Source organism: Streptomyces sp. BK239 (assembly GCF_004217285.1).
GTDB lineage: Bacteria > Actinomycetota > Actinomycetes > Streptomycetales > Streptomycetaceae > Streptomyces.
Genome location: NZ_SHKS01000003.1, coordinates 159,169 through 383,458, shown reverse-complemented (window position 1 = coordinate 383,458; position 224,290 = coordinate 159,169). Strand labels below are relative to the sequence as shown.

Below are 224,290 nucleotides of genomic sequence, written 5' to 3'. Positions count from 1 at the left end.
TCACGCCGTCGCGGTGGACGACGCCGGCCTCGTCGACGTAGCCGCGCGGCAGCTCGAAGGGGAACTCCGTCTGCAGACGCTGCTGAACCGGCGGGGGCACGGCGGACGCCGGCGCGGCGGCGGCCGGGAAGGGCGCCGGAGCCGACGCCGGCGCCGGCTCCCCGCCGCCCGCGGCCGGGACAGCGGCCGGAACCCCGGCCGCCGCCGGCCCCCGCGCAGCCGTACGGCGCATTACTCGATGACCAGTTCTTCGAACGTGATGGTGACCGTCTCCGTCAGCGCGGAGGCCTCGCCCGCCTTCACCGTGCTGGTGTCGATCTTGCTGCACCAGGCGTTGCGCATGTTGTACCGCTTGACCGGATTGTTCTGGTAGTCCATCACCATGATCGTGGCGTTCTTGCGGGCGGTGCCCATCGCGCCGTTGATCGACTCGGTGATCCACTGGTTGAAGGCCGCGGACTGGGTCATGCCGCGCACGACCGTGCAGGTGCCCGCCTTCTTCACGCCGGGCAGCTTCTTGGTGACCGGCTTGCCCTGCGCGGAGACCTGCTGGTACTCGATGACGTCCTGCTCGATGCTGAGGCCGCTGACCTCGGCGAGGTACTCGACCATCACGCCGTCGATCTGCAGGCCGAAATTGTGCGAAGTGAGGGCGTCACCCGGCTGGAGACTCATCTTGCTTTCCTTCTAGGGGAGTTGACGACAGGGGGCGGAGCGGAAGGCGCGGCTACTCCTCCAGCTCACCGCTGCCGCTGGAGAACTGGGCCAGCCGGAAGATCACGAACTCGGCGGGCTTGACCGGCGCGATGCCGATCTCGCACACCACCCGGCCGACGTCGACCGACTCCGGCGGGTTGGTCTCCTCGTCGCACTTGACGTAGAAGGCCTCCTCGGGCCGTGCGCCGAACAGCGCGCCGGACCGCCACTCGTTGACCAGGAACGCCGAGACGTTGCGCCGGATACGGGCCCACAGCGCGTGGTCGTTGGGCTCGAACACCACCCACTGGGTGCCGATCAGGATCGACTCCTCCAGGTAGTTGAAGTACCGGCGGACGTTCAGGTAGCGCCAGGCCGGGTCGGAGGCGAGGGTGCGCGCGCCCCAGACGCGGATGCCGCGGCCAGGGAAGGCCCGGATGCAGTTGACGCCGATCGGGTTGAGCAGGTCCTGCTCACCCCGGGTGATCTGGATCTCCAGGTCGACCGCGCCGCGCACGACCTCGTTGGCCGGGGCCTTGTGCACACCGCGCTCGAAGTCGTTGCGGGCCCACACACCGGCCACGTGGCCGCTCGGCGGGACCAGGCGGGCCTGGCCGGTCGCCGGGTCGAAGGCCTTGATCCACGGGTAGTACAGCGCCGCGTACTTGCTGTCGTAGCCGGCGGTCTCCTGCCGCCAGACCCGGATCTGACGGGCGTTCAGGCCCGGCGGCGGGTCGATGACGGCGACACGGTCGCCCATCAGCTCGCAGTGCGCGATCAGTCCGAGCTGGACCGCCTTGACCGCCTCCAGGTCGATCGCGCCGCGCTGGTAGGCGGCCATCAGGTCGGGCACCGCGACCATGGACACCTCGTCGACGGCCTCCAGGCCGCCGAAGCCGGTGCGGTCCGCGCTGTCGCCGAGGTACTGGGCCGGGCCGACGGCCCCGTCCTGGGCCGCCGGGGCGGCGGGGGCGGCGGCCGCGGGCGGCACGGCCAGCGTCACCGTCTGGTTGTCCGGGCGGACCAGCTGCGCGGCGGGAGCGGCCTCGGCCACCGTGATGAGCTTGGAGCGCTCCTTGACCTGGGTGACCACGTAGGAGCGGTTGCCCTTCTTGGCGGTCACGTCGAACGTCTCGACGGCCTTGTCGCCGTCCTTGACGATCAGCCGGAAGCGTTCGGCGGGGCCCTCGCCCTCGGGGTCGGCGACCTCCACGCTCAGCGGGGCGCCGCTCTGGCCGGCCGCGGTGGCCGTCACCGCGAAGGCGCCGAGCTGCGTGGGCTCGCCGGCCGGCAGCGCGGCCGGGGCCTGCGAACCGCCCACGGCGGCGGGCGACTTGGCGTCACCGGTGGCGCCCGCGGGGCTGCCGCCGACCCGGACGACGTACGCGGCCGAACCGCCGTTGTTGAAGAAGCCGTAGACGGAGTGCGCCAGGTAGTACCCGTCGGTGAAGTCACCGAACGCCGCGACGTACTGGGTCCAGTTGGTGACCAGCGTCGGCTCGTTCAGCGGTCCGGTCGGCGCGAGTCCGACGAAGGCCGCGACGGAGGTCCCCACCCCCTCGATCGGGCGGGAGCCGCTGGCCACCTCCTCGACGTATACGCCGGGCGACAGGTAGGACGGCATGCTGTGCTCTCCTCGGGGTACGCGTCAGGACATCTCTCACGGTCACGCGCGAAGCGCGTCGGTCGAAACGTCCCCGGGTGCCGAACCGGGGGCAGACCGTCTGCCCCGAAGGGCAACGCCCGCCGGCCGCGCCCGCTCTCTCTGCCCCGAAGGCCCTTGCCCCGTCTCCGAGTTCTCGGCCAGGCTGGTCCGCTGACGTGGCTTCTTCACCGTCAATGCCGTCGAGGGGAGCGCTCGTGCGCGCGCAGGACAAGGGCAGTTCGCCGAAGGAACGGACGCCCGGCTCCCGGCCCGCCGTCCGCGCGGGCCGGCCCCCGGGACCGGCGGCCACCGTGCTCGACCTCCAGCGGCTCGCCGGCAACGCGGCGGTGTCCCGCGCCGTCGACGCGGAGCGCCACCAGCACTCCGCCGGGTGCGGACACGGAGAGCAGCCCGACGTGCAGCGCAGCTCCCTGGTGCACCAGGTGCTGAACTCGCCCGGCCGCGCCCTCGACACGCCGCTGGCCGGTGAGATGTCGGCCCGGTTCGGAGGCGTCGACTTCAGTTCCGTGCGCGTGCACACGGACGCCGTCGCCCAGCGCTCGGCCGCCGAGATCGGCGCGAGCGCGTACACCTCGCGCGAGCACGTGGTGTGGAACGGCCGGGACAAGCACACCCTGGCCCATGAGCTCACTCATGTCGTGCAGCAGCGCCAGGGCCCGGTCTCCGGCGCCGACAACGGCGCGGGCCTGCGCGTCAGCGACCCGGGCGACAGCTTCGAACGCGCCGCCGAGGCCAACGCGCACCGCGTGATGTCGGGGTCGGCACCGGTGCAGCGGGCGGTGGAGCAGGACGCCCCGGGCGGCGAGCACGGGGGGCACGACCACGTGTCCCCGGACGCGGCGCACACCGGCGGGACCGACGCCTCCGTCCAGCGCCGGGTGGAGACCCCGGCGCGGGTGGGCTTCGAGTTCCAGCAGCTGAAGAGCAAGGTCGACGTCAAGGGCGGCTCGGACTCGGAGTCCGGTTCGGACGACGGCCTCTTCGCCACGGAGGAGACGAAGTCGGCGTCGGAGTCCGAGCCTGAGGTGTACGAGATCAAGGCCGAGCACTACGGCAAGGGAAGCGGCCTCTGGTACGTCGTCAAGGACGGCCAGAACCTGGAGTTCGTCACCCGACCGTTCAAGAGCATGGACGAACTCACCAAGGTCATGAACGAGATCTGGCGAGTGGCGAAAAGCATCCACCAGGCGACCAGGGCAGAGCAGGCCGAGGACCCCAGGGCGAGGCCGCAGTTCGAGCTCCCCGGTGACACCTACGTGACCGTCCACATCGCCGACGACTCCGGTCAGCCTCAGGTCAACCCCGATGTGCCGCTGGACTCCCTGCCCGGCCTCTACCAGCACGCGGCCGGCGACGAACAGCACCTCCAGGACTTCTACGGCGCCGACCAGGCGTTCTGGAAGGCGAAGGACACCAAGGAGGAGATGCAGGAGAACGCCGCGGTCGCCGCGAACGTGCTTGCACTCGACGCCGACGTGCTCGCCCGCACCTTCCGCATGGAGGACACGTCCGGGGAGAAGCTCGGAAGCGTCCGTGGCCTGCTCCAGGTGCTCACCGCGGCGGCCGTGCACCAGGCGTTCTTCCCCAGCGCGTTGCCCAAGGACCAGCCGGTCCTGCTCAAGACCCACATGGGCAGGCTGTGGCGGGACCTGGTCGCCGACGATGTGATCGGATCCGATGTGTCCCCGAACGACGTGGTGGCGCTGATGTGCGGGCTGCACGGGGACCTGGTCGAGAAGGCGGGCGTCTGCAAGGGCATCGTCAGGAAGGTGATGCAGGGAGTGGACCCGGTCTGGGCAGGTCCGCTGGACTCCGTCGACATCGGTGCCCCGACGCAGGCCGGCGGGCCGGAGACGGCCGACCGCAAGCAGGTGCTGGTCGAGCTGCGGCGCGTTCCGGTCCTCCCCGTCGACGAGTGGCGGAGCTTCGCGGCCACGGCCTTCTCCCACTTCATCACGGACGACGCCGACCGCTACCACCAGACCCTCTGACACCCGGCCCGCAGAGCTGCCCGAACGGGCACACCCCCCTGCCCCTGGGCCTCATGACGCCCCCGGCGGGCCGGACGTAGCCTCGCCGGGGTGACCCTGTGGACCTCTCTCGAACCCGCCTCCGTCACCGTCGACCCCGGCAGCCGGGCGACCGTGCGGCTGCGGGTGCGCAACACCGGTGACGTCGTCGACGAGTACCGCTTCGAGCCCGTCGGCCCCACCGCGCCCTGGACCACGGTGGAGCCGCCCACGCTGCGGCTCTACCCGGGTACGACGGGCACGGTCGAGCTGACCTTCGCCCCGCCGCGCACCCCGGACGCGACGGCCGGCCCGAACCCGTACGCGGTGCGGATCACGCCGACCGAGCATCCGGACGCGGTCACCGTCCCGGAGGGGAACCTCACGGTCACGGCGTTCACGGAGGTGCGGGCCGAGCTGGTCCCGCCGACGGTCAAGGGCCGTTTCCGCGGCCGGCCCCGGATCGCCGTCGACAACGTCGGCAACACCCGCGTCACCGCCTCGCTCAGCGGCGGTGACACCGGTGACCGGCTGTCGTACGAGCTGAAGCCGTCGAACGTGCAGATCGAGCCGGGCCGGGCGGCGTTCGTCGACGCGACGCTGCGGCCCCGCGACATCATCTGGTTCGGGTCCAAGGAGGAGCACCCCTACTCGGTGGCGGTACGGCGTTCCGGCGCCGAACCCCTACCGGTGGACGGCACGTTCGTGCAGCGCGGGTTCCTGCCGCGCTGGCTGGCGACCGCGCTGAGCTTCTCCCTCGCGCTGGCGATCGCGTTCGTGATGATCTGGATCGCCTACAAGCCGCAGGTGCGCAGCCTCGCCGAGGAGCGGCTCGCGGAGGCCGGGGTCAGCACCCTCCCGCCGCCCAGCCCGAGCCTCAGCGCCGCGCCGAGCGCGCCCCCGTCGGCGGCCGTCCCGGTGCCCGCGGCGAAACCCGAGGCTCCGGCCACCGCCGACGCCGGCGGCACGGGCGGTTCCGGTGGCGGCGGCGAGAGCGGCGGCGGGGGCGCGAGCGAGGCGCCGAAACCGAAGCCGAAGCCCAAGCCGGAGACCGCCGCCACCGCCGTCAAGCAGCTCGCCGCCCGCAGCGAGGGCCGCCACATCTGCTACCGCGCCTACGTGGCCGACCGGGGCTGGCAGAAGCCGGTGTGCGACGGCTCCGAGGCCGGCACGACCGGCAAGGGCCTGCCCATCAAGGCGCTGAACATCGCGGTGGCCGGCACCGGCGGCGTCAGCGGCAACGGCGCGCACGTCGTCGAGGACTGGCTGACCGGCGACAAGTGGTCGAGCGCGGCCGACGGCAAGGACATGTACATCGGCAGCAGCAAGGAAGCCGTCTCGCCGCTCCAGGGCTTCACCATCAAGGTCAACGACGGTTCCGTGTGCCAGAACGCGAACGTCAAGGGCAAGGGCTGGATGGGCCTCGGCTGCACCAAGCCGGGCGACTGGCGGTACGGCGGCAGCAACATGGACGAGGGGCTCCAGCTGGAGGCCGTCGAGTTCACGGTCTGAAAACCCCGAAGTCCGCTGCCGCAGTGGGGACTTCGGGGGCAGGGCAGGTCGTCCCCTTCGGGCAGCGGTCCTGCCCCGCCGCTTCCTGACGGGCCGCCGCCCTCACCCATAGCGTCGACAGGTGACTCTGTGGACCTCCCTGGAACCGGCGGCGGCGACCGTGGACCCCGGCGGCAGCACGACCGTCCGCCTGCGGGTGCGCAACACCGGTGACGTCGTCGACGAGTACCGCTTCGAGCCGGTGGGCAGCGTGGCGCCCTGGACCACGGTGGAACCGCCCACGCTGCGGCTCTACCCGGGTACGACGGGCACCGTCGAGCTGACCTTCGCCCCGCCCCGCACGCCGGACGCGGCGGCGGGCCCCAGCCCCTACGCGGTGCGCATCACCCCCACGGAGCACCCGGACGCGGTCACCGTCCCCGAGGGCAACCTGACGATCACCCCGTTCACCGAGATGCGGGCCGAGCTGGTCCCGCCCACGGTGAAGGGCCGTTTCCGCGGGCGGCCCCGGCTCGCCGTCGACAACCTCGGCAACACCCGGCTGACCGCCTCCGTCGCCGGCTCCGACAACGGCGACTCCCTGTCGTACGAGATCCGGCCGGGCAACGTGCAGATCGAGCCGGGGCGGGCCGCGTTCGTCGACGCGACGCTGCGGCCCCGGCAGATCATCTGGTTCGGGTCCAAGGAGCAGCGGCCGTACGCGCTCACCGTTCAGCGTTCGGGTGCGCAGCCCCTCGTCCTGGACGGGACGTTCGTGCAGCGCGGGTTCCTGCCGCGATGGCTGGCGACCGCGTTCAGCGTCGGTCTGGCGCTGGCGCTCGCGTTCGTCATGATCTGGCTGACGTACAAGCCGTCCGTCACCAGCCGCGCCACCGAGAAGCTCGCCGAGGCCGGCAGCACCGCGCTGCCCAGCCCCGTCGCCTCCGCGCCGGCCGCGCCGAAGGCCGACGCCTCCGCCGCGCCGCTGCCCGTGCCCGAGGCGCCGTCCGCGCCCCCGCAGACCCAGGACCCCGGCTCCGGCACGACCGGCGCGGCGGGCGCGGCGGGGTCGCAGCCGGACTCGTCGGGTTCGGGATCGTCGGGCTCCGGGGGCGGGAAGCCGAACACCGGCTCGACGCCGAAGGCGAACCCGAAGCCGGCCCCGAAGCCGGTCCCCGGGCAGCTGATCATCGGGCAGGCCTCCGGGCGGTGCGTCGACGTGACCGGCGCGGCGGACGGCAAGGGCAAGGACGGCACCCCGCTCCAGCTGTGGGAGTGCGCCGGGACCGCCAACCAGAAGTGGGTGTTCCACGGCGACGGCACCGTCCGCACGCTCGGCATGTGCATGGACGTCGCCTGGGGCTCGCGGGACGACGGGGCCGTGATCCAGCTCGTCCGGTGCAGCGGCAACCCGGCGCAGCAGTTCGTGCTGAGCACCCGGGGCGACCTGGTGAACCCGCAGGCCGACAAGTGCGTCGACGTCAAGGACAACGGCACCGGCGACGGCGCCCGGCTCCAGCTGTGGACGTGCGCGGGCACACCGAACCAGAAGTGGCGCGTGCAGTAGGCCGCTCGGCTAGGTGCGCTACCAGCCGGCCTCGCCCGGCACCAGGCGGCCCGCCTTGCGGTACTCGCGGCGGGCCCCCTCCAGCAGGTCCCCGTCGCCGACCGGTTCGCCCCGGCCGGCGGCGAGGTAGGCGGCGGTGACGACCGCGCTGCGGATGGAGCCGCCGGCCAGCTCGAACTGCGCGGCGAGCGGGGCGGGGTCGACGCCGTCGGCGCACGGCACGTGGGACAGCCCGTGCCGCCACAGCGCGAGCCGCTGCCCGGCGTCGGGGAACGGGAAGTCGACGACGAGGTCCAGCCGGCGGGTGAACGCCTCGTCGATGTTGGCGCGCAGGTTGGTGGTGAGCAGCGCGATCCCGTCGAAGGACTCCAGCCGCTGGAGCAGGTAGGCGCTCTCCATGTTGGCGTACCGGTCGTGCGCGTCCTTGACCTCCGACCGCTTGCCGAAGACCGCGTCGGCCTCGTCGAAGAGGAGCACGGCGTCGGTGCGGTCGGCCTCGGTGAAGATGCGCTCCAGGTTCTTCTCGGTCTCGCCGACGTACTTGTCCACGACCGACGACAGCTGCACCACGTACAGGTCGAGGCCGAGTTCGGCGGCCACGACCTCCGCGGACAGGGTCTTGCCGGTGCCGGACTCGCCGGCGAACAGCCCGAGCACGCCCCGGCCCCGTCCGCCGCCAGCGCTGAGCCGCCAGTCGCCGAGGACGCGGTCGCGGTGGCGGGCGCGCAGGGCGAGCTCCCGCAGCTGGGTCAGCGGCCGCTCGGGCAGGACGAGGTCCTGCCACCCGACCGCGGGCCGGATCCGGCGCGCGTGCCGTTCCAGCCCGGACGCGGACTGCTGACGTGCGGCGAGCCGGATGTGCGCCGCGGTGAGCGGGCCCCCCTCGAACGCGGCGAGCCCCTGTGCGGCGTGTGCGGCCCGGGCGATCCGCTCCCCGCCGAGCCGGTACGGCGCGACGGCGGCGGCCAGGTCGAAAGCACCGGCGGGGCCGTTGTCGCCCGCGGGACTGCTGACGCCGGCGGGACCGCTGCCGTCGCCGGTCTCCGTCTTCCGCGTCGCCGCCGCCTCCAGTGCCGCCGACCACGCCGCCGTTCCGCCGGTGCGGCGACGGGGGGCGTCCAGGGTCAGCGGGTCGTGGGGGGACCAGTGCGGGTCGTAGGGGCGGGGGTCCGTCAGGAGGACGGTGACGTCGGTCGCCGCGGTGAGCGTCGTGACCAGCGGGCCGGGGCGTTCGGGCAGGCCGGACAGGACGAGGGCCAGGCCGCCGAGGCGGGCCTCCCGCAGCAGTTCGGGCACCCGGTCCTCGGGCCCGGTGAACCGCAGCGCGCGCACGCCCGCCGCCTCCAGGGCGGCCGCGATCGAGGCCACCCCGTCGCCTTCGCGGTGTTCGCGCAGGTAGGCGGTGAGGGGGCCGTTCCTCAGCAGGGCGGCGAGGCGGACGGTGAAGTGCTCGTCGTCGGCGGGGAGCGGCTCCGGCAGGGGGTGCAGATGGCCGTGCAGGGCGGCGTCCGGGGTGCCGTCGCCGAGCAGATGGCCGAGCACCCGGTCGGGGACGCGCAACGAGCGGGAGAGGAAGGGCCGTTCCGGCTCCTCCAGGTCCAGCAGACCGAGCGCGCGCAGCGGTGCGCCGGCGTGGAGGCGGGCCCGGGCGGCGGCGAGATGCGCGGGCACGCCGCACAGGTCGAGGGCCAGCCCGGTCGTGGCCCGGCGCCGGCTGACGTCGTCGTTGAGGTAGCCGTAGAGCGGCTCGAAGCGGCGGTCCAGATCGGGGGCGAGGGCGACGAGCAGGATCGCGGTGTCGAGGTCGGTGAGGGAGAGGCGGGCGGCGAGGGCGGTGAGGGGATCGGGACCGGGGGCGCCGAGCGGGGAGTCGGGCGCGTCCGGGGCCGCCGTCGTCGCCGGGGCGGTCAGCAGGTGCCGTACCGCCTCCTCCGACAGGTAGAGGCCGCGCAGGGGGTCGTCGGCCGTCGGGTCGCCGGCGGCGCGGCGGTCGACCAGGGCGGCGACGTGCTCGCGCAGCCGGGCGAGACGGGCGAGGAGGGGGCTGACCTCGGCGGGGGCCTCGGTGCGCAGGTCGGTCATCGGGGGTTCCGGGTCTCGCGGGCGGCGCGGGCCGCCGCCACCTGATGGGGACGGTGGACGCGCTCACCGGACTCCGGCGGCTCGCCGTCCATGCCGCGCAGGCGCACCGCCGCGCCCTCGGTGACGGGCGGCCCGGCGTCGTACTCGGGGTAGGCCGGGAACGGCGCGGTGACCACCAGGTCGAGGGACGGTTTGAGCTCGCCGCCGAGCGCCGACCAGATCTCGGCGAGGGAACGCGACTCGGTGTGCAGACCGGCCACGGTCAACGGCACGGCGAGCCCCAAAGCGCCCAGGGCGCCCGGGAGTTCCTCGGCGGGCAGCAGTTCACGCGGGATGAGCGTGGCCAGCACCGCCGACAGCAGACGGTGTTCGTCCTGCGGGGTCTTCGTCCACGCCGTCACCAGGTACGACAGCCGGAACCAGCGCGGGGGTTGGCGGCGGCGTACGACGAAGTCCCGCTCGTCGCGTACCGGCATCTGCCCGCGCTGCCGCCGGGCCACGTCCTCACGGATGTCGTACAAGTAGGCGTTGACGACAGGGGCGTTGCGGCGGGCGGCCCAGTCGCGGGTGGGCGCCTCGAAGGAGACCTCGATGCCCGAGCCGGTCAACGCGCCGCCGCCGAGCAGCCCTTTGAGGACCTCGTCCACCTCGTGGATCACGTCGTGCTCCTCAACTGCACTGCTGCCGCCGGTCGTTCACGGGCGTCCCGCCCTGTCGTCGATCGTCCCCCGAACGCCGCGGGGGCCGCACGCGCGGCGGGGTCGGCGGACGGGCAGGTGTGCTGCCCGCGTGTTCGCCTTCGATTGCCCGTTCGGTCAGATGTAGCCTTCCCGAAGGGCATATGCCACAGCGTGCGCCCGGTTGCGCAGATGCAGGCGCGTCGTGAGTCCGTGCATCACGTTCTTGACGGTTCGTTCGGAGTAGGACAGCTTGCTGGCGATCTCCCCGGTGTCGAGGCCCTCGGCGACCAGCCGCAGGACGTCCACCTCCCGTGGCGCGAGCCCCAGTGAGGGGGTGCCCGCGCGGCTCGCCGCACCCCGGTGCAGGGTGCCCACCTGGCTGATCAGCCGGCCCAGCAGGTCGGCCGGCAGGTCGCCGTCACCGCGTGCGGCGGCCTGGACCGCCGCCACCAGCCGGTGCGCGGTCGCCTCACGCCGCCAGACGATGGCGCCGACGCCGCATTCGATGACGTCCAGCAGTTCGTTCTCGCGGATCGTGCCGACGACGAGGACGGCCCGGCCGCCCTCGCTGCGCACGATCCTGCGCAGCCGGGCGAGGGCGGCCTCGTCGAGGGCGTCCTCGACCAGCAGGGCGACCGTGTCGACGCCGCTCTCCTCGCGGATCTCTATCTCCGGTCGGGCGCGGAGCTGGCTGACGGCGCCCTCATGGCTGATGGGGTCGCAGGCCTGCACGACGACGGGCGTGCGGCGCGGTATCCGTACGGCGACGGAGTCCCCGGCGCGGTCCTGCGTTCTCGGCGTGGGCCGGTCGGGCGTCCTCGCCGTCGGGTGGTCTGGCGTCCGGGGCGCGCTGAGCAACCGAATCCCCCCTGTTCACGGACCCGCCGACCGGCGCGGGACCGGTGACGGGAGATCGTGCCCCACATTTCTGCGCGGGGCGCGGCGGCGCAATCGTGGAGCACCACGAGGCGGACCACGAGAGGAACGCCGGTACCGCCACCACGAGAAGCGTCCCGCGTGGGGATCAGTGCAGGTCAGGGGCCGTTTGTCGGTGTACCGGCGGTTCTCGGGGGCGGGTCCGCGTCCCGCCGTGAGCCTCGCCACAACCGCCGTCCGCGCCGCCCCCGGCCGCGACCCCGCACACGTCACCGACGTCTACCACGCCGTACGCGTCACCACCACCGTCCGCGAGTACACGAGTCACCACGAGCACAGGAGGCAGGGATGACCGCACCGTTGCCCGAGCGCGAGGAGGCGCACACGCTGCTCGTGGCCGAGACGGAACGCGCCCTCGCGGGCGCCGGCCGGCTGGTCCTGTTGCGCGGAGCCACCGGGACCGGACGCTCCGCCGTGCTGGAGGCGGCCGCGGCGCACGCGGCCGGGCGCGGTCTGCGGGTGCTGCGGGCCCGCTGCTCCCCCGAGGACACCGGGGTGCCGTTCTCGGCGGTGCTCCATCTTCTCGGTCCCGTGCCGGAGTTCGCGGACGTGGCGCCCGGTCCCGACGACCGGGGCAGCGCGGCGCGGCTGTGGCGGGTGCTGCGCTCGTACGCGGCGCGGTCGCCGCTGCTGGTGGCGGTGGACGACGTCCACCTCGCCGACGCGGCGTCACGCCGCTGGCTGGTGGAGGCGGCCCGGCGCATCGACCGATTACCGGTGCTGGTGGTGGCCACCGAGCGCAGCCAGTACGACATCGGCCCGCAGCCCAGCGGTCTGACCCACGCGCTCTCCCCCTCCCTCGTCCGCACCCACACGCTCGCGCCGCTCTCCGACACCGCGTCGGCGGAACTGGTCGCGGCCGCCGTCCCGTCGGCGCCGGCGGAATGGACGGCGGACTGCGTGCGCGCCGGCGCGGGCAGCCCGCTGCTCCTGCGCGCCCTCCTGGAGGACCTGCACGGCGCCCCGCCCCCGGCCCCGGTGCCGGACACCTGCGCGGCCCTGTACCCGGGGGCCTACCCGGCGGCGGTGAACTGGTGGCTGGACAACGCGGGCCCGGACACGACGAACCTGGCCCGAACCCTGGCAACCCTGCAACCACCGCGCGCGGCGCAGGCCGGGACGGAGGCGTCAGTGCCCTGCGGGGCGGCCTGGGCTGAGCCGGCGGCATCCGAGGGGTGGCGGTCCGGTGCGGGCCGGGTCGTGGCCCTTGTCCCTCCGCCGGAGGCGTTCGTCGGGTTGCTCGCCGATGCCACCGGGTGTGATCCCGCGCGGGTGGCCGGGTGGCTCACGGCGATGGTGCGGCTGGGGATGCTGCGGCCGGGCGGGGAGGGGGACGGGCGGCCGCGGTACGCGCATCCGCTGCTGAGGGACGCCGTCCTCGCCGGCTGGTCCACCGCACGCCGGCAGGAGGCCCACCGGGCGGTCGCCGAGGCGATGCTGCGGCGGGGCGACCGGGTGGAGGAGGTCGCCCGGCAACTGCTGCACAGCGGCCCGGTCGGCCTGCCGTGGGCGCTGCGCGTCCTGCGCGACGCCGTCACCGTCGCCGAGCGCGAGGCCCGCCCCGGCGACGCCGTCGTCTACCTCCGCCGGGCGCTGCGGGAACCGCTCGCCGACGACCTGAGGCAGCGCCTGCTGACCGAGCTCGGCTCGCTGGAGTACGCCTCGGCCGACGCCCCCGCCGGCATCCCCCGCCTCGCCGAGGCGCTGACCCTGACCGCCGAGCCCCGCGACCAGGTCCGTACCGCGATGGCGCTCGGCACCGCCCTCGCGGGCCACGGCGAGGTCCGCACGGCGATGGAGGTCATGCGCCGGCTGGAGACGCGGCTGACCGACCACCCCGAGCTGGCCGGCACCGCGCGGACTGCCTCCGCGCTGCTGTCGGACCAGGACCAGACGGTCCGCCGGGAGGCGTACCGCCGGCTGACGGACATCGCGGAACGCTCCCCGGAGCTGGCCGGCGCCACCGGCCAGGCCCTGCTGGTCCGCTACGAGGCCACCGCGGGCGCGGTCTCCGCACGGACGGCGATGAACCGGCTGCGCGCGCTGCTCACCGAACCCGCCGACCCCCTCGCCGAACCCTTCCTGCTGGGCACCGCCGCCGCGGTCGCCCAGTGGGCCGACGAACTCGACGAGGCGGAACGGCTGGTCGAACGTGGCCTGGCCGGCCAGCGCGCGTCCCTGCTCCACCCGATGCACCGGGCCCTGCACGACGTCACCCTGGACATCGCGGCGGCCAGGGGCGAGTACGGCCGTCTCCTGCCCCCGCGCCCCGGCCCGCCGGCCGGGGAGACCGCACGGCACGCCCCCGCTCCCGCCAACGCGGACGCACACGCTCTCCTCGCCCTCGTGGAGACCGGCCGCACCCGACAGGCGCGCCGGCTCGCCGACGGCTTCGACCTGCGCCAGGCGCCCGACTCCTGGGAGCTGAACCGCTTCCTCTACGCCCGCGGTGTCCTGCGCCTCACCGAGGGCGACGTCGCCGGCGCCCTGCACGACTTCCTGGAGTGCGGCCGCCGCCAGTCGGCCCGCACGGTGCTCAGCCCGGTCGTCACCCCGTGGCGCTCGGCGGCCGCCGTGTGCCGGCTGGCCCTGGGCGACCGGCGGGAGGCTCTCGCCCTCGCGCAGGAGGAACTGCGGCTGGCCCGCGTGTGGGACACCCCCCGCACCACCGGCCGCGCCCTGCGGGTCGTGGCCGGGGTGACCGGCGGACGGCGCGGTGCGGAACTGGCCGACGACGCGGTCGGCGTCCTGCGCGACACCCCGGCCGCCGCCGAACTGACCGCCGCCCTCCTCACCCAGGGCCGGCTGCTCACCACCGCCGGGGACCGCTCCCGGGGGCGGGACGTCCTGCGCGAGGCCGCCGAACACGCCGAACGGCTGGGCGCCGTACGCCTGCGCACCCGTGCGGAGGAAGCCCTCCGCGCCGGAGGCGCCCGCCGCACCGCCGCCGCCCGCACCGGCTCCGGCGCCCTCACCGAGAGCGAACGCCGTGTCGCCGAACTGGCCGCGGGCGGCCGCACCAACACGGAGATAGCCGACCTCCTCCACATCGCCCGCCGCACCGTGGAGACCCACCTGACCAGCACCTACCGAAAGCTCGCCATCCGCCGCCGCACCGAGCTCCCCACCGCCCTGAAGGAGGAGGACCCGAGCGGCTGAGTCCACGGGGCGTGGCGTGAAACAGTGCCGCGGATGGCCGGACCGCACCGCATTCGAAAGGCTCAACTGCCTTACGCTGGCGCAGATTTGATCATTCCTCCCGCACCGCTCGAAAGGTGGTATCGCGCATGCCCCGCACACCGTCCAGACGCAACGTCCTGCGTGGACTCACGGTCGCCGGCACAGCCGCGGTGGTCGGCTTCGACACCGTCTCCCGCAGCTGGGCCACCGACGGCACGACGTCCGTCGCGCTGACCGGCATACCCGCGCTGGACGGCACACTCCTCACCGACGCCGCATCCCTCTCCGCCGCCGCCGACGACTTCGGCCACATCGTGCACCGCGGCCCCCGCGCCGTGCTGCGCCCCGGCTCCGTGCGCGACGTCGTCAGCATGGTCCGCTTCTGCAACACCCACTGCCTCCCCGTCGCCCCCCGCGGCCAGGGACACGCGCCGTTCGGCCAGGCCCAGGCGGAAGGCGGCCTGGTCATCGAGACCACGCCCCTCGCGAGCATCGGCCCCGTCGGCCCCGACAGCACCACCGTCACCGTCGGCGCGGGCGCCCGGTGGAGCGAGGTCGCCCGGGCCACCCTCGCCCACGGCCTCACCCCGCCGGTCTTCACCGACTACCTCGAACTGTCCGTCGGCGGCACCCTCTCCGTCGGCGGCCTCGGCGGCCAGGCCCACCGCCACGGCGCGCAGGTCGACAACGTCACCGAACTCCGCGTCGTCACCGGCGCCGGCGAACTCGTCCGCTGCTCGCCCACCCGCCGCGCCGACCTCTTCCACGCCGTCCTCGCCGGCCTCGGCCAGTGCGCGGTCATCGTCGAGGCCACCCTGCGCCTCGTCCCCGCCCCAGAGACCGTGCGCCACTACCACCTGCCGTACACCGACCTGGAGACCTTCCTCGACGACCAGCGTCTCCTCATCGAGGAGGCCCGCTTCGACTACGTCGACGGTCAGGTCTCCGCGGACGCCGACGGCGCGTTCCGCGTCTACACCCTGGAGGCGGTCGCCTACGGTGCGCCCGTCGGCCCCGCCCCGGACGACGCGGCCCTCCTGCGCGGCCTGCGCCACGACGCCGCCCGGCTCCGATACGAGGACAAGCCCTACTTCGACTTCCTCAACCGGCTCGCCCCCTGGGCCGCCGCGCTGAAGGCCGCCGGCGTCTGGAACTTCGCCCACCCCTGGCTCAACCTCATGGTTCCCGGCACCCGAGCGGCCTCCCTCGCCGCGCCGCTCCTGGAGGACCTCACCCCGGAAACCCTCGGCCCCGGCGGCGTCGTCCTCTTCTACCCCCTGCTCCGCGACCGCCTCACCACCCCCCTGCTGCGCGCCTCAGACGAGCCGACGTCGTACCTCTTCGACATCCTGCGGGCCGTCCCGCCGGGCGACAGCGCCGCCGTCGACGGCGCCCTGGCCGGCAACCGCGCCGCCTACGAGTCCGTCGCCGCCGCCGGCGGCACGCAGTACCCCGTCGGCAGCATCCCGTTCACCCCCGCGGACTGGCGCGCCCACTTCGGCCCCGCCTGGCCCGCGCTGAAGGCGGCCAAGCGCACGTACGACCCCCGGGGCATCCTCGTGCCCGGCCAGCACGTCTTCTGACGTCCCCGGAACCGGCCGAGCGGTCAGGCCACGGTCCCCCCCGCCTGACCGCTCCCGGATAATCGGACGATGATCTACCACGTCATGACGAAGGACGAGAAGGACGCCTGGGACGCGGACCCCGGCCGGCCGTACGCCCCCGCCTCCCTCGCGGCGGACGGTTTCGTGCACTGCTCGCCGGACGAGCGGACCACGCTCGCCGTCGTGAACGCGTTCTACCGGACCCCGGACAGGCCGCTGCTGGCGCTGCTGCTGGACGAGGAGCGGCTCGGCGCGCGGTGCGAGTGGGAGGCGGCGGCGCCCGCCCCGCCGCCCGGGGTGGCCGAGGACGTCCTGTTCCCGCACGTCTTCGGCCCGCTCGAGCGGGAGGCCGTCGTCAGCGTCCTCGAGGTGGTGTGGGACGAGGAGGGGCGGGCGACCGCTCTGGCCCCGACCGGCTGACCGGCCCCTCCTCGGACGGTGTCAGTCCTGCCTGGGGCCGGTCTGCTGGACCACCTCGAAGGACCACAGCGTCGCACCCGTCGCCGCGGGCTTCGGCCGCTCACCGCCCTCGGCGGCGTGCCCCTGAGCCGAGCCTGCCCCGGCGGAGCCGGACGCGCCGGCGTGGGCCGCCATGCCGCGGCCCGACATCCACGCCTGGAAGTCCTCCTCGCTGCGCCAGCGCGTGTACACGAGGTAGGTGTCGGTGCCCTCGACGGGGCGGAGCAGCTCGAACCACTCGAAGCCGTCCGAGCCCTCCACGGCGCCGGCGCGGGCCGCGAACCGCTTCTCCAGCGTCTCGCGCTGCTCCTCCGGGACCGTGAGTACGTTGATCTTGACGATGCTCATGGGCCCATTGTCGCCCCCGTGGGCGGCCGGGAGCGGCCCGGCGGGCTAGGAGCCGTCCGCCCGCACCGCGTACACGTACCGCGTGCCGTCGTACTCGCTGAGGTTCCAGATCACGGACTCGGGGAACGCCCAGCCGGACGCCGAACTGCTGTGGAAGCTCAGGTCCTCGCAGCCGATGGCCAGGTCGCAGACGGTGGTGGCGGTGCCGGCGCCGGAGGTGAAGGTGCGCAGGGCGCCCTTGCGGGTGCGGCCGTCGCTCACCGAGAGGTAGTGCTTGCTGTTGCGGGAGACGACGCCCTGGATCGACTTCTGGCTGACGCTGACGGCCTCGGACGCGGTCAGGGACGACGGCTGCCGGGTCGTGTAGTCGAGGTTCCAGCGGACCACCTTCGGCGCGGTGACGCTGCCCTTGCCGGTGCCGATGTAGCCCTTCTCGTCGTAGTCGACGATGCCGGCCTCCGAGTACTCGCTGATCACGAAGCTGTCGGGGCTGCTCGCCCGGTCGAGGCCGATCGCCGAGTAGCGCAGGTAGGTGCCGGCGTTGTCGTAGGCGTGGCTCTGCGGCAGGACGTACTGGTAGCTGTAGCCGTAGTACTTGCCGTCGGTGTGCAGTCCGCACACGTCGGCCTCGGCGGTGTCGACCTTGAAGAAGTTCCGCAGGTCGAACACCCGCAGCCCCTTGTACGTGTCGACGACGTACAGCAGGTCCCCGTACCAGAGGATGCCGCCGGCGTGCCGCTGCACGGGACTGAAGGAGTAGGCGCCGGAGCTGGTCTTGACCGGTTCGACCAGCAGGACGTGCCGGTAGGTGGGCGCGGCGGCGTTGCTGTAGTCGACGAAGCTCAGCCGGATGCCCTTGTCGAGCGGGTACTCCGGCTCGGGGTCGGTGTCGGTGTTGGTCTGGAAGTACCAGGAGACGATCAGGGCCTTGTTGTTCCCGTTCGCCGGGTAGAGGCCGTTGCCGTAGGCGTCGGCGCTGGTGGTGACGCCCTGCGGGATCCAGTAGTCGACCCCGTTGTCGCCGCTCTCCCAGGCGAAGCCGGTCTGGAACGCCTCGACGGTGCCCGGGGCGGAGGTCAGGCGCTGGGCGTTGCGGTTGGTGTCGGCGAGGACGGTGGCCGCGTCCACCTTGGGCAGGACGGCGGCCAGACCGGCCGTCAGGTCGGCGAACTCGCCGTGGCTGTTGCGGGACCGGCTGGTCAGACGGAACTGTCCGGCGTCTACGGTCGCCGCGTGTGCGGTGGCCGGCGCCAGCACGCCGGCGCCGGCCGCGATCAGCGGTGCGGCGGCCATGCTCTTCAGGATTGCCCTGCGGGTCGTGGTCATGACGCGCAAAAGTAGGCGCATTCGATCAAGCGGCACAAGCGGGCTCCGGCGGTCGCCTTTCTTCAAGACGCCCTCCGGCGGGCCGTTTTACGCTGATGACCTCACGGAACGTCAGGATGAACCGCGCGCGCAACCGGCGCGGCGGCGCGGAAGCGGAGGGTCTCGCATGCAGCCCGCAGACGTCATGGCCCGGGCCTCGGACACGGCCGTCGCCGTCGTGCGGGCCATCACGCCGCAGGACCTGGACCGGCCCACGCCGTGCCCCGAGCTGACCGTCCGCGGTGTGGTGAACCACCTCGTCCTTTGGACCGGCGTGCGGGGACGCGCCTGCGCCCTCAAGCAGCCCCCGGAGGAGGTGGCCGACGGCCACGACTTCACCGGCGACGCGGACTGGGCGCGGCTCTACGCCCTGCGCTCGGCGGAGACGGCCGCCGCCTGGGGCGACCCGGCGGCCTGGGAGGGCGAGACGTCCCTCACCGGCGCCGGGAGCATGCCGGCGCCGTTCGTCGGCGGCATCGTCCTGTGCGAGTGGGTGCTGCACGCCTGGGATCTCGCCGTGGCGACCGGCCGGGAGCTGACCGTGGACGGCGATCTCGCCGCGGCCGTGTACGCGGACGTGGCGGGCCGGGCCGGGATCGCGCGCCGGTACGGCGCCTTCGGCCCCGAGGTGCCCGTGCCCGTCACCGCGCCCCTGTTCGCCCGCACGCTGGGCCTGTCGGGCCGCGACCCGTCATGGAAACGGCCCGCCTGACGGGGTCCGACCCCCGCCGCCCTAGAGCCCGAACTCCTGCGCGGACAGCCCGAGCACCTGGCACGCCTCCCGCAGGACCTGCTCCTCCGCCGGTGCCACGTACCCGTCGGCGCCCGCGACGACGAAGCCGGTCTGGACGACCGCTCTGGCCTCCGTCGGCTTCTTGGCGGCCTTGGCGATCTCCTGGAGCGCCTCGGCCTTGCCCTGCGGGAAGTCGAAGGCCAGCTGGTCGACGTGCTTGTTGAACCGCTGGCGCAGCTGCTCGGACGGGAAGTTCTGCAGGACGTCGTTGTGCAGGATCAGCGACTCCACGTGCTGCCGCTCGGCCGGGTCGACATGCCCGTCGGCCGCCGCGACCAGGGCGCACATGGCCATGCTCGCGTCCCTGTAGGCGCCGCTCTTCAGCTCGGTCTTGAGCGAGGTGAGCTGCGACTTGAGCGCGCTGACCAGCTGGGCGCGCGAGCCCGACCCGCCCGGGGAGCCCGCACCGGGCCGGCCGTGCCCGCCGGCGCCCCGCGCGCCCTGCGCCTGCTGCTGCAACCCCTTGGCCTGGTCCTTGATCCGATCCCACATCGCCACGCGTGCCACCTCGGCTTCAGCCCATGTCGTTCCGGTCGTCCGCGCGCCTCGCACGCGTCGTTCCGTCAACGGCCGGCCACGGCGCGGAGTTCCACAGGAGCCCCACAGGCACCCGGACGGGGGCGGGCGGGCCTCAGATCCGGGGTGCTTCGTCGGGGTGGGTGTCCGCGAACTCCCACCAGGCGAGCGGCAGCCAGTCGCCGTCCACGAAGCCGTCGACGGACGATCCGGTGCCGCGTATGGACACCTTGGTCCCCTCGGGATAGCTGGTGCCGGACAGCCCGCACACCGGGACGAGCAGCACGCCGAGACGTCGGGTCACGTTCCTGGTCCTCTCCACACTGGGTTCGGGCAAAGCCGAACGAACGATCCCCCTGGATGCAAATCATCCCAGCATGGACGAGTCTGGAATATGAGGAATCGCACACAGGGGCAGTCGAGCTGAGTGGAGGTGCTCGACGATGAGGGCTGTCGTGTACAAGGGACCGTTCGAAGTAGCGGTCGAGCAAGTGGAGGATCCCCGGATCCAGCACCCGAACGACGTGACGGTACGGGTCACGTCATCCGCCATCTGCGGCTCCGACCTGCACATGTACGAGGGTCGCACCGCCGCCGAGCCTGGCATCGTGTTCGGCCACGAGAACCTCGGCGTCGTCGAGGAGACCGGCGAGGGCGTCACGACGCTCAGCCGCGGCGACCGGGTCGTGATGCCGTTCAACGTGGCCTGCGGCTTCTGCAAGAACTGCAGCGCGGGGTTCACCGGCTTCTGTCTGACCGTGAACCCGGGCTTCGCGGGCGGGGCCTACGGCTATGTGGCGATGGGCCCCTATGTCGGCGGCCAGGCGGAGTACGTCCGCGTGCCCTACGCCGACTTCAACTGCCTGAAGCTCCCCGAGGGCACCGACAACGAGTCCGACTTCATCCTGCTCGCCGACATCTTCCCGACCGGCTATCACGGCAACGAGCTGGCCGACGTCCGTCCCGGCGAGAGCGTCGCCGTCTACGGCGGCGGCCCGGTCGGGCTGATGGCCGCGTACTCGGCGATGCTGCGCGGCGCGAGCAAGGTGTTCGTGGTCGACCGGGTGACCGAGCGGTTGCAGAAGGCCGAGGAGATCGGCGCCGTGCCGATCGACTTCAGCAAGGGCAACCCGGTGGAGCAGATCAAGGAGCACACCGGGGGCGAGGGCGCCGACAAGGGCATCGACGCCGTCGGCTACCAGGCGCAGGCCCGCGGCGAGGATCGTGAGGAGCCGGCGACGGTGCTGAACTCGCTGGTCGATTCGGTCCGGCCGACGGGAGCCCTGGGCGTGCCCGGGCTGTACGTCCCGCGTGACCCGGGAGGCCCGGACGAGAACTCCAAGCAGGGCATGCTGATGGTGTCCATCGGCCGCCTCTTCGAGAAGGGGCTGAGGATGGGCACGGGGCAGTGCAACGTCAAGCGCTACAACCGTCAGCTCCGCGACATGATCATCGAGGGCAGGGCGCGGCCGAGCTTCGTCGTGTCGCACGAACTGCCTCTCGAAGAGGCGCCGTCGGCGTACGAGAAGTTCGACAAGCGCATCGAGGGCTACACCAAGGTCGTCCTGCACCCGCACGCGTAGAGCACATGCGCCCGCACGCGTGAGTCGTCTCGAATCCCCAGGTCGGTGACCTGGGGATTCGTCGTGTGATCGCGCCCACCGGGGGCAGCGGAACCCTGGACACCTGTTCGTCGTCAACCAGTGCGAACGGGTTGCGGTGCGGACGACATGGGGTGGGGCTCGGTGGACAGGCGGATCAGGGGGGCGGCGCTGGCCTGCCTCCTCCTCGCGACGGGCGTGACGACGGGCTGCACGACCGAGTCCTCCGCGAAGAGCTCGAAGTCCCCGTCCCCCACCGGGTCACGCGCCTCCGGGGCGCCCTCGGGGAGCGCGGGGAGCGCCGGGGGCGGCTCCGGCGGGCGGGCCGGCGTCGAGGCCGCCTACCGCAAGTGGGGCCTCAAGCCGCTCGCGGCTCCGCCCGCCCCGCCCGCGGTCAAGCCGAGCCCGTCGTCGAAGGCCGGGCCCGGCGTGCCGGTGGTCAGCGAGATACCCACCGACCAGAAGATCGTCTTCCTCACCATCGACGACGGGGCCGAGAAGGACCCGGAGTTCGTGACGATGATGCGGGAACTGAAGATCCCCTTCACGATGTTCCTCACGGACTCCGCCATCCGCGGCGACTACGACTACTTCAAGCCGCTCCAGGAGTTCGGCGAGGGGGTCCAGAACCACACGCTGACCCACCCGAATCTGCGCGCGCTGGGGGCGGCGGCGCAGAAGCGGGAGATCTGCGGACAGCAGGACAGGCTGAAGGAGCGGTACGGCACCGCGCCGCGGCTGTTCCGCCCGCCGTACGGCAACTGGAACGAGGACACGCGGGTCGCGGCGGGGTCGTGCGGCGTCGAGGCGATCGTCCTGTGGCGGGAGTCGATGCAGATCAAGAACATGCAGTACCAGCGGGGGGACAAGAAGCTGCACCCCGGCGACATCATCCTGGCCCACTTCCGGGGACCGTCCGACCTCAAGGGGACGACGATGACGGAGATGACGGCGAACCTGCTGCGGCACATCCAGGAGCAGGGGTTCACGGTCGCCCGGCTGGAGGACTACCTGTAAGGCCCCCCCGTGCGGGGTTTCTCAGACGCCCGGCGGCCGGAAGGAGACCTGACGGCGGGCGGCCTCGTCGATCTCGTCGACCGTGAGCAGCGGGGTGGCCCGGGTGCGCAGGCCGCCGCTGGCCTTCACGGCGAGGCTGACGGCGGCCATCGAGACCGGGTCGGGGAAGTCCACGAGGAGGATCACGTCGTCCTCCCCGAAGGCGAAGTACATGGCCTCGACGCTCCCGCCGAGGCCGGAGACGACCTGCTCGACGGCGGCACGGCGACCGCTCCCGCCCTCGCCGAGCAGCCCCTGGGCGCCCTCGGAGGTGTAGGTCGCCTGGATGAGAAACCTCGGCATCGTGGGACGCTCCCGCCGTCGCTGGTCCGGTGTGCACCATGCCCTTCCCACCGCGAGGCGGTGCCTTACGCCTGGCCGTCCGGGATTCACTCCTTGGAGGGCTTCCCGTACACCGCCACCATGATGTTCAGCGCCACCGGGTTGGTGTCCCTGCCCTTGGCGTCGGTGGAGTTGACGCTGTAGACGAGGGTGCGCGAGCCGCCCCGGGTGGAGGCGATGGCCGCGTTGTAGCCCCAGCGGCCGCCCGTCTTGCCCCACACCTCGCGGCCGCCCAGCTTCTTCATCGACAGGCCGACGGCGTACGCGGCCGGGGCGCCGCTCCCGAGGTCGGTCACCTTCGGCAGGGTGAACATCTCCTCCAGCAGCGGGCCGCGCACGACGCGTCCGCAGAACAGGGCGCGGGTGAACCGCTCCAGGTCGGCCGTGGTCGAGACGATGTCCCCGGCCGCCCAGCCGTCCGTCGTCCCCCACACGGACACGTCGCGCAGGCCCTTCGTCCCGTCGTCCAGCGTCATCGTCTGGTAGCCGTGGTTGTGCGGGCCGGCGATGTGCGGGTCGCTCCCCGGGAAGTAGGTGTCGCGCAGTCCGAGCGGCTTCAGGATCCGGCGGGCGACCTGGTGCTCGTAGGTGTCGCCCGTGACCTTCTCGATCAGCAGGCCGGCGACGGTGTAGCCGATGTTGAGATAGTGCTGCCGCTCGCCCGGCGCGAACTCGGGCTTCTTCGAGGTGGCCGAGCGGACCATGTCCTCGGGGTCGTGGATCCGGAAGCGGTCCGCGTACCACTCCTCGACCGTCGTCCCCGGGAAGTCGGCGGCCGGGATGCCGTGCGTGTGGTTGAGCAACTGCCGTACGGTGACGCCCCCGTACGAGGCGGGGATCAGCTCCGGCAGGTAGGAGCGGGCGCTGCGGTCCAGGTCGAGCCGGCCCTCGGAGGCCAGTTGCAGCGCGACCGCCGCCGTGAACACCTTGGTCACCGAGCCGGCGCGGAAGCGGGCCGCCGGGTCGGCCGGGCGGCCGCTCTCCAGGTCGTGCACGCCGGAACTGCCCCGCCAGACGCCCTCGGTCCCCCCGACGCGCACCAGCGCGGCCGTCGCGTCCGCCGACGGCAGGCCGGCGAGGGCCTTGTCCAGCGCGGGGATCGCGGACTGCGCCGAAAGGGCGGGGGAGGGCGGGGCCGGCGGGGCGGCCGCGACGGCGGGGCCCGTCACCGCGCCCAGGACGAGCGTGGCGGCGAGCAGGGCGAGGGCGCCACCGCGTGCGCGCCTGTTCCTCGCCGTGCTCGCGTACCCGGCCGGGGGCTGGTTCTTGCGCGTGCTCCGCATGGTCAACTCCGTGGATGTGAGCCGTTGTCGGTGATGGCTCCATCCTTGTGACCGGCGGCGTCCGGCGGACCGCCCGCGCGGGCGGTCCTGGGGGCTCAGTCCCTCGCCGACGCGGGGGATGCCCCGGGCCGGTGCGCTCCCCCTGGCGGGGGATCGCCGGCCGCCACCAGGCCCGTCTCGTACGCGCAGATCACGGCCTGGATCCGGTCCCGCAGTCCCAGCTTGGAGAGCACGTTGCCCACGTGCGTCTTGACCGTGTGGTCGCTGACGACCAGCTCGGCGGCGATCTCCGCGTTCGACAGCCCCCGGGCGAGCAGCAGCAGCGTCTCCCGCTCCCGGCCGGTCAGCGCGTCCAGGCGGGCATCGGGACGCCGGGGCCGGACGGCGGGCCGGGTGTACTGCTCCACCAGCCGCCGGGCGACGGACGGCGCGAGCAGGGATTCGCCCCGCGCGACCACCCGTACCGCGTGGACGAGGTCGTCGCGGCGGACGTCCTTCAGCAGGAGGCCGCTCGCGCCCGCGTGCAGCGCCTCGTAGACGTACTCGTCGGAGTCGAAGGTCGTCAGCATCACCGTGCGGCAGTCGCCTGCCGCGCTGATCGTGCGGCAGGCCTCGATGCCGTCCACGCGGGGCATCCGGATGTCGAGCAGCGCCACGTCCGGCCGGTGCCGCCGCACCGCCTCGACCGCCTCGGCCCCGTCGCCCGCCTCCGCGACCACCTCGATGTCGGCCTGGACGTCCAGGATCATCGCGAAGCCGCTGCGCACCAGCTCCTGATCGTCGGCGACCACCACACGGATCGTCACCGGACCACCTCCGCCGCCGCACCCGCGGCGGCCGGCGACGGGATGCGGACCCGTACCGTGAAGCCGCGTCCGTCCGGGCCCCGTCCGGTGACCGCCGTGCCGCCGTGCACCGCCGCGCGCTCGCGGATGCCGGCCAGCCCGTGGCCGCCGCCCCCGCGCCCGGAGGCGGACTGCGGACCCCGCCCGTCGTCCGTCACCTCGATGGACACGTCGCTCTCCCCGTAGTCGAGATGTACGGACGCGATGCCGGCGTCCGCGTGCTTGACGGTGTTCGTCAGCGCCTCCTGGACGATCCGGAAGACGGTCGCCCCGGTCGTGTCCGGCAGCGGCCGGACGTGCCCGGACGTCCGGTACCGGACGTCGAGGCCGCCGGCCCGCACCCGGCCGAGGAGGCCGGGCAGGTCGGCGAGGCCCGGCTGCGGCTCGCGCGGCGCGTCCCCCGTGTCGTCGGGCGTGTCACCCTCCCGCAACACCCCCAGCATCCGGCGCAGTTGGGTCATGGCGTCCCGGCCCGTCTCGGAGATCGCGTCGAAGGCGGCCTCCGCCCGCTCCGGCGCCGTGCGCACCGCGACCGGCCCGGCCTCCGCCTGCACGATCATCAGGGCGACCGCGTGGGAGAGGATGTCGTGCATCTCCCGCGCGATCCGCGCCCGTTCGCGCGCGGCGGCCTGCTCCGCCTCCACCCGGTGCGCCCGCCGGCGGGTGTCGGTCAGCCGGCCGAAGACGTAGGCGGCCGCGAACACGAAGACGGAGAAGGTCAGTTCACGAGCCGACCGGGTGTTGAGCCACACACCCACGGGCACGGCGACCATGAGCAGCAGCCCGGTCACCAGCCGCCTTCGTGGCGGCGACAGCTCGGCGACCGTGTAGACGATCACGAGCCCGGTGTACGGCAGCGGCTGCCCGGGCCCGTCCAGGGTCAGCCGGTACAGGACGTTGGTCGCCAGGATCGCCAGCAGCACGCCGACCGGGGCGCGCCGCCGCCAGACGAGGGGGATGACGGTGAGGGTGGTCAGCCCGTAGGCGGGCCAGGTCGCCGGTGCGAACTCGGGCGGGCGCGGCACCACGAACGGCATCGTCATCGCCGCCTGCACCAGCAGCGTGATCCCGATGTCCACCAGCAGCGGATGGGCCGCCCCCAGCGTCCGTCCCCGCTCCCACCACTCCCGCGCGATCATCCGCCCCCCGGCCCGCGTCCCGTTCCGGCCCGAGCCGGAAGCACGAAGCCACACGGTAACGGCCCGGTCTCCCGGGCGGCGACGGAGCAACCTTTCGGGGCTTCTCCTCGTCTATGACGTGGCTGCCGGACGGACGACCCCGACGGCGGCGCGCGGCGTCCCACCTCGGGACTTCGGACTTCCCCTACCGGCTGAGTGATTGATATCCATGACATCGCGGTCATCTGCGCGAAGAGAAGACAGACTCCCGACCCCGGTGCGCAGCCGGTCGCGGATGATCCTGTGGGCCGCGGCCGGCGCGCTGGTCCTCGGCTTCCAGATCGCGATGGAGCTCGCCGCGCACCGGTACGGCCTTCCGGGTCCGCTCACCAACCAGGCCCGGGAGGTGCTGGCCGCCCCCAAGTCGGGATACCTGCTCTACGCGAGCCTGGTGCTGACGATGGTGGTGCTCACCTGGCGGCAGCGGTTCATCGCCACGGGCCTCGCCTTCGGCATCGACATCGCGTTCGTGCTGGTGCGGTGGGCGCTGGGCATCGAGGTGACGGAGGGCGACCCCTTCGGCAACGGCGCGCTGTGGGTGGTCCTCGGCTGCGGGGTCGTCGCCGTCACCCGCCGTACCGGAGCGGAACGCGTCCTGCTGCTGAAGGGCGTGGGACTGGGTCTGCTGCTGGTGGCCGGCCGCAAGACCGGCGACCTGTGGCTGCTGCTCACCGCCGAGACCCGGCACACGGTGCTCGACCAGTACGTGGCGACCGCCGACCACGCGCTGGGCAACCCCTCCTGGGTCATCGGGCGGATCGTCTACTCCACCGGTCCGGCGGGCTACCGGTTCCTGGAGTTCGTCTACGGCCAACTCGCCGTGGCAGCGGTCCTCTTCGCGCTGTACCGGCTGCGTCACGTGGCGGTCGAGCGACGCTTCCCCCGCCATCACCTCGTGCGCACCTTCCTGGTGATCGGCCTGCTCGGCCCCGCCATCTACATGATCTTCCCGGTGGTCGGGCCGATCTACGCCTACGGCGGCGGCAGCGAGAACTGGGCCTCGCCCGACCACTGGTCGCAGTCGCCGTCCGTGGTCCACTGGGCGGTGGCCGACTGGTGGCCGGAGACCCCGCCGCCGGTCGGCGTCCCGGAGCCGATGCCCTACGACAGCGTCACCGCGCGCAACTGCATGCCCAGCCTGCACACGGCATGGTCCGTCGCGATCTTCGTCCACTCCCGGAAGGCGCCCCGGCCTATCCGGTACGCGGGCGCGTTCTGGCTGGTCGCCACGCTCACCGCGACGGTGGGCTTCGGCTACCACTACGGCGTGGACCTGGTCGCCGGCGTGGTGTTCGCGCTGACCATCGAGGCGGCGCTGCGCTCGCAGGCGTACGGCTGGAACCGGGCGGGCCTGCTGGTGGTCGCCCACGGCGCGGCCGTCTTCGCCGCCCTGCTGTCGTCGTACCGCTGGCTGCCGGTGGAGATGGCCGAACACGCCTGGGTGGCGGGCCCGCTCCTGCTCCTGGCGACGGCGTCGGTGGTCTACGGCTACGTCCGCGCGTTCGGCCGCCGGGAGCCCTCGGCCGTGCCCGCCCCGCGAGCGGAGCCACAGCCCGAACCGGCGTGAACGCGCCGCCGCAAGGGCTCTAAGGTTGACGGCGTGGAGCTCCTGCACCTGCGCTACTTCGTCGCCGTTGCCCAAGAACTCAACTTCTCCACCGCGGCCCGCAAGCTGCACATGGCGGCGTCCCCGCTGAGCCGGAGAATCAAGGACCTGGAGCAGGAGCTCGGGCACCGGCTGTTCGACCGCGACACGCACCATGTGAAGCTCACCCCGGCCGGCAGCGCGCTGCTGCCGATCGCGCGGGGCGTTCTGGAGCAGGTCGACTCCGTGCGGTGGCGGCTGGACGAGGCGGTGCGGCCCCGTCGGACCACCGTGCTGCTCGGGGTGCCCAGCGGCATCCACCCCGACCTCAGGGAGCGGACGGACGCGCTGGCGGAACGGGTCGGCGAGCGGTTCGAGGTCAAGCGCTGGCCGGGCGGCACCGAGCGGCTGGTCGACGCGGTGTGCGACGGCAGGCTGGCGCTGACCCTGGCCCGCCTCCCGGTCGCCGGCGACCCGGCCCTGGAGCAGCTGCCGGTGATGTCGGAGCGGCTCGGCGCGGTGGTGCCGAGGGACCGGTTCGAGGGGCGGGAGTCGGTCGGCCTGGCGGAGCTGTCCGGGCTCGCCTACGCGGGCTCGCCCTCGGCGGTGACCAACGCGTACTTCCGCGGACTGGACCAGCAGCTGCACGAGCTGGGCATCAGGAAACGCATCGAGCTGGGCAGCGCCACTTTCGACGGAGTGTCCGAAATAGTGTCCGGCGGTCTGGCCTTCTCCATTTCGATGCTCGATTCCCGAAGCCCCATGCACAATCACCTTCTCGGCAATGTCGCCGTGCTTCCCTTCTCCGATTTCCACCCGCGTCTGGAGACCGGTCTGCTGTGGCGCAAGGACCGAGCCGATGGCGGTGACCTGGAAGAACTCATCGCCGCCGCCCGCGAGGTCTTCGCCCGCCCGCTCCACGCATAAACTCCACAAACGCTTCACAGGGCGGTATGACCACTGCGGTCATACCGCTTCTTCTTGTTCGGTCATTCCGATTCGTTCCGTTCCGCATAACGCCTTGCTAACTTAGTTGGCAGATACACGCATATGGCGAAGCGAGAAACGGAAGGGATCGCGATGACGGACATCAAGCAGACCGCGGACACCGTGGCCGGCCCCCTGGAGGGCGTGCGGGTCATCGACCTGTCGACCGTGGTCATGGGCCCCTACGCCGCCCAGATCCTCGGCGACCTGGGCGCCGACGTGATCAAGATCGAGTCGCCCGCCGACACCGTCCGCGTGGGCCACTACCGCGCCACGCCGGGCATGACCCCGCTGAACCTCAACGTCAACCGCAACAAGCGCAGCGTCGCCCTCAACCTCAAGGACGACACCGAGCGCGAGCGGGCGCTGGAGCTGATCGACGCCGCCGACGTCCTGATCACCAACATGCGCCCCGGCGCCCTCGCCCGGCTGGGCCTGTCCTACGAGTCGATCGCGGCCCGCAACCCGGGGCTCGTCTACGCGCACGCCCAGGGCTTCCGCAGCGACTCCGACCGGGCCGGCAACGCCGCCTACGACGAGAGCGTGCAGGCCGCGTCCGGCCTCGTCGACATCGCCGACCGGGCGCTGGGCGAGCCGGTCTACCTGCCGACCATCATCGGCGACAAGGTCTCCTCCCTGACCATCGCCTACAGCGTGCTCGCCGCGCTGCTGCACCGCGACCGCACCGGCAAGGGCCAGCTCGTGGAGATCCCGATGACGGACACCATGATCGCCTTCAACCTGGTCGAGCACCTCGCGGGCCACACCCACGTTCCCGAGTCCGGCCCCACCGGCTTCGCGCTGTCGATGCTCAAGGGCCACAAGGCGGTCCGCACCAAGGACGGCCTGGCCTGCGTCATCCCCTACAACCCGCGGAACTACCGGGACTTCTTCACCGCCGCCGGGCACCCGGAGCTCGCCGAGGACCCGCGCGTCAACGGGGACGCCATCGACAGCGCCGACCACGAGGACCTGGCCGCCCTGGTCGACGCCTGCGCCCCGACTCTCACCACCGAGGAGTGGGCGGAGGTGTGCGCCAAGCACAGCATCCCGATGGCCCCGGTGCTGGAACTCGACCGCGCCCACGAGGACCCCTACGTCCAGGACGGCCACCTGCTCGACACCGTCGAGCACCCCACCGAGGGCGCGGTCCGCACCGTCGGCATCCCGGTGCGCTTCTCCGCCACCCCCGGCTCGATCCGCCGCCTCGCCCCGGTCGCCGGCCAGGACACCGAGGCCGTACTCGCCGAGCTCGCCGCCGGCCGCTGAGCGGCGCCGGCACCCCCCACCCCGCCCGGGGAGCGGCCGTACCCCGCGGGCACGCCGCACTCCCCGACGGGCCGTCACAGGAGAACCCCAGCATGAGCACCCCCACCCCTCCCGCCGACCCGAGCGCCCCCGTCGTGCGCACCGAACGCGTCGGCTCCGCCCTCCTGATCACCCTCGACCGCCCCGAGGCCCGCAACGCCGTGAACGCGGCCGTGGCCACCGCCCTGGCCGCCGCACTCGACGAGCTGGAGGCCGACCCCGAGCTGCGGGTCGGCGTCCTGACCGGCGAGGGCGGCACGTTCAGCGCCGGCATGGACCTCAAGGCCGCCCTGCGCGGCGAGTCCCCGGAGATCGAGGGCCGCGGCTTCGGCGGCCTCACCGAGGCCGAGCCGGCCAAGCCCCTCATCGCCGCCGTCGAGGGCTACGCGATGGGCGGCGGCTTCGAACTCGCCCTCGCCTGCGACCTGATCGTCGCCGCCGAGGACGCCCGCTTCGGCCTCCCCGAGGTCAAGCGCGGACTGATCGCCGCGGGCGGCGGCGTGATCCGGCTGCCCAAGCGCGTCCCGCACCACCTCGCCATGGAGTTCCTGCTCACCGGCGACCCCGTCGACGGCCGCCGGGCCGGCGAACTGGGCCTGGCCAACCGGGTCACGGCCACCGGCGGGGCCGTCGCCGAGGCGCTCCGGCTGGCCGAACGGCTCGCGGACAACGCCCCGCTGGCGCTGGCGGCCGTCAAGCGCGTCGTCCGCGCCGCCGACGGCGCCCCCGACGCCGACGCCTTCGCCTTCCAGCGCGAGGAGATGCGCGCCCTGATGGCCTCCGCCGACGTCCGCGAGGGCATGACCGCCTTCGCCGAGCGCCGCCCCGCGCGGTGGACGGGGAAGTGAGGCGGACCATGAAGACCGCGGACGTACGACAGCACGTCACCACCCCCCTCGCCGCCCCGGCGTACGCGCCGACGGTCCCGCGCTTCTCCGACCGCGAGTACCTCAACGTCGTCTATCGCACCGACCCCGACGCGCTCAGGGCCGTCGTCCCCGAACCGCTGCGGATCGACGAGCCGCTGGTCCGGTTCGAGGTCATGAGGATGGGCGACGTCAGCGGCTACGGCCCCTACACCGAGGCCGGCCAGGCGATCCCCGTCAGCTTCGAGGGCGAGCGCGGCGAGTACCTGCACTCGATGCACCTCGACAACTTCCCGGCGACCGCCTCCGGCCGCGAGGTCTCCGCCTACCCGAAGGTCATCGGCTCCCCGTCGCTGTACGTCGACTCCGGCGCCCTGGTCGGCACCCTCGACCACGGCAGCCTGAGGGTCGCCACCGCGACCATGGGCTACAAGCACCACGAGCTGGACCGGGCCGAGGCCGAGGCGCAGATCACCGTGCCGACGTTCATGCTCAAGACGATCCCCGGCTACGACGGCCTGCCGCGCGTGCAGGAACTCGTCCGCACCCGGATCACCGACGTCACCGTCAAGGGCGCCTGGACCGGCCCCGCCCGGCTCCAGCTGTTCCAGCACGTGCTGGCCCCGCTGGCCGACCTGCCGGTGCTGGAGGTCGTCTCCGCGAGCCACATCCTCACCGACCTGACGCTGAACGGCGTCGAGCCGGTCCACGACTACCTCCAGGAGACCGCGTCATGACCCGCACCTTCCGCACCGCCGCGGTGATCGGCGCCGGGACCATCGGACTGTCCTGGACGGCCCTGTTCGCCGCGTACGGCCTCACCGTCAAGGTGAGCGACCCGCGCCCCGACCTCGCCGAGGCCCTGGACGAGGCCCTGGCCCACAACGCTCCCCAGCTCGCCGCCCGAGGCCTGGACGTGACGGGCCTCGCCGACCGGGTGAGCATCGCCGCCGACGTGACCGAGGCGGTCCGCGACGCCGACGTCGTCCAGGAGAACGGCCCCGAACGCGTCGAGTTCAAGCGGGAGCTCTTCGCCGACCTGGCCCGTGAGGCGCCCGCCCACGCGCTGCTGCTCAGCTCCTCGTCGGCGATCCCGTCCAGCGCGTTCACGCGCGAACTGCCCGACGGGGCCGCCGCCCGGGTCCTGATCGGCCACCCCTTCAACCCGCCCCACCTGCTGCCGCTCGTCGAGGTCGTCCCCGGCGAACGCACCGCCGAGGACGCCGTGCAGGCCGCGGTGGACTTCTACGCCTCGGTCGGCCGCACCCCGGTCGTCGAGCGCAAGGAGATCCCCGGCTTCGTCGGCAACCGCCTGCAGAACGCGCTCAGCCGCGAGGCGGCGCACCTCGTGCAGGAGGGCGTGGTGACCCCCGAGGACCTCGACAAGGTCATGACGAACTCGCTCGGCCTGCGCTGGGCCGCCGTAGGACCGTTCCTCGGCTCGCACCTGGGCGGCGGACCCGGCGGTTACCGGCACCTCGTCGCACACATAGGCAAGTCGATGCAGAGCCTGGGGGACGGCGACGGCCGCTCAACGCCGAGCGCCGACGAGACCGAACGGCTCATCGAAGCCGTCGAGAAGGCTTACGGCTCCTCCACGTACTCGGAACTCGCCGAGGCGCGCGACCGCAAGCAGCTGGCGGTCCTGGCCGCGCTGGCAGACGCCGCCGGGACGACCACCCCGAAGGAGGAGAACTGACATGACCACCCCGCAGACCACGTCCCCGCAGGCCACCACCCCGCAGGCCCCGGCCGTCGGCCCGGTCGCCGACGAACTGGCCGCCGACTTCTACCACTACGAGTCCCTGCTCCCCGACGACGAGCGCGAGATCCTCCTCAAGGCCCGCGCCCTCATGCGCGACCAGGTCAAGCCGCTGGTCAACGACAACTGGGCCAAGGGCGAGTTCCCCGAGGAGCTCATCTCCCTCTTCCGCGGGAGCGGCCTCGCCGGCCTGCCCTACGAGGGCTACGGCGAGCACCGTCCCGCCGTCAGCAACCTCCTCAGCGGCATGCTGGCCCTGGAGATGACCCGCACCGACGCCTCGGTGTCGACCTTCTTCGGCGTCCACAACGGCCTGGCGATGTACTCCATCCACTCCGGCGGCGACCAGGAGCAGCGCGACCGCTGGCTGCCGGCGATGGCCGCGATGGACAAGATCGGCGCGTTCGCGATGACCGAACCGCTCGGCGGCTCCGACGTCGCGGGCGGCATGCGCACCACCGCCCGCCGCGAGGGCGACGCCTGGGTCCTGAACGGCGCCAAGAAGTGGATCGGCAACGCGACCTTCGCCGACCTGGTCGTGGTGTGGGCCCGTGACGTCGACGACAACCACGTCAAGGGCTTCGTCGTCGAGAAGGGCACGCCCGGCTTCACCCCGGAGAAGATCGAGGGCAAGCTCGCCTTCCGGATCGTGGAGAACGCCGAGATCACCCTGACCGACGTCCGCGTCCCCGAGGCGAACCGCCTGCGGAACATCGACTCGTTCCGGGACGTCGCCGAGATCCTGCGCGCCACGCGCGGCGGGGTGGCCTGGCAGGCGCTGGGCGTGATGGTCGGCGCGCACGAACTCGCCCTGGACTACGCCCGGGAGCGCCACCAGTTCGGGCGTCCGATCGGCGGCTTCCAGCTGGTGCAGGACCTGCTGGTCAGGAGCCTGGGCGACATCACCGCCTCCTGGGGCATGCTGGTGCAGCTCGCCCGGCTCCAGGACGCCGGCATCTTCCGCGACGAACACTCCGCCCTGGCCAAGGCGTTCGTCACCGCGAGGATGCGGGACGTCGTCGCCCGCAGCCGCGAGATCTTCGGCGGCAACGGCATCCTCCTGGACCACGACATCGCCCGGTTCTTCGCCGACGCCGAGGCGATCTACTCCTTCGAGGGCACGCGGGAGATGAACACCCTGATCGTCGGCAAGGCGATCACGGGCCAGAGCGCGTTCGTCTGACCGCGATCGGCTCCCCGTACGACAACCCCCGGGTTCCGCCCGGGGGTTGTCGTCGTCCGAGGGCGAGGCACAGCGGGGCACGGTGTCCGAAACCGAACGGATCCCGAAACCGTACGGAAAGTCCTCGAACGTCAGTGCATCCATGGGCGGTTCGTGTGCGTCCTACAGACAAGTCACCGCTCATTCGGGCAAGTCACCGCTTCCACGCGCGAGTCCAGCGCCTGAACAGGTAAGCCCGCTGCCTTGCAAGGGAAGTTCATCGCTCCGGGGGGATCCGATGCACCGACGTCTCGTCGTCTCACTCGTCACCGCCGCACTGTGCGCCACCACACTCACCGGCGCGGCCGGCGCCGCTTCCGCCGCCGGCTCGGCCTCCGCCGCCGTCAACTGCCGCAAGGTGAAGTGCGTCGCCCTCACCTTCGACGACGGGCCGGTCGCCGACACCCAGCGGCTGCTGCGCATCCTGAAGGACCGCAACGTCAAGGCGACCTTCTACGTCGTCGGCGGCAACGTCCAGCGCAATCCGGCCGTCGTACGCGCCGAGGCGCAGGCCGGCCACCAGATAGGCAACCACAGCTGGGACCACGCCGACCTCACCAAGCTCAGCGCCGCCAAGGTCAGGTCCCAGTTCTCCCGCACGGACGCGGCGGTCAAGAAGGCGATCGGCAAGAACCCCACGACCGTGCGCGCCCCCTACGGCGCCAACAACGCGACCGTCCGCAGCGCCGCCGGCCGGCCGCTGGTGCACTGGAGCGTCGACACCCTCGACTGGAAGTACCGGGACTCCGCCCGGATCGTCCGGACCGTGACCGCGCAGACCAGGCCCGGGGACATCGTCCTGCTGCACGACATCCACAGGACGACGGTCAGCGCGGTGCCCGGCATCATCGCGGCCCTCAAGGCCCGCGGCTACCACTTCGTCACCGTCGACCAGCTCTTCGCCCCGGCCAGGCTGCCCGTCGGCAAGGTCACCTACAGCAACCGCGCCGCCTACCGTCCCTGACCGGAGCCGCCGGGCCGGTGGGTGATCGGCTCCGGTGACCGGTGGGGGACGGGGAGGGGGCTGTGGCGGAGAGCGCCGGCGGCCACCGGGACCCGTCGGCCGAGGTCCTCACGGAGACGGCCGCGGCGTTCGGACTGGGAGGGGTCCGCTCCGTAGCCCGGCGCCCTGGAAACGACGAACCGGTGTGCCCCGGACCTGGAACACACCGTTCGTCGTGCCTGAGGATCGCTCAGCGAACCAATGGGCAGGTGCTACCCGCCGGGCGTGGTGCTCTGGCCGCCACAGGGAAGCTGGGCGTCGATCTGCGCCTCCGTCTTCGCCCCGTCACGGGTCCAGTAGTGCCCGGCCTCCAGCTGGGCCTTGGCGACCGTGGCCAAGGTGAGGACCTCGCTGTATCCGACACCTGTGGCGTCCGCGTACTTCACCTCGACGTTGCGGGGCACGGACGACCCGGCTGGCGGCGCGGCGTGGCGGGTGAACCCCTCGCCCGACCAGAGCCGGACGACCCCCTGCTCGGCTGAGGGCGTGACGGGGTCGGAGGCCCACCACACGAGACGCGGCTCCTCGCTCTTGACGTCGTCGGAGTCCCTGACCTCCACGCGTCGCATGTCGTCGCCGCGGCAGACGGGGAACTTGACGACGATCGAGTCCCCTTCCGCCCGGGCGCCGACGACCGGCCCCTCCGGGTGCTCCGGAAGCAGACCGCAGGACGTGCTCGACACTCCCAGCAGAAGCGCCAGGGCGGCGCCGGCGCCCCATGAGGCTCGTGCTGTGTGCCGGCCGGACAGCCTCAGCACCACAAGTACCCTCCGTCCTTCCAGTTCGCCTTGCGCTCCCACCGGTTGCGGCAGGGGTTGGAGCCGGCCCGCAGACAGCACCTCACGATCAGAAAGGTCGACAGGTCGCACGATCCGGGCTGTCGGAGCGCGCTTGCTCACGCCAACGTCCGGATCCGTGGCAACGATGACCGGAAACGCTTGTCACGGGAGGGGCCGGGCGCTTGCGTGACTGTCGCTCAGCGCACGGGGAAGCCGCAGGTGTAGCCCTGCTCCTTGAGCCAGGGGAGGATCCGGCGCAGGGCCGCCACGGTCTGCGAGCGGTCGCCGCCCGCGTCGTGGAAGAGGAGCGTCGGCCCGTTGGACAGCTGCTGCCGGACGGTGGCGACGATGGCGTCCGCGCCGGGCTTCTCGAAGTCCTTGGAGTCGACGTTCCAGCCCAGCGGGCGCATGCCCCGGGAGGCCGCGAGCGCGCGGCTGGAGGGGGTGAAGGCGCCGCCGGGCGCGCGGTAGTACATCGGCCGGACACCGCCGGAAGCCTCGGTGATCATGCGTTCGGCGTCGAGTATCTGCTGCGACTGGTAGGCCTGGGACTTCTTGTCCATGGCGGTGTCGTGCGACACCGAGTGGTCGCACAGCCGGTGCCCGGCCGCGACCACCTGCTTCACGAGGTCCGGGTGGGCCTGCGCCTGCGTGCCCACCATGCAGAACGTGGCCTTCACCCCGTTCTCCCGCAGCACGTCGAGCATCTGGGGAGTCCATCGGGGGTCGGGGCCGTCGTCGATGGTGATGTTGACGCCGCGCGCGCCCTTGTCCGAGGCGTGCGCGATGCTCGCCGCGACCGGCTCGGCGGCGGCGCTCGGCGTGGCCGACGCGGTCGCCTTCGGCGTCGGGCCGCCCACGATGCCGGCTTGCGCGCTCCACACCGAGGCGCCGGTGGCGAGCACCGTCACCCCCAACGCCGCCCCGATGAGCTTGCCGTACCAGCTCCGCCCACCACCGTGCCGTGCCATGCCCGCCCCGCTTTCGTCCAGTCCTCGCCGATCCCCGGTCACTTCCCGACCACTTGGCATGACGGCATCCGCCCCCGAAGGGATCCCTCCGTTACCGATCACGGACAATCCCGGGGAAGTTCACGGACAACTCACGCGGGGAACGCTCCGACGACGGTCCGCCCGCACGACGAAAACCGGCGCTGTCACGAAACTTCCGAAAAAGCCTCTGATGCCGCGTCGCCACTGCCAAGCTTGAGGGCGTGACATCGTCAACTCTCGCGCCGCTCGTCGGCGTTGTGCTCGGCGGGCTCGTGTCGTGGCTGGCTCAGCACGCGTCGGGGCGGGCGGCGGAACGCGCCGAGGAGCGCCGCAGCGCCCGCGACTGCGCCGAGGCCCGACGCGGCGAACGCCTGGCCCACCTGGTCGACTTCCTGTCCGCGGCGCAGGAGGTCGAACGGGTCGCCGTCGACCACTACCAGCACCATGTGTCCGACGAGCGGTGGCAGGAGCGGGCCCGACAGACCGTGGACCGCATGTGGGTGGCGCAGAAGACGATCCACATGCTGTGCCCCACCGAGGTGAACGAGGCGGCCCGCCGCCTCGCGTACGCCGTGCAGAACGTGCTCAGAGAAGGCCCCGACGATCCCGGCGAGCCGCAGGACGAGCAGATCTGGGCAGCCATCCGCCCGAGCCGACGGGAGTTCCTGGACGTCGTCCGCGAACACCTGCACTGAAGGCCGGCCACGGAACGCGCAAGCACCGCCTGGCACACGGCCGGCCGGGCCCCGTACCCGGCCTGCTGCGCACGCCTGTCATCGCGCGCCGGACCGGGCGGGCGTCCCCTCCGCCACGACCCGGCCGAGCCCCCTTGCCGCCAGTACGACGCACATCGCCGCCAGCGGCAGCTCCGCGCCGAAAGCCATCGCCACCGCGCGGACCTGATCCGCGCCCGGGGCCGCCGTCATGGTGTCGAACCACGCGTCGGCCGCCAGCAGCGTCGCGGTGGCGGTGGCCATGAGCGGGTGCAGGCGGTGGCCGCGTCCGGCCGGCAGACCGGTGGCGATCAGCCCCACGGCTTCCAGGGCGTCGAGACCGATCCAGACGAGGCGCCGGTCACCGAGGGCGGCGCCGGGCACCCCGCCGGCCAACACGACCAGCCACGGCAGCAGGGCCAACCCGCAGAAGACCAGGGCGTGTTCCATCCGCAACCGGCGGCGGGGCCCGCCGCCGTCGGCGTCGCGTGCGGCATCACGTGGCAGACGGTGGACCGGCGTGCTCATCGGACGGATCTCCTCCCGTTTCCGGCTCTTCTTCACGACCTCGAGCCTGCGCCACAGCTCGATCGGCGTCAGTCGTGCGGATGCCCGTCCTGGGGTGGCACCAGTGACACCCCCGACACGGACGACAACGCCATGGATCACCGCCGGGCTCGGCGCGTACCGTCCCCTCATGCCCACAACCGCCCTTCTGAGGCGCACCGTTGCGCGTCCCTTCCAAGGAGTCGGCCGCCAGGTCGCGTTTCTCGCCACGGGCGTCCTGATCCAGCTCGGCGTGCTGCTCGTCATGGCGCTGCCCTGGACGCTCTTCGTGCCGACGGCGACGTGGGCCGTCCTCCTCGCGGTCCTCGTCCCGTTGTCCGCCGTCGTGGCGGCCGGGCCGCTGGTGACAGTGGTGCAGCACGCCCGCTTCCGGACCCGGCTCGGGGTGGACATCCCCCTGCCCCACCTGGGGCGGCGGCCCGGCCCGCTCGGGTGGCTGCGGAGCGCGGCGGGACGACGGCAACTGGCCTACCACCTGTTCCACGGGCCGCTCCTGGCCCTCGCGGCCGTCCTCGTTCTCCTGACATGGATCGCGGCCGGCGCGGCCGTCTCCGTCCACGGGTGGCTCTGGTCGACGTCCCTCGACCGGCGCGTCGACCACCCCGGCCACACCGCCTTGGCGGCCTGCGTCGCCGCCGGGGGCGTCGTTCTGCTGTATGCGGCGGCGTGGCTGTCCGGCGCCGTCGCCCGGCTCGACACCCGCGTCGGGAGCGTCCTGCTCGGACCGAGCCGCGAGGAGCGACTGGCCCGCAGGGTCGACGACCTGACCGAGAGCAGAGCCGGCCTCGTGGACGCCGTCGACGCCGAACGGCGGCGCATCGAGAGGGACCTGCACGACGGCGCTCAGCAGCGGCTGGTCTCCCTGGCCGTCAACCTGGGACTGGCGAAGGCGACGCTCGGCGACCTGCCCGAGGAGGCCCGCCTCCCAGCTGCTGGTGCGTCGTCACAGCGATCCGCTGGACCGGCTCACCCCTCGGGAACGCGACGTCCTCGAGTCGATAGCTGCCGGACGGTCCAACGCCGGGACCGCCCGGCAGCTCGTGATCAGCGAGAGCGCGGTGGCCAAACACATCAACAGCATCTTCGCCAAGCTCGACCTCCCCAAGGCGGACGCCGACCACCGCCGTGTCCTCGCCGTGCTGCGCTTCCTCGGCGTGTCCTGAGGACCACCGCGCCACACCGGACACGCGGCTGCCCCTCGTCGGCCGCCGACCCCGTGGGCCGGCCGCCGTCGCCCGTTCGGGCGCGCACCCTGCGCGCGGGGCGGCTGTGGGCTCGAGGATGGGCCGTGCGACGTGTTACCGCACGAAGGTGGAAGACCATGCAGACGTCCGTCACCTCGCCGATCCGCCGTACGGCGCCCGCGACGACGCGGGGCAGGTGACGGGGTGACCTGGTTGACCTCGCTGCCGGCGGTGGTGCTGGTCGTGGGCTGGCTCGTCCTGGCCCTCCTGGTCGCGGCCGCGGCGCGGGTCGGCGTCCGGGCGCTCGTGCCGCCCGGGGAACGGGACCGGGTCCCGCAGATCGCCACGCCCCTGATGCCGACACTCGGCGCTTCCTTCGCCATCTTCGCCGCGCTCACACTCGCCAGCGAGGCCGGTTACCTGCGCGCGGCCGAAGGGCTGGTCAGCGACGAGGCGGCCGCGGCCTCCCGCCTGGCCTGGGCGGCGACCAGTCCGCGCGTCCACTCGGAGCCGATCCACACGGCACTGCTGGACTACCTGCGCGCGACGCGGGCCGAGGAATGGAAGGCCGACGCGGCGGCGTCCGGCGACGACCCCGCCACCGCCCGCACGATCGCCCGGCTGGAGCGGACGGTACGCGCCGAGGCGGCCCGCCCCGAGGTGGGAACCCCGACCGGCACTGAGCTGGTGGCGTCCATGGACGGCGTCACCAGCAGCCGCCGCGCCCGCATCGCCGCCGCATCGCGCGAGGTCCCCCCGCTCTACGTCGTCACGCTGGTGGTCACCGGACTGGCCCTGATCGTGAACTCCGGGGCACTGGTCTTCCGCAGCAGCCTGCGCACGTCACTCCTGATCGTGGGCGTGGCGAGCGTGGTCGGCCTGAGCCTGGCCCTCCTCTTCGCCCTCAGCGCCCCCTGGAACGGCCCCCTCCTCGTCAGCGGCCACCCACTCGACGCGATCATCGGCAACCTGAGCTCGGGGTTCTTCGGCCCCGACTGAGCGGAATGAAGATCAACTCCGAGGTGATTCGGGTGCGTAGGGGTTGTCGTCGCCGTACGCCGCGCTGGTGTGGGCCTGTTGCTCGGCATGGACGGCGACGTCGGCTTCGAAAACGGGCTGCGCGTCCTCGTGCTCGGTCTGCGCGCGGCAAGGGAGGAGCGGGAGCGCGGCTGACCTGGGTCAGGCGCGCCTGCAGGGCCCGGCGCGTCGGCCCGGGCCCCGAGGGGGTGCTCTCCGTCGGCGACAAGGCGCCCCCCTTCGCACTTTGAAAGGCCGTTCGAGGCGGTCGCCACCGGGAGTCGCGACCATGAGCGCAGCGCCCAGGAGATGCACATCCCTCCAGGTTGTCGGCTTGAAGGTGCGATGAGTTCCCCGGCTCGGCCAAGTGCTGAATCACACCGGTCTCCTTGAGTGGGGCACCCGGTGAATTTGCGTACTGATCCGTAACGAGTGCACTTCAGATGCAAGGATGAAGCCCGTCATGGATGCCGGGTGGTGTGTGCGTACGGTACGGGCCGCAGTGTTCGCGGCCGTATGCGTGCTGCTCGCTGCCGTGGGGCACATCATGATGGCGGGCGGTGCGGTGCCCTGGTGGGCACTGCTGGCCGGGGGTCTGGCAACGGGTGGCGCCGGCTGGGTGCTGGCGGGCCAGGAACGCGGGCTGACACTGATCATGGCGCTCGTGGTCGGGGCCCAGACAGTGCTCCACTGGGGCTTCTCGCTCGCGCAGTCGGCAGTGGGGCCGACTGCCTCAGGCGCGGTCGGCGGTGCGACGCCGATGGGTTCCATGGGGCACGACATGGGTGCTACGCACATGGGATCCATGGACACGACCGGCATGCACGCGCACTCCATGTCCATGCAGATGTCCATGGGTATGAGTCACTCGGCTCACATGAGCGCAGGCTCTGAGGCCGGCCTGGGGCACTGGCTGGTGAGCGGTATGCCGTCGCTCGGCATGTCCGGGGCTCACTTGGTGGCCGCCGTGCTGTGTGGCCTGTGGCTGGGGTACGGCGAGCGTGTCGTTCACCGTCTGCTGCGTGCGGCGGCTGGGTGGTTGGCCGCGCCGTTGCGGCTGGTGCTCACCCTGCCCGCGCTGCGGCCACCCCCACGTCGTCTGGTGCGACGCAGCCGTTCACGCTGGACGCCGTATCATCTTCGTCTCGTTCACGCGATCACTACTCGGGGACCTCCATTGAGGGCCGCTGTCGCCTAGAACAGCAGGTTTCCCCGAGGTCGCTTCCGGGTGTCGTCGACGCCTGCCTCGGTTCGCGGCCGTGCCCATGCACGGTCGCAATCCCCTTGTTGCTGGAACCGGCGTGTCCGCGTGCCGCCGTTCCACGCGTGATCTGCGAAGGACACCAGGTGCTTGCTCCTGCCCTGCCCGAATTACGTGGGCGCCGCAAGAAACGTAAAAAGCACGACAAGACAGAAGAAGCCGACCAACTGATCACTGGATGGGCGCTGGCCGCCCGAGGCGGCGATCCGGACGCTGTCGAGCGGTTCATCCGCGCCCTGCACTGCGACGTGTTGCGCTACGTCGCCCACTTGAGTGCCGACCCGCAGTCGGCGGACGATTTGACCCAGGAGACGTTCATACGGGCGCTGGGCAGTCTGCACCGGTTCGAGGGGCGTTCCTCGGCTCGGACCTGGCTGCTGTCGATCGCGCGTCGGGCTGTGATCGACGACTTCCGGCGTGCCTCCGCGCGACCCCGCCTGGCCGATCGCCATGACTGGCGGCTGGCCGCCGAAGAGACCCAGCCGGTCGACGTGCCGGGCTTCGAGGAGGGCATCGCGCTCCTCGACCTGCTGGCCACGCTGCCCGACGAGCGCCGCGAGGCGTTCATCCTCACGCAGTTGCTGGGCCTGTCGTACGCGGAAGCCGCCGATGTCACCGACTGCCCTGTCGGGACGATCCGTTCCCGCGTGGCCCGGGCCCGCGCGACGCTTCTTGATCTGCTCGCCGAGCCGGAGAGACCTTGTTCGGCCAGCGGTGATCCGCTGCCGGCCATCCGGCCGTCCCACTCGGCGGTAGCCGTCCTGACTGCTGCGGCGGCTTGACCGGGAGGCTCGGCGCCTGCCCCGGTGGGCAGGCGGCGGGCCTCGCCAGAGTTGGATCTTGCGTTCCCTTTGCTTTCACGCCGGCCTCGGCGCGGGGTGTCCGCCGGCCTCGCCATGACCCTCCACCGGGTGGAGCGGCTCTACAGCGCGGAGGCTACGGCCAAGGTCCGCCAGGGGACGCAGTACACCTCTCCCGGTCAGCTGACTCCGGCCTCCGACAGCCGCTCCAGTGCGAGGGGCTGGGCTGCGTAAGTGATGCGTACGACGCCGTCGGCGTGGCGGTCGGCGGTCGCGGCAACGCCGAACACCTCGCGCAGCAGATCGGGGGTCAGCACTTCCAGGACCGGGCCTGCGGCCACCACCTGTCCGGAGTGGAGTGCCACGAGGTGGTCGCACAGGCGGGCGGCCAGGTCGAGGTCGTGCAGGACGGCGAGGGTCGTCATGCCGGTCGCCCGGATGAGGCCGAGGAGTTCGAAGCGGGCGCGGATGTCGAGGTGGTTGGTGAGTTCGTCGAGGACGAGGAGCCGGGGTCGCTGGGCCAGTGCGCGCGCCAGCAGCACGCGTTGGCGTTCGCCTCCGGACAGGCTGGTGACGTCGCGTTCGGCCATGTGCCGGATTCCGCACAGGTCGAGGGCTTCGTCCACGGCCTCGTGGTCATCGGCACTGTCGCGGCCGATGAGGCCGTGGTGCGGCGTGCGGCCGAGGGCGACGACCTCGGTGACGCACATGCCGGTCGGGCTGCCGCCCGCGTCCTGGAGGACGGCGGCGGTGCGGCGGGCGGCGCTGCGTGCGGTCAGTCCCCATACGTCGTCTCCATCCACCCGCACCACGCCGCGGTGGGGGCGTAGCGAGCGGTAGACGGTGCGCAGCAGCGTGGACTTGCCGCTGCCGTTGGGGCCGATGAGGCCGACGATGTCGCCTGGCTGGGCCTCCAGGTGCACGTCGTGGAGGATCGGGCGGTGGCCGAGTTCGACGTGGATCTGTTCGACGGTGAGCTTCATACGGTGTCCAGGCTCTTGTTGCGGCGCAGCAGCCACAGGAAGAAGGGTGCCCCGAACAGGGCGGTGAGGATACCGAGGGGCAGTTCGTTGGGGCGGTTGACGGTACGGGAGAGCAGGTCGACGACGACCAGGTAGATGGCGCCGACCAGCGCGGCCTGGGGGAGCAGTCTGCGGTGGTCGGCGCCGGTGGTGAGGCGCACCAGGTGGGGGATCATCAGGCCGACGAAGCCGATCCCGCCGGCGACGGCGATGACTGTGCCGGTCACCAGGGAGGACAGCGCCAGCAGGACGGCGCGCAACCGGTGTACGTCGACGCCGAGGGCGGTGGCGGACTCGTCGCCGACGAGCAACGCGTTGAGCCGGCGGCCGAAAAGGGTCAGTACCACGGTGGTGGTGAGGACGACCGTGGTGACCACGGGAAGCTGGCCCCATTGGGCGCCGGCGACGCTGCCCAGCATCCAGAACATCACGGTGCGCAGTTCAGTCGGGGTGGCGCGCAGCTGCAGGTAGCTGGTGGCGGCCAGGAACAGGTAGCCCACGGCCACGCCGGAGAGGACCAGACGGGTCGGTGCGAGGCGTCCTTGCTTCTGGCCGAGGAGGAAGACCAGGGCAGCTGCCGCTGCGGCACCGAGGAAGGCGGCCGAGGACACGCCGAGTCCGCCGAGCGCACCGCTGGTGAGCGTGATGACGAGCACGGCGCCCAGCGACGCACCGGAGCTGACGCCGAGCACGTACGGGTCGGCGAGCGGATTGGCGACGACGGCCTGCAGGACCACACCGGCGACGGCCAGTCCCGCGCCGACCAGCGCGGCCAGCACGACGCGCGGGGTACGGAAGTTCCAGACGATCTGATCCATGGCCGCGTCCTTGACCGCCTCGCCGCCGGTCAGGTGGCGCCAGATGATCCGCCACACCTCACCCACCGGCACAGTCACCGCGCCGATGCTGATCGCCACGATCATGGTGCCGACGAGCACCGTCAGCAGTACCACCAGCGCTACAACGGGGTTCAGCCGCTTCCGTCGGCCCGGTCGCGTCAGAATGCGCCCGGGTGCAGCATCTTGGCGATCTTCTCCACGGCCAGGTCGTTGCTGGGCCCGAGGTAGATCGAGTCGGACAGCACGAGGGAACGCTTGTTCTTCGCGGCCGGCCACTGGGGGAACTCCTTGAGCAGTTTGCGGGCGTACGCCTCGGGGTTCGGGTCGTTGTAGCTGATCACCACGAGGGCATCCACCTGCTCGGCGGCGACCTTCTCCTTGCTCAGATCGGCGAAGGCGGTCTTGGAAGCGGAGGAGAAGGCGTTGCTGCCGCCCGCCTTGGCGAGGATGTCGTTCCAGATGCCGTGGGCCGCGATGGAGCTGAAGTCGTTGCCGCCCATGCTCATGTTGGAGAACACCACCATGACGTTGGGCTTGTTCTCGCCCTTCACCTTGGCCGACACGTCGCTGATCCGCTTGCGCGACTCGGTGATGAGTTTCTCGGCGCTCCTGCTGACGTTGAAGATCTTCCCCAGATCGCGAAGCAGCCGGTAGCTGTCGTCGATGGTCATGTGGGAGGTGTCCTGGTCACAACCCTGCGGGGATACATAGGAGTTCGCGCCGACCGCCTTGAGGTCGTCACGTGTCGCGAAACCGTTCTTGGCATCGAAGCCGTACGACGTGGTGGACAGCACGAGGTCCGGGCTCAGGCCCAGCATCGCCTCGCGAGGGATGTCGTAGGCGTCGTTGAGCTTGATGTCGCCGGTGGGCAGCTTCTCGATGGTCGCGGCCCGACCCGGGACCTCGGAGCGGCCGTAAGACTGCTCGTTCGCCACGATGCGGTCACCGAGCCCCAGCGCCAGTAACGAGGAGACCTCGGCGACGGAGGCACCGTTCATGGCGACCACCCGGCTGGGCGCCTTGGTGTACGTGGTGGTCTGTCCGCAGTTCTCGAGGGTGACCGGATATCCGGGGGCGCTCGCGTCGGCGGCGGCCTTGGCCGTCGGGGACGACGAGGCCCCGCATGCCGTGGCGGCCAGGCACAGGACGCCGGCCAGGGCCACGGCAGCGGGCCGTTTCGTCTGCACACGATCTCCTTGGGACGGAAGGGACTCCGCTCAAGTAGTCGGTGCGGGACGGGTCTGAGTTCCCAGCAGGTCAGTCCTTCCGCCCTCCGGGTGGCGGCAGGATTTGGTTTTTCACGCAGTGGTCCAGATATCGGAACACGAGTGCCTGATCGGCCTGCGGGCAGGTGATGCCGGTGCCCTCGAGGCCCCGCAGCACGTTGTCTGCCCGGACGTGTCCCAGCGCGAGCTCCAACTCGGCGTCTTCGCCGTCGGTGAGGGAGTCGAAGAACGCTCCGGTCGTCGCGGCCACGTCGGCGGAGCGGGGCAGTTCCCGGAGCCACTGCGTCAGCGGGATCTGTTTGACGGCGTACCCGTACGCCTGCACCCAGTCGTACACGTCAGCCAGGCGTACGGGGGCGACGGGAGCGTGATTGAAGACCGTCCCGGGTGCGGCGGTGAGAGACAGCCCTACGACGGCGCGGGCGACGTAGTCCGCCGGAGTCCACACCTCGGCCTCGAACAGGTCGGGCACGATGCCGGCGGGGATCCCCGAGGCCAGGACGCTCCACAGGAAGTCCCGCCGGTTCACCTGGCTGGTGTCCGGTGCTCCCGTCACGCGCCCGAGGCGGTGCAGGGTGACAGGGAGGCCGCGTTCGGCGGCCTGTTCCAGGAGACGTTCGGACGCCCACTTGGACCGCTGGTAGCCGCTGACCAGCCCCGGGTGCGGCGGGAAGAACGTCTCGGGCACCTCCGGGCTCTGGCTGCGGGGCGGGGCCACGGACAGGGTCGACACCAGATGGACCGGGATCGAGCGTACGGAAGCCATCCGCAACAGCTGACGGGTGGAGTCGGTGTTGGCGGCGCGCAGGCTGCTGTACTCGCGCATGATGCTGACCACTGCCGCGTTGTGGATGACGGCATCGCAGGTCTCGGCCAGTTCGGCGAACCGCGCGGCACCGAGCCCCAGGTCCGGGCGGGCGAGGTCGGCGGGGACGGCGGTGATCCGCTCGGCCTCCGTCGGCAGCGGAATCTCCTGACCAGCCAGGGCCTGACGGATGCGGTCGGCCGCCTCGGCGGGGGTCGCGGCCCGGACCGGGCAGACGATCTCGGCGTCAGTGGCCCGGAGCAGCTCCACCAGCAGGTGGGGGCCGACGAAGCCCGTCGCGCCGGTGAGCAGAACGGTGCGTGGCGCACCCGATGTACGGGGTGAGACGCCGGGCCGGATGTCGTCGTCCAGGACGGCATCGGCCAGAACGACCTCGGGCAGCGCGGGCGTGGACGCCGGGGCGTCCTCGCGGTGCTCCAGGCGGTGTGCGAGCTCGGCGGCCGTTGGGTGCTCGAAGAGCCAGGCGACGCGGACCTCCCGTTCGAGCTCCACGCCGAGCCGGTTGGCGACCTGGATCGCCTGGAGCGACTGGGCGCCGAGATCGAAGAAGTCGTCCTCAGGCGTAATCCGCTCGACACCCAGGATCCGGGCCCAGATACGGGTGATGGTCGCCTCCATGCCACCCGCTTCCTCCGCCGGGACAGCCTGCTCTTCTGCGACCGTGCTGAGGGCGTTCCTGTCGATCTTCCCCGTGCTGGTGCGGGGCAGCCGGTCGGAGAACTCCACGGCCGATGGAACCATCGCCGCCGGCAGGACCTTCCGTAGCCCCTCCCGCACCTCAGCCGCGCTGGGCCGGGGATCCTCCGCGACGACGTGGGCGACCAACCGCCGTGTCCCGTCCGGCAACACCTGCCCGACGACGGCGGCTTCGCGGACGCTCGGCTGGGCGAGGAGGGCGGCCTCGACCTCCGCGGGATGCACTCGATGTCCGCTGATCTTGAATTCGTCGTCGGCCCGTCCGAGGAACCGCAGTTGTCCGTCGTCGCCGAGACGTACCAGGTCGCCGGTGCGGAAGGCCCTCGGAGAGCCGGGTAGTTGGGCGAGTGGTGTGAACCGGGCGTCGTCCGGTGCGTCCGCGCCGCGGTAGCCCAGGGCCAGTGCGTCGCCGAGGAGGTAGAGCTCGCCGCCGACGATGGCTGTTCGCATGCCAGGCAGCGGGGCTCCGATCGGTACGTCGCCGGGGTCCGCGACGGCTTCGTGGAGCGCGGCGACTGTGGCCACGACCGTCGCCTCGGTCGGGCCGTAGGTGTTGAACAGCCGCACCGACGTGCCTACCGCCTTCCTCCAGCGTTCGACCCTTTCGGGTAGAGCGGCTTCTCCGCCGATGATGACGGTTCGCACCCCGTCGGGCAGTGGCGTGGTACCGGTGGAGACCGTGTAGGCCAGCTCGTGCCAGTAGGCCGTGGGAAGGTCCAGCACACTGATCCGCAGCTCGTCGACCGCCCGCAGGAACTGGGGCACCGACTCGGTCATCTCGCTGGTGCGTACGACGAGGGTGGCGCCCGTGCACAGGGTGAGGAAAACCTCCTCGACGCTGGCGTCGAAATGCAGGGGCGCGAACTGCAGGACGCGATCCTCGCGGCGCAGGCCGTAGCGGTGCGCGGCACCTGCGACGAAGGTGGCCAGCGCGCCATGGCTGATCTCCACGCCCTTGGGCCGGCCGGTGGAGCCCGAGGTGTGGATGAGGTAGGCCAGATCGCCTGCGGTTCCGGTCGGGGCGAGCGGTGCGTCGGCGTCCTCGCCGGGAGCGTCCAGCACGAGGGCGGCCCGATCTGCGAAGCGGGCAGCGTGTGCGCTGTCGGTGAGGATGAGCGAGGGTTGGGCGCTGTCCAGGAGCGCTTGCGTCCTCGTTTCCGGGGCGTCGGGGTCGAGCGGGCAGTAGGCGGAGCCCGAGAGCAGGACGGCGAGGATGGCCGTGACGGCACCGATTCCGCGCGGCAGGGCAACGGCCACCACGGCGCCGGGGCCGACCTCTCGAGCGGCGAGACGTCGCGCAAGCTGTCGCGCGGAGCCGAACAACTCCGCGTAGGTGACGCTCCGTCCGTCGTGCTCGACGGCGGGGGCTCCGCCGCGCCGGGCGGCATGGTCGGCGATGAGGCTCAGCACCGGCCGGGCCGGGCCGGGCAGCGGTCCGCCGTCCAGGACGGTGCACGGGCGCCGGCCGATCGCACGGTCCGGTGCGGCGAGCGCCTCGCGCAGCAGCGCCAACAGTCCCTGCTGGTGCGTGGCCAGGTCTGCCTCGTCGTAGAGATCCGGGTTGGCATCGACGGCGATGCGCAGGCCCGCGCCGTCGGCGCGGTCGTACACATTGACCGCGAGGTCGTCGACGGGCCCGGCGGAAACGTTGTGGACCGTGCTGCGGTGGCCTGCGAACCGGAGATCGTACTCGAACGGCATGATGTTCACACCCGGCCCGGACAGCCGCCGCTTGCCGCCGACCAACTTCAGTTCCCGCCGCAGTTCTTCGTAGCGGTACCGCTGGTGCGGCCGGCCGGCCCGGAGTTCCGCGGCCACCCTGGTGGCCAGGTCCCGCAGGCCGTCCTGCTCGTCCACCGCGATGCGCAGGGGCAGGATGTTGCGCACCATGCAGGGCACGCGCAGGGATACCGATCCCAGGCGGCCCATGGCCGGAAGGCTCAGCACGACCTCGGGGGCGCCGCTGACCCGGTGGATGTAGGCGGCGGTGACGGCGAGCAGGATATCTGACCACGTCACCGACAAGTCCTCAGCGACGACGCGCAGCCGCTTCGTCTCGGCGGGATCCAGGTCGACGACGCGGCGCAGGAAGGTGCGGGCGGGAAGCGCCTGGTCGGTGGTGAGACTGGGGACTGGAGGGCGGTCCGCGAAACGCTGGGTCCAGTAGGCGCGGTTCTTGGCGAAACGCTCAGAGGCACGGTAGGCGGCCTCTTCCTGACGCACCGACTCCAGCGTGCCGAAGCCGCTCTCGCCCAAGGGGGCGCCCTCCACCAGGGCCGTATAGACCTGTGCCACACGGTGCGCGACCAGGGACAGGCCGAATCCGTCGAGTGCGATGTGGTGGACGCGGTGGTACCAGAGGAACTCGTCGGGAGCCGTACGCAGCAGGGCATGGCCGAAGACCGGGTCGCGTTCCAGGTCGAGGGGGCGGGCGATGTCCTGGGCCATCCATGCGAGGGCGGCCTGGTGCGGGTCGGCTGCGGTGGTCATGTCGGCGATGTGCGGTTCCCACTCGATGCCGGGGACGCTCACCTGCCAGGGCCGGCCCGTCTCGTCGGTGACGAAGCGGACGTTCAGGGCCTCGGCCTCCGCCATGGCGTGACGCAAGGCCTGCTCGAAGGCAGTCGGGTCCACCGAGCCGTGGATGTGCACGTATTCGGCGGTGTTGTAGGCGGGACTGCTCGGATCGAGGTGGTGGCCGGTCCAGATGCCCTCCTGGGCGGCGAGGAGGGGATGGCGCTCGGCCCGCGGGTCAGGCGTCGGCATGAGCCGCTCCAGCCTGGCGTTCGGACAGCAGCTGCCACCACTCGCCGAAGGAGGTGCGCTCGGCGAGCTCGACGAAGCTGACCTCGGTGCCGGCACTCCGCCAGCGCTCGGCGAGGGTGGTGATGCGCAGCGAGTCCAGGCCCGCGTCCAGCGGGTTTTCGTCCAGGTCGACTTCATCCGGTTGCTGGTGCAGGAATTCCGCGAGATCCGCGCGGAAGGCGTCCAGCGTCAGGGGCTCAGGCATGGTGCTCTCTCTTGGTAGCTGCACAGGGTTGCGGGTGCCGGTCAGTTGACCTTGCGGTCGGCGTCGCTCCAGAAGCGGTCGCGCAGTTCGCGGCGGAGTATCTTGCCGCTGGGGTTGCGCGGGACGTGCTCGATGAACTCGTAGGCGGCGGGCAGCTTGAAGGCGGCCAGGCGGTCGACGAGGAAGCGGTGCAGATCCCGTGGAGAGGGTTCCTGACCGGCCACGGGTACGACGAAGGCGTGGACCTTCTCGCCCCACCGCTCGTCCGGGGTGCCCACGATCACCGCCTCGGCCACCCCGGGATGACGCTCCAGGACGTTCTCGATCTCGGCGGGATAGACGTTCTCCCCCGCGACGAGGATCGCGTCCTTGATGCGGTCCTGGATGAAGATGTAGCCGTCCTCGTCGAGGTACCCGGCGTCGCCGGTGTGGATCCAGCCGTCGACGAGGGTCTCGGCGGTCTTGTCGGGCAGACCCCAGTACTCGACCATGTGGGCCGGCGTGGCCAGGCAGATCTCACCGACGGTACCCGTCGGCAGTTCCTTGCCGTCCCCGTCGATGACCTTGCTGGCGACCCCCGGATACGGATGGCCCGCGGCCTTCATCCGGGGGTGGCCGGGAACGTGGTCGGCGGGCGGCAGGCACACGGCGGTGTTGCCGGTCTCGGTCAGGCCGTAGATCTGGGCGAACTCGCTGCCGAACATGGCCAGGCTCTCTTCGAGGAGGGCCTCGGAGATCGGCGAGCCGCCGTAGACGATCTTGCGGAGGGTGGTGAAGTCGTCCGGCTTCACGCCGGGCTCGGCCAACATCATCCGCAGCATGGCGGGGACCACACAGGCGGTGGTGATGCCCCTGTCGCGGATGAGGTCGATCGCGTCGCGGGGAGCGAAAGCGCGCATCGCGACCACGGTCACGCCGGCGTTGAAGTTCTGGCTGGCCCACCACAGGCCGCCGACGTGGAATCCGGGGATGCCGACCAGGGCGACGTCACCGAGTCGCCAGTCGATCCAGTCGAGTTGCTCGCTCGCCAGGGCGTCGCGGATGGCGAAGAAGCTCCGGTGAGCGAGGACGACGCCCTTGGGCAGGCCGGTGGTGCCGCTGGTGTAGAGCTGGGCGACCGGTGTGTCGGGGGTGGGCGAGGAAGAAGGCTCGGTATCTGGGTGGTCCGCCTTCCAGGCGGCGAAGCCGTCTTCCGTGCCCAGCCGGACGACCGTCTTCGGCGGGGCGGTCGTCAGCCGGTCGAGGACGGGCGCGAACTCGTCCTCCAAGAAGAGCAGTTCGCTGCCGGAGTCCTGGAGGATGTGGCTGACCTCGGGCGCCGTCAGCCGCCAGTTGATGGGCACCAGAACGGTCTCGCTCTTGGCGCAGCCGAAGAGGATCTCGTAGTAGTGCTCGGATTCCTTGCCCAGGTAGGCCACTCGGGCGCCGGGAGCGGCCCCAGCCTCGCGGATGGCGTGGGCGATGCGGTTGCTCTCACCGTGCAGCTGGGCGTAGGTGAGGTCGCGGTTCTCACAGGTGACTGCGGTGACCTCCGGGCTGTGCGCGGCGTGAAAGCGTGCTGTGTCGACGAGGGTCTTGAGCTGTGGGTGGTGCAGCCTTTCGCCGGGTGTCCCGGGCGCGGACGGTTCGGCCATGGGCGGGCCTGCCTCTCGTTCTGCTCTCGGTCTGCCAAGGCGTGCCGCCACCACCGGACGTGGCGGCGGCACGCCGTGGTGAGGTTGCCGCGTCTACGGGGCGTTGACGAAGGCGAGTTTCACGGTGCCGTCGCACCGGCCGCCGGCGTCGTCCCAGTACCGGTAGGCGGTCTCGGCGATGAGCAGCGGTTCGCCGCCCGGCGAGCGCCGCTCCACGGACAGGAACTCGATTTCGCCGGAGAAGGAGCGCGCGTTGATGGAGCGCCGGAAACTGCCGCTGAAGCGGGCGATCAGGATGTCCGGCAGCTGATGGCGCCAGTAGTCGTCCAGCGTCCAGCCGGCGAACTCCTCCAGCAGCCCCTCTTTCACCGCCTTGGCGACGGTGTAGTACATCATCTGGTTATAGCTGATGTTGACTTCGACGGCGTTGAGATGACCGGTGTCGTCGATGTAGCAGGACTCCGGGATGGCCAGTTCGCAGCGCGCGGACACGAGGCTGGACCGGGTGCTCACCGCCGCCGATTTCAGGTACTTGCAGTGCGCCTTGTACGGCCTCAGGACCTGGGTCAGCAGTTCGTCGTCGTTGTCGTAGTCCGGCGCGGGCGGCTTGTGCTGTACGGAAGTCCGCATCTCACGCGGCCTCGTCGTAGAGCTTGCGAGCGTCGTGCACAGTGACCCGGAAGGAGACGGTCGGCTCCGGAGTGGTGGTGTGCCGGGCGCGGTGGATCAGGCTCCGGTTGTCCCAGACCAGGAGGTCGCCCTTCTCGAAGGTTTGCAGGTGGATGTTGGGGTGGCCGAAGGAGTCGTCGAGCTGGCCCGTGGCCTCGAAGAGGCGCTGGAGCAGGTCGCTCTCCAGCGGTTTGCCGTCGCCGTCCTCCATGCCGATGGTGAAGCCCTCGCTGAGGTAGAGGACCGTCTCGCCGGTCATGGGGTGGATGAAGGCACTCGGCTTGACCACCGGCGGGGTCTTCGTGTCGACCTCCTCGATGATCTCCGAGATCGGCCGGTAGACGTCCGAGGGCCGGATCTTGAAGTACTTGCGCACCGAGTGCCGGGCGAAGGTGCCCGCCACTTCCTTCTTGAGATCCTCGGGAAGCTGCTCGTACGCCTTGCCCATGTCGATGAAGTACGTCCCCCGGTTCTTCTCCGGAACGACCTGCGGGTAGATGAACGTGAGGCCGAAGGGGTCCGGCATGAACTGGTAGTCGGCGTGCCAGAACTTCCCGGTCTTCGGCACGCCTATCTGCTTGCCGTCTTCAGGCACGTTGGAGGAGACGAATATCTCCTCGACCTCGGGGTGCTTGTACATCGGCTCGTAGTAGACCTCAGGACGGCCGAACCGCTGACCCAGCTCCAGGAACTGACGGGGCGCCAGATCCTGGTTCTTCAGGACGACGATCTTCTTCGTGTAGACGGCCGCCTTGATGGCGTCGATGTCCTCCGCAGAGGCGGCGGCGTAGTCGAACCCCTCGACCGTGGCGCCGATTTCCTTGCCCGTGACTTCCTTGATCTGCATGGTCCCTGCTCTCGGTAGAGGTCGTGGTAGCGGTGGTGACAGCCGCTACTGGGCGAGCTTCGAGTCGATGATCTTGGTGGTCGCGAGGAGGGTGAGGTCTTCCTCGAGTTCGTTGTCGTCGATGTGGATGCCGAGTTCGCGCTCGATGTGCATGCTGATCTCGACCATCGTCAGAGAGTCGACGTCCAGTTGGGCGAAGGTGATGTCCGGGCTGATCCGGTCACGCGGCGCGTCGTGCAGTTTCGTGACGATCTCGACCAGTTGGTCGTAGGTGGTGCTCATGGCTCCTGCCTTTCCCATGTCTTGTGCGGGTCGTCGATCCGGGCGAGAGCGGGCCACGTCAGGAGGCAGGACCCCCAGGTGAGCCCGCCGCCGAACGCGGTGAGCAGCACGTGTTCGCCCGCCTGGACGGTGTGTTGGGCAGCCGCATCGGCCAGGGCGAGCGGGATCGATGCGGCGCCGGTGTTGCCCACGGACTCGACGTTGGTCACCAGTCGTTCCGGGGGCAGCCCGAGGTCCTCGGCCACCGAGCGCAGGATGCGCAGGTTGGCCTGGTGGGGGACGATGCGGTCGATGTCGTCGACCTTGCAGTCGGCCAGTGTGAGCGTGGCGCGGGCGGAGGCCGTCATTCGGGTGACCGCGTGACGGAAGACCTCCTTGCCGCGCATGGCGAAGTGGTGATCCTGCGGGGCGACCGGACCGGGGGTGGATCGCTGCCGTGAACCACCGGCCGCCACCATGATCAGTTCCTCGCCGGCACCGTCGCTGCCCAGGTCGAAGTGGCCGACGGCGCCCGGTTCGTCGGCGTGGCCGACGCGTAGGACGACGGCTCCGGCGCCGTCGCCGAAGATGATCGCGTTGGTCCGGTCGTCGGGGTCGACGATCGTGGAGTAGGTGTCCGCGCCGATCAGCAGTACCCGTTCGGCCACTCCGGCCGCGATGAGCCCGGCGGCCGACGCCAGTCCGTAGACGAACCCGGTGCAGACGGCGCCGACATCGAAGGCCGCTGCCCCCGTCAGACCAAGTCGGTCGGCCACGAGAGGGGCGGTGGCGGGGCAGGAGCGGTCGGGAGTCGTCGTGGCGACGATGACGACGTCCACCTCTTCCACGCCCGCGGACCGCAGGGCGCGCCGGCCTGCCTCGACCGCCAGGTCGGAGGTGGCCTGGCCGGGTTCGGCGAAGTGGCGTCGGCCGATTCCGGTTCGGGTGCGGATCCAGGTGTCGCTGGTGTCGAGCCTCCCGGCGAGTTCCTGGTTGGTCACAACACGTGACGGGAGCCAGCCCGCCAGCCCGCACAGGACGGCAGCACGATCGCGAGGTGGACTGGGAGGGGCGGACATGCTGACCGGTCGGTCATGGGTGCTGGGCACAAGAGCTCCTAGGTCTCCAGGCGCGAGGGGTGAGATGTCTGGGACGGAACGGCCGTGGGAGGGGCGAGAACGGGCGTGCTCAGACGTCCGCTTGCCTTCGAAAGGGCAGCAGGGCCACGGCGCCGAGACAGATCCCGGCGGTGATGACGTAGACCGCGGCCCGGATCCCGTCCAGCAGATCGGCCGCAGTCAGATCGTGGCCGCCGGCGCCGGCGACAGCCACCAGGACCGCCAGGCCCACGGCACTGCCCACCTGCAGCGTGGTCGAGGCCAGGCCCGAGGCGATGCCCTGGTCCTGGGCGGGGATGCCGGTGGCGGCCGCAATCCACATGCCCGTCCAGGTGGCGCCCTGCCCCAGGCTGAGCAGCACGATCCCGGGCAGCAGACGCGCATAGGAGCCGTCAGCGCTGAAGGCGAGGGCGAGGAGCAGGGCGCCGACGGCGCCGATCGCCATGCCGCCCAGCAGCATGGTGCGCACACCCAGCGCGGCCACGGCCTTCTCGCCCACCTTCGTTCCGGCCGCCACGACGAGGGCCGGTACGAGGAAGGCGGCTCCCGTGGCCATCGCGCTGTAGCCGTGCACCGTTTGGAAGTAGAGGGTCAGGAAGTACGGCAGCGAGCTGAACGTGGCGCTGAACAGTGCGGTCAGCGCCATGGCACCCAGCAGGCTGCGGTGGCGAAACAGGTGTCCCGGCGTCAGCGGGGCGTGGCTGCGGATCTCGACGAGGACGAACAGGGACAACGAGATCACCGAGAGAGCCGCGCATATGAGAACGCCGCGGCTGGTCCAGCCGGCCTCCGGCGCATGGATGAGGACGAAGACGAGCAGTGTGATGCCCGCGGTGGCGGTCAGGGCGCCCGGAAGGTCGAAGTCCCGCTGCCGCGGCCGTGGGCCGTCCGCCGGGAAGAGGAACGTTCCGGCCAAGGCGATGGCCCCGGCCAGCGGCACGTTGACGAGGAACACCGCCGGCCAGCCGAAGGCGTCGACGAGCAGCCCGCCGAGCAGCGAACCGAAGCACAACCCGCCGGCCCCGGCGGCGCCCCACGCGGCCAGCGCCCGGTTACGGCTGGGGCCTTCCTCATAGAGGGTGTTGATGAGTGAGAGAGCGGCGGGGAACAGCAGCGAACCACCGATGCCCTGCACCGCGCGCACCGCGACCAGCACGCCGGCCGACTCCGACAGCCCGCCCACCAGTGAGGAGACCGCGTACAGCAGGGCGGCGACCACGAAGACCCTGCGGCGTCCCAGCAGATCAGTGGCCCGGCCGCCAAGGAGCAGGAACCCTCCGGTCGTCACGACGTACGCGCTGACCACCCACTGCAGGTCCTGTCCGGAGAAGCCGAGCGCGCTGCCGATGCTGGGGAGGGCTACGTACACGATGTTGTAGTCGAGCGAGATGACCAGTTGCGCGGTGGCCAGGACCAGTAGCGGCAACCCGAGGCGTTGGTGCGACGGAGCAGATGGCGAATTCACTGCAGGCATTGCGGAACGCTTCCCCCTAAGAATCCGTCCCCTGAAACAGGACGGCGGCTCACCCTGGGATCGTGGCTCACTTCGTGCGCCTGCCACAAGCACTCTCCTCCCAATTTCGGACTGGCTTGCGAGCCGGTTGCGGGAATCGGTCGCTTCTTCGTTTGAATGCCGAACGTTCGAGCCGGTCGCTCCGGGGGTCGGCGATGGAACATGCCAGGTGAGCTTGCAGATTCAGGGGCTGAGAGGGTGTAGCCGGCGCGCGTGCGGATTGCGGAGGGGTGGGTTCCCCATTCGACGAGTCGGCTGGCGGTGTCTGCTAGTTCCAGCCTTCTCGGTCGAATCCGAGCGCGGCAGGGATGGCTGATTTCAGCACCTTCATAATCGACTTGACTCGACCTTCGATATCGTTCTCGACGATCCGAAGTGCGATATTTTGAAAGCGTGGGGAAACCCTTATCAACAGGGAGTCGGACGGAGAAGGCGTCTGGTTCCCGGCGACAGTGAAGTTCTTTGTCACACGCCTGAGTCGAGCAATAGGCCAGGTACCCCCCTACCGTATGTATACATGGACAAGTCACAGCGTGGCCTTTTCGTTCCGCCTGCCTTGCTCGGGTTCGTCGTCCTGCTCGTCTCATTGACGGCGGCGTCATACGCAGTGGGACGCATGGCAGCTCCAGTGGCTCCGGGCATGCACCGCACAGTGCCGGCCTCCGAGGAGTCGCAGGAGCCGGGCATGCCCGGGATGCACGGTCTCGGTTCGGTCGACCGCCAGGTGCAGGTGAGCCGATGACCACCGCCGACCACCGTGAGACGGCCGACGAGTCCGTGGCGAGCACTGATCTGCTGGTGGGTGGCATGACGTGTGCCGCATGCGTGGGCCGGGTCGAGAAGAAGCTGGGCCGCGTAGGGGGCGTGACGGCAACCGTCAACCTGGCCACCGGGCGGGCCCGTGTCTCCCATCCCGCCTCGGTGACCGCCCAGCAGCTGATCTCCGTGGTGGAGAGTGCCGGCTACACGGCCGAGCTCCCCCCGTCGCCCGCCGAAGAGCAGCACGCGGACGTGACCCGCGAGCAGCGGACGACCGGCGCAGGCATCAGTGACAGGAGTCGGCTGCTGATCACAGCCTTGCTGTCGCTGCCCGTCCTCGTGCTCTCCATGGTCCCCTCCCTGCAGTTCACCTACTGGCAGTGGCTGTGCTTCAACCTGGCCGTCCCCGTGGTGGGCTGGAGCGCGTGGCCGTTCCACGAACGGGCCCTGAAGGGGCTACGGCATGCCACGGCGACCATGGACACTCTCGTCTCCCTCGGCGTGCTCGCCTCCTTCGCCTGGTCCGCGTACGCCTTGTACTTCGGCGGTGCGGGCCAGCCGGGCATGCGCATGCCGTTCAGCCTGGTGCCCGAGGCCGGCGGCACAAGCGCGCACCTGTATCTGGAAGCTGCCGTGAGCGTGCCGTTGTTTGTGCTGGCCGGCCGTTACCTGGAGGAACGCGCCAAGCAGGGCACGGGATCGGCACTGCGTGCGCTCGCCGAACTCGGTGCCAAAGAAGTCGAGTTGCGCGAGGGCGAGCAAGGCCGGCGGGTCCCGGTCTCCGAACTCGAGGTCGGTCAGGAGTTCCTGGTACGACCTGGTGAGAAGGTCGCCACGGATGGTGTCGTCACCGACGGCAGCTCCGCCCTGGATCTGTCCCTGGTGACCGGCGAGAGCGTGCCGGCGGAGGTCGGGCCCGGCTCGGCAGTGGTGGGCGGTGCCGTCAACGCCGGTGGGCTGCTGATGGTCCGGGCCACGGCGGTCGGTGCCGACACCCAGCTCGCCCGGATCACCAAGCTGGTGAGCGACGCACAGGCGGGCAAGGCTCGCATCCAGCGGCTGGCCGACGCCGTCGCGGGGGTCTTCGTACCCGCGATCGTGACCGTGGCGTGCACCGTCCTGGGGTTCTGGCTCGGCGCCGGTGCGGATGCCTCGGCCGCCGTGACCGCGGCGGTCGCCGTCCTCGTCGTCGCGTGCCCCTGCGCCCTCGGCCTGGCCACCCCGACCGCCTTCATGGCCGCCACCGGCCGAGGTGCCCAACTCGGCGTCCTGCTGCGGGGGCCGGAGGCGCTGGAACGGCTGCGGCACATCGACACCGTGGTCTTCGACAAAACCGGCACCCTCACCACCGGACGCATGGCCCTCGCAGGGACAACGGTTGCTGCCGGGGAGGATGCGGGCGAGATCCTCCGGCTGGCCGGAGCGGTCGAGTACGGCTCCGAGCACCCCATCGGTCGTGCCATCGCCGCTGCTGCCCGCCAGGCCGCGGACGGCGGTCAGCTGCCGCCGGTGGCCGACTTCCGTGCCGTTCCCGGAGTCGGCGTCAGCGGCCGCGTCGACGGGCATGACGTCGTCGTAGGACGCCCACGATCCGACACCCCGCTCCCGGACCCCCTTCAGCAGGCTCTGGCCGGCGCCCACGCCTCGGCGCGCACAGCCGTGGTCGTCGAGAAGGACGGCCGCCCGGTCGGTGTCGTCGCGGTCGGCGACACACTGCGGCCCTCCAGCTCTTCCGCCGTACGGCACCTGCGCGAACTGGGCATCGAGCCCATTCTGGTAACCGGCGACGGCCCGGCCGCCGCCCGTGCCGTGGCAGAACAGGTCGGAATCGACGAGGTGCACGCCGAGGTCACCCCGGAAGGGAAGACCGACATCGTCGCGAAGCTTCAGGATGACGGGTGCCGTGTAGCGGTCATTGGCGACGGAGTCAATGACGCCGCCGCCCTGGCCTCCGCAGACCTGGGCATCGCCATGGGCGGCGGCACCGACGCGGCGATCGGCGCGGCCGACATCACCCTCGTACGCGAGGACATGCAGGCGGTGGTCGCGGCCGTACAGCTCACCCGCCGGACCCTGAGCACCATCCACGCCAACCTCGCCTGGGCCTTCGGCTACAACGTCGTCACGGTTCCCCTGGCCGCCACCGGCTGGCTCAACCCCATGTTCGCCGCCGTGGCGATGTCCGCCAGTTCCGTCCTCGTGGTAGCCAACAGCCTGCGGCTGCGGGCCTATTCGCCCGCCGGACACGGCTACCGCTCCACCTCCGCACCCGCTGACAAGGGCGGCCCGACAGCACCGTCCGCGACGGACAGCAACGCCGCCTCGTCCCTGGAGGAGATCCGATGAGCTCCACCCCGTCCACCGCCTCGGCCGAACACCCGCCACCGCCCTGGCGCCGCCTGACCGCCGGTGCGCTGAACGCCGCTCTCGTACCCCTTGTCACGTGCGTGACGGCCTTGATGCTCCTGACGGCCTACACGACAGCGGGTGCGGCCGGTGAACCGCCGGCACGGATCAGCGTCAGCAACGCTCGTATCTTCGTGCCACCCAACTCCGAGAACACAGCCGCCTTCTTCGACATCACCAACAGCGGGGCCGCCGGCGACGTGCTCAAGTCTGTCTCCTCGCCGGAACTCGGGGTCACCATGCTGGGCCGACGGGTCACGAAGAACGGTGCGGGACGCATGGAGCCGCTCGAATCCCTCACGATCCCGGCCCGAAGCCGCGTGAACATGACCCCGTACGGCGTCGACGTGATGGTCATGAACCCGCCGAAGCTGAAGCCCGGGGACAAGATCAGCTTCGACCTGTGGTTCCGCGACAGCGGCCAGGTGACGGTAGAGGCTGTGACCGTTCCTCCGCAGTCGTGACGGGGAGGGATGCCACTGCGTCCCTCCCCGTTGTCACTCCTCGCCCATGAGCTTGCGGATCTCGGTGATGGCCGCGACGAGCGCCTTCCGCTCGGGGACGGTGGTCTCCGGATGCCACAGGTCGACGAGCAGACAGGTGCGCGGACGCGTCCCGTGGTTCCACGCTTCGTGCTCGAAGGAGTAGTCGAAGAGCAGGCACTTGCCCTCCTCCCACGGGCGCGTCTCGCCGGCGACCGAGATGCCGCACTCCTCGGGGATGTCGACCGCCAGGTGCAGGTTGATGCTGAAGTTCCACAGGTCGCAGTGAGGCGCGATCGCCGCGCCGGGAAGCAGGGTCGAGAAGTGGCACTCCAGCAAGGGGCAGAGCTTCCCGGCGTCGACCGCCTCCTCCTTCAATACCTGGAAGGCGGTCGGCACCGTGTCGGCCGACTCGCTCACCAGGCCGCCCTTGCGGAAGAGATAGAGCGCCTGCCAGTCCGACTGGCGGGTGAGGTAGTGCTCGTAATCGGAGAAAGCGTTCCGCCGGGCCGCCCAGGCGGTCTCCAGTTCCTTCTTGATCGTGGCGTGGTTCGCCTCGAAGGCGCGCACCACCGGTGCCAACTCAGGGTGACCGTAGGGATCGTGCCAGGGCTGCTGCGAAATACCCGGTAAGATCCACTTGGCCCCCTTCTGCATCGGATGGCGATCCCCCTTTCCCGCTGCCAGCATCTGCTCGACCCGGACGATCGAATCCGGTCCGTGCTCACTCCTGATGGCGGCGAAGGCGTCGTCTATCTCCGGGGTCATAAAATCTCCACGACTTCGAGCTTCACAGTCCCTGTATTCGTGTGGAGGGTACCCAGGAGGTACCCATCACGTCCCCGAGGGCAGGGCACGGCGTGGCCGGTACGGGGGCACGCAAGATGTTGTGAATGGCTCAGTGCGCCGGTAGTGCTTCGAATGCTTCGAAATCTCGGCCGCCGCTGGGAACTGGGGAGCGGGCTGAACCGACTCCCTTCAGGGAAAACAATGTCAGCCGTGGAGCCGGATCCCGACGGCAAGGCGCCGAGGGGCCTCCTTCTGAGGTGGCCCGGCGTCACGAGGACCACCGGACGAGGGACCGGCTCCGTCGGGTCGGCGGAGGGCCGGCGGCAGGGCGATGACGAGCGGCGCCCGCCGCCCCGATCACCCTGGGCTCGTCACACGCGCGCGACTCCGCCCCCGCGCTCGTGAAAGAGCGAGCCCCACCCTTCTGGCAGGCTCGCCGGGCCTGTCACCCGACGGGCGGAACTGACCGCACCGACAGCACGACCCGCGATCCGGGCCCCGGCCGCAGCCGCGCACACGCCAGACCGGGACCCACCCGCGTCCGGCGTCCGCAGGCCGGGTCAGCCGGCCTCCGCACAGCAAAACGGCCCAAGTCTATGACCTGGGCCTAACGGGGCCACCACGCCCCGTCGAGGATGCTCCGGCGCTCGTGAGTGGTGGTGAGCCGCAGGAGCGCAGTTCCGGGACACATGGATTCGTGTGGACCGTCCGCCAGCAAACCTGCCGGAGGCGGGGAATCGGGCTCGGGCATCGTGCTCACCTGCCTGTTCGGGGCCTCCTCGCGTCCACGCTACTCCTGGCGGGTCAGGCGCGGTCGCTGAGCGCGGCGGTCACGATCGGTTCGGCCGCCTCCTCGGTGGTGTCGGGCGGCACGACCAGCAGGTCCCAGCGGCCGAGGCCAGGGGAGAGCAGGACGACGGTGTCCGGGGCGTGCGCTGCGACCGTCTTCCGCAGCCGCACGACCTGGTTGGCTACGAGCATCCGGCCAGGTGCCGCGGACCAGGCCGCTCCGTTCACCGTGACGCCGGCGATGTGTCCCCAGGCGCGCGGCAGTGCGGCGAGCAGCTGCGGAAGCTCCGCCAGCAGGTCGTAGGAGCGTGGCCACCACACGCCGTCAAGACGACGCGGCAGCGCGCTGCGGGGCGCGAGGCGCAGGCGGAGGAGAGGGCGGGTGAGCGGTGCGGGCGGTGAGGGGGGCGCTGTGGTGATCATGGCGTTTCCTTCGACGGGTTGTGGAGCGGTGGGTTCGGCCCGGCGGGCGGCGAGGCGGTCCGACGTCGGCCGGCGCACGTTCGGCCTCAACGCCCCGCGGTGTTCCGCTGGTTGTGCGTCGTCCGTTCCCGGTGGCGGCGCGGCCGGAAGCGCCCCCGCCCGCCGTCGCGATGGTCGCGACGCTCGTGACCGGTGGAGGGGGCGGAGTGCGGTGCAGGCGGCGGGGTGGTGCCGGCGGCTCGGTCGGCGGCGGCTGGGGGGCCGGGCAGGAAGCGGCTGTAGGAACGCAAGGCGATCCTTTCGCTGTGTGCGGAGTTGAGCCGGTGGATCACGTACGCTCCCGCGGCGATGAGTACGAGGAGCGCGGCCATGGTGAGGGAAATGTCCATGGCGGTCACGACCTGACGATCGGTCGAACGCGAGAAGAGCTCGGGAGAAGCGGGCCCGCCGTCCCTCGGGCGCGTGGTGGCGCATCGGTGCCGGTGGTGCCGTTCGTGCTCGTGGCGCCGGTGGTGAAGAGCTGCAGTACGGCCCTGCGCGGGTCGGGCTCCGGCCACGCTTGGGCGGCGGAGAAGGAATCGAAGGCCGGGGCCATCGTGCTGACCTGTCTCCGGAAGCTCCTGCGCTGCGCGAGGCTCCCGGCGAAGTGTCTCGCCGAGGACGAGACCAGCGCGGAACCGGTGTGCGACATGCCCTCGGTACCTCCACCGTACTCCCGTGTGTCCTCGGCTGTCGGTAAGCGGACGGAACCGCCGTACCCGCCTCGGCGTTCTCGTCCGCCGTCGGTCCCGAAGGGGGGCGCGGCCGCGGGAGTACGGTTGAAGACACCGAGGGCGTCGCGCGCCGACTCCGACACCGGTGCCGCTCTCGGCGACCGACGACGCCGCGCCGGGTCCGCCCTTGCCCGAGCAGGGCTTGCCTCATGACCGTGAACGCGCCGGCTCCGCCGACGACCACCGAACTCCTCGGGCGTCCGGTCGGTTCGCACCCGACCGCGACGCGGAAGCCCGGCCCGAGGCCGGAACGGGGCTCCTCGCCCCGGGAAGGGCAACGCGTCCGGGCGCTGACCCGGCGTCAGATCGAGGACCATCTGCAGGAACTGGGCGATCTGTACGCGGAGACGTCCGGCGGCGGCCCTTGGGCGTGGAACCAAGCCCGCAGCGCCTTCCTGCGGCGGCTCGCGACCGACGCACGGCGACCGGGATTCGAGCTGCTGATCGCGGAGACCACCGTGCTGACCGGTTGCGCCCACGGCTTCCCCGTACGCGGCGACGGCCCCTGGTGGGAGGGCCTCGACGGATACCTTTCGGGGCGGCGGCTGCTCCGGCTTGCCGCCTCCGGACGCCTCTTCGTGATCTCCGGGATCCATGTTTCCTCCCGGGTGCGCAGGCAGAACCAGGACCGTGCCTGGAACCTCGCCCGGCGCCCGCAGAAACGGCTGCTCACCGACCACGGTGCCGCCGTCGCCGTCACGCTGGTGAAGCGCTCCGACCACAGGACCGTCGAGGCGCTGCGGTCCTGGGGATGGCGGTACGTCGAAGGCGACACACCTCGGACTGCCCCGCTCGGCCCGTTCCGCGTCCTGGTCCTCGACACCTGAGCCCCGGTGTCCCGCCTCACCGCGGGCACCGCCCTCAGGACGACGGCAGGCGCAGGGCGAGGAGGGCCACGTCGTCGGTGCTGCCGGGCGGCATGCGGGCGGGCAGCTGGTCGCACAGCGTGTCCAGCGATTCATGGGCGAGCGCGAGGGCGTGGCGGCGCAGACGGGCGAGGCCGGTGTCCAGGTCGCTGCCGGGGATCTCGATCAGGCCATCGGTATAGAGCAGGAGAGTGGAACCCGGTGGAAGGGGCTGCGCGGCGCTCGGCCTGCTGCCGCCGGTGCCCGGAGGGGCACCGAGGAGGAGTCCCTGTCCCGCTTCGAGGTACTTCGCCTGCCCGTCCCGGGTCAGCAGGAGGGGCGGCGGGTGCCCCGCGCTGGTCCACCGCAGCGTCCAGGGACCGGTGTGCGGGTCGCCTTCGAGCAGGGCGAGGACGAGGGTGGCCATGGGGACGGTGGTGATGGCGGGCATGGCGTCGTTGAGGCGGTCGACGACGGCGCCGGGCGGGCCGCTGTGGTCCCAGGCCAGCGAGCGCAGGATGCCGTGCAGTTGCGCCATTCCGGCCGCCGCGGTCAGGTCGTGACCCACGACGTCGCCGATGACCAGCGCGAGCGTGCCGTCCTTCCGCTCGAACGCGTCGTACCAGTCGCCACCGACCTGAGAGCCGGCCGGGGCGGGCTGGTAGCGGGCGGCCAGCCGCAGGCGGCCGGGCTGGGGCAGTGGGGCTAGCAGGTTGCGCTGCATGGCCTCGGCGACGGCGCGCTGGCGGCCGAAGCGGCGGGCGTTGTCGATGACCAGGCCGACCCGACGGCCGATGTCGCTCACCACTGTCAGGTCGTCGGCGTCGAAAGGGTGCGCCGGGTCCGTGCGCACCAGCGTCAGGGCGCCCGTGACCTGCTGCCCGGAGCCCAGCGGCACAGTGACGGCGGACGCCGCGCCCACGGCCCGCAGGAAGCCGCTGTGGACGGTGGCCAGGGCAGAGGAGACCGGTGCGGCCACGTCCGCCTCGCGCTGCAGAACGGGGTCAGCGCCGTTCAGCACCTGGACCAGGGGGGAGCCGGCCTCGTCCCCGGCCTCCGGAAGGCGCTCGCGCCAGTCCTCCTGCGCGGCGTCCCGGCCCTCGGGGCCCGTCACCGCCACGCGGTGGACCTGGCCGGAACCGACCCGGAGGTCCACCGCCGCCCAGTCGGCGAGGCGGGGAACCAACAGGCGGCCCAGCCGGACGAGGGCCTCATCGGTTTCCAGGGTCTGGCCGAGTACGTCGGTGATCTCCGCGACCAGAGTCAGCCGCTCGGTGAGGTCCTCCAGAGCACGTGTGTAGGCCGCACGCTCCCGACGCGCGCTGCGGTCGCCGGCGGCGTCGGTCAACAGCACGGCCATGCCCATGAAGGCGCCGTCGTCCCTCAGGGGAGAAGCGGACCAGGAGATCGCGATCAGGCGACCGTCCCCGCGCAGACAGATGTGGCCGTCATCACGTGCCTCGGCCCTCTCGGCCACGGCCCGCAGCAGCGAGCACCGCTCCCGGGGGACCCTGCCGCCGTCCGGCTCCCGGTGCAGCAGGTCGTGTGCGTCCTCCCCGAGCATCGCCGCGGCGGTGCGGCCCAGCAGCCGCTCGGCGGCCGGGTTGACCGCCAGAAACCGTCCAGCGGGGTCCACCACGATCAGGGCCGTGCCCAGCTGCCCGACGACCTGCCGCCAGAAACCCGGCTCGGCCGCCGACCGCCGCCGCCCCTCATCTCCGACACCCTCCACCACGCCGCCTCTCCAGTCATGGAAACCCTCCGCGGGCGCATCGGCAGACCGAGACACCGGTCGATCGACGGTTCCCCGACTTGGCTCGATCAACGCCGCGACCTTGCCTCAGACCATGGTGTACGACGCGTACGGATAGTGGTCGTCGCCGAGCCGGTCGACGGCGTGCGGCTGTCTTCGGCGTACGACCCGCTCCGGAGTGGGCGGTACCGGTCCGCGCGGCACGCGCGCCGGTGTGGGGCCGGGCGCGGCGGCGCCCGGCTCTGTCACAGGAAGGCCATGCGTTCCCTCGGGGGCGGGGGCCTCCGCCCCCTGCCCCGCAAGCTCTTGGCGGTGCGGTTCCTGGCCGGTCCAGTAGTAAGGGGGAACCGTGGTGGTCGGCCTCCCGAGCCCCCCTGCCCAGGGCAGGTCCGGCGGCAGGCTTTGGCCGCACCGCGCAGGAGGGGGAGGGGCAGCCGCACGGCGGTGCGCACAACCGGCGGCAGGTGTCTGTGGTCCGCTGACATGTCGTCCGACGAGATCGAGGACCGGATCCGCGGCCTGCTCGTCGACCTCGGCGTGGGCCCAGCACATGACATCCGCTACGGCCTCCCTGCGCCGCAGCCTGGCGACGGGCGGTATCGGAGGGAGCCGCCTGCGAAGGGCCGTGTACGCCTCATCCGCGAACTGCTGCTTTGCATAAGCGACTTCGCATCCATGTATTGCACCCCGAAGTGATCGCTTCATCTCGACCTGGGGCACGCGGAGGGCATGGAGCCGCAAAGTGGTCTAGGCAACAAGCAAACCCCAGGCCGCTGACCTGGGGTTTCGCTATGGAGCGGGTGACGAGAATCGAACTCGCGCTCTCAGCTTGGGAAGCTTGGGTCTCTTACGGCCGAGTGCCGGACTGACCTGCGGCGGAGCGGCTACGGAACCTGCCTGGCTGGCGGCCGGGTCACCGCTATTCCCCGTGGCTTCCCGCCTGACCTGGCACGGTTCTGGCACGCCGACACGGGTGATCTCTCATTGCTGGGCTTGGCCGCCTGGATGCTACGAATCAACTCAGCCGTCTGCGCTGACCGTTTCGCCCCCACTGTTGTCAGTGGGCCCTCATACAATCGGAGTTGACCGTCATGGTCCTGATGCGAAGGAGGTGAATGATGGCCAAGAAGGGAAGCGGTGGCAGCTCCGGGAGCAAGGCCCGGAGCGCCGAAACCGGCCGGTACGTGACCAAGAGCTATGCGAAGGCTCACCCGCGTACCACGGTGGTAGAGACTCCCAAGAGGCGTTCCGGCAAGAAGTGACCTCTTGAAGTCCAAACAGGGAGGGGTGTCGCTCACGCGGCGCCCCTCCGCTTCTCCCACCCTATCGACCCGTACGCGGACGGCTAGCCGCGGGGACGTCCGATCAGGACAACATTGAAGACCGCCGTGGCAGCGATGTCACCGCTGGTTCAAATCCCACCGCCTCCGCAGCGTGAGCAGTGAGAACGGCCCCTGACCAGAGCTGATGGTCGGGGGCCGTTCGCTTGCCAGGACGGCGGGCCTTCCCGCTGTCTCCCGCCCGATCGGGCACGGCTACGGCACGGGAACTTCTGATGTTCCTCAACTGTGCTTCTCTGGTCGGCGCCTGCGCCGGTACCCGAAGTACCGTCTCTGAGCAGGGGAAGAGCCGTCGTCGACTGTCGTCATCCGCCATCGTCGGCCGCCCTCGCACGGCCCAGGGGCGGCCCAGCCAGGGTCACTCGTCGACTACCACGCTCTGGTTCATCGAACGGTCATGGACAGCGACGCCCCAAAGGACTCGCGCGTTCCGAATGTGATCATCTCGTGACTTCACGCAGGCCGATCTTCACTCTATCTTTAGCTTTACTTGAAGGATCAACCGATAGGCACAGAAATGTCCGCACCGCAGCCTGTACCCCCTCAGCAACCCCAGGCGCCGCAGCCGATCATCATCAACAACAACGTTGCTGCTTCTGCCTCTGCGGCCGCCTTCGCCGGGGGGTACGGTCGACGACGCCAGTCCGCCAAGGTCCACGTGGTGCTGTTCCTGTTCACTGGGGGAATCGGCAACATCGCTTACGCGTGGTACATCAGCGACTGGAACAAGAAGCGCGGTCTGTAGTCAACGCCGGCTGAGCAGCAACAGCCGAGTGAGCGTGAGGGGCGCCGACCCGCAAGGGACGGCGCCCGCACGCGGCTGATGCTTTGAGGTCTGGCCTCATCCTTATCAGGTCGATCACAGGGGACCGTCGACGTCGGTCAACCCGGCCTGCGCCTCGGCAGATCGTCCACTGGGGTCCGCCGCCGAGCGCTGCTGTTCGTGCTTGTTGGTGTCAGCCGCTGGTGTCAGTCGCCGCACGCAGCCTTGACAAGCGCGGCCATTCTCTCGGCTTGGACGTGTGTCGGGCTCTGCACTGGCACCGCCTCAGACTCCGTTTGCCTCCTGATTTCGGCGAACGCTGCCGAGGTCCGCCGTCTCGGCGGCGATCACGGCAAGGGCGTCCTGGAGTCGGCGGACGGCATCCTCCGCCTCCGTGTATTCCTCAGGGCTGGGGAGGACAGTGCCGAAGCTGCCGCCACGGTCGGCTGGCATGGCGCGCCAGCGTAGGACCGGTTCGAGGGCGTGAGAGCGCCGGAGAGAAACCAGGCCAGACGGCCGTGAGTACGTGCGAGGGAGATGGCCAGGACGGCGAGTGTTTCCCGCAGGTGTTCGAGCCGCTTGATCTGCGGCAAGTCCTCCTGGACGTTCGGCGGGCCGACAACGTCGCGCAGGCCGGCTTCGGTATCAAGGGCAAGTGCGCGGTCGCTCGGCTCCAGTTTCCACACCTGGTCCTGGATCTGCTGCTCTGCTTCCTCGATCAGCACTGCAACGATCCTGCGCATGTCCATGCAGATCAGCCTAGAGGAACGGGCTTAGGCGTGGCGCTACCCCTCGATGCGAACTACGGGCACGGGGGTTGCTGAGGTCTCCTGGGCTGGCCGCGCGACTGCTCAGGGCTGCGAACAGTCACCTGCGGTCGGTGCGGTTGCTGTACTTCGCTGCTGTACCGCAGGCCCGACCGCGCTTAGCTTGGTGAGGTGAACTTCAAGCCGGAGGTCGAGAGCCACTGCGAGCAGTGCGGGACCGCCTTCCCCAGCAACTGGATCGGCCGCCCAAAGGTGTACTGCTCGCGTAAGTGCCAGCGGGCTGCGGCGAGGGCGTTCCACAGTCTCAGAAGCACCGCGCCATCTGCTTGCGCTCAGTGCTCCGCAGCGATCGAACAACCCGCAACAGGACGCCTTAGGCACTTCTGCTCAGATCGATGTCGAAAGGCGTGGGGGGCAGCAAACAGCAAACGGGTAGATCCTCTTGTTCGGCAGTTGGTACGGGCCGGAGAGACTGCCAGCAAGCTGACTCATGCTCACATGATGGGCGACATTAACTTGACGCGCCGTCATACGCAGGAGGTTCGAGCGACCGCCTTGGCGCTTCTAGATCTGTTGGACCAGACGCACGACTTCACAGGCGAGCACCAACTGAACCTGCTCATCGAGACCTTGCGGGACCTCTGGAGTGATCCGCGGCCCGGCGATACGGGCCTATAGGCCCTCTGAACAGCAGCGACTTATTGCCGCGGACGGAAGTGCGGCGTCAACTAGCTCGGCGCGTCGTGGCGAGCCATCATCTTTTTGTCGTTCCTGAGCCCAAGCTCCTTCAATGGAGAGCTGGGCCGTTTTGCTGTCTGGGCCACTGCTCCTCGCTGAAGGGGTGGTGGCCCTCTCTGCTCGGGAGGGTCTGGAGCTAGGGCCCGCCCGCGGATGTGGAGTCGCGACGGGCGAGCCCAGGGACCTGGAGGCCCGTAAGTGACAGTAACCGTTGGTGCGGTACCCATGGCGATCTTCCTAGTGGCGTGCTTTGTCGCCTACCTGGTCTTTCGGCATTCGTCGCGAGATCCACAGGGGGCGCCGGTACGAGGAGACCTGGGAGCCGCGATTGCTGCTGCCGGCATCGTCGTATCCGCACTGGCCTGGCTGCTTGGTGCGGGAACGGGGTCCGACAGCGAGATATCCAGGCCTCTGGATGGAGTACCTGCCGTCACTCAATCCCCGACGGCTCTCAGCAGCGAGCCCCCAGCTCAGCCCCCTCGCTGAAGGGAACGGGAGGGTGCGACGGCAGACATTCACTACCCACCACCCTCCCCAGCTCCCATCCCGTCCGCCGTCGACCCACACGTCTGTGGAGCGGGCGTGGTTCATGGCGTCCAGGTGGAGCGCGCTACTGTACGAACGACCTGGACGCCATGGGCCGCGTCTGCTCGGCTCTGCCTGGGTCGGCGGTGGACGGGATGGGAGCTCCCCGCGCACGCCACTACGAACCCGCGGCCGGGAACGGTGCCCCCTCCATCCCGGTGCCGGCCGATCCCCCGCCGGAGGCATTGCTTTGACCGCGGGCCGCTTCATGCGGTGATCGACTCATGGCCTTCGGCCCTATCCACATGTGGGCGCGCGTCGGCGCAGCGTGCGCGGAGCGGGCCGAAGGCAGGAGCGCAGCGCGCAGCGGAGCCGGGAAGCGCGCCCGGCGGAGCGGAGCGCAGCCGGGGCTTGAACCCGTAAAGAAGGTTGTTACTCAGTACCGGCAGGGATGTGCCATAGCGGGGCTGCGAACTGCTCCGGTCGCCTGTCGATGAGTAGGCGGCGCAGGTCATCGCGCTGTGAGCCGCTGAGGTTCAGGGCCTCGGTGAGGTGGCGGAACGTCGTGTGGGTGACACCGCGGCTTCGGGCCTCTGCCTCGAACTGGGTGAGTTGGGGGAGCACCGATTCGGCGTTGAGCTTCGGCGGGTGCTGTTCCTTGAGCCAGAGGGCCTTGTTGCGCTCGTAGTCGATCTCGGAGAAGCCGCAGATTTCACGGCTCAGTGACTCCGCCTCGTCCAGGGTGGTGGTCGACATGAGGGCGCGGGCCAGCTCGTTGCGGCTGACGGCCTCGTCTAGGTCGGCTTCGTGGAGCGTGGGGCTCTCGTCGGTGAGGGGAATGGGCAGGCCTGCGTCTCGGACTTCGCAGGTGCCGCGTACGCCTCGGGCTGCCGCTGCGAGCATGCCGGTCGCCTCCGAGGGGTGCCACTCCAGGACCTGGCTGATCGACTCCGTGTCCGCCGCGGTGAAGGTGTGGACGAGGGGGCCGAGTATGCCTCGCAGGTCCTCGTGCGACAGCTCGCCGTCCAGGCCGGGGCCTGCGACCAACAGGCGGACGGGGGCGTTGATCTGGCAGCACGCTGCCAGTGTCAGGGAGTCGGCGAGCGGGCTTTTCAGCGTCGGTTCGTCGCCCCGGGCCAGTACGTCGCCACCGACGTCGAGGAGATCGATCGACGTCGGCCTGAGGTGGGTGACCAGATTTTCGAGTTGGTGCGTGATGCCCTCGGCGCCGTGGCGCGGGTCGATCAGCGCGATGGTGTGCGGGAGTTCCGCCGCGAGTCGGGGGAGGGTGGAACCTGCCGGCGCTATGGGACGAGCCTGCGCCGGCACCTTCCGGACCGCCGGGGTAAGCGGTTCGAGGCCGGTGAAGTCGTCGGCTCCTCGGGGGCCCGGTACCGGGTCGATCAGCAAGCGGTCCCACGCGTACGTGAGGATCACCGCCTGGTCGCCGTCCCCGTACAGGGCGGTGTGAAGCATTGCGGCGGCGACAGCGTCGCCCCCTCCTCCTGCTGCGACGATCAACCGCGTCATGGGCCCAAGACTACGGGGTGGGCCCTTGACCAGTCGCCCTATAGTGGCTAGAGGCTATAGCCACTTGGACGAGGAGGGGGCATGCCCCAGATCGAGGAAGCTCAGCCGAAGTATCTCCAGATCGCGCACTTCATCCGCGATCAGATCCTTCGGGGCGACTTGCGGCCCGGGGACGAGGTTCCCTCGGAACGGCAGCTGGCGGCTGACTGGAAGGTTTCCCGGCCAACGGCGGCACGGTCGTTGGAGGCTCTGAGCCATCAGGGGCTCGTCGAGAAGCGGCAGGGGTCCGGCACGTACGTGCGGAGCCTGGAAGTGAACCGGCGGGCACGCGAGTTGTACGGGCGTGCCCGGCAGACCGGCAAGATCTACACGCCCGGCGAATACGCGGTGATCACGTCGGCCGGATGGCTGGATGCGCCGGACCACGTTGCTGAGGCGTTGGGCCTGGTGAAGGATCGCCGCGCCGTGCACCGCCGGCGGGTCACCAACAACCAGGACGGGCCCATCACGCTGTCCACTTCGTGGTTCGCGCCGGACGTCGGGCGGAAGGCGCCCAAGCTGCTGGAGCCGGAGCGGATCCAGCAGGGCACCCTGATGTACGTCGAGAACATGACGGGACGGCAGGGGAGTTACGCGGAAGATCGCATGTGCGCCCGACAGGCTACCGATGAGGAGGCGGCAGACCTCCAGCTTGATCCGAGGTCGGCCGTGCTGATCGTGCACCACGTCGTCTTCGACCTCCAGGACCGGCCGTTGGAGTTCGCCGAAGCCACTTACCCGCCGCAGCGCTGGGCGTTCGAGCAGGGATACCCCCTCACCTGACGGGCCGTCACTTCGGCGAACCGCTTGCGCGCCTCAAGTGGCCAATGCCACTATCCAGTAAGTGGCTAAGGCCACTTGATGGGAAGGGGGCACGGAGTGACGAGTCAGCAGCGGCATCAGGGAGCGCACTTACCTTGTCGGAGTTGCCGGGGACGGGGCTGGAAGCGTGTCAGCTCGCGTACGTCTCTGGCGCTCACCGCCACTGCCGACCGCGCCCGCGCCACATCTAGGCGGCGCTGCCTCGACTGTGACGGCAGCGGCAAGGAGTGAGGGCGGATGGCGTACACGATCGACCGCTACCCCTGCGAGGAGTCGCCGCGTCTCGGCGCGATGACCCTGCAGCCGGCCCCGGAGTCCGTACCCAGGGCCCGGCGATGGTTCCGCAAGTTCATCGCCCCGTACAACCCGGCCTGTTCGGTCGACGACTGCGTGTTGATGATCTCGGAACTGGTGACCAACGCCATCCGGTACGGACGGGCGGATGAACCGTGGCTCGTGCGGGTGGAGTGGTTCCGTGAGGAGACCTCGCTTCGGGTCGACGTCCACAACCCCGGCTTTCCCGCGAGCGTGAGGCTTCGGCGCCCGGACGCCAACGACGCGCACGGGCGCGGGCTGCTCCTCGTCGACTCGATCGCCGCATCGTGGCACTCCGGGCCCAGTCGCTTCGGCGGGACGGTGGTCTCCTTCGTGGTCGCCGATGCCTGGCCGTCGTGAGGAGGGGAACACCTTCCGTCGGTACTGCGCCGGCGGATTGGTCGCTAGTCTGGTTGACCAGTTGACTTGGCCAATCTCGACAGGCGGCGGCGTTCATGGCGTATGAAGTGGAGGCACCGAAGTATGTCCGCCTCGCTCAGACCATTCAGCAGCGCATCGAGGACGGCACGTACCCGCCCGGAACCCGCGTGCCCAGTGAGAACCAGCTGGTGCAGTCCTTCGGGATGTCCCGCCCGACCGTCGTCCGGGCGCTGGAGCTGCTGAAGCGTGACGGCTGGCTGGAGTCCCGGCAGGGGTACGGCACGATCGTGCGCGGGCGGCCGGCTGGCGCCGAAGAGAAGGACCGCCGGGGGAGCGAAGCGCTCGCGCGTGACGAATCCCGGACCGCGGGGCGGCTCGTCGAGGTCGGTCGTGTCTCTGTTCCGGCGCGCATCGCCTCCGCACTCGGGCTGCCGAAGCGGGCGAAGGCCCTCGTGCGCCGGTTCCTGGTCGAGGAGGACGGTGAACCCGTCGAGCTGGTCTCGTCCTACTTCCCCGCCAGCCTGGTCGACGGCACCGAGCTGGAGAGCACCGACCCCTTGAGTGGCGGTACCCGTGCTCACCTTGAGGCGCGGAAGAAGGTCCGCTTCGACCACGTGACGGAACGGGTCTCGGCTCGACTGCCCGAGCGCGAGGAAGCGGAGCTTCTGGAGCTTCCGGAGGGTGTGCCAGTCCTCAGCGTCCTGGTCGTCGCGTGCGACGCCTCCGGGCAGGCGCTGCAAGTCTCTGACGTGCTGCTTCCTGCTGATCGGCAGGAGCTGGAAGACACCTATCGCCTGAACTAAGCCCGATCGGGGGCTAACCGTCCTCCCGGCCGGGAAGCGGCGCGCCTTGGAGGAATGCCCGGTAGGCGTCTGCGGCGGCATCCTCCACGGTGGGACCCGCCGGTCCGTACCGCGTGTCGCTCCGGTCGCGCTTCGGCCCGGAGATTCAGAACGCCTCATCGGTTCCGACGTCGTAGAAGTTGGCGTCGAACAAACCGATGCCCGTCGCGCGCCGCAGCGTCCGCCCGTGGAAGTAGGCGGTCTTCCAGCTCCTGGAGAAGTCCACCCACCCGATCCACGAGGGCCCGCGGTCGGTGTCATAGCCCGTTTTGAGCTGCATGAACATGATTCGGCGAGGCATGTCCCCAGCTTGGCCGGTCGTGCCCCTCCAGCAAACCGAGTTTGTGGAGCGACGCAACGACCCGACCTTTCTAGCTTGACAAGTCAACTTGGCATCCCTAACTTCGAACTTGCTAAGTCAACTTGTCAGGTGGCGAGTTGACCGACTCAGAAGGAGCAACCTCTGTGCGTGTGATCCGTGTTGATGCCTCGACCGCCACGATCCTGCTCACCGAAGCGCCGGCGCCGAAGGTGCGCGACCGGCAGACCGGTGAGATCGCCAAGGACGCCGTGAGCGGTGAGGCGCTGATGACCATCGGCGTCGTCTACATCGACGAAGGTGAGTCGTCGCTGATCCAGGTCACCATCCCCGAGAGCGGTGTGACGGACGGCCTGACCGTAGGTGCCCCGGTCTCCCTCCCCGGCCTCGTCGCCCGGCCCTGGCAGAGCGTGTTCAACGGGCGGGAGCGGCACGGCATCGCCTTCCGCGCCACGGCCGTCATGCCCGGCGCGTTCCAGATGGCTCAGGCGGGCTGATCGACGTGACCGACCTGGTGACGTTGGCCGAGCTGGGCGGACCGCTCGCTGCGATAGGCGGCGCGGCCTACGCCCGGCACGCACACCCGGCGGCGTACTGGTCCACGGTCGGGCTGCCGCTCTCGGTGGCCCGGTTGGTGGCCTCGTACTCCTCGACCATGGACGCGTGCGGGCTGACCGTCGAGCCGTCCCGCTGGCGGGCGCTGGCCGTTCGGGCCGCCACTCGGCGGGAGATCCGGCCGGTTCCCCCGCGCCGCGGAGTGATCCGGCCCAACTCGACGGGCCTCCGCGTACGGCTGCGGCTCGCTCCCGGGCAGGAACCGGCGGACGTGGCAGCCTCGGCCGAACGGCTGCGGCACGCCTGGGGTGTTCACGCCGTGTACGTGCGGGACGTCAAGCCGGGTGTCGTCGAACTCCGGCTCGTCGGCTACGACGTCTTACGCAAGGTGCGGATGCCGCGCCGTGTCGACGGCGGGCTTCTGCGGGTGCCAGTGGCGCTGCGGGAGGATGCGACTGCCTTCGTCCGCGACTACCGCGCCGTACCGCACGAACTCGTCCTCGGTGCCACGCTGTCCGGCAAGTCCATGTACCTGCGCCACCTCGTCGCCGGCCTTGCGGCGCAACCCGTTGCCCTGGTCGGCATCGACTGCAAGCGCGGTGTTGAGTTGGCGCCCTTCGCTCCGCGGCTCTCCGCGCTGGCGACCGACCCGGACGAAGCGGCCGAGCTGCTGCCGGTCCTGGTCAAGGAAATGGAGGACCGATACGACCTGATCAAGGCCCGACAGGGCATCACGCCCGGCACCCCGGACGAGGAGATCACCTCAGACGTATGGGGCCTGCCCGAGAGTGAACGCCCGGTTCCCATCGTGCTGTTCGTCGACGAGGTGGCGGAACTCTTCCTCGTCGCCACCCGCAAGGACGAGGAGCGACGGGACGAGATGGTCACCCAGCTCATCCGCCTTGCCCAGCTCGGCCGCGCGGCCGGCATCTACCTCGAAGTGTGTGGGCAGCGCTTCGGTGCCGAACTCGGCAAGGGCGCGACCATGCTCCGGGCCCAGCTCACCGGGCGGGTATGTCACCGCGTGAACGACGAAGCCTCCGCCAAGATGGCGCTCGGCGACATCGCGCCCGAAGCGGTCGACGCGGCCTGTTCCATCGCCCCCGAACTGCCCGGCCTGGCCGTCGTCGGCGACACCTCCGGTGGCTGGTCCCGCATCCGCACCCCGTACCTGTCCCTCGCCGACGCTGCGGCCACCTGCCGGGAATCGGCGCACCTCGCCCCGGACGTACCGGCGCTCACGCCCTTCCGGCCGTACGTCCCGCCCGTGCCCGTAAAGGCGTCTGGGACGGCGACCGTTCCCCGCCCGGTGACCGAGTAGCCCTACGCAACCCCTCGGCCGGCGTGGCCGTACCGCGCCACGTCCCTACCCCGCCATGCCCGGAACCGGAAGGAGTGGCGCCGTGCGTTCCCTGCCCGTCCGCCTCGACGCCGTACTCGTCCAAGCCCTGATCGCCGCCGCTTTGTCCTTCGCCCACCTGCACGACCTGGCCGCAGCCGCCGGACAGGACGGCTGGAAGGCGTGGGCCTACCCGGTCTCCGTCGACCTGCTGTTGGTGGCGGCCTGGCGGCGACTGCGCTCCGGCGGATCGAAAGCGGCCGGGTGGTGCTGGTTCCTCGTCGCGCTGACCGCGTCGCTTGGTGCCAACATCGCCACGGCCGGCCTGCTCGACCTGGACGCCGTACCCGCCTGGCTGCGCATCCTCGTCGCCGGATGGCCCGCGGTCGCCTTCCTCGGCGGCACGCTCCTCGCCCACGGTCCGACCGCGGAGTCTGAAGCGGCCCCGGCCCCGGCCCCGATCCCGGCACCTGAGCGGCCCGCTGTCGAAGCGGCGCCCGAACCTGCTGCGTCGCCCGGCACTCCCGTCCCGCCGGCCCTCGTCACCCACGCCCGCAAGGTCGCCGACGACCACCACGCCCGGACCGGAACCCCCATCGACACCCCGACCCTTCGTGCCCGGCTCGGCGTCCCACTGCCGCTAGCCGAAGCCATCGCCGCCCAACTCACCTGAATCGGGAGCACTTCCGCCCATGCGTCCGTCCACGCTCCGCGCCCTCAACCGCGCCGCCGAGCTGACCCGCCAGAACCGCCTCACCGAAGCAATGCTCATCGCCGAACCCGTGATCATCACCGCCGACGAGTACGAGGGCGAGGAGATCCGGCGGTGGCTGCTCGACCACGTCGCCGACTTCACCGGCGAGAACCACCCCGACTCGAAGGAGCTGCCCTGATGCCCGCCAACCCGCGTTTCCGCCGGGTCGTCCGTATCGGACCCGTCCAGGTCGGCACGTACTACGACGGCCGGGGCCGCGAGAAGCACGCCGCCGTGTGCACGGCTCCGCGCTGCGGCTTCTCCGCCGACTACGACAGCCGCACCGCCGCCGAGCTGGCCGCCCGCACCCACCGCTGCCGCGCCCGCTGATCCGCAGAGGAGAACGCCGTGACCGTCTCGCTCCCGCTCGTCTTCGTCCTGGGCGTCGTCGCCTGGGCCGCGATCAAGTTTCTCGGCGTCCGCCTCTGGGTCGCCGTCGTGATCGCCCTGTTCGGCTTCTGGCTCTCCCACACCTTCCTCGCCCCCGCCATCGAGACCGGCACCCGCACCGGCGTCGACGTCGTCGACGGCACCGACAAATGACCAGGAGGTACGCCGTGCTGTTCCGCCCCCAGCTCCCCGAATCCCCGCACCTGCCCACGACCCTCACTGCGCAGCACCAGGTGCAGGCGCCGATGTCGTCCGCTGGCCGCCCGCTCACCCCCTACGTGGGTGCGGTCGCCGCGGTGGTCGTCGTCGGCATCGTCCTGACCGCGCTGCTGGCCGCCGTCGCCGTCACGGCCGTGTCTGTGGCCGTCGCCGCAGTGGTCCTGCGCTCCGTGGTCACCGGCGCCACCAGGCGCTGAGCGGCCACCGGGGCGGCAACAAGCCGCCAAGCATCCCGCCGCCCCGGGGCCGTCCCTTCCCACCGCCGAAACAGTCGAAAGGAACTCCCATCATCACCCGGCAGACTCCGCCCCCGCTGGCGGAACTCTCCACGCTGGCCTCCCTAGGCACCCTGCCCGAGCTGGCCCGCCAGCTCTCCGGCCTGGGCGGCTGCACCCACCCCGTCCGCCTCGACGGCCACCGCACCGAGTACGACGTCGACACCCGTACGGGCGAGATCGGCAGCGTCCTGCACCACCTCGACTCAGTCGCCCTGCCCGCCGGTCATCTCCTGGTCCGCTGCAACAACCGCCGGGCCACCCGGTGCGCGGCCTGCGCCGAGGTCTACCGCCGCGACACCTACCACCTGATCACCGCCGGATTGCGCGGCGGCAAGGGCACCCCCGACCAGGTCGCCACCCACCCGCGCGTCTTCGCCACCTTCACCGCCCCCGGCTTCGGCCCGGTCCACAACCGCCGCACCAACGGCCGCCCTTGTCGCTGCGGCACCCAGCACGACCAGGACGACGCCGTCCTCGGCACCCCGCTCGACCCGGACCGCTACGACTACGAGGCGGCCGTCTTGTGGAACGCGCACGCCGGTGCCCTGTGGCGGCGCTTCTCGATCTACCTCCGCCGGGAGGTCGCCAAGCGCGCCGGCCTCACCCAACGCACCTTCCGCCACCACGCCCGGATCTCTTTCGCCAAGGTCGCCGAATACCAGAAGCGCGGAGCCGTCCACTTCCACGCCGTCATCCGCCTCGACGGCCCAGAGGGCGGCGACACCCCGCCGCCCGCCTGGGCGACGGCCGAACTCCTCGCCGACGCCATCCGCGCGGCCGCGACCGCCGCCCGCGTCGACGGCCCGGAGATCGACGGCCGCGCCCACACCTTCGCCTTCGGACGACAGGTCGACGTCCGTGTGATCCGCTCGGCGGACTTCGACGGCAGCCAAGAGCTGACCGAGCGGGCCGTCGCCGCCTACATCGCCAAGTACGCCACCAAGGGCGCCGAGACCGCGACCGGCGCCCTCGACCGGCCGATCCGCTTCCTCGCCGAGCTGGCACAGGCCCGGATCACCGAGCACGCCCGCCGCATGATCCGTACCGCCTGGACCCTCGGCGCTCGCAAGGATCTCGAACACCTACGCTTGCGCGCCTGGGCTCACATGCTCGGCTTCCGCGGCCACTTCTCCACCAAGTCCCGCCGCTACTCCACCACTCTCGGCGCCCTGCGCGACGCTCGCGCCGAATGGCGCCGAGCGCAAGCAGCAGTGAACGGCCCCGAAACAGAGACGACGTACGTCCTCGCCCACTGGGTCTTCGCCGGCACCGGCCTTTCCGGTGCCGAAGCTTGGCTTGCCGCATCACTCGAACCCGCCCCCGGCACGGAAGGAGAGCCGACCACATGAACGACCGGTATCTGTCTGTCGACCAGGTCGCCGAGCTGCTCGGCACCTCCGTCCGCTTCCCTCGGCGGCTCATCGAGGAACGGCGCATCCGGTACGTGAAGGTCGGCCGGCACGTGCGTATCCCGGAGAGTGCGGTGGCGGAGTTCGTCGACTCGCACACGGTGGAGCCGTTGAGGCGTCCCCGTGCCCGCTACGGGAGGGCTGCCTGATGGCGAACGACAAGGGACGGCGGCGCCGCTTCGGTGCGATCCGGCGACTTCCCTCCGGCCGTTACCAGGCGCGCTATCCGGGCCCGGACGGCGTCATGCGGCCGGCCCCCTTCACCTTCGAGACGATCGCCGACGCCGACGACTGGCTTGCCGAGAAGCAGACGGAGATCCGCCGGGGGGAGTGGCGGGACCCCGAAGCGGGCGCGGTGAGCTTCCGGGCCTACGCGGACAAGTGGGTGGAGGAACGCGAACTGGCTCCGCTCACGCGGGACCTGTACCGGTACCTCCTGGACAAGCACCTCACCGCCTTCGCGGATCTGGACCTGGACGAGATCACCGCCCCGCGCGTCCGAGAGTGGCGTGCCGAACGGCTGCGGGCCACGGGTGCCAAGACGATCACCGCCAAGGCGTACAGGCTCCTCAAGGCCGTTCTGGAGACGGCCGTGGACGACGAGCTGATCCAGCGCAACCCGTGCCGGATCAAGGGCGCCGGCAAGGAGAAAGCGGCTGAGCGGCGCATCGCCACCGTTGCCCAGGTTGACGCGCTTGCCGAAGCGGTGGGGATGCGGTGGCGGCTGATGGTCTACCTCGGCGCCTACGGTCCGATGCGGCCGGAGGAACTGGCGGGTCTCCGCCGGCGTGACGTCGACCTCGACAACCTCCGCGTCCGCGTACGCCTCGCCGAGCCGGAACGGATGAACGGGCGACGCGTCCAGGGCGACACCAAGTCGGAGGCCGGGACCCGGACTGTGATCCTTCCCGCATTCCTCCACCGGGAGCTCCGCTGGCACCTGGAGTCGTTCGCGGAACCGGGGCCCGACGGGCTTTTGTTCGTAGGGGAGAAGGGTGCTCCCTTCCGGCGCAGCACCTTCGGGCGAAGGTGGCGTAAGGCCCGGGAAGTCGTCGGCATGCCTGAGGGCTTCCGGTTCTACGACCTCCGCCACACAGGGCACACGCTGTCCACCCGGTCCGGTGCCACGCTCAAGGACACGATGGTCCGCGCCGGCCAGTCCTCGGAGAAGGCCGCGCTGATCTATCAGCACTCCGACGACGACCGACAGCAGGAAGTCGCCGCCGGCCTCGACGCCACCGTACGGAAGGCGCGGGCCGCCGCGGCCGGGAGAGCGCCGGACAAGCCTTCTGGCACGAATCTGGCACGCGGCGAGTGATCGCCGAGCACAGCAAAAAGGCCCGGGTCTCTGACCTGGGCCTTCTTCGTGGAGCGGGTGACGAGAATCGAACTCGCGCTCTCAGCTTGGGAAGCTGATGTTCTACCATTAAACTACACCCGCGTAAGACGCCGGCCGGGCCGGTGTCCGATTGCCCCGTCACTGTACCCCATGCCGAGCCCCCCGCGCTGAAGCCGGCGCCTTGGAGGGGCCGTGCGCCATGTGGGTTTCAAGCGTGGGATCCGGGTACACGAAGCCGGAGTTGGGGCGTACCGTGGGGCCGCGCGTGGGGCGGACCAGGGGGGTGTCGCGTCCCGGAGTGCCGCTTGTGGAGCCGTCCGGAACGTCCCGTAGTGTGGCCTTTGTCCGGCGGGCAGCAGCCGGACGTGGCTCGTGGGGAAGGGACTCTTGGACTTGATGGAGCGCACCGTCGTCCGTTGTGCCGATGGGCACGTGTTCAGCACCGCTTCGTTCCCGATGCAGAAGGCCGAGCGCCTCGGCCCGGGGCGGCTCGTCCGGTGTCCTCGCTGCGCGCGGATGCGCAGCGTGGTGCCGGTGCCCCTCGAAAGCGTCGTCGGCGGCGCCGGCGGCGGGAACAGGTGAAGCAGCAGCAAGGCAGCTCAGCTGAGCAGCCAGGGCTCTGCAGTCGGCCGTAGCGGGCCGTAGCGGGGTCGGCGCGCGGAGTCGTCCGATTGTGGTCGGTCCGCGCGCCTTGCGTATCCTCGGGGGGTGCTTCTCTCAGACAAGGACATCCGGGCCGAGATCGACGCCGGGCGGGTACGGATCGATCCCTACGACGCTTCCATGGTGCAGCCGTCCAGCATCGACGTACGGCTCGACCGTTACTTCCGGGTGTTCGAGAACCACCGCTACCCGCACATCGACCCCTCCGTCGAGCAGGCGGACCTGACGCGCCTCGTGGAGCCGGAGGGCGACGAACCGTTCATCCTCCACCCCGGTGAGTTCGTGCTCGCCTCGACGTACGAGGTCATCACGCTCCCCGACGACCTCGCCTCCCGGCTGGAGGGCAAGAGCTCCCTCGGCCGGCTCGGGCTCGTCACCCACTCCACCGCCGGGTTCATCGACCCTGGGTTCTCCGGGCACGTCACGCTGGAGCTGTCCAACCTCGCCACCCTGCCCATCAAGCTCTGGCCCGGGATGAAGATCGGGCAGCTGTGCATGTTCCGGCTCACCTCGCCCGCCGAGCACCCCTACGGCAGCGAGCGGTACGGGTCCCGGTACCAGGGTCAGCGCGGTCCGACCGCCTCCCGGTCCTTCCTCAACTTCCATCGGACCCAGGTATGAGCACCGAACCCGCGCCCATACGCGAGAACCTCACCTACGAGGCGTTCGGCACCGCCGTGCGCGACCTCGCGCAGACGATCGCCGACGACGGCTACGAGCCCGACATCGTGCTCTCCATCGCCCGCGGCGGCGTCTTCGTGGCCGGCGGGCTCGCCTACGCCCTCGACTGCAAGAACATCCACCTGGTCAACGTGGAGTTCTACACCGGCGTCGGGACCACCCTCGTTGTTCCGAGCGAGGACCGGTATAGCGGTCACCGGGACGCGTGCGGCACTACGTTCGTGGTCCCTCGCAAGACCCAATGTAGTGATCCGAGTAAAGCACAGCAGGTGGGAGCGCGGTGCGGCTATCGGTCGACCTTCCGTACGGCACCCGTCGCCAGGGCCGCGCGCCGGCACCAGTGCGGCCGTATCTGACCCCGGACGCCCTGAGAGTTGCGAGAGATCATGACTGCCGTACGTGAGAACCTGACCTATGAGAAGTTCGGCACGGCCGTGCGCGAGCTTGCCCAGACCATCGCTGATGACGGGTACGAGCCCGACGTCGTGCTCAGCATCGCCCGAGGCGGCGTGTTCGTCGCGGGTGGGCTCGCCTACGCCCTCGACTGCAAAAACATTCACCTCGTGAATGTCGAGTTTTACACGGGTGTTGGTCAGACTCTCGAAATGCCAGTGATGCTAGCCCCGGTGCCGAATGCAATCGACTTTTCGAATAAGAAAGTCCTGATTGCCGACGATGTCGCGGACACTGGTAAGACGCTCAAACTGGTGCATGATTTCTGCCTCGAACACGTCGCCGAGGTGCGTTCCGCAGTGATTTACGAGAAGTCGCACAGCCTTGTGAAGTGCGAATACGTGTGGAAGCGTACCGATGATTGGATTAATTTCCCGTGGAGCGTTGAACCGCCGGTCGTGAAGCGCGAGGGACAGGTACTCGACGCCTGATTCGGGCATGAGTCCGCCCGCCGGCCGTAGATCGGCGCGGCGGGCGGGTCGCTGGCGGTGCTCGCTATGGGGTCGTTGTACCCTCGCCCGGGAGCGGCCCGGGGGTGATTTGGGGCGCGCAGTCAGGGCAGGCGTAGATCGTGATTCCGGGGCCGCTTGTGCGCTCGATATAGCGCACCGGGATGGGTGCGTGTGTCGTTCGCTCGCAGCGGCAGCAGCAGGCGGTCATACGGCCACGGCCGCGACGTCGTAGTCGATACCGAGTTCGGCGAGAACCGCAGCGGTTCGCCGTTCCCTTTGCAGGCGGCGCTCGCGTTCCTTCTCGTGGGCGATCAGGTACGGCCGGACGAGGGCGACCTGCTCGGCGTCAAGCGGGCGAAACCGCTCGGCGACGTGCGGGGGAAGGGAGCGCACGTCCAGCGGTCGCCGGGGTGTGGATCGCGATGGTGTGCGAGTTGAGAGGTGGGCGGCGCTGTGGCGTCCGGACGGCGGGGTGTGGCCCAGCAGGACCCTTAGCCAGTGGGCGAGCAGGGCGATAAGGTCGCGCATGTCGTCAGCTCCTCGATAGCTGGTGGCGCTGCCTCGGCGGCCGGTCCTACGCGGTCGCCGAGGCGTTTCTGTTTCTATCTTGTCTACCCTCGTCTGCCTACGTCTACCTACGAAGGCCGACGGGTGCCAACATGGCCGGTTGTCTACCCTCGGGACATGGCAGAGAGCGAGATCGACCACGAGTCGGCGACCCCCGTGTACCGGCAGATCGCCGCCTACGTCATCGCGGACATTGAGCGCGGCGTGCTGGCGGTCGGTCGGCGCATCCCCTCGGAATCGGCGTTGGTCCAACGCTTCGGGGTCGCCCGTGAGACGGCTCGGAACGCCGTCGCCTATCTCCGCGCGGAGGGGTACGTGCACACCGTGCCGCAGCGCGGATCATTCGTCGTCGACCGGTCAGGAGAGGGCAGCGACTAGCGCGGCCTCACTTGCCTGACTGCCAGTAGTTCAGCCAATCGTGGGCCAGGCGGGACATGTTCTTTTTCCACGTCTGGGGATCGGTGCTTGCGATCTCGTCCCACGTTCGGGCGTTCGCCTCGGAGAACACCAGCACCGACGAGTCGGGGGCCGTTGCCCACGTGGGGAAGTGTTCGCGCGCCCACGCGTCCGCGGAAGGTGCGGAGTGTCCGGCTTCCATGAGTCGCAGGATGAGGACAGCAGGGTCAATCCATGCCGCTCCGCGGGTCGGCCATGCCCAGTCGATGAGGTGAGCGCGCGTCGTGATGAGCATGTTGTGCGGCGCGAGGTCTGTGTGAAGCAACGTGTCGCCGACGAGCTGCTCGACGCCGGCAGGGCCTGCGTATCCGCTCCATCTGTCCTCGGCACGCTTGAGCTCGATGTCAGGGCATGGGGTGTTCTGTAGCTCCAACAGCGCGCGGGCGACGAGTGGCAGGTCGGAGGAACCAAGGGCGTAGTCGGCGTGGCGGCCGACGAGGTGCTCGTAGCCGATCAGGTCCCATCCGGCGGCCTGGACGTGCCACAGCAGCCGCGGACACGACGGCGGTAGGTAGGGGTTGATCGTGGCCTCGCGCTGCTGTGTCCGAGCCTGGGGGTGATCGGTGGGCACGCCCTTGACGAACAGGGTCGCGGCGGCGGTCTGAACAGTGGCGGCGATGCCGGAGTTGGCGCCCGCGTCGGCGGTCTGGGCGCGCACTACCGGGCCGGTGTGCTGCTCGACGGCGTCGCGTGCGGCGAGCGGTAGGTCGTCCCAGTGGATGCGGTCTACTGGCATGTCGGGTTCCTGGGGGTGGACGGGCGAGCCGCCCCCGACCCTACGCGGGCGGGGGCGGCCCCGTGGTGCGTGCGGGGTTTAGTACGGCTGGTCGTCGTCGGCCTGGCACGAGCAGCCGAGGCTCTCGGAGAACGTGCCGATCTCCTTGGTGATCCGGAACTCGTCGTCAGCGATCGGCCGGGACGTGATCGCGACCGGGAGCGGTCCGGGGGTGGCGGTCGGCCGGGGGGAGATCGCGACGAGGACCGGACCCGCGGCGGCGGACGGGGTCTGTTCCGTGGTGCGGGGCTCGATGGCGGTTGCCATGGTTCACCTCACTGGTTCGGGGTCGGGATGCTGGCAGTACATATTTCGTGGTGCCTTCGCCTCCTGGTAGAGCTTGGCCATGGGGCGGCAGGTGGTGCAGCCGCCCGGGTTGCCGTCGGCGTCTTTCTGGCCGAACATGCAGCCGGCGCAGCCCCCGGTGCGAAGCTGTAGGCCGTCGGCGATGCCGCCGAGGCGTTTGAGTCCCTCGAGGCCTTCCTGCATCAGCGGGATGTGCGGGTCGCGGCCGATCTTGCATATGGATGCGTGGCCGAACGGATCGGCGTGAAAGAACGTGTGTCCGGCGTTGCAGCCGGTGAACGGCTTCCGCTTACGGAGGTACTTGGCGGCCTGCTCGGGGATCGGGGTCGCGTCGCCCTGGATGGTGGGCGACATGTTGGTGAACACGAACACCTGGCCGTACCGCTCGGCGAGCTGCTCCATGGCGGCGAACTCGTCGGCGTTGTCCTTGGTGATGACGATGTTCAACTGCAAGCGCAGGCCGGCCTCGCGGGCGGCGTCGAGTCCACGGATGAAACGGCCGAACGCGCCCCGGTTGCGGGTAAACCCGTCGTAGGTCTCCTCGGTCGCGCCGTAGACGCTGAGGGACAGGTGATGAGGCGGGCGCTTGGTGAGGGTCTCCAGGATCTTCGGCTTGTGGAGCTGTGATCCGTTGGTGGAAATCGTCAGCATGATGCCGAGGTCATAGGCGTACGAGTACGCCTCGGGGAACTCGCGGTCGATCAGTGGCTCGCCGCCGGTGATCTGAAGCCACAGCACGCCGGCGTCGCGCATGATGTCGAGTAGCCGGACCTTGTCGGCCCAAGGCATCCCCTCGAATCGCTTCAATCCGAGGTAGCAGTGCGGACAGTCGTAGTCACAGCCTTTGTTGATCTCGTAGGACGCGCGGGCCATGCCGTACGGGGAGGGAGCGCGTACGAGGACGGCATCGCGTAGGGGCCGGTGTTCCGGAAGGTCGAGCCCCCATGCCTGGCGTGCGCCGTCGACGAGCCAGTGCGGCGCCTCGGCGCCCGTGCTCGCGGCCTTGCTCAGTTCGAGGTACCGAGCGAGCGGAATCTGCACCCCGTTGTCGTCGCCGGGACGTAAGACGAGGTACTCGTCGAGGAACGGGCTAGCGATCAGTTCGGGCATGAGTCCTCCATCTGGAAGCGGAAGCGCGGCGGTGTCGACCCGCGCCCGCGGGGGCAGTCGATGATTCGGCGGGGCTCGATGACGTCGAAAGGGAGGCCCGGTCTCTCGCGAGGGTGGTGCGCAGCACGAGTTGGTCGAGGAGGTACAGGCAGCCGCGGCAGGCGTACATGTCCGCCTGCAGTCCGCTGGATTGAACCGGGCCGAGCCATGTCACCTCGACGTCTTCCCGGGCGCACCACAGCCAGCAGGCGCCGAGCTGCCAGTCGTGGCGGTCCCAGAGGGCGTGTTGTACGTCGGGCTCGCCCGTTTCCGGGTCGATGTCGCGGCGGGACAGACGGAATACAGCGTCGGCTTCGGGAAGACGCGAGGGCGGGAGAGTCGTCGTCTTCATGTTGTGCCGCCCGCATGGTTGCGGGGCCATCTGCCCGAAGGATGTCGCACGCAGGTCTTTCCCATGAGCAGTCGGTCGCCGGCAGCGGTTACGGCGAGGTAGTCCTCGACACGATCGCGATCGGCGCCCCGGGATAACTCGTCGAGGCCGACAGCGACCGCCACGGGTCCGCCTTCGTCGACGAATCGAGTCCACTCGCCCGCGCCCACGGGTACGCGCAGCAGGTAGTCGCATTGGTCGATATCGAGAATGACTGTGGCCTGCCCCTGCATACGCAGGCGGCGCCCGATGTCTGGCAGCAGATCAGACGCTGGGGCGAGGCCGAGCGAGGCGCCAAGGCCGCGCATTCGGGTCTCGATGGCGACGGGCGTCTCGTCGCCGCGACGAGCCAGCGGGTGAGCGATAAGCAGAAACGCCACATAGCCGTGCGGGGTGGCGTCGAGCCATGTCAACACGCCGACGGATGCGAGCAGTCCCGCATCGGGGATGGGCAGCGTCCGCTCGGCCGCGGTCAACACGCGTCCCCCGTCGATGTCGTCGCACCTGTTGGGACGGCGACTTTGAACTCGAACCAAACGACCTTCCCGCGCGGCGAACGCGGATCGACGCCCCATTCGTCGGAGAGCGTGTAAACCAACAGCAGGCCACGGCCGTTGGGGTCATTGTCCCCCGGCTGCTGGGGGCGCGGACGGCGGCGGGACGGGTCGTGAACCTCGACGCGCAACCGCGCGTCGTCCTCGGCGAGCTTGACGAGGAACTGCTCGTTTCCGGTAGTGCCGTGCTGCACAGCATTGGTCGCGAGCTCAGAGACGCAGAGCAGGACGTCATCGATCCGATCAGGGCTGGTGATGCCCCACGCGGTGAGCGTGGTCTGCGCGAACGTACGGGTCTGCGGTACGGCCCGAGCATGGCGGGGGAACCAGCGTGTCACCTCGTGCATGTGGCGCCCCCTCTCACAGGGCGACGCGGTGCGGTACCGAGGACCAGCAGGGATAAGCCTGTCGTCTCCCGCTGTGTTGGGTGAGACTGGTCGGCGTCCTGCGCGGTACCAACGTCAACGGTGTGCCCCATTGCTGAACTCCCGCCGCTTGGTGCTTGGTTCGTCGTACAGGCAACCGTGGCGGCGTGCAGAGCGGTACCGTCGTCAGGGGTGGCGGAAGGTGTCACTTAGCTACCACCCATGACCGAGGGGTAAGGGTTCACCATGAAGAATCCGAACAAGGATCTCGAACGCTGGCTCGAACGGTCCGGCATGAGCCGCAAGGAACTCGCGCGCCGGGTGAAGTCCGCAGCTCAGACGTGGGGGCAGCCGCACATCACGCCGGACGCGACGACAGTTCGGCGATGGCTGGCAGGTGATCAGCCGCGTCCGCCCGTGCACGAGATCCTCGCCGACGTCTTCTCGGCGCACTTCGGATACCGGGTCACAACGTACGATCTCGGCCTCGGTGAGGGACAGACAGCCGAACGCGCGCTCATTTACAGCTCGTCCTACGCGGTTACCGTGGAAGCAGTGACCGACTTGGGGAGGGCGGACGTGGACCGTCGCAACTTCTTGGCCGCAGCGCCGTTTGCCGCTGTTGCGGCCGTCGGGCCGTCCCGCGACTGGCTGCTCAACACGCTTGACCAGCAGCCGGAGCCGGGGCCCCGGGTGCGCCTTGAAGACGTGACGGCGGTCCGGAACATGTTCGGCGAGTTCCAGAAGATGGACGTTCTACAGGGCGGCGGTTCCGGCCGACTCATCCTCGCCGAGTACATGAACCAGCACGTCTATCCGCTGCTTCGCCGCACCCACACCGAGGAAGTGCGGCGGGCACTGTGCGAGGCGGCGGCCGAGCAGACATACCTGCTCGGGTGGATGGCATACGACAACGGCGAGCACGGGACCGCCCAGCGGTACTTGATCCAGTCGCTTCGGCTCGCTGAGGAGTCAGAGAACGCCGCGCTCGGCGCGCACGTGCTCGCGGGCATGGCCGATCAGGCAACGTTGCTCGGCAACCCGGAGGAAGGGCGCCGACTCGCACAGGCCGGCCGCGCCGGCCTCGGCTCGGGTCAGTCTCCGGCCTGTCTGGCGGACCTGTGGGCGCTGGAAGCTCGGGCACTCGCCAAAGTCGGCGACAAAACGGCGGCGGCCCATGCCGTGACCCAGTCCGAGACCGCTTTCAGCCGCGTACGTGCGGAGGAAGAACCGGAGTGGGCGACGTTCATCGATCCGGCGTACCTGCATGGCGAACACGCGAACACCTTCCGGGACATCGACGACCCGGCAAGCGCTGAGGAACACGCGCGCCGGTCCATCGACCACGCACGCAAGCAGCGGCGAGCGCGTCGGGGTGCCATGTCGCAGGCCGCGCTCGCGGTCTCGCACTTGCAGCGCCGGGACCTGGAGGCCGCGCACTCGGCCGGTCTGCGGACGTTGTCGCTGTCGCGACAGGTCAAGAGTTCGCGCTGCATCGAGGCCGTGCAGGACTTGCAGCGCCGGATGCAGCCGTACGGGACGCACCGCCTCGTCGCGGACTTCAACGAGCGCGCCCGCGAGCTCGTCGCAGCGGCGTAACGACAAAGGCGCCCCCGTCCGCCGACTGTTAGTCGGCGGACGGGGGCGCATGCGCTAAGCCAAGTTCCGGTGTGGACTTCTTACGGCGTAACCAATGCCATTCGCTCATTCAGGAATCCGAACAGGCGCTGCACCATGTCCGAAGCTGTGGCCGGAATGTAAAGCTCGCGAACTGCACGGTGTATATCCGGCCGGTCTTCGGCGACCGCGTAGAGCGAGGCTGCTGTATATGTGTTAAATGCGTCTGTCCCCTCGGGGGCAAGCGTGTGCACCTCGAACTCGACGCGCGGGGCTCCCAGCCTTCCTTCGAGGAGAAGCTGCATCACATTGGCCTCGTAGAGAGGCTGATACAGCCTGTCGCTGCGAAGGCTTTTCTTGAAGGCGACTGCAAGGATGATTTCGCCAGGTTCAATACGCCCCTGGACGAGCTTGTGGGCTTCTCTAAGCTCTGACTGGGCGGGATGGTTCAAGTTTGGGAGCGGGGTAGACCAGAGATCGAGCCCTCGAAGCTCTTCCGGGACCACGACCACGGCAAGGTCTGGTGTTGATGTGGGGAGCCCAAGACTCTTGTCGCCGAGCCCGTTTCGGATTTCTGAAATCTTGTCTCGTGCTTCGGGGACCAGGAGCTGAACCCAGTCGTAATCCCGTGGCAGATTTAGCACAGCCACTTGGCGCGATGGTGAAGGCTGAGTTTTAGGCTTCGCGTACCTCGGGGTTACTCCCCATGCGCCGCCGATCATATACCTATTCCACCAGGCTGCTGCATTCCACATGACTGCGGACGATACGATCTCAAAAATATCGCCGGCTACTTTTGCCTCAGCCGAAGAGGACACCGAGAAGTCGACATCGTATAGGAGTTTGCCCTCATCCTTGGCGTTCTCCAGCGGTCGGGAGATGATCTCGGCATACGGCATGTTGTTGATGCCGGCGGCGGCGAACCCTGGAATGAAAGATGGGAATGTGTAGGCGAGCATGTTTTGCTGTGCGAGGCGGAACTTTGTAGTCCTGTTTCGGATCGGGGCATCGCGCAGATCTGTGATGCAGCGATCCTCTTCCTTCAGAGCTTTGGTCTCAACCTGACTGAAGGCGAACGGCACTCGCACTCTCCTCGGCCTGCTTAACCAACACATACAGGGGTGTGCCGAGGGCATCGGCGAGCCGCGCTTGCGTCAGTAGGGACGGGTTTCGCTTCCCCCGCTCCAACCCGCTCACGTAGGTGCGGTCGAGCCCTGACTCGACCGACAGCCGCTCCTGCGACCAACCGAGCTGAACTCTCGCCTCTCGTACGGCGAGCCCGAAGGATGATCGCAGGTCGAGCACGCACTGAACCGTAGACCGATGCCGCATTGAGAACCACGGAATATAAGTCACATTCGCCGGTGTACAGCTAAGATGTGGGCTTCGTCCGGCCGGAACGGCTACGGTCTGGGCAGCAACGAAGGGTGGAAGGCATGTCGATGTACCGGGCCGTCTCGCTGTTCTCGGGCTGCGGAGGCTTCTGTGAGGGGGTGCGTCTGGCAGGTTTCTCAGTTGAGGCAGCAGTCGAGATGGACCGGTTTGCGGCGGTCACGTACCGGCACAACTTTCCTGAAGTGCCCCTCTTTGAAGGGGATGTTCACGACTTCCTGAACAAGTCTTCGGAGGTTTGGCGGGAGGAGCGTGCGCGCTTTGAGGGGGTTAAGCGCGGCAACATTGACATGCTCTTTGGAGGGCCGCCGTGCCAGGGATACAGTCAGATCGGTACGCGCATTCTTGATGACCCGCGGAATGAGCTTTACGCACAATATGTGCGCATACTGAAGGAGCTCCGCCCGAAGGTTTTCCTGATGGAAAATGTCCCTAACATGCTGCTGCTTGCTAAGGGGAGATTCAAGAGGGAAGTGCTCGCCGCGTTCGCTGAGGCCGGATACTCTAACTGCGGCGTTGCCGTTGTTGCTGCGAGTGATTTTGGGGTTCCGCAGCTACGGCGTAGGGCCATCTTCTTCGGCGTTCGCGACGGCCTGGACCTCGGAATGGATGCTCAGGCATTCCTTGAAGCGACGCTCGAAGGGGAGAAGCTTCCGGAATCTACGGTCAATGATGCGATTCGCGATATTCCGGAATCTACCGCCGTTCATTACGAGCCGGTCAGCTATCCCAGGTCGCGGGCGGCAAGTCCCGTTCTGGATGAGATGCGGATCGACCGCGATGGCCGCTGGTACAGCAAGGAATACAAGCTCAAGGTGGCTGGCGGAACTAAGGCGCTCTTTAATCATCACACTAAGGAGATCCAGGAGCGTCGCAAGAACCTGATCTCCCTTTTGGCTCCGGGTGCCAAGGCTGACTCTCTCCCTAAAGAAATCTGGAACGGCGCGCGCCCGGAGAAGTGGCGGCGTCTACACCCGGACAAGCCTGCCTACACCATTCTCGCGCAAATGCATCGCGACATGTCTGAATGGGTCCATCCGAAGTTCCAGCGATGGATCACTGTCCGCGAAGCGGCACGCTTGCAATCCTTCCATGATGGATTCGTTTTCCAGACGAGCGAATGGCAGATGCTTAAGCAGATCGGCAATGCTGTCCCGCCGCTGCTTGCCCGCGCGCTTGCTGCTGCCGCACAAAAGGCGCTCATGCAAATTGATTCGCCGGAGAAAGAAATCCTGAGTTTTGGGGTGCCTGTGCAGCAGACGCTGATGCTCACCCCAGCGGGGTAGCTTCGTTGTAGTTTCCGTGAGGGCGCACAGACGACAAAGTGCCCCCGTTCGTCGGCACGGAGCCGACGAACGGGGGCACTGCGCTGATTATCGGAGTTGGGAGATCACGGCCGCGGTTACGCCGACGAGGCCGGTCACGGCGCCGATGCTCGGCAGGGGCCATCGGCGATCTTCGAGTGCGTCGACACGCGATTCGAGCTCGTCGAGCCGTTCGTCGGTCTGGTCGTGCCGCTGGGTGAGCAGGTCGAGCCGTCCGTCGAGGCGGGCGAACCCTGCCTCGACCGCGCCGCGGAGTCGCTCAAGTTCGAGGGCGACATCAGACGGCGAGGGGTCGGTCACTCGGCGGCCCCCTTATCTGTGCGGTCGAGGGCGAGCAGCTCGTCGTCGCGGTGCGATGCGGTGCGCAGCCACCGGGGCAGCAGGCCGTCGACGACAGGCAGGGCCATCACGCGCGTGATGCCCGCGGCAACGGCGAGCACGACGCCGACCCCGGTCGCGGTCTGCGGGATGTCGGCGGCGTCGATGATGAGCGGGGCGCCGGCGGCGAGGGCGAGCACGGTCTGCACGGCGGTGCGGACGGTGCGGCGGGCGGCGTCGGTCATGGGAGGTACCTCGTTCCGTAGAGAAGGGGAACGGGCTGCGAGCGGTGTGCGGGCGGCCCGTGGGGCGGGGCGGTCGGGTCAGACCTTGGGGACCTTGAGCGCGTCCCAGGAAGCGCGGCCGGGCCACCCGTCAGCGTCGTCGCCGCGGTAGCCGAGGTCGCGCTGCCATCGGGCGTACGACTGGCGGTCGGCCTCGGTCCACTGAGGGCCGGGGCCCTCGCGGTAGGCGGAGCAGCCGACGGCGACCAGGCGCCGCCCCATGGCGGTGACGATCGGCGAGCGGGGGTTCCTCTTGAACCAGTCGGCCCCCGGGAATGGCTCGTACGCCGACGGCTTGGGCTTGGGCTGCGTGGTGCCACCGGGGCGCGGGGCGCCCTTCCGGACCCACGCGTACAGCGCCGGTCCGGGGCAGGCGGTCGCGAATCCGTCGCGGTGTCCCTTGATCTCGTCGCCGGCGCCGCCGCTCTTGCGCAGCCACTCGACGGCGTCGCGCAGGCCGGCGAGCTGCGCGTCGGTCGGGGTGGTCAGACCTGAGTCGCCGAGCATGGCGCACACGGCGTAGTGCGCGGAGTTGAGCGAGCTGTTCCCATTGGCGCCGGTCTTCTTGTGGGCGCCGCGGCCCTCGAACACGTGGCCGTGCGGGCAGACGATCGCGTTATATGCGATGTCGGAGTAGTTCTCCTTGGTGTTGGCGAGGTGGCTCGCCTGGATCGCGCGGACGCGGGCCGCGCACTGCCCGTGATTCTCGGGGCGGGCGAGGGACACAGGCACGGCTGTGCCCTCGTAATGGATCTTCACCCCTCGCGTGCTGCCTATGTAGGTGAGCGGGTATCGGGAGGGACGGGCGCCCCACTGGGCGCGGGTCACGAACTGCAAGGGCCCTCCTCGGGCATGAGAAAAGCCCCGGGCCATGAGGGCGCGGGGCGTTGAATGGGCGGGCGGTCTAGGCGAGCGCGGCCCAGAATCGATTACTGCCGTTCTCCATCGAGCTGAGGGTGAGCGACGCGGGCGCCGTTGCGGCGCCGGTCGCGTACGAGCCGAACCGGCGAACGGTGGTCAGACCGAAGACATTGGGCGGGGAGCCGAACGAGCTCTCGGCAACGAGCATCATCGGGCCGTCGCCCGTGCTGGTGTTGTACTGGAAGCGCCACGCGACGTAGTACAGGCCGGCGGCGGCAGAGTAGGCGGCGGTGAGCGGGACCGAGACGGTCGCCCCGCCCGCGTTGTGGACCTCGGCCGGTTCGGCGTTTGCGGTCGACAGGTCCGCGGTCTGCGCGACCCTGGTTCCGGCGGAGTTGTAGAGCGCGGCCCACGATCCCGTGGTGAGTCCGCCCGCGTATCCGCCGAAGTGCCACACGATTTTCGTCACGGACGCCGCCGACCGCAGGTAGACGGCAGTGACGCGGATCGGGCCCGATCCGGGGTAGAGCGGGGCGGAGTGCCCGACGGCAGGGTCGAATGCCCACGTGAGCAGACCGAAGTCGGACGCGCGCCACTCGCCCCCGCCGAGCGCGTCCACGTAGCTTTTCCGGGCGAGGTGGTTGTCGGCGGTCGGTGCCGCGCTCGACGAGGGAACGCTGCTGAACGTCTTCGATCCGGCGATCGTCTGGTTCCCGGTGAGCAGGACGGTGGTTCCGGCGGCCTCGGCGCTGACGTCGGCGGCGTTCAGCACGACGGCGCCGGTCTTGCCGTTGACGGACGCGACCGCGCCCGTGCCGCCAGCGCCGACAGTGAACGTCGTGCCGTCGGACTGCCGTACTTTAAGCGCCCCGCCCTCGGCGTACACCAGGGCCCCGGACGGGTGGCTGCTACTCGGGGCGGTGGCGGCGTTGGCCACGGCCAAGATTCCGTCATCGCCGGCGCCGTAGTTGGTGACCGAGCCGACGGTCAGGTTCTTGACCTTTGCAGCGGTGTTCGAGACGAGCTCGGCGCTCTTGTTGACGGCGGTGTACGCGGACTGATCGGCGTTGGAAGCCTTGAACACGTCGGCGCCGGTACCGGCGTAGACGACGTGCAGGGTTCCGTCGGTGCGGCTGTATCCGCCGTTATTGGCTACGGCGCCGACGTCGGCCGCGGCGAGGACGATGTCGGCGGCGCTCTTGCCGTTGACGGACTGGATGACGCCCGGGGCACCGGTCGCGCCGGCCGGCCCGGGGTCGCCCTTGTCGCCCTTGGGGCCGCGCAGGTTCCCGCGGGGAGTTCCCCAACCCGATCCGCCGTTCTGGTAGACGTCACCGGTATCGGTGCGCAGCAGCAAGTCGCCCGCCCTGGTGCCGGTGCTCGAGGTGCTGCCGTTGTTCACGTACCACGCGGCGCCGCGCACCTCGCCGCCGAGCTGCGCCCACGATCCGGTGGTGCGCTGCCAGGTGGTGACGGTCGTACTGGTCACGCCGAGCACGGTCGCCGTCTCGTACCTGATGTAGAGGTCGCCGTCGACGCCGAGGTCGGCGGCGGGCGGGGTGCTGCCGGTGTAGATCCGTGAGCCGGGGGCGCCGGCCGGTCCGGTGTCGCCCTTGGGGCCGGGTACGCCGACGTAGTTCGGTTTCGAGGGGTCGGTCGGCGCGATGTCGGCGAGGTCGACGAGAGGCTGCGCCTTGGGTAGCAGGATGTTGTACGTACGGCCGACGGGAATTCCGGCGAGCTGCTCGGCGACGATGTACGCCCACCCGGACGGGTCCATGTCGGGGGCGTCGGTCGCGGGCAGCGTGACCTCGATCGATCCCTGCGCGTCGAGCTGGGCGACGACGGGGCCGCCGAGGATCACGTCGGACTGCGGGAAAGTGAGCTGCGCGGGGGCGCGGAAGGTGACGGCGCCGGACAGGGGGCGACCGGAGGGGTCGAGGAACCGTCCGCGCACGGTGACACTCGGGATGTTCTCGGGCAGCACGAAAGAGGGCGCCTCCTTGTCAGTCGTCGATGGTGCGCAGTCCCGGCTCGTCGACGGCGGCCGGCGGACTGTCGGCGAACGACGCGGCCGGAACGCTGAGCGGGTCTTGTGCCGCTGCTGCTGTGGTGGCCGTGCGTGCGGGGGTGTCGGGCGCCTCGTCGGCGGTGAAGGTGTTCCGGGTGTAGGCCCGGTAGAGGCGTGTCTCGACGTTGACGCCGCTGTTCTTGGCGCGGTGGCTGACGTCCCACGTCACGGATTGCAGGAACTCGACGCCGTCGAGGGGCGCCTCGATCGTGCGCTGCGTCCACGTGTTCGCGGGGACGTCGTACTCGGCGAGGGTCCTCGCGCTGCCCCCGGAAGGCGTCATGATCACCTTCACCTGTCCGCCACCCGTGCCAGCGTAAGTGAACACGACGATCACGGCGACCGCGTTGTGTGCGGGGCTCGCGCCCCACCACGCGGTCTCATAGGCGGTGCCGGTATAGGACTGCCGCGCGGTCGGGTACAGGCCGATGGGTATCCAGGGGCGGCCGAGGAAGCGCTCGGAGAACGCGTCATCCATCACGATCACGTCGCGGTTGCCCTGGTCGCGGTTCCACATGCGGACCATCTGTCCGGCGCCGGCGGCATTCTCGTCGCCGACGGTGAGGGCGGCGGTGCCGTCCGTGGGGCGGGCGATGCCGACGGCCCAGTCACCCGCCGGGGTCTCGCCGGTCATGAAGATGCGGTTGCCGTTCGGCGCCATGGCGATCAACCGTCCGCCCTCGCCGATCACGACGTCGCCGTGCAGTACCTCATTCAGTGCGGGGCGCATCTGCGCCCGTCCGGTGAGCTCGCGCACCTGCCGTTCGAGGGCGCGGATACGGTCGAGCAGATCGAGCGGTACAGCAGCCACTAGGTAGCCTCCATGTAGAGCTTTGCGGTTTCGGGTCGGCCGCGCACGGGTGGGGAGATCGCGAGGCCGACGACGCGGTACCGCTCGTCGAGGCCCTCGGCGAACCAGTCGTCGCGGATGCGTACGCGGACCGTTGCCCCGAGCAAGGCCGGGGACAGAGGGACGCGGTCGAGTGCGACGGTGATCTCGGGAATGGTCCGCGGTCGGCGGGCGGCGGCCAGGTCCGCGACGGCGTGTGCGGCGAGGGTGGCCTGCTCGGTCACCGTGGAGTAGTCGGCGGTGCCGTCGAGGCGTGGCCAGCCGGCGGCGATGTCCTCGTCGGCGACAAGCACATCGGACAGCAGCGGCAGCGACTCGGCGGCTTGGTTGCGGTTGTCCGAGGCGCCCCTCGCCTGCCACGCGTTCGCCTGCACGCTCGCGTCGATCGGCCACCCGTACGACGTGATCGGCCCGGGGCGGTCGAGGACGATCTCGCTCGTTCCGGCCCTGATGACTGGCGAGCCGAGCTGCAACCGCTTGATGCGCCGGCCGCTGCCCGGGTCGCGGTACGACATGATGCGCCACTCGAATCCGTCCTCGACTGCGCTGAGTTGGTCGAGCAGCTCGCGTATGCGTGGCTGGTCATGACGGCGGTAGGTGCGATCCCGTAGGACGCCCGAGACTTCCGTGCCGAACTCGATGCCGATGTCGCCGCCTTCCACAGACTGTGCATAGGCGACCAGGCCGCGGGCGATGTCGAGCTGATCGGTGCCCTTTGCCTCTTGGGTGTGGAAGACGACCCGGTGGTCGAGGTAGCTCGCCCATCCGCCGGCACCGATCTGGAGACCGAGAAAGCCTCGGTCGTTGCTGGTGACGTTGGCGGTCCAGACGACGCCGCCCCACCAGATTTCGGGGCCGCGCTCGATCCACAGAGCGGTGCGACCCGGCTCGACTGCGGCACGGGCCCGCTGTGCGATCTGCCGGTTCGGGAGCGGGACGGTCACGTTCGCCGAGCCGGTCTTGCCGATGTAGTCGTCGAGCGATACGTCGGTGAGCGGCAGCGCGTCGAGGACTTGATCGGATCGCAGATCACAGAGCAGCGCCCGGTACATGGGGGCGGCCACGGTTCACCCCCTCTATGCGTCGAGCGGGTACTGCACTCCGGAGAGAGCGGCCCAAGTGGTCACGCCCGAGCTGCTGATGAGGCGCAGTTGTCCGCTGGTCTGGGCGTCGAGCTTGATGTCGACGCCGCCGGCCGCGATCGGCAGGGACGTGAGCGCGGCGGGGCGGCAGTTGGCGGGCAGCACCGCGGCGAGCAGGTTTCCCGAGTTGGGGATCGAGCCGGACGTCGCCCACGACACGCCGCCGCGGAGTTGCAGGAACGGAACGCCGGCGATCGTGATGCGCCGGTACCGCACGGTGCCCTGCGCATTGCCGTTATTGGTGAATCCGGAGGCGAGCGTTACGGCGGTCCACCCGACGGACGGTTCGAGGGGCTGCCACGCCGTACCGTCCCAGCGGTCGAGTCCGGCTCCGTTGTCGCGGTACTGGCCCGGGTAGGCGCCCGCGAACGACAGTCCCCAGCCGCGGGGGATGATCCCGCCGTACGCCGCGGTGTAGCGGCGGCGGTCGGCGAGCGCGCTTTCCCATGTGATCCCGCCGGTACCGGCCGAGGCGCCCGCTGGAACCGTGATGTCCCACAGGCGCAGACAGGCCGAGGGCAGGGTCGGCGGACTCGGCGTCGCGTTGGCGGCGCCTTGGACGATCTCGACGGCGACCGCGGTCTGCTCGCTCGTGTCGTACAGACCGTCGTAGACCTTGAGCACTACCGAGTCGATCCGCGTGTACTGCGCGTTCCCGTCGCCGACGGTGAGCGTCTCGGGCGAGGTCACGGCCACGGGATAGGCGCCCTGCGCGGTGGTGCCCTGGACCAGGGCGCGGCCGGTGCTGATCTGCACTTGCATGGCGGCGACGCCGGTCGCCTTGAGCGGGTCGCCGCCGGCGATCACGCCGTCGCGGGATGTCACGGCGGACTCGGGCGCCATGGTGCCGAGCGGTGCGAGGCGGGTGTCTTCTCTGGTCTGCCCGTTGGGCAGCAGCCATCCGGCGCGCACGGTCACGTCGGGGTGTCCTCCTTACCAGTAGGCAGAGCGCCACCGGAGCGAGCAGGCGGCGCGCGGGTCGCTCGATCCGGGGGCCGCGCGGAAGGTGAGCGAGGCGGCGCCGGGGGCGAGGGTGAACAGCGGCTCGGGCACGCTGCGGGCGGTCGCGGTGTAGAGGCGCGAGGCGGTGCGGTTGAGCGTGACCGTGCCGGCCGCGGTGTCGACGAGCAGCTCGTCGTCAGCGGCGAGGGCGATGTCGTATTCGAGGACGGCGCCCGTGCGCAGGTTGGTGATGGACGGAAGTTCGACGGGGCCCCGGAAGCGCACGAGGGGATGCGAGGGGGCGTCGCCGTCGTTGGTCGCGGTGACCGTGCCGGTACTGCCCGGGGTGCCGAATGCGAGCGGGTAGGTCAGTGCCTCGGGGCCGGGGTCGACGTGCCAGTTGAGGCCCGGCTCGGGCATCGGCAGGCGGGTCTCGGCCTGCTGCTCGACGAGGGCATAGCGGCGTGGGTCGGATGCCTCCCACTGGATCGCCGCTCCGGTGACGGTGCCGAGCGCGTAGCCCTTGCCGACGGGTATCGCGCGGCGCACCACACGGGCGTAGGCGAGCAGGGGGCCGCGCTCGTCGATCCACGCGACGAGCGGCTGCTCGTCGTCGCCGGGGGCGGTCGCGGTGTTCAGCGCGCGGACGGCGGCGCCGATGGTGCCGGACGGGGCGCGCACGACCATGTCGTCGAGCGTGATCGTGCGCGCCTGCGCGAGCAGGTGTCCGGGGTAGCTGCCGTGTCCGTCGGCGCGGTTGACGCTTCCGGAGTCGAGGGCGGGGAGTTCCTCCCACCCGGTCAGGGAGCGCCACCGGTAGGGGGTGCCGGGGCCGATGAGCAGCTCGTCGCCGAACTGGACGTGTCCGCGCTGGGTGACCTTGTCGCCGGCGGCCACGATCACCCCCTCTGCTTCATGTGCCAGGCGAGCGCGGCGGCGTTCTGCTCGGGGGTCTGCTCGCCGCCGTGCCAGTGCTCGATGTGGACCGAGGCGCCGCGCCCGCTCGGCCCGAACGCTGTTCCGCCCGCCCCGAAGGGGGCGGCGAGCTGCGGCAGGGCGGGGACGGCGGGCGGGGTGACGAGCCGGCGCATGGTGCGGTCGACGGCGTTCTGTCCGCCCTCGATGCCGCGGACCAGGCCAGCGGGAATCCAGCGGCCCACGTCGCGAGCCATGACGCGCGAGGGCGAGTTGATCCCGAGCGCCCGAGCGATCGGCCCGGGGATCATGTCCTTGGCCCAGCCGATCAGCTTGTCCTTGATCCACCCGCCCATGGACTTGATGCCGTTCCATAGGCCCCGGACTACGTCTTTGCCTTTGCCGAGCAGGAGTGAGCCGAGGGAGCCGACGGCGGAGACGAGGCGGCCGGGCAGTCCGCGCAGCCAGTCGACGGCGGCGAGCGCGAGCTGAACCTGACCGTCCTTGAAGCGGCGGAACGCGGCCGTCGCGACGTTCCAGAGTTTCGAGGCGAGGCTCGCCAGTGCCGAAACGATGCGCCCCGGGAGCCCGGCGACCCACTTGACGCCGTCCGAGCCGAGCGTGCGCACGGCGGACCAGGCGGACGAAAAGCCGGACTTGATCTTGTCCCAGTATTTGACGATCAGCCCGACCGCGATCCCGATCGGTCCGGTCAGGATCGCGAGCAGCGTCGGCCAGTTGGCCTTGACGAAGTCGATCACCCAACCGGCCGCGCCGACGATGCCGTCGAACGCCGCCTTCAAGATCCCCCAGGCGACCGATGCGGCCGTCTGGATGCCGGACCAGGCAGCTTGAACGATCTGCCGGAACGTTTCGCTCTTTTGGTAGGCGAGGACGACGCCGGCGACGAGAAGCGCGATCAGCCCGACAACGAGCACGATCGGGTTGGCGGCCATGACCGCGTTCCATGCGGCCTGCGTCGCTGCCCACGCGCGCGTGGCCGTGGCCGAGACGTTCTGCCACAGGGTCCACGCCTTGACCGCGAGCGTTACGGTCGTGATGACGGTCGCGAGGACCGTGAGGACCGGAGTCGGTACGGCCGAGATGACCTGCGCGAACACGGAGACGAGCAGGGCGGTTGTGCCGAGCAGCGGGCCGAGGGCGACGAGCAGGTCGAGGACGGCGCCGCCGAGGTTGCCGAGGGTCTGCGCCCCAGTGCGAGCGAGGTCGAGGAAGTTCGCGAACCCCTCGGAGTCGCCGAGGTTCTGCCCGAACTCCGCGAACCGCGCCGAGAGATCGGCGAGCCCGCCCGACATGCCGGTCGAGACGGGCAGGAACGCCGACAGGATGCCGGCGAACCCGATAGCGACGTTCTTGAGAACGTCGAGGAAGTTGGCGAGGTTCGGGCCGGCGGCCTCGCCCATGTCGGCGGCGAACCGCTTGAACGGCGCCGACTCGACGCCGGCGCGGACCTCGTCGAGGAAGTCGCCGAACGCCGCTGCCGCGCCCTTGACGAACGGGGTCAGGGTCGGCAGCAGGTCGCGCAGCAGCTCAATGCCCTTGGTGAAGACGGGCATTGTGGTGCTGCTGAGCGAGTCGGACCAGGACTTGACGTCCTCTTTCAGTCCGATGAACGACTCGGCCGTCGCCCGCGTCGCGGGCGGCATCTTGGCGAGCGCGTCTTGATACGCCTGCTGTGCGGCGGCGGCCTCTTCGCCGCCCTTGGCCGCGGCGTCCTGCGCCGCCGTGTACAGGTCGTAGGCCGAGGTGACCTGTTCGAGCTGCGGTCCGGCGGCGAGGGTGAACGCCTTGACCGCGGCCTGCGCGGCGACGGCGCCGGCGGCGAGTCCGCCGATCGCGACGCCGACCGCGGCGACCGCGGGCAGACCGACGCCGATTCCCGCAACGGCCTTGCCGACCAGGGCCAGGCGCCCCGAGGCACGCTCGGAGCCCTCGCCGACCTCGTCGCCGAGGGCGGCGCCCATCGCCGCGGACTCGGCGACGAACCGGCCGCGCAGATCGCGCAGCCTGCCATCCGTGCCGCGCTGCAAGTCGCGCAGCGCGCCCTCGGCCGAGGCGACACCCTGCCGGGCGCCGCTGTCGTCGAGGTCGATGAACCCGACGAGTTCGCCGATGGTGAGTGCCAAGGGAGCTCACCTCCCTTGGCCGCGCTATTCAGTTGTCAGTGATCGATAGACACTCCGGTGAGTCGTGCGATCTCTGAGGGGTCGGTCACGGCGCGGGGCGTGCGCTGCCACAGGCGGGCGAACGCACTCTCGGCGGGCAGTCCGCCGAGCAGGACGAGGAAACGACGGGTGGACAGGCGGGCGAGCTGTTCGGCGTCGAGGTGGTACTCGCGGGCGAGGTCGGACTCGACCGCGGCCCAGTGGCGGATTACCGCCTGCCAGAGCTCGCCGGCTGCTTCCCCTTCCCCTTGCTCTTGGCCCGGCGCTCGGCCCGGTTCGGTGCTGCTTTTCCCGTCGTGGCGCCCTCGCGCTCGTCGTACAGGCGGGCGGCCTCGGCCATGGAGACCGAGCCGGGGCGGCGGCAGTTGGCGGTCGACCAGACGAGGACGACGCCGAGCTGCCGGTCGGTCATGCCGCGCGCGGCCCACTCGTCGAGCGCGTCCGGGCCGAACAGCGAGGCGAGCATCTTGCGGATGTCGTTGGGGTCGGCGGAGTCCTTGAGCCGCTCCATTTGCAGGGTGAACAGCAGGGGGAGCGACGTCGGCAGGCGGTACTCGCGGCCGTACAGCTTGAGCGGCACCCCTTCGCGCTGCTCGGCCTGCTCGGAAAAGAACGCGTCGAAGTCGGCGACGTCGCTCTCGTGCTGTGCGACCAGGGCGCGGGCGTTGTCGGTCACGTCGTACCACCACCGGCGACCGGAGCCGTGCGCGGTTTGCCGCAGCGCGTGAACGTCGCGCCCCACGAGGTCTTGTCGTTCGTGCCGCCGGACTGCTCGCCCGGGGTCACGGTCGCGTCCCAGATGACCCATACGCTCTGCGTCTTGTGCCGCCACCGGATCTCGTTCTGGGAGTCGGCGCCGAGGCGGTAGGCCCATTCGTTGTCGATGTACGCCTGCCCGGGGTCGGGGGTGCCCGAGGTGACCTGCGCGTACAGGCCCTCTACCTCGATTATGGCGCCTCGCTGCATGACGTCCTGCGAGTAGTAGCCCTCGCTGTCGTTGGTCGTGGTGTCGGCCGTCTCTTCGTTCTCGGACTCATTGCGGTTCCAGCTCGTGAGCAGGCCGATCGGCAGCCACGTCTCGGTGGTCGCCTCGGCGTCGCGAACCTCGAAGATCCAGCCCCGTGCGTCAATCGGTCGCGACGCCAACGGGGTACCTCCTTAACTGCGGTGTGGGGTGGGGTTGGTGACGTCGACGGCGAGGTTCAGCACGTGCTCGTGTCTGCCGTTCGCGTCGGTGCCCATCGGGGCGGGAGTGGCACGGGCTGCGGCGAGGACCAACCACGGTCCATCGGCGGGGAGTTGGATTCCGGCGAGCCCGTGCAGTGCGCCGTAGATCGCCTCGCAGCGGCGGCGCGATACGCGCGGGTCGGCGGTGCCGCGCACGCGCACCTGCACAGAGCGGGTCTCGTAGCCGTTGCGTGCGTCCGGGGCGCCCGAGTCGTACAGCCAGAGGCCGACCGCCTCGGCCGGCTTGGGGGGAAGGGTCTCGATGAACGTGTCGCCCGCGACGCCGTCGGGGTCGTAGGTGAGCAGACCCTGCTCGTCGAGGTATCGGGCGAGCGCGTCGAGCAGGTCAGCGGCCACGCAGCGACCGCCGAAGCTGCGCGGCGATCAGCGCGGCGACCGTCGTCGCCTCGCTGGTCATCGGCCGTTCGAGGTACTTCGCGGACCGCCCGGGGGCGTGCCGGTATCCGAGTTCCTCATGCTGCCTGACCGCGTATTTCGTGTCGTAGGAGACGGCGGCCGTCAGGTCCTGCTCGTCGACCGACACGGTTCCGGACCGTTCGAGGGTCGCCTCGTCGATCGGCACGAGCTTTCGGGACTCGGCGAGGACGTGCTCGGCGCCAAGCAGCAGTCCGCGCAGCGCGCCCGCGCGGGTGCCGCGCAGCACGGCGTCGCCGTTGAGTCGGAGCCGGGAGCGCTGCGGACTCATTCGCACATCACCTCGCAGCAGGCGGGGACGGGGAGTCCCGGGGCGGTATGGCGGGCGACCGAGAGCGCGGTCGTGGTGCGGCCGGTCGGCAGGGTGAGACGGGAGCCGGCCGGGCAGTCGAGGTCCGGGGCGGCGATGACCTGAGCGGTCGAGGTCACCTCGCGGCCGTCGGCCGCGCGGACCTGGCGCACGGACTCGGCGACGAGCACGGGCACGTCGGCGACCGCGGGCCCGTACTGGGGGCCGTACGCGGAGTCGCCGAGGTACGGCTCGATGGTGATCCGGTGCCGCAGCAGAAACGCGGGCAGGCTCACCATGCGATCACCCGTCCCGGGGTGAGGCCGGCGCGGCGCAACGCGCGGTCGGCGCGCGGGGCGAGCTCGACGCCGGCCGTCGCCGACGAGCTCTTGCCGCGCCCGGACAGGGACACGGGGCCGATCGAGACGGAGTCCCAGACGCCGCTGGCCCCTGTGCCGTCGTCCCCCGTGGCGATCCAGTATTCGACCTGCGCACAGACGGCGTCGCTCAGTGCGGCGGCGACCGCCGGGTCGGTCGGGTCGCCGTCCTCGTCGACCGGGTAGACGGCTGTCAGCAGGGCCGAGTCGATGTCCTGACAGGCCCGTGCGATCATCCGCTCGGCGCCCGCGGGTGCGGGGGTGCCGAGCCATGCGGCGAGGGCCTCGGGGGTGGCGTAGGGCTGCCGCGCCACAGATCACCCCCTCTTGGTGCGGGCAGCAGAACGGCCCGTCGACTTGGTGTCGGACGGGCCGTCTGGCTCGGTGGCGGACTCGTCGTCCGGCGGGTCGTCGTCGAGGGGCTCGACGGTGTACCCGGCTCCCTGGCAGTACCCGATGATCGCCGGGTCGCTGGTGGTGGCGGTGCCGTCGACGAACGGCAGTCCGCCCGGACCCTCCCCGGTGAAGCCGGACACTGGGGCGGTGATGCGCACGGTCGTCACGGTCACCTCACGCGCTCTTGATGTTGCGGAACACGGCGGCGGCCTTGGTGGCCTTGAGCACGGGGGCCACCGGACCCATTTCGACCTCGCCGGTCTTGACGGCGCCCGCGCGGTCGAACTCCGGAAGCCACGTATTCACCAGCGGGGCGCCGCCCCCGACCGAGGCGCCGTGGAAGCCGTCGAGGCCGTAGCGGACCGCGTACAGGTCGCCGAGGCCGGTCACGTTGCCGCCGGTTCCGGCGCCGTCGGGGTCGCGGGTGACGAGGCCGATCACGTCGGTGTTGCTGCCGGCCTTGGTCTTGAGGTCGACGAGCGGGATTCCGTTGTACGCGGTGACCGGGCGGCCGAACGCGTCGGTTGTCTTGTCGATCTGGTCGCACCAGGCGGCGATCCGCTTGAACAGCGCGAGCGTCTTGCGGTTGCCGTAGATGACGTTGGGGGTGTCGTCCATGGCAGCGAGCCAGTTGTCGATGTGGGTCTGCGCGGCGAGCGCGGCGGCCTTGTCGTTGATCGCCGTCCAGTCGACGAATCCCGCGGCGACGCCGTTGCTCAGCGGCAGGTACTCGGTCGAGCTGCCAGTGAGGATCTTCGAGAGTCCGTCGAACCCGTTCGTCTCGACCGCCTTGTCGCCGTTGATCACGGCGTCGGCGAACCGGGCCCGCGATGCCTTGATGAGCTGCTGCATGTTGAGCGTGACGGCGCCCGAGGCGGCCGGACCGATACGGGCGATCACGCGGTCGATCTGGAAGCTACCGCCGAGTGGCACGAGGTCGACGGTGTAGCGCTGCGTCTGCACCTCGACGGGCGTGTACTCGGTGTTCAGCGCGCGGAAGTCGGCCGAGCGCTGGGTGATCAGGCGCCGGTACCCGTAGGTCAGGGTGTCGCCGCCAGTCGGGGAAACGACGTTGTCGAACGTCATCCGGTCGAGGATGTCCGAGCTCTTGCGGAACTCGTCGATCACGTTGACGTCGAGGTCGTCCTGCGCGTTGTTGCGCGCCTCGACGAGGGAGGTAGGCAAATCGGTTCTCCTGTGGTCAGGCGCCGCTCAGGCGGGCGGCGACGGCGTCGTGCAAGGTGGCGGCGCGGCGTTCGCCCGTGGGGGCGCCGTTGAACTCGGCGCCGCCTCGCACAGGGCCACTCGGGCCGGCGCGGTACAGATCGGGGTCGGCCTCTACGGCGGACTTGATCGCGTCGCCGAGCCGCTCGCCGAACTTGACGTCGTCCGGGTCGAGTTCGGCGAGCGCGGCGAGGAACGAGCGGGAGTTGAGCAGGCGGTCGGCGCGGGCGCCCTGCTCGCCGGCTGCCTTGTAGGCGGCGAGCTCGACGCGGGCCGAGCGCAGATCGGCGGCGGCCTGGCCGAGCTGCTTGTCGCGGTCGGCGACGGCGGCGGCGAGCGCGGCGGGGTCCTGCTCGCCCTGCTCGGCGTCGGCGTTGAGTGCCTTGTTCACCGCGTCGAGGGCGGCGCGCAGCTCGTCGCGCTCCGCGGTGAGGGCGGTCTCGCGCTGCTGCGCGGCGGCGGCCGGTCCCGGGGGCGGTGGGGTGGTCGCGTTGGAGTTGTCAGGATCGGGGTTCTGTTCGCCGGTCTGCGCGGGCGGGTCCATGTCGGGCATTCATGACTCCTCTGGGACGAGTGGCGATAGAGTCGGCGTTGTGACGACTCGACGGGTCCGGCGAAAGCCGGATAAAGAGGTGTTTTGGCGCGCCTACGAAAAGCGAATAGCTGCGCTCTTGGCCGCGCTCGATCCGAATGCTTCCGTCAGGCACGATGAGACAATCGTTGGCCACATCAGCGGGGTTCCACGGCAGATCGACGCGTTGGCCGAGGGGGCGATTGCCGGTCAAACGATGCGTGTTGTTGCCGAGACGAAGTGCCATACGCGCAAAGTCACTATCGAGATGATTGATGGGTTCGTCGGTAAGCTCCTCGATCTAGGGGCTGAGCGCGGGATCTTCTACTCGGCGTCGGGCTTCACCGACGGGGCGATCCGCAGAGCCAACAAGCAGAGGAACCCGCAGATTGGCCTCGAACGCATTGACGCGTCACCAGCTCCTGAATTCGCAGACGAAATGGCGTACATGGTGACCCGCCGCATTCCGAGGCGGCCCCCAGCGTCTTCCAATATGCGGATGGAACACGCCGTACGGTCTGACTTCGAGGTTCCGCTATTCGACGGTCCGGTCGTTGAGACGTACGAGGAATTTTTGCGCGGTGACGGATTCCTCTACATCGACGGATGAAGCAGTTCCCGAGATTTGGCATAGCCGCGGACCCATGCGGCACGCAGTAGTACCTCGCGGTCGCTGCGGCCCTTGTGGGGGCAGGCTGTCGGCGGGCGGCCCGAGCGTGCCGCGGCGCGGCCGGCTTCCTGCGCCCGCACGGCGGACTCGCGGATGGTCACGGACACCCCCTGTCAGAACTTGCGGCGTTGGTCTTCGCGCGCGTGGCGGGCGGTCTCCGCAGCATCGCTGCGGACGCCGGTTACCTGCTCGGTGAACTCGGCGAGCGTGACTCGGGGGCTCACCTCTTCCCAGAACCTGATCAAGTCCTCGGACGCGCGGGCGTACGCCACGTGCGCGGGGCCGGAAAACAGGCTGTAGGGGTCGATGCCGGCGGCCTCGGCCCGGCGGTTGAGCATGTTCCCGCGGGTGTAGTCTTCGGCGGCGAGCACTTGCAGGTGAACGTGTTCGCGGTACATCTCGCGTATCTCCTCGCGGGTGTACGCAATCTGTGCCTCGCGGTCGGCGAGCTCCCGCTCGTATGCCCAGCGTTCCGAGGCGGACATGTGCTCGGTGCCGTCCGGGCCGACGGTGATGTCGGCGCCGTAGGCGCCCCACTCGTCGGGGTCCGCGGGCTGCGGGTGATCGAGCGGCACGGGCCGCAGGGCCTCGTCGAGGGCGGCCCGGTTGGCGAGGTAGTCGCCGACGGTCGCGCCCGCGGCCATGGCGGGCGGGGTGATGGGGTACCGGCGGTCGAACTCGGCGGCGATCCGGGCGGCCTCGTCGGGGCGCGCGTAGCGGACCGCCCACGCGAGCACCTCGTCGCCGAACGGTGAGAGATCAGCGGCGAGTTGTCCGCCAGGGAAGACTGCGGCGAGCAGTTGCCGGCGGTCGGCCTCGGCGGCGAGCGCGGCGAACTCGGCTGCTTCGGTGGCGATCCGGGCGCGGTGGGCGAGCTGCTCGTCGGACAGCCCGACAAGGTCGGAGCGGACCTCGGGCAGCGTGGCGGCGACGTCGCGCCGGTCCATCTCCGCCATGACGCGCAGCACCTGCTCGTCGTCGAGGTGATCGAGGACGCGGGCGAGCTCGCGGTCAGAGAACGCGGTCAGGTCGTCGGCGAGGACTCCGCCGGGGCGGATGCGGTCGAGCAGTGCCTGCTCGTCGCGCTGGTCGAGCTCGGCCTCGGCCCGGTCTCGGTCGCCCTGGCCGAGGACGCCGGATCGGAACGCGGCGGCGAACTGCTCGTCGCTCATCTCGCCCGGGGTGCGCTCGTCGCCCGCGCGCAGCCGCGCGGCCTCGATGGCGTCGGCGGGCGGGGCGGGCCGACCCGCGGGGAGGTTCCCAGCGCCGATGGCCTCGCGCTCGCGCTTGCGGCGCAGCTCGGGGTGTGCGGCGAGATGCTCGCGCATCTTCTGCTGCCACCCGCGCACGCGTGCCTCGGCCTGCCGCTTGGCGGACGGGTCGACCGCAGCGGCGGCGCGCACCTTCCATTTCCTGATGGCGCGCTCGATCGCCCTCTGCCGCTGTGATGCTTCGTACCCGTCGGGGTCCTGCGCTTGCTCGACGGGGAGCACGGTCACGCCGGGCAGGAACGCCGAGACGCTGTGGCGGCAGTTGGGGTGCTGCAACCCCTGCCGTCGCGCCTCGTCAAGCGATCCGGCGACGCGGATGCGGACCGTGCGGCCGTCGTCGATCGCGTGCTCGGCCTCGATCGTCCGGGCGCCGTCGGGCCCATCGAGCGCGAGGATCTTCCCTTCCCAGGGAGCGCAGAGCGGGCACTCGTGCGGGGCGTCGGAGACGACGACGAGCTCGAGGTCGGCGGCGCGCAGCCGGTCGGCGTGCGCCTCGACGGCGGCGCGGCCCGTGCTAGTACGCACGGCCATCTCGGCATAGGTGGTCATCGACCACGTGCGGCCGGCCTTGTCGGTGAACGAGCCGATCCCGCGGTCGGTGAACTGCTGCACCGCGCGCTGCGTCGCCTGCCGACGGGTGTCGATGCCGAGCAGTGGAGTACCAGAGACGGCGGCGACCACGCGCCGGTAAATGTCCTCGACCGCCCGCAGAATCCCGCGGTGCGTCGCGGTGACAAGCTGCACGGTCTCGGCGGCGAGCCGGTCGACAGCCCTCGTGTTCGGGGTGACCTCGGCGGCGCGGCGGGCGTCGGCGTCGGACAGGGCGCCGAGTTCGGCGAGCCCGGCCCGGGCCCCGATGTTGTACGCCTCGGCAACCGCGTCGAACACTTCGAGTTGCATCGCCGACGCGAGCGCGTCGACAACGGCCTGCGCCGCGCGCCGCAACGGCTGCACCGCGGCGAGCTTGGCCGCAGCCCACCCCGGGGCATCGAACCCGTCGGCGAGCTGCCGCGCCGTGATCTCCAGCAGCCGCAGCTCGGCGTCGGCGTAGAGATCGCGTACGCCGGCCGAGAGATCCTCGGCCATTCCGGGGTGGATCGGCACGGCGCCCCCTATCGCGTGGTCAGACGAGGGCGCCGGCCTGCATGGGGTCCGGTACGGTGCGGCCGGACTCGGCGAGGATGCGGTCGACCTCCTCGCGCACTGCGGTCTCGTCCCAATCCGGGTGCAGCGCGCGCACCTTGGTCTCGGTGCTGACGGCCTCGGCCTGAGACAGCAGGGCGAGGGTCTGTGCAGTGCTGGACGGGTCCTCGCTTACGGCGGGGGCGAACTCGACCTGGGGTCGCTCGACGACAAGGCTTGGGGTGAACAGGGCCCGGTCGAGCATGAGCAGGACGTGCAGCATGTCGGCGACGGCGGGTGCCCAATAGCGCACCTTCTTGTCGCGGGTGGTCATGCTGCGCCGCTCGCGCGCCTTGACCTCGGTCGCGGTGACGGCGACCTGATCGCCGAGCCCGAACGTCTGCGCCGAGTAGCCAGCGCTGCGCACCGCTTGCCGGGTGATTGCCTCGGCCGTCTGCGCGTGCTCGGCGACCCTGATCTCGAACTGCGACAGCGTGATACCGCCCCCCTCGGTCGGGGGGATGTTCAAGAGCTGCCAGATTTCGCGGTCGTCGTCGAAGCTCGCGCCGCGGCCCGGCCCGTGATCGCGCAGATACCCGTCGGGCACGAGCAGCCGCGCGCGGGCGAGCCGCAGGTCACGAATCCAGCTCGACCATGTCGTGTCGAGTGCGTCGAACAGGTCATACAACGGAGCGCCGAAGTCCGACCGCCCGAACGGTGAGCCGCGGTGGCGCCTGTTCGGGCGGATGTTGGGGACATAGGCGGCGGTGAGCAGATCGATACCAGTCTCGATCGAGTCGCCCTCGCGGCCGAGCGAGTCGGCGAGGGCGGCGACCTCGGGGTGCTCGGTGAGCGGCACGCGTACGCCGAGCCGGTCGGGACTGCCCTGGTAGAGCGCGTGCTCGACGCGGCCCGGGGAGTGCCGTTCGAGGTGGCGCCATACGGTGGCGGAGTCCGAGGCGAGCTCATGCCAGAACGTCACCGCAGCGAGTCGGCCCCAGCGCCATTCGGGCACGGCGGCGTCGGCGTGCACGACGGTGAGCAGCGGCCGGTCGGCGAGCGCGCGATCCCAGGTAACCCGCATGTAGACGCCGCCGAGAGCGGACGCGACCTCGGCGGCCTCGATCAGGGTGTTCGCGATGCCGTCGGCGTCGGCGATCTCGTCGAGCCGGTCCTGCGCCGCGGTGTCGGCGACGGTGAACGTCGGCGGTTCCGAAAACAGCAGGTCCGCGCTCGCGGTCGCGATGTCGCCAGCGAGCGGGATGTGCAGGCGGGTGTCGCGCTTGCCCGGGTGCACGTTGCGGTCGCGCGCCCACAGCCGGCGCCGCCCGTCCTTGCGCAGGACGTTGTCGCGATAGACCGCGGCGAGTTTGTCGTGATCGCCGCTGTACCACGCATCATCGACCCGTATCTCGGCGTACAGCTTGGCCAGTTCAGGCGGCGGCCAAGGGGCGCCGTTGGCAGGCAGGGGCACGCGTCACCCCCTGTCTGTCGCGTCGGGTCGGCTTGCGTTCGGCGCAGCACGTCCGGCAGTTGCGGGCGCCGCTCGGGGTGACGTAGGTGTTCGCGGCGTCGAACCGGTGGCCACGTACGCAATGCGTGCGCCTCGCGTTGCGGGCGGTCGGCCCGGTGCCGCGCAGCGCCTCGTACGCGACGCGGTGCGCGTGCAGCGGGCGCCGGTTGATCCGAACCTGCCCGTAGCCGTTGGGCTTGACGTGCCCGGTCCACTCCCAGCAGCCGCCCTCGGCGTCGCGGATCTTGTCGAGGAACCGGTCGGTCCAATCACGCATGGTGCGCCCCCTTGGGCATGGCAAAGCCCCGGGGCCCCAGCGGGGCGCGGCCGGGGCAGAGGTGGATCGCTTACGCGGCGGTGGTGAGCAGCCCTCGCCACTCGTGCGCGGTGGAATGAATCACGTAGCGGGCGGCATCGACGCTGTGGTCGTCCTTCTTGACGGGCTTGTCCTCGCCGCGGGCCGCCGCTGTCTCGTCCCACACGTATGCGGGCAGCTCGGCGAGCAGCCCCTCGCACGAGCGATGGATGCGCAGCAGCCCGGAGTCGAGGGCGACGGACACGGAACGGATGCCGTCGAGGACGTTGTTACTGGCCCGGGTCACGCCCGGGTGTCCGTCGCTCCACAACTGCACGAGGAAGGAAGCGGCCGACGGGTCAACGAACGTCCACTCGGGGACGACGTCGAGCTCGTCGAGCCAGTCGCGCACGGCACGGGAGTACGCGGCGTCGGTCATCTGCCGGTGTGCGGCGCGCGCGTCGTGGCGCCACTCGCTCACGGCGTACAGCCGGTCGTCGACGCCGAGGCCGAGCAGGATCGCCGAGAACGGATTGCTCGTGCCGTAGTCGATGCCGAGCCAGTACCGACGCATCGCCGGCAGCTCGTCGACGACGTGCCGCTGCTCGTCGTACGCGTCGTAGATCGAGCCCTCGGCGACGACCCACTCGCCCAGGATCATGCGGCGGCGCCACAAGCCGGTGAACTCCGCGGCGAGCGAGGCGACATACGCCTCGGAAAGACTCGGGTTGTCGGCGAGCTGAAAGTGAAAGTCGACGAGGTCGAGCTCGTGCGCGCGGTCGAGGTACTCGGTCCGCAGCCAGTGCTTAGGCGAGTCGGGGTTCGTGGTCCCGATCAGCATCGCGCCCGGAACCGAGAGCCGGGCGAGCAACTGCCGAAAGAACGCTTCCGGCAGCAGCGTGACCTCGTCGCAGTAGGCGAGCGAGGCGGTCATGCCACGCAGCCGTCCCTCGGCCCGTGCGTCCGAGGCGCCGACGAGGTGCACAACCCGCCCCATGATCACGGCGGTTGTGGCGCCGCGGGTGTGGTGCACCTCGGCGGCGACGTCGCCGAACAGCAGGGGGTCGGCGAGGACGTCGAGGCAGTTGCGCTCGATCGTCTGCAAGCTGCGCCCGACGATGACGACGAGCCCCGAGGCGGGCGCGCGGCGCAGTGCGAGCAGGAAGCGCACAAGGCTCGCGATGGTCTTTCCCGACCGGACGCTGCCATGCCAGATGTTGATACGGCGGGTGGCGTGGCGGATCGAGTCGAGCTGCTTGTCGGAGAGCGGCAGGGGGCCAGTCATCACACCCCCTCGCGGTCACCTCCCGCACTCCCGAGCAGGGCGTCGGCGAGGCGGTCGAGCATCGAGGCGCCACTGCTCCCTGTGCCGGTGTGGCGGGCGAGCTCGGCAACGCGGGCGTGCACCTCGGTAAGGGCGCGGGCGGCGGTGGCGTGGTCGCGGGCGTCGCGGGCGGACTCGGCCGCGGTGGTCTTGGCGACCTGTCCGAGGGCGCCGTCGAGGGCCTCGTCGGCGAGCTGCTCGCGCCGTGCGGCGGCGTCTGCCCGGTGTGCCTCGGTAGCCGCGGCGACGCGGGCGCCGCCGGCGAAGGTGAGGCCGAGCTCGTTCGCGATCTTGGAGACGGTGGCGGCGCCGCGCCCGATCTCCCGGGCGATGGCATTACGGGACTTGCCCTCGGCGTGCAGGCGGCGAACGGCCTCGCGGTCGCGGTCGGTGATCGGCTCGGCCATGCGCTCACCTCCCAAGGGGGACATGCGAACGCCCCGCCGCAGGGGGCAGTGCGGCGGGGCGGACGAGTGAGGGGCCAGAGATTCCAGGCACGCCGGAGGCGCCACCAACATTAGATCACGGAACGATAACGGTGCAAGTGATCTCTTGCTGTGAGCTGCGCGAGGGGCGGTCCGCGCTGCGTCACGGCGGAATAACGTTGTTACCGCACCCCAGGTGATGCAACATCCCGACCCCTCACAGCAGGCCGGCGAGCTTGGCTGCGACCGCGACGCCGAGGCCGGCGAAGCCGAGGGTGATCGCGGCGAGCACTCCTGTGCCCATGACGACGACGAGCCGCAATGTTCCGTCGCCACTTTTCAAAGATTCGCCGATCAGTCGAATTAGTCGCTTCCACATTTAGAGCTCCCTGCCTCGCAAAGTTTGACCGTGACTACAGACCTAAAGAGTTACTTAGCGAAACTAAATAAATCCAGGCCGAGTGGGATCGCTGCTGCGATTCCTGGTTCGAGGTTGCCGCGTAACGGCCGTGCGTACAGGGAGCTTTGACGCTTCGTTACCCAAACGAGATGGGCCCCGGGGAATGCGCCCGGGGCCCTACCTGCGGTGCCGCTACGCTGCCCGTTCTGCCGCCCGAGTCGGCTCGGCCTCGGCCAGTGCGGCGACCAGGGCGACGAGGTCACCCCACCCCCATACGCGCCGTCCCTGCTCGTCGAGTGGCACGGGCGCGGTGCACTCGCGGCCGGTCGAGCAGGTCACCATCGGTGCGGTGTCCGGTGCGGTGTGCAGTTCGAGGTCGCCGCCGCACCACGGGCATGCCCGATCCGGTACCGGAGTGCTGCGCGCGTCGAGGCCGAGTGTCCGCAGCAGGCGCCCCTCGGCGATCCGCGCAGTGCGCCGTGCCTCGTGCAGCAGGTGCTCGGGCAGGGGAGCGAACGGGGGCGCGGCGAGTATGCCGTCGAGCTGCTGCTCGGGGGTGGTGTCCTCGTCGAGCACGCGTCCCTCGATCCACACGCACGCGAAGTGCAGACCGTGCGCCCGGCTGCCGTGCGCGTGCCGGGCGTCGGCGGCGCCCGGGTCGGCGAACTCCCAACGCCGCGGGTCGCGATGCGCCCCCGGCTCGCCGCACTGGACAGCGGCGGCGAGGGTGTCGGCGAGGCCGAAGATCATCCGCTCGATGGCGAGGCCGGTGTCGAGTGCGTCGAGGTTGGCCGGCGCGGGGTGCTCGCGCAGCACGAGCGGGGCGCGGTCGACGACGTCGAGCTGCTCATCGTCAACGGCGCGCAGCGTGTGCGCGAGCTGCCGAGGGGGCCACACATCGGCGGGCGGGGTGTCGACGGCGAGCAGCAGCTCGCCCCACTGTTCACGGATCGTGCGCAGGGCCGCGACCGTCTCGTGAGCGGCGACTGCTCGGTTCATCGGCTGTTCTCCTCGTCGTCCTGCTCGACCTCGTCCTCGCCCGTGCACGCGCGCCGGATGTCCTCGACGAGCTGCTGCTCGCTATCCGCCACGATGGCGGCGAGCTTGTCGGCGACCCGCTCGACGCGGGCGAGGCGCGCGGCGTACCGGTCGCGGTCGGCCTCGGTCTCGACGAGGCACTCGTCGGCGGCGGCGAGGGTGCGGTGCAGCCGCATCGCGGCGACCTGCTGTCCGCCGGCGCTGCGCCGGAACGTGTCGCACTCGGCGACCTCGGCCTCGATGTGGCCGCGCAGCGCGGCGGAGTCCTCGGGCGTGAGCACTCCGCGGTCGGCGCGGGCGAGCAGCAGGCGGAGCCCCTCGCGGCGGGCGGTGCGCTCGGCCTCGCGCAACTCACGACGCCCACGGCGGGAGTCGCTACGGGTACGGGTGCGGGTGTTCATCGGTCCCCCTCGTTCAGTGCGGTGCAGGTGGTGCAGTCGGGCGGGCAGGCGCCGCGGGTGTCGGCCGGATGCCGTCTCAGGGGCCCGGGGTCTCGTCGGCAGGCGAGGCGGCCGAGCGGCAGACCCGAGGCGACGACGAGCAGCACGACGAGCGCGGCGACGACGCCGGGGGTCATGGGGTCGGGTCTCCCTTCGTACGGGCACGGCGGGTAAGGCGAGCGAGCAGGCGCCGAGCGCGCGGCTCCCGCGCGCGAGGCGCGACCGGTCGCGCGTGCCGGGTGGTGGTGATCTCCCATCCGTCCGCGGCGAGGCGGTCGGTGAGGGTCTGTGCGGTGAGCGCGGCGAGGTGGGGGTGCACGTCGAGCTCGTCGGTCAGGTGGGCGGCGATGAAGGCGCGCGCGGCGGCGGGGGTCATCGGTGCTGTCCTCCGGTGGTGTGGCGGGCGCGGCTCGCGCGCGGGGCGGGTGGCTGGCACATGAGGCGGGCGAGGCGGACCTGCTCGGCCTCGTCGCGCTCGTCCTGCGTGCCGAGTTGGGCGACTACGGCCTCGATGCGGGAGGGGTGTACGCCGCTGATCTCCCTGTGTCGGCGGTAGCCGCTGCGGCAGCGCTTGCCGATTTCGGCGCGGCAGTGCGGGCACTTGGCGCCGAGCGGGTCGGGCAGTCCCTCGGCGACGAGGGCATCGCGCTGTGCCTGTGCCGGCCGGAAGGGGGCGAGTTCGCGTGCGACGTGCTCGGGCATGTACCGGCGCGGCCCGGTGCCGACACCCGCGACCAGGGCGGCGAGACGTTCCTGCCCGGCGGGGTTGATCTCGGCCCGGTACTGGGCGGGCGGGGTGTGTCCGGTCGCGACCGCGGCCCGGGTGCCGAGCAGTTCCTCGCGCCACGCTGCCGGGTCGTCGGGGTCGGCGGACGGTACGGGGTCGGTGTGCCGGTTCATGAGCTCGGCGCGGTGCGGCGCCCATGCGGCGAGTACGTCGTGCGGCTCGACGGGCCGGTACTGCGCGGACCGGTCGGCGCCGCGCTGCTCGTAGTAGCGGCGCACGGCCTGCGAGGCGTCCCAACCGGTGTCGGGCAGGGTGGCCGGGACGTCGGCGAGCGCGTCGGTCCAGTCGGCGATGGTGCGGGCGGACTGCTGCGGATCGGCGAGTGTGCGGCGCACGCGGGAGTCGAGGCGGCCGGCGAACGCCAACAGGGCGGCGATGTGGCTGTCGATCACGGGGTGCCCTCCTTCTGGGCTTGCAGCAGTGCGAGGCCGGCGGCGAGGTTGTCGGTGTATGCGGCAGGGTTCGCGGTGCGCAGGGGGACGACGTTCGGACCGGGACGGGCGGACGGCGCGCGGTCGAGGTCGCCCCAGACCTTGAGCCAGTAGCGGGCGGACTTGGCCTCGCTGCCGGGGGTGGTGCGGCGGGCGGCGAGCTCGACGAGAGCCTCGACACCGTGCGCCTGCACGAGCCGGTAGGTGTCGCGCTGTTCGCCGAGACCGAGCGACCAGCGGACCGGGATTCCAGCGGCGGCGAGCGCGTCGCCGAGCGGGTGCAGTTCGGGAATCAGCGGCGACCGGCTCGCGCGCGGCTGCTGCTGTGCTTCCTGTTGTGTTCTGTTGCTTAGGTTCTGGAGGCCGATTTCCGGCCCCCCTCGGGCCGGTTTCCGGTCCCCCTCCAGGCCGGTTTCCGGCCCCCCGGGGGCCGATCCTCGACCCGGGCCGAAATCTGACCCGGGCCGACTTTCGGCCCCCTCAAACCCGCTCGCATCGGGCACGGCGCCGACGAGGGGGAGGCGGTAGACGGTCTCGCCGGCCGGACCCGTGGCGCCCTCGACGACGGCGAGCTCGCCGGACGCGAGCAGCGCGTCGACGGACTTCCGCACGGTCGAGCGAGCCGCCCGGGTGCGCCGCACGAGCATCGCGGTACCGGCGTAGGCGACGCCGTCAGCGTTGGCCACGTGGGCGATGGCGAGCAGCACCGTACGGGCGTTGCCCGTGGCGGCGGACTGGTCCCATACCCAATCCGTTGCGGTGCGGCTCAACTGTCCTTCTCCTTATGGGTGTTGGCGATCCGGGCGGTTCGGGCCGCCCGGCGAGGGCGGCGGGTGTGTGGGCGGGGCAGCGGTGGCCGGTGAGGTAGTGGCGGACGCCGTCGACGGCGCGGCAGTAGCGGCGGGCGGCGCCGTCCCAGTGGCCGCAGATCATGCGGCGAGCAGCAGGCCGGCACGGTCGAGCAGCAGCCGCAGCGCGGCCTCGGCCTGCCGGACGACGACGCCGTTCCCGAGGGCCCGCAACTGCGCGTTGCGGCCGAGGCCTGGAACGCCGGTCACGTGTCCGGCGTCGAGTCCGTGCATCCACTCGACGAACGGCGGGTCGAGGCGACCGCGATCGTCAACTGCCCGGGGAGCAGGCCGGGTGAGCCGCTCCCACCGTTCGACGGCGCCGCGGTAGATCCCCCAGTCGAGGGGAGCATCGTCACCAGCAGCGGTAGGGGTGGCGCCCCAATCCCGTTCCGGTGCTTGGCTCGCATCCGCTCGCGCCGCGCCCGCCAGACTTCCGGCGCCTTCCCGTCGTCGTGACCGGACGCCGAGGGCGTCGGCAGAAGGTGCTCGACCTCGTCGGCGAGCGTCGGCCCATGACCACCCGCGCGGCGCTTGTCCGGGTGCTGCGAGCCCCCGTTCGACCCCAGGTTCGAAGTCGGGGTTTTCAGCAGCGGGCCACGCGATGACGAACACCCGCTCGCGGCGGTGGGGAGCGCCGATCTCCGACGCGCGTACGCACGCCCACTCCGCATCGAACCCGAGGCGGGCCAAGTCTGCGAGTACAGCGCCGAGTGCCCGCAGAGCAGGCTTACCGCTTCCGTCTCCCACGCACCACGGGCACGGTTCCATGTCGCTATGGGCCGGAGCCGAGAGAAGTCCGCGGACATTCTCGATCACCACCAACGAGGGACGTAGGGACTGGATAGCGCGGGCGACGTGCAGCCACAGACCGGACCGGGTACCGGCAGCGATGCCGGCGCCGAGGCCGGCCTCGCTTACGTCCTGGCACGGGAAACCTGTGGTGAGCACGTCGGGCCGCTCGACCAGGGCGAAGTCAACGGCGGTCAGATCGCCGAGGCTCGGCACCTCGGGCCAGTGGTGCGCGAGGATCGCCGCGGCGTTCGCGTCGTTCTCGACGTGCCACGCCACCGACCCCCCGAACACCTGCTGCACCGCGATGTCGAGACCGCCGTAACCCGAGCACAGAGACCCGATGCGCGGGCCGTCGGCGCCCATCAGGAACCGTCCGCGGCGCCGCCCGGCTCGGTGGCCTCGGGCCACCCGGCGAACTCCGCCGGGACGTCCTCGACCGTGGCGTGCTGCTCGTCGGCGGGTGCCTGCTCGACGACCTCGCCCTCGATGTAGTCCGGCGGGGTGTCGAGCCCCTCGGGCGACAGGTCGCGCCGCACTCCCTCGTCGTGGGCGACGGCGCGGGCGAGCTCGGGTGACTTGGGCAGCAGCTTGAAGAGCTGCCGGATCACGGTCTTACGGGCCATCGCGTCGTAGTCCGTCGACCACGGGCCCGAGTCGCGCGACTTGCTGCGCTGGCGGATCACCTCGACGTCCTCGACGCTCATCACCACGAACGCCGAGCCGCCGTTCGCCATCTTCGCGACGGCGTAATAGTCGGTCGGGCGCCCGCGGTCGGACCGGGCCGGCTTGTGCCGCAGGACCGGGTCGAGGCCGTATTCGAACTCGAAGTCGTCGTTCTCGTAGACCGTGTGGGCGGCGAGCCCTGCGGCGGCCGGGTGCTGCCAGAACAGGCGGATCATGCCCTGATAGCCGATGACGAGCTGAACCTCGTAGGCGCGGACACGCTTGTTCCAGAAGGGCAGCAGGTACGCCTCGCCCAGCGCCCCGCCCGGTTCGAGGCCGAGCTGCGCGCAGGTCATCAGCGCGCCGCCGAACGACTCTTGTGTGCACTCGGCGAGGTGCTCGACCCTGCGCAGCTCGGTAAGGGCGATACGCGCGATGCGCTCGGGGTTGGCGACGTGCGCAGGCAGCGCGCGGGCGATCTCGCCGCGCATCGACTGCACGAACTGCACGAGGTTGGGCTGCTGTGCGACGGCGCCGCGAGTGGTCTGGCGGGCGGGCGGGTGGCTGCGGCGGGCGGCGACGCGCTCGGCAAGGTTGGTGCTCACGCTGCGGTGCTCTCCTTCGGGACGACGAGGCGTCGGGCGCGGTGCGCCCGGAACTCGTCGGGGTGCTCGGCGGCGAGGCGCTTCGTATCGAGCGCGTCGACGCTGTGCGTGTACTGGGCGGCGAGCTCGGGGTGAGCGGCGGCGAACCGTTTCGCTGCGAGCGGCCCGTTCTGCTTCCACGTGAAGGCGACGCGGCCCTGAACCTTGACGATCTCGGCCTCGCCGGCAACTTCTTTCAGGCGGTTGTCGACCTCGCGCAGCTCGTCGGCCGTACGCTGCTCGCGTGCCTTGAGCTCGCGGCGGCGTTCCAGCAGCGGCAGCACCTCGGCCGGATCGGCGACGGTCACCGCGTCGGCCTTGACCTCGTAGAGGTGGCCGAGCAGTTCCTCGGTCGCCTCGGAACCGTCCACGGGCGGCGGCGTGCGGTCGAGCACGCGCTGCCAGAACTCGCCGACCAGGGCGACGAGGTGCTCGACGAGCTGCTCGTCACGCTCGACCCGGTGAATGACCAGACGGTTCCCGCCGAGCAGCGCGGCGACGTGCGCGTGCGAGTAGCCGGTGACGGCGAGGTACCAGTGCGTTTGCAGCGCTGGCCCGTCCGGCACGCCGAGCAGCCACTCGTCGAGCTGGAACGCGGAGCGCGTCTTGATCTCCAGCAGGCTCGACGGCATCCGCTCGCCCTGCTCGATCACGTAGCGGTCGACGTTCGCCAGCATCCAACGGCGCTCGACGTGGGCGAGCATCCCCGGGCCCTCGACGACGCCGAGACCGGTTCGCTCGGCGAACACGCGGGCGATGGTCGGCTCGTGCTGGTGCCCCCAGAACGCCGCTTCTTCCAGCTCGGGGGAGCGTGGCACGTCGCCGAGCTCGCCCGTCTTGTCGAGGTACAGCTCTAGCGGCGAGGTGTACTTGCTCATCCCGAGGACGGCGGCGACGTCCGAGCCGCCGATGCCCGTACGGCGCGCGGCGAGCCACTGGTCGCGGTCGAGTCCGGGCGGGGCGACGACGACGCCGGTCGGCGTCACGGTCGCCGCGGGTGCGGTCGTCACTGCTCGCCCCCGACGTACCGGGCGTAAACGCGGTGCTCGGTGCGTCCGCCCTCGGTGACCGTGCGGGCGACCGCCTCGAACGATCCCGCGGGGGCGTAGGCCGGCAGTCGAGCGTCGCGGATCGCCTGAGCGGCAGAGGCGGCTCGCGGCAGCGTGTCGGGCTTCCGCACGACGCCCCACACCTTCGGGTGCGCTCGCAGCTCGCGGGCGATCCGGGCGTGCTTGGTGTTGCGCTGCTTCGGCGGCGGACCGACGAACTCGACGTGACTCACGCTCTGTTCTCTCCTCACGCTGCGGACTGCTGCTCGGCGCGCTCTGCGCGTGCCCGGTGGATGTGGGGGGCGAGGACTCGACGGACGAGGTCGATCTGCTCGGGGGTCGGTTCGCCGTCGTCGCTTGCCTCGGTCGGCGGTATCGGCGTCTGTGGTGTGGTCACGGCTCCCCCTCCGGTGTGTTCCACAAGTCGAACAGTCAAGGGTGCAAAGCACAGGAAAGCGCCCGCTCGACTGTTGCACATCTCGAACACCCGTAACCGTAAGAGGGTCGAAACGGCACGTCAACGCAGTTCCAGGTGTGCGAACTGCGGTGATCGCTGGTTAGATGAGAATGTTCGAGTTCTGCAACAAGAACGGAGATGAGAGCGTGTCGGATGCCGGCACCCCTCGCCCCAAGGGCACGCCCTTTCGGAAGGGGACCCCGTTCGGGGACCTGCTTCGGAAGTGCAGGGAAGAGACGGGGCTCTCGTACCGCGAGCTCGCAGAGCGCGCCATCGATCCTGAGACGGGCGCCACAGTGGGGTATACGACCCTGCATCGGATCGCCCACGACAAGCCGATCATGGTCGAGCCGGGGGTCATCGGGGCCGTGGCCAAGGCCCTCGGTCGTCCCGAGCGCGAGGTGCGCATCGCCGCCTCGCAGCAGTATTGCGGCCTCGTCACCGATGATCCGTTCGGTGCCAGTACCGACGAAACGACCGTCGTCGTCGTGCATGCCCCCGGCATGGGGCGCGAGGACATGCCCAAGGTCGAGGAACTGCTGAGGCGGTACGCCGCTGGCGAGCTACCCCAGGAACTTACCGAGGGTGGCCAAGCGTCGAACTAGTGCGATCACTCCGAGTGGTACGCGCGTGACCTGCGGTGTTGTGCGGAGTAAGCTGATCCGGGCCTTTGACTCGGACATATGTTCGAGTCATGGGTCAGCCATGCCAACAGGGGGGCAACCTTGATCCGCGTAATCCGCACCCAACTGGACACAGGAGCAATCGCAGTCGTTCGAGCGACCCGAGACGGACTGACGATCGACGTAGACGGCCGCCACATCACCCCAACAGGCGCCGCAGGACTACAAGACGCGTTGAACGGCCTTGCCCCCCACCCTGGCCCAGGCAAGCGAACAGAGCCCGACGAGGGCAGATCCGGGCCGGACTGAGCAAGCGGGAGGGGCCGCGCGGCAGACGCCGTGCGGCCCCTCCTGTCCTGTGCCAGTCCTACGCAGCCTTGGCGACCTCGGACTGCTTCGTGACCGTCGGCCGCAGCGACTTACGGACAACCGTCACGTACGACTCGATCGGAACACCCGCACGGCTGTGCCGCCCCTTGCCGACCGGGTGCAGCTTGATCTCAAGCAGCGATTCGACGATCAACCGCTGCTGCGCGACCTTGAGCTGCGGCCACGCCTTCTCGATCTCCTCGCGAGAGGCGCCGGCGAGGTCCGCGACGACACTCGGCGCCCGCAGCGTCTTCGCGTCCGCCTCGGCCTTCTCGATCTTCGGCTTTAGCCTCGCCTCCATGGCTGCGAGGCCGTCCGCGTCGAGCTTGCCCTCGGCGGCCTTGTCGCGGAACTCCTCCAACCGGGCCTTAAGCATCTCGGCCTCGGCCTGAGCGTTGGCGATCTTCTCTTGCAGTTCCTCGTCACCCTTGGTGTACGCCTCGACGAACGCCGGCGAGGCGAGCCAGTCGAACAGCACCCCAAGCACGTACTTGTCGATCGGCGCCTGCTTGCCGCTGACGTGGTAGCCCTTGGCCCCGTTCTTTCCGGGGGTCTTGCACTGGTAATTCATCCCGTACTCGGTCGGGTCGGAGACAACAGGGTGTTTGCATTCCGAGCAGCACATGATCGACGACAAGAGGTACTTCGCGACGCCGGGGCGCGAGTTGCTCGGCTTGCTTCCCTTTGCCGTGATGAGTGCCTGGCACTTGGCATAGATCCGCGGGGGCACGATCTCGGGCCACGCCTCCTCGTTGGTTACGACGCCATGGTGAGTACGCGCCCCCGTGTACCGGATATCCGTCGCGTAATCCTTGATCGTGGCACCGTGCCACACGGCAGCGATCAGCGGCTCGTCGCGCTCGTTGTAGTCGCGAGCGATGGACAGCTCGGCTTCGCCCTGGGCGAGGCGCTCGACCGTCTCGCGCCACAGAGCCTCGTGCGCGGGATTCTCGGGCTTCTCGTGCGAGAGCCGCACGACCATGCCCTTAGTCCAACGCAGGGCAGGCGCCGGAACACCACGAGCCTGCAAGTCCTTCGCGATCGTCTTATACGGCTCGCCGTCCGCGACCCGCTTGCAGATTTCTAGGACGATCGGCGCCTGCTCTGGGTCCCTTTCGACCCGGAGGAATGCCCCTGTCTTCTCGTCGTACACGCGCCGGTACCCGTACGGCGTGATGCCGTGCGGGCGACCCGTGACCGCGTTCGCGCGCAACGTCCGCTTGACGTTGTCGCGCAACTCGTCGACCTCGCGCTCGCCGAGCAGAGCGTCGAGGCCCGTGCGGAAACGGTCGTCCTTGTTCGACAGGTCGTAGACCTTGCCGCCGTAGCACCACAGAACGCCGTGCGTCGCACAGGTGTTGCGTAGCCGGGTGTAGATGTCCAAGTCGCGCTGGAGTCGGGACGACCCCCACGCGAGGACGATGTCGAGTTTTCCAGTCTCGATCCACTCGATCATTCGCTCGAACTCCTCGCGCTCGCGTTCGCGGAAGCGAGAAGCCGAACGGTCATCGTCGATGAAGTCCTCAACGATGTTCACGCCGAGGCGGTCGGCGTCACCCTGCGAGGCGTCGAGCTGCTCGCGCACCGAGAAGCCTCGGCGCGCGCTCTTGCCGCGGTACGCGCTCTTACGTGCGTACCTGCCGCCGCGCAAACCGGCGAGTGGGCGAGGACCCTCGCCCCCATCACCGGTAAGGACAAGAGAGCGAGGAATCTCGCTCTGAGCTGCGACAACGGTGGTCGTCATGTAGCCCCCTCGTGATCAAGACTATGTCTTGCGAGGGGCCACGACGAGCGATTACCGGTGTGTACTCGGCACTACGCTCGACATGCCCGTCATGCTCGCGCCCGTCCCGGACGTCGTCGACTTCTCCGACAAGAAGGTCCTCATCACCGACGACGTCGCCGACACCGGCAAGACGCTCAAGCTGGTGCGCGACTTCTGCCTGGAGACCGTCGCCGAGGTCCGCACCGCCGTCATCTACGAGAAGTCTCACTCCCTGGTGAAGTGCGAGTACGTCTGGAAGCGGACGGACGACTGGATCAACTTCCCGTGGAGTGTCCTGCCTGTGGTGCGCAAGTCGGGGGAGCCGGTCACTCCGTCCCGGGAAGCGCTCTGACTCGAAGGCCGGCGCCGGCACCCTTCGCCCAATGAGCCGACGGTCACCGATGTGTCGGGGCCGTCGTCGGGCACGTAGAGCGTGGCGCCGTCTATTCGGTGTCCGCAGACCATCATGACGCCGAGCAGACGGCCGTTCTCGGTCACGGAGATGCCGGCGACGGCGTCGACGGGGACCGTGCATGCGGAGGTGGCGGCCAAGGCGACGCAGGCCGCGAGGGAGCCGACGACCGGCCGGCATGCCGGCCGGTCGTCGACCGCACAAGTCCCCCTGTCCGGAGCCCTGTTGGCCCCTTCTTCTGGAGGGTGGGGCGAGTGGCGTTCCGTGCTTCGGCGTCGACCTCATCCGTTGCGCGCTCGTTGTCGCTCCGTAGCGCCACGCAAAGGCTCCCCGCCGAACAGACAGGCGGGGAGCCTCACTTGAGCCCCTGAGGGGTGCGGCAGGCCGCTAGAACGTGCCGAGCTTCACGATCGACAGCAGTGCCACCAGCTGGATCGCCGACGCGCCCAGCGCCTTCGGCCACAGCAGGTCGTGGGAGCGGCTGACCATGAGGGTGAGCAGGACGCCGGCCGCGACCCAGGTCGCCCAGCCCAGCATCTGGACGAAGGCCGCGTCGCCGCCGACGAACATCGCGACGACCAGGCGCGGGGCGTCCGTGAGGCACATGATCAGCATGGAGAGGCCGACCGTCGGCTGCCATGCGCCGTCGCCGCCGAGCTGGCGGGCGAGGGTGTGGGTGACGACGCCCAGGATGAACGCGCTCAGCACCATCGCGACGCCCGTCGTCAGGACGATCGGGATCGCGTTGGACAGCGTCGCGTTGATGGTGTCCTTGCGGGTGTCGTCGAAGCCGAAGACCGCGATCAGGCCGTAGAGGAAGGTCACGATCAGGGCGGGGCCCCACATCGTGTAGTCCCGCATCCGCAGGAACGTCTGGTTGGGGGAGAGGACGATCCCCTTCAGCAGCTCCTTCCAGGGCAGGCGCGGGCCGATCGGGCCCGCGGGGGCGCCGGAGCCGGCCTGGTAGGTCCCACCCTGGTTGTACCGGTCCTGCTCGTCGATCGAGAAGGCCTGTGTGTGGCCCGGGTTGTTCGCGGCGTACGGGTCGTGCGGGGCGCCCGCACCCGCGGGGCCGCCGTAGGGGTCGTCGCCGCCGAAGTACTCCGGCTCGCCGCCGGGCCCGCCGTATCCGCCGTGCCCGCCGCTCGGCCCGTGCCCGCCGTAACCGCCGCCCCGGCCACCGGCGTTGGCCGGGGGCCACTGCCCGCCGCCACCGCCGCCGTGGGGCGGCTGCTGGCCGCCGCGGTACTGCGGCCGCTGCGGCGTCGAGGGAGAGCCGTACGGCGGCTGCCCCTGGGGCGCCTGCTGCCCGTACGGAGGGTTTTGGGGTCGCGCTTGCGCAGCGCGGCCGTCCCGGCCGCCGCGTCCGATCCTGAATCCAGCCACGCCTTCGAACGTACCTGGTCCCGCGGAGCGACGTGCCGGGCCCTACGGTCCGGTACCGGCTTTGCGGCCGACCTGTGACATCCCCTAAGGGAGACCCGTACGCCCACCCGGACCCCACCGGCACCTGAGCGCGCGCCCGCCTCCCAGCTCACCCCTACCCCGACCCGTAGTACCACCTCGCCTCCCGCCCTACCCCCGCAAGACGAACGCCCCCCGTCCGTCGCGCGGGAGACGCGCTGGACAGGGGGCGTCAAAGAGCCCTGATCAGAGCTCACTTCACGGGCTGAGGCTCCGGCTCGTTCTCCGTCTCCCCGGCGGCGGCCGGGGGCTCGTCGTCGGCCGGGGTCTTGACCGACTCCAGCAGGAGCTGGGCGACGTCCACGACCTGGATGGACTCCTTCGCCTTGCCGTCGTTCTTCTTGCCGTTCACGGAGTCCGTGAGCATGACGAGACAGAACGGGCAGGCCGTCGAGACGATGTCGGGGTTCAGGGAGAGAGCCTCGTCGACGCGCTCGTTGTTGATGCGCTTGCCGATCCGCTCCTCCATCCACATCCGCGCGCCGCCGGCGCCGCAGCAGAAGCCGCGCTCCTTGTGGCGGTGCATCTCCTCGTTACGAAGACCCGGGACGTTCGCGATGATCTCGCGCGGCGGCGTGTAGATCTTGTTGTGCCGGCCCAGGTAGCAGGGGTCGTGGTAGGTGATGATGCCCTCGACCGGGGTGACCGGGATCAGCTTGCCCTCGTCCACCAGGTGCTGGAGCAGCTGGGTGTGGTGGATGACCTCGTAGTCGCCGCCGAGCTGCGGGTACTCGTTGCCGAGAGTGTTGAGGCAGTGCGGGCAGGTGGCGACGATCTTCTTGGCCGACTTCGGCTTCTTCGACTCGGGCGTGACCTTGCCCTCGTCGTCCGTCTCCTCGCCGAACGCCATGTTCAGCGCCATGACGTTCTCCATGCCGAGCTCCTGGAACAGGGGCTCGTTGCCGAGACGGCGGGCGGAGTCACCGGTGCACTTCTCGTCGCCGCCCATGATGGCGAACTTGACGCCCGCGATGTGCAGCAGCTCCGCGAAGGCCTTCGTGGTCTTCTTGGCGCGGTCCTCCAGTGCGCCGGCGCAGCCGACCCAGTACAGGTACTCGACCTCGGACAGGTCCTCGATGTCCTTGCCGACGACCGGCACCTCGAAGTCGACTTCCTTCAGCCACTCCAGGCGCTGCTTCTTCGCCAGGCCCCAGGGGTTGCCCTTCTTCTCCAGGTTCTTGAGCATCGTGCCCGCCTCGGAGGGGAACGACGACTCGATCATCACCTGGTAGCGGCGCATGTCGACGATGTGGTCGACGTGCTCGATGTCCACCGGGCACTGCTCGACGCAGGCGCCGCAGGTGGTGCAGGACCACAGGACGTCCGGGTCGATGACGCCGTTCTCCTCGGCCGTGCCGATCAGCGGGCGCTCGGCCTCGGCCAGCGCGGCCGCGGGGACGTCCTTGAGCTGCTCCTCGGAGGCCTTCTCCTCGCCCTCCATGGTCTTGCCGCCACCGGCCAGCAGGTACGGCGCCTTCGCGTGCGCGTGGTCGCGCAGCGACATGATGAGCAGCTTCGGGGAGAGCGGCTTGCCGGTGTTCCAGGCGGGGCACTGCGACTGGCAGCGGCCGCACTCGGTGCAGGTGGAGAAGTCCAGCAGGCCCTTCCAGGAGAACTGCTCGACCTGGGAGACGCCGAAGACGTCGTCGTCACCGGGGTCGGTGAAGTCGATCGGCTTGCCGCCGGAGGTCATCGGCTGGAGTCCGCCGAGGGCGGTGCCGCCGGTCGCCTCGCGCTTGAACCAGATGTTCGGGAAGGCCAGGAAGCGGTGCCAGGCCACGCCCATGTTGGTGTTCAGCGAGACGACGATCATCCAGATGAAGGAGGTGCTGATCTTCACCATGGCGGTGAAGTAGATCAGGTTCTGCAGCGCGCCGACGCTCAGTCCCTTGAAGGCCAGGACCAGCGGGTACGAGGCGAAGTACGCCGCCTCGTAGTGCTCCACGTGGTGGATCGCGCCCTCGAGGCCGCGCAGCACGTAGATGGCGAGGCCGATGGTGAGGATGACGTACTCGACGAAGTACGCCTGGCCCGCCTTGGAGCCGGCGAAGCGGGACTTGCGGCCCGGGCGGGACGGCAGGTTCAGCAGGCGGATGACGATCAGCACGGCGATGCCGAGGATCGTCATCACGCCGATGAACTCGATGTAGAGCTCGAAGGGCAGGAAGCCGCCGATGACGGGCAGCGTCCAGTCGGCCTCGAAGAGCTGTCCGAACGCCTGCGCCAGGGTGGGCGGCAGGGTGAGGAAGCCGACGGCGACGAACCAGTGGGCGAAGCCCACGATGCCCCAGCGGTTCATGCGCGTGTGGCCGAGGAACTCCTTCACCAGGGTCACGCTGCGCTGGTAGGGGTTGTCCGTCCGGGTGCCCGCCGGGACCGGCTGGCCCAGCTTGAAGTAGCGGACGAACTGGCCGATCGCGCGTGCGAGCAGCGCGACGCCGACCACGGTCAGTACCAGCGACACGATGATCGCGGCGAGTTGCATGGGGGCTCCTCGGGCCTGCGAGGGGGGATGTTCGAGATTACTAAGCGGTAACTTACGCAGTCCGTCTGAGACTACCCCGATCTCCCGCCGCACTGTAGCCGGGCATGGGGTGATCTGAATCGCTGAGGGTCACCTCAGAAATCCCTCCCGATCCCGACCGTGTTATTCGTACCAAATTGGTACATTCATGACTAATTTATATCCGTGCTCTACGGGATCGTCGCCGCCACCAGCGCCCTGCTCCTCACCGCCGTCCTCGCCGTGCTGCTGCGCGCGCCCGCGCTGCGGCTCGGACTGCTCGACCGCCGGCACCGCCAGCGGCGCGTTCCGCTGTCCGGGGGCGCCGCCGTCGTGCTGGCCACCTGCCTGGTGGTGGCCGCCGGGGAGTGGACCGGATACGCACCCCTGCGGGACGGCATGGGCGTGCTGCTCGCCGCGGCCGCCGGGGTCGCCGCGCTGGGACTGGCCGCCGACCTGTGGCGGCTCAAAACACGGCTGCTCGCCCTCGGCACGGCGATCGCTGCGGCCTTCGTGGTGCCGTACGGCGACACCGGCGCCGCCGAGGGTGCCGTGGCCGTGTGCTGGATCGCGTGTGTGTCGCTCGCCTTCCGCGCCCTCGACCACGCCGACGGGGTCGCCGGGACGGTCGGGGTCGTCACCGCGTTCGGAGTGGGCGCCTGCGTCGCGGCCGAGATGATGGACGGGCTCGCGGTGCTGCTCAGCGTCCTGGCCGCCGCGCTGACCGGCTTCCTGATGCACAACTGGCCACCCGCGCGCGTGGCGCTCGGCGGCTGCGGCTCGCTGTTCGCCGGTTTCGTGCTGGCCGCGGCGGCCGTGTCCGCGCGCGCGGGACAGGAGGCGGCCACCGGCGCCGCCGTGCTGTTCGCGCTCACCGCGGTCGCCGTCGCCGACGCCGCCCTCGTCCTGCTGGCACGGCGCGTCGCGGGCCGGCCGCTGACCCGCGGCGGCCGGGACCATCTCGCGCACCGGCTGCGGCGGCTCGGCCTCACCCCCCAGGGAGTGACGATCGTCATCGGTGCCGCGGCCTTCGCCGGGGTACTCGTGGGAGTGCTGGTGCATTCCGGCTGGGCGGACGCCCACGCCGTGCTGTGGGTGGCGGGCGTGACCTCGCTCGTCGTCCTGGGGTTGTGGCGGGTGCCGGTGTACGGGCGCGCGGGCGAAGGGCGTTGGGCGGAAGGGCGCGCCCCTGAGGGGCGCCCGGCGGAGTGCCGCCCGGTGGACGGACGTGCGCTTGTCGGCCGCCCTGTCGACGGCGGCCGACGTCGCGCGGGGGAGGCGGGCGCGCGCCGCGCGGGACAGGGCGTCGTACGCCGTACGGAGGATGCAGACGTGCGCCGGGCCGACGAGGTGGGTGCGCGCCGCGGTGAGGCACCGGGGCGAGGCGGGCAGCGCCCGCGGCGTCAACCTGTGTCCGCTGTGAGTCCCCCTCGCAGCTCGGGCGAAACGGTCGTCCGGGCAGCTCGTCGGCTGGATTCCTCGCAGGTCAGCGGCCCCTTGCGTGTAAGGAACGGATAAGAGTTGAGTCAGCTCGACTCATGCCTGTTGACCGCACGGGAACCGTCGTGCACACTTGAGTCCGTTGCACTCAAGTCAGCTGGAGGAAGATCACCATGGCACGTGCGGTCGGCATCGACCTGGGCACGACAAACTCCGTCGTCAGCGTTCTGGAGGGCGGCGAGCCCACCGTCATCACCAACGCCGAGGGTGCCAGGACCACGCCGTCCGTCGTCGCCTTCGCCAAGAACGGCGAGGTGCTGGTCGGCGAGGTCGCCAAGCGCCAGGCGGTCACGAACGTGGACCGGACCATCCGCTCGGTGAAGCGCCACATGGGCACCGACTGGTCCATCGAGCTCGACGGGAAGCCCTTCAACCCGCAGCAGATCTCCGCCTTCATCCTGCAGAAGCTGAAGCGGGACGCGGAGGCCTACCTGGGCGAGAAGGTGGCCGACGCGGTCATCACCGTCCCGGCCTACTTCAACGACTCCGAGCGTCAGGCGACCAAGGAGGCCGGTGAGATCGCGGGTCTGAACGTCCTGCGCATCGTCAACGAGCCCACCGCGGCCGCGCTCGCGTACGGCCTCGACAAGGACGACCAGACGATCCTCGTCTTCGACCTCGGTGGCGGCACCTTCGACGTGTCCCTCCTGGAGATCGGCGACGGCGTCGTCGAGGTGAAGGCCACCAACGGCGACAACCACCTCGGCGGCGACGACTGGGACCAGCGCGTCGTCGACTACCTGGTGCAGCAGTTCAAGACCGGCCACGGCGTGGACCTCGCCAAGGACAAGATGGCGCTGCAGCGTCTGCGTGAGGCCGCCGAGAAGGCGAAGATCGAGCTGTCCTCGTCCACCGAGACCTCGATCAACCTGCCCTACATCACGGCGTCCGCCGAGGGCCCGCTGCACCTGGACGAGAAGCTCACCCGCGCCCAGTTCCAGCAGCTGACCGCGGACCTGCTGGAGCGCTGCAAGACGCCGTTCCACAACGTCATCAAGGACGCCGGGATCAACCTCTCCGAGATCGACCACGTCGTTCTCGTCGGCGGTTCCACCCGTATGCCCGCCGTCGCCGAGCTCGTCAAGGAGCTGACCGGCGGCAAGGAGGCCAACAAGGGCGTGAACCCGGACGAGGTCGTCGCCATCGGCGCCTCGCTCCAGGCCGGTGTCCTCAAGGGCGAGGTCAAGGACGTCCTGCTCCTCGACGTCACCCCGCTGTCCCTCGGCATCGAGACCAAGGGCGGCATCATGACCAAGCTCATCGAGCGCAACACCACGATCCCGACGAAGCGCTCCGAGATCTTCACGACGGCCGAGGACAACCAGCCGTCCGTGCAGATCCAGGTCTACCAGGGCGAGCGCGAGATCGCGGCGTACAACAAGAAGCTCGGCATGTTCGAGCTGACCGGTCTGCCGCCGGCGCCCCGCGGCGTCCCGCAGATCGAGGTGTCCTTCGACATCGACGCCAACGGCATCATGCACGTGACCGCGAAGGACCTCGGCACGGGCAAGGAGCAGAAGATGACCGTCACCGGCGGCTCCTCGCTGCCGAAGGACGAGGTCGACCGCATGCGCCAGGAGGCCGAGCAGTACGCGGAGGAGGACCACCGCCGCCGTGAGGCCGCCGAGGCCCGCAACCAGGGCGAGCAGCTGGTCTACCAGACCGAGAAGTTCCTCAAGGACAACGAGGACAAGGTCCCCGGCGAGATCAAGACCGAGGTCGAGAGCGCCGTCGCCGAGCTGAAGGAGAAGCTCAAGGGCGAGGACACCGCCGAGATCCGCACGGCCACCGAGAAGGTCGCCGCCGTCTCGCAGAAGCTGGGCCAGGCCATGTACGCCGACGCCCAGGCCGCGGGAGGCCCCGAGGCCGCCGCGGGCGAGGGCGCCAAGGCCGCCGACGACGACGTCGTCGACGCCGAGATCGTGGACGACGAGCGCAAGGACGGTGCCGCGTGACGGAGGAGACCCCGGGCTTCGACGAGAAGCCCGACGTCCCCTCCGGCGCCACCCCCGACGACGCCGAGCCGAAGGCCGACTCCACCGCTGATGCGGAGGGGACGGCCCCGGCCGGGGACGCGAACCAGACAGCCGGACTGGTGGCCCAGCTGGACCAGGTGCGCACTGCGCTCGGCGAGCGCACCGCGGACCTCCAGCGCCTCCAGGCCGAGTACCAGAACTACCGCCGCCGGGTCGAGCGCGACCGGATCGCGGTCAAGGAGATCGCCATCGCGAACCTCCTGACCGAGCTCCTGCCCGTACTCGACGACATCGGCCGCGCGCGGGAACACGGCGAACTCGTCGGCGGCTTCAAGTCGGTCGCCGAGTCGCTGGAGACCGTCGCGGCGAAGATGGGCCTGCAGCAGTTCGGCAAGGAGGGCGAGCCCTTCGACCCGACGATCCACGAAGCCCTGATGCACAGCTACGCGCCGGACGTCACCGAGACGACGTGCGTGGCGATTCTGCAGCCCGGGTACCGGATCGGCGAGCGCACCATCCGCCCCGCGCGGGTGGCGGTGGCCGAACCCCAGCCCGGCGCCCAGACGGTCAAGGCCGAGGACGCCGAGAAGTCCGACGACAAGGAGAGCGGTGGCCCGGACGAGGGCTGAGCTTGAACCGACACGGAAGGAGGGGCGTCGAGGATGAGCACCAAGGACTTCATCGAGAAGGACTACTACAAGGTCCTCGGCGTCCCCAAGGACGCCACCGAGGCCGAGATCAAGAAGGCGTACCGGAAGCTCGCCCGCGAGTTCCACCCGGACGCCAACAAGGGAAACGTCAAGGCTGAGGAGCGCTTCAAGGAGATCTCCGAGGCGAACGACGTCCTCGGCGACCCCAAGAAGCGCAAGGAGTACGACGAGGCGCGCGCCCTCTTCGGAAACGGCGGCTTCCGTCCGGGTCCCGGCGCCGCCGGCGGCAGCTTCAACTTCGACCTGGGCGACCTCTTCGGGGGCGCCCAGGGCGGAGGGGGAGGCGCCGGCGGCTTCGGCGGCGGGCTCGGTGACGTCTTCGGGGGACTGTTCAACCGCGGCGGCACCGCGGGGACGCGCACGCAACCCCGGCGCGGACAGGACATCGACACCGAGGTCACCCTCAGCTTCACCGAGGCGATCGAGGGCGCGACGGTCCCGTTGCGCATGACCTCCCAGTCCCCGTGCAAGGCCTGCTCCGGCACCGGCGACAAGAACGGCACACCGCGCGTGTGCCCGACCTGCGTGGGCACCGGGCAGGTGGCGCGCGGCTCGGGCGGCGGGTTCTCCCTCACCGACCCCTGCCCCGACTGCAAGGGCCGCGGTCTGATCGCCGAGCACCCCTGCACGGAGTGCTCGGGCAGCGGCCGCGCCAAGTCCTCCCGCACGATGCAGGTCCGCATCCCCGCGGGCGTCACCGACGGGCAGCGCATCCGGCTGCGCGGCAAGGGCGCCCCCGGCGAGCGCGGCGGCCCGGCGGGCGACCTGTACGTCGTCGTCCACGTCGGCTCCCACCCGGTCTTCGGCCGCAAGGACGACAACCTGACGGTGACGGTGCCGGTGACGTTCACCGAGGCGGCGCTCGGCGGCGACATCAAGGTGCCCACCCTGGGCGGTCCTTCGCTGACGCTGAAGCTGCCGCCCGGCACGCCCAACGGGCGCACCATGCGCGCGCGGGGCAAGGGCGCGGTCCGCAAGGACGGCACCCGCGGCGACCTCCTGGTCACCGTGGAGGTGAGTGTTCCCAAGGACCTGTCGGGGAAGGCTCGTGACGCACTGGAGGCGTATCGCGAGGCGACCGCGGAGGAGGATCCGCGGACGGAGCTGTTCGAGGCGGCGAAGGGAGCATGAGAGGCATGGACGGCCGTCGGCGCAACCCGTATGAACTGACCGAGGAGACCCCGGTCTACGTCATCTCGGTGGCGGCCCAGCTCTCCGGCCTGCACCCGCAGACCCTGCGCCAGTACGACCGCCTGGGCCTGGTCTCCCCGGACCGCACCGCCGGCCGGGGCCGCCGCTACTCGGCCCGCGACATCGAACTGCTGCGCACCGTCCAGCAGTTGTCGCAGGACGAGGGCATCAACCTGGCCGGCATCAAGCGGATCATCGAACTGGAGAACCAGGTCGCCGCACTGCAGTCCCGGGTCGCCGAACTCCAGTCGGCCCTGGACGGCGCGGCGGCGGCCATGCAGCAACGAGAGGCCGCGGTACACGCCTCGTACCGCCGCGACCTGGTGCCGTACCAGGAGGTACAGCAGACCAGCGCGCTGGTGGTATGGCGCCCCAAGCGCCAGCAACAGACCGACTGAAAAGGGCCGGGAGGCGACAAGCCTCCCGGCCCTTTCGTTCGGGTCCGTCAGGTGAGTTGTTCCGTCGATCCGTCCGGGTGGATCAGGAGGCGGATGGCGCCGCCGTAACGGTTGTCGGTGATGGTGGCGGGGGTGGGGGCTCCCAGTTGCTGGGCGCGCTGCTGGAGGATCGAGAGAATGACCTCCTGGATGTCGCCGTAGGGCGGCGCGGTGACCGGTACGCCGTCGACCAGGCCGGCGTTGGGGGAGAAGACGTGCACCTGGGCGTCCGCCGTGGCCGGCTGCGGCGTCGGGGTGGTCGGTTCGGTCATCGGGTTCCGGGTTCCTTCCGGCTCAGGCGCTCTTCGCCTGGTCCTGACCGGGCCGTGCGGCCGGGTCGGGCAGAGCGTGGTCGGTGACGGCGACGGTGCGAGCGTACGTGCCCCGGGCGAGGCGTCGCAGGCGACCGGACTTGACCATGGAGGAGAGGACGTTGCTGATCGTCTTCGAAGGGTCGCCGTAGACGCCGGGCGGCAGCGCGCGCAGCACGTCCCGGGCGGAGAACGGGCCGGGGAAGGTGGACACGGCCGTCTCCACGGCGGCGCGGATGCTGGGCGCGGTGGCCGGACGGCGGTGCGGTGGGGTGGCCGCGACCCGGCCGGGGGAGCCGGACGGCACGCCGGGGGCGGCCGGAAGGTGGGCGCGCAGGCCCCGCAGGGCCGTACGAAGCGGTTCCAGGCCCGGGCCGTCGGCGTCCTCGGTGGCGGCCAGCATGGTCGCGACCTTCTCGATGTTGGTGAGGGAGGCGGCCAGTTCGCGCAGGAGGGGCTCGAGGAAGTCGCGGCGCAGCGCCGCCACCGGGTCGGTGGCCGCGAGTTCGACGGAGACCGAGCCGGTGAGGGTGCGCAGGGGCGCGGCCTCCGTGGTGGCGTCGGGGCCGGCCGCGTCGCAGGGGGCCAGCTCCGCCACGGCACGCCGTACGGCGCGGACGTCCCGGAGGAGTTCGGGAGTGACGTCCCCGCCGGGAACGCTCGTCAGCATCGTGGCGAGCTGTTCGAGGCTGGTGAGGGCGGGCAGAGCGGAGCGGATCAGCGGGCCGAGCAGGGTCTGTCGTACGGCCTGGGCGGGATCCTCGTACGAGAAGGCGATCCGTTGCCCGGACTCGGCCGCTGCCATGTCCTGTGTCCTGCTTTCGAGTTGTGGTGACGGGGGTGGGGTGGGTCGGTACGTCGGCTGCGTGCCGGTGTGCTCGTGCAACGGGGTGGGAATTGCGGACAGGGTGCGACGCAACGCCCTTCTTTGCGCCGCAAGTTGCTCCTGCCGGATGTCGAACGCGTCGAGAATGGCGTCGATTTCGGGCCAGCCGTGTTCGGAAGGGTGGAGGGCCGCCGGGTCGGTGGTGCGCGAGCGCAGGCGCATCAGTCGGCGGGAGGGGTCCCCGGTGCCGGTTGCGGCGGGGCCGGGTCCGCGGTCGTCGGGCGCCGGCGGGGCGGGGAGGTCGCCCGCGGCGTCGCCGATGCCGAGCGTGCGGCGGATCCAGCGGCGGTCCTCCTGCGTGGTCGCGGCCGCGTAGCCGTAGGGCTCGGCGTGGACGACGGCGTCCTGGAGGCACTCGGCCCACAGTGGGCAGGAAGCGCACAAGTCACGGGCCGTGCGGGACAGGACGAGGTGCCGGCGGCGCAGTGCGGGTGAGCTGTCGGGCAGGTCGGTCGACGGTTCCAGCAGCGGGTGCTGGAACACGTCCGGGCGGCGCTGGCAGGGCAGGGCGGCGTCGGCTGTGCGACCCGCGTGAGTCCCCCGTGCAGGCCCGCGCGGTGGACGCGCGGGCAGCGCCGTATGGCTGGCCATACGCATGTGTGTAGTCCCCCGTGGTAATGCCTGATCCGGGTGGACTCTAGTTCGATCCGTCAATGCCGTGCAACGCATCTGCAAAGCACGTACGGATCTGGCACAGTGACGAGACCAGATGTTCACAGGGGCCTCAACTGTCCTTGGAGTCAGTGGCGTTGCGCCGACGGAGATGGGCGACGGCCTTGTGGGCACGGGTCGTAACCGCTTTCGCGCCGTTGCCGCGGGCCGCCAGCACACCGATGACGCCCAGGAAGCCGAGCGGGACCGAGGCCTGCGGCCAGAACATGCCGACGGCGGAGACGATGACGAGGATCACATCCGCGATGCATACGGTGACCCCGCGCCGGCCCGGGTGTTCCTTCACCATCCACGCGCCGAGGAGAGCCATGCCGGCGAGCGCCCAGTAACCGAAGGCGGCCTGTCCGGCGACGGCGGCACTGGTGCTCATCCGGGCCGAGTCGCCCACCGCGGAGAAGTAGCCGGTGAAGGCGGCGGTGAGGATCGTCGCGCCGAGGGCGAGCAGCAGCTGCCCACGACGACGCAGCAGCCACAGGACGCCGCCGAGGACGAGCAGGACGCAGACGGTGACGAAGCTGGAGCCGCTCTGGGAGGCGATGGCGAAGAGCGTGTAGGCGGCGGCGAGCCCGAAGACGAGACGCGGGAGCAGGCGGGTGGCCCAGGAATCGTTCGGTTCCTGGCGAAGGAAACGCCGAACGAGACGGGCCCGGCTCCCGACGGGCGGGGCGGGCCGCCGCGTGGACCTTCCTTTCACACTCATCCCAGCCCCGTGCCGGTGGCTTGCCTGCCGAGGTCGGGGGAGGGCGGGGCCTTCGACTCGGCGGGCGGGGTGGTGGAGGCGGGTGGTGGGACGGTCGGCTTGGGGTTGAAGCCCAATTGCCATACAGGGACCTTGGCCGACGCAGGGGGGCTCGGGGTCTGGACGACGTCTGCTTCGGCGGTGGGGGTTGCGGGGGTGTGTGCTTCGGCGGCCGGCTGAGCTTTCGTCCCACCGTCGTGCTGGGTCTCCTGCTCCGCCTGTCTGCGGGCCGCACGCTCGGCACGTTCGGTCGTGACCGCGGCGACCTCCGATCGCAGGGCCGCTTGCCGCTGAGCGGGGTCCTGAGTCGGGTAGGCGACAGGGTCGACGTAATGCGCCTGGGTGGGGTCGTTGAACTGCAGGACGGCGCGTGCGGCGTCGGTGCCGAGCTCGGTGCGCGTCTCCTGCGGCCAGGCTTGCGGGGCCTCGTAGGCGAAGTGGATGTTGTCCAGACCGACGTCCCCGTTGCCGTGGAGGGTGGGGAGCTCGCGGTTGTAGAGGATCGAGCGGGTGTCGGCGTACTGGGCGAAGACGGCGACGGGGCCTTTGGCCGCGGCGGCGTAGGTCTCGGAGATGTTGCCCCAGCACTCCCGGGTCCAGTCAGTGGTGAAGCCTTGCTCGGCTCCGCCGAGAGCCTCCAGGACCTCCGGCTCCCATAGGTGCATCCCGTTCAGCCTGCGACCCGCGGCCGACGTTTCGAGCGTCTGGGCGGTGCCCGGCTCCTGCTGGTTCTGAAGCTCGGCCCAGGCCTCGGCGATGTACCGGTTGTCCAGCCAGGCGCCCGGCGCGCGTTCGTCGTTGATACCGAAGGACCAGAACGCGCTTGTCGGGTGGATGCCCTCCGGGGGCCGGACGCCCTCCGGGGCCTTGGTCAGCGCTTCGATGTACTGCTTGACGTGCAGGCCCTGAGCTGCGGCTTCCTCACGAAGTTCGTCGGCGATCGCTTCGGCCCCTTCCGGCGTTCGCGCCATCGCCTGCCGCTTCGCCTCGTCCTTCGCGAGACGGATCGCGAGTCGTTCGACTTCCTCGGGTATGCGGGGAGCGCTCACAGTTCTCCGGTCTCAAGCGGTCGGGGATAGAACTTCACGGCCATGTTCGCGGCGCCGGCGTAGCGCCCCTGCGCGGTTCCCGAAGCCAGAGCGATCGCCATGACGGTGAGCGGCCCGCCGCTCCCCCGCTGCATCCAGCAGGCCAACCGGTAGGGGTTCTTCCGCGTGAGCCGGAACTCCCGTGACCCCAGTGGATGTGTGCCCAGCGACTCGGGGAAGTCGTCGGCCTCCCAGGTTCCCTCCCACGCCGGTTCCCCGAGAACGGAGCACGCGGCGGTCAGGTACACCGGCCACGCCTTGTCCGCGGCTTCCAAGACGGCGGGGTTGTCCTCGACAGTCTCGGCGCCGGCCCCCCAGATCCAGTGGCTGAGGTTGTCGACAGGAGCCCAACTGCCACCGGATGCGTTGAGGTCCAGCTCGCCACCGGTGTCGGTCCGTACTTGCAGCACACGTTCGAAGCTGAGCGGGACCCAGCCGAACTGGGCGCACCACATGTCCAGGCCCTCGCCCGGGTAGGGCGGGCCGGCCCAGACCGTCGGCCAGTCGACATCCGTCAGTCCGCGCAGTTCGGTGACCAGTTCCTGCGGGGTTCGGTCCTTCGGACCTGAAGTGAGTCCCATGATCAGCTCCTCTGGTTCCTCGTCGTCACAACAGCCAGCCGGGGCCCTCGTCCCCGGAGTCGGCCGGCCCGTGGCAGGCCAGGGAGATCGTCGCACTGCCCGGCCCCCAGCCCGCCGCCGTACCGGGCGAGAGGCCCGCCTTGAGCACGAACAGCGGAGCCCCCGGCGTACGGAAGGACCAGACCGCCAGGCGGTACGGGTCGCGGTGTTCCCGGCGCCACTCGTCGTCGCCCCAGTACGCGCGGCCGGGCGAGGCCGGAAAGCCGGGCGTGTCCCAGTCGCCGTTCCAGGTGGGGGCGCTCAGGACCGCCTGGACGGCGTCCAGGTAGCCGGGCCATATCGTCGCGGCGAGCGAGGACACGGACTCGTTCTCCGCCGTCGAGGCGGCCCGCACCGACCACAGCACCTGCTCGACGCGGGTGACCGGACGTCCGGGGGCGACCGCGGCCAGGTGGAGGCGGGCGCCCTCGGCCGTAAGGACCCACTGTCCCGCGTCGAACCACAGCGGGCGCCAGCCGAAGCCCGTGCACCAGCGGTCGCGCTTCGTCTCGTCCTCCGGGACTCCGGCCCATACCGTGGGCCAGTCCACGCCGATGAGCCGCTCGAGTTCCGCGACCAGTCGTTCGGGGCTGCGGTCGGCGGTCAGGGCGGGCATGGGGTGGCTCCTCAAGGCGGGGCGGGGTTTGACGGGTGGTCGGGGTCAGACGCGGCGTGGTCACATTCCCAGGCCCGGGTCGTTCGACTTCTCGGGGGTCGGAGGGGCATGTGTAGGTGTCGTGGCGGCGTTGCTCGCACTCGGCGCCACAACGTTCTTGGCCTCCACCTCGACGCCGGGCAGGAAGACGCCGTGCGTGCCGGCGGGCGTGGCCCCGGCCTGCGTCACCGGCTGCGACACCGTCGCGTGGACGTCGACCGTGACACCTGGCAGGAAGACACCGTGAGTGCTGACGGAAGGAGTTGCGATCTGGCTCCGTCGTTGCTCCTCGACGGGGGGCCCGGAGACCTCTTGCTCCGTGCTCAGATCCGCTTCCGCTTGCCGCTCGGCTTCGGTCTGCTGGGCGTCCACCAGGGCCACCCGCTCGCACGCTTCGAGGATGGCGGCACGCTGGGCTTCGGGGGTGGGGAGGGACCGCAGGTGCTCCAGGTCCAGATAGCCGGCCTCCCAGTACTTCTGCGTCGGCGGATTGTCCGGATCGGGAGCCTTGAAGTGCACATGCGACCGCACGGGCCCCGAGGACAGCAACTGTCGGCTCTCGGGCGGCAGCCCCTTCAGCAGGTCTCCGGGCAGGTCGTACATGAAGTGGATGTTCTCGGGCCCGGTACCCCTGCGCAGCCGGGGCATCTCCGTCTCGTAGGCGACACTCCACGGGACGAGTTCTCCGCCGAAGACGATCGCCTCACCGTCGGTGGCCTTGGCGTAGTTCTCCGACACGGCGCTCCAGGCCTGGCGCGCCAGAGCGTTGCCCTGCTGCTCGTTGAGGCCGAGCACCTTGTAGACGTCGGGGTTCCACAGGTGGAGCTCGTCCAAGGCCTGCCCGCCCGGCGTGCCCTCCAGATAGCGGGCGCTGTCGGGCTCGTTGCCGTTCTCCATGTCGGTCCATACGGCGGCGAGGAACTGGCTGCTGAGCACCTTGTCCATCGGCAGGTCCGGGTGAGGTATCCCGTATGACCAGAAGGCGGACTTCATGCCCTCACGAGGAGCCGCGACGTCGAGTCCCTGGGCGTACTCGACGACGTATTCCTCCACCGTCTTCCCGGCCGCAGTGGCCGCCTCGATGATCTCGTAGGCGATGCGCTCGCCCTCGCCCTCCTCCAGAGCTGCACCGTGGGCGGTCTGAAGGGCCAGCGCACGTTGGACAGGTGTCTGGACCAGGGTGGCCTCGCTCACTCGGTCTCCTGGGGATAGCAGCCCACGTTGATGGTGACGCCTCGCAGGCCTGCCCCCGACGGCGTGACCCCTCCGCTGAACACTTCGAGCGCGATCGTCGGTTCCTCGGCGCTCGCGCCGCGCCAGACGGCGAGCCGGTAGGGGTTGCGGTTGCGCAGGCGGCGCTCGCGGGAGGGCAGCCAGTGGCCGCGGCCCCGGGGTTCGGGGAAGCCGGGCGAGTCCCAGGCGCCGGAGAACTCCGGTGTGCCGAGCACGGCCCGAGCGGCCCCCTCGTACCGGGGCCAGGCCTCAGAGGCCGTCTCCAGCACCTGGTCGTTCTCTGCGGAGCTGTCGGCCCGCAGATGCCAGGTGGTCCAGCCGAGCGACCTGACCGGGCTCCAGCCGCCCTCGACCACGGGGTTGAGGGTCAGCCGGCCGTCCGTGGCGGTGCGCACGCTGAGGACACGGTCCTCGGCCAGCGGCTTCCAGCCGAACAGCGCGCACCAGTCGTCCAGAGCCTGGCCCGGGTTGGGCGGTCCGGCCCAGACCGCGGGCCAGTCCACGTGCTCCAGGCCGGCCAGTTCCCTGCCCAACTGCTGCGGCGACTCGTCGATCTCGAAGGTCGGCATGTGCGCTCCTGCCTCTGTTTCTCGTACGTCAGTGCCGATCGACCGGGCCGTTGCCTCCCGGTGTGCCGTGGCCGTGGCAATTGAGCCCGATCCTCGCATCGGCGGCCGCCGGCTCGGCCTCGGAACCTGTCCCGAGCGTCATCTGCAACTCGATCACGGGGGACTCGGGCGTACGGAACGACCACACCGCGACCCTGTGCGGGTCCCCCTGCTCCAGACGCCACTGGGGGCTGTACCAGGGGCCGCGCCCGGGCAGTTCCGGGAAGTCGGGGGCGTTCCACGTGCCGTTCCACCGGGGCGCGCCCATGAAGCCACGCAGCGCGTCCAGGTACGACGCCCAGCGGGCCTCCGCAAGTTCGGTGACCCGCTCGTTCTCGTCCGTGCCCCGGGCCCGGGCCGACCACGCCGTGTGCTCGACATGGGTCACCGGGCTGCCTGGTGCGGCCGAGGCGAGGAGGAGGCGGCCGCCCTGTTCGGTACGGACTCGCAGGCCGCCCTGGAACCACAGCGGGCGCCAGCCGAAGCCCGTGCACCAGCGGTCGCGCTTCGTCTCGTCCTCCGGGACTCCCGCCCATACCGTGGGCCAGTCCACGCCGATGAGCCGCTCGAGTTCCGCGACCAGTCGGTCGGGGCTGCGGTCGGCGGTCAGGGCGGGCATGGGGTGGCTCCTCGGGGTGAGGTGGACGGGCGGTCGGGGTCAGACGCGCCCGCTGGGGCCGCGGGGCTCGCGCGGGGGTGGGGGCGGGGTGGGAGCGGAGGGTGCGGGCGGTTGAGGCTGAGCCGCCGGGCGGGGGATCGACGGTTGCTGCGCAGGCGGTTGGGCCTGGGTGGCCGCCGGCCTCGGCTGCGGCTGCGGCTGGGCAGGCTGCTGCGAGGTCGGCTGCGGTGCCGCCGACGGGTCGGCGCCCTTGTTCGGCACCGCCGCGCTCACCCGGCCGGTGCGCCGGGTGCGCTTGGCCTCCTCGGCTTCCTCCCGCTCCTGCTTGTTCTCCTTGACCATCGACCGGTAGTTCTTGTGCGTCATCCGCGTGCCCTCGTAGGCGGCCTGGCGTTGCTCACGCTGGCCCACCGGGAGGAGCCCGGCGCGCTGGAACCTGGCCCCGAGCAGTCGCCGGTCGACGTTGCGGGCCGCCGTGCCCGCCACGCGTCCCGCGACCCGGCCCATCGTGCCGTCCTTGGGCTTGACCAGACCCGCGGCCTTGTCGGTCAGGTTGCCGCCGGCCGCGCCGGCCGCCTCCCCGACGCCCAGGGCGTCGTCCGCGCCCGCGACCTGCGGGGAGAACTTGCCGGACAGCAGGTTCTTCAGCAAGGTGATCACGGCGACGGTGACCAGGAGAAGCATCAGCAGCTGCATGCCCAGCGGGACCTGGAGCGGCAGGATCAGCTGGTAGAACAGCAGCAGGATCGTGAGGATCACGCCGAATCCCGCGCGCAGGACGAAGCTGTGCACGAAGGTCTGCCACCAGCCCCGAAGCAGCTTCTGCTGGGTCGGGTGGATCGAGATGATCGCGACCAGGGGCAGCAGGATCACCATGATGAGCGTGACCGCGTGCCACAGGAGCGTCAGGGCGCTGAGCACGATCACCATCAGCCCGACGATGAGGGAAGCCACCAGAGCGTAGACGCCGATGCTGATGCGGTTGGCCGGCTTGTGGCCGGCCCACTGCTCGTAGACCCGGGCGCTCTCGTTCTTGGCTATGTAGTTGCGCAGTTCCCCGTACTGGTTCTCCTTGGCCTTGATGATGTCCTTCTCGTCCTGCTCGATCTCGGCCTGCGACGGGTTCTGGTAGTACTCGATGTTCGACACCGACTGGACGGACACCTGCTTGACGCGCAGGTCCGTGCATCGTTTGCCCGTGCCGAACTCGCATTTCCCGGCGCCCTTGTACTCCATCCGGTCCTTGCCCGGGTCGCCGAACTGGCCGATGGCCCACGGGCGGAACGCGAGCGTGTCGTACATGGCGCAGCTCGATATCCGCATGCCGCGCTGGGGTGCGTTGGCGGGCAGGTCACACGGTGGGTTGACGTCGTTCACCGAGCCGTCCAGCACGGCTTCGGTCAGCGCGGCGTTCACCTGCGCGATGCCCGAGTCGGCCTTCTCGACAACGGTCACGTAGTTCCCGTCGACCAGGAACGCGGACACCGCGATCACGACGAAGGCGGCCCAGCCCACGCCCGACCAGACCTCACGCATGTCGCCCTTGCGCCACTTGCCGAACACCCACAAGCCGGTGAGCAGGATCATGGTGGGCACGGCCAGCTTGAAGACGCCGTTGTTCAGGCGGTCGACGACGCTGTCATCACCTGAGACCGAGCCGTCGTACAGGGCGGCCAGGGGGCTCGGGTTGGAGGAGATCTCCTTGATGCTGATCGCGGCCCGGCTCACGATCTTGCTCATGTCGAAGATGGCCTGGGCGATGCTGTTGTAGATCTCGTTCTGGAGGCTGCAGTCGTTGCCGCCGGCCGGCTTGCCGCGCTCGTCCTGCTGGGCCTGGCTCTGACTCTGCTGGGTCGAGGCCCAGTTGAGTCCTCGCATGGCGCTGAGCTCGTAGAGGGTGTACTTCGACGCGGGGCCGTCCATCCGGGTGGCGCCGGAGACGAGTTCGCGCTTGCCGTCCCACTGCTTCACCGAGGGGAAGACGTTCTCCGCAGCGGGGCCGGGCATGTCGGCCATCTGGTCGAGGCTGTCCGACGTCCAGTCACACGTGTCGAAGAGAGCGTGTGCCGGCTGCGGGGCGGAGAACGAGAGCGCGACCACCGCGAGGACCAGGAACAGCCCGGCCCGCGCGGCGGCACCGGTGGAGACGAGCGCCTTGCGCAGCGATCGCCTGGTCCGAGGGCGCGTCGGACGGCCCACGCGCGGCCGGATGCGGGTCAGCATGAGAAGCCCTTCGGACGGATCAGATCTCGGCGGGGAAGTAGTCGGTCAGTACGCACCCCTCGACCAGCGCGGGCTCCTTCTTGTAGCCGCTGGGCAGGTGGAGGCCGGGATCGCACGAGAGGTACTTGAGACCGGACGCCTTGAGTTCCTTGACCGTCTGGTCGTCGCCGGGCTCCACCACGAAGTTCTTTCCTGCCAGAAGGCCGCTGTAGTTCTTCGCCTTGAGCGTGGTCTGGAACTTCTTCATGTCCGACAGCAGGACCAGGGTGTTGGAATCGTGGTACGCGTCCCGGCAGACGGCGCGTTCCTTGATCCCCCAGTCGGGGAAATGCTTGTCCAGACCCTCCCCCCAGGCGGGGTCCTTGTCACGCAGGGCGGAGTCGTCGTACTCGTCGCCGGGGGTGAGGCCCGTACAGGACGTGTACTTGTTCATGAACTGCTCGATGGACGCCATGTCCGCAGCCTCCGGCAGCCCGGGGCTCCCCGCCGTGCCGTCGCCGTCGCTGTTGCCGTCGTCGCCTCCGCAGGCGGTCAGGGACGCCGACATGAGGAGAAGGGCGCCGACGGTGATTGCTCGCTTGATGCGCATGGTGTCACTCGCTTACTCGGGAAGATGATCGGTCAGGACGCAGCCGTCCACGAGGCCCGGCTTCTTCTCGGCGCCGCTCGGGGCGGAGAAGTCCGCGTCGCAGGTCAGGAACCGCAGGCCGGACCCCTGAAGGCTGCGGACGGTTTCGTCGCCCACCGGGACGACCGCGAAGTCCTGGCCCACGAGGAACTCGGAACCGTCCTTCTTGACGGCCGTCTGGAACTTCGTCATGTCGGAGACGACCAGGAGGGCGACGGGGCGGCCTGACCCGTCGGTGCAGACGCCGCGCTCCTTGATGGCCCAGGAGGGCTCCGCGGCCTCGTCCGTGCCCCAGGCGCGGCCGTCGCCCTGGTGACCGGCGTCGTACTCGGCGCCGGCCGTCAGGTCCTGGCAGGAGGTGTACTCGTTCAGGTAGGACGCGACGGACGTCAGGTCCGCGGCCTTCGGCAGCCCGCTCGCGGAGCTCCGGTCGCCGCCGGTGCTCGCGCCCCCGTCGTCGTCACCGCCTCCACAGCCCGCCACGCCCGTCAGCGCGATGAGGGCGGCGCCTGCCGTGAGCGCTCGCTGGGTTCGCATGGTGTCCGTTTCTCTGGCGTGGTGGCTTGATGGCGTCGTGGGCGATGGCGTGACGGGGCCGGCCGGGCCGTCCGTCATGCCGGTCGGGCGGCCGGTTCCGGTGTCGGGGTGTCGGGCGTCGCCGGGTCCTCCTCCGCCTCCTGCAGGAACGTCCAGTCCCACACGCTCAGCGGGGGGTTGACGCCCTGGCGGGCCGGGCGGGTGGTGCCGTTGGTGTCGGTGGCGGCGAGGATCTCCTTGAAGACCAGGTCGACGGCGACCGTGCCGACGCGTTTGTCGGCGTCGCGCTGGAGGCAGACGCCCGTGCGCAGGTCCTGGAGGGCGGCGATGACCTTGGGGTCGTCCTCGGGGCGGCCGAGGAGCGGGGCCACCAGGGACGCCTCCTGGGCCGACTTCTGCTTGAACGCGAACACGGTGTGGATCTGGTTCGCGCCGCCGCTGCGGGCCTCGGAGTCCTCGATCTGGACGAGGTCGATGGCCTGCTGGGTGATCAGGACCGTCACGGCCAGGTAGGAGCGGCCCTGCTTCAGGGCCCGGCGCATCAGGTCGCGGCCCGACTCCGTGGCCGTGACGACGTACGCCTCGTCGACGAAGAGCGCCTTGGGGCGCAGACCGACCTGGCCGGTCACCGGGTTCTTCTCGTAGCCGACGTCCAGCATCTGGCTGCCCAGCTCCACGACCGCCATCAGGGCCGTCGCCGCGAGGCGCTCCGCCGGGTTCCAGTTGCGCGGGTCGGAGGCCGCCGGCGACTGGAAGCCGCGCAGGGTGATGACCGTGCGGCGGCCCCGCATGCTGGACAGCGGCTGCGGGTGCTCGGCGAAGGCCAGCCGGGCGTAGGGGAGCGTGCGCAGCTCGGTGAGGAGCATCTGGGCGAGCTTGAGGTCCTTCTGCGCCTCGCGGTCGCCGGACGCGACCGCGTGGTCGTACGCCGCCACGACCTCGTCGACGACCTGCCACAACGTCGGCCGCGGTACGGCGAGTTCGGCGTCACGGGCGGTGTGGCCCTGCTCGACGGCCTGGCGGATCGCGGAGTTGTAGCGGCCGATGACGGTCGCCATCGCCTCGATGACGGGCAGGCGTACGCGCTGGTAGTCGTCGTCGCCGAGGAAGCCCCGGAGCATCGACTCGGCGAGCAGGCGGCCCGCCGGGACGTCCCTCGCGATCACCCAGGGGTCGAGCACGCCCGCCTGGCCCTTGAGCAGGTCGACGACCTCCGTCTCGGCCCAGAACTCCGGGTTCACCGGCTGGAACCGGCTGGCCGGCGTGCCCAGCACACCCGACTCCGCGTCGGCCGCGAAGGCCGGGTCGTTCACCTGGGCGCCGAAGGCGAGGTAGTAGCACAGCTGGGCGAAGTCGGTCTTGGGGTCGATGACCAGGCAGCGGACGCCGGACTCCGACTCCTCGTAGAACTTCTGCAGGGCGAGGGAGGACTTGCCGCCGCCGGACGCGCCGACGATGGCGAGACCGCCGCCGTCGTTGCGGGCCGGGCCCACGTGCAGCGAGTAGTGGACCGGCATCTTGCCCGCCCAGCCGACCAGGTTGCCGACCCAGCCCAGACGCTTGCCGGAGCGGGTCTCCGGATTGTCGCCCAACTCCGTTCCCGCGGTGGGCAGTCCGGCCCCCAGCTGCTCCACCTCCTGGAGGCGCAGATACGGCGCGATCGGCAGCTTGGGCGCGTCACCCGGGAGTTGGGACTGCAACAGCCGCCACTGCTGGCGGCTCGGACGCAGCAGGGTGACCTTCAGGTCCTGCTTGAACTGCATCTCCAGAACCCGGCGGCGACGCTCCAGCTCCCGTACGTCCGGAGCCGAGATGGTGAAGCGGATCTGCGCCTCCATGCCCGGCATCTTGTGCTCGTCGATGTCGTCGACGAGTTCCTGCGCGCGGGTTACCTGGCTGGCCAGCTTGGTGTCGGGGGTGCGGCCGGAGTTGGCCATGTCGTTCATCTCGTCGACGAGGTTGCCGCGGATCTTGTCGGCGCGGTCCTTGAACCTCAGGTACGGGATGAGCGTGAACCGCATGTCGATCTCGACGGGGAAGTCGACGTGCTGGGCGGCGTAACGGGCCCAGGCCGTCGACTGGCGGAAGCGGGTCTCGGCGGGCCAGTTGGCGGCGACGAGGGTGGTGGTGTAGCTGGTCTGCTGCTCGCCCGTCACCTCGTCGTACTGGTGCAGCACGATGTGCGTCTTGCGGTTCTCGCCGGAGAAGTCGACGACCAGGTCGAACTGGTCGGGGCCCCAGGCGCGCGAGCCGAGCACCGGCTCCGGCGGGACCGGCAGGTCGCCGTGGAGCGGCTTGCGGATCAGCCAGACGAGCTCCTCACGGCTGAGCGGGGACCCCTTGAGGCCTTCCAGGCTCTCGTGCACTTCGGTTGCGACCTGCGCCCACTCGGCGACGACGTGCGGGGCCAGGTGCTCGTCGGCGACACCGGTCGCGGTGGCGGCGGCCTGGTCGGCGGCGCCGCGTACGCCCCGGAGCAGGCCGGGCTCGTCGTACGGCTCGTCGTCCTGGGCCATGACCCCGGTGCCGCCGCTCGCGCGCTTGAGCGAACCGAGCTTCACCAGCAGGACGTTGCGCTCCCGCTTGGCGCCGATGCGCTCCTGGTACTCGGCCTTGCGCAGGTTGTACGCCTTGTAGTTCTCCGTCGGGTCCCAGGCGACCGCGTTCAGCTCCTCCGCCCAGGTCAGCGCGGTGATCGGCTGGTACACCTTGCGGTAGTGGCACTCCACGCCCCGGTCGCCGCGGGCCAGGTTGAGCAGACCGCGGGCCGGGCCCTCGGCCATCGCCTGGAGCTCGCCGGCGTTGAGGTACTCGTCGATGGCGTTGGGCAGGACCAGACCGGTCCACACCGAGTCGCCGTGCACGAAGATCATGTCGTCGGCGTAGCGGTAGGGCAGGCGGAGGTCCTCGCGGCGCGCGGCGGAGGTCGAGCCGGGCTGCCGGGCGCGCGAGGAGTTCCGCGACGAGGACGACTGCGTCCGGCCGCCCTGGCCCTGCTTCTTGCTCGAGGTGGCGGCCATGATCATGGCGACCACGAAGAAGGCGGCCGCCCCGCCCAGGAGGATCAGCATGAACATGGAGTAGTCATCCTGCGGATAGAAGACGTCGGTCAGTGGTGGCGGAAGCGGTGGGTCAGCGCCTGGCCGCGGCGAACGCGCTGCCGCGCTCGGCGGCGGCCCGGCGGGCGGCGTCGTAGCGGGCCTGCCAGCGCGGCGAGCCCGGGGCCCAGAGGATGACCTGCCAGTGCAGCTCCTCCGGCTCCTGGTCGGCGGCCAGGCCCTGGAGGCGCTTGGGCTGGAGCCACCAGTCGGCCCACACCACCAGTTGCTGGCTCAGTGTGAGCGCCGACGGCAGCGGCCGGCCCCAGATGAAGTAGACGGCGAACGGCGGCCCGAAGTAGAGGACCGACGTCCACATCGACATGCCCAGGAAGGGCAGGAACGCCGAGACCGTGAACAACGTGACGAGCCAGAGCAGTCCGAAGCCGAAGGCCGCGCCGAGCGCGGGCAGCAGCAGGCCGGGCAGCGGGATGTTGCCCCAGTTCCAGATCCGCTTGGGGCGGTTGACCAGGTCGGTGTGGTCGTAGGCGACCAGCGGCTCCGGCGCCTCCTGGCTCATGTCTGCGAACTCCCCTGCTAGGGACGGCTGTACGGCTGCTGACGGGCGGTCGGGACGCGGCCCGTGCCAGGCGTCAGTTGCCGCCGCCGATCTGGGTGCCGAGACCGATGAGAACACCGGCGAGACCGCCGGCGCCGCCGATGATCAGGGCGGCGAGCGCGATCATGCCGAAGCCCTGGAAGGCCTCGCGCATGCCGTCGCCGCGCTTCATCGACAGCAGCATCCGGATGCCGAGGATGAGCAGGGCGATGACGGCGACCATGGTGCCCGCGTTGCGCAGGATCGTCTCGATCTCGCCGAACATGTCGTTCAGCGTCGTACCGGCGGCCAGGTACATGGTGGTTCCTCTCGGGTGGTGATGTGGTCGTGAGTGCTGCGGGATGCGCCGGGGCGTCTCCCGTCAGGGCTTGCCGGGCTGCTTCGCGGACGGCTTGGGGGCGGCCGCGGAGGGCGACGGCGAGGGGGCGGGAGCGGGGGCGCCGGACGGGGCGGGGGCCGACGGGGAGGCCGTCGCCGGGCCGCTGTCGGCGTCGCCGTCGGCCCGGCCGCCCTCCGCGTCGAGGACACCGCCCCGGACGTCCTTGATGAACCAGCCCTGGGCCGTGTTCACCACCGTCATCCGGTAGGCGCGGCGCACCACGACGCCCTTCACGTCGCTCCAGTCGACGGACACGCGCACCTGGACGGCCTGCCCGGCGTCGTAGCTGTACGGCTTGCTGTTCTGCACGCTCGGCGGCGCCAGCGCGACGACGGCGCCGACCTGCGGGGCGGTCAGCCGGCCGGAGAGGCCGGTGGTCGCCGTCAGCGTGGCGTCCGGGGTGATGAAGCGGGCCATGGCGGTCGTGTCGGAGGCGCCCCAGGCCGTGAAGTAGCCCGGCAGCACCTTCTGCTGGAGCTGCGTGGACAGGGCGTCGTCGACGACCTCCCCGCGCTGGTCCACCTCGGGCACGTCCGCGGCCGCCGGCATCGGCATCTGGCCGACGTCGCCCGCGACCCGCATGCCCTCGCCGGTCTTGAGGTTCTTCACGTACACGGGGACTGTGAGCGTGGTGAGCGTGCCGTCCTCGGAGCGGACCTGCACGCCGATGTAGCGGCCGTGCTCGCCGTACTCGGGAAGCTTCTCGGCGGTGCCGTCCCAGGCGGTGGACACGGCCTTGCCGGAGCCCTCACCGCTCCAGCCGCACTCGGGGTCGACGCCCGCGGAGTTGTACCGCGCGAGTTCGGCCCGCCGGGCGGACGAGGTCTCCGGCGAGAACGTCATGCACAGCTGGGCGTACTGCTCCGCGAAGGCTGCCGCCTGCTCGGTCGGGAACTCGGTGAGCCGGTAGCGGGCGGCGTCGCCGGCGTCCAGGCCCGCGGCGGTGGTGCCGGACGACTTGCCGACCACGAGGCCCATCACGCCGCACGAGCCGAGCGCGAGCGCGCAGACGGTGATGAGGAGGGTGGCGCGCAGGGCGACGTGCGTACGACGCCCGCCGCCGGGAATGCGGCCACCGGGGCGTGGGACGTCGAAGCTGCGGGGCGGGGCGGGCTTGGGGGAGCCGGCCGTGGGGGTGAGGGAGGGTGCGGGTGCGGTTGGGGAGGTGACGGCGGGCGTCTGCGGGGTCACGGCCGTCGCCGGCGTCGCCGGCATGGCCGTCGCGGCCGCGGCGGTCGCAGTGGCCGAGGCCGCCGGCGTCGCGCCGCCCCGCTTGCGCTGCTCCTTCTCCGCCTTCTTCCTCTCGTACGCCGCCTTGCGCTCCGCCCGCTCCCGCTCGCGCTTGTCCTTCTTCGACTCGCCCTGGGGGCGTGTCTCGCGCGGCGGCAGCGACGGTACGGCGGCCTGGCCGGCCCGGGGGGCGTTGCGCACCCAGGCGGCCGCGACCTGGGCGCGGGCCGCGTCGGAGGGGAGTTGCTGCGGCGGGGAGGCCTGCGGCGCGGGGGCCTGTGGGGTCTGTGCCGGGGTCTGCCACGCCTGCTGGGGATCCTGCGCGGACTGCTGGGGCTGCGCCGCCGACTGCTGCTGGGGCTGCTGCTGGGAAGGACCGAGGGACCCGGGCTGCCCCGAAGGCCGGCCTCCGCCGACAGCGCCGGCAGCGCTGTTGTGGTCTGTCATCGAGTCGGTCACTCCAGCGAGTCGGTTCCCCGTCCGCCTGCGCGGGCGTGACCGCACCGCATGACGGGCCCCTGGCCCTGCCAGGTGCGCTGGCAGTGTGGCAAAGACACGTCATGCGACCGCCGCGCTTTTCCCTGCCGGGAGAGCGGGGATTCCCGCCAGGCCGCCGGGAGGAAAGCCACCGGGAAAGGTGTCAGGAACGCGTCGGGAGAGTGGGACCGTCGCACCGGACCGTCCTCGGCCCACAATGCGCTGGGCGCGTCTGCCCGACGTACCCGGCAGCATCCTCTGGCCCCCACGGACCCGGCGAAGGACGAGAGTTGAGCGACCACAGCGGGAACCCGCAGCAGCCCGATCCCCGCGCCGCGGGCATCCCCCGGCAGCCGCAACCGGTCGAGCCGGTCCCGCAGGTCACGCCGGCGCCCGAGCCGCCCCTGGCTTCCCTCACGCCGGCGGCGCCGCAGACCGAGCAGGTCCTCCAGGCCGACCACGCCTGGGTCGACGGCTACGAGCCCGGCAACCCCTGGCAGTCACGGCTGTGCGTGCGGACGCCGTACGGCACCTTCGCCTATCCCCTCACGCCGAACACGATTCCCGAACTCCTCGAACAGATGGTGCTGGTGGCGCAGGAGCAGCAAGGGCTGCCGGTCGGCTTCGACGAGGACCCCGAGCAGAGTCCTGCGGAGGGCCGGGACGACATGGAGGAACCGCAGGAGGCCCCCGGCGTCCACGGCGGCCGCGCCGCGCGTCTGACGGGCTGGGCGGTCGTCCACGACCTGTGGGAACGCGAGGATCCGACCGCGCGGATCGTGATGGGCGCGATCGTGGTGGCGCTGTTGCTGCTCGGTGTCTTCCTGACGTGATGGCCGGATCGAGAGGGGTGGCCATGCTGACGGAGACGACCGGCCGTACGGCTCAGGACCTCGCCGCCGAGCTGGCGGCGCTGCGGGAGGCGGACTGGGCCTCGGTGTGGCCCGGACCCCCGCGGGGCCCGACAGCGGGTCATGGAGTCCTGAACCCGGCCGCGGTCCTCACCCTGCCGCCCCCCGTCGTCCAGCAGCAGCCAGCGGGAGTCGAACGATGACCGGTACCGAACCCACCTCCGGGGAACCGGAGTTCTTCTTCCCCGACGTGTTCGTCTTCGTCTCCGACTATCTGTCCCAAATGATCCGTCGCCGCGTCAACGGCTCCTCCGCCACCTGGTGCCCGAAGTGGTGGGAGCACCCCGAGGCCGGCGCCCGCCTCTCCGCGCTCTGGCTGGCATGGGAGCACCTGCGCCAGGACGCGGCTCTCGGGATGTCGACGTGGTGGCTGCACCACGCCGACCCGCACCTGCGCGTGCTGATGGACCCCGACCTGGGCCCCTTCGCAGCCTGCTCCCCGAAGGACGGCCACACGCCCTACCCGTTCGACCCTCTGCCGGTGGATCCCCGACCGGAGTGATCCGCCTCTCCCGGGCCGCCGCCTCCTTTTCCCGGACTTTCCCCGCCGGGAAATCCCGCCACTGTCTCGCACCGACGCCCCCTACCGTGTCCCGGTCACCCGCCGTACCGGCTCAGCACAAGGGAGGCGCGAAAGCGTGGACTTGCCTGAGGAGAACAAGCGCACGGGGCTTCTGGCCCTGGGAGTGCTCGGGTTCCTCCTGATCGCCGTGCTCACCGTGTTCACGGTCTTCGACGGGGACGACGGGGACGACGACGCGCAGGGCGGTTCGGCCGTGCCCAGCGTCACCGAGGGCCACGACAAGCAGACCTCCGGCGACGCCGGACAGACTCCCGGCAGCGCGTCGGCGGGCGCCTCGGTCGCCCCGATCGTGTCCGTCTCCCAGGCCGCCGAGGCCCACGCCGTCATGGTGCGGTACATGGCCGGGCTCACCACGTACGACCACACGAGCCGGCCCGCTGCCTGGAGTGCCCCCCTGCTCGCGCTCACCACGCGGGACACGCGGATGAAGCAGGCGACCGCGTTGCCCACCGGCAAGGAGTGGGCGACCTGCCGAGCCGGACAGTGCTCCTCCGAGGGCGCGGCCGTCGTGGTGCGGGACGCCGTCGTCTCGGCCGACCTGGTGGGCGACAGCGGCCGTTCGATCTCCAGCCTGGTCGAGGTGACGGCCCGGTACACCGTGGGCGGTGAGACCACCGTGGAGTCCAACAAGTGGCTGGTGACGGTCAGGGAGGACGGCGGCGACTGGCTGGTCTCCGGGTTCGACGTCTTCGGCCTCGGCGACGTGGGCGCGTCCGACGACTCGGGGGCGTGAGCCGGCATGGTGGCACCGGCGGTACTGGCCGCGGCCGGCAAGGCCGCGAAGGTCGCCAAGGCGGCCAAGGCGGCCAGGGCCGCGGCTCAGCGCGGCTCCGGCGGGCAGGGCGGCGACGGCAACAAGAACACCAAGTGGCTGTGGCTGCTCGGCGGTGTCGGATGCCTGCCGGTCGCCGGCGTCGGCACCCTCGTCCTGGCCATCCTGGGCGGCCTCGTCGGCGGCGTCGGCGCCGGCGCCGCGGCGGCCGACTGCGGTGACTACTCCGACAACGCGAACGCAGGCAACACCGGTGACGCCGCGGCCACCAACCCGGTCATGCCGGCCGGCAAGATGTACATGCCGAGCGAGACCGCGCGCAACGAGATCCCGCCCAGGATGATCCTCGCGGCGATGCGTGCCGCCGCCCGCTACGACGGCCTCGACTGGACGCTCATCACGGGGCAGATGTACCAGGAGACCAAGTTCGGCCAGGACAAGTCGGCCGCGCCGGGCGGCAGGAACTCCGCCGGATACATGGGCATCCTCCAGTTCGGCACGCCGGCCTGGAAGGACTATGGCGCCGACGGCAACGGCGACGGCAAGAAGGACCTCTACAACATCGACGACGCGGCCTGGGCCGCCGCCAACTTCCTGCACGCCAAGAAGGCCGAGACCGAGCCCTGGAAAGCGCTGCTGACCTACTCCGGCTCCACCGCGTCCAACACGATCTACCCACGTGTGGTCCTCACCCAGGCCGCCCGCTACCGCGGCACGCTGACCGGCGACCAGGCCCTCATCAAGCGCTGGTACGCGCATCTGAAGGAGACCATCGAGAAGAACCCCGGCTTCCCCACCCTCGGGCAGCAGTCGGACATCCCCGAGCCGATCGGCAACAACGCCCAGCCCGGCTCCGCGCTCAGCATCGCCGCCACCTCACCGCGCTCCTGGTCGACACCGGCGCTGGACGAGGGCGGCGACGGGGAAACCACCACCGCCATGGCTCTGGCCGCGTACTCGGGCGGGACCGGCCGCGTCACCACCGTGTCGTTCGCCGACGAGCCCGCCACGGGCAAGGACTGGCAGTGGCCCATGAAGCAGGGGACGTACACGGTCGGCACGCCGTACCACAAGAGCGGCCGTATGTGGAGCCTCGGCTACCACACCGGGCTCGACCTCGTCGCGACCTCCGGCACGCCGATCTACGCTCCGGCCGACGGCAAGGCCGTCCACGCGGGCCCCGGCGGCTCGTACGGGAACATGACCAAGCTCCAGCACACGGGCGGCGTCATCACCCTCTTCGCCCACCAGACCTCGATCAAGGTGTCCGTGGGCCAGAGCGTCAAACGCGGACAGCAGATCGGGACGGTCGGGGCGACCGGCAACGTCACCGGGCCCCACTTGCACTGGGAGGTGCTGCTTCCCGGTGTCGACAACCCCTTCGTGGGCGGCCGGGACCAGGGCCCGGGCATGGTCGACCCCGAGGGGTGGATGCAGGGCAAGGTCACCGCCAACCCCGACTACGGCACGGTCCCCGGCTCCGACGAGGGCGGCAAGGACGCGGAGTACGCCGACTGCGCCGCCGACACCGGCGGCGCGGCCGTGGCCCCGGACGGCGCGGGCGCCTCGGGTGTCCTGCCCGACTCCGACGACCCGGTGATCCGCGCGGTCCTCGGCTGGGCCCAGCGCGGCATCGGCGTCCCCTACGTGTACGGCGCGCCGCGGCTCCAGGGCCGCAACCCGACCAGCTTCGACTGCTCCAGCTTCACGCAGTGGGCCTACTACATGGCCAGCGACGGGAAGATCGACATCGGGACGACGACGCGCAGTCAGGAGCCGTACCTCAAGAAGTACGAGGTGCCGCTGTCCCAGGCCCAGCCCGGCGACGTGATCTTCTTCCGGCCGGAGTCCGACGGGTCCTCGGGCCACGTCGGCCTCGTCTGGGACCCCAAGGGCCACAAGATCCTCCACGCCCCGCGTCCGGGCAAGTCGGTCGAGTTCAGCAAGTGGGACTACCAGGACAAGATCACCGGCGTCTACCGCGTCCCCGTCCCACGGGGCACGAACGCGGTCGAGGGCGACGGCACGCAGAACGAAAAGGGAGCATGAAGTCACCGATGAAGCGTCACCTCCTGCACGCCGCGAGCGCCTTCACCTGCATCGGGCTGGTCGCGGGCTGCGGCGGCGGCGATGACACGGCCAAGGCCGGCGCCACCGGGAAGGCGACGCCCAAGGCGTCGGCGTCCGCCGCCCCGGGCCCGGTGTACGGCGGCGCCGCTCTGCCGGGCCTGTCCCGCAAGCCCGTATGGACTGTGAAGACCGGTGCCGTGAAGGGCTGCCCGGGGGACCCGGTGCAGCGGGCCACGAGCCGGGTCATCGGGGACAAGGCGCAGACCTGTGTGCTCGGCGACGCCGTCGTCCTCACCGAGGACACCACGACGTACCCCGACAACACGGGCGGAACCCCGGAGGAGTACCGCTTCCGGGCCCGCTTGTTCGACGCGGCCACGGGCCGGGAACGCACGTCGGTCGAGGTCGAGATCCCCGGCAGCGGCTGGTCGAGCGAACGGGACCTCGTGCCCGCCGAGTTCTTCCGGATCAGCCAGTGGAAGGACGGCACACCGGCCCTCCTGGCCGTCGACGGCGACGAGACCCCGGCGAGCGGTCTGAAGAAGGCGTCGGTCAGGACGACGTACACCATGTACGCCCCTTCCGGCGAGAAGCTGGGCAGCTCGGCCTACGACGGCGAGGACCGCACGGATCTCACGGTCGAGGCGGGGCACGTGCGTCTGGACGAGGACAACGACAGCGGCTCCTACGCCCCGCTCGGCGGCGGCGCCACCGTCCAGGTGCAGGACCGGTGGGAGAAGCACGCCCCGATCGGTCCCGGCTTCGGCTACCGCGTGGAGACGTCCCTCGCGGACTTCCACGTCAGCGGCCAGCGGCTTCAGGTCAGCGACCGTCTCACCGGCAAGGACCTGTGGAACACCGAGGGCGTCGCCCTGCCCGCCGCCGTCGCCGCGCAGACCGAGGCCGGGGACAAGGCGGCCGCCTCGCTCTTCCCGCTCACCGGCGACCGGGGCCTGCTTGCCTGGGGCCTGAAGGACGACCCCTACGACGCGCTGCTCACGGTGGTCGACCTCAAGACGGGCCGCACCCTCGTGGAAGGCCCCAAGACCTACCTCGACCCCAACGACGCGCACGAGCCGGTGGTCGCCGTCTCCCCGGACGGCAAGAGCGTCGTCACCCAGTTCGGCGGCGGTGCGGTCGCCTGGAGCACGGAGACGGGCAAGGAACTGTGGCGGCAGGAGAAGGACGAGCAGGACATCGAGCCGGTGGCCCTCCCCACCGCCGACGTGCTGTACACGTTCGTCGGTGACACGGGCCTCGCCGCTCTCGACATGCGCACCAAGAAGATCCTGGCCACCGATCTCGCCCCCGACACCCCCCTGAACGACGAGATCGACGTCCTGGAACGCACGAGCGACGGCCACACCGTGATGGCGACGAGCGAGGGCGTCTTCGTCTTCGCCGCGGACAAGGCCTGACCGCACCCCGGAAGACCCGCACCCCACCCCACCCCACCCCCAGAAAGGCCAGCCCCGCCGGTGAGTGCTGAGCAGCAGAAGAAGCCTCGGGCCGAGGACGACTGGACTCTTGAGATCGCCATCGTCGTCGCGATCGTCCTCCTGTGCGGCGCCGGCGCCTGGCTGGCCGCCGAGGTGGGGGCGTCGTACGCCGACGCGCCCGCGCCGCCCTCGAACCCGCTGTCGTTCCTCGTGGCCGTCGTCAAGGGCGACTACAGCTGGCCGGGTTCGGCGGCCAGCGCCGTCGCAGCCGGGGAGGCCGTGCTGGCCGGCGTGCTGGTGCTCGCCGCGTACCGGGTGCGGCAGCGGATCCGGAACAGGCCCGGCGTGGACGGAGCGGCCCGGCACCTCGCGCGCGGCGAGGAGCTCGGCAAGCTCACCATGAAGGGCGCGGCGGCCATCGCCGAGCGGCTCGGGGTACGGGCGGGCACGCCCGGCGTGTTCATCGGGCGGTCCGTGAAGGGCCGGCAGCCGCTGTTCGGGTCGTACGAGGACATGCACGTCGACATCTGGGGCCCGCGGACCGGCAAGACCACCCGGCGGGCGATCCCCGCGATCCTCGACGGACCGGGCGCGGTGCTCGTCACCTCCAACAAGCGGGACGTCGTGGACGCGACGCGCGGCCCGCGCAGCGCCCGCGGGCCGGTCTGGGTGTTCGACCCGCAGCAGGTCGCCGCCGAGCCGCCGAGCTGGTACTGGAACCCGCTGACGTACGTCACTGACGTGGCCAAGGCCCGCAAGATGGCCGACCACTTCGCGAGCGGGTCGCGGGACGCGAACGCCTCCACCGACGCCTTCTTCGACCCCGCCGGCCAGGACCTGCTGGCCAACCTGCTGCTCGCCGCGGCCTGTGCGAAGGCGCCGATCACCCAGATCTACACCTGGCTGTCCAACCCCAAGGACGACACCCCGGAACGGATCCTGCGCGGTGCGGGGCACACCATGTCCGCCGACGGTTTCGCCGGCGTCGTGAACGCCCCCGACAAACAGCGCAGCGGTATCTACGGCGTCGCCCAGCAGATGGCGTCCTGCCTGGTCAACCCGGAGGTCAACCGCTGGGTGACCCCGAGCGCCGACCCGCACGCGCCGCAGTTCGACCCGCACGCCTTCGTCCGCACCGGCGGCACCCTGTACTCGCTCTCCCGAGAGGGGCGCGACTCCGCGGGGCCGCTGGTGACCGCGCTCACCGTCGCCGTCGTCGAGGCCGCCGAGGAGTACGCCACCACCCAGCGCGGCGGCCGGCTCCCGCTGCCGCTGGTCGGCGTGCTCGACGAGGCCGCCAACGTGTGCCGCTGGCGCTCCCTGCCCGACCTGTACTCCCACTACGGCTCGCGCGGCATCATCCTGATGACGATCCTGCAGTCCTGGGCGCAGGGCATCGAGGTGTGGGGCGAGCGCGGCATGGAGAAGCTGTGGTCGGCCGCGAACGTGCGCGTCTACGGCGGCGGCGTCTCCGACACCCGGTTCCTCGGCGATCTGAGCGAACTGGCGGGCGAGTTCGACCTGCGCGAGTACCAGACGAGCCGTGAGTCGGAGTTCGGCGGCTGGTCCGGCAACCGTACGGTCAGTGAGTCCACGCGTCGTGAACGCGTCCTCGGGGTCTCCGATCTCGGTGCGATGCCTCCGGGGCGGGCCCTGGTGCTGGCGTCCGGTACCAAGCCGGTGTTGGTGGAGACGATCCCGTGGTGGGAGGGGGCGTACGCCGCCGAGGTGCAGGCGTCGCTGAAGAAGCACGACCCCGGGGCCCGTTGAGATCCGCGCCGGGGGCGAGTTGAGGGAGGGCCCCTGTGGAGTGAGCGGTTCTTCGCCGGTTCGTGACGTGCCCTCCGTGTCGTCTCCATGTGTCTTCACATGCTGAGCGGAGGGTGATGTTGTTACTTCGTTAAGTAGTTTGGCTTGACGCCGACGGCCGCCGCCGCGTTGGCTTTTCAGACACCTGGGTCAGCATGTCGCACCCGATGTCCGGAACGCACCTGAAGTGAGCCCCCGAATGCGTCGTATCGCCATAGCCGTGGTTGCCTCCACGCTGTCCCTCTCGCTCGCCGGCTGCGGCATGCTGGGCGCGACGGAGGAAGCGGGCGAGGCGACACCGACCAAGGGTGACGACCTCACCGTGGGCCTGCTCATGCCGGAGGAGACCAACACCCGCTACGAGCAGTTCGACTACCCCATCATCAAGTCCAAGGTCGCCGAGCTCACCAGCAGCAAGGGCAGCGTCCAGTACGCCAACGCGAACGCCAAGAACTCCACCCAGGTCACCCAGATGGAGCGGATGATCGACGACAAGGTCGACGTCATCCTGCTGGACGCCGTCGACTCCAAGGCGATCGCGAGCACGGTGAAGAAGGCCAAGGACGCGGGCATCCCCGTCATCGCCTACGACCGCCTGGCACAGGGCCCGATCGACGCGTACGTCTCCTTCGACAACGAGCTCGTCGGCGAGGTCCAGGGCCGCACCCTGGTGGAGGCCCTGGGGACGGCCGACCTCAGCGACCAGATCGTCATGATGAACGGCTCGCTCACCGACCCGAACTCCGCCCAGTTCAAGCAGGGCGCGCTGTCGGAGCTGAACGGCCGGGTGACGATCGCCGAGAAGTTCGACACCAAGGACTGGGACCCGAAGGAGGCCAAGGCCAACATGGCCAAGGCGATCTCCAAGATGGGCGCGAGCAAGATCGCCGCCGTGTACTCCGCCAACGACGCCATGGCCGGCGCCGTCATCAACGCGCTGAAGGCGGCGGGCGTCAGCGACGACGACATGCCCCCGGTCACCGGCCAGGACGCGGAACTCTCGGCCGTGCAGCGGATCGTCAGCGGCGAGCAGTACATGAGCGTCTACAAGCCCTACCCGCAGATGGCGGCCGCCGCCGCGGCGATGGCCGTGGCCAAGGTCCGGGGCCGTGACCTCCAGTTCGAGTCCCTGACCCGCGACAAGGTCGACAGCCCCACCGACAAGGGCATCCGGGCCAACCTGGTCCCCGTGGTCGCGCTGACGAAGAGCAACATCAAGAGCACCGTCATCGAGGACGGCATCTACAAGGTGTCCGACATCTGCACCTCGGAGTACAAGTCCGCCTGCAACTCCATCGGCCTGAAGTAACCCACCGGGGCGCGGCGACGACGGCAGGGGGCACGCACACCGCGTGCCCCCTGCCGTTGTTGCGGAGCCGGTCCGGGCCGCGCATAGTTGCGCTGCGGAAATCAGGCGCACAGGCGCCGGCGGCACCGGCACCGACACCTGCGGCGCCGACGGCCGCGGGCAGCGGGGGTGGGACGGGCGATGGCCGGGCACGGGGCGCAGGACCATCCGCACGGCGCCGACCGGCTGTGCGAGGCGGGGGACCGCGTGTACTCCCGGGCCGTGCGCCGGGGCCGGGTGCCGCGCGGTGACGCCGAGCAGGTGCCCTGTCTGCTGGAGCTGGCCCTGCTCCACCCGGACCCCGACGACATGGACTGGCTGGTGCCGACCTCCCCGCAGGAGGTCATGACCCGGCTGCTGCACGGCCTCTACGACGAGGTGAGCGCGAGCAGGCGGCGTATGGGCGCGGCGGTCGCCGCGTTCGAGCGGTACGCGGGCCTCGGCGGGCCGGCGCCGTCCGCCGCCGTCGCCGAAGGCGCGGCGATCCGCGTCCTGGACGGCGACGCGCGCATCCAGGCGGCCCTGGACCAGGCGACCGGGGCGTGCACCACGGAGGTGCTGACCGTCCAGCCGGGCGGCATCCGGCGCGAGCACGAACTGTCCGAGGGGCTGCACCGGGCGCTCGCGCTGCGCGGCCGTGGCGTGCGCATGCGCGACCTGTACACGCATGTGGCCCGGCACGGTCAAGGGCTGTTGAACTACCTGGAGTTGATGGGCCCGGCGGTGGAGGCCCGCACGCTCGACGAGGTCATCGACCGGCTGATCCTCTTCGACCGCACGGTCGCCTTCATCCCCGCCAACGCCGACCGCACCATGGCGCTGGAGCTGCGCCACCCGGCGCTGATCGCCTACCTGGTCACCGTGTTCGAGCGGCTGTGGCGGCTGGCGATCCCGCTGACCGCGCCGCTGCCCGACACCCGTATCGAGGGCGTCTCGCACCGGGAGCAGTCCATCGCGGCGCTCCTCGCGGAGGGGCACCAGGACGCGGTGATCGCGGAGCGTCTCGGCATCAGCGTCCGCACCTGCCGGGCGCACATCGCCCGCCTCTCGGAGACCCTGGGCGCGGCGAGCCGTACCCAACTGGGCGTGCGCATCGCGCAGGTCGGCCTGGACAAGCCGCTCGGCGGGGCGGCGCCGCCCCCGGCGGGGATCAGTCCTCGCGCTCCAGGATCCCCGACTGGGCTATGAGGAAGCCGAGTTGGGCGCGGCTGCCGCTGCCGAGGATCGCCGCGAGCTTGGCGATGTGGGCGCGGCAGGTCCGTACGTTCATGCCGAGGCGGCGGGCGATGGCCTCGTCGACGTGGCCCTCGACGAGGAGCTTGGCGATGGAGTACTGGATGTCGGTGATGCCGCCGGGGTCCGTCTCGTAGGGGGCGCCGGCGCTCAGCGGGACCGCGCGGGCCCACATGAACTCGAAGACCTTCACCAGGTAGCGGACGAGGCCGGGGTGGCGCAGCTCCAGGGCGACCTGCTGGTCGTCGCGGGCGGGTATGAAGGCGACGGTCTCGTCGCAGACGATGAGGCGCTCCACCACCTCGGCGATCGTGCGGTACTCGACCTTGCCGTTGGCCAGTTGGGCCACGTACCCCAGTTTCTCCGGGCTGTGGCGGGCGGTGTGCTGGTAGAGGGTGCGGATGCGCACCCCGCGCTCGATCATGGGGCGGTCGCGTTCGAGGCCCAGGGCGAGGCTGCGCTCGGAGAAGCGGTCGTCGCTGGGCTGGATGGTGAGCATCTCCGAACGGCACTGTCCGGTGGCGAGGTTGAGGGCCTCGTTGATGCGGGCGGCGCCTTCCAGCACGGTGATGGAGTGGTCGGTGGTGGCGGACTGGGCGCTCAGGGCGAGGAACGGCTCGAAGACGTCCGCGAGTTCGACGGACAGCCGGCGGCGTTCGTTGATCTCCTGCTCGATGGGGTGCAGCCGCTGGGCGAGCGCGACGCTGGGCGGAACCGGACGCAGCCAGTCCGCGTCGTCGGGGTCGGGGACGAGCAGGGCGAGGTCCACCAGGCAAGGCGCGGACTCCGCGTCCACACGGGCGGCCCTCCCCGTGCGCAGGGCGTTGGCGTAAAGTCGGCCACCTTCCTCGCACAGTTGGGTCACCGCATGGGGATGCGTTGTTTTGGTCCGGTTTGCCACGAGATCTCCACCCCCCAGGGTCCTGAACATGCAGGAACATGATGCATCGATCCTGTGGTCATGACGTGCCCGAATGAGCCATCGTCTTTACCGACGGGGGAAGAGGAGACTTTCAAGTGAGGACGAGGCCGACCATGTGCCACAAAATGCTTCGCTCGGTACTTGTTGCCGCCCTCTCCGCCGTGGTGGCCTTCGGGGTGCTGAGCGCCCGTTCCGACGTGAAGGACGAGGTGACGGCGGACAGCCACTGGCCGCAGTCCGCCACGACCGTCACGCTGGCGGACAGCCACTGGCCGGCGGCTCCCGTCGCGGGTCCGGCTCCCGAGGACCCGACCTCCGGCGCGACGGACGGATCCGGAGCCTGATGTGACCACTCCACCCGACGACCGCTCCTTCCGCCGCGAGATGGCCACGGCCTACCGCTCCGGCTGGCACTTCATCGACCTGGTCACCGCGATCCCGCACAGCGGCGACTCGCTGATGGTGGCCGTCTTCGGAGAGCCGGTCGTGGTGACGCGGGACGAGGAGGGCGACGTACGGGCGTACAAGTGCCTGCGGCGGCCTCGGGGGGCGCCGCAGCCCGTGAGATGTGCCATCCGGTACGGAATGATCTTCGTGAACCTGGATCAGCGCGACCACCAGCTGGCCGAGCCGGCCGGCCCGGCCGCCTCCAGAACAGTTTCAGCCACCCCCCGCAGTGCCTGACGCGATTCCCCCGTCGTAACAGATCGCTCAGGTACTTCCCCCCGCAGCGGCGTCACCGTGACCTGAACACGGTGACGCCGCTGCAGTTTCCGGCGACATGTCCGGACCTGTGCGGGTGCGGGGCGGGCGCGACGGCGATCCGGCGGTGGCCGGAAACCACCCCCACGATTCGGTCACACGCCCACCGGACGGCGAGCGGCGCCTCCGCGGGTTTCCGGAACCTCAGCCCTTCCCCATCGCTCGGGTCAGCTTGATCTCGATCACCGCGCGTGTGGGGTTCGGGCGGGGTGGGTGGCCGTAGCGCTCCTCGTAGCGGGTCTCCGCGTCCTTGACGCGCTCCGGGTCGGTGTGGACGAAGGCGCGGCCCTCCAGGGTGGCCCAGCGGCGGCCGTCGACCTGGCAGACGGCGACGCGCGCGCCCTCGGGGCCCGCCGCCAGCACGTTGCGCACCTTCCGGCTCGCCCGGTCGGCGATCACCCGAGCCGTTCGCCCCTCGGGGTCGTATGTCACTCCGACGGGCACCACGTGCGGTGAGCCGTCGGGGCGGGGCGTGGTCAGCGTGCACACGTGCCGTTCCCGCCAGAAGGCGAGGTACGGCGCGTCGGGAGAGCCCGGGTCCTGGGGGTATGCGGCCATGGTGGGGAACTTAGCGGCCGTGCGGCGCCCATCCGCACCTTGAGTGGAATAGACTCAAGTTTGTGTACGTTGTGTGAGTCAGGTGCTGACGGCTGACGCAAGGAGGAGACAGCGAACGTGGACGCCGAGCTGACCAACCGGAGCCGGGACGCGATCCAGGCGGCCGGCAACCGGGCCCTGTCCGGGGGCCACCCCGATCTGACCCCCGCCCATCTGCTCCTGGCTCTCCTGGAGGGACAGGACAACGAGAACATCGTCGATCTGCTCGCCGCCGTCGACGCCGACCAGGCAGCCGTGCGGGCCGGCGCGGAGAAGGTGCTCGGCTCGCTGCCCAGCGTGGCCGGCTCCACCGTCGCGCCTCCGCAGCCCAACCGTGAGCTGCTCGCCGTGATCGCCGACGCGCAGGCGCGCGCCAGGGACCTCGGGGACGAGTACCTGTCGACCGAGCACCTGCTCATGGGCATCGCCGCCAAGGGCGGGCAGACCGCCGACGTGCTCTCCCGGCAGGGGGCCACCCCGAAGAAGCTGGTGGACGCCTTCCAGAAGGCCCGCGGCGGACGCCGGGTGACCACCGCCGACCCCGAGGGGCAGTACAAGGCGCTGGAGAAGTTCGGGACCGACTTCACCGCCGCCGCGCGCGAGGGCAAGCTCGACCCCGTCATCGGGCGGGACACCGAGATCCGGCGCGTGGTGCAGGTGCTCTCCCGCCGCACCAAGAACAACCCCGTCCTGATCGGCGAACCGGGCGTCGGCAAGACCGCCGTCGTCGAGGGCCTCGCCCAGCGGATCGTCAAGGGCGACGTGCCCGAGTCGCTGAAGGACAAGCGGCTCGTCGCGCTCGACCTGGGCGCGATGGTGGCCGGCGCCAAGTACCGCGGCGAGTTCGAGGAGCGGCTGAAGACCGTCCTGGCCGAGATCAAGGACTCGGACGGGCAGATCATCACCTTCATCGACGAGCTGCACACCGTCGTGGGCGCCGGTGCGGGCGGCGACTCCGCCATGGACGCGGGCAACATGCTCAAGCCCATGCTGGCCCGCGGCGAGCTGCGCATGGTCGGCGCGACCACCCTCGACGAGTACCGCGAGCGGATCGAGAAGGACCCGGCGCTGGAGCGCCGCTTCCAGCAGGTGCTGGTCGCGGAGCCGACCGTCGAGGACACCATCGCCATCCTGCGCGGTCTCAAGGGCCGCTACGAGGCGCACCACAAGGTGCAGATCGCCGACAGCGCGCTGGTCGCCGCCGCCACCCTCTCCGACCGGTACATCACCTCCCGCTTCCTGCCCGACAAGGCCATCGACCTCGTCGACGAGGCCGCCTCCCGGCTGCGCATGGAGATCGACTCGTCCCCCGTCGAGATCGACGAACTCCAGCGCGCCGTGGACCGGTTGAAGATGGAGGAGCTGGCCCTCGACAAGGAGACCGACCCGGCCTCCCGGGAGCGCCTGGAGAAGCTGCGCCGCGATCTCGCCGACAAGGAAGAGGAGTTGCGCGGTCTCAACGCCCGCTGGGAGAAGGAGAAGCAGTCACTCAACCGGGTCGGCGAGCTGAAGGAGAAGCTCGACGAACTGCGCGGCCAGGCCGAACGTGCCCAGCGTGACGGCGACTTCGACACCGCCAGCAAGCTGCTCTACGGCGAGATCCCTTCCCTGGAACGCGACTTGGAAGCCGCTTCCGAGGCCGAGGAAGAGGCCGCCAAGGACACCATGGTCAAGGAGGAGGTCGGCAGCGACGACATCGCCGACGTGGTCGCCTCCTGGACGGGCATCCCGGCCGGCCGGCTGCTGGAGGGCGAGACCCAGAAGCTGCTGCGCATGGAGGACGAGCTCGGCAAGCGCCTCATCGGCCAGACCGAGGCCGTGCGCGCGGTGAGCGACGCGGTGCGCCGCTCGCGCGCCGGGATCGCCGACCCCGACCGGCCCACCGGCTCCTTCCTCTTCCTCGGCCCGACCGGCGTCGGCAAGACCGAACTGGCCAAGGCGCTCGCCGACTTCCTCTTCGACGACGAGCGGGCCATGGTCCGCATCGACATGTCGGAGTACGGCGAGAAGCACAGCGTCGCCCGCCTGGTCGGCGCCCCGCCCGGCTATGTCGGCTACGAGGAGGGCGGCCAGCTGACGGAGGCGGTGCGCCGCCGGCCGTACAGCGTCGTCCTGCTCGACGAGGTGGAGAAGGCGCACCCGGAGGTCTTCGACATCCTGCTCCAGGTGCTCGACGACGGCCGGCTGACCGACGGGCAGGGCCGCACGGTCGACTTCCGCAACGTCATCCTGGTGCTGACCTCCAACCTGGGCAGCCAGTTCCTGGTCGACCCGCTCACCAGCGAGGCGGAGAAGAAGGAACAGGTCCTGGAGGTGGTCCGCACCTCCTTCAAGCCGGAGTTCCTCAACCGGCTCGACGACCTGGTCGTCTTCTCGGCGCTGTCCAAGGACGAGCTGAGCCGGATCGCCAGGCTCCAGATCGACCGGCTGGCCAAGCGGCTGGCCGAACGCAGGCTCACCCTGGAGGTCACCGACGCGGCCCTGGACTGGCTCGCCCACGAGGGCAACGACCCGGCCTACGGCGCCCGCCCGCTGCGCCGACTGGTCCAGACGGCCATCGGCGACCGTCTTGCCAAGGAGATCCTGTCCGGCGAGGTCAAGGACGGTGACACGGTCCGCGTGGACGCCTTCGGCGAGGGCCTGATCGTGGGCCCCGCGACGGGTCCGGCGACGGGCGCCGAGACGGGTCCCGCGACGGGCAAGACGGTGTAGTCGGGGCACACCGGCCGGGCAGGTTGCCGGTCACGGGGCAAGAGAGAGAGGGTGGGTTGTACGTCTGGTCTCACTGATGGCCGGACGGACCAGACGACCGCAGGAGTGTTCACATATGTCCATCGACCCGTCCTCGATTCCGAACTTCGGGGGTCAGCCCGAGCCGCAGCCCCAGGGACCGGCGGGCCCCGTCGTTCCGGATCAGGACCTGGTGAAGCAGCTCCTCGACCAGATGGAGCTCAAGTACGTCGTAGACGACGAGGGCGACCTCGCGGCGCCGTGGGAGGAGTTCCGCACCTACTTCATGTTCCGCGGTGAAGGGGAACAGGCGGTCTACTCGGTGCGGACGTTCTTCGACCGGCCGCACAAGATCGACGTCAAGCCGCAGCTGCTGGAGGCGATTGACGACTGGAACCGTCGCACCCTGTGGCCGAAGGTCTACACCCACACCCACGACGACGGCACCGTCCGCCTCATCGGCGAGGCGCAGCTGCTGATCGGCGCCGGTGTGAACATCGAGCTGTTCGTCTCCTCGACGGTGAGCTGGGTGCGGGCGGCCATCGAGTTCGACAAGTGGCTCGTGGAGCAGCTGGGTCTGGAGCAGGAGGTCGACGACGCGGCGAAGCCCGAGGAGGGCGACGAGTAACTCCGCTCCCGCGCGCACCACTTGACCCCGGCGCCGCACGAGTCACACCTCACGGGAGCCCGGCCCACCCCGCGACCACGCGGCCCGGCCGGGCTCTCAGCCTTCGTAGTGAGAGCGGCCCTGTGCGACCAGCACGCCGTCCCCGGCGGCCTTGTAGGTCAGGCGGTGCTCGTCGTCGACCCGGCGCGACCAGTACCCCTGGAACCCGTGCTTGAGGGACTCCGGTTTGCCGATTCCCTCGTTGCCGTTCCGGGCGATGTCCGCGATGAGCGTGTGGATGCGCCTGAGAATCTTCCGGTCCTGGAGCCGCCACCACAGCAGGCTCAGTGCCTCCGCCACGGCGTACTGAACGGGCCGGAGGCGACGTACGTCAGTTACTGCTTCGCCGACCGGACCGCCGTGACCAGAGCGGGCGCCGCCGTCACCCAGCCGACTCCTCGTTCGTACACCTATTCGCGGGTCGCGCCGCTAGCTGTCCGGACCGGCTCACAGCCGTGCCGCCGGGCCCGGGACAGGGCGCTGTCCGCCGTATCCTGACCACACACGGGAAGGAGCCGTCCATGAGCGTCGACGCGATCGTGCACACCCAGTTCCCCAAGGGATACACGGTCCTGTTCGGGGCCGACGGAAAGGTGATCATGACTCCGCAGAGCGAGGAGCACTCCAGCACCATCAGGTCGATGCAGATCGACTCCGCTGTCGCTCTCGGCCGTCACGCGAAGGTCACCTCCGACGTCTACATCGACTTCCCCGCCGACGAGAACTCCGCCCCCGACCTCGCGATCATGCGCGAGGACGCACGCAAGGAAGCCAAGCGCTACAGCTTCGAGGACGTCCTGCTGATCTCCGAGGTCGTCTCGACCTCCTCCGCACGCAAGGACTACGACGACTGCACCGCCAAGTACGGCCGCTACGGCATCCCGATCTACCTGGTCGTCGACCCGTACGCCCAGGAAGTCGTCCTCCACACCCAGCCGACCGGCACCGGCTACATCGCGGCACACACGCACAAGTACGGCACGGGCAAGCTCCCCATCCCTCTGGCCGACGGCCGCACCTTCACCCTCGACCTCGACGAGCTCCCGCGCCCGGAGCCTGAGGCAGACGCCCGCTGACAGAGGACTTCCGTGGTGCCCGCTCGGTCATGCCGTCTCGACCCGGGCTCATCACGCGCTTGATGTTGCATATGCGGCTGTTGCCGCGGCGCGTGCCGCCACGCGGAAGCGCGCAACCTGATCGCGCGGCGTGACCCCCTCGAACCCTCGTCCCTGCTTGCGACCGGCGCGCCGTTCCCCGTGGTCGTCTTGCTGGCTGCTGCGCCGCCGACCACCCCGACATGGGCAGCACCGTCGAGCGCGCCGCGATGTTCGCCGTCGCCGAGCTCGGCCTGTTCGCTACCGCTCTGCCCGCCCGGCAGAACATCACGGCCCGAAGCAGGCACCCGGCCTGCCCGTCGCGCTCACCTGGGTGGGCATCGAACTGCGCAACCGCAGCCCGCTCCGCTGCGCCGGCGCCGGCCCACCCTCACCACGGGCACGACGGACGGCTCCACGCCTGCCCGACCGCGCACCACAGCGACGAAGCGGGCAGAGACCCCGGGCCACCCGCCCGAGGATCATGCGGGCGAAGCCGAACCGACCGGCTTCGCCCGGCCCTGTGGCCAAGGGGTTTGCACCATGTGGCCGTCAGGCCTGATGGCCCTGGGCGGACAGAGCCTTCAAACGGGCTACCGCCTCCTCCAGCACGGCTGTCTGCTTGCAGAAGGCGAACCGTACGAAGGGTGCGCCCTGGTCGCGGTGGTCGTAGAAGACGGCGTTCGGGATGGCCACCACGCCGGCGCGCTCGGGCAGGGCGCGGCAGAAGGCGAAGCCGTCGGTCTCGCCGAGGGGGCGGATGTCCGTGGTGACGAAGTACGTGCCCGCCGGGCGGTAGACCGCGAAGCCCGCCGCCGCCAGTCCCGCAGACAGCAGGTCCCGCTTGGCCCGCATGTCCGCGCGGAAGCCGTCGAAGTACGTGTCCGGCAGGCTCAGTGCCTCCGCCACGGCGTACTGGAACGGGCCGGAGGCGACGTACGTCAGGTACTGCTTCGCCGACCGGACCGCCGTGACCAGGGCGGGCGCCGCCGTCAGCCAGCCGACCTTCCAGCCGGTGAAGGAGAAGGTCTTCCCGGCGGAGGAGATGGTGACCGTCCGCTCGCGCATGCCCGGCAGGGTCGCCAGCGGTACGTGCTCGGCGTCGTCGAAGACCAGGTGCTCGTACACCTCGTCCGTGACGACCAGCAGGTCCCGCTCCACCGCCAGCTCGGCGATCGCGGTCAGCTCCGCACGGGTGAGGACGGTGCCGGTCGGGTTGTGCGGGGTGTTGATCAGCAGCAGCCGGGTGCGGTCGGTGACGGCGGCGCGCAGCTCGTCGAGGTCCAGGCGGAAGCGGGCGTGCTCCGGGTCCGGCCGCAGTGTCACCGGCACGCGCGTGCCGCCCGCCATGGCGATGCAGGCCGCGTAGGAGTCGTAGTACGGCTCCAGGGCGACGACCTCGTCCCCGGGCTCCAGCAGCGCCAGCAGTGAGGCCGCGACGGCCTCCGTGGCGCCCGCGGTGACCAGCACCTCCGTGTCGGGGTCGAACGTCAGCCCGTAGCGGCGCCGCTGGTGCTCGACGATCGCCGTCCGCAGCTCGGGCACGCCGGGCCCCGGCGGGTACTGGTTGCCGCGCCCGTCCCGCAGCGCCCGCACGGCCGCCTCCCGCACCTCCTCGGGGCCGTCCGTGTCCGGGAAGCCCTGCCCGAGGTTGATCGCCCCGGTCGCCACCGCCAGGGCGGACATCTCGGCGAAGATCGTCGTCCCGAACTCGGTGAGACGGCGGTTGAGGAAGGGACGTGCGGTGGAGGTCATGCCGGTCATCCTGCGCCGAAGCTCTGGACTTCCTCAAGTGCGCTTTGGCCCGCGCGGCGGATGGGAATCCCCCGTGCACGCGACGCTCACACGTCGCGCGAGGCGCCCACGGGGGGCCGCTTCGGGGGATTCGAAAGGAGGGTGACGCCATGTTCCTGGGCCTCATCCTGGCGGCGGCGGTCATCGTGCTCGTCGTGTCTCTGATCGTCCACGCTCGCGCGGGCGGCGGCTCCCGCCGAAGCGGCGCGGGCGCCCGCCGCAGCCGCAGCCGCACGGGCGGCCGGGGCGGTCACAACAACGGCTGGTGGGCCGGCGGGGGCGGCGCCGGCACGTCCTGCGGTTCGTCGGGCAGCTCCTGCGGCAGCGGCTCGTCCTCCTGCGGCTCGTCGTCGGGCAGCTCCTGCGGAGGCGGCTCGTCCTGCGGCGGAGGCGGCGGATGCGGCGGAGGCAGCTGACACGGGGCAGCTGAGCTCCCCGGGGGGAGCCGTATCCGGACCGCGAGGGTCCGCTCCTTGACCGGGGCGTCCCTCGCGGTCGCACCATGTCCGGCCGCATCGGGCATCGCGGTCGCGGCATGTCCGGCCGCATCGGGCATCGCGGTCGCGGCATGTCCGGCCGCACGGGCATCGCGCCGCTTCGGGGGTCGCGCGCGGGCGCGCGTCGTGGTGCGCGAGGGCCGCATGGCGTGCGCCGTGGTTGAACAGTTGAGCTGTGGAGCCCTCTAGGGGATGGAAACCCCACGAAGTTGGGTAAAAACGCTGTGTTGGCGCCACTGTTCATGATTCCCTCTAATCCACCAACGCAGCCCCTCGGACCCCTACGGACGTCCCGCGCGGACGTCCTCCCCAGGAAACGGGCCGACCGGGCGACCTCCCGGTGTCTGCCGGGGCGTGCCGGACCTTCCCTCTCTTTGCGTTCTAGCGGAGCCGAGTCATGCTCACGACCCTGCACACGTCCTACACCGACACGCGCGCGGCCGACCTCGCCTGGGCCCTGGGGCGTGAACCACTGCCCGCCCTGGCCACCCTCGACCTCGAACTGTCGGGCGCCCAGGTTCAGTTGCGACTGCTCGGCGCCTCGCACCAGGTGCTGCTGGAGGAGGAGCGGGGCAGTTGCTCGGAGACGGTGGCCTGCCTCCCCGGCAGCAGCACCCCGCTGCCCCTCGGCGTGGCCAAGCGGGTGGGCGACTGGGAGTACGAGTTCGCCGCACACGTGGAGGAGTTGACGCCCAGTCAGTTCGCCGTGCGGGCCCAGGAACTGCTGGCCCTCGTCTCCGGCCACCCGCACGGCCTGGCCGGCGTCTTCCCCGGCAGCCCGCACGCCTTCACCGCGCTGGTCGCCCAGCGGCACGAGGGAGCGGTCCATTGGCGCACCTGGCACGCGTACCCGCAGGACGGGCAGCTGGTGGCGACGCGCACGAGGGTGGACGTGCGCGCGCCGGCCCTCGCGAACGGCCCGTCCGCCGACGGCGACTTCAGACCGAGGGCGGTCCAAACGCGGGGCGCGTGACCGGCGCCGGGTTCCACACGTGTGGGTGACGAAGCGTGCCGCACTCGTGACGTAACGTCGCAGTCGTGATCGAGTCGCACGCACCAGCCCCGCCCGGCGCCCCGCCCCCCTGGCGCTGCCCCGCGCGGCTGCCCGTCCGGCAGGGCACCGGGCGGTTCCTGGTCCTCGTGTGCGTCTTCGTCTGCGCCGCCTGCGGGCTGGTGTACGAACTCGAACTGGTCGCGCTCGCCTCGTACTTGATGGGCGACTCGGTCACCCAGGCCTCCGTCGTGCTGTCCGTGATGGTGTTCGCGATGGGCATCGGCTCCCTCGCCGCCAAACGGCTGCGCCCGCTCGCCGCCGCCGGGTTCGCCGCGATCGAGGTGGTGCTCGCCCTGGTGGGCGGCTGCAGCGCCATGGCGTTGTACGCGGCGTTCGCCTGGACGGGTGACTGGGGCGGGCTGTGGGCTGACGGACCCCGGGTGCTGATCGTCGCGTTCTCCCTGGCCATCGGCCTGCTCATCGGGGCCGAGGTGCCGCTGCTGATGGAGCTGATCCAGCGCATCCGCCGCCAGGACGCGGGCGGCGCGGTCGCCGACCTCTTCGCCGCTGACTACGTCGGCGCGCTCGTCGGCGGCCTGGCCTTCCCCTTCCTGCTGCTGCCCCGCCTCGGCCAGCTGACCAGCTCCCTGCTGACCGGCGCGGTCAACGTGGCCGCCGGCGGCGCCCTCGTCCTCGGCCTGTTCCGCCGCGACCTCACCCGCCGCGCCCGCTGTGCCCTCGCCGTCGCCGGCATCGCCGTCCTCGGCGTCCTCGCCTGTGCCGCCGTCCTCGTCGACGACTTCGAACGGGCCGCGCGGCACGCGATGTACGGCGACCACGTCCGGGTGGCGCTGCGGACCGGCGTCCAGGAGGTCGTCCTCACCGGCGACGCCGACGGCGGCCCCGTCGGCCTCTACCTCGACGGCCGGCTCCGCGGCGGCGGCCCCGCCGCGCGCCGCTACCACCAGGCCCTGGTCCGCCCCGCGATGCACGGCCCGCACGGCCGGGTGCTGATCCTCGGCGGCGGCGACGGGCTGGCCGCCCGCGAGGTCCTCGCCCGCCCCGGCGTCGACCGTCTCGACGTCGTCGAACCCGACGCCGGGCTGCTCCGCCTCGCCCGCACCGACCCGGCGCTCTCCCGCCTCAACGAGCACGCCTTGGACGACCCGCGCGTCCACGTCACCGTCGCCGACGCCTTCGACCGCCTGCGGAAGATCCCCCCGGACGCCTACGACGTGGTGATCACCGATCTGCCCGACCCCGGCGAGACCGCCGGCGCCAAGCTGTACTCCCAGGAGTTCTACGGCCTGGCCCGCCGCGCCCTGCGCCCCGCGGGCCGGCTCGCCGTCCACGCCGGGCCGGTCGCGACCCGCCCCCACGCCTTCTGGACCGTCGAGACCACCCTGCGCGCGGCGGGGCTGCACACGGCCGCCTACCGCACGAGCGGCGACGGTGACGGCGACTGGGGCTTCGTCCTGGCAGCGGGAGACCGTCCGCCCGGGCTCCGCCTGGACCCCGGCGAGCGGGAGCTGCGCGAGCGGACGGAGGGGTTGCGGGCCTCCACCCTGCTGCACCCGCGTTACTAGCGCCACGAGCGGCGCGTGGCCGGCACGGGCATCGCGGCAGACGTCGGCTCCGAGTTGTGGCGGAGGGGAGGTGTGGTGGCGTGGGCCTGGGTAGGCTCCGCATCTATGGAGCAAGAGGTGTTCGTTCCGGTTCCGGCCGAGCGGCTGAGGGCGGCCCTCGCCGACCCCGAGCAGGTGGCCCGGGCCGTTCCCGGGCTCCAGCAGGACGCCGGCACCGAGCCCGTCGCGGGCCGGCTGAAGCTGCGCGTCGCCGGCCACACCATCACCTACCGGGGCGCCCTGCGTGTCACCGTGCAGGGCGACGGCTACGTCGTGGAGGGCGACGCGACCGAGGCCCGCGGCACGGGCACGGTCAAGCTCGCGCTCACCGTGCGACTGCGGGAGTCGGAGGGCGGGACCGCCGTCCTCTTCGAGGGCACGGCGTCCGCGGCGGGCCGGATCGCTGAACTCCCCGCGGACGCGGTCGACTCGGCGGTCGCACGGCTGCTGAACCGGTTCGCGGAGAACCTGGGGGAGGGGGCGGAGCAGACCCCGGCGGAGGCCTCAGGCGGAAGCCCGGGGTCCGACGCGCCGGAGCCCTCGGAAGCGGCCCCTGCCTCGGAAGCGGCCCCCGCCGACGCGGCCCCCGCCTCGGAAACGCCCGCCGAAGAAGCCCCCTCGGGCCTCCCCGCCGGCGCCGAACCCGAAGCCACCGCCGGAACCGATGCAACCGCCGGCATCGATGCAACCGCCGGCATCGAGCCCGACGAGGACCCGGACGGCCCCCCCGCCGAAGCCGCGCACGCCCGCCGGACGATGATCGGGCGCAGCGCCGAGGAGGTCGACCACGCGCCGCCGCGCGGCCGCTACGCACCCGTCCCCGCCCCGGAGACCGTCGCCCGCAACGACATCCTGCGCTGGGCCGCCCCCGCCGCCGCGTTCGCCGTGGCGTCGGCGATCGTCGTCGGCAGGGCGTTGCGCCGCCGCCGTTGAGCCCGCGCGCTCTTGATCGCCTCGGTAGGGTCGTCCCGTGAGCGACGAAGACATCACGCTGACCGCGGGCGACGCGGAGGCGACCGTGCGGCCCGGCAACGGCGGACGGGTCACGGGGTTGCGCGTCGGCGGTGTGGAGCTGCTGCGCCAGGGGGAGCGGTTCGGCTGCTTCCCGATGGTCCCGTGGTGCGGACGCATCAGGGACGGCCGCTTCCGCGACGGCGGGGCCGTCCACCAGATGCCGCTGAACTCCCCGCCGCACGCCATCCACGGCACCGTCCGGGACGGCGCCTGGCGGGTGGCCCGCCGTTCCGCCGACGAGGCGGTCCTGACGTACGACCTGGTGGAGCCCTGGCCTTACCCCGGCCGGGTCACCCAGATCGTGGCGCTGACCGAGGACGCGCTGACGCTGTCCATGGCGGTGGAGACGTACGGCTCGTCCTTCCCGGCGCAGATCGGCTGGCACCCCTGGTTCAACCGCGACCTCGGCGGCGAGAGCGTGCGGATCGCCTTCGACCCCGCCTGGCAGGAGGAGCGCGGCGACGACCACCTGCCCACCGGCGAGCGCGTCGAGCCGAAGCCCGGACCCTGGGACGACTGTTTCGGCATGCCCGACGGCGTGGACGTGACCCTCACCTGGCCGGGGCGGCTGGAGCTGAAGGTGACCAGCCCCGAGCAGTGGGTCGTCGTCTACGACGAGCAGGACGCGGCCGTGTGCGTGGAACCGCAGACCGGCCCGCCCGACGGCCTGAACTCCCGCCCGCGCCTGGTCACCCCCCTGGAACCGCTGGAGACCACGACAACCTGGCGCTGGACCCGACTCTGAGCCCCACGGCCGATGCCGGGTTCCGCCCGGGTCCTGGGTCCCGGACCCTGAGCCCGCCTCCGACGCCCGGCTCCCAGCCCCCGGGCCTGAGCCCAGGACCCTGGGGCCCGGGTCCTGGGCCCCGGGCCCTGGGTCCCCCCTACGGGGTCGCCTCTAAGCTGTTCGGCATGACGGACACACGCGGCGCGCTGCTGCAGCAGATCAAGGACAAGGCCGTGGTGCACGGCAAGGTGACCCTGTCGTCGGGTCTCGAGGCCGATTACTACATCGACCTGCGCCGCATCACCCTCGACGGGCAGGCCGCCCCGCTGGTCGGACAGGTGCTGCTCGACCTGACCGCCGACCTCGAGTTCGACGCCGTCGGCGGTCTGACCATGGGCGCGGACCCGGTCGCCGCCGCGATGCTGCACGCCGCCGCCGCCCGCGGCCGCTCGCTGGACGCCTTCGTCGTGCGCAAGGCGGCCAAGGCGCACGGGCTGCAGCGGCGCGTCGAGGGCCCGGAGATCCGGGGCCGCCGGGTGCTCGTCGTCGAGGACACCTCCACCACCGGCGGCTCGCCGCTCACCGCCGTCGAGGCCGTGCGCGAGGCGGGCGCCGAGGTCGTGGCCGTGGCGACCATCGTGGACCGGGCGACCGGCGCCGCCGAGAAGATCCAGGAGGGCGCGGGCGTGCCGTACCTGTACGCGTACGCCAAGGACGAGCTGGGCCTGGACTGACCGGCGGGCGGACACCCGCTGGATCATCGGGCCATGTCTGGAAAGATGGGGACGACGATGACGTCGCACCCCAGGTCTAGGTCAGGGCCGTAACAACGCAGATCGCCAACCCGCACACCCAAGGAGCGGACGAATGCCCATCGCAACCCCCGAGGTCTACAACGAGATGCTCGACCGGGCGAAGGCAGGCAAGTTCGCCTACCCGGCCATCAACGTCACCTCGACCCAGACCCTGCACGCGGCTCTGCGCGGCTTCGCGGAGGCGGAGAGCGACGGCATCATCCAGATCTCGACCGGCGGCGCCGAGTTCCTGGGCGGCCAGTACAGCAAGGACATGGTGACGGGCGCCGTCGCGCTCGCGGAGTTCGCGCACATCGTCGCCGAGAAGTACCCGGTGACGGTGGCCCTGCACACCGACCACTGCCCGAAGGACAAGCTCGACGGGTACGTACGTCCGCTGCTCGCCATCTCGCAGAAGCGCGTCGAGGCCGGTCTCGGCCCGCTGTTCCAGTCGCACATGTGGGACGGCTCCGCCGAGACCCTCGCCGACAACCTGACCATCGCGCAGGAGCTGCTGGAGAAGGCCCGCGCCGCGCAGATCATCCTCGAGGTGGAGATCACGCCGACCGGCGGCGAGGAGGACGGCGTCTCCCACGAGATCAACGACTCCCTCTACACGACGGCCGAGGACGCGATCCGCACCGCCGAGGCGCTCGGCCTCGGTGAGAAGGGCCGCTACCTGCTGGCCGCGTCCTTCGGCAACGTCCACGGCGTGTACAAGCCGGGCAACGTCGTGCTCCGCCCGGACCTGCTGAAGGAGCTGAACGAGGGCGTCGCCGCCAAGTTCGGCCGGCCTGCCGGCTCGCAGCCGTTCGACTTCGTCTTCCACGGCGGCTCCGGCTCCTCGGCGGAGGAGATCGCGACCGCGCTGGAGAACGGCGTGGTCAAGATGAACATCGACACGGACACGCAGTACGCCTTCACGCGTCCCGTCGCCGACCACATGTTCCGCAACTACGACGGCGTGCTGAAGGTCGACGGCGAGGTGGGCTCGAAGAAGACCTACGACCCGCGCACCTGGGGCAAGCTGGCCGAGGCGGGCATGGCGGCGCGTGTCGTCGAGGCGACGCAGCACCTGCGCTCGGCGGGCACGAAGATCAAGTAGTTCCTGGCCGGACCGGCCCGAACACCTCCTTGGGGGGAAGTGGATCGGCAAGCGGTTTCCGGCATGTCGAGGGCCCGGCGCCCGTGTTCCCGCACGGCGCCGGGCCCTCGTGTGTCCGGAAAGCCGCTCCCCCCGTAATCCGGGGAGCGGGATGTCAGGGGCATGCTCTACGCTGCGGATCACCGCGCCCCGGTCCGGGGCGGCGGTTTCCGCGTTCCCGTCGGGAACGCGAAGGACCAATGGGGGGTCTCTTCATCGTGCGTAAGCGCACTCTCTCGGCCGCGACGGCGCTCGCGGTCCTCTTCAGCTCCGCCGCACTGATCGTGGGCGGCGCGGGCTCGGCGGCGGCGGACAGCAGCAAGGTCCTGCCGCTGAGGTCCACGGGTGACGTCGTCGTCGACGGTGTCCACAAGAAAATCTTCATCAGCGACCCGTACATCGGCAAGGTCGTCGCCACCGACTACGAGGGCAGGGTGCTGGGCTCCGTCACCGGCCTGCCCGGTGTCACCGGCCTCGCGCTCTCCGCCGACTCGGGCCGCCTGTACGCCGCCGTCCCGGGCGCCGACGCGGTCGTGGCCCTGGACACCGCGGCGGTCACCGAGCAGGCCCGGTACGCGACCGGCGAGGGCACCGACCCTCGCTACGTCGCCCTCGCCGGCGGCAAGGTCTGGTTCGGCTACGGCGGCGACTACGACGGCGCGATCGGCTCGCTCGACGTCTCCGGCGCCGAGCCCGTCGTCGCCTTGGACCAGGACGCCGAGACCGACTACTCGGGCGCCCCGCACCTGGTCGCCTCGCCGGCGAACCCGAACGTCATCGCGGCCGCCAGCTCCTACTACCACCGCTTCGCCGTCGCCACGTACGACGTGACGACGGGCACAGCGACCCGCACCGCGCGCAACACCACCGCGCTGACCGGCAAGACCACCGACCTCGCCTACACGCCGGACGGCAGCCGCCTCATCACGGCCAACCCCGGCACCGCACACCGCGTCTGGCAGACCTCGGACCTCACCGAGGTGGGCGCCTACTCGAGCGGCTACCACGGCACGGCCGTGGCCGTCGCCGCCGACGGCACCGTCGCCGCGGGCACCGACTCGTCGACCAGCGGCGACGTCTTCGTCTACCGGACCGGCGAGACGAAGTCCGTGCGCACGTACGACTTCCCGGCCACCGGCAGCAGCGGCTACGGGGACGAGCTCGAGGACGGCGGTCTCGCCTGGGAGCCCGGTGGGGGCCGGCTCTTCGCGGTGACCAACAACTCCGACAACAACCCGCGTCTGCAGGTCCTCGACGAGCCGACCAAGTCCGCGCCGACGGTCACCGTCAAGGCGCCGGCGACGGCCCAGCGCGCCAAGGCGCTCACCGTCTCCGGCACGGTCGCCGCGACGCTGCCGCTGCCCGCCGGGACCCCGCTCACCGTGACCCGGTTCGACGTCGAGGCCCCGCAGGGCAAGGCGCTCGGCACCAAGAAGCTCGGCGCGGGCGGGGCGTTCTCGTTCACGGACACCCCGACGGCCTCCGGGAACGTCACCTACAAGGTCGCCTACGCCGGGGACGCCCAGCACTCGGCCGCCTCCGGGACCGCGCTGGTCAAGGTCGCCCACGCCAAGACCGCGCTGACCCTGGACCGCAACGGCCTCACGGTCAACTACGCCACCACGGTGACGTACACGGCCACCCTCGGCCCGACCTACAAGAACCGTGTCGTGGAGATCTGGGCCGACCCGTGGGGCCCGGAGCCCAAGCGGCTGCTCAAGCGCGGCACCGTCAACGCCAAGGGCAAGCTGTCCGCGTCGATGTGGATGAGCCGTGACACCACGGTCACCGCGGTCTTCGCCGGCGACGCCCGCTACGGCTGGGCCCAGGCCGTGTCCGGCGTGCGCACCCGCGCCGGTGTGTCGACGACCCTATCGCGCCACTACAAGTGGACGAAGTTCGGCAACACCTGGTACCAGACCTACCACCAGACGGCCGACCCGCTCATCACCACCTGGCACAACCCCTACCCGGGCCGGCACACCCGTCTCGAGTTCCAGGTCTACGTCCAGGGCGCCTGGTACGCGGGCGCCGAGCCCGAGTACTTCGGGCTGGGCAGGGACGGCAAGTCGCTCGTCACCCTCGACGGCGACGGCGCGGCCGGCTACCGCTTCCGCGTCCGCTCCGCGTACATCGACGGCTACAACGGCGACAACGTGAACTCCACGGTGTACGGGCCGTGGAAGTACTTCAACTTCACTCGCTGAGCTGTCGGCGCGTGACGTGAGCGCGGTGCGCGGGCCGACGGTCCGCGCACCGCGGTCGGGCCCGGTGTCCCCCTGAGGGGCGCCGGGCTCGGCCGGTTTCCGGCGGGCCGCCGCGTCGGTGACAGACTGGAGGCCATGTCCATTCACGAGAACCTCCTCGGGGGCCCGCCCCCGACCCACCTCCCCGACGACCCCGAGCCCCGCGAGCTCCTCGCCGACGGCACGCCCCCCGCCGACGTCGCCGCCCGGTACCCCACGTCCTCCCTGGCCTGGGCGCAGCTCGCGGACGACGCCTTCGAGCGGGGCAGCGTCGTCGAGTCGTACGCGTACGCCCGTACGGGGTACCACCGCGGCCTGGACAGCCTGCGCCGCAACGGCTGGAAGGGGCACGGCCCGGTGCCCTGGGAGCACGAGCCGAACCGCGGCTTCCTGCGTGCCCTGCACGCCCTCGCCCGGGCCGCGGGGGCGATCGGGGAGCAGGAGGAGTACGAGCGCTGCTCGCAGTTCCTGAAGGACTCCTCGGCCACGGCGGCCCAGACGCTGGGCTAGCGGGCGCCGTACGGCAGCGGGCCCGTCCGGTGTGGCCGGGCGGGCCTCGCGCTCTCGGTGTGACCGGGCGGACCTTGCACTTTCGGGTGACGATTGCGGAGGATGCCCGTGGGGACCGGGGCCCCCTGTCGAAAACGGCAGGGGCGGACCGCTACCCGGAGTACACAACAGGAGACAGCGATGTCCCAGGAGGCTCACGAGGCTCTCGAGCCCGAGACCCCGAACCTCGACTTCGCAGGCACGACGCCGTACGAGGACTACGTCAAGGCGGACGTGCTCACCCACCTCCAGCACACCCTCTCCGACGATCCCGGAGAGATGGTCTTCCTGGTCACCACCCAGGTGATGGAGCTGTGGTTCACGGTGATCGTCCACGAGTGGGAGACGGCGTCGAACGCCCTGCGCTCCGACGACGTGCCGACCGCGATCGCCGCCCTGAAGCGTTCCGTGCGGGAGCTGGAGGCGCTGAACGCCTCCTGGAAGCCGCTCGGGCAGCTCACCCCGGCCCAGTTCAACGCGTACCGCTCCGCCCTCGGTGAGGGCTCCGGCTTCCAGTCGGCGATGTACCGGCGGATGGAGTTCCTGCTCGGCGACAAGTCCGCGTCCATGCTGGTCCCGCACCGCGGCGCGCCCCGCGTCCACGACGAGCTGGAGAAGGCCCTGCACGAGCCGAGCCTCTACGACGAGGTGCTGCGGCTGCTCGCGCGGCGCGGACACGCGATCCCCGACGCCGTGCTCACGCGGGACGTGTCGCTGCGGTACGAGCCGTCGCCGGAGGTCGAGGCGGCCTGGACCGCCCTGTACTCGGGCGACGAGAGCGACGAACTGGCCCGTCTGGGCGAGGCGTTGACCGACGTCGCCGAACTGGTGTGGCGCTGGCGCAACGACCACCTCGTCGCCACCCGGCGCGCGATGGGCGCGAAGACCGGCACGGGAGGCTCGGCCGGCGTGGCCTGGCTGGAGAAGCGCGCCCGCAAGAACGTCTTCCCGGAGCTGTGGACGGCGAGGTCCTATGTCTGAGCTCGCCTCCAAGGCAACGAAACTGGACGCCGACGACCGACTTGCCTTCAAGCGTTCGGAGTTCCTGCTCGACGGGGACGTCTACCTGGACGGCAACTCGCTCGGCGCGCTGCCCGCGTCCGTCCCCGGCCGGCTGGAGGAGGTCGTCCGCCGGGAGTGGGGCGAACTGCGCATCCGCTCCTGGGAGGAGAGCGGCTGGTGGACGGCGCCCGAGCGGATCGGTGACCGCATCGCCCCGCTCGTGGGCGCGGCGGCCGGCCAGATCGTCGTGGGCGACTCGACAAGTGTCAACGTTTTCAAGGCACTTGTGGCGGCGGTGCGTATGGCGACGGCGGGCGGTGGAGCGGGGCGGGACGAGATCCTCGTCGACGCGACCACGTTCCCCACGGACGGCTACATAGCCGAGTCGGCGGCCCGGATGACCGGCTGCCGGCTGCGGCCCCTCGCCCCGGCCGACGTCCCTGCGGCCCTGTCGGACCGCACGGCGGCGGTCCTGCTGAACCACGTCGACTACCGCACCGGACGGCTGCACGACCTGCCGTCGCTCACCGCCGCCGTGCACGCGGCGGGCGCGGTCGCCGTCTGGGACCTGTGCCACAGCGCGGGCGCCCTGCCGGTGGGCCTCGACGAGCACGGCGTGGATCTCGCGGTCGGCTGCACCTACAAGTACCTGAACGGCGGACCGGGTTCACCGGCCTACCTCTACGTCCGGCGCGACCTCCAGGACCGTTTCGACTCCCCGCTCCCCGGCTGGAACTCGCACGCCGAGCCCTTCGGCATGCGCCCCGCCTACGAGCCGGCCGCGGGGGCGCCGCGAGGGCGCGTCGGCACCCCCGACATCCTGTCCATGCTGGCCCTCGAAGCTGCCCTTGAGGTGTGGGAGGGCGTCTCGATCGACACGGTCAGGACCAAGTCCCTTGCTCTGACGGACTTCTTCCTGGAGTGCGTGACGGAGTACGTCCCCGAGGGCCGCGTGGAGTCACTGACCCCGGTGCGTCACGAGGAACGCGGCAGCCAGGTGGCCCTGCGCTGCGAGGACGCCGCGACCGTCATGAAGCACCTCATCGCCCGAGGCGTGGTGGGCGACTTCCGCGCCCCGGACATCCTCCGCTTCGGCTTCACCCCGCTGTACGTCACCTACACGGACACGGAGAAGGCAGCCCGCACCCTGGCGGAAACCCTGACTCTCTGACCCACAGGCGGCCGCATCCGGGGGTGCGGCCGCCCACTCACCCCAGCTACGGCCGCCCACCCCTCGCCCCGGCTGCGGCCGGCCGCGCCTTGAGCTGTCCGCCTCCCGCCCCAGCCGCCCAGCTGCGGGGAGTGGTGCCGCTGGGGCGATGGGGGTCCCCCCGCTCGAGCGAAGCCGAGAGTGGGGGAGGGTGGGCGCAGCGGCACCCGGCAAGCGCGGCGAGCGAAACCCTGCCCCCCGGTCACCCCGACACAGGGCGCCCCACAAGCTGCGGCAAGCGAACCCGCCCCCACGCCCACCGACCCACGCCACCCCAAAACCACCCCCCACCCCCGAGCGCGGCCGAGCAGAACCGCCGAACCCCTGATCCGGCGTCATATCCCCGTGTCCCCCCACGTCACGGGCCTGATACCGTCCCCGCCAACGGCCGATCCCAAACCTGGTCCGCCACCCCACTCGTAGAACCCCGTTTCGCCGCTGAGAGGTTGGAGCATGCCGGACGACGCCGTCGCAGCCCGGGCCGCCGCCGAGGAGGAGTCGGCCTTTTCGCACCCGGCGGTCGCCCCCGACGCCACCGCCTCCTACGGCGACCACCCCGACCAGGTGATCGACTTCTACGCCCCGCGCGAGGGCAGCGCCCCGACCGACACCGTCCCCCTGATCGTCGTCCTGCACGGCGGCGCCTGGCGTGCGCCGTACGACCGACGGCACATCACCCCGTTCGCGGCCTACCTCGCCGAACGAGGCTTCGCCGTGGCGAACGTGGAGTACCGCCGGGGCCAGGAACAGCGGGCGGCACAGGAATCAGCCCACGCCCCGATCGCCGGCCGCTGGCCCCACACCTTCGACGACGTGGCCGCCGCCCTCGACGCCCTCCCCGCCCTGGCCCGCGAAGCCCTCCCGCAGGCGGACCCCCGCCGCACGGTGCTCACGGGACATTCGGCGGGCGGCCACCTCGCCCTGTGGGCGGCGGCCCGGCACGTCCTGCCCGCCGACGCCCCGTGGCGCACCGGCGGCCCGCCCCCGCTCCGGGGCGTCGTCGCACTCGCCCCCATCGCGGACTTCGAGGTCGCCGGGAAACTGGACGTCTGCGGGAACGCGGCCCGGCAACTCCTCGGAGGCGACGAGCACTTCGCCGAGAGGCAGCCGTACGCCGACCCCGCGCTGCTCCTCCCGACCGGCATCGCGACGACCCTCGTCCAGGGCCGCACCGACCTGGTCGTCCCGCAGGCGGTCGCCGAGTCGTACGCGGACGCGGCGGCGAAGGCGGGCGAGATGGTGGGCCTGACGCTGCTGGAGGACGTCGGCCACTTCCCGCTGATCGACCCGCTGGCGGACGCGTGCGCGGTGGTGGCGGAGGAGATCGCACAACTGGCATGGTGAGGGACCGGACGGCGACACAGGCTGTGCCCGTACAGCAGGGCCCCGCCCCCGACCCCACCCGTAGTACCTGTAGTACCTGGGAGCTACGCCGAAGAAGAGTCCTGAGGCGGGACGCTGACGACGACCGCTGATCCGTAACTTCCCATCCTGTGACGCCCGATGCCCGGGCGGCCGGGACGGGAGGGGCGGGGCGATGCAGGCGGACACGAGGCGCAAGCGCAGCCGGAACGGCGCGGCACCGGAAGCGGAGCCGAGGTCAAGGGAGCCCGGGTCGAGGCTGCCCCGGCGCTGTCTGCGCGCCCTCCTCGCCGTCCTGATCACGGCCGCCATAGCGGTCCCCCTTTCCGCCGCGGCCCGCCCCCACGTCCCCGCCCCGCCGCCCGCCGACCTCGCTCCGCTGACGGCGCGGACCCTGACGCAGACCTACGCCGCCAACCGGGCCAACGCCGAGCTGGCGTCGCGGATGGCGGCGGAGCACGGGGACCGTCACCGCGCCGAGGCGGATCACGTGCTGGCCGGTGCTTCCCGCGATCTCCTCGCCTTCGACGGCCGGGGCACGGGCCGCGCGGTCGAGGTCCTCGGCGACCTCGCGGGCGCCGAACGCGTGGCGATCCTGATACCGGGCTCGGACACCTCGCTCGACACCTACGAACGCTTCCACAGGGCGGCGGCGGCCCTGCACCGAAGCCTCGCCCAGGATTCCCCCGCCGGCCGGCGCACCGCGGTGATCGCCTGGCTCGGCTACACCACTCCCCGCACGGTCAGCACCACGGCGGCCACCGCGGACCGGGCCGAGGAAGCGGCCCCGGTGCTGCGGGAGTTCGTCCACGACCTGCGAGCCGTGACCGGACCCTCCGCCCACGTCGGTCTCCTGTGCCACTCGTACGGCTCGGTCGTGTGCGGCCGCGCCGCCGACGGCCTGGACGTGGACGACCTGGTCCTGCTGGGCAGCCCGGGGACGGGCGCGGACTCGGCCGGAGAGCTGGGCACCCGCGCGCGGGTCTGGGCGGCCCGGGGCGCAGACGACTGGGTGGCGGAGGTACCGCACGCCGAGGTCGACCTGTTCGGCACGAAGCTCGGCTTCGGCGCCGACCCCATGTCCCCTTCCTTCGGCGCCGACGTCTTCACCGCCGGCCCCGGAGGCCACAGCGACTACTTCCGGCCGCGGTCGGAATCCCTGAGCAACATCACCCGGATCGTCCTGGGCCGGACCGAGGAGGTGACCCATGCGTGAACTCCGCCACCTCACCCCCGCCCCTACGAGGGACCGAGCCACGGACGCCCTCCGGGCCGTCGCGATCCTCGGTGTGATCCTTGGTCACTGGCTGGTGACCGCCCTGGTCGCCTCTCCCGGCGGCGCCCTCCGCGCGGCGAGCCCGCTGGCGTCCATGCCCTGGCTGGCCCCCGTCTCGTGGACGTTCCAGACCCTGGCGCTGTTCTTCATGGTCGGCGGCCATGTGGCGACGAGAAGCCGCATCTCCTCACGCGCGCGCGGCGAGACCTACGGCGGCTGGCTGCGCAAACGGCTCGCCCGCCTGTTCACCCCGGTCGCGGCCCTCCTGGCGCTGTGGACGGCGATCGCCGTCTCCCTTCTCCTGGGCGGGGCGACGCCCATCACCCTGCACACCGTGCTGAAGCTGGCGCTGTCCCCGCTGTGGTTCCTGCTGGTGTTCGCGGCGCTGACCGCGGCGACCCCGCTGCTGGCTCGGCTGAACCCCCTGTGGCCGTTGGCCGTCGTCCTCCATGTGGACCTCGTGCGCTTCGGCCTCGGCGGTCCCGCCTGGCTCGGCTGGGTGAATCTGGCGGCCGGCTGGCTGGTGCCGTACACCCTGGGGGCGGCCTGGACGCGCGGCGAGCTGGAACGCCCGCGCGCCGGCTGGACCTTGCTCGTCGGCGGCGCGGTGACGACCGCGGCGCTCGTCGGCTGGGCGGGCTACCCGGCGTCGATGGTGGGCGTCCCCGGTGCGGCCGTGTCGAACCTCAACCCGCCCACGCTGGCCGCCGTGACCTTCGGCCTCGCCCAGTGCGGTCTGGCCCTTCTGCTGCGCGAGCGTCTGCGCCGGGCGATGCAGAGGCCGCTGGCCTGGACGGCCGTGGCACTGGTGAACCTCTCCGCGATGACGCTCTTCCTCTGGCACCAGACGGCCCTGATGGCGACCACCGCCACCGCCCTGCGCGCAGGTCCCCTGCCAGGCCTGCACACCTCCCCGGACGACCCGCACTGGATAGCGGTCCGTCTCCTGTGGCTGCCGGTCTTCGCCCTCGTCCTCGGCGTCTGCTGCGCGGCGTTCCACGGCTTCGAGAGCCGAACCGGGAAGCGGTCGAGGCGGGTCCGCGGCGGCCGGTCCCGGGTGGTCCACGTCCGGTACCGCTCGGAGACGGCGCGAGCCAAGTCGCTTCACGATGCCTAGAGTTGAGGCCATGACCGGTCAGGAGACCAGCAGCGCAGCCGACCGCACCGCCCTCGCGGCGCCACGCCGGTCCCTCCTCGGCCGCCTGCGCGCAGCGACCGGCGCGATCGGCTCCGGGGGCTCGCCGCGACGACGCGTGTCGCGCTGGCTGCGGGTGCCGGGGTACGTGGTGGTGTGCTACATCGCTCTGGGCATCGCACTGGCCGGCAACGAGCAGTTCGGCCGCTACAACCTGGGCACGGAGCTGGCGGTGACGGTGTCGTTCGCGCAGGGGAGCGCGGTCATCGCCGCCCTGTGGCGGCCGGCCCCGGCCTGGGCGCTGTCCCTGGCGGCCACCGTCGCGGCGGCGGTGGCGGCCCGCCCGGCCCTCGTGGGTCATCCGCTGCCGGGGCCCCCGTGGCCCTGGACGCCGCCCGAAGTCGTCGCCCACACCATCGTGTTCCTCCTCCTCGCGCTGAAGGTGCGCCGGCGCGTCTCCTTCACGATGCTGCTCGCCACCGCTGTGACGACCTGGGTGCTCCAGGGCCTGATCGGCGGGGCGACCTACACGTCGACGGGCATCGCCACCCTCGGGATCTTCACCGCGGTGGTCCTCGTCGGCACCGCCTTCCGGGGGCTCGGTGAGGCCCGCAGCCAGCTCGTCGAGCAGGAGACGATCACCGCCGAGGAACGCGGCCGCCGCACACTGCTGGAGGAGCGCAACCGCATCGCCCGTGAACTGCACGACGTGGTCGCCCACCACATGTCGGTGATCTCCATCCAGGCGCAGGTGGCCCCCCACCTGGTGGAGAACCCGTCCGAGGAACTGAAGGAGAACCTCGCCGGGATCCGCAACAACGCCCTGGAGGCGCTCGCCGAACTGCGCCGCGTCCTCGGCGTGCTGCGCTCCGAGAACCCCGAGGACCCCTACGGGCTCGGCGCGGCCGGCACCGGCTCCGCCCCGGCCACCCCGCAGCCCACGCTGGATCGTCTCGACGCCCTCCTGGACAACACCCGGGCCGCCGGGCTGCATGTCGTCGCGGAGATCGAGGGCGAGACGCCGCCGTACCCGCCGGGCGTGCAGCTGTCGGCGTACCGGATGGTGCAGGAGGCGCTCAGCAACGTCCTGCGGCACGCGCCCGGGTCGAGCGTGCGCGTACGGATCACGCACGAGCCGCGTGGTCTGCACCTGGAGGTCGTCAACTCCCGCCCGAGCGGGCCGGTCCGGCCGTCCCCGGGCGCCGGTCACGGCCTGCTCGGGATGCGGGAGCGGGCCGCGATGCTCGGCGGTCACGTCAGCGCGCATCCGACGCTGCACGGCGGGTTCATGGTGTCCGCCTTCCTCCCGAAGGACGGCGCCGCGCCCCCGCCGGCCGAGGCCCTGGAGCCGTCCGCGGACCTCGAACTGATCTTCCCCGAACCGCGCCCCACGACGCCCGAGTCACCGGCCGAGTTCCCGGCCCTGCCGGCGAGACCCGCGTCCGGGCAGCCGACCACGACAGGAGACGACCTCACATGACGAGCGGGACCATCCGCGTACTGATCGCCGACGACCAGCAGATGGTCCGGCAGGGCTTCACCGTGCTGCTCAACGCGCAGCCCGGCATCGAGGTGGTCGGCCAGGCGGTCGACGGCAAGGACGCCGTCGAGAAGGTCGCGGAACTCGCCCCGGACGTCGTGCTGATGGACATCCGCATGCCGGAGCACAACGGCATCGAGGCCACCGAACGCATCACCGTCAAGACCCCCGAGATCAAGGTGCTGGTGCTCACCACCTTCGATCTCGACGAGTACGTGTACGACGCGCTGCGCGCCGGCGCGTCCGGGTTCATGCTGAAGGACGCCTCCGCCGAGCAGCTCGCTGAGGCCGTCCGGATCGTCGCGGCCGGTGACGCGCTGCTGGCGCCCGGCGTGACCCGCAAACTGATCGCCGAGTTCTCCCGCCTGAACGGCTCGCCGCGCACCCCGCTGAAGGAGCGCGTCGGTGATCTCACCGAACGGGAGACGGAGGTCCTCAGTCTCATCGCGCAGGGCCTGTCCAACGCGGAGATCGCCGCGCACCTGTGTGTCGCCGAGCAGACCGTGAAGACACACGTGGGCCGCATCCTGGTGAAACTGGGTCTGCGCGACCGCACGCAGGCGGCCGTGTTCGCCTACGAGTCGGGCCTGGTCCGCCCCTCCGGATACTGACCCCCGCGACCCGTAGTACTTGAGAGGGACCTCGCAGAACCCCCCTCACTGGTGACGACCGGGAGCCCCGCTCCCGCCTACCGTTTTCATCGTGACCCAGACGACGCAGACGCACTCGACGCCCCCGGACCGCCGGCCCGGCGCCCACCAGCCGCGCAGTCCGGAGTTCAGGGCGGCCGCGGACGCCCTGCGCGGACTGCGTCAGGACCTCTTCCAGAACGCCTTCGCCTACCGTCCGCTGCCGCCCAGGGAACCCGACGGCTTCCTCATCCGCCGGCTGAAGGGCCGCAAGCGGGAGTACGCCACCTGGCGGTGGCACGCGGTCGTCGTGGCCCTCGGCGCGCTCGCGGCACTGGTCGTCTCCGTGGACGAGAGATCCAACGGAACGGGCTTGTTGTGCGCCGCGTTCGTCCTGGTGCCGGTGCTGCTGACGCTGGTCCGCCCGGCCGGAGCGTTCTGGCTGTCGCTCCTGTCGAGCTCGCTCGTCGGCGCCATGGGCACGGTGTACGGCGGCATGTGGCCGTGGCTGCCGGGCAGTTTCATCGCCCACCTGACGGTGATGGTGGTGGTGGCCGTGCGCACCCGGCCGCGCACGGCGGCGTGGATGTGGCTGGTGACGGCGGCCTACGGCTTCCTGGCCGAGACGGTGTTCACCGACAGCCACCCCACGGACGTCGAGCCCATGCTGGTCTTCTCCGCGTTCGCCCTGCTCGCCGTCTCCGTCTGGCACATACGCCGGCAGGCCGAGCGGGAGGTGACCGCGCAGCAGACGGTGACCGAGCACGAGCGGTCCCGGCGCACGCTCCTGGAGGAGCGCACCACCATCGCCCGCGAGCTGCACGACGTGGTCGCCCACCACATGTCGGTGGTCGCCATCCAGGCGGAGGCCGCGCCCTACCGGGTGGAGAACCCGCCGCCCGAGCTGGAGAAGGCCTTCGCCACCATCCGGGAGAACGCGGTCGCGGCCCTGACGGAGCTGCGCCGGGTGCTGGGCGTCGTCCGCGCCGAGGACTACGAGGCGCCCGACGCCCCCCAGCCCATGCTGGCCGACCTGGACGGGCTTCTCTCCAATGTGCGGGAGGCGGGCCTGGGCGTCGACAAGACGGTCACCGGGGCGATACGTGAACTCCCGCCGGGCGTCGAGCTGTCGGCCTACCGCATCGTCCAGGAGGCGCTGAGCAACACCCTGCGCCACGCGCCGGGCGCGGAGGCCAAGGTGGAGGTCTCCTATGTCCTCGGCGGTCTGGGCCTGCGCATAGTCAACGGTCCGCCGCCGCGGCCGTCCCTGGTGAAGCCCTCACCCGGCGCGGGGCACGGCATCACGGGAATGCGGGAGCGGGTGTCCATGCTGGGCGGTGAGATGACGGCCGGGGCGACAGAGGCCGGCGGTTACGAGGTGGCGGTGTTCCTGCCGGTGCAGGCGACGGGTGAGAGTGGCGCATGACCATACGGGTACTGATCGCGGACGACCAGATGATGGTCCGGGAGGGCTTCTCCGTCCTGCTCAACGCGATGCCGGACATCGAGGTCGTGGGCGAGGCGGTCAACGGCCGGCAGGCGGTGGAACGGGTGCGTGAACTGGCCCCGGACGTCGTCCTGATGGACATCCGCATGCCGGAGCTGAACGGCATAGAGGCGACACGGGAGATCGTGGCCGCCGACGGCGCGGCGAAGGTGCTGGTCCTGACCACGTTCGACCTCGACGAGTACGTGTACCAGGCCCTGCGGGCGGGAGCCTCCGGCTTCCTCCTCAAGGACGCGTCGGCCCGCCAACTCGCCGACGGGGTCAGGGTGGTGGCGACGGGGGAGGCGCTGCTCGCGCCGTCCGTCACCCGGCGTCTGATCACCGAGTTCTCGAAGCTGTCCGGGGCGCCCCGGCTGCCGCGCGCCGCCCAGGCGTCCTACGGCGACCTGACCGAACGGGAGACGGAGGTGCTGGTCCTCATAGCCCAGGGGCTGTCGAACGCGGAGATAGCGGAGCGGCTGGTGGTGGCGGAGTCCACGATCAAGACGCATGTGAGCCGGATCCTGGTGAAGCTGGGCCTGCGGGACCGCACACAGGCGGCGGTGTTCGCCTACGAGGCCCGCCTGGTGACACCGGGCTGATCACCTCATGCCGACGCCGGTCACGGGGCTTCGCCTGTCGCCGTCCGCGACTGCGAAGCGCCGGCCCGTGCCGCCCTCGACGTCCCACCTCCGCCTACACCGCTTTGATCGACCATCTTGAGAAGACCCCTGGTCAGAGCCTGGCGCCCCGGGTTAGCGTCCCCGCATGGCTGACTTCGATCCGTGGGACCCGGCGTTCCTCGCCGACCCGTACCCCGCTTACGCCGAGCTGCGGGCCGAGGGGCGGGTGCGGTACTTCGAGGCCACGAACCAGTGGCTCGTGCCGCACCACGCCGATGTGTCCGCGCTGCTCCGGGACCGGCGGCTGGGGCGGACGTATCAGCACCGGTTCACGCACGAGGACTTCGGGCGGACGGCGCCCCCGGCGGAGCACGAGCCGTTCCACACGCTCAACGACCACGGGATGCTCGATCTGGAGCCGCCGGACCACACGAGGATCCGGCGTCTGGTGTCGAAGGCGTTCACGCCGCGGACCGTGGAGCGGCTGAAGCCGTATGTGCGCGAGCTCGCCGGTGAGCTGGTGGACGCGCTCGTGGAGAAGGGCGGCGGTGACCTGCTCACCGATGTCGCCGAGCCGCTGCCGGTCGCCGTCATCGCCGAGATGCTGGGCATCCCCGAGGCGGATCGGGCCCCGCTGCGCCCCTGGTCGGCGGACATCTGCGGGATGTACGAGCTGAACCCGTCGCAGGAGACGGCGGCGAGGGCGGTCCGGGCGTCGGTCGAGTTCTCCGCCTACCTGCGGGAGCTGATCGCCGCCCGCCGGGAGAAGCCCGGCGACGACCTGATCTCCGGGCTGATCGCGGCGCACGACGAGGGTGACCGGCTCACCGAGCAGGAGATGATCTCCACCGCCGTCCTGCTGCTGAACGCCGGTCACGAGGCGACGGTGAACGCCACGGTCAACGGCTGGTGGGCGCTGTTCAGCAACGAGGACCAGCTGGCCGCCCTGCGCGCGGACCACTCCCTGGTGCCGTCGGCCGTGGAGGAGTTGATGCGGTACGACACCCCGCTGCAGCTCTTCGAGCGGTGGGTGCTGGACGAGATCGAGATCGACGGCACGGTCCTGCCGAGAGGAGCGGAGATCGCGATGCTGTTCGGCTCCGCCAACCACGACCCGGAGGTGTTCGCCGCCCCCGAGAAGCTGGACCTCACCCGCAAGGACAACCCGCACATCTCCTTCAGCGCCGGCATCCACTACTGCATCGGCGCGCCCCTGGCCCGCCTCGAACTGGCGGCCTCGATGACGGCCCTGCTGGAGAAGGCCCCGACCCTGCGGCCGACGGCCCCTCCGTCCCGCAAACCGAACTTCGTGATCCGTGGGCTGGAGGGACTGCGCGTGGAGGTGGGCTGATCACCACGCCGACCACGCCGTCCGGGCAGGCCCGCCCGCCGCGCGACTGGGCAGGGCGGTCCGACGCGCCGCCCGCTCGGTCATGTCCGCCCGCGCTTCTCTCACGTCGTCAGATCCCGGCGTCGCAGTGCCGCCAGACCTGCTGCCGTCAGGGCCGTCGCGATGAGGGCCAGGGCCAAGGTCGGGGGCCAGTGCATCTGTGCGCCGGGCAGCTTGGGGAGGTGGGGGAAGGGGGAGAGGTCGAGGATCGGACGCGGGGCGTCCACAGCGGGACCGATCCAGCCGAGCAGCAGGGTCGCGGCCGCCACGCCCCACGCGACCGGCGCCAGGCGGGGGGTGAGGCCGTACAAGAGGACCGCGAGACCGCCGATCGTCCAGATCCCGGGCACCTGCACCAGACAGGCGCCGAGGAGCGGCCCCGTCTGCCGGCCGTGGCCCACGGCGAAACCCAGGCCGGCGAGGAGCATGATCAGTGCGGAGCCCGCGAAGGCGATCGCGAGATGGCCCGCAGCCCACCGCAGCCGCCCCACGGCGCTCGCCAGCACGGGGTCCGCCCGCCCCGACGTCTCCTCGCCGTGCAGCCGCAGCACCGAGGCGACCACGAACAGCGTGGCGATCAAACCCAGCATGCCGATCATGGAGCTGAGGAACGCGTCGGTCACGCCGGACCGGCCGCCCATCCGCTCGAGGATCTCGCGGGCCCGCGCGTTGTCGCCGACCAGCTCGGCCGCACCGTCCGCAAGTGAGCCGTAGACGACTCCGGCGAGGAAGAATCCGGCGCTCCAGCCGAGAACGGCCCCCCGTTGCAGCCGCCAGGCCAGAGCCCCGGCCGTGCCGAGCCGTCCCGCGGGCGATCCCGGCCGGGTGGGCAGGAAGCTCAGGCCGGCGTCCCGGCGGCCCGCGAGGCCGTAGGCGATCGCGCCCTGCGTGGCGACCGCCGCCGCGAACAGCGCAGGCACCCACCACCGCTCGTTCCCGAACGCCCGCAGGTTCTCCAGCCACCCGAGCGGGGAGAGCCAGGTCAGCGCCGACGAACCGTCGGCCGTGGCGGAATCGCCCGCCGCGCGCAGCACGAACGCCGCGCCCAGCACCGCCGAGGTCAAGCCGCGGGCGAGCCGCGCGCTCTCGGTGAGCTGTGCGGCGATCGCCGCCATGGTGGCGAACAGCATGCCGACCGCGGCGAGACCGAGTCCGAAGGCCACCGCCCCGGCCACCCCGTGCCCCGCCAGCCCCGCCGTGACCAGCACCGCCAGCACCGCGTTGGCGACGCCCGCCGCCAGCAGCGCCGACGTGAGCGGGGCCCGGCGGCCCACCGCCCCCGAGGCGAGGAGCTCCAGGCGTCCGCTCTCCTCCTCGTCCCGGGTGTGCCGGACGACGATCAGCAGGCTCGTCACCGCGGCGAGCACACCCGCGTAGACGCCCACGCGCCAAGCGGTGAGGGCGCCGAGGGAGTCGTCGAAGACAGGACCGACGAGCGCGCGCAGGGAGGAGTTGGCCGACACCTGCCTCAGCAGGTCGGTGCGTTCCGAGGCGGTGCCGTACAGGCTTCCGAGGGTCCTCGGCATGGTGAGGACCATCAGGACGTTCACCCCGACCCAGACCGGGATCAGCACCCGGTCGCGGCGGAGCGCGAACCGCAGCAGTGTTCCGGTCCCGGTGAATCGAGCCCTCGTGGTCGATGCCGTCGCATGCGCTGTCGCCGTCGTCATCGGGAAGCCGACTCTTCGGGATCGTCCTGGTAGTGCCGCAGGAACAGTTCCTCCAGCGTCGGAGGAGTCGATGTCAGCGACCGGACGCCGGAAGTGCTCAACGACCGCAACACGGCGTCGAGTCGGTCCGTGTCCACCTGGAGGCGGACCCGGCGGCTGCGGACGTCCAGGTCGTGGACGCCGGGCAGGTGCGCCAATCCGTCGGGCGGAGAGGCGAGTTCGGCCGTGATGCTGGTCCGTGTCAGATGGCGCAGGTCGGCGAGCGAGCCGCTTTCCACGGTCCGGCCCTTGCGGATGATGCTGACCCGGTCGCAGAGTTCCTCGACCTCGCTCAGGATGTGCGACGACAGCAGGACCGTGCGCCCCCGGTCCCGTTCCTCCCGGACGCACTCCTTGAAGACCTCCTCCATCAGGGGGTCGAGGCCCGAGGTCGGCTCGTCGAGAATCAGCAGGTCGGCATCGGAGGCGAAGGCGGCGACCAGTGCCACCTTCTGCCGGTTGCCCTTGGAGTAGGTGCGGCCCTTCTTGGCCGGGTCGAGTTCGAAGCGTTCGGTGAGTTCGGCGCGCCGCCCCGCCTTCAGACCCCCGCGCAACCGCCCCAGCAGGTCGATGACCTCGCCGCCGGACAGGTTCCGCCAGAGCGTCACGTCTCCCGGGACGTAGGCGATGCGGCGGTGCGCCTCGACGGCGTCCGCCCACGGGTCGAGGCCGAAGACCCGGGCCGTGCCGGAGTCGGCGCGCAGCAGGCCGAGCAGGATCCGGATGGCGGTGGACTTGCCCGCGCCGTTCGGCCCGAGGAAGCCGTGCACCTCGCCCGCCTCCACCTCCAGGTCGAGGCGGTCCAGTGCGCGGGTGCGGCCGAAGGACTTGTTCAGTCCGGCCACGGTGATCACCTTGGTCATGCTTCAGAACGTACGCTTTGTTCAGAACTTTGTGAAGATAAGGAACCGTATGAATGCCGACTAGGATGGATCCCATGGACGGGCGCATGTCGGAGGCGGGGACGAGCGGAGCGGTGGACGGCGAGACGGCCGAAAGCGCGGGCGGGCGTGACGCCGAAGCCGTGTCCAGGTTCGTCGAATCCTTCGCGGCGCAGCTCGTCGAGGCCGGGATGCAGCGCATGCCCGCCCGGGTGTTCGCCGCGCTGCTCTCCAGCGACGAGGGCGCCATGACCTCCGCCGGACTGGGGGAGCAGTTGCGGATCAGCCCGGCCGCGGTCTCCGGCGCGGTGCGCTACCTCGCCCAACAGCACATGGTCTCCCGCGAGCGCGAGCCGGGCTCACGTCGCGAGCGCTACCGGGTGCACAGCGACCAGTGGTACGAGGCTCTCACCAACCGCGAGGCCGTCCTCAAACGCTGGGAGGCGTCCTTGCGCGAAGGCGTCACCAGCCTCGGCGCCGGCACCCCGGCCGGCCGCCGCATGGCCGAGACCCTCGCCTTCTTCGAGTTCATCGACGGGGAACTCGCAGCACTGATGCAACGCTGGCGGACCCACCGCGACCGGACCTTCGGTCCCTGAGCCGCCTGGTCCCTGCCCGACCCTCCGGGGGGTGACTCCCCTTGCCTTCAAGAGCTCCCCTCACCGCCCCGAGGGCAGGACCAGCCCCAGCGCGCCCTCCCGTACCACCCATGTGCGTCTGCGGACCGGGCCCGCCACCGTCGCGTCCGTGCCGTAGCGGAAGTCCGCGCCGGTGACGGTGACCGTGCGGCCGCGGGCCTCCAGGGGGGACGCCTCCGCGCCGACCGACAGGGGCCGTACCCGCACCATCGCCGTGCCGGCGGTGTCCGCGGTCACCGAGACGGCCTCCACCGGCTGGTCCAGGTCGACCAGGGTCACCCCGTCCACCTCGACCCGCAGCCGTGCCGGTCCCGGCGGGGGAGGGGGCGACCCGGGGCGGGAGGGCAGAGCGGGGACCAGGGTGCGGACGAAGGACTGGCAACTGCGCAACCAGGGCCAGGGCCGGACACCCTCACCGGCGCCGCCACCCCCACCGCCTCCGCCGCCGAAGCGGATCCCGGCCCCGCCGACCCCGCCCCCGCCGTCCTCGCCGATCTCAAGCTCGTACAAACCCCCGGAGGCACCGCCCCCGCCGCGCACCCCGCCCCGCCCGTCCCTCCCCGGCACGGGCGGTATCCGCAGCGCGCCCAGCACCACCCCGTCGCTGTCGTCCACCAGCAGGTCCAGCCGCCGTTCCGCCCCGTCCAGGGCCGCCCGTGCCGCCGCCACCGCGCCCTTGGGCACCCCCAGGGCGTGTGCCACGCCCAGCATGCCGCCCACCGGCACGACCGACAGCACGCACTCCGCCAGCTCCCGCCGCCGGTGCAGCAACGACACCGCGCGGAACAGCGCCCGGTCGTCCCCGACGACCACCGGCCGCCGCGAACCCCGTCGGGCCAGCACCCGCGCGAACTCCTCCGGCCCGTCCGGCAGACAGACCTTCGTACTCGCCGCACCCGCGCTGAGCACGTCTTTCGCTATCCGCACGGACTCTCCGTCCGTCCTCCGGGCGACCGGATCGATGATCACCAGCAACTGGTCCGGCGTCGCGATAGTCGCCACCTCGGTCCTGCCTCGCTTCCTCGGGTAGCATCTTTGTGCAAGAGCCCCTTGCGCTATTGCGCCAGGGGCTTCGTCTATTCCGGGGCATCCGGGTCCGACGGTGTGCGGCCGACGACGGTCGCGCGGCGGCCAGTGACGGTCGCGGGACCACGACCGACGAGGGTCGTGGTGCACGCGGTCGCACGCGCCTCCGCGTACGCCCCTGACCCTGGACATGCCCCACCCGGAAGGGGTGTACGCGCGTGCCCGCACTTGTGCTGCTCGGTGCTCAGTGGGGTGACGAAGGCAAGGGGAAGGCGACCGACTTGCTCGGTGGCTCGGTGGACTACGTAGTGCGCTACCAGGGCGGCAACAACGCCGGCCACACGGTCGTCGTGGGCGACCAGAAGTACGCACTCCACCTTCTCCCTTCCGGAATCCTGTCCCCCGGCTGTACGCCGGTCATCGGAAACGGCGTCGTCGTCGACCCGTCGGTCCTGCTCTCCGAGCTGAGCGGTCTGAACGAGCGCGGCGTCGACACGTCGAAGCTGCTGATCAGCGGCAACGCGCACATCATCACCCCGTACAACGTCACTGTCGACAAGGTGACGGAACGCTTCCTCGGAAAGCGCAAGATCGGCACGACCGGCCGCGGTATCGGCCCCACCTACGCCGACAAGATCAACCGCGTGGGCATCCGTGTGCAGGACCTGTACGACGAGTCGATCCTCACCCAGAAGGTGGAGGCGGCGCTCGACGTTAAGAACCAGCTGCTGACGAAGCTGTACAACCGCCGCGCGATCGCCGTCGACCAGGTCGTCGAGGAGCTGCTGGGCTACGCGGAGAAGCTCCGGCCGTTCGTCGCCGACACCGTCCTGGTCCTGAACCAGGCACTGGAGGACGACAAGGTCGTCCTGTTCGAGGGCGGTCAGGGCACGCTCCTCGACATCGACCACGGCACGTACCCCTTCGTCACCTCCAGCAACCCGACCGCCGGCGGCGCCTGCACCGGCGCCGGCGTCGGCCCGACGAAGATCAGCCGGGTCATCGGCATCCTCAAGGCGTACACGACCCGCGTCGGCGCCGGCCCGTTCCCGACGGAGCTGTTCGACGAGGACGGCGAGGCGCTGCGCCGCATCGGCGGCGAGCGGGGCGTCACCACCGGCCGCGACCGCCGCTGCGGCTGGTTCGACGCGGTCATCGCCCGCTACGCGACCCGCGTCAACGGCCTGACCGACTTCTTCCTCACCAAGCTCGACGTCCTCACCGGCTGGGAGCAGATCCCGGTCTGCGTGGCGTACGAGATCGACGGCAAGCGCGTCGAGGAGCTCCCGTACTCGCAGACGGACTTCCACCACGCGAAGCCGGTCTACGAGACCCTCCCGGGCTGGTCCGAGGACATCACCAAGGCGAAGTCGTTCTCCGACCTGCCGAAGAACGCGCAGAACTACGTCAAGGCGCTGGAGGAGATGTCCGGCGCCCCGATCTCCGCGATCGGCGTGGGCCCCGGCCGGGACGAGACGATCGAGATCAACTCCTTCCTCTGACCGTCCGCCTCCGAGCACGACGCGTGTGCCCCTGACCGGTGACCCCGGCCAGGGGCACACGCATGTCAGGGGCAGGCGCTAGGGGGTGATCACGACCTTTCCGGCGACCGTGCCCGACTCTGCCAGTCGCAGGGCCTCGGCCACGCGGGCGAGGGGGAGGCGGGCGGCGATCCGCGGGGTGATCTCCCCGCGCTGGAGCGCCGCGAAGACCTCGGTGAGGTCGGCGCGCAGCCGGGCCCGGAACCGGGTCTCGGAGAGGGCCCGCCCGGCCCAGACGTTGAAGAAGTACGCGCGGCGGCGGCCCGGCAGCGCGTTCCACAGCCACACCCGGCCCAGCAGCCTGAGCACCGGCGTCTGCTTCGAGCCCTGTGCGTCCCGGGTGGAGGCGCTGCCGTAGGAGACGAGCGTGCCCCCGGGGGCCAGCATCCGCCAGGAGTCGACGATGCCGGGTCCGCCGACATGGTCGAACACGGCGTCCACCCCGCCCGGGGCGAGGGCGCGGATCCGCGCGGCCATGTCCTCGGCGCGGTAGTCGACGGGGGTCACGCCCTGCTCACGCAGCGCGTCGTGGTGGCGCGCGGACGCGGTGCCGATCACCCTCACGCCCGTGGCCAGGGCGAGTTGGACCAGGACGGAGCCGACGCCGCCGTTGGCGCCGTGCACGACGACCGTCTGGCCGGCGCGGACACGCGCCTTGCGGTGCAGCATCTGCCAGGCGGTGACGCCGTTGACGACCAGGGTCTCCGCCTCCGCCGCGCCGACGCCTGCGGGCACGGGCACCGCGTCCGCCGCGTCGACGACCACATGGCTGGCCCAGCCGCCGACCTTGACCAGCGCGGCCACCCGGGCGCCGGCGAGGCGGGGGTCGACGCCCTCGCCGGTCGCGGTGACGACGCCGACGAGGTCGTAGCCGGGGACGAACGGGAACGGCGGCTGGTCGTAGTACCGGCCGCGGCGCATCTGCTGCTCGGCGAAGGAGACGCCGGTCGCCTCCATCCGGATCACGACCTGCCCGCGCCCAGGGGCGGGGACGGCCCCCCCGTGCCGGACCTGGAGCCCCTCGGGCTCGACCTTGCCCGGCAGGACGACCTCGACGAGTCCTTCGGCGTTCATGACGGCCTCCACGGCGCTGGTCGCTCGACCGCTAGTCGGCCTCGCGTTCGTTATAGGTTCTAACGGATCGCGAAAGGGAGTGTCAATAACTTCAGTGATAGCCTCTAACTCATGGCTGACACGGAGAACGCGAAGAGTCCGCGTGAGCGCTATCGGGCCCAGGTGCGCGCGGAAGTCAAGGAACGGGCGTGGGAGCAGATCGCCGCGGCGGGGGCCTCGGCGCTCTCCCTCAACGCGATCGCCAGGAAGATGGGGATGAGCGGGCCCGCGCTGTACCGCTACTTCGGCAGCCGCGACGAGCTGATCACCGAGTTGATCAGGGACGCGTACCGCAGCCTCGCCGACACCTTCCACGCGGCGGCCGCCGTCGCGGCGGCGGAGTCCGCCGAGGTCACCAGGACCGCCGAGACCACCGAGACCGCAGGTGCCGCGGCGACCGGTGAGACCGCCGGACCAGCTCGGCCGCGCAGGCCCGGTGAGCCCGGTGAGCCCGCTCTGGCGACGCTCGCGCACGCCCTGCGCGGCTGGGCCCTCGCCGACCCCCAGCGGTACTTCCTCGTCTACGGCACGCCCGTCCCCGGCTATCACGCGCCCGACGACATCACCGTGATCGCGTCCGAGATCATGGCCGTCCTGCTCGACGCGTGCGCGGCGCTGCCGCGGTCCGGGCCGGCGACGCCCTTCGACGAGCATCTCGCCGCCCACCGCGACTGGGCGGCCGGCCACCCCGCCCCGCCCGCCGCCCTCCACCGCGCGACGGCCTTCTGGACCCGCCTGCACGGCGTGCTGTCCCTGGAGTTGGCGGGCCACTTCTCCGGCATGGGTCTCGACCCCGCGCTGCTCTTCGCCGCGGAACTGGAGGACCTGCTCAGCTGAAGACGATCATCGACCCCTGCGCGAGGCTCCGCGTCGCCGCCGCGTGCAGCCCGAGCCACACATGCCGTTCGCGGGCGAAGGGACTCGGGTCGTACGGCGCCGGCACGGCGGGCTCCTCCAGCTCGGTCGGAGCCGAGGGCGGCTGCGGCGCGGCCGGCGGGTTGGCGGGGTCGATGCCGATCGACGGGGCCACCTTCTCCAGCTCCCGCAGCAAGGACTGGGCGGAGCCCAACGGGCCGCCCCCGGCGAGGAGTTCGTCGTTGGACAGCGGCTGCGGGAAGTCGACGGGGACGTACGCGCCCGCGTGGTCGTAGTGCCAGACCAGGTGGGACTGCTGGGCCGTGGCCTCGAACATCTCCAGGAGCTGTTCGTAGTCGCCGCCGAGTGCGTCGACGGGGGTCACGGGCAGGCCGCACACCTGGAGCAGATAGGCGCGGCGCAGGAAGTGCAGGGCGTCGTAGTCGAAGCCGGCCACCGGGGCGACGTCCCCGGACAGGCCCGGCATGTACTGGTACACCGGCACGGGCGGGAGGCCCGCCTCGGCCAGCACCTTGTTGTACTGCGCGAGCTCCTCCGCGAACGGGTTGTCAGGGGTGTGGCACAACACGTCGACGAGCGGTACCAGCCACAGGTCACAGGCCAAAGAGGGCTCCTCACCTAACGGGTTCGTCGTCGGTCTCGTCTACTTCCCGGTCTGCGAAGGGTAGTCGGTACGACCTGCGTCAGCTCCCTCCGTGCAGGTCCCATACCCACACGCCGTCCACCCACTGCGCGGGCCGGCCCACCAGCTTGTCCACCGTGGCCCGCAGCACCGCGTCGCGCGGCTGCGGGACGAGCACCAGCGCCCCCGCCTTCCAGTGGGCGAGGTCCTGCCGGGCCTCGGCGCGGGCGCGGTCGTCGATCACCTGGGCGACGCCGGTGTCCCGCACGTCCTTGAGCAGGCTCGCCGTGAAGTTCAGCGGGACGCCGTAGACGCCGCTGCGGTCGCCGTCGCCGTAGGGCCCGTTGAAGTAGCCGCCCGGCATGCGGAAGCCGAGGCCGGCCTCGGTCTGCCAGTGCAGGGCCTCGGCGGCCTGCGGGTCGGGCAGCGGCACCGGGACCAGGGTCTCGCCGGGGCTGACGTACGGCTTCCAGGAGCCGTCGGTGAAGAAGGCGGGCGTCGCGGCGCGCGGTTCGGACTTCAGCGGGGCCGGGACGAGGGGCAGCAGGGCGAGGCAGACGGCCAGCAGGCCGACGTACTGCGTGCCCAGGGAGCGGGCCGTGGCCAGCCGGCCGACGGCGAGCGCGAGGAGCATGCCGAGGGCGGGCGCGCAGATCAGCGCGACCCGGCTGACGATGACCGATTCGAGGAGCGGGAGGCCGGCGAGCGGGGCCCAGGGGCCGGGGATCTCCACGCCGCTGAGCGGGACGTGGATGCGCGGGCCCAGGGAGAGGATCGCGGCGACGGCCGCCGTGCAGGCCAGCGCGCGGGCCGCCGGCTGCCGCCACAGCCGTACCGTGACGGCGAGGGCGAACAGGAGCAGGGGCCAGCCGTAGAACGCGTTCTGTTCGGTGGGGTTGAGGGAGAGCGCGGCGGCGCGGTCGGCGTCCCCGGCGATCAGGGAGCGTTCGGCGAAGGTGAGCAGGGCCCGCACGGAGTTGGCGGCGGCGGGCCCGTGCTCGATGTGCGTGTAGCTCTGCGGTCCGGAGAACTGCCACGCGAGCGGGTAGACGACGAGCGGGAGGCAGACGGCGGCGGCGACCGCGAGGCCGCCGAGCAGCGGCCGCGCGACCTGGCGGGCCACGTCGGGGCGCACGGCGGCGTAGGCGAGGGCGAAGACCAGCATGCCGAGGGCGGCCAGCAGCAGCGCCTCCTCGCCGAGGAACAGCTGGTAGGCCGTCATCAGGCCGAGGACCACCGCGTCCCGGGTGCGACGGCCGCCCGTCTCGCACAGCCGCAGCGCCCGGTCGACGATCAGCGGGATCATGAACAGGACGACGAAGTTGGGGTGCGCGTTGGCGTGGCTGACCATCGGCGGGGCGAAGGCGGCCAGGGTGGCCCCGGCGAACGCGGCCCCGCGCTGGCGGACGAGCCGGCGCACGATGAGCCAGTACCAGGCGCCGGCGGTGGCGGCCATGCCCAGGGTCATCACCAGGTTGAGGGTGACGGCCGGGCCGAGCAGCAGGGTGAGCGGGGTGAGCGGCACCGACAGGCCGGGCATGGCGGTGTTGGCCATCAGGTTCACGCCGTCGGGGGCGCCCTGCAGATCGCTGAAGAACGGGTTGCGCAGACGGGCCACGTTGTCGGCGGTCACCGCGAAGAACCATTCCCACTGGTTCTGGTCCTGGAGCGAGTCGGTGAGGTAGCGGCGGGCCGGGTCGAAGAAGCGCCCGGAGTACAGCGCGACGGCCATGGCCAGGAAGAGCGCCGCGGCGGACATGTCGGCGAGTCCGGGCAGCCGGACGCGGATGCGGACGAGGTCGCGCAGCACCCGCGGGTAGTCCAGCGGGCGGACCTTGGAGCCGTGCTGGTGCGACCAGTGCACGGGTACCTCGGCGATCGGCCAGCCGGAGAGCCGGAAGTGCCGCAGGACTTCCACGTCGATGGCCCAGCCGTCCATCCGGGAGGCGGCGAACGCGGCGCGCGCCTTGTCGCCGTCGAACAGCTTGAACCCGCACTGGGTGTCGCGTATCCCGCGCAGGGTGGTCGCGCGGATGAGCAGGTTCCCGGCGGCGCCGAGGAACTCGCGGAAGCGGTGCTGGCGGTCGCCGAGCGTCGCGCCCGGCACGGCGCGGGAGCCGACGGCGACCGCGTGTCCCTCGTCGAGCGCCCGGTCCAGTCGCTCCAGCTCCTCGACGGGCGCGGCGAGGTCGGCGTCGGTGACCAGGACGCGGCGGCCCCGGCTCGCGGCGACGCCGAGGCGCAGCGCCGCGCCCTTGCCGCGGTTGCGGGGGCTGGTGACGAGCCGCAGCCGCGGGTCGCGGCGCAGGGTGACGATCTCGCGGGTGGCGTCGGTGGAGCCGTCGTCGGCGATGACGATCTCCCAGGCGCCCCGGCGGTGTGCGGTCGCCCGGAGGTAGCGCGTCACGGCGTCGAGGGTGGAGCCCAGCCGGCGTTCCTCGTTGTAGGCGGGGATGACGACGGAGAGGTCGACGACCGCCCGCGAGGAGTACGTCTCCCTCGTCCCGCCCGGGGCCGTTCCCCTCATTCGGCGGCCAGCCGCTCGATCAGGGCGATCGAGTGGGCGTTGTAGGCGTCGAGGAGTGAGCGGGCGGCGGTGGTGTCGCGGTGATACAGGGCGTCGACCAGTTCCCTGTGTCCGGCCCACAGGTGACCGCGGAGTTCGCTGAGCCGCCGCAGATGCTGCACCAGGCACACCCAGGACTGCAGCCGCAGCCGGTGCAGGAAGTCGGCGAGATAGGGGTTGCCGAACAATGAGCTGAGCTCGCGCCAGAAGCGCAGGTCGTAGCCGATGAGGACGGTGAGGTCGCCGGCGGCGGCGGCGCGCTGGGCCTCCTCGCCGCGGCGGCGCACGCCCGCGACGGCGGCGGCTATGCGCGGGTCCTCGGGGTTCTTGAAGCCCTGGCGGCCCTCGTCCAGGGCGAGGAACATGCCCTCGATGATCAGGCTGCGCGCCTCGATCATGCCGCGGAAGTCCTCGACGGAGTACTCGTGGACGCGGAAACCGCGGTGCTGGTCGGCCTCCAGCAGGCCCTGCGCCGAGAGGTCCACGAGTGCCTCGCGGACCGGGGTGGCGGAGACGCCGTACTGCTCGGCTATCTCCTTCACCGTGAACTCCTGGCCCGGCTGGAGACGGCCCGCCAGCACCTCGTCGCGAAGCGCGTCGGCGATCTGCTGCCGCAGGGTGCTGCGGGTCACGGCGCCGGTGCCGCTGCTGCCGGGCATGGTCGGGGCGTCTCCCTCGTCGCGGTGCGGTGGCGTGCTCGTACGCCTCGCTCGTACTCCAATACGAGCACGCCACCTTACGCGTTCGACGCGTCCGGGATCCGGTGCGCGGACGGTCCTCGCCGTCCGCCGCCCGGCCGGGGAGCGGTGTCCCTACACGGTGTGTTCGTCGGCCACCGACAGCGCCGTGTCCAGCGCCGCCAGGCCCTCCTTCAGCTCGGCCTCGCTCGCGTTGCAGGGCGGCACGAAGTGGGTGCGGTTCATGTTCACGAACGGCCACACGCCGGCCTTCTTCGCGGCGGCGCCGAAGGCGAGCATCGGCGCGTTGGCCTCGCCGGAGGCGTTGTAGGGGACCAGCGGCTCGCGGGTCTCGCGGTCGCGCACCAGCTCGATCGCCCAGAACATGCCGGCGCCGCGCACCTCGCCCACACTGGGGTGGCGTTCGGCGAGCTGCCGCAGGCCGGGCTCCACGACGCTCTCGCCCAGGCGCCTGGCGTTGTCGACGACGCCCTCCTCGGCCATCACCTGGATCGTGGCGACGGCGGCGGCGCAGGCCAGCGGGTGCCCGGAGTAGGTCAGGCCGCCGGGGTAGGGCCGCTTGCCGAAGGTCTCCGCGATGGCGCCGGAGACGGCCACACCGCCGAGCGGCACATAGCCGGAGTTCACGCCCTTGGCGAAGGTCATCAGGTCGGGCGTGACGTCGAACAGGTCGGCGGCGAACCACTCGCCGGTGCGTCCGAACCCGGCCATGACCTCGTCGAGGACGAAGACGATGCCGTGCCGGTCGCAGAGTTCACGCACCCCGGCCAGGTAGCCGGGCGGCGGGACCATGATGCCGGCGGTGCCCGGGATGGTCTCCAGGACGATCGCGGCGACGGTGCCGGGCCCCTCGAAGGCGATCGTCGTCTCCAGGTGCTCCAGCGCCCGGGCGCACTCCTGCTCCTCGGTCTCGGCGTAGAAGCGGGAGCGGTACAGGTACGGCGCCCAGAAGTGCACGACGCCGGCGGAGGCGCTGTCGGAGGCCCAGCGGCGGGGGTCGCCGGTGAGGTTGACGGCCTGCTGGGTGCCGCCGTGGTACGAGCGGTACGCCGAGAGCACCTTGGCGCGGCCGGTGTGCAGCCGGGCCATGCGGACGGCGTGCTCGACGGCGTCGGCGCCGCCGTTGGTGAAGAAGATCTTGTCGAGGTCGCCGGGGGTTCGCTCGGCGATCAGCCGGGCCGCCTCGGAGCGGGCCTCGACGGCGAAGGCGGGCGCGAAGGTGGTGAGCTTCGCGGCCTGCTCCTGTATCGCGGCGACGACCTTCGGGTGCTGGTAGCCGATGTTGGTGTAGACGAGCCCGCTGCTCAGGTCGAGGTAGCGGTTGCCGTCGTAGTCCCAGAAGTACGACCCCTGGGCGCCGGCCACGGCGAGCGGGTCGATGAGCTCCTGGGCGGACCAGGAGTGGAAGACGTGCGCGCGGTCCGCGGCCTTCACGGCGGCGCCGGCCTGGGGGTGGGGCTGAGGGGTCATGCGGGTGAGCGTAAATGTCCGGGATGCGGAATCGGTATCGGCGTCCTGTCTGCGGAGTGAGGGTTTCCGCGACAGGTTGTCGGGCGTCGGGACGGCCGGAACCATCCTTGACAGCATGCTGCCCAGTAGGCAGCATGCTGTCATGAACGTGTTAGGCCGCCCCCAGGAGGAATCATGAGCGCCCCCGCCCGCAAGCCCGTGCACGTCGCCGTCTACGACACCCTCGCCGACTGGGAGACGGGGCACGCGACGGCGTACCTCGCCCGCGCCGGCCACCCGGTGCGCACGGTCGGCCCGTCGGCGGACCCGGTGAGAAGCATCGGCGGCCTGCGGATCCAGCCCGACCTGGCCCTGGCCGACCTCCGCCCCGAGGACAGCGCGCTGCTGATCCTGCCGGGCGCCGACCTGTGGGACACCTCGCAGGACCTCGCGCCCTTCGCCCGCGCAGCCCGCGCCTTCCTGGACGCCGGCACGCCCGTCGCCGCGATCTGCGGCGCCACCGCCGGACTCGCCCGCGAGGGCCTGCTCGACGACCGGGCCCACACCAGCGCCGTCTCCTTCTACCTCGCCGCGACCGGCTACGGCGGCGGCGAGCACTACACCGACGCGGACGCGGTCACCGACCGGGGGCTGATCACCGCCGGGCCCACCGAACCCGTCGCCTTCGCCCGCGAGATCCTCGGTCTGCTCGGCGTGTACGAGGGGGAGGTGCTGGACGCCTGGTACCGGCTGTTCCACGACTCCGACGCGCAGGCGTACGACGTGCTGGAGAAGGCGGCCGCGCGGTGAGCGTCGGACGACAGGACCTGCTCAGCCGGAGCGCGCTCGGCGTCTTCCGGCTGAACGGCCGGTTCCTCGCCGTGGCCGAGGAACTGGCCAGGCCGTCCGGGCTCACCGCGGCCTGGTGGCAGGTGCTCGGAGCGGTGCTTGGCGAACCGCTGCCGGTGTCGGGGATCGCCCGCGCGATGGGCATCACGCGCCAGAGCGTGCAGCGCGTCGCCGACCTGCTGGTCGACCGGGGCCTCGCCGAGTACCGGCCCAACCCCGCCCACCGGCGCGCCAAGCTGCTCGCGCCGACGGCTCAGGGGCGGGCCGCCGTGGCCCGCATCGACCCCCAGCACGCGGCCTTCGCCGACCGGCTGGCGGAGGCGTTCGGGGAGGCGGAGCTCGCCGAGGCCGTACGCGTCCTGGAACGGCTGTCCACGGTGCTGGACGAGCTGGAACCGAAGGCGCCGGACGAGCTGGGGCCGGGGGCGCCGGACGCGCTGGAGCGCGGGGACACGCCGGAGTCGCCGCCCGTTATGGAACCGTAGGCCCCGTCCCCCGCGACTCCCCGAATGGCCGGATTATCCTCGGCTCGATCACATCTGTGGGGGAGAGGCGGGGCGGCCATGGAGAAGCTGGGCGCGGGGGATCCACAGCGCATCGGCGGCTACCGGCTGCTCGCGCGGCTGGGCGCCGGCGGCATGGGCCAGGTCTACCTGGCGCGCTCCGACCGCGGACGGACCGTCGCCGTGAAGCTGGTCCGGCCGGAGCTGGCGGCGCGCGAGGAGTTCCGGGCGCGGTTCCGCCAGGAGGTGCGCAACGCCCAGCGGGTCGGCGGGTTCTGGACGGCGCCCGTCCTCGACGCCGACACCGAGGCCGCCGTGCCCTGGGTCGCCACCGGGTACGTCGCCGGGCCGAGTCTCCAGCAGGTCGTCGGCCATGACCACGGCCCGCTGCCCGAGCGCTCGGTGCGCATCCTCGCCGCCGGGCTCGCCCACGCGCTGGCCAACATCCACGCGGCCGGGATCGTCCACCGCGACCTCAAGCCGTCCAACGTGATGGTCACCATCGAGGGGCCCCGCGTCATCGACTTCGGCGTGGCGCGGGCGCTGGAGACGGTCGCCGGGGACGACGGCCTCACCCGCACCGGAGCGGTGGTCGGCTCGCCCGGGTTCATGTCCCCGGAGCAGGTGCGCGGCGAGCGGATCACCCCGGCGTGCGACGTGTTCTGCCTCGGCTCCGTCCTCGTCTACGCGGCCACCGGCAAGCTGCCCTTCGGCGCCGCGGACAACGGGGCGCACGCGCTGATGTTCCGCATCGCCGAGGAGGAACCCGACCTCACCGGCCTGCCCGAGGGCATCGCCGACCTGGTCCGCGGCTGTCTGCGCAAGGACCCGGCCGCCCGTCCTTCGCTGGAGTGGATCCTCCGGCGCACCCGCGCCGACGAGACCGTCGCCGAGGGCCGCTCCCGCGACCCGTGGCTGCCGGGCGCCCTCGTGGCACAGCTGGGCCGGCACGCGGTCCGCCTCCTGGAGACGGAGAACCCCGAGACGCCACCGGCCCACACCGGCCCCCGCAGCGAGCCGCTGCCCCCGGGGCCCGTTCCCACCGTGCCCGCCGAAGGCTCCGCGGGTCGCGCCGGTTCCGGGACGGGAGGCGAGCCGGGCTGGGATCCGGGGGCCGGGGCAGCCGGTGTCGTCGGCGCCGCTCCCGGAGGTCAGGCCGGCGTGCCGGCCCACCCCGCCTACGGTCACCCCGCCCAGCACCCCCACCCCGCGCCCGGCTACGGCTACCCCTCGCCGCAGCCGGCCCCGTACAACCCGTACGCCGACGGTCCCGGCCCCACCGCCGTCGCCCCCAAGAACCACTACGACGCCGACGGCGGCGACGACCCCTCGGAGCCGCCCCGTCGCAGCCGCCGCGCCGGCGCACTCCTCGTCGCCGTCGCCGCGGTGGTCGCGCTCGCCGCGGGGGGCTCGGTGTACGCGCTGATGGACGGCGACGACGGGGCGACGTCCGACGCGCGCCCCGGCGCGTCCCCCTCCCCGGCCGCGGCGGGCGCGACAGCCCCCAAGACGTCCGGGGAGCCGACGGCGACGCCCTCCGCGTCCGCCTCGTCCGGCCCGGGGGAGGGCGCGGTCCCCGAGGCCTATCTCGGGACCTGGGCCGCCACCATCGACAACACGAGCGGCGTCAACTCCCGCCGTCTCACGCTCACTCAGGGGCAGGCGGGCGACGACGTCCTCAAGCTGGTCGCCGACGGCGACGGCTACCACTGCGAGTTCACCGCGGACCTCGCCCGGAAGCCCGCGGGCGACGGCCCGTTGGCCATAGGCCCGTCCACGGTCACCACGGGAAAGCCGCTCTCCTCCTGCACCCCCGGCGCCGCCACCGAGGTCACCCTCCTCCCCGACGGCCGGCTGCAACGCCTCAACCGGAGCACCGGCGAGAAGCTGACGTACACCCGCGCCGGCTGAGGAACCGGCCGCCTCAGCGCGGCTCGGGCGGTCGCTGCCGGGGCATGTTCGGCCGGGCGGCCGCCCCCGGCGGAAGCGCGGAACGACCGTGCGCGCCCCCCGCCTCCCCGCGCGCCCCTCCCAAGGACGAGGCCTGGATCCCCATCGGCGCCACCCCCGTCCGGAACTCCACCATCCACTCCGCCGTCTCCACCCGCACCAGCTCCGTGACGTCCTCGCAGAACCGCCGCAGCACCGAAAGGCACCGCTCGGCGGCCTCGGCGGCCGTCCCCTCGGCGGGTCCCAGCACCTCGCGCACGCTCTCCGACGCCCAGTCGAACTGGAGTGCCTGGAGCCGTCGCTGCACGGCCTGCGCGGTCGCCACGTCCCGCATCCACCCCGCCGTCACCCCGAAGAACCGGTCCGCCCCGGCGCACGCCGCGGCCAGCAGCAGCGCCAGGTATCCCCAGCGGGCGGCCCCGCCCAGCGCCCCGGTGACCTCCAGCAGCGGCAGCGCCGCCCCGGCCGCCGCCCCCGCCGCGGCCCCGCTCCGCAGCACCCGCGCGCTCCGCCGCTTCCAGACCCGGTCGGCGAGGTACCAGGACGCCGTCTCCAGCGCGCCCCGCTCCACCCATCGGTACAGCTCGTCGAGCCGCTCGGCGGGTTCGCCCCAGTTCCCGACCGGGAAGGCCCGCCCGGTCAGATCGCCCGGCCGCAGCCCGGCCGCCCCGTCGCCCCGTCCGTCCTGGGGCGGGCCCTCGGGCTGCCTCTCTGGCTGCTGACCCACCCGGCACTCCCTACTGATCCCTGCTGTTCCCGTGATCCAGGCCCCTTTCCTATCGTCCGGCCGGTGCCGAAGAGGAAGGTTTCGTCGCTTTTCCGCCCGGAAGTAGGCCTTGATCAGGTAGAGGCCACACCCATGAGTCACTCGAAAGAGTGCTGGGGCGACACCCGCACAGACCACGTAGGCTCGTGCCGAGCGGGATTTCCCGCCAGAGGACAGCGGGAGACCCCCGTGACAGCCGTATGACAGCCGTACGACACAGGAGCTGATCGTGATTCCCGGTGGTGGCCAGCCCAACATGCAGCAGCTGCTCCAGCAGGCCCAGAAGATGCAGCAGGACCTGGCCCAGGCCCAGGAGGAGCTGGCGGCCACGGAGGTCGACGGTCAGGCGGGCGGCGGCCTGGTGCACGCCACCGTCACCGGCGCCGGCGAACTGCGCGCGCTGAAGATCGACCCGAAGGCGGTGGACCCGGAGGACACCGAGACGCTCGCCGACCTGATCGTCGCCGCCGTCCACGCGGCCAACGAGAACGCGCAGACCCTCCAGCAGCAGAAGCTGGGCCCGCTGGCCCAGGGCCTGGGCGGCGGCAGCGGCATCCCCGGCCTGCCCTTCTGACCGTCATGGCCGCACCTCCTTCCTAGGAAGGGCGGCGGCCAACTACCGTACGTACCGCAGGGAATCCAGGAAGGACGGCAGTCCGTTGTACGAAGGCGTGGTCCAGGACCTCATCGACGAGCTGGGGCGGTTGCCCGGCGTCGGTCCCAAGAGCGCGCAGCGGATCGCCTTCCACATCCTCCAGGCGGAGCCCACGGACGTACGGCGTCTGGCGCAGGCCCTGATGGAGGTCAAGGCCAAGGTCCGCTTCTGCGCCGTCTGCGGGAACGTCGCGCAGGAGGAGCAGTGCGGCATCTGCCGTGACCCGCGCCGCGACCCGGCCGTCATCTGCGTGGTGGAGGAGCCGAAGGACGTGGTCGCCATCGAGCGGACCCGGGAGTTCCGGGGCCGCTACCACGTCCTCGGCGGCGCGATCAGCCCCATCGAGGGCGTCGGCCCGGACGACCTGCGTATCCGGGAGTTGCTGGCCCGCCTCGCGGACGGCACGGTGACCGAGCTGATCCTCGCCACCGACCCGAATCTCGAAGGCGAGGCGACGGCCACGTACCTCGCCCGCATGATCAAGCCCATGGGCCTGAAGGTCACCCGCCTGGCCAGCGGCCTCCCGGTGGGCGGTGACCTGGAATACGCGGACGAGGTGACCCTCGGCCGCGCCTTCGAGGGGAGACGACTCCTAGATGTCTGACGCCACGCTGCACGCGACCGGCCAGAACCCGGACGACTTCGCGGTCCAGATCGCGGACCAGGTCGAGAGCTTCCTGGTCGCGGTCACCGAGGTCGCCAAGGGCGACGAGCCGGCCTCGGCCGTGCCCTTCCTCCTGCTGGAGGTCTCGCAGCTGCTGCTGGCCGGCGGCCGCCTCGGCGCCCACGAGGACATCGTCCCCGACGAGCGCTACGAGCCCGATCCCGGTCCGGAGCCGGACGTCGACGAGCTGCGCGAGAACCTGGCCCGTCTCCTGGACCCGGTGGACGTCTACTCCGAGGTCTTCGACCCCTACGAGCCCCGCAAGGCCCCGGTGCCGGCCCGGATCTCCGACGACCTCACCGACGTCATCACCGACCTGCGCCACGGCATGGCGCACTACCGCGCCGGCCGCACCTCGGAGGCGCTGTGGTGGTGGCAGTTCTCCTACTTCTCCAACTGGGGCTCCACGGCCTCGGCGACCCTGCGCGCCCTGCACTCGGTCCTCGCCCACGTCCGTCTCGACCAGCCGCTGGAGGAGCTGAACGGCCTGGACACCGACCAGGACATGGGCGACGACGTCCTCGAGGTCGAGGCGGGCCGGGTCATGGCGGAGGAGATCGGCGACCGCCTCGGCCTGCACTGACCGCCTCCCCGCTGGGCCTCCGTGACGCCCTCAACCTGCCCTGAGTAGCCTCCCGGCGGCCTCCCAAACTGCTTGAAACTTAATTCACAGCTATCACTTCGTCTTCAGTGGGCAGGGGTGGTCCTGACGGGCGACCGGCCCCGGCCTCGCGGTGTGTCTCACCATGCGATACCAGGGGGGCCGCATACGGACGCTCGTTAAACTGAGCCGACCCGCAGTACGAGGGTGTATGTGCGGACAGAGACAAACTGAGCGAGGAGCGCACGTGGGCCTTGTCGTGCAGAAGTACGGAGGCTCCTCCGTAGCCGATGCCGAGGGCATCAAGCGCGTCGCCAAGCGGATCGTGGAAGCCAAGAAGAACGGCCACCAGGTGGTGGCCGTGGTTTCCGCGATGGGCGACACGACGGACGAGCTGATCGATCTCGCCGAGCAGGTATCCCCGATCCCTGCCGGGCGCGAGCTCGACATGCTGCTGACCGCCGGAGAGCGGATCTCGATGGCCCTGCTGGCCATGGCGATCAAGAACCTGGGACACAGCGCCCAGTCGTTCACCGGCAGCCAGGCAGGTGTCATCACCGACTCGGTCCACAACAAAGCCCGGATCATCGACGTGACCCCGGGCCGGATCCGTGACTCGCTCGACGCGGGCAACATCGCCATCGTCGCCGGGTTCCAGGGTGTCAGCCAGGACAGCAAGGACATCACCACCCTCGGCCGCGGTGGCTCCGACACCACCGCCGTGGCCCTCGCGGCCGCTCTCGACGCCGAGGTGTGCGAGATCTACACCGACGTCGACGGCGTGTTCACCGCCGACCCGCGCGTGGTCAAGAAGGCGCGGAAGATCGACTGGATCGCCTTCGAGGACATGCTCGAACTGGCGGCGTCCGGCTCCAAGGTGCTGCTCCACCGCTGTGTGGAGTACGCCCGCCGGTACAACATCCCGATCCACGTCCGCTCGTCCTTCAGCGGACTCCCGGGCACGTGGGTCAGCAGCGAGCCGGTCGACCGGAAGACACAGCAGCAAGGGGAAAAGCAGGTGGAGCAGGCCATCATCTCCGGTGTCGCGCACGACACCTCCGAGGCCAAGGTCACGGTCGTCGGCGTCCCGGACAAGCCGGGCGAGGCCGCGGCGATCTTCCGCGCGATCTCCGACGCCGAGATCAACATCGACATGATCGTGCAGAACGTGTCGGCCGCCTCCACGGGCCTGACCGACATCTCCTTCACCCTCCCCAAGGCCGAGGGCCGCAAGGCCATCGACGCCCTGGAGAAGAGCAAGGCCGGCATCGGCTTCGACTCGCTGCGCTACGACGACCAGATCGGCAAGATCTCCCTCGTCGGCGCCGGCATGAAGACCAACCCGGGCGTCACGGCCGACTTCTTCAAGGCGCTGTCCGACGCGGGCGTCAACATCGAGCTCATCTCGACCTCCGAGATCCGCATCTCGGTCGTCACCCGCGCCGACGACGTGCCGGAGGCCGTGCGCGCCGTGCACAGCGCCTTCGGTCTGGACTCCGACAGCGACGAGGCCGTCGTCTACGGAGGCACCGGACGCTGATGACGGTCCTTCGCGCGACCGCGCGCCCGACGCTGGCGGTCGTGGGAGCGACCGGCGCCGTGGGCACGGTCATGCTGCAGATCCTGTCCCAGCGCGCCGACGTCTGGGGCGAGATCCGTCTGATCGCCTCGCCGCGCTCGGCCGGCCGCAAGCTGGCCGTGCGCGGTGAGCTGGTCGAGGTGGCGGCGCTCACCGAGGAGGCCTTCGACGGCGTCGACGTCGCGATGTTCGACGTGCCGGACGAGGTCGCCGAGCGGTGGGCGCCGATCGCCGCCGCCAGGGGCGCGGTCGTGGTCGACAACTCCGGGGCCTTCCGGATGGACCCGGAGGTGCCCCTGGTGGTCCCCGAGGTCAACCCGCACGCGGTGCGGGCCCGGCCGCGCGGGATCGTGTCCAACCCCAACTGCACGACCCTGTCGATGATCGTCGCGCTGGGCGCGCTGCACGCCGAGTTCGGGCTGCGCGAGCTGGTGGTGTCGTCGTACCAGGCGGTCAGCGGGGCGGGCCGGGCCGGCGTGGAGGCGCTGCGGCAGCAGCTGTCCCTGGTGGCCGGCACGGAACTGGGCACCAGCCCCGGCGACGTACGGCGGGCCGTGGGCGATCTGAGGGGGCCGTTCCCGGAGCCGGTGGCGCTGAACGTGGTGCCGTGGGCCGGATCGCTGCGCGAGGACGGCTGGTCCTCGGAGGAGATGAAGGTGCGGGACGAGTCCCGCAAGATCCTCGGCCTGCCGAAGCTGCCCGTCGCGGTGACCTGTGTGCGGGTGCCGGTGGTCACGGTGCACTCCCTCACCGTGCACGCCCGCTTCCAGGACGAGGTCACCGTCGACCGCGCGCGCGAGATCCTCGCCACCGCGCCCGGCGTGGTGCTGTGCGACAACCCGGCCGCCGGGGAGTTCCCCACCCCCGCCGACGTGGTGGGCACCGACCCGACCTGGGTGGGCCGGGTGCGCAGGGCGCTGGACGACCCCACGGCCCTGGAGCTCTTCGTGTGCGGGGACAACCTGCGCAAGGGAGCCGCCCTCAACACGGTGCAGATCGCGGAACTGGTGGCCGCGGAACCGTCCTGAGACACCGGTGCGGCCGGAAAAGTGCTGGCCAGAGCTTGGCGGGTCGATAGCATGTGCCGGCGCGGATGTGATCCGGCCGACGGTCAGGATCACTTGTACCGGGCACCTTTGCCGCTGAGTATGGAAAAAGACGATTTCCCTCCCCGTCCCCCGCAACCGAGCGGGGGGCGGGGAGCGTCTTTGCGATCACCCCTTCCGGGTGCGTGGCTGTGACCCCTCAGGGGTGTAGGTGTGTGTGGTCCCGGCGTGGGGACGCCGTGATCAGGGCGTGGGGACGCCCGTTCATATGGGATACAGGGGAAGAGCGGGACGCATGAGGGCATGTGAGACGCCGTCAGTGGTGCTGCCGGGTGCGCGACGCGGGTGCGGGACGCCGGCGGAGGGAACACACCCTGATGCCGTGGCCGGGGCGTACAACCATCGAGGGCACGAGTGTGTCCAACTGACGTGGCAGAGGTACTCGACTTCCCTGTGGCGGCGCGCGCCGCGGTCCTGCGACCGCCCCGCGCCGTCCTGCGCCCCCGCCCGCCCGGCGGGCGCGGCGGCATGCCGGTGATCGCGCCCATGCCCGCGGCGCGGCCCGCCCCCGTCCCCGGCCCGCCCGGGCCCCAGGGCGGCGTCGAGTACTCCGAGGCCGTCGTGGACGCCTCGGCCGCGGGCACCACCGTCGACCACCTCACCGAGACCTACCGGGCCCACTACCGCTCCCTGCTCGGTCTCGCCGCTCTCCTCCTCGACGACACCGCCTCCTGCGAGGACGTCGTCCAGGAGGCCTTCATCCGCGTCCACTCCGCGCGCAAACGCGTCCGCGACCCGGAGAAGACCCTGGCCTATCTGCGCCAGACGGTCGTCAACCTCTCCCGCTCCGCCCTGCGCCGCCGCATCCTCGGACTGAAGCTGCTGTCCAAGCCGATGCCGGACATGGCCAGCGCCGAGGAGGGCGCGTACGACCAGCTGGAGCGCGACTCCCTCATCAAGGCGATGAAGGGCCTCCAGCGCCGCCAGCGCGAGGTGCTGGTGCTGCGCTATTTCGCCGACATGACCGAGGCGCAGGTCGCCGAGACCCTCGGGATATCGCTGGGCTCCGTCAAGGCCTACGGCTCCCGCGGCATCGCAGCCCTGCGCGTCGCCATGGAGGAGCCGGCGTGAGCGGCCAGGGGGAGCCGGACCCACACCGGCGGCACGAGCCGGACGCGTCGACCGGGCGGCAGGACGAGCCGGCCCGGCCGCCGCACGGGCGGCCGCACACGCAACAGCCGAAGCAATCGCACGCTGGGAACGCAACCGTGAACCACCACCTCGACGACCAGGGCCCCGACGGGCTCGACTCGGACGAGCTGGCACTGCGCCGCTTGCTCCACCAGGCGGTCCAGGAGATGGAACCGCGCGACGGGGCGCTGGACCACCTGCGGCGGGCCGTGCCCGTCCGCAGGGCCCGCAAGCGGCAGGCGGCCGTCGGCATCGCCGCCGCCGCACTCTTCGTCGTCACCGCCGTCCCGGCCGCCCTGCACGTGTCGAACTCCGACGACTCCGAGGCCAACCCCGCCATCGCCGGCCAGGCCTCCCGCACCCAGGACGACGACGGTGCGAGCAAGCTCCCCGACGGCGGCGCCTCGGGCACGGCCCACGCGGCCGACGGCAGCCCCGGCCAGAAGGACGAGGACACCGGCAAGGGCGACGAACAGGACAAGGAGACCGGCAGCGCGACCGGCGCCACCACCGGCGCCGGCCCCTCCTCCTCAGGCGAGGCCACCGCCCCCGCCTGCACGGCCTCCCAGCTCGGCTCCGCCACCGCCGGCGTCGACGCCCCCGACGCGACCGGCGTGGTCTACGGCGGCTTCCACATCGTCAACGTCTCCGACCACGGCTGCACCGTCGGCGGCGCGGTGTCCCTGACGCCCACCGCCCAGGGCGCCGCCGACCCCGCGAAGATCAGCGTCACCGAGTACGCCGCCGGCGGCCAGGCCCCCCAGCTGCCAGGCCCCTCCCGCTACGCCTCCGGGCTGACCCTCGCCCCGGGCGCGGCGTACGACGTGAGGTTCGCCTGGGTCCCGGCCGAGACCTGCCCCACCCCGGGCGGCGGCACCGGAGGCGACACGGGCGGCGGCACGGCCTCGCCCGACCCCAGCCCGAGCGAGCAGAACAGCGACACCGCCTCGGCCGGCGCGGGCGAGGGCACGGCCCCGCAGCTGCTCGTCGAGGACGGCACGGCCGACGGCAGCGTCGTGGTGACGTACACCGCCGACGGCGGCGGCCCGAGCGTGTCGGCGACGGTGGCGAACGCGTGCGCGGGCACGGTCTACCGGACGGGCGTGCTGGCGTCCTCCTGAGCGGCCGAATCCGCGCCGGCCGGCGCCCGGTCGTCCCACGGGACGATCCCGAGCGCCGCGTCGCGCGCGAACTCCACCTCGCGGCGCACCAGCCGGAACCACATGAACACCACGAACCCGGCGAACACGAACCACTCGCCGGTGTACCCGAGGTTCTGGAACGCCTTCAGGTCCAGCCCCGTGCCCGCCGGCGCGGTCGCCGGCACCGCCTTCGTCCCCGGGGCGGCGGTGTCGAGGGTCACCCAGGCGTCGTACAGGTCGTAGGAGACCAGGTTGACCAGGGAGGCCGCGCTGATCGCGGCCGTCTGCCCGGCCGGCAGGCCCCCGCGGGCGCTCACGCCGTTGTCGCCGGGCGTCTCGGACGCCTGGAGCGCGCCGGTGACGGTGACCTGGCCGGCGGGCGGCGCCGGGGCCTTCGCCGCGTCGGCGGCGCCGGGCAGCCAGCCCCGCACCACGGGCAGCGCCCTGCCGCCGTCGGTCCGCAGCAGCGTCAGCACGTAGAAGCCCCGCCGGCCGTCCAGCTCGCGGTCGGGCACCAGCAGCTGTTCGCCGTACCGGCCGGTCGCGGTGACCCGCTTGCCGGAGGTCGCCTTGTCCACGGGCAGCATCTCCGCGAGCGGCCGCGGCGCCTCCTTGCGGGCGGACGCCACCTGCGCCTCGGCGGTGCGCTGGTCGTCGACGCGCGACTCGAACCGGCTCAGCTGCCAGGACCCCATGAAGACGCAGAAGGGCACGGCCAGCAGCACGAAGACGTTGATCCCCCACCAGCGGGGCGTCAGCAGAAACCGGTACACGCCCTCAACGGTACGGGGCAAGCGCGGTGCGGCGGCCCGCGGGGTGTGGACGAACGGCGGGTCGTGGGCAAAGTTGTCCACAGGCTGGGGGCCGCGGGGATTACTTGCCGCTCCGAGCAGGCAGTATGGGGCCATGACTGAGAGCAAGGGGTCCGCCGCGCCGCAGCGGCACGAGGAGACGCCGGACTGGGAGAGGCGCTTCAGGGCGCCCCGTGTGTCGCTGCCCGACTGGGCCGAGGACGCGCCGGACCGCTCCCTGTTCGTGTCGAACGCGACGGGGACGTACGAGCTGTACGCGTGGGACCGGTCGACGGGCGAGCGCCGCCAGGTGACGAACCGGGCGAACGGCACCACGGACGGCGTGCTCTCCCCGGACGGCGCCTGGATCTGGTGGTTCGACGACAAGGACGGCGACGAGTTCGGCGTCTGGCGCCGCCAGCCCTTCGAGGGCGGCGAGGACGAACTGGCCACCCCCGGCCTGGACCCCTCCTACCCCGCGGGCCTGGCCCTGGGCCGCGACGGCCGTACGGCGGTCGTGGGCCGCTCCACCGACGAGGACGGCACCACGATCCACGTGGCCCGCGTCGGCGAGCCCCCGTTCGAGCTGTACCGCCACCGCGAGTCGGCGGGCGTGGGCGACCTCTCCCACGACGGCTCCCTCATCGCGATCGAGCACACCGAGCACGGCGACGCCATGCACTCCGCGCTGCGCGTCCTGCGCCCGGACGGCACGACGGTCGCCGAGCTCGACGACACCCGGGGCGGCACCGAGGAACTGGGCCTGGAGGTGCTGGGCTTCGCCCCGGTCGACGGCGACACCCGGCTGCTGATCGGCCACCAGCGCAGGGGCCGCTGGGAGCCGATGGTGTGGGACGTGGCGACCGGCGAGGAGAGCGACCTGGCCCTGGACCTGCCCGGCGACGTCAGCGCCGAGTGGTATCCGGACGGCTCGGGCCTCCTCGTCGCGCACAGCTTCGAGGCGCGCAGCGAACTGTTCCGCTACGACCTCGCCCGCCGCGAGCTGGAGCGGGTGCCGACCCCGCCGGGCACCGTGTCCGGGGCGACGGCCCGCCCCGACGGCAGCGTTGAGTACCTCTGGTCCTGCGCCGCCCAGCCGCCCGCGGTGCGCTCCACGAGCGGCGGTGTGGTCCTCGACCCGCCCGGGCCGAAGTCGCCGGGTTCGGTGCCGGTGGAGGACGTGTGGGTGGAGGGCCCCGGCGGCCGGATCCACGCCCTGGTCCAGAAGCCGGCGGGCGCGACCGGCCCGCTGCCGACCGTCTTCGACATCCACGGCGGCCCCACCTGGCACGACAGCGACTCCTTCGCGGCGGCCCCGGCGGCCTGGGTGGACCACGGCTACGCCGTGATCCGCGTCAACTACCGCGGCTCGACCGGGTACGGCCGGGCCTGGACCGACGCGCTGAAGCACCGGGTCGGCCTGATCGAGCTGGAGGACATCGCCGCCGTCCGCGAGTGGGCGGTCTCCTCGGGCCTCGCCGACCCGGCGCGCCTGATCCTCACCGGCGGCTCCTGGGGCGGCTACCTCACCCTGCTCGGCCTCGGCGTGCAGCCCGACGCGTGGGCGCTCGGCATCGCGGCGGTCCCGGTCGCCGACTACGTCACGGCCTACCACGACGAGATGGAGGCCCTGAAGGCGATGGACCGCACGCTGCTCGGCGGCACCCCGGAGGAGGTCCCGGAACGCTTCGCGGCCTCGTCGCCCCTGACGTACGTCGACGACGTCAAGGCGCCGGTCTACATCTCCGCCGGCGTCAACGACCCCCGCTGCCCGATCCGCCAGATCGACAACTACGTCAAACGCCTGGAATCCCGCGGCGCCCCCCACGAGGTCTACCGCTACGACGCGGGCCACGGCTCCCTGGTGGTCGACGAACGCATCAAACAGGTCCGCCTGGAACTCGAGTTCGCCCAGAAGCACCTGCGGTAGGCGGCGCGAGAGTGGGGTGCGGGTGAGCGGGGGCTGGTCGCGCAGTTCCCCGCGCCCCCGGGGGGCGCCGTCACCGGCGCTGTCAGCGGCGCCCCGCCGGCGCGGGGGAGCGACACCCACCCCTGGCCCCCCCACCCCCGGCCGCACGACCTACCGCCGCCCCCGCCGCCCCAACAGCTCCGCCAGCCCCCGCCGAGTAGCCGCCAGCACCACCCGATCCGCCCCCCGCAGCACGTAGGACTCGGGCAGATCCCACACCAGCCCCCCGTCCTCCCCCCGGTCCAGCGCCAACACCCGCCAGTACCCCGCCCGAAACGCCTCCCCCACCGACTTCCCCGCCAACTGCGCATGCCCCGCGACCTCCAGCGCGGCGAACAGCAACACCCGCCGCTCCACCGGAATCGCCCCCAGGATCTGCCGCCCCATCATCGCCCCCGCGAACGACGGGGCGGACAGGTGCGACACACTGCGGCTCCGCGTCAACGCCTGCGGATGCGCCGCCCGCAGCGTGCGGTACACGGCCGTCGCGAAGTCGTCGTCGTACAGCCGCAGCACCACCCGCAGATCCGGCCGCAACGACCGCGCGTACAGAGCCGCTTCAAGATTCGTCGTGTCCGAGCTGGTCACCGCGAGCAGCGCGTGCGCACGGCCGATCCTCGCCGCCTCCAGCACCCCCTCCTGCGTGACGTCCCCCAGCACCACCGGCACCCGCAGCCGCCGCGCCACCGCGAGCCCGCGCGCCTCCGGCGCCGCCTCGACGCACACCACCGGGATGTCCAGCTCCCGCAGCCGCGTCAGCACCCGCGTGCCGATCTTCCCCAGCCCGAGCAGCACGACGTGCCCGCCCATCCCCCGGGGCGGCCGCCGCAACGCCCCCGCCCCCCGGAACGTCCCCAGCGCCTCCAGCACCGCGGCCAGCAGCACCGGCAGCAACAGCAACCCCATGAGCCCCGACAAAAGTTGGAGCACCTGCCGTTCGGTGGACGCCCCGATCGCCGGGTCGTTGATCGAGAACAGGTCCAGCAGCGTCAGGTAGACCGCCCCCAGCGGATGGATCCCGGTCACCACCCACAACGCCACCGCGAGCGCGACCACGCACGCCACCAGCCCGGCGAGCGACCAGCGCAATCGCCGTGAGAACAGGGAGGCGAACGGCGCCACCACCGCGACGCCCCGCCCGCCGGGCGACCCGCCCCCGGCCGCGTACGACACCTGCTCCAGCACCACGCTGCCCCGCCCCCGCGCGGCGGCCACCGTCGCCGCGTCCGGCAGCAGCAGCGGCCCCTGCTCCCCGCTGGCCTCCGAACCGTCCGCGAAGGACGGGTCGTTGCTCGTCGCGGACAGCAACGCGAGCGTGGCGGGCCCGGAACCGGCCGGACCGCCGGCGGGACCTGCGGACTGCGCGGGCCGGGGTGGGGGCCGTTCGACGGCCCGCAGCATGAGCCGGTCCGTCTGGACGACCTTCGTGGTGCCGGCGACGGCGGTCGCGGCGAGCGCGGGCGCGGCGGTGTCGGCGTCGGACAGCACGGTGGTCGAGGCCTCCGCCACGCCACCGCACCCGCTGTCTCCGTCGCCGCCCACCGCCAAGGAGGCCGCCTGATCGAGGAGTTCCTCTATGTGCTGGCCCAACCGCCGGTTGAAAAGCCGCAGGACGAGCCGCAGCCGGGGGTTGAGCCGGCGGGCGGTGAGGGCGGCGCGGATGTTCGTCTCGTCGTCGTCGTACACCAGCGCCAGCGCGGCGGCCCGTTCCACCCCGGCCTCGGCGAGCACGGCCTCGGTCGGCTCCTCGGCCTCCATCACCTGCCGCACACCGCCGGCTTCACCGCCACCGCCACCCCCGCCCGGCCCGGCCGCAGCTCCGCCGCCGCTGCCCGACGCCCGGTTGACGGCCGCGCTCACCACCCGGTCGAGCAGCGCCGCGGACACCGCACGGGCCCGCCCGACCACCGGCGGCCGTACCGTACGCTCGGAGGGCGGTACGACGAGGGTGACCTGCTCCTCGTAGACCCCCCGCAACTCGGCGGCCAGCCGGTGCGCGAGACCGTCGTCCCCGCACACCACCATGTGCCCGCCGGCGCCGCCCCGCGGCGCACCCTGATCCGGAACGCTCCCCACGAGGGAGAAGACTGCCTCACCGGGACGGGTGGTTCCAGACGGCCGCTGAACAAGCGGACCCGCACGGCCGTATGGGACGGGCGGGGGACCAGCAGGGCAGGGCGACAGCGCGAGGGAACCCGGAGGTGCCCCACCCGTGGCCATCACCAGAGCGACGACTCCCGATCAGGGGGAAGCGGCGGCGCGTCCCGCCGACGACGCGGACGCCGCTGCCGGTCGTGAACCCCGCCCCAGGCTGACCTCCCCCCTCGCCCTCACCCTCCTGCTGATCCTGACGGTGCTGCTCCAGAGCCCGCTGCGCCGCGCGCTGGCCGCGCCGGTGATGCAGAGCTGGACGACGGTCTTCGTGGCGGTGGTGATCCAGGCGCTGCCGTTCCTCGTCCTGGGCGTCCTGCTGTCGGCGGCCATCGCGGTCTACGTCCCCCCGTCCTTCTTCGCCCGCGCCCTGCCCCGCAGCCCCGCCCTCGCGGTCCCGGTGGCCGGCGTAGCGGGCGCGGTCCTGCCCGGTTGCGAGTGCGCGTCCGTACCGGTCGCCGGCGCCCTGGTCCGCCGGGGCGTCACCCCCGCCGCGGCCCTCGCCTTCCTGCTCTCCGCCCCCGCGATCAACCCGATCGTGCTGACGGCGACCGCCGTGGCCTTCCCGCGCGACCCCGAGATGGTGCTGGCCCGGTTCGTGGCGAGCCTCGCCGTGGCCTGCGCGATGGGCTGGCTCTGGCACCGGCTGGGCCGCACGGACTGGCTCCGCCCGCCCGCGCACCCGCCGCACGAGGGCCGCACCAAGGGCGCGGCGTTCTGGGACGCGGTCCGGCACGACGTGACGCACGCCGGCGGCTTCCTCGTCGTGGGCGCGATGGCGGCGGCGACGCTGAAGGCGGTCGCCCCGGAGAGCTGGCTGCGCACCGCCGCGGGCAACCCCCTCGTCGCGATCCTCGCGCTGGCCGTACTGGCCGTGGTCCTGTCCATCTGCTCGGAGGCGGACGCGTTCGTCGCGGCGTCGCTGACGCAGTTCTCGCTGACGGCCCGCCTCGCCTTCCTGGTCGTCGGCCCGATGATCGACCTGAAGCTGTTCGCGATGCAGGCGGGCACCTTCGGCCGGGGCTTCGCCCTGCGCTTCGCCCCGGCGACGTTCGTCCTCGCGGTGGCGGGGGCGGCACTGACCGGGGCGGTGATCCTGTGAACCGCCTGGCCCAGTCGGCCGTCCTCTTCCTCCTCGGCGCGACCCTCCTGCACGCCGGCGCCACCGACCTCTACCTCCGCTACGTCAAGGCGGGCCTGCAACCCCTCCTCCTCGCCTCGGGCGCGGTCCTGGTGGCGACGGCCCTGGCCACGGCCTGGTACGAACGAGGCCGGCAGCGCGGTGCGGAACACACCGGTGCCGCCCACCGCGAACCCCGGATCGCCTGGCTGCTGCTCCTGCCCCTCCTCGCCCTGATCCTGGTCGCCCCGCCCGCCCTCGGCTCCTACAGCGCCACCCGCACCGGCACGGCCCTCCAGGAACCCCCCGCCTACGCGGCCCTCCCGCCCACCGGCCCCCTGCGCCTGAGCGTGGTCGACTACGCGACCCGCGCCGCCTACGACCACGGACGCACCCTCACCGGCCGGCGCATCGAGATCACCGGCTTCCTCGCGCTGGACGCCGACGGCACGCCGTACCTCGTCCGCATGGCCCTCAACTGCTGCGCCGCCGACGCCCAGCCCGTCAAGATCGGCCTCACCGGCCGCATCCCGCCGGTCCTCCAGCCGGACACCTGGCTGCGCATCACCGGCGTGTACACACCCCGTCAGACCAAGGACCCGGTCAACGACGGCCCGATCCCCTGGTTCGAGGCGACGACGGTGACCCCCACGACACAGCCCCGGGACCCCTACGACGAGTCGTGGAACAACTGACGTGACCGGTCGCGCGATTGCGCGCGCGGGGAGTCGCGGAACCACGGATGTGACGTGTCGTCACACGGCTGTGACATGGATCGGACTGTTCCGCCGCGGACGATTTCTACCGTTGTCATCGCAGGTCAGCGAGACCGTCACCGCAGATGCCAGGTACCCAGGAGCCGCCATGCGCCCCGCACTCCGCACCGCCTTCGTCGCCGTCGCCCTCGTCGGCACGACCGCCGCCTCCGCGACCGCCGCGGCCGCCGCCGCTCCGCCCGTGCCCACGACGAACCAGGCGAACTGTGTCGCCGTCAAGACGGTCCCCTCCGCCTTCGGCGGCATGAAGGTCCGGCTGGTCAACAGCGCCGACGACGGCGCGTCCGCAAAGCTCCTGACCCATCGGGGCGCCGTCGTAGCGACCGTCGACCAGAGCAGGCCCGCCAACCTGTCCAGCGGCCTGAAGATCACCGGGGTGCTGGGCGCGAAGCCGGTCTTCCACCAGCGCAGCCAGGGCGGCTCCACCCCGTGGCAGGCCATCGCCTTCCCCGCGCTGACCGCCGACTGCACTCAGCGCGGCAAGCTCGTCCGCACCGTGCGCCTCGACGCGCGGACGACCGCGCAGATCTTCCGGGTCAACGCCGGCGGCCACTACCAGGCCCGCGTCTTCCAGGGCGGCAAGCTGATCCGCTTCCTCGACGCGAACGCCCGCTCCGGGGCCGCCCTGTTCGGCGGTCGCACGCTGGTGCTCACCCCCGACGGCGCGACCCTCACCTGGACGGGTGCGGCCACCGCGGCCCACCCCCGTCTCGGCCGCTACAAGCTCGCCGACGGCTCGACCGTGAAGCTGGTCAAGCGGAACGGCGTCTACGGGGTGCGCCTGACCACCGGCCACGGCACGTTCCCCGTGACCTACGCCAAGGCCCGCCCCGTCGTCCTCCAGGACGACAACACGGTGGTCGTCCTGGCCGCCGACGGCACCGTCAGCAACTACATCCACGGCAAGTCCCGCCAGAAGGCCCCGGTGTACCTGGGCGCCTGACGCACGGGGGAGGGGTGCCGCGGCGGTACCCCTCTCCGCCTCCTCCGCGTCGGGCCCGCCCGGGCGGGCCCGAAGCCTCTCCGGCTCAGGGCCGCCCGAGCGGGCTCGGGGCGCGCCGGGTCAACGCGTCGGCCACCACCGCCGTGTACAGCACCCCGCCCGTGATCATGAACTGCACGGGGGACGCCACGCCCAGCAGGGACATGCCCGAGGCGATCGACTGGATGATGAGCACCCCCAGCAGCGCCGACCAGGCCGACCCGCGTCCGCCGAACAGGCTGGTGCCCCCGACGACGGCGGCGGCGATCGCGTTGATCAGCAGCATCCCGGAGCCCGGCACCTGGCTCGCCGAGGTGAGCCGGGACGCGACGAACAGCCCGCCGACGGCCGCCAGGGTCCCCGACACCATGAACACCGCGATCCGCACGCGCGTCACATCGACGCTGGCCCGCCGGGCCGCCTCCACGCCGCCGCCCAGCGCGAGGACCTGCCGGCCGTAGGTCGTGCGGCGCAGGAAGAGGTCCGAGACGGTGATGACCGCCAGGAAGATCAGTAGAGCCAGCGGCAGCCCCTCGAACCGGTCCAGGACGGACACCACGGTGAACAGGACCGCCGCGAGTACTGCCGCACGCGCCCAGATCACGCCCGGCGGCCGGGACGGCATCCCGGCGGCCGCCCGGCGCCGGCGCTCACGGTGGGCGGCGAGGAGGTACACGGCCGTGACGAGCGCGGCCAGCCCGTAGACGACGAAGCCGGAGGCGAAGTAGCGGCTGGTCAGCTGGGCGACCAGGCCGTCCTCGCTGAAGTTGACGGCCGTGTCCGGCCCCAGCAGGTACAGCATCACCCCGTTCCACGCGAGCAGACCCGCGAGGGTGACGACGAACGCGGGCACGCCGATCCTGGCGAAGGAGAACCCGTGCAGCCCCCCGGCGGCGGCGCCGCAGCACAGCGCGGTGATCACGGCGAGCCATTCCGGCATCCCCAGGTTGACGTTCAGCGCGGCGAACACGGCGCCCGCCAGCCCGGCGAGCGAGCCCACGGACAGATCGATCTCGCCGATCAGCAGCACGAACACGATCCCGACGGCCACCATGCCGGTGCCGACGATGTCCACGCTGAGCACGGACAGGTTGCGCGGGGAGAGGAAGTTCTCGTTGAGGCTCTGGAAGACCACCCAGATCACGGCGAGGGCGAGGAGGGCGGGGGCGGGACCGGGATCGCGCTCGCGCAGCCGCCGCCGTACGCCGTGGACGACGTACGCCCTGATCCGCGCGACCGTCCGCCGTCCGTCGTCCTTCTCCGCCTCGCCGACGGCCGCCTCCGGCCCGTCTCCCTGCCTCCCCCTCACGGCCATGCCTCCTCCGGGCGGGTGGGTCGGTGGCCCGCAGCGTTGTCGGCGGCGCCGGTGATGGAGGAGATGATCTGCTCCTGGGAGGCGGTGTTCACGTCGAAGACGCCGTTGTTGCGTCCGAGGCGCAGGACGGCCACCCGGTCGGCGACGGCCTTGATGTCGCCCATGTTGTGGCTGATCAGGAGAACGCCGAGGCCCCGGTCGCGCAGCTCCTCGATGAGGTCGAGGAGCTGACCGGTCTGCTCGACGCCCAGGGAGGCGGTGGGTTCGTCCAGCAGGAGCAGCCGGGGCGAGCCGAGGAGCGAGCGGGTGATCGCGACGACCTGCCGCTGCCCGCCGGACAGCGCGGCGACCGGCACGCGCACGTCGGGAATGCGGATGGACAGCGTGTGCAGCAGCTCGCGGGTCAGACGCTCCATCTCCACCTCGTCGAGGACGCCGAAGCGGTGGATCTCCCGGCCGAGGAAGAGGTTGCCGACGACGTCGAGGTTGTCGCACATCGCGAGGTCCTGGTAGACGGTCGCGATGCCCAGGGCCTGGGCGTCCTGGGGGCGTCTGATCTGGATGGCGTCGCCCTGCCACTCGATGACGCCCCGGTCGGCCGGACCGGCCCCGGAGATCACCTTGACCAGGGTGGACTTGCCGGCGGCGTTGTCGCCCATCAGGGCGACCACCTCCCCGGCCCTGATCTCCAGCTCGACGTCCACCAGCGCCTGGACGGCGGCGAACCGCTTGGACACGCCGCGCATCGCCAGAAGGGGCCGACCGTGGACGGGTCCTGGATCGGGCCCTGGCCCGGGGCCCGGCTCGCGGCCTGGCGACAAGGTCACCTCCTTCCGTGAGCGCTCAGCCGGTGATCCCGGCCTCGTCGCACGCCGACCGAAGTCTAGGAGGGCATATCTGGTCGATGGTGTACATACCGTCCTTCACCAAGGTGTCCTTGATGTTGTCGACCGTCACGGAGACCGAGGGGAGGAGGACGGAGGGGATGTCGTCGGTGGTGGTGCTGTCGACGGTGCGGGTGGCGATGGACCCGACCGCCTGCCCGCGACCGAGGGCGACGGCCATCCGGGCGGCGGCGTCGGCGGCCGGCTTGAAGGGCTTGTACACGGTCATGTACTGCTCGCCTCTGACGATGCGCCGTACGGCGACGAGGTCGGCGTCCTGACCGGTGACCGGGGGCAGCGGCCGGACCTCGGTGGCGTTGAGCGCGGAGATCACGGCGCCGGCGAGGGCGTCGTTCGCGGCCAGCACACCGTCGATGCTGTTCCCGCCCAGTGTGGCGACGGCTCCCCGCATGTTGACGAAGGCGTTCTCCGGCCGCCAGTTGACCGTGTCGTACGACTCGCCGATCTTCACCTTGCCCTTGAGGACGGCGAGCGACCCCTGCTTGAACCACTCGGCGTTGGGGTCGGTGGTGGCCCCGTTCATCATCACGATCTGTTCGTTCCGCCCCTTGGCCGCCATGGCCTTCAGCAGCCCCTGGGCCTGGAGCCTGCCGACCTCCGCGCCGTCGAAGGTCACGTACCCGGAGACCGGCCCCTGCGCGAGCCGGTCGTAGGCGACGACCGGGATGCCGGCCCGGTGCGCGGCCTCGACGGACGGACGCAGCAGCTCGGGATCGACGGCGGCGATGATCAGCACATCCACGCCCCTGGTGATCATCGACTCCAGCTGCTGCCGTTGCACGGCGGGATCGGGCGTGGCGGCGACCAGGGCCGCCGGACAGTCCGGGCACAGCTCCTTGAGCTTCTCCTCGATCAGCGGCCGGTCGAACTGCCCGAACCGGGAGTCCCCGCCCCCGGGCAGCAGCAGTCCCACCGAAGGCCCGTCCCCACCCCCCTCCCCGCAGCCCCCGACCAGCCCCCAGGCCCCGGCGACCACGACCGCCATGGCCACCCGCGCAAGCACCCTGCGCCGCACAGCCGCCCAACAACCACCGAGACCCACGAGACCCATCCGCGCTTCCTGAGAAACCCCGCTGACACATCCCCTATATCCGATATGACCGAAACTAAAAGCTCGCCCTTCGCTCGGAAACACTCGCCCTTCGCTCGGAAACAGGGGAACCGGCAACCCGGCGGGCGCCGAAGCCCTCTTCCCGGCCGACCGATCGATGGGGGCCGCACCGGCCCAGCCCTCTCCGCCTGGGAGGAATCGTGTTCCACGACACCGTCGCCAGAGTCATGGTCGTCGCCGGTATCGCCCTCATGTCCTTACTGGGACCGACGCATCGGGCGTCGGCCGAAGCCGCGAACCCGCCGAGGGCCGACGGCCCGTCCACGGCGGTCCGCCTCGACTACCACGTGCCTCAGGGCAGGACCCTGGAGGCGGGCGACACGGTCTGGTTCAGCGTCCAGGGAATGCCGCCGGGGTGGGACAGGGTCGAGATCACGTCCCCGGCCCTGGTGCAGCCGATCACCCTGACCCCCCTCAAGAAGGGGTCGACGGAGTCGGTCCAGACGAACAAGGCGGGAACGGAGCACCGCATCCGCCCGGGCCTGCGCCCGGGCGCCTACCCGGCCACGGCGACCAGTCACGGCCGTACCGTCGCCACCACGCGGCTCGAGGTCGCGGCCGAGGGCTCGGCGGAGATCAGCCGTTTCGTCATCGGCCCCCCGGACGCCTTCCCGGGCGGCGAGGACTCCGCACCGGTACGGCCGGGGAGCGACGTCCGGCTGGTCCTCACCGATCTGCGAGCCGCACCGGGGGAGAACTCGGTGACCGTCAGCTCACCCGTCTTCGACACCCCGGTGACCCTCACGACCGGCAGCGCGGACGACCCGGGCTGCAAATGCGACGACGGCGGCACGGTGTACGCGGGCCACGCCCGACTGCGAGGCGACGTGCCGGAAGGCCGCTACCCCCTGACAGCGCTCAGCCATCACGGCCGGCAGACCACAAACCGCCAGCTCACGGTCGTCGGCGAGCCCCTCCCGCACGGCTCCTCCCGAACGACCGTCGCCACCGCCGCGGCCGCCGCGGCGGCCCTCGCCTCCGCAGGCGTCCTCGTCGTGCGCCGCCGTTCACGCAGGGCGGCGGCCTCCGCTTGACGGCGTGCGAAGAGGAGGCGTCCTCGACGCCTCCTCTTACCACCCCCGGCCCCACCCCCGGCGGCCCCCCCCCGGGGAAATAGCCAAACGCC

At 71.2% G+C, this 224,290-nt stretch carries 223 protein-coding genes, 1 tRNA gene and 3 pseudogenes (1 of these 227 cut by a window edge); 108 read left to right on the top strand and 119 right to left on the bottom strand.

All coding sequences use genetic code 11. The annotated features are described in order from the left end of the window. The 3 genes in view from EV567_RS11740 to EV567_RS11730 are tightly spaced (at most 52 nt apart) and all read right to left on the bottom strand, a layout consistent with a single transcriptional unit that may run on beyond the window. On the bottom strand, nt 1-232 hold the 5' portion of the coding sequence (locus EV567_RS11740; RefSeq protein ID WP_130438935.1) for a hypothetical protein. The gene continues 293 nt to the left of window position 1, outside the view; 232 of the gene's 525 nt are visible here — the first part of the coding sequence; its start codon is at nt 230-232; the stop codon falls past the left edge of the window. Next, on the bottom strand, nt 232-675 hold the full coding sequence (locus tag EV567_RS11735) for a phage tail protein (protein ID WP_130438933.1): 444 nt from the start codon (nt 673-675) through the stop codon (nt 232-234). Before EV567_RS11735 ends, EV567_RS11740 begins: the two co-directional genes overlap by 1 nt. 52 nt (nt 676-727) lie before the next feature. Continuing rightward, nucleotides 728-2,320 carry a phage tail sheath subtilisin-like domain-containing protein gene (locus EV567_RS11730; protein WP_130438931.1) on the bottom strand — a complete coding sequence of 531 codons (1,593 nt, stop codon included), beginning with the start codon at nt 2,318-2,320 and terminating at the stop codon, nt 728-730. A gap of 236 nt (nt 2,321-2,556) precedes the next feature. On the opposite strand from EV567_RS11730, the gene EV567_RS27945 reads away from it, so the two are divergent. The 3 genes from EV567_RS27945 to EV567_RS11715 all read left to right on the top strand — a co-directional run bounded on the left by EV567_RS27945 (nt 2,557) and on the right by EV567_RS11715 (nt 7,429). Next, nucleotides 2,557-4,353: a DUF4157 domain-containing protein gene (locus tag EV567_RS27945; protein ID WP_407071581.1), complete on the top strand. Its 1,797-nt coding sequence runs from the start codon at nt 2,557-2,559 to the stop codon at nt 4,351-4,353. A 90-nt stretch (nt 4,354-4,443) separates the two neighbouring features. After that, nucleotides 4,444-5,883 (top strand): hydrolase, encoded by a 1,440-nt coding sequence (locus EV567_RS11720; RefSeq protein WP_130438929.1) that lies wholly within the window; start codon nt 4,444-4,446, stop codon nt 5,881-5,883. 121 nt (nt 5,884-6,004) lie between these two features. Beyond that, on the top strand, nt 6,005-7,429 hold the full coding sequence (locus EV567_RS11715) for a ricin-type beta-trefoil lectin domain protein (RefSeq protein WP_130438927.1): 1,425 nt from the start codon (nt 6,005-6,007) through the stop codon (nt 7,427-7,429). Between the two features lie 18 nt (nt 7,430-7,447). Here EV567_RS11715 and EV567_RS11710 read toward each other — a convergent pair whose 3' ends face one another. The 3 genes from EV567_RS11710 to EV567_RS11700 all read right to left on the bottom strand — a co-directional run bounded on the left by EV567_RS11710 (nt 7,448) and on the right by EV567_RS11700 (nt 10,947). After that, nucleotides 7,448-9,511, bottom strand: coding sequence for an ATP-binding protein (locus EV567_RS11710; RefSeq protein ID WP_130438925.1), 2,064 nt, complete (start codon nt 9,509-9,511; stop codon nt 7,448-7,450). Further along, entirely contained in the window at nt 9,508-10,170 is a 663-nt protein-coding gene (locus EV567_RS11705) for a DUF4255 domain-containing protein (protein ID WP_130438923.1), read from the bottom strand. The genes EV567_RS11710 and EV567_RS11705 overlap by 4 nt, the downstream gene beginning before the upstream one ends. Nucleotides 10,171-10,326: 156 nt before the next feature. Further along, nucleotides 10,327-10,947: a response regulator transcription factor gene (locus EV567_RS11700; RefSeq protein ID WP_130439553.1), complete on the bottom strand. Its 621-nt coding sequence runs from the start codon at nt 10,945-10,947 to the stop codon at nt 10,327-10,329. 334 nt (nt 10,948-11,281) lie between these two features. On the opposite strand from EV567_RS11700, the gene EV567_RS27815 reads away from it, so the two are divergent. The 4 genes from EV567_RS27815 (at nt 11,282) to EV567_RS11685 (ending at nt 16,331) form a co-directional block, all read left to right on the top strand. Next, complete coding sequence (locus EV567_RS27815; protein WP_165430357.1) at nt 11,282-11,419, top strand: hypothetical protein; 138 nt, start codon at nt 11,282-11,284, stop codon at nt 11,417-11,419. Further along, nucleotides 11,416-14,286, top strand: a complete 2,871-nt coding sequence (locus EV567_RS11695; protein ID WP_130438921.1) for an AAA family ATPase — start codon at nt 11,416-11,418, stop codon at nt 14,284-14,286. The genes EV567_RS27815 and EV567_RS11695 overlap by 4 nt, the downstream gene beginning before the upstream one ends. Nucleotides 14,287-14,414: 128 nt before the next feature. Beyond that, nucleotides 14,415-15,890: an FAD-binding protein gene (locus EV567_RS11690; RefSeq protein WP_130438919.1), complete on the top strand. Its 1,476-nt coding sequence runs from the start codon at nt 14,415-14,417 to the stop codon at nt 15,888-15,890. A 69-nt stretch (nt 15,891-15,959) separates the two neighbouring features. After that, nucleotides 15,960-16,331, top strand: a complete 372-nt coding sequence (locus EV567_RS11685) for a DUF952 domain-containing protein (protein ID WP_130438917.1) — start codon at nt 15,960-15,962, stop codon at nt 16,329-16,331. A 21-nt stretch (nt 16,332-16,352) separates the two neighbouring features. Here EV567_RS11685 and EV567_RS11680 read toward each other — a convergent pair whose 3' ends face one another. Both EV567_RS11680 and EV567_RS11675 read right to left on the bottom strand, forming a co-directional pair. Continuing rightward, the gene (locus EV567_RS11680; RefSeq protein ID WP_130438915.1) at nt 16,353-16,718 is read right to left on the bottom strand and encodes an antibiotic biosynthesis monooxygenase; all 366 of its coding nucleotides are present in this window, start codon (nt 16,716-16,718) and stop codon (nt 16,353-16,355) included. Nucleotides 16,719-16,763: 45 nt separating this feature from the next. Then, complete coding sequence (locus EV567_RS11675) at nt 16,764-18,044, bottom strand: hypothetical protein (RefSeq protein WP_130438913.1); 1,281 nt, start codon at nt 18,042-18,044, stop codon at nt 16,764-16,766. 166 nt (nt 18,045-18,210) lie between these two features. Between EV567_RS11675 and EV567_RS11670 the strand changes: the two genes are divergently transcribed. Continuing rightward, on the top strand, nt 18,211-18,795 hold the full coding sequence (locus EV567_RS11670) for a TIGR03086 family metal-binding protein (protein ID WP_130438911.1): 585 nt from the start codon (nt 18,211-18,213) through the stop codon (nt 18,793-18,795). A 21-nt stretch (nt 18,796-18,816) separates the two neighbouring features. Here the strand turns inward: EV567_RS11670 and EV567_RS11665 are convergent, their stop codons facing one another. Then, nucleotides 18,817-19,374 (bottom strand): tellurite resistance TerB family protein, encoded by a 558-nt coding sequence (locus EV567_RS11665; RefSeq protein ID WP_207228741.1) that lies wholly within the window; start codon nt 19,372-19,374, stop codon nt 18,817-18,819. A gap of 133 nt (nt 19,375-19,507) precedes the next feature. After that, on the bottom strand, nt 19,508-19,696 hold the full coding sequence (locus tag EV567_RS11660) for a hypothetical protein (RefSeq protein ID WP_130438909.1): 189 nt from the start codon (nt 19,694-19,696) through the stop codon (nt 19,508-19,510). A 139-nt stretch (nt 19,697-19,835) separates the two neighbouring features. On the opposite strand from EV567_RS11660, the gene EV567_RS11655 reads away from it, so the two are divergent. Together EV567_RS11655 and EV567_RS11650 are read left to right on the top strand one after the other, a co-directional pair. Continuing rightward, a complete protein-coding gene (locus EV567_RS11655) occupies nt 19,836-20,975 on the top strand; it encodes a glutathione-independent formaldehyde dehydrogenase (protein WP_130438907.1) in 1,140 nt (379 codons plus the stop codon). A 147-nt stretch (nt 20,976-21,122) separates the two neighbouring features. Then, nucleotides 21,123-22,010 (top strand): polysaccharide deacetylase family protein, encoded by an 888-nt coding sequence (locus EV567_RS11650; protein WP_130438905.1) that lies wholly within the window; start codon nt 21,123-21,125, stop codon nt 22,008-22,010. A 21-nt stretch (nt 22,011-22,031) separates the two neighbouring features. Here the strand turns inward: EV567_RS11650 and EV567_RS11645 are convergent, their stop codons facing one another. The 4 genes from EV567_RS11645 to EV567_RS11630 all read right to left on the bottom strand — a co-directional run bounded on the left by EV567_RS11645 (nt 22,032) and on the right by EV567_RS11630 (nt 25,658). Then, entirely contained in the window at nt 22,032-22,352 is a 321-nt protein-coding gene (locus tag EV567_RS11645; protein ID WP_130438903.1) for a GYD domain-containing protein, read from the bottom strand. A gap of 86 nt (nt 22,353-22,438) precedes the next feature. Next, entirely contained in the window at nt 22,439-23,674 is a 1,236-nt protein-coding gene (locus tag EV567_RS11640) for a serine hydrolase (RefSeq protein WP_130438901.1), read from the bottom strand. A 95-nt stretch (nt 23,675-23,769) separates the two neighbouring features. Then, the gene (locus EV567_RS11635; RefSeq protein ID WP_130438899.1) at nt 23,770-24,480 is read right to left on the bottom strand and encodes a response regulator transcription factor; all 711 of its coding nucleotides are present in this window, start codon (nt 24,478-24,480) and stop codon (nt 23,770-23,772) included. Continuing rightward, nucleotides 24,477-25,658 carry a sensor histidine kinase gene (locus tag EV567_RS11630; RefSeq protein ID WP_130438897.1) on the bottom strand — a complete coding sequence of 394 codons (1,182 nt, stop codon included), beginning with the start codon at nt 25,656-25,658 and terminating at the stop codon, nt 24,477-24,479. Before EV567_RS11630 ends, EV567_RS11635 begins: the two co-directional genes overlap by 4 nt. A gap of 274 nt (nt 25,659-25,932) precedes the next feature. On the opposite strand from EV567_RS11630, the gene EV567_RS11625 reads away from it, so the two are divergent. From EV567_RS11625 to EV567_RS11590, 8 genes are all read left to right on the top strand, one after another. Further along, nucleotides 25,933-27,264, top strand: coding sequence for a phosphatase PAP2 family protein (locus EV567_RS11625; RefSeq protein WP_242620792.1), 1,332 nt, complete (start codon nt 25,933-25,935; stop codon nt 27,262-27,264). A 33-nt stretch (nt 27,265-27,297) separates the two neighbouring features. After that, nucleotides 27,298-28,209, top strand: coding sequence for a LysR family transcriptional regulator (locus EV567_RS11620; RefSeq protein ID WP_130438895.1), 912 nt, complete (start codon nt 27,298-27,300; stop codon nt 28,207-28,209). Between the two features lie 153 nt (nt 28,210-28,362). Then, nucleotides 28,363-29,538, top strand: a complete 1,176-nt coding sequence (locus tag EV567_RS11615) for a CaiB/BaiF CoA-transferase family protein (RefSeq protein ID WP_130438893.1) — start codon at nt 28,363-28,365, stop codon at nt 29,536-29,538. A gap of 92 nt (nt 29,539-29,630) precedes the next feature. After that, the gene (locus EV567_RS11610; protein ID WP_130438891.1) at nt 29,631-30,425 is read left to right on the top strand and encodes a crotonase/enoyl-CoA hydratase family protein; all 795 of its coding nucleotides are present in this window, start codon (nt 29,631-29,633) and stop codon (nt 30,423-30,425) included. 8 nt (nt 30,426-30,433) lie between these two features. Continuing rightward, the gene (locus EV567_RS11605; RefSeq protein WP_130438889.1) at nt 30,434-31,180 is read left to right on the top strand and encodes an acetoacetate decarboxylase; all 747 of its coding nucleotides are present in this window, start codon (nt 30,434-30,436) and stop codon (nt 31,178-31,180) included. Next, nucleotides 31,177-32,142 carry a 3-hydroxyacyl-CoA dehydrogenase NAD-binding domain-containing protein gene (locus EV567_RS11600; RefSeq protein ID WP_130438887.1) on the top strand — a complete coding sequence of 322 codons (966 nt, stop codon included), beginning with the start codon at nt 31,177-31,179 and terminating at the stop codon, nt 32,140-32,142. Before EV567_RS11605 ends, EV567_RS11600 begins: the two co-directional genes overlap by 4 nt. Before the next feature lies 1 nt (nt 32,143). Continuing rightward, complete coding sequence (locus tag EV567_RS11595) at nt 32,144-33,388, top strand: acyl-CoA dehydrogenase family protein (protein WP_165430356.1); 1,245 nt, start codon at nt 32,144-32,146, stop codon at nt 33,386-33,388. A 277-nt stretch (nt 33,389-33,665) separates the two neighbouring features. Beyond that, nucleotides 33,666-34,391, top strand: coding sequence for a polysaccharide deacetylase family protein (locus EV567_RS11590; RefSeq protein ID WP_130438885.1), 726 nt, complete (start codon nt 33,666-33,668; stop codon nt 34,389-34,391). A gap of 251 nt (nt 34,392-34,642) precedes the next feature. On the opposite strand, the gene EV567_RS11585 is transcribed toward EV567_RS11590, so the two are convergent. Together EV567_RS11585 and EV567_RS11580 are read right to left on the bottom strand one after the other, a co-directional pair. Then, nucleotides 34,643-35,113: a hypothetical protein gene (locus EV567_RS11585; RefSeq protein WP_130438883.1), complete on the bottom strand. Its 471-nt coding sequence runs from the start codon at nt 35,111-35,113 to the stop codon at nt 34,643-34,645. Nucleotides 35,114-35,406: 293 nt separating this feature from the next. Continuing rightward, nucleotides 35,407-36,180 (bottom strand): polysaccharide deacetylase family protein, encoded by a 774-nt coding sequence (locus tag EV567_RS11580; protein WP_130438881.1) that lies wholly within the window; start codon nt 36,178-36,180, stop codon nt 35,407-35,409. A 242-nt stretch (nt 36,181-36,422) separates the two neighbouring features. Here EV567_RS11580 and EV567_RS11575 point away from each other — a divergent pair, with 242 nt between their 5' ends. Beyond that, nucleotides 36,423-36,896 carry a hypothetical protein gene (locus EV567_RS11575; protein ID WP_130438879.1) on the top strand — a complete coding sequence of 158 codons (474 nt, stop codon included), beginning with the start codon at nt 36,423-36,425 and terminating at the stop codon, nt 36,894-36,896. A 78-nt stretch (nt 36,897-36,974) separates the two neighbouring features. Here the strand turns inward: EV567_RS11575 and EV567_RS11570 are convergent, their stop codons facing one another. Then, nucleotides 36,975-37,442: a hypothetical protein gene (locus EV567_RS11570; RefSeq protein WP_242620765.1), complete on the bottom strand. Its 468-nt coding sequence runs from the start codon at nt 37,440-37,442 to the stop codon at nt 36,975-36,977. 169 nt (nt 37,443-37,611) lie between these two features. On the opposite strand from EV567_RS11570, the pseudogene EV567_RS28385 reads away from it, so the two are divergent. The 5 genes and pseudogenes from EV567_RS28385 to EV567_RS11545 all read left to right on the top strand — a co-directional run. Then, nucleotides 37,612-38,349: pseudogene (locus tag EV567_RS28385) on the top strand (sensor domain-containing protein); the annotation flags it as partial. Between the two features lie 55 nt (nt 38,350-38,404). Then, nucleotides 38,405-38,644 (top strand): annotated as a pseudogene (locus EV567_RS11560) (response regulator transcription factor); the annotation flags it as partial. A gap of 225 nt (nt 38,645-38,869) precedes the next feature. Beyond that, nucleotides 38,870-39,664 carry a hypothetical protein gene (locus tag EV567_RS11555; protein WP_242620764.1) on the top strand — a complete coding sequence of 265 codons (795 nt, stop codon included), beginning with the start codon at nt 38,870-38,872 and terminating at the stop codon, nt 39,662-39,664. Between the two features lie 469 nt (nt 39,665-40,133). Next, nucleotides 40,134-40,880 carry a hypothetical protein gene (locus EV567_RS11550; RefSeq protein ID WP_242620763.1) on the top strand — a complete coding sequence of 249 codons (747 nt, stop codon included), beginning with the start codon at nt 40,134-40,136 and terminating at the stop codon, nt 40,878-40,880. Nucleotides 40,881-41,029: 149 nt separating this feature from the next. Next, nucleotides 41,030-41,725, top strand: coding sequence for a sigma-70 family RNA polymerase sigma factor (locus EV567_RS11545; RefSeq protein WP_130438877.1), 696 nt, complete (start codon nt 41,030-41,032; stop codon nt 41,723-41,725). 197 nt (nt 41,726-41,922) lie between these two features. Here EV567_RS11545 and EV567_RS11540 read toward each other — a convergent pair whose 3' ends face one another. From EV567_RS11540 to EV567_RS27940, 12 genes are all read right to left on the bottom strand, one after another. Then, nucleotides 41,923-42,726 (bottom strand): ABC transporter ATP-binding protein, encoded by an 804-nt coding sequence (locus tag EV567_RS11540; RefSeq protein ID WP_130438875.1) that lies wholly within the window; start codon nt 42,724-42,726, stop codon nt 41,923-41,925. Continuing rightward, nucleotides 42,723-43,688 (bottom strand): iron ABC transporter permease, encoded by a 966-nt coding sequence (locus EV567_RS11535; protein ID WP_130439541.1) that lies wholly within the window; start codon nt 43,686-43,688, stop codon nt 42,723-42,725. Before EV567_RS11535 ends, EV567_RS11540 begins: the two co-directional genes overlap by 4 nt. Before the next feature lie 74 nt (nt 43,689-43,762). Next, nucleotides 43,763-44,791, bottom strand: coding sequence for an ABC transporter substrate-binding protein (locus tag EV567_RS11530; RefSeq protein WP_130438873.1), 1,029 nt, complete (start codon nt 44,789-44,791; stop codon nt 43,763-43,765). 70 nt (nt 44,792-44,861) lie between these two features. Further along, nucleotides 44,862-49,118, bottom strand: coding sequence for a non-ribosomal peptide synthetase (locus tag EV567_RS11525; protein WP_130438871.1), 4,257 nt, complete (start codon nt 49,116-49,118; stop codon nt 44,862-44,864). Beyond that, nucleotides 49,105-49,362 carry a phosphopantetheine-binding protein gene (locus EV567_RS11520; protein WP_130438869.1) on the bottom strand — a complete coding sequence of 86 codons (258 nt, stop codon included), beginning with the start codon at nt 49,360-49,362 and terminating at the stop codon, nt 49,105-49,107. The genes EV567_RS11525 and EV567_RS11520 overlap by 14 nt, the downstream gene beginning before the upstream one ends. A gap of 41 nt (nt 49,363-49,403) precedes the next feature. Next, complete coding sequence (locus EV567_RS11515) at nt 49,404-50,996, bottom strand: long-chain-fatty-acid--CoA ligase (RefSeq protein ID WP_130438867.1); 1,593 nt, start codon at nt 50,994-50,996, stop codon at nt 49,404-49,406. Between the two features lie 93 nt (nt 50,997-51,089). Beyond that, entirely contained in the window at nt 51,090-51,626 is a 537-nt protein-coding gene (locus tag EV567_RS11510; protein WP_130438865.1) for an FcoT family thioesterase, read from the bottom strand. A gap of 1 nt (nt 51,627) precedes the next feature. Further along, nucleotides 51,628-52,512 (bottom strand): TauD/TfdA family dioxygenase, encoded by an 885-nt coding sequence (locus tag EV567_RS11505; protein ID WP_130438863.1) that lies wholly within the window; start codon nt 52,510-52,512, stop codon nt 51,628-51,630. A gap of 45 nt (nt 52,513-52,557) precedes the next feature. Beyond that, the gene (locus EV567_RS11500) at nt 52,558-52,794 is read right to left on the bottom strand and encodes an acyl carrier protein (protein ID WP_130438861.1); all 237 of its coding nucleotides are present in this window, start codon (nt 52,792-52,794) and stop codon (nt 52,558-52,560) included. Next, nucleotides 52,791-53,852 carry a beta-ketoacyl-ACP synthase III gene (locus EV567_RS11495; protein ID WP_130439539.1) on the bottom strand — a complete coding sequence of 354 codons (1,062 nt, stop codon included), beginning with the start codon at nt 53,850-53,852 and terminating at the stop codon, nt 52,791-52,793. Before EV567_RS11495 ends, EV567_RS11500 begins: the two co-directional genes overlap by 4 nt. A gap of 109 nt (nt 53,853-53,961) precedes the next feature. Then, nucleotides 53,962-55,317 (bottom strand): MFS transporter, encoded by a 1,356-nt coding sequence (locus EV567_RS11490; protein ID WP_242620762.1) that lies wholly within the window; start codon nt 55,315-55,317, stop codon nt 53,962-53,964. Nucleotides 55,318-55,672: 355 nt separating this feature from the next. Beyond that, a complete protein-coding gene (locus EV567_RS27940; protein WP_207228739.1) occupies nt 55,673-55,873 on the bottom strand; it encodes a hypothetical protein in 201 nt (66 codons plus the stop codon). A gap of 147 nt (nt 55,874-56,020) precedes the next feature. On the opposite strand from EV567_RS27940, the gene EV567_RS28485 reads away from it, so the two are divergent. Genes EV567_RS28485 through EV567_RS11475 form a run of 3 tightly spaced genes read left to right on the top strand, consistent with a single transcriptional unit; the run spans nt 56,021 to nt 59,033 of the window. Continuing rightward, nucleotides 56,021-56,146 carry a hypothetical protein gene (locus tag EV567_RS28485; protein WP_347400488.1) on the top strand — a complete coding sequence of 42 codons (126 nt, stop codon included), beginning with the start codon at nt 56,021-56,023 and terminating at the stop codon, nt 56,144-56,146. Further along, entirely contained in the window at nt 56,143-58,509 is a 2,367-nt protein-coding gene (locus EV567_RS11480; protein WP_130438855.1) for a cation-translocating P-type ATPase, read from the top strand. Before EV567_RS28485 ends, EV567_RS11480 begins: the two co-directional genes overlap by 4 nt. After that, nucleotides 58,506-59,033, top strand: a complete 528-nt coding sequence (locus EV567_RS11475) for a copper chaperone PCu(A)C (RefSeq protein ID WP_130438853.1) — start codon at nt 58,506-58,508, stop codon at nt 59,031-59,033. The genes EV567_RS11480 and EV567_RS11475 overlap by 4 nt, the downstream gene beginning before the upstream one ends. Nucleotides 59,034-59,066: 33 nt before the next feature. Here the strand turns inward: EV567_RS11475 and EV567_RS11470 are convergent, their stop codons facing one another. The 3 genes from EV567_RS11470 to EV567_RS11460 all read right to left on the bottom strand — a co-directional run bounded on the left by EV567_RS11470 (nt 59,067) and on the right by EV567_RS11460 (nt 61,441). Continuing rightward, the gene (locus EV567_RS11470; RefSeq protein WP_130438851.1) at nt 59,067-59,819 is read right to left on the bottom strand and encodes an aspartyl/asparaginyl beta-hydroxylase domain-containing protein; all 753 of its coding nucleotides are present in this window, start codon (nt 59,817-59,819) and stop codon (nt 59,067-59,069) included. A gap of 825 nt (nt 59,820-60,644) precedes the next feature. Beyond that, entirely contained in the window at nt 60,645-61,052 is a 408-nt protein-coding gene (locus tag EV567_RS11465; RefSeq protein WP_130438849.1) for a DUF5994 family protein, read from the bottom strand. Between the two features lie 86 nt (nt 61,053-61,138). Beyond that, nucleotides 61,139-61,441, bottom strand: a complete 303-nt coding sequence (locus EV567_RS11460; protein WP_130439537.1) for a hypothetical protein — start codon at nt 61,439-61,441, stop codon at nt 61,139-61,141. Nucleotides 61,442-61,974: 533 nt separating this feature from the next. On the opposite strand from EV567_RS11460, the gene EV567_RS11455 reads away from it, so the two are divergent. Further along, complete coding sequence (locus tag EV567_RS11455; protein ID WP_130438847.1) at nt 61,975-62,652, top strand: hypothetical protein; 678 nt, start codon at nt 61,975-61,977, stop codon at nt 62,650-62,652. A 34-nt stretch (nt 62,653-62,686) separates the two neighbouring features. Here the strand turns inward: EV567_RS11455 and EV567_RS11450 are convergent, their stop codons facing one another. Together EV567_RS11450 and EV567_RS27810 are read right to left on the bottom strand one after the other, a co-directional pair. Further along, on the bottom strand, nt 62,687-64,405 hold the full coding sequence (locus tag EV567_RS11450; RefSeq protein WP_165430355.1) for a SpoIIE family protein phosphatase: 1,719 nt from the start codon (nt 64,403-64,405) through the stop codon (nt 62,687-62,689). Between the two features lie 105 nt (nt 64,406-64,510). Further along, the gene (locus tag EV567_RS27810) at nt 64,511-64,672 is read right to left on the bottom strand and encodes a hypothetical protein (protein ID WP_165430354.1); all 162 of its coding nucleotides are present in this window, start codon (nt 64,670-64,672) and stop codon (nt 64,511-64,513) included. Nucleotides 64,673-66,280: 1,608 nt separating this feature from the next. On the opposite strand from EV567_RS27810, the gene EV567_RS11445 reads away from it, so the two are divergent. Further along, nucleotides 66,281-66,508 carry a hypothetical protein gene (locus EV567_RS11445; RefSeq protein ID WP_130438845.1) on the top strand — a complete coding sequence of 76 codons (228 nt, stop codon included), beginning with the start codon at nt 66,281-66,283 and terminating at the stop codon, nt 66,506-66,508. 365 nt (nt 66,509-66,873) lie between these two features. Here the strand turns inward: EV567_RS11445 and EV567_RS11440 are convergent, their stop codons facing one another. Further along, nucleotides 66,874-67,275, bottom strand: a complete 402-nt coding sequence (locus EV567_RS11440) for a hypothetical protein (RefSeq protein ID WP_242620761.1) — start codon at nt 67,273-67,275, stop codon at nt 66,874-66,876. A 1,713-nt stretch (nt 67,276-68,988) separates the two neighbouring features. Continuing rightward, entirely contained in the window at nt 68,989-70,086 is a 1,098-nt protein-coding gene (locus EV567_RS11430; RefSeq protein WP_130438841.1) for a DUF1152 domain-containing protein, read from the bottom strand. Between the two features lie 81 nt (nt 70,087-70,167). Between EV567_RS11430 and EV567_RS11425 the strand changes: the two genes are divergently transcribed. From EV567_RS11425 to EV567_RS11415, 3 genes are all read left to right on the top strand, one after another. Then, nucleotides 70,168-70,908, top strand: a complete 741-nt coding sequence (locus EV567_RS11425) for a GntR family transcriptional regulator (protein WP_130438839.1) — start codon at nt 70,168-70,170, stop codon at nt 70,906-70,908. Nucleotides 70,909-71,184: 276 nt separating this feature from the next. Then, complete coding sequence (locus tag EV567_RS11420; protein ID WP_130438837.1) at nt 71,185-71,622, top strand: ATP-binding protein; 438 nt, start codon at nt 71,185-71,187, stop codon at nt 71,620-71,622. A gap of 95 nt (nt 71,623-71,717) precedes the next feature. Beyond that, nucleotides 71,718-72,446, top strand: coding sequence for a GntR family transcriptional regulator (locus tag EV567_RS11415; protein WP_130438835.1), 729 nt, complete (start codon nt 71,718-71,720; stop codon nt 72,444-72,446). Between the two features lie 145 nt (nt 72,447-72,591). Here EV567_RS11415 and EV567_RS28110 read toward each other — a convergent pair whose 3' ends face one another. Next, complete coding sequence (locus EV567_RS28110) at nt 72,592-72,786, bottom strand: hypothetical protein (RefSeq protein ID WP_242620760.1); 195 nt, start codon at nt 72,784-72,786, stop codon at nt 72,592-72,594. A gap of 164 nt (nt 72,787-72,950) precedes the next feature. On the opposite strand from EV567_RS28110, the gene EV567_RS11405 reads away from it, so the two are divergent. The 10 genes from EV567_RS11405 to EV567_RS11360 all read left to right on the top strand — a co-directional run bounded on the left by EV567_RS11405 (nt 72,951) and on the right by EV567_RS11360 (nt 79,066). Further along, nucleotides 72,951-73,301, top strand: coding sequence for a hypothetical protein (locus EV567_RS11405; protein ID WP_130438833.1), 351 nt, complete (start codon nt 72,951-72,953; stop codon nt 73,299-73,301). 5 nt (nt 73,302-73,306) lie between these two features. After that, entirely contained in the window at nt 73,307-74,680 is a 1,374-nt protein-coding gene (locus tag EV567_RS11400; protein WP_130438831.1) for an FtsK/SpoIIIE domain-containing protein, read from the top strand. Nucleotides 74,681-74,762: 82 nt separating this feature from the next. Beyond that, the gene (locus EV567_RS11395; RefSeq protein ID WP_130438829.1) at nt 74,763-75,371 is read left to right on the top strand and encodes a DUF2637 domain-containing protein; all 609 of its coding nucleotides are present in this window, start codon (nt 74,763-74,765) and stop codon (nt 75,369-75,371) included. Nucleotides 75,372-75,390: 19 nt separating this feature from the next. Beyond that, a complete protein-coding gene (locus EV567_RS11390) occupies nt 75,391-75,591 on the top strand; it encodes a hypothetical protein (protein WP_069926933.1) in 201 nt (66 codons plus the stop codon). Continuing rightward, entirely contained in the window at nt 75,591-75,782 is a 192-nt protein-coding gene (locus tag EV567_RS11385; RefSeq protein WP_130438827.1) for a mobile element transfer protein, read from the top strand. The genes EV567_RS11390 and EV567_RS11385 overlap by 1 nt, the downstream gene beginning before the upstream one ends. Nucleotides 75,783-75,800: 18 nt before the next feature. Beyond that, complete coding sequence (locus EV567_RS11380; RefSeq protein ID WP_130438825.1) at nt 75,801-75,995, top strand: hypothetical protein; 195 nt, start codon at nt 75,801-75,803, stop codon at nt 75,993-75,995. Then, nucleotides 75,992-76,258: a SpdD protein gene (locus EV567_RS11375; protein ID WP_242620759.1), complete on the top strand. Its 267-nt coding sequence runs from the start codon at nt 75,992-75,994 to the stop codon at nt 76,256-76,258. Before EV567_RS11380 ends, EV567_RS11375 begins: the two co-directional genes overlap by 4 nt. A gap of 116 nt (nt 76,259-76,374) precedes the next feature. Then, on the top strand, nt 76,375-77,688 hold the full coding sequence (locus EV567_RS11370) for a replication initiator (RefSeq protein WP_130438823.1): 1,314 nt from the start codon (nt 76,375-76,377) through the stop codon (nt 77,686-77,688). Continuing rightward, nucleotides 77,685-77,897 carry an excisionase family DNA-binding protein gene (locus tag EV567_RS11365; protein WP_130438821.1) on the top strand — a complete coding sequence of 71 codons (213 nt, stop codon included), beginning with the start codon at nt 77,685-77,687 and terminating at the stop codon, nt 77,895-77,897. Before EV567_RS11370 ends, EV567_RS11365 begins: the two co-directional genes overlap by 4 nt. Further along, nucleotides 77,897-79,066, top strand: a complete 1,170-nt coding sequence (locus EV567_RS11360; RefSeq protein ID WP_130438819.1) for a site-specific integrase — start codon at nt 77,897-77,899, stop codon at nt 79,064-79,066. The genes EV567_RS11365 and EV567_RS11360 overlap by 1 nt, the downstream gene beginning before the upstream one ends. A gap of 49 nt (nt 79,067-79,115) precedes the next feature. Here EV567_RS11360 and EV567_RS11355 read toward each other — a convergent pair. Beyond that, a tRNA-Gly gene (locus tag EV567_RS11355) sits at nt 79,116-79,189 on the bottom strand. 294 nt (nt 79,190-79,483) lie between these two features. On the opposite strand from EV567_RS11355, the gene EV567_RS28105 reads away from it, so the two are divergent. The 4 genes from EV567_RS28105 to EV567_RS11335 all read left to right on the top strand — a co-directional run bounded on the left by EV567_RS28105 (nt 79,484) and on the right by EV567_RS11335 (nt 81,315). Continuing rightward, nucleotides 79,484-79,669: a hypothetical protein gene (locus EV567_RS28105; protein ID WP_130438817.1), complete on the top strand. Its 186-nt coding sequence runs from the start codon at nt 79,484-79,486 to the stop codon at nt 79,667-79,669. A gap of 126 nt (nt 79,670-79,795) precedes the next feature. Beyond that, the gene (dcd, locus tag EV567_RS11345) at nt 79,796-80,371 is read left to right on the top strand and encodes a dCTP deaminase (protein WP_130438815.1); all 576 of its coding nucleotides are present in this window, start codon (nt 79,796-79,798) and stop codon (nt 80,369-80,371) included. Further along, nucleotides 80,368-80,787 (top strand): phosphoribosyltransferase, encoded by a 420-nt coding sequence (locus tag EV567_RS28100; protein WP_242620758.1) that lies wholly within the window; start codon nt 80,368-80,370, stop codon nt 80,785-80,787. The genes dcd and EV567_RS28100 overlap by 4 nt, the downstream gene beginning before the upstream one ends. Nucleotides 80,788-80,817: 30 nt before the next feature. Next, on the top strand, nt 80,818-81,315 hold the full coding sequence (locus EV567_RS11335) for a phosphoribosyltransferase (RefSeq protein ID WP_130438813.1): 498 nt from the start codon (nt 80,818-80,820) through the stop codon (nt 81,313-81,315). Between the two features lie 225 nt (nt 81,316-81,540). Here the strand turns inward: EV567_RS11335 and EV567_RS28095 are convergent, their stop codons facing one another. Further along, a complete protein-coding gene (locus EV567_RS28095; RefSeq protein ID WP_242620757.1) occupies nt 81,541-81,864 on the bottom strand; it encodes a hypothetical protein in 324 nt (107 codons plus the stop codon). A gap of 156 nt (nt 81,865-82,020) precedes the next feature. Between EV567_RS28095 and EV567_RS11325 the strand changes: the two genes are divergently transcribed. Then, entirely contained in the window at nt 82,021-82,281 is a 261-nt protein-coding gene (locus tag EV567_RS11325) for a winged helix-turn-helix domain-containing protein (protein WP_130438811.1), read from the top strand. A gap of 7 nt (nt 82,282-82,288) precedes the next feature. Here EV567_RS11325 and EV567_RS11320 read toward each other — a convergent pair whose 3' ends face one another. From EV567_RS11320 to EV567_RS11295, 5 genes are all read right to left on the bottom strand, one after another. Continuing rightward, nucleotides 82,289-83,095, bottom strand: a complete 807-nt coding sequence (locus EV567_RS11320) for an aminoglycoside phosphotransferase (RefSeq protein ID WP_130438809.1) — start codon at nt 83,093-83,095, stop codon at nt 82,289-82,291. 78 nt (nt 83,096-83,173) lie between these two features. Beyond that, nucleotides 83,174-83,401, bottom strand: coding sequence for a hypothetical protein (locus EV567_RS11315; protein ID WP_130438807.1), 228 nt, complete (start codon nt 83,399-83,401; stop codon nt 83,174-83,176). A 3-nt stretch (nt 83,402-83,404) separates the two neighbouring features. Then, nucleotides 83,405-84,550, bottom strand: coding sequence for a radical SAM protein (locus EV567_RS11310; protein ID WP_130438805.1), 1,146 nt, complete (start codon nt 84,548-84,550; stop codon nt 83,405-83,407). 387 nt (nt 84,551-84,937) lie between these two features. Beyond that, nucleotides 84,938-85,456 (bottom strand): hypothetical protein, encoded by a 519-nt coding sequence (locus EV567_RS11300; protein WP_130438801.1) that lies wholly within the window; start codon nt 85,454-85,456, stop codon nt 84,938-84,940. After that, nucleotides 85,453-85,881, bottom strand: a complete 429-nt coding sequence (locus tag EV567_RS11295; protein ID WP_130438799.1) for an ATP-binding protein — start codon at nt 85,879-85,881, stop codon at nt 85,453-85,455. Before EV567_RS11295 ends, EV567_RS11300 begins: the two co-directional genes overlap by 4 nt. A gap of 264 nt (nt 85,882-86,145) precedes the next feature. On the opposite strand from EV567_RS11295, the gene EV567_RS11290 reads away from it, so the two are divergent. Continuing rightward, a complete protein-coding gene (locus EV567_RS11290) occupies nt 86,146-87,498 on the top strand; it encodes a transcriptional regulator (protein WP_130438797.1) in 1,353 nt (450 codons plus the stop codon). An 80-nt stretch (nt 87,499-87,578) separates the two neighbouring features. On the opposite strand, the gene EV567_RS11285 is transcribed toward EV567_RS11290, so the two are convergent. Continuing rightward, entirely contained in the window at nt 87,579-88,598 is a 1,020-nt protein-coding gene (locus tag EV567_RS11285; RefSeq protein ID WP_165430353.1) for a Cfr10I/Bse634I family restriction endonuclease, read from the bottom strand. After that, nucleotides 88,573-88,848, bottom strand: coding sequence for a helix-turn-helix transcriptional regulator (locus EV567_RS28480; protein ID WP_130439529.1), 276 nt, complete (start codon nt 88,846-88,848; stop codon nt 88,573-88,575). The genes EV567_RS11285 and EV567_RS28480 overlap by 26 nt, the downstream gene beginning before the upstream one ends. A 104-nt stretch (nt 88,849-88,952) precedes the next feature. Here EV567_RS28480 and EV567_RS11275 point away from each other — a divergent pair, with 104 nt between their 5' ends. Further along, complete coding sequence (locus EV567_RS11275) at nt 88,953-90,194, top strand: DNA cytosine methyltransferase (RefSeq protein ID WP_207228737.1); 1,242 nt, start codon at nt 88,953-88,955, stop codon at nt 90,192-90,194. A gap of 87 nt (nt 90,195-90,281) precedes the next feature. Here EV567_RS11275 and EV567_RS11270 read toward each other — a convergent pair whose 3' ends face one another. From EV567_RS11270 to EV567_RS11185, 18 genes are all read right to left on the bottom strand, one after another. Continuing rightward, entirely contained in the window at nt 90,282-90,533 is a 252-nt protein-coding gene (locus EV567_RS11270; protein WP_130438793.1) for a hypothetical protein, read from the bottom strand. After that, on the bottom strand, nt 90,530-90,796 hold the full coding sequence (locus tag EV567_RS11265) for a hypothetical protein (RefSeq protein ID WP_130438791.1): 267 nt from the start codon (nt 90,794-90,796) through the stop codon (nt 90,530-90,532). Before EV567_RS11265 ends, EV567_RS11270 begins: the two co-directional genes overlap by 4 nt. Nucleotides 90,797-90,874: 78 nt before the next feature. After that, nucleotides 90,875-91,672, bottom strand: a complete 798-nt coding sequence (locus EV567_RS11260) for a peptidoglycan-binding protein (RefSeq protein ID WP_130438789.1) — start codon at nt 91,670-91,672, stop codon at nt 90,875-90,877. A 67-nt stretch (nt 91,673-91,739) separates the two neighbouring features. After that, complete coding sequence (locus EV567_RS11255; RefSeq protein WP_130438787.1) at nt 91,740-93,683, bottom strand: hypothetical protein; 1,944 nt, start codon at nt 93,681-93,683, stop codon at nt 91,740-91,742. 19 nt (nt 93,684-93,702) lie between these two features. Beyond that, complete coding sequence (locus tag EV567_RS11250; RefSeq protein ID WP_130438785.1) at nt 93,703-94,578, bottom strand: hypothetical protein; 876 nt, start codon at nt 94,576-94,578, stop codon at nt 93,703-93,705. Further along, a complete protein-coding gene (locus tag EV567_RS11245) occupies nt 94,578-95,669 on the bottom strand; it encodes a hypothetical protein (protein WP_130438783.1) in 1,092 nt (363 codons plus the stop codon). The genes EV567_RS11250 and EV567_RS11245 overlap by 1 nt, the downstream gene beginning before the upstream one ends. A gap of 24 nt (nt 95,670-95,693) precedes the next feature. Beyond that, complete coding sequence (locus EV567_RS11240; protein WP_130438781.1) at nt 95,694-96,677, bottom strand: hypothetical protein; 984 nt, start codon at nt 96,675-96,677, stop codon at nt 95,694-95,696. Between the two features lie 15 nt (nt 96,678-96,692). Further along, nucleotides 96,693-97,598: a phage distal tail protein gene (locus tag EV567_RS11235; RefSeq protein ID WP_242620756.1), complete on the bottom strand. Its 906-nt coding sequence runs from the start codon at nt 97,596-97,598 to the stop codon at nt 96,693-96,695. Between the two features lie 2 nt (nt 97,599-97,600). Further along, nucleotides 97,601-99,763 carry a hypothetical protein gene (locus tag EV567_RS27935; protein WP_130438779.1) on the bottom strand — a complete coding sequence of 721 codons (2,163 nt, stop codon included), beginning with the start codon at nt 99,761-99,763 and terminating at the stop codon, nt 97,601-97,603. Between the two features lie 247 nt (nt 99,764-100,010). Further along, entirely contained in the window at nt 100,011-100,478 is a 468-nt protein-coding gene (locus tag EV567_RS11225) for a hypothetical protein (RefSeq protein ID WP_130438777.1), read from the bottom strand. Continuing rightward, nucleotides 100,475-100,948 (bottom strand): phage tail tube protein, encoded by a 474-nt coding sequence (locus EV567_RS11220; protein WP_130438775.1) that lies wholly within the window; start codon nt 100,946-100,948, stop codon nt 100,475-100,477. Before EV567_RS11220 ends, EV567_RS11225 begins: the two co-directional genes overlap by 4 nt. A 12-nt stretch (nt 100,949-100,960) precedes the next feature. Beyond that, nucleotides 100,961-101,386: a minor capsid protein gene (locus tag EV567_RS11215; RefSeq protein WP_130438773.1), complete on the bottom strand. Its 426-nt coding sequence runs from the start codon at nt 101,384-101,386 to the stop codon at nt 100,961-100,963. Then, nucleotides 101,376-101,735 (bottom strand): hypothetical protein, encoded by a 360-nt coding sequence (locus tag EV567_RS11210; RefSeq protein ID WP_207228735.1) that lies wholly within the window; start codon nt 101,733-101,735, stop codon nt 101,376-101,378. The genes EV567_RS11215 and EV567_RS11210 overlap by 11 nt, the downstream gene beginning before the upstream one ends. Then, the gene (locus tag EV567_RS11205; protein WP_130438768.1) at nt 101,732-102,052 is read right to left on the bottom strand and encodes a hypothetical protein; all 321 of its coding nucleotides are present in this window, start codon (nt 102,050-102,052) and stop codon (nt 101,732-101,734) included. The genes EV567_RS11210 and EV567_RS11205 overlap by 4 nt, the downstream gene beginning before the upstream one ends. Beyond that, nucleotides 102,046-102,444, bottom strand: coding sequence for a hypothetical protein (locus EV567_RS11200; protein ID WP_130438766.1), 399 nt, complete (start codon nt 102,442-102,444; stop codon nt 102,046-102,048). Before EV567_RS11200 ends, EV567_RS11205 begins: the two co-directional genes overlap by 7 nt. Before the next feature lie 3 nt (nt 102,445-102,447). Further along, entirely contained in the window at nt 102,448-102,699 is a 252-nt protein-coding gene (locus tag EV567_RS11195) for a hypothetical protein (protein WP_130438764.1), read from the bottom strand. A 1-nt stretch (nt 102,700) separates the two neighbouring features. Continuing rightward, nucleotides 102,701-103,711, bottom strand: coding sequence for a major capsid protein (locus EV567_RS11190; protein WP_130438762.1), 1,011 nt, complete (start codon nt 103,709-103,711; stop codon nt 102,701-102,703). A 16-nt stretch (nt 103,712-103,727) separates the two neighbouring features. After that, nucleotides 103,728-104,303 (bottom strand): hypothetical protein, encoded by a 576-nt coding sequence (locus tag EV567_RS11185; RefSeq protein ID WP_130438760.1) that lies wholly within the window; start codon nt 104,301-104,303, stop codon nt 103,728-103,730. 40 nt (nt 104,304-104,343) lie between these two features. Between EV567_RS11185 and EV567_RS11180 the strand changes: the two genes are divergently transcribed. Continuing rightward, nucleotides 104,344-104,931, top strand: coding sequence for a restriction endonuclease (locus EV567_RS11180; RefSeq protein WP_165430351.1), 588 nt, complete (start codon nt 104,344-104,346; stop codon nt 104,929-104,931). Here the strand turns inward: EV567_RS11180 and EV567_RS28475 are convergent. The 18 genes from EV567_RS28475 to EV567_RS27795 all read right to left on the bottom strand — a co-directional run bounded on the left by EV567_RS28475 (nt 104,916) and on the right by EV567_RS27795 (nt 118,433). Then, nucleotides 104,916-105,071, bottom strand: coding sequence for an Rmf/CrpP fold protein (locus EV567_RS28475; protein ID WP_347400489.1), 156 nt, complete (start codon nt 105,069-105,071; stop codon nt 104,916-104,918). The two genes, EV567_RS11180 and EV567_RS28475, sit on opposite strands and share 16 nt — an antisense overlap. Nucleotides 105,072-105,104: 33 nt before the next feature. Then, nucleotides 105,105-107,348 (bottom strand): phage minor capsid protein, encoded by a 2,244-nt coding sequence (locus EV567_RS11175; RefSeq protein WP_130438756.1) that lies wholly within the window; start codon nt 107,346-107,348, stop codon nt 105,105-105,107. A 37-nt stretch (nt 107,349-107,385) separates the two neighbouring features. Continuing rightward, nucleotides 107,386-108,858 (bottom strand): phage portal protein, encoded by a 1,473-nt coding sequence (locus EV567_RS11170; RefSeq protein WP_130438754.1) that lies wholly within the window; start codon nt 108,856-108,858, stop codon nt 107,386-107,388. Next, the gene (locus EV567_RS11165) at nt 108,818-109,174 is read right to left on the bottom strand and encodes a hypothetical protein (RefSeq protein WP_130438752.1); all 357 of its coding nucleotides are present in this window, start codon (nt 109,172-109,174) and stop codon (nt 108,818-108,820) included. The genes EV567_RS11170 and EV567_RS11165 overlap by 41 nt, the downstream gene beginning before the upstream one ends. Before the next feature lie 70 nt (nt 109,175-109,244). After that, complete coding sequence (locus EV567_RS11160; RefSeq protein WP_130438750.1) at nt 109,245-110,477, bottom strand: PBSX family phage terminase large subunit; 1,233 nt, start codon at nt 110,475-110,477, stop codon at nt 109,245-109,247. Beyond that, complete coding sequence (locus tag EV567_RS11155; RefSeq protein WP_130438748.1) at nt 110,477-110,923, bottom strand: helix-turn-helix domain-containing protein; 447 nt, start codon at nt 110,921-110,923, stop codon at nt 110,477-110,479. Before EV567_RS11155 ends, EV567_RS11160 begins: the two co-directional genes overlap by 1 nt. A gap of 235 nt (nt 110,924-111,158) precedes the next feature. After that, nucleotides 111,159-111,320 carry a hypothetical protein gene (locus tag EV567_RS27805; protein ID WP_165430350.1) on the bottom strand — a complete coding sequence of 54 codons (162 nt, stop codon included), beginning with the start codon at nt 111,318-111,320 and terminating at the stop codon, nt 111,159-111,161. A 213-nt stretch (nt 111,321-111,533) separates the two neighbouring features. After that, nucleotides 111,534-112,340 (bottom strand): hypothetical protein, encoded by an 807-nt coding sequence (locus EV567_RS11150; RefSeq protein WP_130438746.1) that lies wholly within the window; start codon nt 112,338-112,340, stop codon nt 111,534-111,536. Continuing rightward, the gene (locus EV567_RS11145) at nt 112,337-112,780 is read right to left on the bottom strand and encodes a hypothetical protein (protein ID WP_130438744.1); all 444 of its coding nucleotides are present in this window, start codon (nt 112,778-112,780) and stop codon (nt 112,337-112,339) included. Before EV567_RS11145 ends, EV567_RS11150 begins: the two co-directional genes overlap by 4 nt. Then, nucleotides 112,777-112,956 carry a hypothetical protein gene (locus EV567_RS11140; protein WP_130438742.1) on the bottom strand — a complete coding sequence of 60 codons (180 nt, stop codon included), beginning with the start codon at nt 112,954-112,956 and terminating at the stop codon, nt 112,777-112,779. Before EV567_RS11140 ends, EV567_RS11145 begins: the two co-directional genes overlap by 4 nt. Further along, nucleotides 112,953-113,195 carry a hypothetical protein gene (locus EV567_RS11135; RefSeq protein ID WP_130438740.1) on the bottom strand — a complete coding sequence of 81 codons (243 nt, stop codon included), beginning with the start codon at nt 113,193-113,195 and terminating at the stop codon, nt 112,953-112,955. Before EV567_RS11135 ends, EV567_RS11140 begins: the two co-directional genes overlap by 4 nt. Next, nucleotides 113,192-113,998, bottom strand: coding sequence for a hypothetical protein (locus tag EV567_RS11130; protein WP_130438738.1), 807 nt, complete (start codon nt 113,996-113,998; stop codon nt 113,192-113,194). Before EV567_RS11130 ends, EV567_RS11135 begins: the two co-directional genes overlap by 4 nt. Then, nucleotides 113,995-114,807: a hypothetical protein gene (locus EV567_RS11125; RefSeq protein ID WP_165430349.1), complete on the bottom strand. Its 813-nt coding sequence runs from the start codon at nt 114,805-114,807 to the stop codon at nt 113,995-113,997. The genes EV567_RS11130 and EV567_RS11125 overlap by 4 nt, the downstream gene beginning before the upstream one ends. Nucleotides 114,808-114,966: 159 nt before the next feature. Beyond that, nucleotides 114,967-116,043: a DNA cytosine methyltransferase gene (locus EV567_RS11115; protein ID WP_130438732.1), complete on the bottom strand. Its 1,077-nt coding sequence runs from the start codon at nt 116,041-116,043 to the stop codon at nt 114,967-114,969. After that, complete coding sequence (locus tag EV567_RS11110; protein WP_165430348.1) at nt 116,043-116,948, bottom strand: recombinase RecT; 906 nt, start codon at nt 116,946-116,948, stop codon at nt 116,043-116,045. The genes EV567_RS11115 and EV567_RS11110 overlap by 1 nt, the downstream gene beginning before the upstream one ends. Continuing rightward, entirely contained in the window at nt 116,945-117,997 is a 1,053-nt protein-coding gene (locus EV567_RS11105; protein WP_165430347.1) for a YqaJ viral recombinase family protein, read from the bottom strand. The genes EV567_RS11110 and EV567_RS11105 overlap by 4 nt, the downstream gene beginning before the upstream one ends. Then, nucleotides 117,994-118,269, bottom strand: coding sequence for a hypothetical protein (locus tag EV567_RS27800; protein WP_165430341.1), 276 nt, complete (start codon nt 118,267-118,269; stop codon nt 117,994-117,996). The genes EV567_RS11105 and EV567_RS27800 overlap by 4 nt, the downstream gene beginning before the upstream one ends. 14 nt (nt 118,270-118,283) lie before the next feature. After that, on the bottom strand, nt 118,284-118,433 hold the full coding sequence (locus EV567_RS27795) for a hypothetical protein (protein WP_165430346.1): 150 nt from the start codon (nt 118,431-118,433) through the stop codon (nt 118,284-118,286). Nucleotides 118,434-118,603: 170 nt separating this feature from the next. Here EV567_RS27795 and EV567_RS11100 point away from each other — a divergent pair, with 170 nt between their 5' ends. Beyond that, nucleotides 118,604-119,098: a helix-turn-helix transcriptional regulator gene (locus EV567_RS11100; protein ID WP_165430345.1), complete on the top strand. Its 495-nt coding sequence runs from the start codon at nt 118,604-118,606 to the stop codon at nt 119,096-119,098. 385 nt (nt 119,099-119,483) lie between these two features. On the opposite strand, the gene EV567_RS11095 is transcribed toward EV567_RS11100, so the two are convergent. Then, a complete protein-coding gene (locus tag EV567_RS11095; protein WP_130438724.1) occupies nt 119,484-121,229 on the bottom strand; it encodes a recombinase family protein in 1,746 nt (581 codons plus the stop codon). Between the two features lie 64 nt (nt 121,230-121,293). Here EV567_RS11095 and EV567_RS11090 point away from each other — a divergent pair. Then, nucleotides 121,294-121,602: pseudogene (locus tag EV567_RS11090) on the top strand (phosphoribosyltransferase); the annotation flags it as partial. A 447-nt stretch (nt 121,603-122,049) separates the two neighbouring features. On the opposite strand, the gene EV567_RS11085 reads toward EV567_RS11090, so the two are convergent. Beyond that, nucleotides 122,050-123,048: a Yip1 family protein gene (locus EV567_RS11085; RefSeq protein ID WP_130438722.1), complete on the bottom strand. Its 999-nt coding sequence runs from the start codon at nt 123,046-123,048 to the stop codon at nt 122,050-122,052. A gap of 271 nt (nt 123,049-123,319) precedes the next feature. Then, entirely contained in the window at nt 123,320-125,611 is a 2,292-nt protein-coding gene (locus EV567_RS11080) for a heterodisulfide reductase-related iron-sulfur binding cluster (protein ID WP_130438720.1), read from the bottom strand. Nucleotides 125,612-125,815: 204 nt separating this feature from the next. Here EV567_RS11080 and EV567_RS11075 point away from each other — a divergent pair, with 204 nt between their 5' ends. The 5 genes from EV567_RS11075 to EV567_RS11055 all read left to right on the top strand — a co-directional run bounded on the left by EV567_RS11075 (nt 125,816) and on the right by EV567_RS11055 (nt 131,404). Next, on the top strand, nt 125,816-127,147 hold the full coding sequence (locus EV567_RS11075; protein ID WP_130438718.1) for an MraY family glycosyltransferase: 1,332 nt from the start codon (nt 125,816-125,818) through the stop codon (nt 127,145-127,147). Nucleotides 127,148-127,242: 95 nt separating this feature from the next. After that, nucleotides 127,243-129,084 (top strand): molecular chaperone DnaK, encoded by a 1,842-nt coding sequence (dnaK, locus tag EV567_RS11070; protein ID WP_130438716.1) that lies wholly within the window; start codon nt 127,243-127,245, stop codon nt 129,082-129,084. After that, nucleotides 129,081-129,734 carry a nucleotide exchange factor GrpE gene (gene grpE / locus EV567_RS11065; RefSeq protein ID WP_130438714.1) on the top strand — a complete coding sequence of 218 codons (654 nt, stop codon included), beginning with the start codon at nt 129,081-129,083 and terminating at the stop codon, nt 129,732-129,734. The genes dnaK and grpE overlap by 4 nt, the downstream gene beginning before the upstream one ends. A gap of 33 nt (nt 129,735-129,767) precedes the next feature. Then, nucleotides 129,768-130,946: a molecular chaperone DnaJ gene (gene dnaJ / locus EV567_RS11060; RefSeq protein WP_130438712.1), complete on the top strand. Its 1,179-nt coding sequence runs from the start codon at nt 129,768-129,770 to the stop codon at nt 130,944-130,946. A gap of 5 nt (nt 130,947-130,951) precedes the next feature. After that, on the top strand, nt 130,952-131,404 hold the full coding sequence (locus EV567_RS11055; protein ID WP_130438710.1) for a heat shock protein transcriptional repressor HspR: 453 nt from the start codon (nt 130,952-130,954) through the stop codon (nt 131,402-131,404). Nucleotides 131,405-131,451: 47 nt separating this feature from the next. Here the strand turns inward: EV567_RS11055 and EV567_RS11050 are convergent, their stop codons facing one another. The 16 genes from EV567_RS11050 to EV567_RS27930 form a co-directional block, all read right to left on the bottom strand. Continuing rightward, nucleotides 131,452-131,715 carry a hypothetical protein gene (locus EV567_RS11050; RefSeq protein ID WP_130438708.1) on the bottom strand — a complete coding sequence of 88 codons (264 nt, stop codon included), beginning with the start codon at nt 131,713-131,715 and terminating at the stop codon, nt 131,452-131,454. A gap of 22 nt (nt 131,716-131,737) precedes the next feature. After that, entirely contained in the window at nt 131,738-133,231 is a 1,494-nt protein-coding gene (locus EV567_RS11045; protein WP_130438706.1) for a WhiB family transcriptional regulator, read from the bottom strand. A gap of 133 nt (nt 133,232-133,364) precedes the next feature. Further along, nucleotides 133,365-134,012, bottom strand: coding sequence for a hypothetical protein (locus tag EV567_RS11040; RefSeq protein WP_242620754.1), 648 nt, complete (start codon nt 134,010-134,012; stop codon nt 133,365-133,367). Next, nucleotides 134,009-135,100: a hypothetical protein gene (locus tag EV567_RS11035; RefSeq protein WP_130438704.1), complete on the bottom strand. Its 1,092-nt coding sequence runs from the start codon at nt 135,098-135,100 to the stop codon at nt 134,009-134,011. Before EV567_RS11035 ends, EV567_RS11040 begins: the two co-directional genes overlap by 4 nt. Further along, a complete protein-coding gene (locus tag EV567_RS11030) occupies nt 135,097-135,720 on the bottom strand; it encodes a hypothetical protein (RefSeq protein WP_130438703.1) in 624 nt (207 codons plus the stop codon). Before EV567_RS11030 ends, EV567_RS11035 begins: the two co-directional genes overlap by 4 nt. Nucleotides 135,721-135,745: 25 nt before the next feature. Further along, nucleotides 135,746-136,375, bottom strand: coding sequence for a hypothetical protein (locus EV567_RS11025; RefSeq protein WP_130438701.1), 630 nt, complete (start codon nt 136,373-136,375; stop codon nt 135,746-135,748). A 60-nt stretch (nt 136,376-136,435) separates the two neighbouring features. Then, nucleotides 136,436-137,608: a hypothetical protein gene (locus tag EV567_RS11020; protein WP_130438699.1), complete on the bottom strand. Its 1,173-nt coding sequence runs from the start codon at nt 137,606-137,608 to the stop codon at nt 136,436-136,438. Beyond that, nucleotides 137,605-138,216, bottom strand: a complete 612-nt coding sequence (locus EV567_RS11015; protein WP_130438697.1) for a hypothetical protein — start codon at nt 138,214-138,216, stop codon at nt 137,605-137,607. The genes EV567_RS11020 and EV567_RS11015 overlap by 4 nt, the downstream gene beginning before the upstream one ends. Before the next feature lie 28 nt (nt 138,217-138,244). After that, nucleotides 138,245-138,874, bottom strand: a complete 630-nt coding sequence (locus EV567_RS11010; protein ID WP_130438695.1) for a hypothetical protein — start codon at nt 138,872-138,874, stop codon at nt 138,245-138,247. 39 nt (nt 138,875-138,913) lie between these two features. Further along, nucleotides 138,914-141,097, bottom strand: a complete 2,184-nt coding sequence (locus EV567_RS11005; protein WP_130438693.1) for a hypothetical protein — start codon at nt 141,095-141,097, stop codon at nt 138,914-138,916. 19 nt (nt 141,098-141,116) lie between these two features. After that, the gene (locus EV567_RS11000; protein WP_130438691.1) at nt 141,117-141,686 is read right to left on the bottom strand and encodes a hypothetical protein; all 570 of its coding nucleotides are present in this window, start codon (nt 141,684-141,686) and stop codon (nt 141,117-141,119) included. Between the two features lie 12 nt (nt 141,687-141,698). Next, nucleotides 141,699-142,262 carry a hypothetical protein gene (locus EV567_RS10995; protein WP_130438689.1) on the bottom strand — a complete coding sequence of 188 codons (564 nt, stop codon included), beginning with the start codon at nt 142,260-142,262 and terminating at the stop codon, nt 141,699-141,701. Nucleotides 142,263-142,336: 74 nt separating this feature from the next. Beyond that, nucleotides 142,337-145,339 carry an ATP-binding protein gene (locus tag EV567_RS10990; protein ID WP_130438687.1) on the bottom strand — a complete coding sequence of 1,001 codons (3,003 nt, stop codon included), beginning with the start codon at nt 145,337-145,339 and terminating at the stop codon, nt 142,337-142,339. Nucleotides 145,340-145,394: 55 nt separating this feature from the next. Continuing rightward, nucleotides 145,395-145,880, bottom strand: a complete 486-nt coding sequence (locus tag EV567_RS10985; protein ID WP_130438685.1) for a hypothetical protein — start codon at nt 145,878-145,880, stop codon at nt 145,395-145,397. Nucleotides 145,881-145,953: 73 nt separating this feature from the next. After that, nucleotides 145,954-146,217, bottom strand: a complete 264-nt coding sequence (locus EV567_RS10980; RefSeq protein WP_130438683.1) for a hypothetical protein — start codon at nt 146,215-146,217, stop codon at nt 145,954-145,956. A 63-nt stretch (nt 146,218-146,280) separates the two neighbouring features. Then, entirely contained in the window at nt 146,281-147,975 is a 1,695-nt protein-coding gene (locus tag EV567_RS27930; RefSeq protein WP_207228734.1) for a conjugal transfer protein, read from the bottom strand. Between the two features lie 320 nt (nt 147,976-148,295). On the opposite strand from EV567_RS27930, the gene EV567_RS10970 reads away from it, so the two are divergent. The 9 genes from EV567_RS10970 to EV567_RS10930 all read left to right on the top strand — a co-directional run bounded on the left by EV567_RS10970 (nt 148,296) and on the right by EV567_RS10930 (nt 158,125). Then, nucleotides 148,296-148,838, top strand: a complete 543-nt coding sequence (locus EV567_RS10970) for a hypothetical protein (RefSeq protein ID WP_130438681.1) — start codon at nt 148,296-148,298, stop codon at nt 148,836-148,838. A 23-nt stretch (nt 148,839-148,861) separates the two neighbouring features. Further along, a complete protein-coding gene (locus EV567_RS10965) occupies nt 148,862-149,059 on the top strand; it encodes a hypothetical protein (RefSeq protein WP_130438679.1) in 198 nt (65 codons plus the stop codon). Then, nucleotides 149,056-149,418 (top strand): DUF4913 domain-containing protein, encoded by a 363-nt coding sequence (locus EV567_RS10960; protein ID WP_130438677.1) that lies wholly within the window; start codon nt 149,056-149,058, stop codon nt 149,416-149,418. The genes EV567_RS10965 and EV567_RS10960 overlap by 4 nt, the downstream gene beginning before the upstream one ends. Before the next feature lie 136 nt (nt 149,419-149,554). Beyond that, the gene (locus tag EV567_RS10955; RefSeq protein WP_130438675.1) at nt 149,555-150,232 is read left to right on the top strand and encodes a hypothetical protein; all 678 of its coding nucleotides are present in this window, start codon (nt 149,555-149,557) and stop codon (nt 150,230-150,232) included. Between the two features lie 6 nt (nt 150,233-150,238). Next, nucleotides 150,239-152,320 (top strand): peptidoglycan DD-metalloendopeptidase family protein, encoded by a 2,082-nt coding sequence (locus tag EV567_RS10950; protein WP_130438673.1) that lies wholly within the window; start codon nt 150,239-150,241, stop codon nt 152,318-152,320. 8 nt (nt 152,321-152,328) lie between these two features. Continuing rightward, nucleotides 152,329-153,759 carry a PQQ-like beta-propeller repeat protein gene (locus tag EV567_RS10945; protein ID WP_242620753.1) on the top strand — a complete coding sequence of 477 codons (1,431 nt, stop codon included), beginning with the start codon at nt 152,329-152,331 and terminating at the stop codon, nt 153,757-153,759. A 60-nt stretch (nt 153,760-153,819) separates the two neighbouring features. Continuing rightward, a complete protein-coding gene (locus tag EV567_RS10940) occupies nt 153,820-155,550 on the top strand; it encodes a type IV secretory system conjugative DNA transfer family protein (RefSeq protein WP_130438669.1) in 1,731 nt (576 codons plus the stop codon). 238 nt (nt 155,551-155,788) lie between these two features. Then, nucleotides 155,789-156,898 (top strand): sugar ABC transporter substrate-binding protein, encoded by a 1,110-nt coding sequence (locus tag EV567_RS10935; protein ID WP_130438667.1) that lies wholly within the window; start codon nt 155,789-155,791, stop codon nt 156,896-156,898. 180 nt (nt 156,899-157,078) lie between these two features. Further along, nucleotides 157,079-158,125, top strand: a complete 1,047-nt coding sequence (locus EV567_RS10930; protein WP_242620752.1) for a helix-turn-helix transcriptional regulator — start codon at nt 157,079-157,081, stop codon at nt 158,123-158,125. Here EV567_RS10930 and EV567_RS10925 read toward each other — a convergent pair. Next, the gene (locus tag EV567_RS10925) at nt 158,088-159,101 is read right to left on the bottom strand and encodes a helix-turn-helix transcriptional regulator (protein WP_130438665.1); all 1,014 of its coding nucleotides are present in this window, start codon (nt 159,099-159,101) and stop codon (nt 158,088-158,090) included. The genes EV567_RS10930 and EV567_RS10925 overlap by 38 nt on opposite strands. Before the next feature lie 116 nt (nt 159,102-159,217). Between EV567_RS10925 and EV567_RS10920 the strand changes: the two genes are divergently transcribed. Both EV567_RS10920 and EV567_RS10915 read left to right on the top strand, forming a co-directional pair. Further along, the gene (locus EV567_RS10920) at nt 159,218-159,436 is read left to right on the top strand and encodes a hypothetical protein (RefSeq protein WP_130438663.1); all 219 of its coding nucleotides are present in this window, start codon (nt 159,218-159,220) and stop codon (nt 159,434-159,436) included. Nucleotide 159,437: 1 nt separating this feature from the next. Beyond that, nucleotides 159,438-159,776, top strand: coding sequence for a hypothetical protein (locus EV567_RS10915; protein ID WP_130438661.1), 339 nt, complete (start codon nt 159,438-159,440; stop codon nt 159,774-159,776). Between the two features lie 222 nt (nt 159,777-159,998). Here EV567_RS10915 and EV567_RS10910 read toward each other — a convergent pair whose 3' ends face one another. Further along, nucleotides 159,999-160,412: a pyridoxamine 5'-phosphate oxidase family protein gene (locus EV567_RS10910; protein WP_130438659.1), complete on the bottom strand. Its 414-nt coding sequence runs from the start codon at nt 160,410-160,412 to the stop codon at nt 159,999-160,001. 117 nt (nt 160,413-160,529) lie between these two features. Between EV567_RS10910 and clpB the strand changes: the two genes are divergently transcribed. Further along, a complete protein-coding gene (clpB, locus tag EV567_RS10905) occupies nt 160,530-163,163 on the top strand; it encodes an ATP-dependent chaperone ClpB (RefSeq protein ID WP_130438657.1) in 2,634 nt (877 codons plus the stop codon). Nucleotides 163,164-163,278: 115 nt separating this feature from the next. Then, on the top strand, nt 163,279-163,809 hold the full coding sequence (locus EV567_RS10900) for a YbjN domain-containing protein (protein ID WP_130438655.1): 531 nt from the start codon (nt 163,279-163,281) through the stop codon (nt 163,807-163,809). 96 nt (nt 163,810-163,905) lie between these two features. Here the strand turns inward: EV567_RS10900 and EV567_RS10895 are convergent, their stop codons facing one another. After that, complete coding sequence (locus EV567_RS10895; protein ID WP_130439521.1) at nt 163,906-164,148, bottom strand: Txe/YoeB family addiction module toxin; 243 nt, start codon at nt 164,146-164,148, stop codon at nt 163,906-163,908. 221 nt (nt 164,149-164,369) lie between these two features. On the opposite strand from EV567_RS10895, the gene EV567_RS10890 reads away from it, so the two are divergent. Next, complete coding sequence (locus EV567_RS10890) at nt 164,370-164,924, top strand: Uma2 family endonuclease (RefSeq protein ID WP_130438653.1); 555 nt, start codon at nt 164,370-164,372, stop codon at nt 164,922-164,924. A gap of 570 nt (nt 164,925-165,494) precedes the next feature. Here the strand turns inward: EV567_RS10890 and EV567_RS10885 are convergent. Next, complete coding sequence (locus EV567_RS10885) at nt 165,495-166,706, bottom strand: pyridoxal phosphate-dependent aminotransferase (RefSeq protein ID WP_130438651.1); 1,212 nt, start codon at nt 166,704-166,706, stop codon at nt 165,495-165,497. A 140-nt stretch (nt 166,707-166,846) separates the two neighbouring features. Here EV567_RS10885 and EV567_RS10880 point away from each other — a divergent pair, with 140 nt between their 5' ends. The 19 genes from EV567_RS10880 (at nt 166,847) to EV567_RS10790 (ending at nt 187,940) form a co-directional block, all read left to right on the top strand. Then, entirely contained in the window at nt 166,847-167,152 is a 306-nt protein-coding gene (locus EV567_RS10880; RefSeq protein ID WP_130438649.1) for a hypothetical protein, read from the top strand. 478 nt (nt 167,153-167,630) lie between these two features. Then, a complete protein-coding gene (locus EV567_RS10875) occupies nt 167,631-168,206 on the top strand; it encodes a DUF2617 family protein (protein ID WP_130438647.1) in 576 nt (191 codons plus the stop codon). Between the two features lie 65 nt (nt 168,207-168,271). Next, nucleotides 168,272-169,813: a polyamine aminopropyltransferase gene (locus EV567_RS10870; RefSeq protein ID WP_130438645.1), complete on the top strand. Its 1,542-nt coding sequence runs from the start codon at nt 168,272-168,274 to the stop codon at nt 169,811-169,813. 105 nt (nt 169,814-169,918) lie between these two features. Beyond that, nucleotides 169,919-170,785, top strand: coding sequence for an SRPBCC domain-containing protein (locus EV567_RS10865; RefSeq protein ID WP_130438643.1), 867 nt, complete (start codon nt 169,919-169,921; stop codon nt 170,783-170,785). A 37-nt stretch (nt 170,786-170,822) separates the two neighbouring features. Continuing rightward, on the top strand, nt 170,823-171,611 hold the full coding sequence (locus EV567_RS10860; protein ID WP_130438641.1) for an aldose 1-epimerase: 789 nt from the start codon (nt 170,823-170,825) through the stop codon (nt 171,609-171,611). 167 nt (nt 171,612-171,778) lie between these two features. Continuing rightward, nucleotides 171,779-172,327: an orotate phosphoribosyltransferase gene (pyrE, locus tag EV567_RS10855; RefSeq protein WP_130438639.1), complete on the top strand. Its 549-nt coding sequence runs from the start codon at nt 171,779-171,781 to the stop codon at nt 172,325-172,327. A 133-nt stretch (nt 172,328-172,460) separates the two neighbouring features. Beyond that, nucleotides 172,461-173,492, top strand: coding sequence for a class II fructose-bisphosphate aldolase (fbaA, locus tag EV567_RS10850; RefSeq protein ID WP_130438637.1), 1,032 nt, complete (start codon nt 172,461-172,463; stop codon nt 173,490-173,492). A 257-nt stretch (nt 173,493-173,749) separates the two neighbouring features. Then, entirely contained in the window at nt 173,750-175,738 is a 1,989-nt protein-coding gene (locus tag EV567_RS10845) for an Ig-like domain repeat protein (protein WP_130438635.1), read from the top strand. A gap of 135 nt (nt 175,739-175,873) precedes the next feature. Continuing rightward, nucleotides 175,874-176,287 carry a DUF3151 domain-containing protein gene (locus EV567_RS10840; protein ID WP_130438633.1) on the top strand — a complete coding sequence of 138 codons (414 nt, stop codon included), beginning with the start codon at nt 175,874-175,876 and terminating at the stop codon, nt 176,285-176,287. A gap of 180 nt (nt 176,288-176,467) precedes the next feature. After that, on the top strand, nt 176,468-177,307 hold the full coding sequence (locus tag EV567_RS10835; RefSeq protein WP_130438631.1) for a tryptophan 2,3-dioxygenase family protein: 840 nt from the start codon (nt 176,468-176,470) through the stop codon (nt 177,305-177,307). Continuing rightward, complete coding sequence (kynU, locus tag EV567_RS10830; protein WP_130438629.1) at nt 177,300-178,499, top strand: kynureninase; 1,200 nt, start codon at nt 177,300-177,302, stop codon at nt 178,497-178,499. The genes EV567_RS10835 and kynU overlap by 8 nt, the downstream gene beginning before the upstream one ends. A 492-nt stretch (nt 178,500-178,991) precedes the next feature. Further along, nucleotides 178,992-179,882 (top strand): alpha/beta hydrolase, encoded by an 891-nt coding sequence (locus tag EV567_RS10825; protein ID WP_130438627.1) that lies wholly within the window; start codon nt 178,992-178,994, stop codon nt 179,880-179,882. A gap of 193 nt (nt 179,883-180,075) precedes the next feature. Next, nucleotides 180,076-181,116: an alpha/beta hydrolase gene (locus EV567_RS10820; RefSeq protein WP_130438625.1), complete on the top strand. Its 1,041-nt coding sequence runs from the start codon at nt 180,076-180,078 to the stop codon at nt 181,114-181,116. After that, the gene (locus EV567_RS10815; protein WP_130438623.1) at nt 181,109-182,293 is read left to right on the top strand and encodes an acyltransferase; all 1,185 of its coding nucleotides are present in this window, start codon (nt 181,109-181,111) and stop codon (nt 182,291-182,293) included. The genes EV567_RS10820 and EV567_RS10815 overlap by 8 nt, the downstream gene beginning before the upstream one ends. 10 nt (nt 182,294-182,303) lie before the next feature. Further along, complete coding sequence (locus EV567_RS10810) at nt 182,304-183,791, top strand: sensor histidine kinase (protein ID WP_130438621.1); 1,488 nt, start codon at nt 182,304-182,306, stop codon at nt 183,789-183,791. Further along, a complete protein-coding gene (locus EV567_RS10805) occupies nt 183,788-184,462 on the top strand; it encodes a response regulator transcription factor (RefSeq protein WP_130438619.1) in 675 nt (224 codons plus the stop codon). The genes EV567_RS10810 and EV567_RS10805 overlap by 4 nt, the downstream gene beginning before the upstream one ends. Nucleotides 184,463-184,553: 91 nt before the next feature. Further along, nucleotides 184,554-185,906: a sensor histidine kinase gene (locus EV567_RS10800; RefSeq protein ID WP_130438617.1), complete on the top strand. Its 1,353-nt coding sequence runs from the start codon at nt 184,554-184,556 to the stop codon at nt 185,904-185,906. Then, nucleotides 185,903-186,568, top strand: coding sequence for a response regulator transcription factor (locus EV567_RS10795; RefSeq protein WP_130438615.1), 666 nt, complete (start codon nt 185,903-185,905; stop codon nt 186,566-186,568). Before EV567_RS10800 ends, EV567_RS10795 begins: the two co-directional genes overlap by 4 nt. A gap of 166 nt (nt 186,569-186,734) precedes the next feature. Continuing rightward, complete coding sequence (locus tag EV567_RS10790; protein ID WP_130438613.1) at nt 186,735-187,940, top strand: cytochrome P450; 1,206 nt, start codon at nt 186,735-186,737, stop codon at nt 187,938-187,940. A 101-nt stretch (nt 187,941-188,041) separates the two neighbouring features. On the opposite strand, the gene EV567_RS10785 is transcribed toward EV567_RS10790, so the two are convergent. Further along, complete coding sequence (locus EV567_RS10785) at nt 188,042-189,649, bottom strand: ABC transporter permease (RefSeq protein WP_130438611.1); 1,608 nt, start codon at nt 189,647-189,649, stop codon at nt 188,042-188,044. Then, nucleotides 189,646-190,551: an ABC transporter ATP-binding protein gene (locus tag EV567_RS10780; protein WP_130438609.1), complete on the bottom strand. Its 906-nt coding sequence runs from the start codon at nt 190,549-190,551 to the stop codon at nt 189,646-189,648. Before EV567_RS10780 ends, EV567_RS10785 begins: the two co-directional genes overlap by 4 nt. Nucleotides 190,552-190,637: 86 nt before the next feature. Between EV567_RS10780 and EV567_RS10775 the strand changes: the two genes are divergently transcribed. Next, on the top strand, nt 190,638-191,168 hold the full coding sequence (locus EV567_RS10775) for a GbsR/MarR family transcriptional regulator (protein WP_130439519.1): 531 nt from the start codon (nt 190,638-190,640) through the stop codon (nt 191,166-191,168). Between the two features lie 60 nt (nt 191,169-191,228). Here the strand turns inward: EV567_RS10775 and EV567_RS10770 are convergent, their stop codons facing one another. Then, nucleotides 191,229-192,209: a diacylglycerol kinase gene (locus EV567_RS10770; protein WP_130438607.1), complete on the bottom strand. Its 981-nt coding sequence runs from the start codon at nt 192,207-192,209 to the stop codon at nt 191,229-191,231. Nucleotides 192,210-192,451: 242 nt separating this feature from the next. Here EV567_RS10770 and EV567_RS10765 point away from each other — a divergent pair, with 242 nt between their 5' ends. Next, nucleotides 192,452-193,735, top strand: coding sequence for an adenylosuccinate synthase (locus EV567_RS10765; protein ID WP_130438605.1), 1,284 nt, complete (start codon nt 192,452-192,454; stop codon nt 193,733-193,735). A gap of 78 nt (nt 193,736-193,813) precedes the next feature. Here the strand turns inward: EV567_RS10765 and EV567_RS10760 are convergent, their stop codons facing one another. Next, a complete protein-coding gene (locus EV567_RS10760) occupies nt 193,814-194,848 on the bottom strand; it encodes a medium chain dehydrogenase/reductase family protein (RefSeq protein WP_130438603.1) in 1,035 nt (344 codons plus the stop codon). A 111-nt stretch (nt 194,849-194,959) separates the two neighbouring features. Between EV567_RS10760 and EV567_RS10755 the strand changes: the two genes are divergently transcribed. Continuing rightward, the gene (locus EV567_RS10755; RefSeq protein ID WP_130438601.1) at nt 194,960-195,724 is read left to right on the top strand and encodes a TetR/AcrR family transcriptional regulator; all 765 of its coding nucleotides are present in this window, start codon (nt 194,960-194,962) and stop codon (nt 195,722-195,724) included. On the opposite strand, the gene EV567_RS10750 is transcribed toward EV567_RS10755, so the two are convergent. From EV567_RS10750 to EV567_RS10735, 4 genes are all read right to left on the bottom strand, one after another. After that, the gene (locus EV567_RS10750) at nt 195,717-196,367 is read right to left on the bottom strand and encodes a hypothetical protein (RefSeq protein ID WP_130438599.1); all 651 of its coding nucleotides are present in this window, start codon (nt 196,365-196,367) and stop codon (nt 195,717-195,719) included. The two genes, EV567_RS10755 and EV567_RS10750, sit on opposite strands and share 8 nt — an antisense overlap. Nucleotides 196,368-196,446: 79 nt before the next feature. Continuing rightward, entirely contained in the window at nt 196,447-198,912 is a 2,466-nt protein-coding gene (locus EV567_RS10745; protein ID WP_130438598.1) for a dolichyl-phosphate beta-glucosyltransferase, read from the bottom strand. Beyond that, nucleotides 198,909-199,610, bottom strand: a complete 702-nt coding sequence (locus EV567_RS10740) for a GntR family transcriptional regulator (protein WP_130438596.1) — start codon at nt 199,608-199,610, stop codon at nt 198,909-198,911. The genes EV567_RS10745 and EV567_RS10740 overlap by 4 nt, the downstream gene beginning before the upstream one ends. Nucleotides 199,611-199,763: 153 nt before the next feature. Further along, entirely contained in the window at nt 199,764-201,119 is a 1,356-nt protein-coding gene (locus tag EV567_RS10735) for an aspartate aminotransferase family protein (RefSeq protein WP_130438594.1), read from the bottom strand. Between the two features lie 174 nt (nt 201,120-201,293). Here EV567_RS10735 and EV567_RS10730 point away from each other — a divergent pair, with 174 nt between their 5' ends. The 3 genes from EV567_RS10730 to EV567_RS10720 all read left to right on the top strand — a co-directional run bounded on the left by EV567_RS10730 (nt 201,294) and on the right by EV567_RS10720 (nt 204,361). Further along, the gene (locus tag EV567_RS10730) at nt 201,294-201,908 is read left to right on the top strand and encodes a DJ-1/PfpI family protein (protein WP_130438592.1); all 615 of its coding nucleotides are present in this window, start codon (nt 201,294-201,296) and stop codon (nt 201,906-201,908) included. After that, nucleotides 201,905-202,432: a MarR family winged helix-turn-helix transcriptional regulator gene (locus EV567_RS10725; protein WP_130438590.1), complete on the top strand. Its 528-nt coding sequence runs from the start codon at nt 201,905-201,907 to the stop codon at nt 202,430-202,432. Before EV567_RS10730 ends, EV567_RS10725 begins: the two co-directional genes overlap by 4 nt. 78 nt (nt 202,433-202,510) lie before the next feature. After that, on the top strand, nt 202,511-204,361 hold the full coding sequence (locus EV567_RS10720; RefSeq protein WP_130438588.1) for a serine/threonine-protein kinase: 1,851 nt from the start codon (nt 202,511-202,513) through the stop codon (nt 204,359-204,361). Nucleotides 204,362-204,374: 13 nt separating this feature from the next. On the opposite strand, the gene EV567_RS10715 is transcribed toward EV567_RS10720, so the two are convergent. Further along, on the bottom strand, nt 204,375-205,127 hold the full coding sequence (locus EV567_RS10715) for an SLATT domain-containing protein (protein WP_130438587.1): 753 nt from the start codon (nt 205,125-205,127) through the stop codon (nt 204,375-204,377). Nucleotides 205,128-205,395: 268 nt separating this feature from the next. Here EV567_RS10715 and EV567_RS10710 point away from each other — a divergent pair, with 268 nt between their 5' ends. The 7 genes from EV567_RS10710 (at nt 205,396) to EV567_RS10680 (ending at nt 212,023) form a co-directional block, all read left to right on the top strand. Then, a complete protein-coding gene (locus tag EV567_RS10710) occupies nt 205,396-205,740 on the top strand; it encodes a YbaB/EbfC family nucleoid-associated protein (protein WP_130438585.1) in 345 nt (114 codons plus the stop codon). An 85-nt stretch (nt 205,741-205,825) separates the two neighbouring features. Further along, complete coding sequence (recR, locus tag EV567_RS10705) at nt 205,826-206,425, top strand: recombination mediator RecR (protein ID WP_130438583.1); 600 nt, start codon at nt 205,826-205,828, stop codon at nt 206,423-206,425. Next, entirely contained in the window at nt 206,418-207,068 is a 651-nt protein-coding gene (locus EV567_RS10700) for a DUF5063 domain-containing protein (RefSeq protein ID WP_130438581.1), read from the top strand. The genes recR and EV567_RS10700 overlap by 8 nt, the downstream gene beginning before the upstream one ends. A 265-nt stretch (nt 207,069-207,333) precedes the next feature. After that, the gene (locus tag EV567_RS10695) at nt 207,334-208,626 is read left to right on the top strand and encodes an aspartate kinase (RefSeq protein ID WP_130438579.1); all 1,293 of its coding nucleotides are present in this window, start codon (nt 207,334-207,336) and stop codon (nt 208,624-208,626) included. Then, nucleotides 208,626-209,693 carry an aspartate-semialdehyde dehydrogenase gene (locus tag EV567_RS10690; protein ID WP_130438577.1) on the top strand — a complete coding sequence of 356 codons (1,068 nt, stop codon included), beginning with the start codon at nt 208,626-208,628 and terminating at the stop codon, nt 209,691-209,693. Before EV567_RS10695 ends, EV567_RS10690 begins: the two co-directional genes overlap by 1 nt. A gap of 447 nt (nt 209,694-210,140) precedes the next feature. Beyond that, nucleotides 210,141-210,842 carry a SigE family RNA polymerase sigma factor gene (locus EV567_RS10685; RefSeq protein WP_130438575.1) on the top strand — a complete coding sequence of 234 codons (702 nt, stop codon included), beginning with the start codon at nt 210,141-210,143 and terminating at the stop codon, nt 210,840-210,842. Between the two features lie 137 nt (nt 210,843-210,979). Next, nucleotides 210,980-212,023 (top strand): hypothetical protein, encoded by a 1,044-nt coding sequence (locus EV567_RS10680; RefSeq protein ID WP_130438573.1) that lies wholly within the window; start codon nt 210,980-210,982, stop codon nt 212,021-212,023. On the opposite strand, the gene EV567_RS10675 is transcribed toward EV567_RS10680, so the two are convergent. Next, nucleotides 211,993-212,817 carry an SURF1 family protein gene (locus tag EV567_RS10675; protein WP_207228733.1) on the bottom strand — a complete coding sequence of 275 codons (825 nt, stop codon included), beginning with the start codon at nt 212,815-212,817 and terminating at the stop codon, nt 211,993-211,995. The two genes, EV567_RS10680 and EV567_RS10675, sit on opposite strands and share 31 nt — an antisense overlap. Nucleotides 212,818-212,950: 133 nt before the next feature. Between EV567_RS10675 and EV567_RS10670 the strand changes: the two genes are divergently transcribed. Then, the gene (locus tag EV567_RS10670) at nt 212,951-214,765 is read left to right on the top strand and encodes a prolyl oligopeptidase family serine peptidase (RefSeq protein WP_130438569.1); all 1,815 of its coding nucleotides are present in this window, start codon (nt 212,951-212,953) and stop codon (nt 214,763-214,765) included. 150 nt (nt 214,766-214,915) lie between these two features. Here EV567_RS10670 and EV567_RS10665 read toward each other — a convergent pair whose 3' ends face one another. After that, entirely contained in the window at nt 214,916-216,829 is a 1,914-nt protein-coding gene (locus tag EV567_RS10665) for an NAD(P)-binding protein (RefSeq protein ID WP_130439517.1), read from the bottom strand. 187 nt (nt 216,830-217,016) lie between these two features. Between EV567_RS10665 and EV567_RS10660 the strand changes: the two genes are divergently transcribed. The 3 genes from EV567_RS10660 (at nt 217,017) to EV567_RS10650 (ending at nt 219,794) form a co-directional block, all read left to right on the top strand. After that, nucleotides 217,017-218,057, top strand: coding sequence for a permease (locus EV567_RS10660; RefSeq protein WP_130438567.1), 1,041 nt, complete (start codon nt 217,017-217,019; stop codon nt 218,055-218,057). Then, a complete protein-coding gene (locus tag EV567_RS10655; RefSeq protein WP_130438565.1) occupies nt 218,054-218,770 on the top strand; it encodes a TIGR03943 family putative permease subunit in 717 nt (238 codons plus the stop codon). The genes EV567_RS10660 and EV567_RS10655 overlap by 4 nt, the downstream gene beginning before the upstream one ends. Nucleotides 218,771-218,939: 169 nt before the next feature. Further along, complete coding sequence (locus EV567_RS10650) at nt 218,940-219,794, top strand: hypothetical protein (protein ID WP_242620751.1); 855 nt, start codon at nt 218,940-218,942, stop codon at nt 219,792-219,794. 85 nt (nt 219,795-219,879) lie between these two features. Here EV567_RS10650 and EV567_RS10645 read toward each other — a convergent pair whose 3' ends face one another. The 3 genes from EV567_RS10645 to EV567_RS10635 all read right to left on the bottom strand — a co-directional run bounded on the left by EV567_RS10645 (nt 219,880) and on the right by EV567_RS10635 (nt 223,038). Continuing rightward, entirely contained in the window at nt 219,880-221,148 is a 1,269-nt protein-coding gene (locus EV567_RS10645; protein ID WP_130438563.1) for a sugar ABC transporter permease, read from the bottom strand. Continuing rightward, the gene (locus EV567_RS10640; protein ID WP_130438561.1) at nt 221,139-221,894 is read right to left on the bottom strand and encodes an ATP-binding cassette domain-containing protein; all 756 of its coding nucleotides are present in this window, start codon (nt 221,892-221,894) and stop codon (nt 221,139-221,141) included. Before EV567_RS10640 ends, EV567_RS10645 begins: the two co-directional genes overlap by 10 nt. Nucleotides 221,895-221,991: 97 nt before the next feature. Next, complete coding sequence (locus EV567_RS10635; RefSeq protein WP_242620788.1) at nt 221,992-223,038, bottom strand: sugar ABC transporter substrate-binding protein; 1,047 nt, start codon at nt 223,036-223,038, stop codon at nt 221,992-221,994. Between the two features lie 266 nt (nt 223,039-223,304). Here EV567_RS10635 and EV567_RS10630 point away from each other — a divergent pair, with 266 nt between their 5' ends. Continuing rightward, nucleotides 223,305-224,198 (top strand): hypothetical protein, encoded by an 894-nt coding sequence (locus EV567_RS10630; RefSeq protein ID WP_242620750.1) that lies wholly within the window; start codon nt 223,305-223,307, stop codon nt 224,196-224,198. Nucleotides 224,199-224,290: the final 92 nt, after the last annotated feature.

Bases quoted from the DNA above. Each gene is read 5' to 3' on its own strand.
- EV567_RS11735 (WP_130438933.1), bottom strand. From the start codon at position 675: ATGAGTCTCCAGCCGGGTGACGCCCTCACTTCGCACAATTTCGGCCTG.
- EV567_RS11730 (WP_130438931.1), bottom strand. From the start codon at position 2,320: ATGCCGTCCTACCTGTCGCCCGGCGTATACGTCGAGGAGGTGGCCAGC.
- EV567_RS11710 (WP_130438925.1), bottom strand. From the start codon at position 9,511: ATGACCGACCTGCGCACCGAGGCCCCCGCCGAGGTCAGCCCCCTCCTC.
- EV567_RS11695 (WP_130438921.1), top strand. From the start codon at position 11,416: ATGACCGCACCGTTGCCCGAGCGCGAGGAGGCGCACACGCTGCTCGTG.
- EV567_RS11690 (WP_130438919.1), top strand. From the start codon at position 14,415: ATGCCCCGCACACCGTCCAGACGCAACGTCCTGCGTGGACTCACGGTC.
- EV567_RS11685 (WP_130438917.1), top strand. From the start codon at position 15,960: ATGATCTACCACGTCATGACGAAGGACGAGAAGGACGCCTGGGACGCG.
- EV567_RS11680 (WP_130438915.1), bottom strand. From the start codon at position 16,718: ATGAGCATCGTCAAGATCAACGTACTCACGGTCCCGGAGGAGCAGCGC.
- EV567_RS11675 (WP_130438913.1), bottom strand. From the start codon at position 18,044: ATGACCACGACCCGCAGGGCAATCCTGAAGAGCATGGCCGCCGCACCG.
- EV567_RS11670 (WP_130438911.1), top strand. From the start codon at position 18,211: ATGCAGCCCGCAGACGTCATGGCCCGGGCCTCGGACACGGCCGTCGCC.
- EV567_RS11655 (WP_130438907.1), top strand. From the start codon at position 19,836: ATGAGGGCTGTCGTGTACAAGGGACCGTTCGAAGTAGCGGTCGAGCAA.
- EV567_RS11650 (WP_130438905.1), top strand. From the start codon at position 21,123: ATGGGGTGGGGCTCGGTGGACAGGCGGATCAGGGGGGCGGCGCTGGCC.
- EV567_RS11645 (WP_130438903.1), bottom strand. From the start codon at position 22,352: ATGCCGAGGTTTCTCATCCAGGCGACCTACACCTCCGAGGGCGCCCAG.
- EV567_RS11640 (WP_130438901.1), bottom strand. From the start codon at position 23,674: ATGCGGAGCACGCGCAAGAACCAGCCCCCGGCCGGGTACGCGAGCACG.
- EV567_RS11630 (WP_130438897.1), bottom strand. From the start codon at position 25,658: ATGATCGCGCGGGAGTGGTGGGAGCGGGGACGGACGCTGGGGGCGGCC.
- EV567_RS11625 (WP_242620792.1), top strand. From the start codon at position 25,933: ATGATCCTGTGGGCCGCGGCCGGCGCGCTGGTCCTCGGCTTCCAGATC.
- EV567_RS11615 (WP_130438893.1), top strand. From the start codon at position 28,363: ATGACGGACATCAAGCAGACCGCGGACACCGTGGCCGGCCCCCTGGAG.
- EV567_RS11610 (WP_130438891.1), top strand. From the start codon at position 29,631: ATGAGCACCCCCACCCCTCCCGCCGACCCGAGCGCCCCCGTCGTGCGC.
- EV567_RS11605 (WP_130438889.1), top strand. From the start codon at position 30,434: ATGAAGACCGCGGACGTACGACAGCACGTCACCACCCCCCTCGCCGCC.
- EV567_RS11600 (WP_130438887.1), top strand. From the start codon at position 31,177: ATGACCCGCACCTTCCGCACCGCCGCGGTGATCGGCGCCGGGACCATC.
- EV567_RS11595 (WP_165430356.1), top strand. From the start codon at position 32,144: ATGACCACCCCGCAGACCACGTCCCCGCAGGCCACCACCCCGCAGGCC.
- EV567_RS11590 (WP_130438885.1), top strand. From the start codon at position 33,666: ATGCACCGACGTCTCGTCGTCTCACTCGTCACCGCCGCACTGTGCGCC.
- EV567_RS11580 (WP_130438881.1), bottom strand. From the start codon at position 36,180: ATGGCACGGCACGGTGGTGGGCGGAGCTGGTACGGCAAGCTCATCGGG.
- EV567_RS11570 (WP_242620765.1), bottom strand. From the start codon at position 37,442: ATGAGCACGCCGGTCCACCGTCTGCCACGTGATGCCGCACGCGACGCC.
- EV567_RS11550 (WP_242620763.1), top strand. From the start codon at position 40,134: ATGAAGCCCGTCATGGATGCCGGGTGGTGTGTGCGTACGGTACGGGCC.
- EV567_RS11540 (WP_130438875.1), bottom strand. From the start codon at position 42,726: ATGAAGCTCACCGTCGAACAGATCCACGTCGAACTCGGCCACCGCCCG.
- EV567_RS11535 (WP_130439541.1), bottom strand. From the start codon at position 43,688: ATGATCGTGGCGATCAGCATCGGCGCGGTGACTGTGCCGGTGGGTGAG.
- EV567_RS11525 (WP_130438871.1), bottom strand. From the start codon at position 49,118: ATGCCGACGCCTGACCCGCGGGCCGAGCGCCATCCCCTCCTCGCCGCC.
- EV567_RS11520 (WP_130438869.1), bottom strand. From the start codon at position 49,362: ATGCCTGAGCCCCTGACGCTGGACGCCTTCCGCGCGGATCTCGCGGAA.
- EV567_RS11515 (WP_130438867.1), bottom strand. From the start codon at position 50,996: ATGGCCGAACCGTCCGCGCCCGGGACACCCGGCGAAAGGCTGCACCAC.
- EV567_RS11510 (WP_130438865.1), bottom strand. From the start codon at position 51,626: ATGCGGACTTCCGTACAGCACAAGCCGCCCGCGCCGGACTACGACAAC.
- EV567_RS11505 (WP_130438863.1), bottom strand. From the start codon at position 52,512: ATGCAGATCAAGGAAGTCACGGGCAAGGAAATCGGCGCCACGGTCGAG.
- EV567_RS11500 (WP_130438861.1), bottom strand. From the start codon at position 52,794: ATGAGCACCACCTACGACCAACTGGTCGAGATCGTCACGAAACTGCAC.
- EV567_RS11495 (WP_130439539.1), bottom strand. From the start codon at position 53,852: ATGTCCGCCCCTCCCAGTCCACCTCGCGATCGTGCTGCCGTCCTGTGC.
- EV567_RS28485 (WP_347400488.1), top strand. From the start codon at position 56,021: ATGGCAGCTCCAGTGGCTCCGGGCATGCACCGCACAGTGCCGGCCTCC.
- EV567_RS11480 (WP_130438855.1), top strand. From the start codon at position 56,143: ATGACCACCGCCGACCACCGTGAGACGGCCGACGAGTCCGTGGCGAGC.
- EV567_RS11475 (WP_130438853.1), top strand. From the start codon at position 58,506: ATGAGCTCCACCCCGTCCACCGCCTCGGCCGAACACCCGCCACCGCCC.
- EV567_RS11470 (WP_130438851.1), bottom strand. From the start codon at position 59,819: ATGACCCCGGAGATAGACGACGCCTTCGCCGCCATCAGGAGTGAGCAC.
- EV567_RS11465 (WP_130438849.1), bottom strand. From the start codon at position 61,052: ATGATCACCACAGCGCCCCCCTCACCGCCCGCACCGCTCACCCGCCCT.
- EV567_RS11460 (WP_130439537.1), bottom strand. From the start codon at position 61,441: ATGGACATTTCCCTCACCATGGCCGCGCTCCTCGTACTCATCGCCGCG.
- EV567_RS11455 (WP_130438847.1), top strand. From the start codon at position 61,975: ATGACCGTGAACGCGCCGGCTCCGCCGACGACCACCGAACTCCTCGGG.
- EV567_RS11445 (WP_130438845.1), top strand. From the start codon at position 66,281: ATGTCCGCACCGCAGCCTGTACCCCCTCAGCAACCCCAGGCGCCGCAG.
- EV567_RS11440 (WP_242620761.1), bottom strand. From the start codon at position 67,275: ATGGACATGCGCAGGATCGTTGCAGTGCTGATCGAGGAAGCAGAGCAG.
- EV567_RS11430 (WP_130438841.1), bottom strand. From the start codon at position 70,086: ATGACGCGGTTGATCGTCGCAGCAGGAGGAGGGGGCGACGCTGTCGCC.
- EV567_RS11425 (WP_130438839.1), top strand. From the start codon at position 70,168: ATGCCCCAGATCGAGGAAGCTCAGCCGAAGTATCTCCAGATCGCGCAC.
- EV567_RS11420 (WP_130438837.1), top strand. From the start codon at position 71,185: ATGGCGTACACGATCGACCGCTACCCCTGCGAGGAGTCGCCGCGTCTC.
- EV567_RS11415 (WP_130438835.1), top strand. From the start codon at position 71,718: ATGGCGTATGAAGTGGAGGCACCGAAGTATGTCCGCCTCGCTCAGACC.
- EV567_RS28110 (WP_242620760.1), bottom strand. From the start codon at position 72,786: ATGCCTCGCCGAATCATGTTCATGCAGCTCAAAACGGGCTATGACACC.
- EV567_RS11390 (WP_069926933.1), top strand. From the start codon at position 75,391: ATGCGTCCGTCCACGCTCCGCGCCCTCAACCGCGCCGCCGAGCTGACC.
- EV567_RS11385 (WP_130438827.1), top strand. From the start codon at position 75,591: ATGCCCGCCAACCCGCGTTTCCGCCGGGTCGTCCGTATCGGACCCGTC.
- EV567_RS11375 (WP_242620759.1), top strand. From the start codon at position 75,992: ATGACCAGGAGGTACGCCGTGCTGTTCCGCCCCCAGCTCCCCGAATCC.
- EV567_RS11365 (WP_130438821.1), top strand. From the start codon at position 77,685: ATGAACGACCGGTATCTGTCTGTCGACCAGGTCGCCGAGCTGCTCGGC.
- EV567_RS11360 (WP_130438819.1), top strand. From the start codon at position 77,897: ATGGCGAACGACAAGGGACGGCGGCGCCGCTTCGGTGCGATCCGGCGA.
- EV567_RS28105 (WP_130438817.1), top strand. From the start codon at position 79,484: ATGGAGCGCACCGTCGTCCGTTGTGCCGATGGGCACGTGTTCAGCACC.
- EV567_RS28100 (WP_242620758.1), top strand. From the start codon at position 80,368: ATGAGCACCGAACCCGCGCCCATACGCGAGAACCTCACCTACGAGGCG.
- EV567_RS11335 (WP_130438813.1), top strand. From the start codon at position 80,818: ATGACTGCCGTACGTGAGAACCTGACCTATGAGAAGTTCGGCACGGCC.
- EV567_RS28095 (WP_242620757.1), bottom strand. From the start codon at position 81,864: ATGCGCGACCTTATCGCCCTGCTCGCCCACTGGCTAAGGGTCCTGCTG.
- EV567_RS11325 (WP_130438811.1), top strand. From the start codon at position 82,021: ATGGCAGAGAGCGAGATCGACCACGAGTCGGCGACCCCCGTGTACCGG.
- EV567_RS11320 (WP_130438809.1), bottom strand. From the start codon at position 83,095: ATGCCAGTAGACCGCATCCACTGGGACGACCTACCGCTCGCCGCACGC.
- EV567_RS11315 (WP_130438807.1), bottom strand. From the start codon at position 83,401: ATGGCAACCGCCATCGAGCCCCGCACCACGGAACAGACCCCGTCCGCC.
- EV567_RS11310 (WP_130438805.1), bottom strand. From the start codon at position 84,550: ATGCCCGAACTGATCGCTAGCCCGTTCCTCGACGAGTACCTCGTCTTA.
- EV567_RS11295 (WP_130438799.1), bottom strand. From the start codon at position 85,881: ATGCACGAGGTGACACGCTGGTTCCCCCGCCATGCTCGGGCCGTACCG.
- EV567_RS11290 (WP_130438797.1), top strand. From the start codon at position 86,146: ATGAAGAATCCGAACAAGGATCTCGAACGCTGGCTCGAACGGTCCGGC.
- EV567_RS28480 (WP_130439529.1), bottom strand. From the start codon at position 88,848: ATGCGGCATCGGTCTACGGTTCAGTGCGTGCTCGACCTGCGATCATCC.
- EV567_RS11275 (WP_207228737.1), top strand. From the start codon at position 88,953: ATGTCGATGTACCGGGCCGTCTCGCTGTTCTCGGGCTGCGGAGGCTTC.
- EV567_RS11265 (WP_130438791.1), bottom strand. From the start codon at position 90,796: ATGACCGACGCCGCCCGCCGCACCGTCCGCACCGCCGTGCAGACCGTG.
- EV567_RS11245 (WP_130438783.1), bottom strand. From the start codon at position 95,669: ATGTACCGGGCGCTGCTCTGTGATCTGCGATCCGATCAAGTCCTCGAC.
- EV567_RS11210 (WP_207228735.1), bottom strand. From the start codon at position 101,735: ATGAGTCCGCAGCGCTCCCGGCTCCGACTCAACGGCGACGCCGTGCTG.
- EV567_RS11205 (WP_130438768.1), bottom strand. From the start codon at position 102,052: ATGGTGAGCCTGCCCGCGTTTCTGCTGCGGCACCGGATCACCATCGAG.
- EV567_RS11185 (WP_130438760.1), bottom strand. From the start codon at position 104,303: ATGCCCGACATGGACCCGCCCGCGCAGACCGGCGAACAGAACCCCGAT.
- EV567_RS11175 (WP_130438756.1), bottom strand. From the start codon at position 107,348: ATGGCCGAGGATCTCTCGGCCGGCGTACGCGATCTCTACGCCGACGCC.
- EV567_RS11165 (WP_130438752.1), bottom strand. From the start codon at position 109,174: ATGCGTGATTGGACCGACCGGTTCCTCGACAAGATCCGCGACGCCGAG.
- EV567_RS11160 (WP_130438750.1), bottom strand. From the start codon at position 110,477: ATGACTGGCCCCCTGCCGCTCTCCGACAAGCAGCTCGACTCGATCCGC.
- EV567_RS11155 (WP_130438748.1), bottom strand. From the start codon at position 110,923: ATGGCCGAGCCGATCACCGACCGCGACCGCGAGGCCGTTCGCCGCCTG.
- EV567_RS27805 (WP_165430350.1), bottom strand. From the start codon at position 111,320: ATGTGGAAGCGACTAATTCGACTGATCGGCGAATCTTTGAAAAGTGGC.
- EV567_RS11150 (WP_130438746.1), bottom strand. From the start codon at position 112,340: ATGAACCGAGCAGTCGCCGCTCACGAGACGGTCGCGGCCCTGCGCACG.
- EV567_RS11145 (WP_130438744.1), bottom strand. From the start codon at position 112,780: ATGAACACCCGCACCCGTACCCGTAGCGACTCCCGCCGTGGGCGTCGT.
- EV567_RS11140 (WP_130438742.1), bottom strand. From the start codon at position 112,956: ATGACCCCCGGCGTCGTCGCCGCGCTCGTCGTGCTGCTCGTCGTCGCC.
- EV567_RS11135 (WP_130438740.1), bottom strand. From the start codon at position 113,195: ATGACCCCCGCCGCCGCGCGCGCCTTCATCGCCGCCCACCTGACCGAC.
- EV567_RS11115 (WP_130438732.1), bottom strand. From the start codon at position 116,043: ATGGGCGCCGACGGCCCGCGCATCGGGTCTCTGTGCTCGGGTTACGGC.
- EV567_RS11100 (WP_165430345.1), top strand. From the start codon at position 118,604: ATGTTCGAGTTCTGCAACAAGAACGGAGATGAGAGCGTGTCGGATGCC.
- EV567_RS11095 (WP_130438724.1), bottom strand. From the start codon at position 121,229: ATGACGACCACCGTTGTCGCAGCTCAGAGCGAGATTCCTCGCTCTCTT.
- EV567_RS11080 (WP_130438720.1), bottom strand. From the start codon at position 125,611: ATGCAACTCGCCGCGATCATCGTGTCGCTGGTACTGACCGTGGTCGGC.
- dnaK (WP_130438716.1), top strand. From the start codon at position 127,243: ATGGCACGTGCGGTCGGCATCGACCTGGGCACGACAAACTCCGTCGTC.
- dnaJ (WP_130438712.1), top strand. From the start codon at position 129,768: ATGAGCACCAAGGACTTCATCGAGAAGGACTACTACAAGGTCCTCGGC.
- EV567_RS11055 (WP_130438710.1), top strand. From the start codon at position 130,952: ATGGACGGCCGTCGGCGCAACCCGTATGAACTGACCGAGGAGACCCCG.
- EV567_RS11050 (WP_130438708.1), bottom strand. From the start codon at position 131,715: ATGACCGAACCGACCACCCCGACGCCGCAGCCGGCCACGGCGGACGCC.
- EV567_RS11045 (WP_130438706.1), bottom strand. From the start codon at position 133,231: ATGGCCAGCCATACGGCGCTGCCCGCGCGTCCACCGCGCGGGCCTGCA.
- EV567_RS11040 (WP_242620754.1), bottom strand. From the start codon at position 134,012: ATGAGTGTGAAAGGAAGGTCCACGCGGCGGCCCGCCCCGCCCGTCGGG.
- EV567_RS11030 (WP_130438703.1), bottom strand. From the start codon at position 135,720: ATGGGACTCACTTCAGGTCCGAAGGACCGAACCCCGCAGGAACTGGTC.
- EV567_RS11025 (WP_130438701.1), bottom strand. From the start codon at position 136,375: ATGCCCGCCCTGACCGCCGACCGCAGCCCCGAACGACTGGTCGCGGAA.
- EV567_RS11015 (WP_130438697.1), bottom strand. From the start codon at position 138,216: ATGCCGACCTTCGAGATCGACGAGTCGCCGCAGCAGTTGGGCAGGGAA.
- EV567_RS11010 (WP_130438695.1), bottom strand. From the start codon at position 138,874: ATGCCCGCCCTGACCGCCGACCGCAGCCCCGACCGACTGGTCGCGGAA.
- EV567_RS11005 (WP_130438693.1), bottom strand. From the start codon at position 141,097: ATGCTGACCCGCATCCGGCCGCGCGTGGGCCGTCCGACGCGCCCTCGG.
- EV567_RS11000 (WP_130438691.1), bottom strand. From the start codon at position 141,686: ATGCGCATCAAGCGAGCAATCACCGTCGGCGCCCTTCTCCTCATGTCG.
- EV567_RS10995 (WP_130438689.1), bottom strand. From the start codon at position 142,262: ATGCGAACCCAGCGAGCGCTCACGGCAGGCGCCGCCCTCATCGCGCTG.
- EV567_RS10990 (WP_130438687.1), bottom strand. From the start codon at position 145,339: ATGTTCATGCTGATCCTCCTGGGCGGGGCGGCCGCCTTCTTCGTGGTC.
- EV567_RS10985 (WP_130438685.1), bottom strand. From the start codon at position 145,880: ATGAGCCAGGAGGCGCCGGAGCCGCTGGTCGCCTACGACCACACCGAC.
- EV567_RS10980 (WP_130438683.1), bottom strand. From the start codon at position 146,217: ATGTACCTGGCCGCCGGTACGACGCTGAACGACATGTTCGGCGAGATC.
- EV567_RS27930 (WP_207228734.1), bottom strand. From the start codon at position 147,975: ATGACAGACCACAACAGCGCTGCCGGCGCTGTCGGCGGAGGCCGGCCT.
- EV567_RS10965 (WP_130438679.1), top strand. From the start codon at position 148,862: ATGCTGACGGAGACGACCGGCCGTACGGCTCAGGACCTCGCCGCCGAG.
- EV567_RS10960 (WP_130438677.1), top strand. From the start codon at position 149,056: ATGACCGGTACCGAACCCACCTCCGGGGAACCGGAGTTCTTCTTCCCC.
- EV567_RS10950 (WP_130438673.1), top strand. From the start codon at position 150,239: ATGGTGGCACCGGCGGTACTGGCCGCGGCCGGCAAGGCCGCGAAGGTC.
- EV567_RS10945 (WP_242620753.1), top strand. From the start codon at position 152,329: ATGAAGCGTCACCTCCTGCACGCCGCGAGCGCCTTCACCTGCATCGGG.
- EV567_RS10935 (WP_130438667.1), top strand. From the start codon at position 155,789: ATGCGTCGTATCGCCATAGCCGTGGTTGCCTCCACGCTGTCCCTCTCG.
- EV567_RS10930 (WP_242620752.1), top strand. From the start codon at position 157,079: ATGGCCGGGCACGGGGCGCAGGACCATCCGCACGGCGCCGACCGGCTG.
- EV567_RS10925 (WP_130438665.1), bottom strand. From the start codon at position 159,101: ATGTTCAGGACCCTGGGGGGTGGAGATCTCGTGGCAAACCGGACCAAA.
- EV567_RS10920 (WP_130438663.1), top strand. From the start codon at position 159,218: ATGCTTCGCTCGGTACTTGTTGCCGCCCTCTCCGCCGTGGTGGCCTTC.
- EV567_RS10910 (WP_130438659.1), bottom strand. From the start codon at position 160,412: ATGGCCGCATACCCCCAGGACCCGGGCTCTCCCGACGCGCCGTACCTC.
- EV567_RS10900 (WP_130438655.1), top strand. From the start codon at position 163,279: ATGTCCATCGACCCGTCCTCGATTCCGAACTTCGGGGGTCAGCCCGAG.
- EV567_RS10890 (WP_130438653.1), top strand. From the start codon at position 164,370: ATGAGCGTCGACGCGATCGTGCACACCCAGTTCCCCAAGGGATACACG.
- EV567_RS10885 (WP_130438651.1), bottom strand. From the start codon at position 166,706: ATGACCGGCATGACCTCCACCGCACGTCCCTTCCTCAACCGCCGTCTC.
- EV567_RS10880 (WP_130438649.1), top strand. From the start codon at position 166,847: ATGTTCCTGGGCCTCATCCTGGCGGCGGCGGTCATCGTGCTCGTCGTG.
- EV567_RS10875 (WP_130438647.1), top strand. From the start codon at position 167,631: ATGCTCACGACCCTGCACACGTCCTACACCGACACGCGCGCGGCCGAC.
- EV567_RS10865 (WP_130438643.1), top strand. From the start codon at position 169,919: ATGGAGCAAGAGGTGTTCGTTCCGGTTCCGGCCGAGCGGCTGAGGGCG.
- pyrE (WP_130438639.1), top strand. From the start codon at position 171,779: ATGACGGACACACGCGGCGCGCTGCTGCAGCAGATCAAGGACAAGGCC.
- fbaA (WP_130438637.1), top strand. From the start codon at position 172,461: ATGCCCATCGCAACCCCCGAGGTCTACAACGAGATGCTCGACCGGGCG.
- EV567_RS10840 (WP_130438633.1), top strand. From the start codon at position 175,874: ATGTCCATTCACGAGAACCTCCTCGGGGGCCCGCCCCCGACCCACCTC.
- EV567_RS10835 (WP_130438631.1), top strand. From the start codon at position 176,468: ATGTCCCAGGAGGCTCACGAGGCTCTCGAGCCCGAGACCCCGAACCTC.
- kynU (WP_130438629.1), top strand. From the start codon at position 177,300: ATGTCTGAGCTCGCCTCCAAGGCAACGAAACTGGACGCCGACGACCGA.
- EV567_RS10825 (WP_130438627.1), top strand. From the start codon at position 178,992: ATGCCGGACGACGCCGTCGCAGCCCGGGCCGCCGCCGAGGAGGAGTCG.
- EV567_RS10820 (WP_130438625.1), top strand. From the start codon at position 180,076: ATGCAGGCGGACACGAGGCGCAAGCGCAGCCGGAACGGCGCGGCACCG.
- EV567_RS10815 (WP_130438623.1), top strand. From the start codon at position 181,109: ATGCGTGAACTCCGCCACCTCACCCCCGCCCCTACGAGGGACCGAGCC.
- EV567_RS10810 (WP_130438621.1), top strand. From the start codon at position 182,304: ATGACCGGTCAGGAGACCAGCAGCGCAGCCGACCGCACCGCCCTCGCG.
- EV567_RS10805 (WP_130438619.1), top strand. From the start codon at position 183,788: ATGACGAGCGGGACCATCCGCGTACTGATCGCCGACGACCAGCAGATG.
- EV567_RS10795 (WP_130438615.1), top strand. From the start codon at position 185,903: ATGACCATACGGGTACTGATCGCGGACGACCAGATGATGGTCCGGGAG.
- EV567_RS10790 (WP_130438613.1), top strand. From the start codon at position 186,735: ATGGCTGACTTCGATCCGTGGGACCCGGCGTTCCTCGCCGACCCGTAC.
- EV567_RS10785 (WP_130438611.1), bottom strand. From the start codon at position 189,649: ATGACGACGGCGACAGCGCATGCGACGGCATCGACCACGAGGGCTCGA.
- EV567_RS10780 (WP_130438609.1), bottom strand. From the start codon at position 190,551: ATGACCAAGGTGATCACCGTGGCCGGACTGAACAAGTCCTTCGGCCGC.
- EV567_RS10775 (WP_130439519.1), top strand. From the start codon at position 190,638: ATGTCGGAGGCGGGGACGAGCGGAGCGGTGGACGGCGAGACGGCCGAA.
- EV567_RS10760 (WP_130438603.1), bottom strand. From the start codon at position 194,848: ATGAACGCCGAAGGACTCGTCGAGGTCGTCCTGCCGGGCAAGGTCGAG.
- EV567_RS10755 (WP_130438601.1), top strand. From the start codon at position 194,960: ATGGCTGACACGGAGAACGCGAAGAGTCCGCGTGAGCGCTATCGGGCC.
- EV567_RS10745 (WP_130438598.1), bottom strand. From the start codon at position 198,912: ATGAGGGGAACGGCCCCGGGCGGGACGAGGGAGACGTACTCCTCGCGG.
- EV567_RS10740 (WP_130438596.1), bottom strand. From the start codon at position 199,610: ATGCCCGGCAGCAGCGGCACCGGCGCCGTGACCCGCAGCACCCTGCGG.
- EV567_RS10735 (WP_130438594.1), bottom strand. From the start codon at position 201,119: ATGACCCCTCAGCCCCACCCCCAGGCCGGCGCCGCCGTGAAGGCCGCG.
- EV567_RS10730 (WP_130438592.1), top strand. From the start codon at position 201,294: ATGAGCGCCCCCGCCCGCAAGCCCGTGCACGTCGCCGTCTACGACACC.
- EV567_RS10720 (WP_130438588.1), top strand. From the start codon at position 202,511: ATGGAGAAGCTGGGCGCGGGGGATCCACAGCGCATCGGCGGCTACCGG.
- EV567_RS10700 (WP_130438581.1), top strand. From the start codon at position 206,418: ATGTCTGACGCCACGCTGCACGCGACCGGCCAGAACCCGGACGACTTC.
- EV567_RS10690 (WP_130438577.1), top strand. From the start codon at position 208,626: ATGACGGTCCTTCGCGCGACCGCGCGCCCGACGCTGGCGGTCGTGGGA.
- EV567_RS10670 (WP_130438569.1), top strand. From the start codon at position 212,951: ATGACTGAGAGCAAGGGGTCCGCCGCGCCGCAGCGGCACGAGGAGACG.
- EV567_RS10665 (WP_130439517.1), bottom strand. From the start codon at position 216,829: ATGGTGGTGTGCGGGGACGACGGTCTCGCGCACCGGCTGGCCGCCGAG.
- EV567_RS10650 (WP_242620751.1), top strand. From the start codon at position 218,940: ATGCGCCCCGCACTCCGCACCGCCTTCGTCGCCGTCGCCCTCGTCGGC.
- EV567_RS10645 (WP_130438563.1), bottom strand. From the start codon at position 221,148: ATGGCCGTGAGGGGGAGGCAGGGAGACGGGCCGGAGGCGGCCGTCGGC.
- EV567_RS10640 (WP_130438561.1), bottom strand. From the start codon at position 221,894: ATGCGCGGCGTGTCCAAGCGGTTCGCCGCCGTCCAGGCGCTGGTGGAC.
- EV567_RS10635 (WP_242620788.1), bottom strand. From the start codon at position 223,038: ATGGCGGTCGTGGTCGCCGGGGCCTGGGGGCTGGTCGGGGGCTGCGGG.